The sequence below is a fragment of the Pseudomonas sp. FBCC-B545 genome, assembly GCF_059134095.1.
This window is the reverse complement of record NZ_CP101441.1, coordinates 3,593,968-3,824,653: the sequence shown is the minus strand read 5'-3', so window position 1 is coordinate 3,824,653 and position 230,686 is coordinate 3,593,968. Positions and strand designations below refer to the sequence as shown.

The window sequence follows — 230,686 nt, the reverse complement described above, 5'->3', positions numbered from 1 at the left end:
TCGGCGCGGCGGTGCAGCTCGGCCAGCGGCAACGCCCGGGGAATCGACGGTTCAATTAATTCGGGCATCCCGATCAGGCTGTTCATCTCGCGCCAGGCCATCGACACCTCGGTGGCCCACAGGCCGCTGCGCAGGCGCCGCGCCGGCTCGTCGATGTCGTCGCACAGCGCGTCCAGGGCGAGGCTGACTGCGTCCGGCCAGAGCTCGCTGAACACCTGGTGATAGCTGGCGGGTATCTGCGGGTCGAGTACCACCATGCTCGGCCCGGCCAGCCGCTCGCTGCCTTCGCCTGCCATGATCAGGCGGTCGGTGGCGTCCCGTGGCGCATGCAGGCGCGGGTTCCACAGCACCGGGCCGTGGGTGTCGCAAAGGCTCAGCACGCCGCCTTCACAGCCGACTTCAAGGCGATGCAGCAGGAACGAGTGGTTGTCGGGGTCCTGGGGATGCACCTGGTTTTGCACGCGCAGGCTGATCGGCACGCCATTGAAGCTGGCGTTCAATCGTGTGAAGGGCTGCGCACCGACGCTGGCCGCCGGCGCCGCAAATGCCCAGGGCCGTAAACCACCGGCCAGGCGCCCGAGAATATCCAGCAAGGGGTAGGCCACCTGGCTGTTACAGGCCGCGTCGATATAGGCCAGCCCTTGTTGCTCGCGCAGGTAGGCGGCCACCGCCAGAAAGCGGCGGATCGCAAGGATATTCGGGTACAGCGTATTCACCGCGTAGGCCGCCTGGCCCTGGCGCGCCGCCTGCATGCACGCGGCGATTTCACGGTGGTGCACCGGGTGTTCCTGCAACACGTGGATGCCACGGCGCAACAGCTGCTGGGCCAGTTCGCTGCCGGCGCCTCCGGTGGCGCCGGAACGAACCACCACGCAGGCGATATCCACCGTGTTGGGCACCTGCTCGACCGCTTCGAATAGCGGTACGCCGTAGTGGTCGGCGCAGGCTTGGGAATAGGCATTGCCCCGCGACAGGATGCCCACCAGTTCATAGCGCTCATGGGCACGGGCCAGGGCTTGCAGGTAGATGCGACCGAACGCGGTGCCGGCGACGATCACGCGTTTACGTGCGCCCCTCATGACCAGGTCACCGGCAGGCAGTGGGCGCCGCGAAAGAACGTCGCGGTTTTCCACTGCACCTCGCCACAGCGTTGCAGGTTGGGCAGGCGTTCCACCAGCGCCTGCAACGCCTCCTGCAATTCCACCCGCGCCAGGGCCGAGCCGATACAGTGATGCAGGCCATGGCCGAAGCCGAAATGGCCGGCGGCATCGCGTTGCAGGTCGAGGGTCTGCGGCTCTGCAAAGCGCGCCGGGTCATGGTTGGCTGCGCCAATCGAGGCGAATACTGCCTCGCCCTGGCGTACCAAAGTCTCACCCACCTGAATGTCTTCAAGGGCGTAATGCACAAACATTGCCGCCGATGCCAACGGGATATAGCGCAGCAGCTCTTCCACCGCCTGGGGGATCTGTTCGGGACGGGCCTTGAGCTGTTGCCACTGCGCAGGATTGTCCAGCAGCACCTGGATGAAATTGGGGATCTGCGAGGCGCTGCCTTCGTAGCCGGCGACAAGAATGGCGATGCACAACAGCAGCAGTTGCTCTTCGCTCAGGCGCTCGCCTTGTTCATCGGCCTGGGCCAGGGCGGTCATGAAATCGTCCTGTGGCTGGCGACGGCGCTCGGCGACCAGGCCCTTGATATACGCCGCGAGTTCGCCCAGGTGTTGCTGGGTCAGGGCGGCGTCTTCGGGGCGGGTCGACAGCAGCGAGTCATTCCACAGCTTGAAGCGTTCGCGGTCTTGCAGCGGCACGCCGAGCAGTTCGCAGATCAACCCCAGGGGCAGCGGCAAGGCATAGTCATTGACCAGGTCCGCTGGCGGGCCGGCAGCGAGCATGCGGTCGATCAATTCATGGGCGTAGGCCCGGGCATGGGCGCGCAAGGCTTCGACGCGGCGCCGGGTAAACGCCTGGGCGGCGCGGGAGCGGATACGCGTGAGTTGCGGCGGGTCCATCATCACGATGCCGCCGGCAATCCGTGGGAATGCCCGTGGAGCGTCGCCACGACGAAACGCTTCGCTGCGGCTGAAACGCCGGTCACCCAGCACCAGGCGTACATCGTCGTAACGGGTGGCGAGCCAGGCGGGCGCGCCGATGGGCATCTGGATACGCAACAGGCCCGGTGCCTGCTGGGCATGGCGGTATGGCTCAGCCAGCTCCAGGTCGGTGAAGGCGTTGAAGGGGTAGGCCAGCGGGGTCATGGCAAGTCCTTGGCGGTAGGCAGGTCGGGCAAATGGTCGAGCAGTTCAAGCTGCAGGTCGGGGTGTTCCAGGTGGGCGGCCAAGGCGGCACGGCTCAGGCGCTGGCTCGGCACCTGGGCGGCGAACACTCGATGGCCCAGGCGCGCCAATGGGTGATCGGCAGCGGGCAGGCTGCGATTGCCCTGGAAGCCGGCGCGGGCCAGGGCGGTCTGCCACTGCTCGAGGTTGAGGAAGGTGCTGCGGCCCAGCGCACGCTCATCGCTGGCCTGGTTGAGCATGAACGCCTGGGACGCCATGACCCAGAATTCTTCCTGGGTCGGCTCGCTGAATACCAGCCAGCCGCCCGGCTTGAGCAAAGCCAGCAGGGTGGACAGCGAACGCTGGGTGTCGCGGGCGGCGTTGAGCACGCCACCGGCGACGATCAGGTCCCAGCTCTGGGTGGGATACCCCTGGGCCACGGCGGGGCGGTCGATATCGAACACACCGTGGCGCACCCATGGCCAGGCGCGCAGACGCTCGGCGGCCTGTTCACTGAAGTAGCGCGACACGTCGGTGCACAGGTAGTCCACCGTTAGATTCGCCAGGGCCGGCAACACCGCCTGGGTGGTGGAGCCGGTACCAGCCCCCACCTCCAGCACGCGCAAAGGTTCAGTTGATTGGCGTGCCGCCCAGGCGCCAATCCAGTGGGCCACGGCGCGATGCTGGTACTGCGCCGCGAGGCTTTCGCGGTACAACGCCGCCGCGCGTTCGGTGCGGCCTTCGGGAAACAGCAGGTGCACCGCCGCGCAGTCACCGCGCATCAGCGCTGGTAGCTGGCGGGCATTGTCCCGCGCATAGTCGAGGGTGGCGCAGCCGCCGGTGTTGTGTTCCCAGCCCAGGCTCAGTTGCGCCCAGATAGCGTCCAGGCTGGCGTCGCTCCAGGCGTTGGGGTCGAGGCTGGGATGCAGGTGGTCGCCTTGGCGGCGCAGCAGCTCCTCGGCCTGCAACACGTCCAGCCAGCGTGCGATCAAGGGCCGGTGGCCAGGGGCGATGCCGGCGTTGGCGAGGCTTTGCGCCACGTCGTTAAGGGGCGCCGGCAGCAGGCCACATTGCTCAAGGCCGTTGAGCATCGACAGCAACGCGGCGTGGCTCAAGCGTTGGTTCAACTGCACGGCGTCGTGCAGTTGCGTGGTGCTGAACTGCTGATCGACGGCGGCCCCGGTCGCGTCCAGATGATCGTCCACCGCTGCCGGTGCGCAAGGCTGGGGCACGGCGAACAAAGTCTGGCCATGCAGCGCGACGGCGCTGACCTGAGGATGCCCCAAGGCCCGCTCACACCAGCGCTGGTGCTCACGCTTGACGCTGGCCAGCTCGCGCCCGTCTTCGGTAAAACCCTGCACGCGGCAATCGAGTTGCGCCGCGGCGCGTTCTGCCAGTTGCCAGTCGCCCGGGCGCGGGCTGACGAACAGCACCTGTTCCAGGTGGCTCAGGTTACTCAAGGCCAGGCCGGGAAAATCCAGCAGGCGTTCCAGTTGTTCGGCGCCCATCACCACCACCGCCGGGCGCTGGCGTTCGAGCACCGCCAGCAACCGGGCCGGGGCCTGTTGATGCACGCCCAGGTCGGTAAAGGCCGGTAGATGCCAAGGAAAGGCAGCGGGTAGGTCGATCAGCAAGGTGTCGACATTCATGTTGAAACTCCTCTGGCATGGAACAAGCGTTGCCCCGCGGCGGCGAGCGGTTCCGCCGCGGCGGGCCATACCTCGAGCAACTCAAAGCCGGCCGCCTGCAAGGCCAGGTGCCAGGCGTCGGGTGCCATGAAGGCTTCATCGCTGGCGCGCAACGGTGCATCGGCGGGGGGCGACAACAACAGGTGCATGAAGGTCAGCATCGCCGGGTTGTCGGCGATGGATTCACTGAACAGCAAGGTGCCGCCATCGACCAGGCTGCTGCGGATCTGCCCCAGGCAATCGGGCAGGTCGCGGGCGTTGTGCAGCACATTGCCGGCGATCACCAGGTCCTGGCTGTGGGGCGCAATACCCTGGACGCTGAAGCTGCGATCGAGGTCGAGCAGGCCGAATTGCATCCCCGGTTCGAGGCGAAACTGACGCTGCGCCGCGCCGGTAAACAGCGAGCTGATATCAGTGAAGCGATAGTCCTTTTCACGCGCTTGCAGCGCCGCCAACACCGCGTCGGTGGTGCTGCCGGCGCCGCCGCCCAGTTCCAGTACCCGCAACGTTCCACCAGCGGCGCTGACTTGCTGCGCCCGTTTGGCCAGGGCGTGATTGATCGCCGCAGTGAAAGGGTTGTGCTGGTAGGCGCCGAGCGCCTTCACCGGGTCGCTGCCGAGCATCAGCAAGTGGGTGAGGGTCAATTGATCGCGCAGCAGGTCGGGCAGGCACTCGATGACTTGGGTGTGCAGGCGCGCCATATTGGTCGGGAAGCCCAATTCGGCATACAGGCGCGGCAGTTCCCCGACTTGTGGGTCGAGGGGCGTTGCCGACCAACCCAGGCGTTCGCCTTCTTTGCGCAGCAGGCCGGCACGGGTCAACGCCGCCAGCCAACGCCGCACCACCCAGGCATGCCGCGCAGCCGTGCCCAGCGCTGCATTGATCTGTTCGGCGCTGTGCCAGGCTTGCAACGGCAACGCCTGGGTGTGCAGCAGCACCTGGGCCATCACGCCCAGGCTGACATGTTCCAACTCGTTCAGGGCGGTGTTCATAGGCAACCTTCTTCGGCGGCATGCAGTTGATCGAGCGGGCTGTGCAGCAGGTTCAGGGCGCGGATCGCCGAGGTGCGCAGCAGGCGTTCAAGGCTGGCGGCGGGGGGCAGGGCCTCGGCGGCTGCATGGCAGCCGGACCGGATCTCGCCCTCCACCACGCTGATCACCGTGGCGGCGGCCATGGCACCGGTCAGCGCCGCATTGCCGGCGCCGCTGAGCACCAGGCTGCGGGTCAGGGCCTGCTCGTGGTACACGCCATCGAGTTGCAGCAGCAGGGTGACAAAAGGCGCTTGCCCGCTCAGATCCAGGCGACTGGCCTCGCACAAACGCTGCACGGCGTCGGCCCGTGGCAGGCCGTGGGCCTGGTCGAGGGCCTTGAGCACGTAGCCATCGGTGATCACGTTGAACCACTGGCCGACCTCCAGGTTCAGGTCCATGGCCAGGCGTTCGCCCTCGAGGTTCAGGTAGGGCAACAGGTGGACCTGGCCGGGGAAGCACGGCACCGACACCTCGCGCCGGCGCCGCAGTGCACGGCTGCAGCGGCCGTTGTGCCAGGCCGCCAGCGGTTCGCTGCTGCCGTCCACCGCGCCTTGCAAAAAGTCGTCGGCAGCCACGGCGGTGAAGTGATCGCGCAAGCCGAAATAGCTGGTCAGGCTGCGCACCAGGGTGAATGCCTGCTCCGCCAGCCAGCGCGGCAGCAGGCCGGTGAGCCCGGGTTGCAGGCCGGCACCCAGCACCGCGCAGCGGCCACGCCATTGGGCCGGGTCGAGGTGCATGTGGCCGGCGGCATCGACGTAATGGGCATCGGCCTGCAACGCGGCGTGTGCGGCACGCGCCTCTACGCGCCAGGACGGGCCGGCGCAGTTGAGCAGCACATCGCAACCACGGGCGAACGCGGCCAAAGCCCTGGCGTCGGTGAAGTCCGCCGCGACCCATTGCAAGCGCGCCTGTGGCCATTGTTGCTGGAGCACTTGCACACAGTGCGCACCCTTGACGGCATCGCGCCCGCCCAGGCGCAGCTCATTGACTCCCAGCGTCAACAACGCCTGGGCGCTGGCCAGCCCCACGTCGCCGCTGGCGCCCAACACCCCGATCAGCATGGCTGGGCCTCGGCGTTCAGGCGCCAGCCACCGGCGCGCTGGCGGTCATGCCAGAACCCTGCGTAGCGACCGTTGCGGGCCAGCAACTGCGCATGGGTGCCGGCCTCCACCAGGCAACCTTCATCCAGCACCAGGATCTGGTCGGCGGCCATGATGGTCGGCAGGCGGTGGGCAATTACCAGCACCGTGGAGCTTTGCATCAGGCTGCGGATCGCTGCTTGTACGAAGGCTTCGTTGTGCGGGTCCAGGGCCGCCGTGGCTTCATCCAGCAATACGATGGGCGCCCGCTTGAGCAGGGCCCGGGCCAGGGATACGCGCTGGCGTTCGCCCCCGGACAGCGCCGCGCCGCCTTCGCCCACTGGCGTATTCCAGCCCTGGGGCAGGCGTGCGACGATTTCATCCACGCCGGCCAGCCGTGCGGCTTCGGCGACTTGTTCGGCACTGGCGTCCGGGCTGCCGACGCGAATGTTGGCCTCAAGGCTGTCGTCGAACAGGTACACGTCCTGCATCACCAGGGACAATTGCGCCATCAGCGCGGCATTGGACAGCTCGCGCACGTCCACGCCGCCGACCTTGACGCTGCCCTCGCTGGCATCGAAAAAACGCATCAGCAGGCGCGTGACGGTGGTCTTGCCCGAGCCCGAGGCGCCGACAATCGCGGTCATGGAATGGGCCGGGGCGTTGAACGTCAGGCGGTGCAGCACCTTGGGCCCGCTGGGGTAAGCGAAGCTGACCTGGTCAAAGGCCAGGCTGCCGGGCGCCGTCAGCGCTTGGCTCACCGCCGGCTCCGGCAACGACGGCTCGCGCAGGATGCTCACCAGTTGGTCGAGGTCGTTACCGGCCATACGCAACAGGCCGCTGCGCGCCGCCGCTTCGGCCAGTGGCCCGACAAAGCGCGCTGCCAGAGCCAGCAGGGCGACCAACTGGATGGCGTCGATGTCGCCGTGGGCGGCCAGGGCAATGCCTACGCCCACCAGTAGTGCAAACGCCAACTGCACGGTCAACCCACCGGCCAGCAATTTCGGAAAGGTCTGGGACAGCATCGAGCCGCCCGCGTGTTTCTGCGCCAGGTTGGCGGCCTGCAACGGCGCGTACCCGTCCTGGGTGCGACCAAAGGCGCGCAGCACTTGCTGGTAGCGGGCGAATTCCACCACGCGGTTGCCGGCCAGGGTCGCGGCGGCTTCCACCCGTGCGTCGTTGCTGCCGATGGCCGCCGCCGACCAGTGATGGGTGAAGTAGATCAGCGGCGCACACAGCACGGCCGTCAGGCCCAGGCGCCAGTCGAACACGAACAGGCTCAGCGCCACCGTGGCCGGCACCACCACGCCGGACACCACCGGCCCCAGGTAATGGGCAAACAAGCCGGTGACCATCAGGGTGCCGCTGGTGGCACTGCGCGACAGGCGCCCGACCTTCTCCGAATTGAACCAACCCAAAGGCAAGGTCACCAGGTGCTGGCCGAGGCGATCATGCAGGGTGGTCAACACCACCAAAGCCAGGGCAAACCCCTTCATGGCCTGCTGGTAGTGGGCAATGCAGGTCAGCACCGCCATCGCCGCCAGGCCCGCCAGCCAATGGAAGGCGCTGTGCAGGTCGCCGGCAAACAGCGCGTGCAGGATCGGCACCAAAAACGCCACGGCCACGCCTTGCAGTACGGCACTGGTCACCAGCCAGGCGAGGTAGCGGTACAGGCGTGCGGCATGGGCCGGGCCCAATAAAGTCACGAGGCTGCGGATCACAAGGACATCTCCAGGTCGGGGGCGGTGGTTTCGGCGCTGGCGCGCCACAGGCGGGCATAGGCGCCGTTGGCCTGCAGCAGCTGGTCATGGCGGCCGCTTTCGAGGACGCGGCCCTGGTCGAGCACGACGATCTGGTCGACGCCGCAGATGCTCGCCAGGCGGTGCGCGATCACCAGCACCGTGCGACCGCGGGCCAGGGCAGACAGCGCGTCCTGGATCAACGCTTCGGACTCGGGGTCGGCGTGGGAGGTGGCTTCATCGAGGATCAGCACCGGCGTATCGGCCAACAGCGTGCGGGCGATGGACAGGCGTTGGGCTTCACCGCCGGAGAAAATCGCGTCTTCGCCAACCACCGATTGATAGCCCCGGGGCAGGGCCTGGATGCGTTGGTGAATCTGCGCCGAACGGGCGGCGGCCTCGACCTCGGCATCGCTGGCCTCGGGGCGGCCCAGGCGCAGGTTGTCGGCCACCGTGCCGTGCACCAGTTGCGCGTCCTGCAACACAAAACCCACGTGCTGATACAGCTGGCGCGGGTCGATCTCGCGCACATCCACACCGCCTACGCAGACCCGCCCGGCGCTGACGTCGTGAAAGCGCGGCACCAGCTTGGCCAGGGTCGACTTGCCCGCGCCGGAGGCACCCACCAGCGCGGTGACGCTGCCGGCCGGGCAGTGCAGGTCGACACCATTGAGGATCATATGCGCGGGGTCATAGCCGAACTGCACCTGTTCAAAGCGGATGTCGCTGCCCTGGGGCGGTACGCAGACCTTGGGCGTCGGCAGCTCCTCGACGCCCAGCAGCGCTTCGATGCGCTCGGCCGCAGCGAGAGCGGTGCGTTGCGCGGTCAGGCTCTGGTTGATCACCAGCAGCGACTGCGGGATCACCACCGCCACCAGGGTTTCGGCGAACAACTGCAATGGCGTGATCCAGCCCTGGGCCAGCAACAAGCTGCCCACGCTCAGGCTGACCAGCAGGATCACCGGCACACTCAAGGCCATCGACGAGAAGGCTTCCAGGCGCAGCAGTGGCTTGACCCAGCCGGCGTACTGGGTGCTGAACTGGTTGACCGCCTGCTGATAACTGCGATGGGCCTGGCCGACCTGCCCGAATGCCTTGACCACGGCAATGCCGTGGACAAACTCGACAATCGCCGCGCTGACCCGGGTCATGCTCTTGTCGAGCAACTGCATCTTGGCGCCGAAGCCGCGCATCATCAGGCTGTAGGCTAGCGCGTAGATCGGCAGGGTCAGCACCGCCAGCAGTGCCAGGCGCCAGTTCAACGTCGCCAGCCAGATCAATCCCGCCAAGGGTGTGACAATCGCCGCCGTCACTTCCACGGCGTGATGCGCAACCAGATGGTGCAGGTCTTCGAGGTCGTCCTGCACCACCTTGCGCACGGCGCCGGAAGTGGTGTCGGTGTACCAGCCCAGGGGCACGCGCCCCAGCTTGCGCACCATGGCCTCGCGCAGGCTCGATTGCAGGCGGTGGTCGGCCAGGTGGGTCAGCCACAGCGCGGCGCCGCTGGCCATCCAGCCCAGGCTCAGGGCGACCACCACCAGCGCTGCCCACTGCCACAGGGTGGCGCTGTCGGCGTTGCCGGCGAGCAGCAGGCGGCCAAGTTCAGTGAGGCCGATAAAGGGCACCAGGTTGACCAGCGCGCCGACTGCGGCAAACACCACGCCGAGGCGGATCAAGCGGTTGACCGGGCGTTTCAGGGTATCCAGGGCGGTGGTCATGAGTTTTTCCGAAGGGCCTCAAGCAGGTGCGCAGTAACGATGTGCACGTGGGGTGGTTCGATCACGCTGAAGTGGTTGCCGGGCACGTCGATCAAGTTGAATTGGCCCAGGCACGCGTCTTCCCAGAACGGTGCCGCCAGATGGCCGACACCGCCGGTGATGCCGAACGATTGCTGCTCCAGACAGCGCAGGTAGGTCATGTTGCCGAGGAACGGCGGCGGGTCGAACCGCGCCGCACGCATGCTGTGGCGACACACACGAAACAGCGTCGGCACCAGCTCGGGGCCGATCGGCACCCCGGCCTGCCCAGACGCCAGGCGGGCGTACTCGGCCAGGCGTTCTTCCTGGCTGCGCGCCGATTGTTGCCGGACCGCCAGCGCCAGTGCTTCCAGGCCCGGGTCGCCGCCCAGGGCAGCCATGGCCCCGGCGGGCACGCGCCGGTTGTCGCGGGCCATCAGCAGGTCGATGGCGCGGTACACGTCGTAGTCTTCGATATGGGCGCCGAACACGGTCTTGACCGGGTCGAGGTTGAGGTTGGGCACGAAGATCGCCTCATAGGCCAGCTCTTCGTCGGTGTCGATAAACATCGGGATGCTGTCGATCAGGCTCAGGTCCACCACCTCCATGCCGCGCTCCAGCAGGCGCCGGGCGACTTCGGTGGCGAGCAGGCCGCCAAGGCAGTAGCCGATCAGCTGGAAGCGCTGATGGCCGTCGGCGATCAAGCGTTCGGCGTAGTCCTGGGCCACGCTTTCGATCAGGCGCTTGGGTTCCAGGGCCAGGTACTGCGCGGTGTCTGCCACCGCAAAACCGATCACCGGCCCGGCCTGCTGGGCGGCGAGCGCACGGCCCAGGTGCTGGAAATAATCCAGGGTGCCCAGGGCGGCATGGAACATCACTCGCACCGGGCCGACCTCGCCACCGCCGAACGGCACTACCAGGGCGTTGCTGTGGGTGGCGCGCTGCGACTGGTCAGGCGCTGCGGCGGTGGGGGGGCTTTCATCGTGGTTGAGCAGGCGCGCCAGGGCGCTGACAGTCGGCTCGTTGAGCATCTGCCGCAGCAGGGTGTCGTAGCTCAGGCTGTGCGCCTGGGGCAGTTGTTCACGCAGCTGGCCGGCAACGCGGGCGAGGATCAGCGAATCGGCGCCTTTCTCGTAGAAATTGTCGTCGGCGCCGATCTGCGAAAGGCCCAGGGCTTCGGCCCACACCCTGCACAGCTCGGCGGTGAGCGGGTCACTGGGCACCGCTTCGTTACTGCCGGCCTGGGCATCGATGGTGGGGCGCCAGTTGGCAAGGGTCTTGCGGTCGACCTTGCCGTTGGCGGTCAGGGGCAGACGGTCGAGCACTTGCAGGTGCGCCGGCAGCATGTAGTCCGGCAGGCGTTGCGCCAGGGCGCGGCGCAGGCTGTCGACGCTCAAGCGCTGCAGCCCGGCCTTGAAGCGAGCGGCGAATACCTGCATGCCGAAGGCGGCCAGCGGGTGGTCGGCGTGGGGCAGGGCCGGCAGGCATTCGCCGCCGAATGCCTGGACCCGTGCCTGCCAGATATCCGCAGCGCGCAAACCGCTGCGGCCCACGTCGTGGTCGTCGCCCGCCGGGGTCATCATAAAGCCTTGGGTCAGCAGGATCGGCGGCCATTCGCCGGTCGGTTCGCTGAACACCAGCCAGCCACCGGGGCTGAGCAATTCGGTGATCTGGCCGAGGGCGTTGTCGATGTCCTTGACGCTGTTGAGCATGCCCGCGCACAGCACGATATCCACGCTGTTGCTGGCCAGGCCCTGGGGGCGGATATCCTGGTCAATGTCCAGCACGCCGTAGCGCACCCAGGCGTGATCGGCAAAGCGCTGCTTGGCCGCCGGCAGGAAAAACGCGGTCATGTCAGTGAACAGGTAATCCACGTTCAGGCCATCGAGCAGGCTGATCACCGGCGCGCTGGTGGCCCCGGTGCCCGCACCGATTTCAAGGATGTGCAGCGGGCCATCGCCGTCATGGTGGATGGCAAGCCGGTTGATCAGCGCGGCGATGCTGTGGTTGTTGTAGCGCGATACCGCATCCCCGCCATACAGCTGCAACGCCAGATCTTGCTGGCCCTGGGGGAACAACAGATCGAACGGGTTGACCTCGCCGCGCAGCAGTTGCGGCAGTTGCGCTACATGGCTGAGCTGGTAGTCGAGCAGCGCCTGGCTGCACAGCCCGCATGCCACCGCCTGTTCCACCCGGCCCCAGGCCAGCGCCGGGGTTGGCTCGCCATGCAGCAGGCGATAGCGGGATTGTTCGCGCTGCAACAGGCCCGCGTCACACAAGGCCAGCAACCAACGCTGCACCAACCAGTGATGGCGCGGTTGCACCTGCAAGGCACTGAGGATGGCAGCTGCATCCGGCTCGGCCAGCGCGCCGCTGAACAACTGGGCCTTGAGCATGACATCCAGCATCGAACTCAACGCGGCGGCGTTGAGGTCAGCCTGATAGTCGCGTACCTGCTGCGCGTCAAAGTTGCCGACCTGGCTGTCGGCATAACGCTGCACCGCCGTCAGCAATGGTGTGCCCGGCAGCGGCTCGGGTTCAACACGCGCCGCCGTGACGAAGGCCAGCAGCTCGCCGCTGAGCAGGCTGACGGCGCTGTCCACGCCTGGGGTGGCGAGCAGTGCGGCGTCGATTTCGCCCAGCTCCACGCGGTGCCCACGGATCTTGACCTGGCCGTCGTCACGGCCGAGAAACTCCAGCTCACCCCCCGGCAGGTAGCGGCCACGGTCACCGGTGCGATACAGGCGCTGGCCGTCGAGGGGGTGAGCGAAGAAGCGCGCTTCACTCAACGCCGGGTCGCCGAGGTAACCCTGGGCCAGGCCGACCCCGGTGATGTACAGGTCGCCCGGCACCCAGGTCGGCGCATCGCGCCACTGGCTGTCCAGCACGCGCAAGCCCTGGTTGGCCAGCGGCAGGCCGTAGGGAATGCTACGCCATGCCGGTTCAATCGCGCCGATGGGGTGCAGGTTCGACCAGATCGAGGCTTCGGTGGCACCGCCCAGGGCCACCAGGGCCAGGCCCGGCAGCAGCGCTTGCAGTTGCGGCGGCAGGTTCAGCGGTATCCAGTCACCCGACAACAGCGCCAGGCGCAGGCTGTCCAGGGGCCGTGGCTCGGCCTGCAGGTAGTGGGCCAGCATGTGCAACTGCGCCGGCACCGAGTTCCACAGCGTGACCTGATGGCGCTGTATCAGCTCGGCCCAGTGCGACGGGTCGGCGCCCCGTGCCGGGTCCGGCAGCACCAGGGTGCCGCCCACGGCGAGGGGGCCGAACAGGTCATACACCGATAAGTCGAAACTCAATTGCGCCAGGCCCAGCACGCGGTCAGCGGCGTTGACCGCAAAGCGCCGGTTGATGTCCTGTACGGTATTGAGGGCGGCGCGGTGGCTGATCATCACGCCTTTGGGCTCGCCGGTGGAGCCGGAGGTGTAGATCACATAGGCGAGGTCGTCGGGGCCGGCGTCCTGTGCCGGCAAGTCCGGCGTGGCGGCTGCCAGTTGGTCCACCGAATGCCAGTGCACACCCTCGGGTAACGGCGTGTCGGGCAGGGCCTGGGAGTGGCCGAGCACATGCCGCACCTTGGCACTGTGCAGTACGCGGTCGCGGCGGGCGGCCGGGGCGTTGCTGTCCAGCGGCAGGTAGGCGGCGCCGGCCAGCAGCACGCCGTAGGCCGCCACCACTTGGTCGCGGCCCTTGGGCATCAGGATCGCCACCGGTTCCTGGGCGCGGCAACCGGCGGCGCCCAGGGCTGCGGCGACTGCCAGGGCACGCTCCATCAGGGCTGCGTAGGTCAGGCTGCCGTGGGCGTCGACCACCGCCAGGGCCTGTGGCCGTTCCCAGGCCATGGCCAACAGGCCGTCATGCAGGCGGCCGGTGGGCAGCGGCGCGGCGGTGGCGTTGGCGGCCAGGCGTTCACGCTGTTGCCAGGCCGGTAGCGGCACTTGCATGGGCGCGTCCCAGGTGGCCGGGTCGAAGGCCAGCAAGCGCAATTGGGCAACGAATGCCTGCTGCATGTCCTCGACCAAACCGTCAGGGAACACGCCTTGGCGCACGTCCCAGTGGATGTGCAAGCCGTTCGCGTCGTCCATCACCTGGCAGTCAAGGGTCACCTGCGGGGTCTGGGTAATGCCGTAGCCTACCCGGCGCTGGCTGGCGGCCTGCGGTTCAATCGCCAGGCCTATGGCACTGGTGAACACCACCGGCATGGCGGCCGCCTCACGCCCGCGACGGCGGCCGATTTCGCGCATCACTTGAATGCCGGAAAACAGCCGGTGCTCCAGGTCGGCGAACAATTGGTTGCCCAGTTGCCGTGCCTGGGCAGTGAAATCCTGGTCCTGGGGATCATTGACCTGCAACAGGCTGACCGAGGTGAAATCCCCCACCAGCTGGTTGACGTGTGGGTGCAGCGGTAAACGGTTGAGCAGCGTGAGGTTGAGGCTGAAGGAAGGTTGCTGGCTCCAGCGTTGCAAGGTGCCGGCATAGGCGCTGAGCACCACGATGGAGGGAGTGAGGCCGAGGGCGCTGGCGGCTCTTTTCAGGGCGGCCCATGGTTGCGTATCGAGGTGCGCCGAGTGGCGTTGGAAGCGTGGCACTGTGGTGTCTTCGCCGCTCAGGGGCGCCGGCAGTTGCGGAGCCGGGGGCAGTTCATCGAGACGCGCCAGCCAGTAGTCACGGTCACGCTGATGGCGGCTGCCTTCGAGCAGGCCGCGTTCGGCCAGCAGGTAGTCGCGGAAGGTGATGTCCAGGTGCGGCAAGCTGGCCTGGGGATCGTGCAGCAACTGCTCCAGCTCATTGAACAGCAGTTGCGCGCTGGCCCAGTCGGCGATCAACGAGTCCATGGAAAAGTGCAGGGTGTCGCCGCTGTCGCTGCGGCTCAGGCGCAATTCGAACAGCGGCCAGGTCTCGGTGGGGTAGAGCTTCTGCTCCATGGCCTGGCGAATCTGTTGTACGGCATGCTGGTGCTGCTCGCCAGTGGCGCCGCGCAAGTCCGCGACAGCCAGCGGGTAATGGGCGACCTCGGCCAGCACGCGTTGGGAGCCTTCGCTGGCAATCACCGCGCGCAACATGTCGTGGCGGGCGATCAGGCGGTTCCACGCCTGTTCCACCTGCTGCGGGTCGAGGCTCGGCCAGCTCAGTTCGAGGTAACCGTGGCACGCCACATTACCGTAGCCGAACGACGACTGGCGGCCGAGCAGGTAGGCATTCTGCACATCGGTGAGCGGGAAAGGTGCGTGACGTTGCAAGGGGTCGGCCACCACCTCGGGCCGCTCCTGGGTTTGCAGCAGGTGCAGGATCTGCTGCTTGTGCTCGCGCAATTGCGCCAGGCGTTCGGCGTCCAGCAGGCCTTGGGGGGCACGGAATTTGAGTTGGCCATCCTGGGGCCAGAGTTCGACGCCCAGGGACTTGAGTTCGCTTAACAGTTTGGCGGCGGGCATGGGGACAGCTCCTGGGATAAGGGGAGGTTGTGCGGGCATCAGATGACGCCCTCTTCAATGGGGTGCGGGGCGGGCTGGCGCTCGAGGGTTTGCGCCACTTCGAGCAGGCTGGCGGCGCCGAACAACTGGCCCATGGGCAGTTCCACGCCGATGCGGCTGCGCAGCATTTCGAGAAAACGTGTGGCCAGCAGGCTGTCGCCGCCGAGGCGGAAGAAGTTGTCGTGGCGCGACACGCAGGGCACGTTGAGCAACTGCTGCCACAGCTCGGCGACCAGCTGTTCAGTGGTGCTCAACGGCGTTTCATCCAGCGTGGGGCGTGAATGGGCAGCGGCGGCCAGCGGCGCGAGCAAGGCGCGGCGATCGACCTTGCCGTTGCTGCTCAAGGGCAGGCGATCGAGCACCAGGATCTGTTCCGGGCGCATATACGCGGGCAGGCACTGCTCCAGGTGCAGGGCCAGCACTTCGGCGCAGGTGCTGGCAGCGACGGCGGCGAGCAAGCGCTGGTCTGCGACCAACGCCACGGCCTGGTTCACACAGGGATGACGCGCAAGGGCCGCTTCGACTTCGCCCAGCTCGATGCGATGGCCGCGCAGCTTCACCTGGGTGTCAGCGCGGCCGAGGAATTCCAGCAAGCCGTCGGGGCGGTAGCGGCCCAGGTCGCCGGTGCGGTACCAGCCGTTGACGAAGCGCTCGGCATTTAATTGCGGCGCATGGCGGTAGCCACGGGCGACGCCGTCACCGCCGATCCACAATTCCCCCGTGACCCAGTCCGGGCAGTCGCGGCCAAGGGCGTCCACCACGCGGTAAGCCTGGTTCGCCAGTGGCACGCCATAGGGGATCGAACGCCAGCCCGGCAGCGGCTGCCGTACCTCGAAATGGTTGGACCAGATCGCCGCTTCGGTCGCGCCACCGAGGGCGATAAAGCGGCAGTCCGGGGCCTGTTGCCGCAGGCGTTGCGGCAGGTCGAGGCCGATCCAGTCGCCTGACAGCAGCGCCACCTTCAGTGCCAGGGGTTGCTGCTCCACCGCGTTGGCTTCGAGCAGCATGTCGAGCAACGCCGGCACGCTGTTCCACAGGCTTACGCCGTGATGTTGCAGGGCCTTGAGCCAGGCGCGGGCGTCGCGGCGCTGATCTTCATCAATCAACACCAGGGCGCCGCCCACCGAGAGCAGGCCGAACAGGTCATACACCGACAAGTCGAAGTCCAGGGCCGACAGCGCCAGACCACGGTCCGAGGCGTCGATGCCGTAGCCGCGGTTGATCTCGGCCACGGTGTTCATCGCGGCGCGATGGGTGATTTCCACGCCCTTGGGCTGGCCGGTGGAGCCCGAGGTATAGATCACATAGGCCAGTTGGTCGGCGCTCACGGGCAACGGCGCGTGCAGCGGTTCGGCACTTTGTGCCTGGGACGGCCTGAGGTGCTTGACCCCGGGTAATTGCGGGTCGTGCTCGGCGAGGATAAGGCTGACGCCGGCCTGTTGCAGGATGCGCTGGCAACGCTGTAGCGGTTGGTCCACACCCACCGGCAGGTAGGCCGCGCCCGCTGCCAGCACCCCCAGCACACTGGCGATCTGTTGTGGTCCCTTGGCCAGGGACACTGCCACCAGATCCCCGGTTGTCACGCCCGCGTCCATCAGGCTGCGGGCGATGCGCAGCGCACGCTCGGCGAGTTCGCCATAACTCAGGCGGCCATGCTCACCCCACAACAACGCCGGGCGTTGCGGGGCTTGCTGTGCGTGTTGGAAGAAACCCTGGTGCAAGGTCGGGTCACCCGGTACGCCGGGGCCGGGGGCATTCAAGCGGGCGCGCAGCTGGGCCTGGGCCACTGGCAGCAGGTCCGGCGGGGCGCTGTCCCAGGGGTGTTCGGCGAGCCAGTGGAGACTGCCCAGGTAGGCGTCGAACATCGCTTCGACGAGGCCGTCGGGAAACAGGCCGACCACCCGGTCCCAGTTCAGGGCGATGCCGCCGTCGGCTTCCACCACCTGATGGTCGAGCCACACCTGTGGGGTCTGGGTCAGGCCGAAGACCTGCCTGGCGAACGGGCCGTCCACCGGCGCGGCGGTGCCGTCCGGCACGCCCAAGGCGCTGGTGAATACCACCGGCATGCTCACCTGTTGTTCACCGCTGTCCCTCGCCAATTGGCGCAACAGGCTGACCGAACCAATGCAGCGGTGCTCCAGGGCATCACCCAGATGCTGCTGGGTGCGCCGTGCATGGTCGAGCCAGCGTTCGCCTGCCACGGGCACATAACCGAGCAGGGTCAGGGAGGTGAAATCGCCCATGATCTGATCGATCTGCGGGTGCACCGGGCGGCGATCGAACAGCGTGAGGTTCAGGCTCAGGTCCGGGCGCGCACTCCAGCGGCCCAGGGTTTCGGCAAACGCACAGAGCAGCACTGCCGAAGCGGTCAGGCCATGCTGTTGGGCCTTGGCCAGGATCGCTTGCCACGCCCCCGCCTTGACCTGCCCTTGCAGGCGTTCGAAGCGTGGTCGGCCCAGGCTGGCAGGATCGGTCGCCAGGGGCAGTTGCGGGTGTGGCGGCAATTGGGGCAGACGTGCCTGCCAGAAACGTTGCGCGGCGAGCCGTTCGGCAGATTCCACGCCGGCCTGCAGCTGATAGTCGCGAAACGACAGTTCCAGCGGCGCCAGGGCCAGCGTCGGCTCGCGATACAGCGCGTCGAGTTCGGCGTAGAAACGCAGGATGCTCAGGGCGTCGAGGATCAGGTTGTCCAGGCTGATCGCCAGTCGCGTATGCCGGCCCTGGGTCACTGCCTGCACATCGAACAGCGGCCAGTGGGCAGGATCGAACACGCGGTGGGCACAGTGTTCGCGCAGGTCCTCGATGCAGGCGTAGCCTTGGCCGATCACGAAGGTCGGCACCACGGGGAGGATGCGCGCCTGGCCCGCTTGATCGAACACGGCGCGCAGCATTTCGTGGCGTTCGATCAGGCGCCCGAGTGCGTGTTGCAGGCGTGGCAGGTCGAGGTCCTCGACGTCGTATTCGCGGTAGAAGTGGCAACTCACACCGCCCAGCACCAGGCTTGGGTCGCGGCCCAGCCAGTAGGCCTGCTGCACCTCGGTGATGGGGAAGGGCGCATGGCGCTGGGCGAGGTCCGGCACCAGGGTGCGTGGTGGCTGGATATGGGCCTGTTGATGCAGGCCTTCGCAAAACTGCGCCAGCACCGGCTGGGCAAACACCCGGGCGATGCGTGCGCCGCCCAGGCCTTGCTCGGCCAGCAGGCGCACCAGGCGCGTGGCGCTCAGGGAGTCGCCACCCAAGGCGAAGAAGCTGTGCTCACGACAAACTTCACCACAGCCGAGCAACTGCTGCCAGGCGTGGGCAACCTGTTGCTCGATGGGGCCACAGGGCGGTGACAGCTGGTCCGGGGCGGCGCCGCTGTGTTCCGCCAGCCAGCCGTTGAGGACCTTGCGATCCACTTTGCCATTGGTCGTCAGGGGCCATTGCGCGCAGCCCAGGATCAGGCTGGGAATCATATAGGCCGGCAGATGCTCGGCCAGGCTCGGGAGCGCCAGTGGGGTGGGCTGCGCTGGGCCATTCGCCAGGCGCACCACCGCTCCCAGGTGCTGGCCGGCCAGCAGCGCCACTGCCTGCTCGACGCCGGGGCAGGCCAGCAGCGCGTGTTCCACTTCACCGGCTTCGATACGGTAGCCGTGCAGCTTGAGTTGGAAGTCGGTCCGCCCAAGGAACTCCACCGTGCCGTCGGGGTGGTAGCGCGCACTGTCGCCGGTGCGGTACCAGCGCAGGCCCTGGTAGTGCACAAAGCGTTCGGCACTGCGCAGCGCATCGCCCCGGTAGCCCTCGGCCACCCCGGTACCGCCGATCCACAGTTCACCAGCCACCCAGTCCGGGCAGTCATGGCCGTGCGGGTCGACGATGCGCAGGCTGACGTTATCCAGTGGCTTGCCGTAGGGCAGGCAATGCCAGTGCAGCGCCTGGCCGGGCACGACTTCGAACAGCGTCGAGTGAATCGCCGCTTCCGTTGCACCGCCCAGGGCCATGAAGCGGCAACCGGGGGCTTGGGCCCACAGGCGCGGCGCCAGCTGCGGCGCGACCTTGTCACCGCCGAGCAAGACGGCGCGCAAGGGCAGCGGTGCGTCGGCGCAGCCGAGCAGCATGTCGAGCAGCGCCGGCACGCAATTGAGCACGCTGGCGCGGCGCTGCACCGCCAGTTCGCGCCAGCGTGGCGCGTCGCGCTGGGCGTCGGGCTCGATCAGGATCACCGCCGCACCGCAGGCCAGCGGGGCAAACAGGTCGAACACCGACAGGTCGAATTCCAGCGCCGAGAGTGCCAGGACCCGATCATCGCGGTTGAGCTGCAAGCGTCGTTGCAGGTCCTCCAGGGTGTTGGCGGCGGCGAGATGGCTGATTTCCACGCCCTTGGGCTCACCGGTGGAGCCGGAGGTGTAAAGGATGTAGGCCAGGTCGCTGATTGCACCGCGGCGGGGTGCTTGCAATGGTCTAGCAGCGTCCGGCAACTGGGTGAGCAGCAAGCGCGCACCGGCGCCCTCGCAGATCTTGCGGCAACGTGCGGCAGGCTGGTCGACGCCGATGGGCAGGTAGGTGGCGCTGCACGCCAGGATGCCCAGCACAGCGATCACCTGCTCGGGGCCTTTGGGTAATTGCAGCGCCACCACGTCACCGCGCTTCACGCCTTGGCCTTCGAGATAGGCCGCGACGCCCAAGGCTCGCTCGGCCAACTCGCCATAGGTGATGGCCTGATTGCCGTACAGCAATGCCGGCAGGGTCGGGGCCAATTGCGCTTGGGTAAAGAAACCTTCGTGCAGGCGCTCGACCGGCAACGCGGCGGGCTGGCCCTGGGCGGCGCTGCGTACGCCAAGCTGACTGGCGGGAATCAGCGCCGGTACCGGCTGATCCCAGGCCGTGGCGTCATGGCACAGGCGCTGCAACAGGCCGGTGTAGGCGTCGAACAGCCCGTCCAGTACACCCTCGGCAAACAGCCCTTCACGGGCATCGAGGTTGACCAGGACGCCGCCGTCCAGTTCGGCGACCTGGGCGTCCAGCCACACCTGCGGGCCCTGGGAAATGATCCACGCCGGCTGGCCGAAACTCTCCTGCACACCCTCGGCGAACAACTCCCCCAGGCCCAGGGCGCTGGTGTACACCACCGGCGCCAGTACTTGCTCACCGCGATGGCGGGACAGTTCGCGCAACACCTCGAGCCCGGAAAACGCGCTGTGGGCCGCGTCACCATGGAAGCGACGTTGCAACGCCGTGGCTCGGGCGGCAAAGCTGCCGGCCACCCGGCCATCCCAGGCCAGCAGGATCGACGAGGTGAAGTCGCCGACCAGGCGCTCGACATCGGCATGCAACGGCGTGCGGTTGAACAACGGCAGGTTGAGCAGCAGTTCGGGCGCCTCGCACCAGGCGCCAAGGGCCTCGCAAAACACCGCCGCCAGGGCCATGGCCGGGGTGAGGGCGTGCTCGCGGGCATGGCGTTCAAACGCCTGGCGCTGGGACGGCGACAGCCAGTGGTGACGGCGGCGCACCTGGCCTTCATCACCCTGGGGCTTGATCGGCAGGCGTGGGGCGCCCGGCAATGCGCCCAGGCGCTGCAACCAGTAGTCGCGGGCTTGGCGATGGCGCTCACGGTGCTCAGGACTGGCCTGCTCCTCGCGCAGGTCGGCCAGGTAGCGCGGGAAGCTGTAGTCCAGCGCGGGCAGGGGCTGTTGGCGGTACAACTGCACCAGATCACCGAGCAGGGTGCGCAGGCTCAGGGCGTCGGCGGCGAGCATGTCGAGGTTCAGGTGCAGGCGTGTGCCCTGGGGCAACAGCGATAGCTGGATGTCTAGCACCTGACCGTGTTCCACCGCCAACTGGCGATGGGACAACTCTGCACGCAAGGCCTGCAGTTGCTGTTGCAGCTGTTCGGCATCGGCCTGGCGCAGGTCATGCACTTTCAGGCCCGGCCATGGGCTTTGGGGCAGGATCTGTTGGCGGCCATCGTCGAGGAACTGCGCCCGCAACATCGGATGGCGGGCCAGCAAGGCCTGCACCGCGGCTTCCAGGCGGCTTGGGTCAACGCCGTGGCCGTCGAATTCGTTATAGAAGTGTGCTGCCACACCGCCCAGGGCTTGGTCAGGGGCGCGGCCGATCCAGTAGGCGTGTTGCATGGGCGCCAGTTCGAAGGGCAGGCCGTCGTCCGCACTGTGGTTGGCGGGGCGCGCGGCGACGGGGGCGGTATCAAGCAGCGTCAGCCACGTGCACAGGCGTGGGTCGGCTACCAGCTCGGCGAAACGCGCGGCCAGGCCCTGGCGCCGCCATTGGCCGGCGAGACGGATCAGGGTGACTGAATCCAGCCCCCATTCAATCAGGTTGGCCTCCAGGGGAATCTGTTCGGCGGGCTGGCCCAGGGCTTCGGACAGGGAACGGCGCAGCAGGGTTGCGGTTGAGGTGCTGGGAGTGGCCATGGCTCAACGTCTTCTCATCGCTAGGGCCCGGACCGGGGTTGGCCCAGGCGCTGGGGGCAGGTCATTGTGTGGAAGCAGATGCTAGTCATTCTCATTGTGGCGACTACCCGGATCGAATCGTTTTTGCCCCGTATCCGTTTGTCCGATGCGGATCAGGCCGCGGCGGTGGTGGGAGATAACGCCGGTCACTGAGCGGGATACGGTTGGAAAATGACTTGAATCGGGTAGAACCGCGTTGCCGGCCTTGACTACCGTCGCTCGCCGCCCTTTTGCAGGGCTCGTCCTTGATGGAGTTGTGGATGTCAGTCGATTCGGGTTTACAGGTGCGCGGCTTGTGCAAGCGCTACAACAATGGTGTCGAGGCGCTGCGCGGTGTGGACCTGAGCGTAGGGCCGGGCATGTATGGCTTGCTTGGCCCCAATGGCGCGGGCAAGAGCAGCCTGATGCGCACCCTGGCGACCTTGCAGCAACCGGACGCCGGCAGCATTCACCTGGATGGCGTGGATGTGTTGGCCGATGCCGAGCATCTGCGCCGTCGCCTGGGTTACCTGCCACAGCAACTGGGGGCGTACCCGGGGGTAAGTGCGCGGGATCTGCTCGATCGGTTTGCCTGGCTCAAGGGGCGTACCGACACCCGCCAGCGTCGTGAAGAAGTGGAGGGCCTGCTGGCCAAGGTCAACCTGCAAGACGCCGCGCACCGGGCGCTCGCCACGTATTCGGGGGGCATGTTGCGTCGCTTCGGCATCGCCATGGCCCTGATCGGCTCGCCGCGCTTGCTGATTGTCGATGAGCCCACCGCGGGCCTTGACCCGGCCGAGCGCAACCGCTTTCACCGGGTACTGGCGGATGTGGCGGCCGAGTCCATCGTGTTGCTGTCGACCCATATCGTCGAAGACGTCGAGAACCTGTGCAGCCGCCTGGCGGTGCTGGCCGGTGGGCGAATTATTGTCGAAGGCCGCCCGGCGGATTTGCTTGGCGCTGAGCAGGGTCGCCTGTGGGAGGCGTCGTTCGGCCGTGGCGAGCCACTGCCCGCCGCTTTGCACGTAGCCGCCAGCCCCGTCGGTAGCCGCGTGATCGTGCACGGCGAACGCCCGGCCGATCCGCGCTTCACCCCTCACGCGCCGCGCCTGGAAGACATCTATTACCTGGCGCTGGCCCAGGCCGGTGAGGCGCTCGAGGCATGAATACCTTTGCTCTGTTGATGCGCGAGGCCTGGGTGGAAGTCCGCGCCGGGCTGCGCAGCGGTATTCCGTTACTGGTGTTCCTGGGCCTGACCGGTTATTTGCTGATGTCCCTGGCGAATGCCGACTACGTGCAGAAAATGGGCGCCAGCGACATTGCGCGCAACGCGCCGAGCCTGATTTACCTGATGTCCTGCGGGTGCATGTTCTTTCTGTTTTTCGCCTGGGCCTGGGTGTTCGCGCAACCGGCTTTGCGCGACCGCAAGGCGCAGTTGGAAGAGGTGTTGCTGGCTTTACCGCTGTCGCTGCCCGCGCTGCTATGGGGACGTTTTATCGGCGCGGCGCTGGTGGGCGGTTTGCTCGCCAGTTCGCTGATCGTCGGCTTCCTGGTCAGCCCGGTACTGGGCTGGCTCGGCTGGGTGCCGGCCGCCAGTATCGGTGCGCCGATGTGGTCGGCCCTGGGGTTTGCCTGGGTCGCCTTGCTGTTGCCAGTGAGCACCGGCATCGGTGCGTTGTATTACCTGCTGGCGCTGCGCAGCCGTGGCCTGGCGGCGCCGTTCGGGTTGGCGACGGTGTTGATGCTGTTGTGGATGTTTGCCGTAGTGGTGCTCAAGGGCGGGCATATCAACCCGCTGCTGGCCGCCAGCCTGGACCCGTCATTGTTCACCTTTGCCCAGGCCCAGGTGGAGACCTGGAGCGCCGCGCAAAAGTCCCAATCGCTGCTGGCCCTGACCCCGGGGTTCTGGCTTAACCGTGTGTTGTGGTGCGCAGTGCCGCTGCTGTTGCTGGCTGTCGTATTGGCCCGCACCACGCGCCAGGGTTTGATGGGCAGGCGTAGCGGGGCGGTGTTGGCCGAGCCGCCGATGCTGCTGGCGAGCGGCGTGACCTTGCCTGGCCCGCTGGTGCGCAGCCGGTGGCCGCGAGCCCTGTGGTGCGAGGCGCGTTGGCAGGTACGCCAGCTGTTTGCCCGGCGCATCTGGTGGGTGGCCCTCGGATTACTGTTGGTGATGGGCGTGCTCAGTGGTTTTGTCCACGGGGTGTGGCATGCCCGTGGGCCGATGGTGCCTCGGGCGGATCTGACCCTGCCATTGCTGTCGAGCGCGTTGTTCCTGGTGATCGCCTTTATCGTCGCGGCGCTGGTCGGGCTGGTGTGCCGGCGCGATGACGTCGAAGGCTTGGGCGCCATGTTGCAGGCGACCCCGGCCCCGGTGTGGCTGCGCCTGTTGGGGCGGGTGGCATGTGTGTTGATGGCGACACTGGCCCTGGCGTTGGTGCCGGGCCTGGCCAGCTTGCTGATCAGTGCGATGGCCGCGCCCGACAGCCTGGCGCCGGGTTTTGTGCTGGTCTATCAGGCGCTGGTATTCGCGCCGCCGCTGGTGGAACTGGCGATGCTCACGGTGCTGGTGCATGCGCTGGTTCGCCGCTCCGGGCTGGCTTACGCCACTTCGATGCTGCTGACGTTTTTCCTGGTGCTCAACCATGAGTTGGGGCTGGTGAGTTACCCGCCCTATGCCATGGCGATCCCTGCGCATGTGGGGGTGTCGGTGCTGACAGGATGGGCGCCATGGCTGGGGTTTCTGGCCACCTTGGCCAGCTGGAAACTCTCTGGTTGCCTGGTGTTGCTTGCGGTGGCGGCACTGGTGTTGCCCCGTGGGCCGGAGCGTCGTCGGTTGGGCGATGTGTGCCGCGGTTTGCTCGGTTTGCCCGGTGCGTTGCTGGCCTTGGGCATCGTCGGCTTGCTCGCCAGCGGCGTGCTCTTGCAGCGGCATCTGGTGGAGCAGGGCGATTACCAGTCCGTCGCCGAGCAACGTGCCGAACGTGCCGACTGGGAACAGCGCTGGCTGCCCGGGGCGAGCGCCTGGCAGGTGGCCGGTGGGCAGTTGCAGATGCAGGTTGATTCGGCGGCGCGGCAGGTCTTGGGCCAGTGGACGTTGGATGGGGTGGTCGCTGCCCACCTGGACGCTGAGTTACCGCCGGGCCTGCAGTTGACGGCGGTCAGCGTGATGGGGCGACCGGTCGCGTTTGAACAAGCCACCGCGCATCTGCGTGTGCCTTTGCAGGGTTGCGCGGCGAGTGGTTGCCAGGTGGTGTTGAACTGGACGCTGAGTGCTGACGGCTGGCCTGCCGAAGGCGAAGCGTTCTGGCTTGGGCCGCAGGGTGTGTGGCTGGAAGCGCGCCGCGTGGTGCCGCGCCTGGGGCTGGACAGCGAGCGACTGTTGCGTGCGCCGGCCCTGCGCAGCGAAGCTGGCTTGCCGGTCGCGGTGCCCCGGTTGCCAAGGGGGGCTGAGGTGGCGGTGGATGCGGTCGCACCGGCCGGACACTGGCAATGGCAGCTTGAGGTCGATGGCCAGGTCTTGACCGGCAGCAGCCTGGGCCCACTGGACTTCGCCTACGCCACGCCGCTTCGCAAGGATGCCAGCCGTGAGCACACCGCCCGTGAAGTGCAGGAAGACCTGGACCTGATGAGCGCCTGTGTGGCGCGACGTCTGGGCGGCCGCTCCAGCGTCGAACACCTGAGCCAATGGCCTGCAAGCATGGGCGCCAGCCGCTTGAGCCACGGCCATCTGCTGCTCAGCCAGTCGCCCAATTGGGACGTGGGGCCAACAGGCGTCGGACGCTGGACACGCCGCGCCCATATTGCCGAACTGCTCGCCCGCCGCATGTTGACCGACGCCAGCGACCTGCGCCAGGCCCCCGGTTACCTGTGGCTGAGCCAGGGTGTGGCGGGGGCGCTGGGCCTGCTGTGTGTGGAGGATGCCGATGGCGCTGACGCCCGGGCCACGCTGGTCAAGCTGATGGCCGACGACCTGACCCGCGCCCTGGCCAGCGACGGCGAGCCCGTCGGCACCCTGGCCGATGCCCGCGAACAAGGCTGGGCCGCCAGCTATGCCGCGCTGGTCAGCCTCGACTGGGTCGCCGCGCAAACCCCCGAACATCTCACGGCGATGACCGCCGATGTCCGTCACGGCCAGGGATGGCCAACCGCGATCCAGGGCCTGCTGGGCGCGCCCTCCGATCCCGCGATTGCCGCCGCGCTCAAGCGCTGGGGGCCTGCGCAATGAAGTTGAACCATCCCTGTCTTTTGGAGTTTTGCCATGTCATCTGAACTGTCTATCCAGCCGCTGCGTCGTCCTCTCGGTTGGCGGGCCAACGTATTGACCCAAGCCATGGCGCTGACCTTGTCCAGCCAGATGTGTACGGCCTATGCCGCTGACCATCAACCGGCCGCCAGCGCCGAGACCATCGAGCTGGCACCGGTGACGGTGAGTGCGCGGTTGAATCAGGAGAGTGCCAAGGACATTCCGTTCGGCCTTTCGGTGCTCGATGGGCAAACTCTGGAGACCCGCCGCCTGCGCACCCTGGAAGATGCCCTGCGCACCACGCCGGGGGTGGAGGTGAACTCCTGGGGCGGCGCCAACGACGCCAACGTGCGTATCCGTGGGGTTGGCTCGCTGAACCAGATGAGCATGGACGACGGCTCGGTGGTGCTGAACGTGGACGGGGTGCCGATGTCGGTGCGCAACGCGGCCATGGCCACCCTCGACGTGCAGCAAATGGAAGTGCTCAAGGGCCCCCAAGGCACGCTGTTCGGGCGTAACAGCGAAGCGGGGGCGATCAATGTCACCACCCGTAAGCCTACCCGCGAGCTGGAAGGATATGTGCGCGGCGAAGCGGGCAACCAGGGCCAGTTCATGACCGAAGGCGCAGTGGGCGGGCCGCTGACCGAGTCCCTGGCCGGGCGTATTGCGGTGCGGCGCAGCGGCTTTGATAACTGGGTCGACGACCAACAGGACGGCGACCCCCTGACCAAGCCACGTGACCTGGCCCTGCGCGGCAGCCTGCTGTGGGACAACGACGAAGACACTACCGGCCTGCTGACCGTCGAGCGCCAGCGCGCCGACCACTACGCCGGCTCGGAGATCCTGCGGCCATTCGGCAATCGTCCCAGCCTCGACTACACCCCCGGCACCTTCGATAGCAACAAGAAGACCAACGAGCGTTATTCCTTCGAGCTCAACCACGACCTGGCCCAGGCCCGGATCACCTCGATCAGCGCCTACACCAGCACCGACTTCAAGGCGATCAAGGGCTATGATCGCAACATCACCCAGGCGTTGTACGGCCAACCCTTCGAGTACCTGGTCGAAGACGCGGCCCATGAGCGGGTCTGGAGCCAGGACCTGCGCCTGGGCTCGCTGGCGGATGCCGAGGTGTTCTGGGTGACCGGGGTGAACCTGTCCCGTTCCGAGCGCAGTTTCGATTCCACCAACTTCACCAACGGCGCCCGGCAAATGCGCGATTTCACCACCAACAGCTATGCCGCCTACGGCGAAGTAACCTTCCCGATTGCCGAGGACTGGAAACTCACCACCGGCCTGCGTCACACCTGGGATCGCAAGACCTACGGCGCCGACTACAGCAGTGGCGGCAACCTGGTCAGCGACAGCCGTCGCTTGCAGGACGACTACAACACCGGTCGCGTGGCCCTGAGCTATGCGTGGACGCCGCAGACCAACCTGTATGCGGTGTTGTCGCGGGGCTACAAATCGGCCGGGTTCAACGATTACGCCACCTCGGTCAAGGACAGCGAGCCCTACAAGGCGGCCAAGGTGAACTCCGCCGAAGTCGGCTTCAAGCATGAAAGCCAAGGCGGTGCGTTGAGCCTGGAAGGCGCGTTGTTTATCACTCGTGTGCAGGATGACCACCTGCTGGGGTATGACTTCAAGAGCATGGCCGTCAGCGCCGTGAATGCCGACACCCGCAGCAAAGGCGCCGAATTGTCGAGCACCTGGCACGTCACCGATGAGCTGACCCTGGGCAGCGCCATCAGCTACACCAACGCGGTGGTCACCTCCGATGCGCCAGGTGTTTCCGGTGGTGATGTGGCCAAGGGCAGCCGCGTGCCGGATGTGCCGTTGTGGAGTGGCAACTTCAGCGTGGCCTGGAACAAACCCCTGGGTGAACTGCTGGGCTTGCCTGCGCCGCGCTTGAACACCTTGCTCAACTACCGCGTGCAGAAAAACCGCCCGGCTGATCCGCAGAACCACTATGACCTCAAGGGTTACGCCAAGTTGGACTTGCACCTTGGGCTGGAGAGTGGGGGGTCGGAGGTTTATTTGTGGGGCGATAATTTGCTGGATGCGCGGTATGACCTGTATGGCGCGTACTCCACCGACACGGTGCTGACCGGGATGCCGGGGCGCGGGCGTTCGGCGGGGGTGGGGTATAGCTATCAGTTCTGAGGCGGTCACTGGGTGCAATGTGGGGGGAGCTTGCTCCGGCTGGCGACCTGACAACTGACTGATGCCCCACGATCTAAATGTGGGAGGGGGCTTGCTCCCGATGGCTACCTGACAGTTGACCAGGATGTTGGATCAGACCGAGTACATATCCATTATTTAGGTAATGGCCACTATTGGTTCCGCTTTTACAGCGGGTCACTTTGAAAAGCGCAAAGTAACCAAACGCTCTTGCCCCACCACTCGGCACCTCGCTTAGGCTCGGTGTGCCCGTAATCCGACATGGATTTGGGGGGCCGCCGCCACGCGCCATGGATGGCGCGGGGCGGCTAAACCGGCATCCCTGCCGGTTTACCCCCCAAATCCCTGTCGAATTCCGGCCAGCGTGGTTTGACGGGGCGCCTGAGATCAAAAGCAGATCAAGATCAAGAGCGGCTCGCTGCGCATCGTGGTTACTGACGGTGGCTACGTAAGAGTTGTGTAGATACCCATGTCCCGATGAGGGAGTGTCAGTGAACATATCCGAGGCTGACACACCGCCATCGGGAGCAAGCCCCCTCCCACATTTTTACCGAGTGCAGTCAATCAGACCGCCGCGAAATCAAGTCCTCTCCCACATTTGAACTCAGGACAGCCGGCTGAGTCGCGTCGGTTCAGAATTGATAGGTATAGCCCACGCCCACCGTCCGCCGCCGCGACGGCCCACCATAGGCCACCGGGTCACTGTAGAAACCATAGGTGTCATACGTCTGGTTCAACAGGTTGTCGGCAAACGCATACACCTCGCCAAACTTGCTCTCCAGCCCCGCCCTCAGGTCAAGCTTTTCATAGTTATCCAGATTGAAGTGATTCTGCGGATCGGCCGCGCGTTCGCCCACCAGGTGGTAGTTGAGGCTGGTGTTGAGGGTGGTTTCGCCGAGGCTGGCGAGGCTGCCCAAAGGATGTTTCCAGCTGGCGTTGAAGTTGCCGCTCCAACGTGGCACATCCGGGGTACGGTTGCCGGCGGCGACGTCGCCAGCCTGGATGCCTTGCACACCGCTGGTGATCTTGGCGTCGAGGTAAGTGGCGCTGGCGGCCAGGGTCAGGCCGTAGTCGAAGCGCCAGCTGCCTTCCAGTTCGGCGCCGCGGGTGCGGGTGTCGGCGTTGAAGGCGTTGGTGGCGAAGGTCGCGGCGTCGTAGCCGAGCAAGTGATCGTCATGCACACGGGTGTAGAACAGCGCGCCGTTGAGGCTGCCGCGACGGTCCTCTGTCTCGCTCTTGAAGCCCAGTTCTGCGGCCTTGCTGACGGCGGCCTTGTAGGGCGCGCTGTCGCTGACCTGGGAGGCATAGTCATTGAACCCCCCGGATTTATACCCCCGCGCCAATTGCACGTAGACGTTGGTCTGCGCGGTGATCGCATAACTCAGGGCAGCGCGGCCGGTGCCGTAATGGTCGGTGAGTTTGCGTGAGTCGTCCACGGCGCTCGAACCTGCGAAGTATTGGCCGTCGTAGGTCTTGCGGTCCCAGGAATGGCGGTAGCCGGTGGTGAGTTTCAGGCGTTCGGTGAGCGGGAATGTCACTTCGCCGTAGCCTGCATAGGTGGTGGTCGTGAAGTCGCGGAACTTGGCGCCGGAGGTGCCGTAGGTGTTGCGCGGGGTGTCGTAGCTGCGCTCGTTGCGGCTGGCGGCGACCCCAGCGACCCAGAACACGTCAGCGTCGGGCAGTGAGCCCAGATGCAGGTCCTGGCTCCAGCTGCGCTCGAAGGATTTGTCCACCACCCAGAACTCGCCGGGCGTGCCATAAAGCGCGCCCATCAACTTGCTGTCGTAGGCGATCAAGCCGGTGAAGTCGGCGGTGCCGGTGGCGGTGGTGGAGGTCAGGCGGCTGTTGGCGAAGTCGTGATCGACCTTGATCGTGTAGCGCTCGGTGGTCTTGTCGTTGTCGTCGAACAAGCCAGGGGGCAGGTCCAGGCTCGGGTGGCTGCCGTAGGGGCGCAGTACCAAGGAGTTAGTGGCGCGCTCGGTCTGCTGGCGTTCGGCGCTGAACAGTACGTGGGTGTCATCGTTGAGGTCCCATAGCAGGCTGGCGCGATAGGCTTCATTGCGCGGTTTGGTGATGGGGTGGTTGGTCTGGTCGTTGTCGATCCAACTGTCGTAGCCGGCACGGCGCACCGCCAGGCGGCCGCTGAAGCTGTTACTGAGCGGGCCGCCGATGGCGCCTTCGGTGAGGAACTGGCCCTGCTGGCCGACTTCGCCACGTACATAGCCTTGCACGTCGCGGGTGGGTTGGCGGGTGGTGATATTCACCGCGCCGGCCTGGCCAATCGCACCGGACATAGTGCCCTGGGGGCCCTTGAGCACTTCGATGCGGTCGACATCGAGGGTGCCGAAACCCAGGCTGCGCGACGACACCGGCACGCCGTCGATGTTGAACGCCACCGAGCTGTCATCCATGGACATCTGGTACAGCGAACCCACGCCGCGGATCAGCACGTTGAAATCATTCGGTCCGCCTGAGGAATTGACGCTGACCCCGGAGGTGTTGCGCAGGGCGCTTTCCAGGGTGTCGAGGCGTTGGCTGCGCAGCTCTTCGCCGCTGGTCACACTGACACTGATCGGCACTTCCTTGGGGTCTTCCTTGGCCATGCGCGCGGTTACTGTCGAGGCGGGCAATTGCAGGGGCTCGTTGGCGGCGGCGAAGGCTGATGGAGAGAGTGTCAGTGCAATCGCTATTGTTATAGTATTACATTTGTAGCAAGATTGGCGGGTAGCCGTCGTGTTGCATCGTGCAGACATGATGGGACCTTGACTGAGAATTCTGATCGGCGCGCGGTGCACAGGGGCAGCGGCGGTATGGCGCAGCGTTTGCGGCGCGCCAAATGCTAATAATTATCAATTGCGCACATCTACCCCGATGTGATCTGATTCGAGCCGTATCCGGTCAGCCAGGAGATTTACGATGTCAGCCGTTCAAGGAGGCGCAGGGGAGCCGATGCCGGTCTCGCGAATCATTACGGGAGGCTATGGAAGCGATCTTGGGCCAGGTGCCCATTGCCGGGTCACCCGCATGACACTGCAGGAAGGCCTGGATATCGTGCGCTGGCAGAGCCGCTTCGAGCAGCCGGTGGAACTGCCGTTGCAGGACGACAGCGAGTGCATTCACTTCAGCTTCACCAACCTGCTCAAGGGCAAGGCCGCGTGCAGCTTTCGCGATGGGCGTCGGCAACGGCGCTACGCGATTGACGAAGGCGCGGGCAGCATCAGCTATGGCCGCTGCCGCCATGGCCTTTATCACCAGCACGGCGAGATCGACAACATCACCGTCATGATTCGCCCCGAGCTGCTGGCCCAGTGGGAGCTGAAACTCGACCCGCTGCTGAACAAGGCACTGGCCTGCGAGCATTGCTTTTTGTACGGCCATCGCAGCGGTGAAATGAGCGCCACTGCGCACATGCTTGGCCTGGCTATGGATCAAGGCACCAGCCTGCCACCGGCCCAGCCACGCAGCAGCCTGTGGTTATACGGGCAAAGTGTCACGCTGGTGAGCCTGTTCCTGCAGGCACGCCAGGACGCTGAGTGCACCTGCCGGGTCAGCCACACTGACCGCCAGCGGCTGGTGCGGGCTCGGGATCGTTTGCTTGAGGATCTTGGCAAGGCGCCGAGCCTGTCGGAGTTGGCCCGCGAATCCGGCCTGAGCCAACCCAAGCTCACCCGCGGGTTTCGTCAACTGTTCTCCAACAGCGTCTACGGCGTGTTCCAGCAGATGCGCATGATCCAGGCGCGCAGCCGCTTGATGAACGGCGATGAATCGGTGATGCGCGTCGCCTCGGATCTCGGTTATGCCAACGCCAGTCATTTCGCCACGGCGTTTCGCAAGCAGTTCGGGATCAACCCGTCGATGCTCAAGAACGGTGGCCGTGGCAAATCCTTGGGCGCCGGCTGACGCCGCCGCTCAGAACACCGCTTTGACCTGCAGGCCCAGCACCAGTGCGTTGTCGATGTTGTCACCGGAAAACGCCCCCGGCTCGATGATGTATTGCACATCCGGGCGCAGGGTCAGCCACGGCGTGGCCTGGTAACCATAACTGAGTTCGATCAACTGTTCGGCAGTGTCCAGGTCGGGATAGGCCGTGCCGGCATTGAACGCGGCCAGCTCCTGCACATCGCGGCTGCGGGGGTTGGGCACCGCACGGCCATAACCCAGGGCCACGGTATCCCGCGGGCGACCTTCGAACGGCTTGTACAACACCACGCCTGCGCCGTACCACTTGGTAAATGGCGACGCCGCTTCGCTGGCGGCGGAGTACTGGCCAAAGGCGTGCAGGCTGCGACCTTCCGATGACTCGGAAGCCCACACGGCCTGATCGATCAGCAGGTAGTGGCCACCACGGCCGCTGACTTTCTTATCGCTGCCGATGCGCTTCACATCGGAGCTGTCGTAGTAATAGCCCAGCTTGTATTCACCCGGCAGGGCGCCTGCGTGCTTGTAGATCAGCTCGATGGGCACCACGGTACCGGTGGTGTGCTTGGGCCCCACATGCCAGGCGCGGCTGGCGTTGCCGTTACTGGACGGGTCGACATTGAACGCCGCCACCCGCAGCTGCCAGTTGGGCGAAAAATCATATTTCACCCGCGCGCCCAGGTGCGCATTAGGGTAGTTGGCCCAACCGCTGCCGCCGGACATGTTCAGCGGATGCCCGCAGAAACCGGCGTTCATGAAGTTGCACAGGATGCCGCTGTCCAGGCCGCCCAGGTCGTTGCCCATGGCCATATAGCCGAGCTTCACATTCAGCGCGGGGGTGAACAGCGTGCGCTCGTAGCTCAGCTCGGTGAGGCGGGTGTAGAGGCCGCCGTAGTTTTCCTGGATCGGCAGGCGGTTGCCGACCAGATCCTCGGAAACACTGTTGCCGCGGCGGTCATTGATGGTCAGCTGGATACGGTCGCCATTGTTGAAACCGTAGAGCTTGCCCAGGTCGAACTGCACGCCGAGCTTGAGGTTTTGCGAGTAGCGCGCCGAGCGATGCTGGCCGCCGTGGGCGTTGTAGGCGGTCTCGCCGCTGTAGTCGCCAGTGAATCGCACACCTTGTGCGTCGAGTTCGCGACGCAGGCCGCCCCAGTCGCCGGTCAGGGTAGTGTCGTCGGCTTGAGCGGGCAGGGCGGCAGCCAGGGCCAGGCCCAGCACCAGGCGGCCAAAGGAGGTATGAGAAGTAGGGGTCATGCGCAGGGTTCCAGGCACAGAGCGCGGTGCCGGAGCACCGCGCGAACAGAGGGGTTACGGCAGGGCGTAGGCAATCACGTAGTCGCCACGGTCGGTGGACTGGCGTGCGCCACCGGCGGTGACCACGATGTACTGCTTGCCGGTTTTCGGCGACATATAGGTCATCGGCCCACCCTGGCTGCCGACCGGCAGGCGGGCTTTCCAGATTTCATCGCCGTTGCCGCTGTTGAAGGCGCGCAGGTAGAAATCCTGGGTACCGGCGATAAAGATCAGGCCACCTTGTGTCGACAGCGTACCGCCCAGGGTCGGCAGGCCCACCTTGATCGGCAGGTGCATGCGGATGCCCAGGGGCCCTGTGTCTTCAACGGTGCCCACCGGTACTTGCCAGGCGACCTTTTGCGTCTTCATGTCGATGGCGGTCAAGGTGCCGAACGGCGGCGCCTGGCAGGGGATGCCGGCCACCGACAGGAAGCGGTTCTTGTTCACCGCATAAGGCGTGCCCTTGAGCGGCACGGCGCCCATGCCGGTGTTCAGTGCTTCGCCACCGGAGGAGGCCTGCGCCTTGTTCTGCGACGGCACCATCTGGATCCACAGGCCCAGGCGCATGTCATTGACGAAGATAAAACCGTGCACCGGGTCGGTGGAGATGCTGCCCCAGTTCATGCCACCCAGGGAGCCCGGGAAGCTCAGGGATTTATCGGTGCCTGGTGCTGTGTACAGGCCGTCGTAGCGCATGCCCTTGAAGTCGATGCGGCACAACAACTGGTCATACGGGGTGGCGCCCCACATGTCCGATTCGGTCAGGGTCTGCGCGCCGATCTGCGGCATGCCCACGGATTTGGGCTGGGTTGGGGAATAAGGCTCGTTGGGAATGTTGGCGGCCTTGACCGGCACTTCCTGCACGTCGGTCAACGGCTTGCCGGTGGCACGGTCGAGCACGTAGATCTGCCCGGCCTTGGTGCCGATCACCACGGCCGGTACTGCCTTGTCGCTGCCTGGCGGAGTGAAGTCGATCAGGCTGGGTTGCATCGGCAGGTCGAAGTCCCAGAGGTCATTGTGGACGGTCTGGTACACCCATTTTTCAGCACCGGTGGAGGCGTCGAGCGCCAGTACTGAAGCGCCATATTTGTGGTTGAGAGCGGTGCGCTCGACGCCGTATATATCGGTGGACGAGCTGCCCATCGGCAGGAAGACCGTGTTCATCTGCGGGTCGTAGGACATCGGTGCCCAGCTGTTCGGGGTGCTGCGCACGTAGGTGCTGTCGCCCGTCGGAGCTTGCTTGTCCTCAGGGTTGCCCGGGTCGAACGCCCAGCGCATCTGGCCGCTGATTACGTCGAAACCACGGATCACGCCGCCGGGCATGTCGGTCTGGACGTTATCGGCGACGCGGCCACCGACCACCACGGTGGTGCCGGCAATCAGCGGCGCCGAGGACAGCTGGTAGTAGCTGTCCGGCACATTGCCCAGGCCGGCTTTCAGGTCAACCTGGCCATGGGTGCCGAAGTCTTCGCAGAACTTGCCGGTGTCGGCGTCCACCGCGATCAGGCGTGCATCGATTGTGTTGGTCAGCAAGCGACGCTGGCACTGCGCGCCGGCCGGCACGCTGGCGCCAATGATCGGCGAACTGTTGGGTTGGGTAGGTTGGGCAATGGGTGCAGTGGCGTCGAAATACGCCATGCCCCGGCAACGCTGCCAGACCGCCGATTTAGCGTTGACCTCGTTCTTCCACAGTTCTTTACCGGTGTCGGCATCCAGGGCGATCAAGTTGTTGTGCGGCGTGCAGATAAACACTTTGTTGCCGATCTGCAATGGCGTCAGTTGGTCTTCGGCACCGTTGCCATCGCTGAGGGCCACGTCGCCGGTGTGATAGGTCCAGGCGACCTTGAGCTTGTCGATGTTGTCGCGGTTGATCTGGTCCAGCGCGGCGAAACGGCTGCCACCTTCGGTATTACCGTAGTGTGCCCAGTCTTTCTGCGCATCGGCTGCAGCTACCGGGGTGATACCCGGGCCAGCGCCGGTGGGCGCCACGCTCGGGTGGGCGACAAACATATTGCCTGCCGCTACCGCTACGCCCACGGCCAACACGGCGGCGACGCCATAGGCACCCCGCGCACGTTGGTTGACGAGCAGCGGGTAAACCAGTGCTACCACCATACCGATGACCGCGAACATGAACAGTCGCGAGAACAGCGGCCAGAACACCAGCCCTACATCCGCTATGGCCCAGATGGCCGTGCCGACCAGGAAGGCCGCGAACAGCCAGGCGCCGGCCGGTTTGCGACAAGCGAGCAATAGCCCTGCGATCGCCATGACCGCGCCGCCGATCAGGAAGTACCAGGAGCCTCCCAGGCTCACCAGTTTGACGCCGCCGATGGCCAGCGCGAGGCCGAGCAGGGCGATGATGACGCCCAGGCCCAGCAGTAAGAATCTAGAGGCGCCAGCGGCGCGCGATGCTCGTTTCATGTCGATCAGGACTCGAGTGAGGAAAGGCAGGGGCCGGATTTTAGCAAGATAAGTAACCAGTTAGTACATTTAGCTCGGTAATGCACTCTTACAAATCCTGCGATTATCCCAGACAGCAAAAAGCCGCTTGCGCCAAAAGGCGCAAGCGGCTTGAGTGGGCCAGTACCTGGGTCAGAACTTGAAGCGACCGACCAGACCCTTGAGTTGCCCGGAGATATCCGTCAATCGGCCAGATCCGGTCTGCGCCGAGTGGGCAAACTCTTCGACCAGTTGCGCATCGGCATGGATCTGCGCGATGTGGCGGTTGATCTCCTCGGCCACTTGGTGCTGCTCCTCGGCGGCGGTGGCGATCTGAGTGTTCTGGTCGCGAATCGAGTCCACCGAGCCACGGATCTTGTCGAAGCTGTCGCGGGCCTGTTGGATGCGCTCGACGCTGGCGTGGGACACCAGCAGGCTGCCCTGCATCTGCTGGGTGACTTCCTGGGTGCGGCGGGCAAGGTTGCCGAGCAGGCTGTCGATTTCGCCGGTGGAGTCGGCAGTGCGACGGGCCAGGGCGCGAACCTCATCGGCCACCACGGCAAAGCCGCGGCCCTGGTCGCCGGCCCGCGCAGCTTCGATGGCGGCGTTGAGGGCCAGCAGGTTGGTCTGTTCGGCGATGGAACGGATCGTGTCGAGGATGGTGTTGATGTTCTTGCTGTCCTGTTCGAGCAACTCCATGGTCTGGGTCGACTTCTGCAGGTCCGCGCTCAGTTTGTGCACGCTGGTGGTGGCTTCGCCGATATGTTGCTGGCCGTTGTGGACATCGCGGTAGCCTTCATCGGCGCTCGTCGCTGCCGCGCTGCATGAGCGCGCCACTTCGTTGGCGGTGGCCACCATTTCGTTGAACGCGGTGCTGACCAGTTCCACGGCTTCACGTTGGCGCCCGGCGGCCTGATTCATGTTGCGCGCCACTTCGCTGGTGTCGGCGGCAGCGGTTTGCAGGTCGGAGGAGGCATTGCCGATGCGCTGCACCAGTTGTGCGATCACGCCCAGGAACTGGTTGAACCAACCCGCCAGGCTGGCGGTTTCATCCTTGCCCTGGACCTTGAGTTGGCGGGTGAGGTCGCCTTCGCCTTCGGCGATCTCTTGCAGGCCGTCGGCCACGCCGCGAATCGGTCGCACGATCACTCGGGCAAAGCTGGCGCCGACGATCGCGAACACCAGGGCGAGGATCGCCGCGATGCCGGCGATCAACCACGTCAGGCGAGTCGCCCCGGCCATGACTTCGTCGCGCTTGATCAAGCCGATAAAGCGCCAGCCCAGCCCTTGGGAGCTGACCACGTTGGCCATGTACGGCACGCCGTCGATGTCAATCTGGCTTACGCCATCGCCGCGCTTGGCCAATTCGGCGTAGTTGGCGCCCAAGTCTGCCAGCGGCTTGAAGTTGTGCTTGGCATCGCTGGGGTCGACCAGCACGTTGCCGTTTGCTTCCACCAGCATCAGGTAGCCACTGTCGCCCAGCTTGATGTTGCGGACCAGCTCGGTCAGCTGCTTGAGCGACACATCCAGGCCGACCACGCCGAGGATATTGCCGCTGGCGTCGGCGACGGTGTGCACGGTGCCGATCAGGGAGACGTCGTCCGGCGCCCAGTAATAGGCGCCAGTGCGCACGGTGGTGCCTGGTGCGGCGATGGCGGCCTGGTACCAGGGGCGTACGCGCGGATCGTAATTAGTGAGCTTGGTGTCGTCAGGCCAACTGGCATAGCCGCCGTCCTTCAAACCCAGGGACAGGTAGGCGGTGCTCGGATGGCTCTTGGCGAACTGGTCGAAAATCGCCAGCAGTTCTTGATTGGTCGGTGTCAGCGGGATTTGTGCAGCATCGGCGCCGGCATAGCTTTTGAGGCCTTTGGCCGCGACAACGCGCGGGTCCTTGGCCACGTACTCGACGTTCTGGCTGATGCCGTCGAAGAACTGCTTCATGCCATTGTCGATCTGGCGGATTTCGCGGCCACTGCTATCGAGAAAATTCGCCAAGGCCCCCTCGCGCAGGTTCAGCACCACCAGTACGGCCACCAGAATGACTGGCAGGCACGCGATGGCGGCAAACGCCCAGGTCAGCTTTTGCTTGATATTCATGACTTCTCCCGCGGGTATTTATAATTTTGGCAAGGGGGAAAACGGTAGCGGTGAGCGTCGCATGTGTTGTTTTGCAGTCTGAGCGGCCCATGCTTACCCTTGTATATCGACTGCAAGGGCAAGCACTTGAGGGCAGGGGGCAAGGTTTAACCGATGTGCTCGGCACCCAGGGCATCACGCTGCATCGACTGCAGATTCTTCTCGATGGTCTCGCAGATAGTTTCCATCTGGATCTGGTGTTCGCTGGAGTTGAACGGGCTTTGCAGGTCGGTACCGATGCGTTCGATGGCCAACAGCATGAAGCCCACCACCGTGGAGGCCAGCGGCGTGAACCAGCCCAGGGATTCCACCAGGCCCACCGGCACGATCAGGCAGAACAACGAAATGAACACTTTTGGTCACGGCTGGACCTTTGGGGGCGCGGCCATGCAATTGACGTAGGCGACATGGCGGCGTAACAGGGGCGGCTTGACGGGTGTTGACCTCGCCCGAGGTGTCATCAAGCAACGTCAACACCTGCCGGGCGAAGCTGCGCGAGTTATTGACTATCTTCGATTCTGCAATACATATTTATGAGTGTGGTTGTGATGCCGTCACTTCTCTGCGTTTGTTGAGCACTCTCGCCAGCGCCTTGGCTACGTGATGGATGTTTTTATTGTTCAACCCTGGCATGCACAAGCGTCCGGAATCCAGCAGGTAAATACCTTCGTTAATGCGCAGGTGCTCGACCTCACTTGGCGTCAATCCGGTGTAGCAAAACATGCCACGTTGCTCAAGCAGGTAACGACAATCTACTGAGGGCGCCAATGTACTGAGAGCGTCATAGAGTTGCTGGCGCACCGTGGCGATACGATTGCGCATTTCTGAGATTTCCTGGCGCCATTGTGCTCGCAGTGTGTCGTGTTGAAGGATCGTGGTTATGAGCAGGCTCGCGCGTGACGGGGGAGTGCCGTAGCTGCCAAGGACGCGAGACTTGAGCTGGCCTACTACGCGCTCTGCTTCCGATTGGGTTCGGCACACCACATTCACGCTACCGCAGCGTTCACCATACAAAGAAAAATTTTTCGAAAACGACTGCGCAACGATCGCCGTTATCTCTGTGTTGGCGATTGCCCTCACAGCCCACGCATCTTCATCCAGACCTTCACCGAAGCCCTGATAGGCCATGTCCAGCAGGGGTATCAAATTTTTGCGGCCAAGCAGGTCGATGACCTGCAGCCACTGGTCCCGGCTGAGGTCCAAGCCTGTAGGGTTATGGCAGGACGGTTGCAGCAGCACCACGCTTTTTTCGGGAAGACGTTCGAGTGCAGCCAGTAGGCGGCTAAAGGCGATCTTCTTGTTAACAGGGTCGTAGTAGGGGTAGCTGTAGACCTGGACGTTGGCGTTTCGGAAAAAAACTTCATGGTTCCCCCAGCACGGATCGCTGATCCATATTGCACTGTTGGGCAACCAGTTTTTGATCAGGCTGGCAGCCATTGCCAACGCACCCGAGCCTCCCAGGGTCTGGATGGTCGCTACCCGACGTTCATGCAAAGCACTGTGGTCATTGCCAAATATGAGCGCTTGTGTGGCATGCCGGAAGTCAGATTGCCCCTCAATGGGTAAATAGCTACAGGGGCTCTCGTCGTTATCGGTAATGCGCGCTGCATTCTGAACGGCTTTGAGGTAGGGAATCTGGCCCTGATCGTCGAAGTAGAGTCCGATCCCAAGATTGACTTTGAATTCACGGGGGTCACGCTCATAGGTGTCAAGTAACACGAGCGCAAGGTCGCCCGCGTAATTATCCAGATGTTGGAACATACACTGTTTTCTCGCGTGTTTTGTAGTTGCGATATGTGATCATGAGTGGCATTGATATGTAGTCATCAGGCGCAACGCGCGCCTTACTCGTCAACACCAGATGAACAGAGTTGTTAGGCTTGCTTTTCCCATACGAGCGTTGCGTGGACGGCTTGATCGTCCTGAATAATGGGATGCACGCTGCGTAGTTGAAGCCGATTTCCCTCTATTGAAATGTGTCGACATTGGTCTGTATTTGCCCAGGCTTCGTAAGTGCTGAGTTGAATATGATGCGTTATAACAGCGTTACGCTCGTCATACGTATAGTGGCCGGTATAAGCCACTGGGTGTCTGGCGATTGCGGTCGTTGCCAGAGGGTTGCCTGCAATGTGTACGGCCATGAAATGCTGCTCGTAGATAATCAGACCTTCAGGACGAGTTCCGAGCGGATGATGTTTTGTGGCCGAGGATAAAGGCACAACTGAATACTCAATTAATCGCCATGCGCCAATCAGTTCGCAAGCAAGAGGTTTAAGCGTTTGTGACGGTTTCATAGGTTTCATGGTGAACTATCGAAGTTGGGTTGATGATTAACGGCTTTTCCAGGGACTCGAGTTTAATCGGTAGCCGAGTGAGCGAACGTACGGACAGATTTATCTGCCAGTCTGGTCGGCTTTCCACGAGTTTGATAGAGCGCGTGCGCCTGAATAATTCGGTGAACAGGATCTGGGTTTCAAGTTGCGCCAGTGTATTCCCAGGACATAAGTGTATTGAGTGACCAAATGCCAAGTGGTTTTTGGTGTCTCTCTCAATATTGAATTGGTCCGGATCTGGGAATTTTTGATCATCTCGATTTGCCGAAGCCGCCATTAAAAATATCAAGTCGCCACGTTTGATGTGTTCATTTTGTAGTGTGAAGTCGTCTACCGCCATGCGCGAAAGCCTTTGCACCGGGCTTTCGTGACGCAGCATTTCCCCAATCGCGCCTCGCATCAGGTCGGGATTATTTCGTAGCTGAGCCTCGATGTGCGGATGTTGCAAGAGCAGGAGCAGGCCATTGCCGATCAGGTTGGTAGTCGTTTCAAACCCTGCAAAAACCATCATCAGGCACGTGGCAAGGATTTCCTCTTCACTCATGACATCGCCGCGTTCTTCGGCCTCAACCAATGAAGATATAAGGTCGGCAGCAGGCTGTTTACGACGCATCAGCAAAATGTCGCGAAGCATTTGTGTCGCTTCACTGATACTGCGCATTGCGGTCTTTGCCCGCACTTCGTATTCATGGGGCGGGCTGCCGAAGAAGTTGACGATGTCCACCGCACAGGCTTTGAGTAAAGGGCGTCCTTCCACCGGTGCACCAATGATCTCAGACACCACATTCAATGGATAAGGCGTAGCGATGTCGGAAATGAAATCCACACTGTCGCTGGCCAGTGCTGAATCGAGAAGTTCGTCCACCTGGCCTTGAATGACCGGAATAAAACTTCGCACTATTCGAGGTGTCATCGCCTTGTTGATCAATTGACGCAGGCGAGTATGGTTGGGGCGCTCTAACATGAGCGGCCACATCGACAGGGTTCTTTCCAGAGGTGCCAGTTGAACTCTTAATGTTTCCGGCATCTGTTGCATACGCGGAAGTATCCTGTTCGCGGATATTCTCGGGTCATGCAGGCAAGTAAGCACATCTTCATATCGCGTCACAACCCACGCTTGTATTTGTTCGCTCCAATAGACAGGCGCTTGCTTTCTGAGTTTAGCGTAGGTGGGATAAGGGTTTTGTTGAAACTCGGGACAAAAGAGATCTGCAGTTGGAAGGGTTTTCAAGCATGGATTCCTTATGGTGACTCTGGCCGACCTTGGCATGGGTTTAAACGTACTCGTTTATACAGTAGACCAGGGCGCATAGGTTTGCCTGAAAAAATCATGTCGTCTGTAAGAATATTCTTATGATTCGTGCGGATATTGGTCCTTTTTTAAACGGTCTAATCCGGCTCAGCCCAGGTGCTAAGCACTTTGTTGTAACAGTTTGATGAGTTGTGGGCAGCCAAGAAACGGCTGCAGATGAAGCCTTCGGGCCTTTTGCGTCGCTACGCTCTGTCAACGAGCAGGCGGCACTCGCTGCTCAGGAAGCATGATCACCCAGCGCATCACGCTGCATCGACTGCAGATTCTTCTCGATGGTCTCGCAGATAGTTTCCATCTGGATCTGGTGTTCGCTGGAGTTGAACGGGCTTTGCAGGTCGGTACCGATGCGTTCGATGGCCAACAGCATGAAGCCCACCACCGTGGAGGCCAGCGGCGTGAACCAGCCCAGGGATTCCACCAGGCCCACCGGCACGATCAGGCAGAACAGCGAAATGAACAGCCGTGGGAAATACACGTAGGGGTAGGGCAGCGGCGTGTTGGCGATACGTTCCATGCCGCCCTGGGCATTGGACAGGTCCACCAGGGTCGACTCCAGCCGTGCCAGGCGAATGCTGTCCAGGCGCCCGGCCTGGTATTCGCGGGCCAGCAACGTAGCGGAGCCGGTGAGGATGTCATTGGCAAAATTATTAGTGGCGCCGTTGCGCGCAAATTCCTCGGCGGGGATAAATGCCCGCACTTCTTCCGGGCACGGCTGGCCCTTGAGGTGCGCGGCCAGGCAATTGACGTAGGCGACATGACGGCGCAACAGGGTCGACTTGACGGGATTGACCTCGCCGGCGGCGTCATCCAGCAACGTCAACACCTGCCGGGCAAAACTGCGCGAGTTATTGACCATCGCCCCCCACAGCGTGCGTGCTTCCCACCAGCGGTTGTAGGCACTGCTGTTGCGAAAGCTGATCAGCACTACCAGCGCGGAACCCAGCAAGGTCAGGGGCATCAGCGGCAAGTTGATCTTGGCGGTGAGAAACAGCATGAAGTCCACCGTCACGGCCACATCCCATAGCAACAGCCAGAACAGGGCCCAGCCCACATAGCCCATGGTCTTGATGATCAGGCGGTATTTCTTCAGGACGGCAGCTTTCAAACGAGCACCTCGCAGTGGGTGGTTGGCAACAATGCCCTGTTACGACGTCGCGGGAGGGGGAAGGTTCGCAGGGTGCTGAATCGATTAGTTGATAAGTCGCTATCCCGGGAGAATGTAACGAGAGATGTCGCGCAACTGCGAGCCACAGATGATTTGAATGTGGAACAACTTTGGTACTGATGACGTCTGGTGCGGCAATCGCTGTACATTGCGTTCGAGGCAAAAAGCCATTAATGGCAGGGTTTTTGACGTGATTTGTTTTGGGGCCTGGCTGCAGGGATTTCGTAGCCGAGATCAGTGGAATAATTGGTTGATCAGGGCTCTTTCATGCGTGTCAGTTCGTTGAAGTCAGCTATGTGTAATACCGCGCAAGCACTCGAACGTCATAGGGATTTTGAAGCGTGCATGAGAGCGCATTACCACGTGCTGCTCGTGCCCTATTCAAGACGACCGTTTTTCTACAAGAGTGCACTTAAATACAGCCGCTTGATGGTGTCGTTTGCGTTATTGAGCCGGTACTTTTCCACCCCACTGCCATTGTTGGCAGAAGTTAAGGCCCTGTGCGTGACGCGCAGGTATTGTTCGAAAAACAGCCTGGAATCAATCTTCCTGTTGTTTCGGGCCCTGGGTTTCATGGAGGTTGCACCGCACCCCGAAGACAGTCGCTTCCGGGTGTATTCACCCTCGGATGAAGCCTGCCGTGAAGCGCGCTTAATGCTGACCGCCCTGACTGAGTCGTTGGCGCTGCTCTACCCGGAACGGGAGATTTTCCGGCAGATGCGTGACCTCGACGATCGCGGGTTCCTGGCCCTCTATTTCAAGGGTTTCGCCGTGATCCTCGCCTCTGAACTGACGGTGGATGTGTTACTGCCCGAGTGTTATTGGCTGGTGAAACGCGACGCCGGGCATCTGTTGATGCTGGCTATCTATAACGATGCCTTTGCGCCGGACAATGACCGCACTACCTTCAGGTCGTCGTCCTACCTGGCATTGGCCAAGCAACTTTCCGTGTCCAAGACCCACATTATCCGCGTGGTGCAGGAGGGCGTGGAGAAGGGCTATTTCAAGGCCCACTCCAAGACCCGGCTGGAAGTGCTGCCACCTTTCGCCAGTCTGGTAAAGCGCTTCATGGCCTTTTCATTTGCGGTTGGCCTGCATGCTATTGAGATGGGAGCGTAGGGATGCCTGCTAACTTGAAGTTGCGGCCCCGGATGCGCAGTCTGCTGTCGCCCGCCGTGACGCAAGCCGAATGGATAGGGATTATTGCCTGGGTCGGCATGTTGTTGATTCATCCGGCCCTGCAGTTGGATATTTATACGATGGGCGTCACTCTTGGCCTGTTGGTGGTTTGCCGCGTGCATACCAGGACCGCCAACTTTCTGCTTTGGCGGGTGCTGGGGGTGACCTATATGGTGCTGTTGTCGGTCGGCTTCGCCTACATGATTCGCTTGAATGAAGAGTTGCGCATTTATGGTCTGCCATTGGCCGTCACCCTGGTGGTGGGCAGCGCCATCTTGTTTATCAGTGTCCAGGATTATCTGGCCGACGCGCTATTGGTCTGGCTTATTCTGTGGCCGCCGATGCAGGCCGATATATATGCGGGCACCGAGGTCTATCTGCTGATGTTTTGTGCTTCTTCGGTGTCCATTGGTTTTATCTTGAGTTACTCCTACTTGAAGAACCTGCGCTCGGTATTGCTGGTAGAAAGTGAGTTTCGCGCATTGGCCGAAACGGATTATCTGACCTCGATCCTCAACCGGCGCGCCTTTATGCAAAGTTTCGAAAAGTTGCTCAGTGGTGGTCAGGGGGGCTACTTCATCATGTTGGATATCGACAGTTTCAAGGAAAAAAATGACCTGTATGGTCACGATGTGGGCGACAAGATCCTGCGCGCCATGGCCGTGTGCCTGAAAAACGCCAAGGGTAGCCACAGCTTTGGTCGAATCGGCGGGGAAGAGTTCGGTGTGTTGTTGCAGGGCGATGACCCGGAACTGGCCTGCGATTATGCCCTGGCGTTACTGCAGTCGATCCGCAGCAGTGTCGCTGCACCGCATAACTACACGTGCAGTGCGGGCATGGCGCGCTTTTCGGCGGGCGACGACCTGTCGACGGTGCTCAAGATGGCGGACAAGAACCTGTATGGCGCCAAGCGCAACGGCAAGGACTGCGTGCATCTGGACGGTGCGCTGCTGCAGCCGGTTTTATCCTGACGCGCAGGCGTCATCTACAGCTGCGACAGAATACTCGCCAACAACCCGGGAAAGCGGCTCTCCAGCTCGTCGCGACGCAATGAATTCATATGGGTGGTGCCCACGTTGCGGGTGTGCACCAGGCCGGCATCGCGCAGTACCCGGAAGTGGTGGGACATGCTGGATTTAGGCCGCCCGCCATCCAGTTCACCACAGCTGGCTTCGGGCACGCCGGCCAGGCAGCGCACGATGTCCAGGCGTACGGGGTCGCTCAAGGCGTAAAGCACGCGCTCTAGGGTCAATTCTTGCGGTGTAGGGTGTTTGAAGGCTCGCATGAGCGGATCATAACAGGGGGGTAGCGTTCAATACCATAGTTCGATTACCATCGAACTATCGAATCACACACCCTTCCCCGGAGTATCTGATGTCCGCGTTGTTCGAACCGTTCAAACTTAAAGACGTTACCTTGCGCAATCGCATTGCCATCCCGCCGATGTGCCAATACATGGCCGATGACGGCATGGTCAACGATTGGCACCACGTACACCTGGCCGGCATGGCCCGTGGCGGGGCCGGCCTGCTGGTGGTCGAGGCCACCGCAGTCGCTCCCGAAGGGCGTATCACCCCAGGCTGTGCCGGTATCTGGAGCGATGCCCATGCCCAGGCGTTCGTGCCCATGGTCAAGGCCATCAAGGCCGCAGGTTCGGTGCCGGGCATCCAGATCGCCCACGCCGGTCGCAAGGCCAGCGCCAACCGCCCGTGGGAAGGCGATGACCACATTCCTGCCTCCGATGCACGCAGCTGGGAAACCATCGCCCCCTCGGCCATCGCGTTCGGGGCCAACCTGCCCAACGTACCGCGTGCCATGACCCTGGACGATATCGCCCGCGTCCAGCAGGACTTCGTCGACGCCGCCCGCCGCGCCCGTGACGCCGGTTTTGAATGGATCGAGCTGCACTTCGCCCACGGCTACCTGGGCCAGAGCTTTTTCTCCGAGCATTCCAACCAGCGCACCGATGCCTACGGTGGCAGCTTCGATAACCGCAGCCGCTTCCTCCTGGAAACCCTGGCCGCCGTGCGTGAGGTCTGGCCGGAAAACCTGCCGCTCACCGCGCGGTTTGGCGTGATTGAATACGACGGCCGTGATGAGCAGACCCTCACCGAGTCCATCGAGCTGGCGCGCCGCTTCAAGGACGGTGGCCTGGACCTGCTGAGTGTCAGCGTCGGTTTCACCATTCCCGACACCAACATCCCGTGGGGTCCGGCCTTCATGGGGCCGATTGCCGAGCGCGTGCGTCGTGAAGCGGGTATCCCGGTGACATCCGCCTGGGGCTTCGGTACCCCGCAACTGGCCGAAGGCGCGTTGCAGGCCGGGCACCTGGACCTGGTGTCGGTAGGGCGTGCGCACTTGGCCGATCCGCATTGGGCGTACTTTGCCGCCAAGGAACTGGGCGTGGAAAAATCCTCCTGGACCTTGCCGGCGCCTTACGCGCATTGGTTGGAACGCTATCGCTGAGGCGGGCCAGGCATACACAAGAGCCACTCAAGTGAGTGGCTTTTTTTCGCCTGGTGTTTATGCACTACGGAGGGCCAAAGGCTTGAGCGAAAAATAACAAATGAGAATGGATGCCAAATGAGAATCGGCTGGGCTATGATGCTCGCGAATTCTTGGCAGGTTTGCCGTCCCATCTGGCTCTTTCACTAGGTTCAACATCCATGCGTCGTACCCTGATTTCCATTTGTGTGCTTCAGGCGTTTTCCCCCTTTGCGTGGTCAGAGGATGCCCCCGCTGAAACAGCCAGTATCGAGCTGCAGGCCACCAACGTGACTGCCACCGCAGACTTCGAGTCCGCCCAGGGGCCGGTGCAGGGTTACCGCGCCACACGATCAGCCAGTGCGACGCGCACCGACACCTCCATTCATGAAACCCCGCAATCCATCAGCGTTGTCTCCAAGGACGTGGTCGAGGACATTGGTGCGACGCGCCTGCAGGATGCCCTCGACTATGCCGGCGGTGTCGGTCGCGCCAACAACTTCGGCGGCCAGGGCCTGACCACCTTCACCGTGCGTGGCTTCACCACCGGTGAGTTCTACCGCAATGGTTTCCCGATCAACCGCGGCTACCCGAACATGCCGGATGCCAACACCATCGAACGCCTTGAGGTGTTGCGCGGCCCCGCAACCATGCTCTACGGCCGTGGCGACCCCGGTGGTACGTTCAACGTGGTGTCCAAGCAACCCTTGGCCGAACGCACCGTCACCCTGGGCAGCCAGTTGAATGACCAGGGCATGAAACGCGGCACCCTGGATGCCTCCGGCCCACTGGACGAAGAAGGCCGCCTGGCCTATCGCCTGAACGTGGTGGGTGAGGGCGGCGATACCTTCCGCGATCATGTCGAGACCGAGCGCTACGGCGTGGCCCCGGTGATCACCTGGCAGGCCAGCGATGACACCAAGGTGACCTTCGAAGGCGACTTCATGCGCAACAACCACCCGTTGGACCGTGGCCTGACGCGCCTGCCCAACCAGCGCGGAACGCCCTCGCGCGATACGTTCTGGGGCGACAAGGACGCCGGCAAGCTGCACAACGACAACAACATGGCGCAGTTGCGTTTCGAGCATGCGCTCAACGACGACTGGACCCTGGGCGGTGGTTTCCAGTGGTTGGACGGCAGTTTGAAAGGCAACGCCATCGAAGCCAATGGGACGGGCAGCCTGGGCGCAGATGGCCGCACCCTGCAGCGCAACTTCAACTACCGCAAGCTGGAATGGACCGACAAGGATTACCAGCTAAACCTGACCGGGCACTTTTCCACGGGCGGTTTCGAGCACACCTTGCTCACTGGTATCGAGTACGAGGATTACGACTACAAGTCGATCATCCAGCGTTCCAGTACGGTCCTGGGTACCTACCCGATCGACATTTTCAATCCGGTGTATGGCCAGGCCCGTCCGCCGCTGACGCGCACGCCGACCCACGACAAGGAGAACCTCAAGACCTATGCGGCGTTTGTCCAGGATCAGGTGGCGCTGACCGAGCGCTTGAAGGTCTTGGCAGGGGCGCGTTTCGAGCGTTTTGAGCATGACTACGAAAGCTATGTAACGGGGGTAAAACCCTGGACCGCCGCCGACAACGCGGTCACCCCGCGTGTGGGCGTGATCTACGACCTCACCGACACCGTCGCGGTCTATGCCGACGCCGCCCGTTCGTTCAAGCCCAATACCGGCGCCAGCCGTGAAGGCGGTGGTTTTGCACCGGAGAAAGGCAAGTCCTATGAGATCGGGGTCAAGTGGGAGGCGCTTGACCGTCAACTGAGTGTCGACGCGGCGATCTACCAGATCGAAAAGAAAAACGTGCTGACCAACGACCCGGCCGACCCCACCAACACCTTCAGCGTCGCCGCTGGCCAGGTGCGCAGCCGCGGATTCGACCTGAACGTGGCGGGCAACCTCACACCCGAGTGGCGCGTGATCGGCGGCTACGCCTACGTGGATGCCGAGGTCACCCGCGACAACACCTTCCGTGTCGGCACCCGCCTGATGAACATCCCGCGCAACAGCTTCAGCCTGCTCAACGTCTACGAGTTCCAGGACGGCGCTCTCAAGGGCCTGGGCCTGGGGGCCGGCGCCAAGTACGTCGACCAGCGCGCCGGCCAGACCGCCAACACTGGCTTCTCAATGGACGCCTACACCGTGGTCGACCTGCTCGGCTACTACAAGGTCAACGAGCAGGTACGCCTGAACCTGGATGTGAAGAACCTGTTCAACCGCGAGTATGAGGAAGGGGCGTTCGGCAATATCTATGCCTACCCGGGTGCGCCGCGTACGGTGCAGGTTGGAATTTCCTACACCCTATAACGCGCTATACACAGGTCCAAAATGTGGGAGGGGGCTTGCCCCCGATGGCGGCCTGACAGCCGACCAGGATGTTGGATCATACCGAGTACATATCCATTTCTGCGGTAACGGCCACTTAGGGTTCCGCTCTTACAGCGGCTCACTTTTGGAAGGACCGGAATGCCGGCCCAGCCAAAAGTAAGCAAAAGGTCCTCGCCCCACCACTCGGCACCTCGCCCAGGCTCGGTGTGCCCGTAATCCGACATTGATTTGGGGGGCCGCCGCCACGCGCCATCCATGGCGCGGGGCGGCTAAACCGGCATCCCTGCCGGTTTACCCCCCAAATCCCTGTCGAATTCCGGCCAGCGTGGTTTGACGGGGCGCCTAAAATCAAAAGCAGAGCAAGAGCAAGAGCAAGAGCAAGAGCAAGCAGCAAGTCGGCACGGTCAGTTGTGTAGATACCTATGCCCTATATAGGTATGTCAGCCAGGTATCTGGTGCTGATCCACCGCTATCGGGAGCAAGCGCCCTCCCACATTTGGGCTGCATGCGTCCAGGGGGCTTTCTGTCAGCCTGGAATGCATATCTCATGTGGGAGGGGGCTTGCTCCCGATAGCATTATTTCAACCAGCATATGCGGGGCTGATACATCGCCATCGGTGCCATTCGAATCGTTGCACCGCCCCTCCCACATTTGGATCTGCATGACTGTCAAGGTTGAAACCCTGAAGTCGGTGCGCAAGTTCGAAGACCTCAAGCGCTTCGAAAAAATGCAGGACACCTCCGATATCGTCCGCTCGATCAAACTCGGCGTGTCGCGCTTCAATATCCTCTTTGTCATTTTGCTGATCGGCGGGTTGACCTGGGCGGCGATCAATCTGCCCAAAGAAGCCCTGGCACTTATTTCCGCCGCTATCGGCGGGGCCATTACCCACTTGTTGTCCGAGCGCCAGGCGGTGCTGGCGCTGAAAAAAGACGGAGATAACACCTGCCCCAGAGCCAACGCCAATAATCAGGAATAGGTGCCACAGCGTCGGGTTACAACGGCGTCAGCACATTCATCACCGTATCCAGCGCCACCCGTGTGTCATCCAGTTGCACCAGCGAGGCGTGCCGCGCACCCAGGGCGTCGCGGTTCTGGATCGCGGTAAGGATCGCCTTGTGCCGGGGCAGGCTCAAACCCTGGATATCCGGACGGCGGTTGGTGATGTTGATCGACTCGCGCAACGGCAGTGAAAGCATGTTGCACATATAGGCGAGCAGGTCGTTGCGAGTGGCGTCGGCAATCGCACGGTGGAAGTCCAGGTCGGCCTGCAACAGCTGTTCGTGGGTCTGCGCGGTTTCCATGCCCTGGTAGGCTTGTTCGATGGTGGCGATGTCTTCATCGGTGGCGGTGGTCGCGGCCATGGCGGCGATTTCCGGCTCCAGGATACGACGCACCCCGGCCAGGGTGTTGAAGAACTCGCTGTGGGGTGTGGACTGCATCAACCAGGACAGCACGTCCGGGTCGAGCAGGTGCCATTTCAAGCGCGGTCGCACCACCGCGCCCACCCGCGGCTTGGAATACACCAGGCCCTTGGCGCTCAGCACCCGCGTCGCCTCGCGCAATACCGAGCGGCTGACCTGGTATTCCTCGCACAGCGTGGCTTCCATGGGCAACCGTTCTTCAGGCTTGAAGCGACCGGAAACGATGTGCATGCCCAAGTCCTGGACGATCTGGGCATGCTGGCTCTTGCGCGGCTTGGGCGGCTGGTGATCCATAACGACGGATAGGCTCTGGCTTAGATTCGCCGCATCATAGCATCCCAATTAGTGGGAATGCCGTGGGACTTCGGCGCCACGGCAACCCACCAGGAAGTCGAAATCACAGCCCTGGTCAGCCTGCAGCACATGGTCGATGTACAACTGGCGGTACCCGCCGACGATCAGGTTCTGCGCCGGCTTGAGGTCGGCCATGCGTGCCGCCAGCTCGGCGTCGGGGATGTCCAGGTGCAGGCGGCCATTGGCACAATCGAGCTCGATCCAGTCGCCTTCCTGCACCGTGGCCAACGGCCCGCCGGCAGCGGCTTCCGGCGCCACATGCAAGACCACGGTGCCGTAGGCGGTGCCGCTCATGCGTGCATCGGAAATACGCACCATGTCGGTCACGCCCTGGGCCAGCAGCTTGGCCGGCAAGCCCATGTTGCCGACTTCGGCCATGCCCGGGTAACCCTTGGGGCCGCAGTTCTTCATGACCAGGATCGAGTTGGCGTCCACGTCCAGGTCCGGGTCGTTGATGCGCGCCTTGTACATGTCGAAGTTCTCGAACACCACCGCACGGCCGCGATGCTGCATCAGCTCGGGACTGGCCGCCGACGGCTTGAGCACCGCACCCAGGGGCGCCAGGTTGCCGCGCAACACGCAGATGCCACCGTCGGCGCGGATCGGGTTGTCGAGGGTGCGGATCACTTCATCTTGGCCGTAGATCGGCGAGTCCTTGGTGTTCTCGCCCAGGGACTTGCCGTTGACGGTCAAGGCATTGGGGTGGGGGATCAGGTTGGCTTCACCGAGGCGACGCAGCACTGCGGGCAAGCCACCTGCGTAGTAGAACTCTTCCATCAGGAAGCGCCCGGACGGTTGCAGGTCGACGATGGTCGGCATGCCGCGGCCGATGCGGGTCCAGTCATCCAGGTCGAGTTCAACCCCGATGCGCCCGGCAATGGCTTTCAAGTGGATCACCGCGTTGGTCGAACCGCCGATGGCCGCGTTTACCCGGATCGCGTTTTCAAACGCTTCCTTGGTCAGGATCTTCGACAGCTTCAAGTCTTCGCGCACCATCTCCACCGCACGCATGCCCGACATATGCGCCAGCACATAACGCCGTGCATCCACCGCCGGGATCGCCGCGTTGTGGGGCAGGGACGTGCCCAGTGCCTCGGCCATGCAGGCCATGGTCGACGCCGTGCCCATGGTGTTGCAGGTGCCCGCCGAGCGTGACATGCCGCCTTCGGCCGCGAGGAAGTCATCCAGGGTGATGGTGCCGGCCTTGACCTGTTCGCTGAGCTGCCACACCACGGTGCCCGAACCGATGTCCTGGCCCTTGTGCTTGCCATTGAGCATCGGCCCGCCGGTGACCACGATGGCCGGCACATCGCAACTGGCCGCACCCATCAGCAGCGCCGGGGTGGTCTTGTCGCAACCGGTCAGCAGCACCACGCCATCGATGGGGTTGCCGCGAATGGCTTCCTCCACATCCATGCTCGCCAGGTTGCGGGTGAGCATGGCGGTAGGGCGCAGGTTGGATTCACCGTTGGAAAACACCGGGAATTCCACCGGGAAGCCACCGGCCTCGATCACGCCGCGCTTGACGTGCTCGGCGATCTGGCGGAAGTGCGCGTTGCACGGGGTCAGCTCCGACCAGGTATTGCAGATGCCGATGATCGGCTTGCCATGGAACTGGTGGTCGGCAATGCCCTGGTTCTTCATCCAGCTGCGGTACATGAAGCCGTTCTTGTCGGCGGTACCAAACCACTGGGCGGAGCGTAGGCCGGGCTTTTTGTCAGGCATGATCGATTCTCTTATTGTATGACTATATGTTCTATGCGTGGTTAAACATAAGCGCAAAATCGAAGCTTTGGAAGTGTTGTTTTGCAAATAGTCCTACTATATAGTCCTTCTTAACTGAGGTATGACCCTGGCGGATTTCGCGAGAGGCGTCCCCCGAGCTTCTATAAAAACAACAATCGGAGATCGACCCATGAGCCAGGAATTGCGGCTTATTCGGCGCATCACGCTGAAACTGATTCCCTTCCTGATCCTGCTGTATCTGATCGCCTACGTGGACCGTTCCGCCGTAGGGTTCGCCAAGCTGCACATGGGCGCCGACGTCGGCATCGGTGACGCCGCCTATGGCCTCGGTGCCGGGCTGTTCTTCATTGGCTACTTCCTGTTCGAAATCCCCAGCAACCTGATGCTCGACCGCTTCGGCGCGCGGCGCTGGTTTGCGCGCATCATGATCACCTGGGGCGCCATCACCATCGGCATGGCCTTCGTGCAAGGTCCGCACAGCTTCTATGTGATGCGCTTTTTGCTCGGCGCGGCGGAGGCGGGGTTCTTTCCTGGCGTGCTGTACTACATCACCCAATGGTTCCCGGTACGCCATCGCGGCAAGATCCTCGGGCTGTTCATTCTCTCCCAGCCCATCGCGATGATGATCACCGGGCCCGTGTCCGGCGGCCTGCTCGGCATGGACGGCATCCTTGGCCTGCACGGCTGGCAGTGGCTGTTTATCGTGATCGGCACCCCGGCGATCCTGCTGACCTGGCCGGTGCTGCGCTACCTGCCGGACGGCCCGAAACAGGTCAGCTGGATGAGCGAGCAAGAAAAGACCTGGCTCACCGGCGAGCTGGAAAAAGACCTGCAAGCCTACGGCCAGACCCGCCATGGCAACCCCTTGCATGCCCTCAAGGACAAGCGCGTGTTGCTGCTGGCGCTGTTCTATCTGCCGGTGACACTGAGCATCTACGGCCTGGGCCTGTGGCTGCCGACCCTGATCAAGCAGTTCGGCGGCAGCGACCTCACCACCGGCTTCATCTCCGCCGTGCCGTATATCTTCGGCATCATCGGCCTGTTGATCATCCCGCGCAGTTCCGACCGTTTGAATGATCGCTATGGCCATCTCGCGGTGCTGTATGTGCTCGGCGCCATCGGCCTGTTCTGCAGCGCCTGGCTGAGTGTGCCGGTGCTGCAGATGGCTGCGTTGTGCCTGGCGGCGTTCGCCATGTTTTCCTGCACCGCGGTGTTCTGGACCTTGCCGGGGCGCTTCTTTGCCGGGGCCAGCGCGGCAGCCGGTATCGCCTTGATCAACTCGGTGGGCAACCTCGGCGGCTACATCGGTCCGTTCGTGATCGGTGCGCTCAAGGAATACACCGGTAACCTGGCCTCGGGCCTGTATTTCTTATCCGGCGTGATGGTGTTCGGGCTGGTCTTGACCCTCGTGGTCTACCGCGTACTGGAGCGCAAGCACGTGCTGCCGGTCGACCAATTCGCCGCCAGCGCCCGTGGCGCCACACGTACTTAAATCCTGGAGAAAATGCATGCGTCTAGTTCAGTTCGAATTGGGTAACGGGGAGCGCCGCGTCGGCGTAGTGGAAGGCAACACTCTGCGCGAAGTGCAGGGCGCGCACAGCGTACGCGAGTTGGCGCTGGCCGCCATCAAGGCCGGCACCGGCCTTGCGCAACAGGTGCAGGGCCTGGGCCTGGGCGACAGCCATGACTACGCCGCGCTGCTGGCCGAGCTGAAAATCCTGCCGCCACTGGACCACCCGGACCCAGCCCATATGCTGATCAGCGGCACTGGCCTGACCCATCTGGGCAGCGCTTCGGCCCGCGACAAGATGCACCAGCAGGCCGGCGACGACAGCGCCATGACCGACACCATGCGTATCTTCAAGTGGGGCGTAGAGGGCGGCAAGCCCGCGGCCGGCCAGGCAGGCGTGCAGCCGGAGTGGTTCTACAAGGGCGACGGCAGCATTGTCGTACGCCCGGGCGCCGCCTTCCCGGTGCCACCGTTTGCCGAAGACGCTGGCGAAGAGCCGGAGATCGGCGGCCTCTATGTGATCGGCCACGACCGCAAACCCTATCGCCTGGGTTTTGCGGTGGGTAATGAGTTCTCCGACCATGTGATGGAACGCAAGAACTACCTGTACCTGGCCCATTCCAAGCTGCGCAGTTGCAGCTATGGCCCGGAACTGCGCGTGGGCGAGCTGCCCCAGCACCTGGCCGGCAGCAGCCGCATCCTGCGCAACGGCGAAGAAATCTGGCGGAACGAATTCCTCAGTGGCGAGGCCAATATGTGCCACAGCCTGGAAAACCTTGAGTATCACCACTTCAAATACAGCCAGTTCCTCAAGCCGGGGGATGTGCACATTCACTTCTTCGGCACCGCTACGCTGTCATTTGCCGACGGTATACGTACCCAGCCGGGCGACGTGTTCGAGATCAGCCAGGCCGAATTCGGCGCGCCGTTGATCAACGGTATCGGCAGCAGCGATGCGGCATTTGAACCCGGCCAAGTCACCCCCCTTTAAGGAGATCAACATGACCCAGTTCCTCGGCCACAACTACATCGGCGGCCAACGCAGCGCCAACGGCAACGTCAAGCTGCAAAGCGTCGATGCCACCAGCGGTGAAGCCTTGCCGCAGGATTTCTACCAGGCCACACCGCAAGAGGTCGATGCCGCCGCCAAGGCCGCCGCCGCTGCGTATCCGGCGTTCCGTGCGCTGAGTGCTGCGCGCCGTGCGCAGTTCCTGGACGCGATAGCCGACGAGCTGGATGCCCTGAGCGATAACTTCATCGATTTGGTCTGCCGCGAAACCGCGCTGCCCGCCGCCCGCATCAAAGGCGAGCGTGGGCGCACCAGCGGCCAGATGCGCCTGTTCGCCACGGTGCTGCGCCGTGGCGATTTCTACGGGGCGCGTATCGATAAAGCCTTGCCGGATCGCCAGCCGCTGCCACGCCCGGACCTGCGCCAATACCGTATCGGCCTGGGCCCGGTGGCGGTGTTCGGTGCCAGCAACTTCCCTCTGGCCTTTTCCACGGCGGGTGGCGATACCGCCGCTGCGTTGGCCGCAGGCTGCCCAGTGGTGTTCAAGGCCCACAGCGGGCACATGGCGACGGCCGAGCAGGTGGCCGATGCGATCATTCGCGCAGCCGAGGCCACCGAGATGCCGGCGGGGGTATTCAACATGATCTTCGGCGGCGGCGTCGGCGAAGCCCTGGTCAAGCATCCGGCGATTCAGGCCGTGGGTTTCACCGGCTCGCTCAAGGGTGGCCGTGCCCTGTGCGACATGGCCGCGGCACGCCCGCAACCGATCCCGGTGTTCGCCGAGATGTCGAGCATCAACCCGGTGATCGTGCTGCCCCAGGCCTTGCACGCCCGCGCCGAAAGCGTAGCCCGCGACCTGACCGCCTCGGTGGTGCAGGGCTGCGGCCAGTTCTGCACCAACCCCGGCCTGGTCATCGGTATTGCGTCGCCACAATTCACGGCGTTCACTCAACAGGTCGCGCAATTGATCGGCGCGCAACCGGCGCAGACCATGCTCAACGCCGGCACCTTGGGCAGCTATGGCAAGGGCCTGGAAAAACTCCTGTCCCACCCCGGCATCCAGCACCTGGCGGGTAACGCGCAATCGGGCAACCAGGCGCAACCGCAGCTGTTCAAGGCGGACGTACGGCTGTTGATCGACGGCGACGAAGTGCTGCAGGAAGAAGTGTTCGGCCCCACCACGGTGTTCGTCGAAGTTGCCGACCAGGCCCAGCTCAGCACCGCTTTGCAGGGGCTGCACGGGCAATTGACCGCCACCATCATTGGCGAACCGGCTGACCTGCAACAGTTCGCCGAACTCACGCCGCTGCTGGAGCAGAAAGTCGGACGCATCCTGCTCAACGGTTATCCCACTGGCGTCGAAGTCTGCGATTCGATGGTGCACGGCGGGCCGTATCCGGCAACGTCCGACGCCCGCGGCACGTCGGTGGGCACCCTGGCCATCGACCGCTTCCTGCGCCCGGTGTGCTTCCAGAATTACCCTGATAGCCTGCTGCCCGAGGCGTTGAAAAACGCCAACCCGTTGCGTATCCAGCGGCTGGTGGATGGCACGCCATCCCGCGATCCGCTGTAAGTCACCAGGAGGCTTCATGTCAGTGAATGCAGTGACCCCACACCGTGCCCGGTTGGGCGAAGGGCCGTTCTGGGACAGACCGACCCAGGCCCTGTATTGGGTGGATATCGCCGCCCGCCAGGCCCTGCGCCTGATGGGCGGCGAGTTGCAGGTCTGGCAATTGCCCGAGCATGTCTCGGCATTCATCCCCTGTGAAAGCGGCGATGCGCTGGTGACCTTGAGCAGCGGCGTGTATCGCCTGGACCTGACCACCGAAGCGCTGACCCTGCTGTGCGTCGCCGACCCGCAACCCGGCAACCGCGGCAATGAAGCGCGCTGCGATGCCCAGGGCCGGCTGTGGCTGGGCACCATGCAGAACAATATCGGTGAGCAAGGCGAGGACTTGCCCATCACTCGGCGTTCCGGCGGATTGTTCCGCATCGATGCCGATGCCACGGTCACGCCGCTGCTCAGCGGCCTGGGCATTCCCAACACACTGCTGTGGAGTGAATGCGGTGGTCACGTGCACTTCGGCGATAGCATGGACGGCACGCTGTACCACCATTCAATCCAGCCTGACGGCCAACTCGATCCCGCACGGGTGTGGTTCGGGCCTCACGAGCGAGGCGGCCCGGACGGTTCGGCCATGGACGCCGAAGGCTACATCTGGAATGCCCGTTGGGACGGCAGTTGCCTGCTGCGCCTGACGCCCCTGGGTGAGGTGGATCGCATCATCGAACTGCCCGTCAGCCGTCCCACCAGTTGCGTGTTCGGTGGGCCTGACCTGACCACGTTGTATATCACCAGCGCCGCGAGCCCCTTGGGTCACCCTTTGGACGGTGCGCTGTTGGCCATTGAGGTCGATGTGCCTGGCAAACCTTGTCACCGCTTCGCCGGTTAAACCCAAGACTCAAAAACAACAACAAGAGGTGTCGTTCATGAAAAAGACTCTACGCGTTCTGGCTGCCGCTGTTGCTTTAAGCAGCCTCAGCAGCATCGTATCGGCTGAAGAAGTCAAGATCGGTTTTTTGGTCAAGCAGGCCGAGGAGCCCTGGTTCCAGACCGAATGGGCCTTCGCCGAAAAAGCCGGCAAGGAACACGGTTTCACCGTGATCAAGATCGCCGTGCCCGACGGCGAGAAAACCCTCTCGGCCATCGACAGCCTGGCCGCCAACGGCGCCAAGGGCTTTGTGATCTGCCCGCCGGACGTGTCCCTGGGCCCGGCTATCGTCGCCAAGGCCAAGGTCAATGGCCTGAAAGTGATGGCCGTGGATGATCGTTTTGTCGATGCCAAGGGCAACTTCATGGAGGACGTGCCGTACCTGGGCATGGCCGCCTTCGAAGTGGGCCAGAAGCAGGGCGCCGCCATGGCCGCCGAGGCGAAGAAACGCGGGTGGGACTGGAAGGACACTTACGCGGTGATCAACACCTTCAACGAGCTCGATACGGGTAAAAAGCGCACCGACGGCTCGATCAAATCCCTGGAAGAAGCCGGCATCCCCAAGGATCACATCCTCACCGCTGCCCTCAAGACTCTTGACGTACCTGGCAGCATGGACGCCACCAACTCGGCCCTGGTCAAGCTGCCCGGCGGTGCGAAGAACCTGATCATCGGCGGCATGAACGACAACACCGTGCTCGGCGGCGTGCGCGCCACTGAAAGCGCCGGCTTCAAGGCCGCCAACGTGATAGGCATCGGCATCAATGGCACCGACGCCATCGGCGAATTGAAGAAAGCCGACAGCGGTTTCTTCGGCTCCATGCTGCCGAGCCCGCATATCGAAGGCTATAACACCGCGCTGATGATGTACGAGTGGGTCACCAAAGGCACTGAACCACCGAAGTACACCGCCATGGACGAAGTCACCCTGATCACCCGCGAGAACTTCAAGGAAGAACTGACCAAGATCGGGCTGTGGAAATGACCGCTGCGGCCCTGCGTTTCGACGCGATCGGCAAAACCTTTCCCGGGGTCAAGGCGTTGGACGGCATCAGCTTCACCGCCCACCCCGGGCAGGTGCACGCCCTGATGGGCGAGAACGGTGCGGGCAAGTCGACGCTGTTGAAGATTCTCGGCGGCGCCTACATCCCCAGCAGCGGCAGCGTGCAGATCGGCGCGCAGGTCATGGCGTTCAAAAATGCCGCCGACAGCATCGCCAGCGGCGTCGCGGTGATCCACCAGGAACTGCACCTGGTGCCGGAAATGAGCGTCGCCGAGAACCTGTTCCTCGGACACTTGCCGACGCGCCTGGGGGTGGTCAATCGCGGCCTGTTGCGTCAGCAGGCGCTGGCGTGCCTCAAGGGCCTGGCCGATGAGATCGACCCCGACGAGAAACTCGGGCGCCTGTCCCTGGGCCAGCGCCAACTGGTGGAAATCGCCAAGGCGCTGTCCCGTGGCGCCAACGTGATCGCCTTCGATGAACCCACCAGCAGCTTGTCGGCGCGGGAAATCGACCGGCTGATGGCGATCATTGCGCGCCTGCGTGACGAGGGCAAAGTGGTGCTCTACGTGTCGCACCGCATGGAAGAGGTGTTCCGTATCTGCGATGCGGTGACGGTGTTCAAGGACGGTCGCTATGTGCGCACCTTCGAAGACATGAGCAGCCTGACCCACGACCAGTTGGTGACCTGCATGGTCGGCCGCGATATCCAGGACATCTACGACTACCGCCCGCGGGAGCAGGGCGAGGTGGCGCTCAAGGTCGACGGCCTGCTCGGCCCGGGGCTGCGTGAGCCGATCAGTTTCCAGGTGAGCAAGGGCGAGATCCTCGGCCTGTTCGGGCTGGTGGGCGCGGGGCGCACCGAGCTGTTTCGTTTGCTCAGCGGCCTGGAGCGCGCCAGCGCCGGCAGCCTGGAGCTGTGCGGGCAAGCGCTGCAGTTGCGCTCACCCCGCGACGCCATCGCCGCCGGCGTGTTGCTGTGCCCGGAGGACCGCAAAAAGGAAGGCATCATCCCGCTGGCCAGCGTTGCCGAAAACATCAACATCAGTGCACGCGCGGCGCATTCCACCTTTGGCTGGCTGCTGCGCGACGGCTGGGAGAAGGGCAACGCCGACCGGCAGATCCAGGCGATGCGGGTCAAAACCCCCAACGCTGCGCAGAAGATCCTGTACCTCTCCGGCGGCAACCAGCAGAAGGCCATTCTGGGCCGCTGGCTGTCGATGCCGATGAAAGTGCTGCTGCTGGACGAGCCCACCCGTGGCATCGATATCGGCGCCAAGTCAGAGATCTACCAGATCATCCATAACCTGGCGGCCAGCGGCATTGCGGTGATCGTGGTGTCCAGCGACCTGATGGAAGTGATGGGTATTTCCGACCGCATTCTGGTGTTGTGCGAAGGTGCCCTGCGTGGCGAACAACGGCGTGAACACGCCACTGAATCCAACCTGCTGCAACTGGCCTTGCCACGCGGCGTGGCGAACTGAGAGAAGACGATGACAACCCAACCCAACGCGTTGCCCTCGGCACGCAAACCCCTCGATATGCGCGCATTGCTCGACAACTGGGCGATGCTGTTGGCGGCAGTGGGCATCTTTGTGCTGTGCGCCTTGCTGATCGATAACTTCCTGTCGCCGCTGAACATGCGCGGCCTGGGCCTGGCGATTTCCACCGTCGGCATTGCCGCGTGCACCATGCTGTTCTGCCTGGCCTCGGGGCACTTCGACTTGTCGGTGGGCTCGGTGATTGCCTGCGCCGGGGTGGTGGCAGCGATTGTGATGCGCGATACCGACAGCGTGATGCTGGGCATTGGCGCGGCGTTGCTGATGGGCTTGATGGTGGGCCTGATCAACGGCATCGTGATCGCCAAGCTGCGGGTCAACGCCTTGATCACCACCTTGGCGACCATGCAGATCGTGCGCGGCCTGGCGTACATTTTTGCCGACGGCAAGGCAGTAGGGGTGTCCGAGGAGCAGTTCTTCGTCTTCGGCAACGGCCAACTGTTCGGCGTGCCGGTGCCGATCCTGATCACCATTGTCTGCTTCCTGTTCTTCGGCTGGCTGCTCAACTACACCAGCTACGGGCGCAACACCATGGCCATCGGCGGCAACCCGGAAGCGGCGCTGCTGGCCGGGGTCAACGTGGACCGCACCAAGATTCTGATCTTCGCCGTCCATGGCCTGATCGGCGCGCTGGCCGGGGTGATCCTGGCCTCGCGCATGACCTCCGGCCAACCGATGATCGGCCAGGGCTTCGAGCTGACGGTGATCTCTGCGTGCGTACTGGGCGGGGTATCGCTGAGCGGCGGCATCGGCATGATCCGCCATGTGATCGCTGGGGTGCTGATCCTGGCGATCATCGAGAATGCGATGAACCTGAAGAACATCGACACGTTTTACCAGTACGTGATTCGCGGCTCGATCCTGCTGCTGGCCGTGGTCATCGACCGCATGAAACAACGCTAACCCGAGCCATACGAAGATCCAATGTGGGAGGGGCGGTGCGACGATTCGACTTGCTCCCGATGGCGGTGGGTCAGTTACAGATGCATCAACTGACCCACCGCCAACGGGAGCAAGCCCCCTCCCACAGTTTTAATCGGCGGAGAACTTGAAGAGGGTGTGTTGGGTATAGGTCTGCCCAGGGTTCAAGCGAGTTGAGGCAAAGCCTGGCTGGTTAGGCGCATCCGGGAAGTGCTGGGTCTCCAAGGTAAACCCGCTCCAGTGCTGATACGTCTTGCCCCCTTTGCCCTTCACCGAGCCATCGAGGAAGTTGCTGGTATAGAACTGCACACCCGGTTCGCTGGTGTAGAGCTGCAAGCGCCGGCCGGACTCAGGGTCATGCACCTCGGCGGCGAGCTGCTTCACATCGCCCTTGGTGTCCAGCGCCCAGTTGAAATCGAAGCCACCCTGTTTCGGTTCGGCGAACTTGAGCTGCGGATGGTCCGCCTTGATGTGCTGGCCGATAGGCGTGGGCTTGAGGAAGTCCATCGGCGTGCCCTTGACGGGCGCCAATTCACCGGTGGGGATCAAGGTGGCGTTCACGGGGGTGTAGTGGCTGGCATGCAGGGTGGCGACCTGCTTGAGAATGTCGCCGTTACCCGCGCCGGCGAGGTTGAAGTAGCTGTGGTTGGTCAGGTTGAGCACCGTCGGTTTGTCGGTGGTGGCCTTGTAGTCGATATGCAGTTCGTTGTTGTCGTTCAGGCGGTAAGTGACTTCGGTCTTCAGGTTACCGGGGAAGCCCATTTCACCGTCCTTGGACAGGTAGGTGAGGGTGACGCCCACCGAGTCCTTGTCCTTGACCGGCTGGGCTTGCCATACCTGCTTGTCGAAGCCTTGGGCGCCGCCATGCAGGGAGTTGGGACCGTCGTTGAGCGGCACCTGGTAGCGTTTGCCGTCGAGTTCGAAGGCGCCGCCGGCCAGGCGATTGCCGAAACGGCCGATGGTCGCGCCAAAAAATGCCGTGCCGGCCTGATAGCCCTGCACGTCATCGAAGCCCAGCACCACGTCGTCGACCTTGCCGTGTTTGTCCGGCACCTTCAACGACTGCAATACGCCGCCGTAGGTGATTACCGTGGCTTGCATGCCATGGCTGTTGCGCAATATGTACTGTTCGACGGCGGTGCCGTCATTGGTTTTGCCGAAGGGTTTGTGTTCGCTGGTCAGGCCGGCGGCCTGGGTGCCGCCGCTGGCGACCAGCATGGACAGCGCCAGACCGGACAGCAGGTAACGAGGGTGCTTCATGGTCGAACTTCCTTTTGTTGTTTTGGATGGAATAGTTCTACTAATTTGAGATATTTTGTCGTAATGACCCCGGATTTATAGCCTTTAACGGCGTATTTGCAAAATAAAATAAGACTAATTAAGCAGAGCGATCACTGATATGACTACCCAGCAAGCGATTTATCCCGACCTCAAGGACAAAACCGTGCTGATTTCCGGCGGTGCCTCGGGGATTGGCGAGTTCATGGTGCGCGCCTTCGCCGCGCAAGGCGCCAAGGTGGGTTTCGTGGACCGTGCGCAAAGCCAGGGCGAACGCTTGGCCGCGCTGTTGAATTCCCAAGGGCTTACCGTGGAGTTCGAGTGCTGCGACATCACCGACGAAATTGGCTACCGCGCCGCCATCGGGCGCTTCGAGCAGTCGCTGGGGCCGATCACGGTGCTGGTGAATAATGCGGCCAATGACGTGCGCCACAGCCTGGAAGAAATCGACTCGCAAATGTTCGACCAGCTGATTGCGGTCAACCTCAAGCACGCCTTCTTCGCCGCCAAGGCGGTGGTGCCGATGATGAAAGAGGCCGGTGGTGGCTCGATCATCAACCTGGGATCGGTCGGCTGGATGATGGCCTCGGCCGGCTACCCGGTGTATGCCGCCAGCAAGGCCGCGGCCCACGGCATGACCCGCGGCCTGGCGCGGGAACTGGGGCCCAGCCATATCCGCGTCAATACGCTGGTGCCGGGCTGGGTGATGACGGAAAAGCAACTGGCCATGTGGGTTGACGATGCGGCCAGGGAACTCATCGCCCGCAGCCAGTGCCTGCCCGGCAGTGTGATGCCGGAACACATCGCCAATATGGCGTTGTTTTTGGCCTCGGACGCCTCGGCAATGTGCTCGGCGCAGAACTTCATCGTTGACGGCGGTTGGGTGTAGAAACGCGATTACCAAAACGACGAAGGTCGAGTGTGGGAGGGGGCTTGCTCCCGATCGCGGTGGATCAGCTACAGATGCATCAGCTGACCCGCCGCCATCGGGAGCAAGCCCCCTCCCACATTTGAACAGTGGTGTTTATGCGATGGGATAACGCTTGAACGCCGGGTGCTGTTCCAGGCGTTCAGCATGGCGCTTGAGGTTGGGGAACGCATCGGCCTTCACCACCGAGGCCACAGTGAACTGGCTGAACGACCAGGCGACCGCCGCCGTAATTGATGCCTGGGTCAGCGCTTCGCCGTTGTCCAGTTGCTTGTCCAGCAACGCATAAGCCGCCAGCAATTGCCCGCTGACCCGCTCGATCCACGGCGCATGCAGCTTTTCGGCTGGGCGCAGTTTGTGTTCATAGACGATCTGCACGCTCTTTTCACAGGCCGCGAGGGCCAACCCGAGCAGGTGCAGGTCGTGGGCGCGTGCCGCCGGTTGTTGGGGCAGCAGCTTCTTGTCAGCTGGCGCCAAGGTTTCGAGGTAGTCGAGGATCAGGCTCGAATCCATCAGCATTGTCCCGTCATCCAGCACCAGGGTGGGCGCCTTGACCACCGGGTTGACCTGGGAAAACTCCGCGAAGGTGCTGAACACCGACAGCGGCTCATGCACAAACTCCACCCCATACAAGTCCAGGGAAATCGCCACGCGGCGTACGTAGGGCGAGTCCAGCATTCCGACCAGTTTCATGCAGCCTCCATTGCTTTCGCGGTGTGATTGGCTGACGAGATTAAGGCTTCATGATCAAGGTGCGCAATGCTTGAAGGGGCAGTCGCTACATTGAACTGCGGGCCGCCCCGGGCGGTTGCCCGGTGATGCGCTTGAAGGCACGGCTGAACGCCGCCTGGGAGGTGTAGCCGAGGCGTTGCGCGACGGTTTCGATGGGCATGCGCTCCAGCGTCAGCCACTGGCTGGCCAGGCGCATGCGCAGTTCCGTGGCGTAGCGCAACGGCGGTATGCCGAGGATGGCCTGGAAGCGATCGGCAAATACCGAGCGCGAGGTATGGCACTGCGCGGCCAGTTCCGCCACGCTCCAGTCGCGGCCCGGCTGCTGGTGCAGGGCGAGGAGGGCGCGGGCCAGGCGTGGGTCGCGTAGCGCCGCCACCAGGCCCGAGGCGTTGCCGCAGGCACATTCGACCCAGCCGCGTACGATCATCGCCGCCACCACATCGGCCAGGCGCGCGAGGATGCCGGCAAAGCCGATGCGGGCCGTGGAGACTTCCCGTTCCATCACCGCCAGGATCGGCATCAGGCCGGGGTAACGCTGGCCCCCGGCATCGATCAGCATCAGCGTTGGCATCAGGTTGCCAAGCCCCTGGATGCTGCCGAGTTCGAACTCCATGCAGGCACTGAACAGCAGAGTGCTGGGGGCGGTCTCGGGTGACGCATCCACGGCGCAGACGGCGTCTCCCAGCGGGGCGCTGTCGAAATCGCCGATGTCTTGCACATCGGTGCTTGCGTCGGATAACAGTGCATGCGCGCCGCCATGGGCGATGAACACCGCATTGCCCGCCGACAGTTCGAAAAGGTCGCCATCCTCGCCGCGCAAGGTCACGTGGCCGGCCGCGAGAAAGTGGAAATAGGCATGGCCGGGCTTGGCGCCAAAGCCCATGCCGAAGGTCGGCCCGGCCTGGATGCGCCGGTACTGCACACCGCGCAGGCGCATACCGCGCAACAGTTCATTGATCAGGTCGGAAGACAGGGTAAAAGCATCCGCGGCAGTCATGGTCGGGGTTTCGGTCAAAAACTCAAGGGTTTGCATCATAGATCATCCTGCCTGGCAAACCTAGACTGGCCGCCTTGCTAATGATCTGAGGATGACCTGTGATGAGTGAATATGCAGCCCAAGCCCCTGCCGGGGTGGTGACGGAGCCGGCCTGGCTGGCGGTATTTTCTTTGGCAATGGGGGTGTTCGGTTTGCTGACGGCGGAATACCTGCCGGCCAGTTTGTTGACCCCCATGGCCTTGGACCTGGGTGTTTCGGAAGCGTTAGCCGGGCAAGCCGTGACGGTGACGGCGGTGGTGGCGTTGTTTGCCGGCTTGCTGGTGCCCGGCCTGACCCGAAGCATCGACCGGCGCGTGGTGCTGCTGGGGTTCTCCACGCTGATGATCGCCTCCAACCTGCTGGTGGCGCTGTCTTCCAGCCTGACCGTGCTGTTGTTGATGCGCATCCTGCTGGGCATCGCCCTGGGCGGCTTCTGGAGCATGGCGGCGGCGGTGGCCATGCGTCTGGTGCCGGCGGCTTCCCTGCCACGGGCGCTGTCGATCATCTTCAGCGGGATTGCGGCGGGCACCGTGGTCGCCGTGCCGCTGGGCAGCTACTTGGGTGGCCTGTATGGCTGGCGCAGTGCGTTTATCGCGGCGGCTGCCGTGGGTGCGGTGACCCTGGCGTTCCAGGCGTTCACCCTGCCGCGCCTGGTGCCCAATGGTACCGCGCGCCTGCGTACCGTGCTGGAGGTGTTGCTGCGTCCGGGCATCGCCATGGGTATGTTCGGCTGCGTACTGGTACACACCGCGCATTTCGCATTGTTCACCTATATTCGCCCGTTCCTGGAAAGCACCACCGGCGTCGATACCCAAGGGCTGGCCCTGATGCTGCTGGGCTTCGGCGTGGCGAATTTCGTCGGCACCTTGCTCGCCGGTTGGCTGCTGGTGCGCCACCCGCGTGGGACGTTGGTACTGATGCCGGTGCTGGTGGGCATTGCGGCACTGGCCCTGGTCTGGCTGCCGGTGTCACTGCCGGGCCAGGCGTTGCTCCTGGCGCTGTGGGGCATGGCGTTCGGCGGCGTACCGGTGGCATGGTCCAATTGGGTCGCCCGTGCCGTGCCGGACCAGGCCGAAAGTGCCGGCGGCATGGTGGTCGCTTCGGTGCAGTCGGCGATTGCCGCAGGGGCTGCCGGTGGCGGGTTGATGTTCAGCGTCAGCGGCATTGGTGGGGTATTTGTGGGTGCGGGCGTGTTGATGTTGCTCGCGGCCTTGCTTATCGCCCTGCGCGTACAGGTGCCTCGACAAGACCGGGATGCCGGTGTGACGCACCACCCGTCTTTGGTTTAGTCTGGAACGCTTCGTTGATCACAATCCCTGAGGAGCAGTGGCATGGCTGACTATCTACCCCCAAAGGTCTGGACCTGGGACACCGAGAGCGGCGGCACCTTCGCCAGTATCAACCGGCCCATCGCCGGTGCTACCCACGATAAAGAGCTGCCGATCGGCAAGCATCCGCTGCAGCTGTATTCCCTGGCCACGCCCAACGGGCAGAAGGTCACGATCCTGCTTGAAGAGTTGCTGGCCCTCGGGCACACCGGCGCCGAATACGATGCCTGGCTGATCAAGATCGGTGATGGCGACCAGTTCGGCAGTGGCTTCGTGGCGGTGAACCCGAATTCGAAGATTCCGGCCCTGATGGACCGCAGCGGTGCAACGCCGATTCGGGTGTTCGAGTCCGGCGCGATCCTGCAGTACCTGGCCGAGAAATTCGGCGCATTCTTGCCCAGCGAGCCTGCGGCCCGGGCTGAATGCCTGTCATGGTTGTTCTGGCAGATGGGCAGCGCGCCTTACCTGGGGGGTGGCTTCGGGCATTTCTATGCCTATGCGCCGAGCAAGATGGAGTACCCGATCAACCGCTTTGCCATGGAAGCCAAGCGTCAGCTGGACGTGCTGGACAAGCGCCTGGCGGTGAGCGAGTACATTGCCGGCGATGAGTACACCATTGCCGATATCGCCATCTGGCCCTGGTACGGCGGGCTGGTCAAGGGCCGCTTGTACGGCGACTCGGCGGAGTTTCTCTCGGTGCATGAATACAAACACGTGCTGCGCTGGGCCGACGCAATTGACGCCCGGCCGGCGGTGCAGCGCGGACGGCGGGTGAACAGGGTGTCGGGTGAGGAGCAGTTGCCCGAACGGCATGACGCGAGTGACCTGGACTGATTCAGAGCCAGTGTGGGAGGGGGCAAGCCCCCTCCCACATTTGGATCTCCTTTGCCTCGGTTTACTTGTAGCGCTGTTCGAATACCGCCACCTGTTCGGGCTTGATCAGTTCAAACGGCACCCACACTTCGGCTTCAATCGGTTCGCCCTTGATCATCTTGATCGCCGCTTGCACCGCCTGGGTCGCCTGGGCCTTGGGGTCCTGGAACACTGAGGCAGCAAGCAGCCCGCGCTTGATCGCGGCCAGGCCATCGGGCAGGCCGTCGATGCCGACGATCGCAATCTCGCCTTTGGCCTTGCCCGCTTGCTGCAAAGCCATGGCCGCACCGATTGCCATTTCATCGTTGTTGGCGACAATGGCATCGAACTGCGTGCCTGCCAGCAGCCAGTTGCTGGTCAGGTCCATGCCTTTGTTGCGTTGCCACTCGGCGCTTTGCTGCTCGACGATCTTGATACCGGGAAAGTCCTTGAGCACCTGCCTGGCGCCTTCGGTGCGGTCATGGGTGGCGTTCTGCGCGAGGTCACCCATGATGATCGCCACGTTGCCCTGGCCGCCGAGTTTTTCCGCGAGGTAGCGCATCTGCAGTTGCCCGGCCTCGATGTCGTTGGACGCCACCGTGACTACGCCCTTGGGCAACGTGCGTTCATCCGGGTGACGGTTGACGTACACCAGCGGAGTCTTGGCTGCCACGGCGGCGCGGGTGATGTTGGCAGTGGCAGCCGTGTCGACCGGCAGCACGATCACCGCATCGACTTTCTGGTTGAGAAAACCTTCGACCTGGTTGAGCTGGCGCACGACATCGCCCTGGGCGTCTTCGAACTGGATCTGCACGTCCTGCTGTTTCGCCGCGGCCTCCAGGCCGCTACGTACATAGGTCATGAAGTTATCGTCGACCCGGGCAATGCTCACGCCAATGCGGTACGCGGCGAAAGTCCATTGGCTGAACAGCAACAGCAGCGCGGCCACTAGCAATGAATAACGATGCATGAGGGTGTTCCTTTTATTGTTATAGGGTGAATGCCTGGCGGAAGCGCTCCAGGGCCAATTCGCTGGTGCCGCTGGCCCAGCCCTCCAGGCCTACCACGCCGGTGTAGCCCATGGCGTACAGCGCACGGGCAATCGCCGGGTAGTGGATTTCGCCAGTGCCGGGCTCCTTGCGCCCGGGCACGTCGGCCACCTGGATTTCACCAATGGCGCTGCCGGCGCGCTGGATCAATTCGATCAGGTTTCCTTCGCCGATCTGCGCGTGGTAAAGGTCCAGGTTCATCTTCAGGTGCGGGCTGCCCACGGCTTCGATCAGCGCCAGGGTCTCGGCGGCGCGGGCGAAGGGCGTGCAGGGGTGATCGACGGCGGTGTTGAGGTTTTCCAGCAGGAACACACGGCCGGCGTCTTCCCCCAGGCGTGCGATTTTTTCCAGGGTCTTGCAGGCGCTCAGCCACATGCGCCCCGAGGTCTGGCTGACCGGCTGTATCGGCAGGCCGCCGTCGCCCAGGCCTGTGCCGTGCAGGTTGAGGCTGGGGCAATTGAGGCGCTCGGCGATGCCCAAAGATTCGCGGGCGCTGTCGAGCAGTTGGCGGCTGCCTTCGGGGTCGGTGAGGGTGCCGCTGATGTAGCCGGTCATCGAGGTGAAGTCCGCGCCGGTCGCGGCCAGGGCGTCGATGTCCTTGTCGGTCCAGCTCCAGATTTCGGCGCTGAACCCCAGGGCGTGGATACGTTTGACCCGTTCGATGAAGGGCAGGTCGAGGAACACCATCTCGGCGCTGACGGCTAATTTGAACGGCATCATGGCCGCGCCCCTTGCACGGCCACAGACTTGCCGGTTTCGTACGACTCGATGCAAGCGCGCGCAATCGCCAGGGCCGCGCGCGCATCCTCACCGCTGGCCAGGGGCTTGGCGCCGCTGCGCAGGCAGTCGACAAAGTGGTTGAGTTCGGCAATGTAGGCGTCGCGCAGCAGGTCAGTGTCCATTCGTTGGGTGTCGGCCTGGATGCCCTCGGCCAGGTAGCGCACCAGGTCGCAGTCATTGAGGCTGCCCATGCTCAGCATGCCTTGGCTGCCGAACACTTCACCGCGCACATCGTAGCCATACACCGCCTGGAAGTTGGCCTCGGCGGTGGCGATGGCGCCGTTGTCGAAGCGGATCGTGACCACGGCGGTGTCGAGCAAGCCTTGGCTTTTGTACGCTGGGGCGATCAGCGCGTCGGCCATTACATATACCTGCACCGCTTCGGCGCCGGGGTTGAGGTAGCGCAGCGTGTCGAAGTCGTGGATCAGGGTCTCCAGGAAGATCACCCATTGTGGTGAAGCGGCTGGGTTGTTCAGCGCCGGGTCGCGGGTCAACGAGCGCAGTAACTGCGGCGTGCCGATGCGGCCGGCGGCGACATCGAGGTGGGCGGTACGGAAGCTCTTGGCGAAACGCCGATTGAAACCGACCTGCAACGGCACGCGGGCGTCTGCGGCAGCGGCGATGGCGCGATCGGCTTCATCCAGGGTGATCGCCATGGGTTTTTCGCAAAAGATACCTTTGCCGGCGCGGGCGGCGCTGATCACCAGTTCGGCGTGGCTGCGGGCGGGGGCGGCAATGAGTACGCCGTCGATCTCCGGGTCGTCCAACAGCTGTTGCGGGTCGGTGTAGACCTTGTCCACCCCCAGCTCTGCTGCCAGGCGTGCGGCCTGGCCTGGGGTGGGGTCGGCGATGGCGGCAAGGCAGGCACCGGGGATGTGGCGCGCCGCCGTAAGGCCGTGGAAGCTGCCCATGCGACCGGCACCGATCAAGCCCAGGCGGATATTCTGTGTACTCATGAAGTGACCCCTTTTTATTGTTGGCCGCAGGACAGTCCTGGCTGGCATAGGGGATAGGAGCAAGGGTTATGCCAATTCATAACTCACTGATTGGTAATGGTTTATCAAAATGACTAAACAAAATGTGTTCATTTGGATGACATGCCTATACTGACATGTCAAAAATGTGAACATGGATACCTCGATGACCCTGGCTTTCAGCGTGCAAGACCTCGATTACCTCACGGCCCTGGGGCCTGCTGCGCTGAATGACGGCCCCGTCGCTACGCTGGAGCAGGGCTGGCGAGCGTGTCTGTCCGGCCAGGTCGAACGCCCGGCCGAGGTGCGTCAGGTCATCTGGGATTCGTGGAGGCGCAGTATCGAGGCGGGGATCGATCCCGATGACAGCCACTACCGTTTCGTTGCCGCCCAAGCGCTGGCGGCAACCCTGGCCAATCACCGCGTACTGATCGCGGCCGCCGCGCAAGTCATGCACGGCTTGCTGGCCTATAACCCGCGCGGCCATATCAACCTTACCGATGCGGAGGGCACCACCCTGTATTTCTGCGGGCTGGACATCACTCCCGTGGGCAGTCGCCTGCTGGAATCGGTACAGGGCACCAACTGCACCGGGCTGGCGCTGGCCGAAGATCGCCTGATGTACGTGTTGGCCGAGGAGAACTTCGCCGGCGCTCTGCGCCAGCGCCGCATGCACTGCGCCGCTGCGCCGATCAAGGATGCCCAGGGCCTGACATTGGCCATGCTCACGCTGACTGCCGAGCCCGGCTGGTTTCATTTCCATACCCTGGGCACCGTCCAGGCGGCAGCCGAAGCGGTGTCGCGGCAGATGGCGCTGCAGGTGTTGCTGGAGGAACAGCAAGCGGTGCTCGAAGTGCTGAACGAAGGCTTGGTGGTGCTGGATGAGCGCGGCTGCATCAAGGCACTCAACCGTTATGCGCGGCAATTGTTCGGGGTGGGGCTGGAGCTGATCGGCAGTCCGTTTCAGCGCCTGGGTCGCAGTGAGTTGAGCGACGCGCTGGGTGAGCCAGTGCGTGACCTCGATTGCACCTTTGAGCTGCATGACCGCAGCCAGCTCGCCTGCCTGGTCTCGGTATGCCCGCTGGAGCAGGGCGGGGTGATCGTGTCGGTGCGCGAAAACCGCCGCATCCGCGAAATCACCCGGCGCCTTATCGGCACCCAGGCGCGCTATACCTTCGACACCATCCAGGGCACCTCGCGGGCGATCCAGGACGCGCTGCACCTGGGGCGCATTGCCAGTCGCGGCGACGCCACCACCTTGATCCTCGGCGAAAGCGGCACCGGCAAGGAGCTGTTTGCCCAGGCCATTCATAACGCCAGCGAGCGTTGCAACGGCCCGTTCGTGGCGGTCAACTGCGGCGCCATCCCCCGGGACCTGGTGCAGAGCGAACTGTTTGGGCATGTCGAAGGCGCGTTCACCGGCTCGGCGCGAGGTGGGTCGGCGGGCAAGTTTGAATTGGCCGATGGCGGCACCATCTTCCTGGATGAAATTGGCGACATGTCCTTCGATGCCCAGGTCAGCCTGTTGCGGGTGTTGCAGGAGGGGGAAGTGACCCGCGTGGGCGCGAAAAATTCGCGGCCAGTGGACGTGCGCATCATCGCCGCCACCCATCGCAACTTGAGCCAGGCAGTGGCCGAAGGCGCGTTTCGTGAGGATCTTTACTACCGCCTCAATGTGTTGAACCTCACCGTGCCGCCGTTGCGAATGCGCCGCGAGGATATCCCGCTGTTGGCACGGCATTTCCTGCAGCGCTGTGCGCGTTCGTTGCGTAAGCCAGTGCAGGGTTTCTCGCCGGAGGCGTTGGCGCTGCTGTCGGCCCATGGCTGGCCGGGCAATGTGCGTGAACTGGAAAACGCCATTGAACGGGCGACCAACCTGGCGATGGGTGAGCTGATCCAGCCGGCTGATTTGCCGCTGGAAACCCAGCAACGGGCGACGCTGCGCCTTTACCAACCTCAGCCCGCGCAGGATCTGAGCAGCCATGAACTGCACGCTATCGTCGCTGCGCTGAAAAACACGGGCGGCAATATTCGCCTGGCGGCCCAGCAACTCAACGTGTCGCGGGGCGGGCTGTACAACAAGATGAGTCGGTTTGGCTTGAATGCAGGGGATTTTCGCGGCCGGTGAAGGATTGCCCGTGTGCAGATTAAATGTGGGAGGGGGCTTGCTCCCGATGGCGACCTGACAGCCGACCGCTAACTAAGGGATGCCCCCGCGATCCAAATGTGGGAGGGGGCTTGCCCCCGATGGCGGCCTGACAGCCGACCGCTAACTAACGGATGCACCGCGATCCAAATGTGGGAGGGGGCTTGCTCCCGATGGCGGCCTGACAGCCGACCGCTAACCAACGGATGCCCCGCGATCCAAATGTGGGAGAGGGCTTGCCCCCGATGGCGGCCTGACAGACGACCAGGATCTTGGATCAGACCGAGTACATATCCATTACTGCGGTAACGGCCACTTAGGGTTCCGCTCTTACAGCGGCTCACTTTTGGAAGGACCGGAATGCCGGCCCAGCCAAAAGTAAGCAAAAGGTCCTCGCCCCACCACTCGGCACCTCGCTCAGGCTCGGTGTGCCCGTAATCCGCCATGGATTTGGGGGGCCGCCGCCACGCGCCATCCATGGCTCGGGGCGGCTAAACCGGCATCCCTGCCGGTTTACCCCCCAAATCCCTGTCGAATTCCGGCCAGCGTGGTTTAACGGGGCGCCTGAGATCAAAAGCAGATCAAGATCAAGAGCGGCTCGCTGCGCATCGTGGTTACCGCTGATTGCTAGAGCGTTGTGTAGATACCCATGCCCCGATAGCGCTGGGTCAGCCTCTGAGTTTTTGACGGGGCTCAAGTTGAATCGTCGCACCGCCCCTCCCTCATTGTGTTTTTTGTGTCTCAGGTGCCCATATTTTCCGGGGTCACTATCTGCGGTGGTATATGCACCCGATGCCGCACCGGATCGAAGCCTTCGTCATTCAGCAACTGCACCAGCAGTTGCACCAACGCCGCCGCCGTCTGCCGTGGCTGCGAGTCCATCACCACATCGATCAAGCCGCGGCTCAACGCCTGGCGCGACAGCTCGGTCGACTCCTGCAGAATGCAACACAGCGCCGGGCGCTTGGGCAGTTGCGCCAGGGCGTTGATCACGCCATCACCACCGCCGCCCACGACGCACAGGCCGCGCAGGTCGGTGTGGCGGGCGAGCAGGTCGAGGGTGGCTTCCTCGGTGATGTCGCAGTTGTCCAGGTTGATCAGCGGCTCCAACGGCTTGAGACCCGGCGCGTGTTCGGCGAGGTAGCTGTGCAAGCCTTTGACCCGTGCCTGGTGCCCGAGAAAACGATGGCCGCCGAGCAAAATGCCAACGCTGCCTTTGCGTGCACCGCAGGTGTGTGCCAGCAGCCAACCCATGGTGCGCCCGACCACGTGGTTGTCCTGGCCCACATAGGGTTCGACGGCCTGTTCATGGATATCCGACAGCAGCGCAACCACTGGTACGCCGGCGTCACGAATCTGCGCCAGGCAGGCGTTGATCAGCGGATGGGCGAAGCTGACCACCGCCAGGGCGTCGCACTGCACCGCCAACTGCTCGATCTGCGCCACGATGGCATTCGGTGAACGGTCGTTGATGTAGTCGAACTGGCAGCTCAGGTTGGCGGTGGCGTGATGCTGCGCGGCATCGCTGATGGACTGGGCGAGGTTGGCATAGAAGGCCTGGGCGGTGCCCAGCAACAGCACGCCGAAACGGTAGGTGGGCCGGCGTTCGCGAATGCGCTGGCCGATCAGTCGCGCGGCGAAGTAGCCCACGGCTTCGGCGGCCTGGAACACTTGTTCGGCCGTGCCCGGGTTGACCGGGGCGCGGGCGTTCAATACCCGGTCGACGGTGGCCACGCTGAGCCCCGCATGGGCGGCGACGGTGGCGATGGTTGGGCGTTTATGGTTGTGCATTGGCAGGCCCCTTGAGCGTCTTGATAGAAAACTATCAAGCCCCGCTGGGGCTGGATGATAGCTTGATAGGGAATGGATTCAAGGCCTTGAGGGCGATTTGGCTGCGCTCTATGGTTGGTTCCGCAAAGCACCTGAAACCCCACGCTTGCGGAGAACAATAACAATGCCTGAACACACCGCTTACCGCGCCCGGCGCGACTACAGCCTCACTGGCCCTGAAGCGGCCCGCGCCGCCGAAAAGGGTCTGGTCTCGGCCAGCTGGTACCAGTCGCCTATCTCGCGCAAACGTATGAAAGAACTGATGCAGCGCCGCGACGGCCCGGCCTTGCTCGACACCGCTATCTGGGTCTCGACGCTGTTGGTCACAGGCTTTGGTGGTTATTGGTTCTGGGGCTCCTGGGCCTGCGTACCGTTCTTCCTGGCCTATGGTGTGCTCTATGGCACCGCGTCCAACCCGCGCTGGCATGAAACCGGCCACGGCACCGCGTTCAAGACCCGCTGGATGAACGACGGGCTGTACCAGGTCGCGTGCTTCATGTGCCTGTTCGAACCCCCCGTCTGGCGCTGGAGCCATGCCCGTCATCACACCGACACCATTGTCGTCGGCCGCGACCCGGAGATCGTCGAGCCGCGCCCGCCGAGCCTGTGGATGATGGCCCTCAGCCTGTTCAACCTGCCCCTGGCCTGGAAGACCTTCAGCGGCGTGGCTCGCCATGCGGTGGGCCGGATGAGTGCCCAGGAGCAGGACTTCATCCCCGAAACCGAGTGGCCCAAGGTGTTCCGTGCCGCACGTATATGGATTGGGGTTTATGCGTTGATCATCGGCACCGCGTTGTACCTGCACAGCTGGCTACCGCTGATGCTGGTGGGCCTGCCCAGTCTTTATGGCGCCTGGCTCGGCTATCTGTTCGGCCTCAGCCAGCATGTGGGCCTGGCCGAGGATGTGCTCGACCACCGCAGCAACTGCCGCACCATCTACATGAACCGGGTGCTGCGCTTTATCTACATGAACATGAACTACCACCTCGAACACCACATGTACCCGATGGTGCCTTACCACGCACTCGAACAACTGCACGAAGAAATCCGCAGCGACTGCCCGCCGCCGTACGCCAATCTGTTCGAGGCCTACAGGGAAATCATCGCGACGATCCGCAAACAGCGCAGCGACCCGAGCTATTTCGTCCAGCGCCCGATTCGCCCAAAAGCGCAATCCGCCACTGCCGCTCTGCACGCAGAAGTCTCTGCTGGCTGATCCTCATCCCCCGAACAAGAGAACAATGCCATGAACGATCAATGGATCGACGTCTGCGCCGTGGGCGAAATAGACCCCGAAGACGTATTGCGCTTCGACCACTGCGCGCACACCTACGCGGTGTTCCGCTCTGCCGAGGATGAATTCTTCGCCACCGCCGGCCTGTGCACCCACGAGAAAATCCACCTGGCGGACGGCCTGGTGATGGACCACGTGATTGAATGCCCCAAGCACAACGGACGCTTCGATTACCGTTCCGGCAAAGCCCTGGGCGCGCCGGTGTGCGTCAACCTCAAGACCTACCCGGTGCGGGTCGAAGCGGGGCGGGTACTGCTCGCCGTCACGGCCGAAATATGAGCCAAGCCCTGATCATCGTTGGCGCCGGTCACGCCGGTGGCCGTGCGGCACTGACCTTGCGCGAAGAAGGCTACACCGGGAGCCTGATCCTGATCGGTGATGAAGCGCACTTGCCCTATGAACGGCCACCGCTGTCCAAGGCTGTGCTGCAAGGCTCGACGGACCTGGCCGGATGCAGCCTGTGCGACAGCACACGGCTGGCAGCGCTGGGCATCGAGCATATCGCCGGCAACCCGGTGAGCCGCCTGGACCCGCAGCAACACCGGCTGCAACTGGCCGACGGCCAATGGTTGACCTATACCGGTTTGTTGCTGGCTACCGGTGGCCGGGCCCGACGCTTGCCCGAGGCGCAGGCCCCTGTGCTTTACCTGCGTACCCACGATGAAGCCGTGGCCCTGCGTGATAGGTTGCGCCCCGGCACCCGGGTGGTCGTGGTCGGCGGTGGTTTTATTGGCCTGGAGGTGGCGGCGACCGCACGGGGGCTGGGGTGTGAGGTCACGCTGCTTGAAGCCGGGCCACGCCTGGCGAGCCGGGTGTTGCCGGCGCCGATCAGTGCGGCACTGCTGGCGCTGCATCGTGAGCAAGGTGTGGACGTACGTTTGAACGTCGCCCTCGAATGCATCCACGCCGACGCCGTACAACTGGTCGATGGGCAACGGCTGCCCTGTGACCTGGTGGTGGCCGGCATTGGCATGCAACCCAATATCGAGCTGGCGGCGGCGGCAGGGCTGGAAGTCGGGCAGGGCATTCGTGTCGACGCGCAATTGCGCACCAGTGCATCGGATATCTATGCAGCGGGGGATGTCTGCGAGTTTCGCCTCGCTGGCATCTATCAGCGCCAGGAAACCTGGCGCAACGCCGAGGCCCAGGGGCGGCACGCCGCGTTGAACCTGCTGGGGCGAGCACTGCCATTCGAGACGCTCCCCGGTTTCTGGTCCGACCAATACGACTGGGGTTTGCAGACTGTCGGGGTGATGACTGCACACACGGTCAGCCGTGCGTTGCCTGGCGCTGGCCTGCTGCTGTTTTACCTCGACGACGATGCCCGGTTGCAAGGTGCCTTCGGCTGGGCGCCGGGCAACGGTGCGGCCAGAGACATCAAGCTGTGCGAACGCCTGATTGCCGCGGGCACTGTGCTCAACCCGGGCAGCCTGGCAGATGCCGATGTGTCCCTCAAACCACTGTTGCGAGGCTGATATGCGTCAATTTCTGGTATTCCAATCGATGTGGGCCATGCAAACCGAGCCTGGCAGCCTCGACACGCAGCTGGACCGCATCGCCGCCGCCGGTTTCGACGGCATCACTGACCATTACTGGACGCCCGCCGCCGTCCCGCGCCTGCACGCTGCCGCCACGGCCAGGGGCTTGCAGATCGAAGGCCAGCTGTTCCCGCAATCGGTGGACGACCTGGCCGCTGCACTGGAGGTGATCAGCCGCTATGGTTGCCACCACCTCACCCTGCAAGCCGACGTGCGCCCGCGTACCCAGGCCGAGGCGGCCAGGCTGATCGAAGGCTGGCAACGCCTGGCCGAACAGGTGGACTTCCCGATCCTGCTGGAAACCCACCGTTATCGACTGACCAACGACCTGTTGTTCACCCTCGACCTGCTGGCGCAGATGCCCGACCTGAAACTGCTCGCGGACCTGTCCCACTACGTCGTCGGCCGCGAGTTGCCAGAACCCGGTGCCTTGGAAGATGACGAGCACATACGCACGATCCTGCGCCATAGCTGGGGCTTTCATGGCCGCATTGCCAGCAGCGAACAGGTGCAGGTCGGCCTGGACTTTCCCCAGCATCGGCCGTGGGTCGAGCGCTTTACCAGCTGGTGGCGCTATGGGATCGACGACTGGCTGACCCGCGTCGACACGCCCCAGAGCCTGGCCTTCACCTGCGAACTGGGCCCGCCACCCTATGCGATCACCGATGCAATGGGGCGAGAACTCAGCGATCGCTGGGCCGAGGCGCTCAAGATGAAAGCGCTGATTCGCCAGGTGTGGGCCAGTTGTCACGGCTGATCTGCTAACCTGCGTCGGTTCAAACCGACCTTAGCCTATGGATCTGCCTGATGAAAACCTGCCCTGTTCAGCCGCCTCTCGAACCGCAGTCCGTGTGCCACCCGATCACCAGCAGCGCGATTTTCATGGTCGCTACCCTGGCCCCTGATGCGGTTGAACACGTGCGTGGCTGGTGTGCCGACATCGCGGGTCTTGTGCGTTCTGTGGGCAAGCGCGTGCCGTCGGGCAACCTGACCTGCGTCTGCGGCTTTGGCTCGGATGCGTGGGACCGGCTGTTCGGCGCCCCGCGCCCGGCATCACTGCATCCGTTTCGCGAATTCGGTGTAGAAGGGCGCAAGGCGGTGTCGACGCCCGGCGATATACTGCTGCATATCCGTGCCGAGCAGATGGACCTGTGTTTCGAGCTGGCGACCCAACTGATGGCGGCCTTGGGCGAGAGCGTCAAGGTGGTGGATGAGGTCCAGGGTTTCCGTTATTTCGATATGCGCAGCATCATCGGTTTTGTCGACGGCACCGAAAACCCGGTAGGGCGCAAGGCCGAAAGATTTACCCTGGTCGGTGACGAAGACCCACAATTCGAGGGTGGCAGCTACGTGCTGGTGCAGAAATACCTGCACAACATGAACGCCTGGAATAGCTTGACGGTAGAAACCCAGGAGAAGGTGATCGGGCGCACCAAGCTGGCGGATATCGAACTGGACGAAGAAGCCAAGCCGAGCAACTCCCACAGCGCCTTGACCGTCATCACGGACGAGAACGGTGAGGAAGTGAAGATCCTGCGCGATAACATGCCCTTCGGCCGTCCTGGCGCCGGCGAGTTCGGCACCTACTTCATCGGCTACGCGCGCTCGCCGCAGCCGCTGGAGCAGATGCTGGAAAACATGTTCGTCGGCCGCCCGGTCGGCAACTATGACCGCTTGCTCGACTTCAGTACGGCAGTGACCGGTGGCTTGTTCTTCGTGCCCTCGGCCGACCTGCTCGAAGAACTGGCCGACCGCGAACCGACGGCTTAACTCAACAACCCGGTGCTGACCGCCACAATCAGGAAGACTCCCAGCAGCGCACGGTAGATCACGAACGGCCAGGTGGAGAAGCGCTCCAGGAACTTCATCAGGCCCCAGATCGCGAAGAACGCCGAGATGCTCGCCACCACCAGGCCGAAGATCAAATGCGGCCAGGCGTGGGCGGGCATGTCGGCGTGCAGCAGCACCCACAGTTCTTTCAAACCGGCCAGGGCGATGGCCGGCAGACCCAGCAGGAAGGAAAACCGCGCCGCTTCTTCGCGTTTGAAATTCAGGAACAGCGCTGCGGTCAGCGTGGAGCCCGAACGCGACACCCCGGGAATCAGCGCGCCGATCTGCGCCACCCCCACGATCAGCGCATCGCGCAGGCGCATCTGGCCGACGTCGCGGGTGTGGCGGGCACGCACTTCGGCCAGGGCCAGCAATATCGCCATCACCACACAGGCAATGCCGATCACCATCAGCCCGCGCAATGGCGAGTTGCAGGTATTCAGGGTCGAAGACAAGGCCAGGCCGGCAATGCCGATCGGGAGTGTCGCCAGCACAATCGCCACCGCCAGCTTGAACCACGGGTCGTTGTAGTCGCCCCGGCGTACCGCACTGATGCTGCCGGTGGTGACCTGGCGCACATCCCGCCAGAAATAACTGACCACCGCCGCCAGCGCCGCCAATTGCATGGCTGCGGAAAATGCCGAGCCCGGGTCTTGCCAGCCGAGCAGGGCGGGCACCACGCGCATATGCGCCGTGGACGATACCGGCAGCAATTCGGTAATGCCCTGGATTACCCCCAGGATGAAGATCTGCAGGTAATCCAGGGAGGCAAAGCCCACATCCAGGCCGGCGGTACAGACGTTGGTCACAATACGTGTCCTTGAGCGAAAGGTGGAAACCGGCGAAGTTTATTCTAAATGTTTCAGGAAATTGCCCCGGGCAAGCGCTATCTGCAATCGGTTCAGCCAATAGAAAGGATTCGACAATCCATTGGCGTGACCGGCACTTTTGTGAACAATGGCGCCCTGCGTTTTTTCACCGAGAGCCCCATGCCTGAAACCACCGTCGAATTGATCCAGACCGGCCCCGAAGACGCCGAGCTGATCCGCAATCTCTACCAGTACTACGCCTACGAATCTTCGGACTGGGAACAGGAAGATGTCGAGGCCGATGGCCGTTTCTATATCCATGACGAGCACCTGGCCCGCTACTGGCACGACCCACAGTGGAGCGCCAACCTGTTGCTGGTCGATGGCTATATCGCCGGTTTCCTGTTGATCGAAGGCAGCGAACTGCCAGGCATCGACGCCTTGGAACTGGCCGACCTGTTTATCCTCAAGCGTTATCGCCGCAAGGGCATTGGCCGCGCCATCGCCAGCCAGGTGCTGTGCAGTGGCGAGTCCAATTGGCTGGTGCGATTCTATGATCAGGACGAAGTATCCCAGGCGTTCTGGCGCACCGTGCTGGATACCCTGCCGCGCCCGGTGCAGACGATTGAGCTGGAGGATGAGCCGCAGTTGGTGAGCTACCTGATTACTCGGGTTTTGCTGCATTGACGGGCGGGTTTTGCTGAGGTTAAAGGCTGCACACCGTAACTGATGCCCTGAGATCAAAATGTGGGAGGGGGCTTGCCCCCGATGCCGGTGGGTCAGGCCCAGTATCAGGCGACTGGCTCACCATCATCGGGAGCAAGCCCCCTCCCACAGTTCGAACGCCAACAACTCGGCTACGGGCCTAGCCTGGATTGAACAGCACCTGCTGCATCGCCTGGGGCGGTTGCCCGAAGGCCCTGAGAAACGCCTGGCGCATGCGCTCGCGATCACCAAAGCCGGTTTCGCGGGCCACCACTTCCACGGGGTGACGACTGGTTTCCATCATCGCCCGCGCCGCTTCCACCCGCAGGGCCTCGATGGCTTTGGCCGGGGTCTGCCCGGTTTCTTCGCGAAACACCCGGCTGAACTGGCGCGGGCTGAGCCGGGCGACGTCGGCCAGGGCTTCTACCGATAAATCGTGGGTGAGGTTTTCACGGGCATAGGCCAGGGCCAGTTGCACGCGATCGGACTTGGGGTCCAGTTCCAGCAAGGCCGACAGTTGCGATTGCTCGCTGCCGCGGCGCTGGGCGATCACCAGCTTGCGTGCGATGCGCCGGGCGAGGTCGCTGCCCAGGTCGTTCTCCACCATGGCCAACGCCAGGTCGACCCCGGCGCTCATGCCTGCGCCGGTCCACACCTGGCCGTCCACCACGAACAACTTGTCGTCTTCCAGGCGGATATCCGGGTAGCGCTTGCGAAACGCCGGCGCGTGGATCCAGTGCGTGGTAGTGCGCTTGCCTTCCAGCAAACCAGCCTCGGCCAGCACAAAAATGCCCATGCACAATGAGGCCACGCGCCGCGATTGAGCCGACGCCGCCTTGACCAGCTCCAGCAGGTTGGCCTCCGGCAGGCGAAACTCCAGGTAACCGCTGACGATCAGGGTGTCGTAGCCCTCTGGCCGGATCGCCGTGGTGTTCACCGAAAAGCCCTGGGAGGTCATCACCGCGCCGCCGCTTTCCGACACCAGGTGAAACTCGTAGGCCGGCTCACCGCGCAGCAGGTTGGCGCACTCGAACACCGAGCCCAGGCTGAGGCTCAAGGATTGGAAATTCGGGTAAACCATCAGCGCAACGCTGTGCATTGCATCTCTCCAAGGGGCGGGGGAGAGGCGATTGTCGGCGTGTGCCAGGTAAACGGCAACCGACTTTGGTTCATGTCCGGAATCCTTGCGGATATGACATTGTGAGCCGTTGCCTCGCTGCCTAACATGGCCCCAACGAACTAGACGACTGGTCTAATCGGATGAGGTCAAGCATGAACCACCCAAGCAAAAGTGCACGGCAGGCGATCCTTGAACGTGGGCAATCGATTGTCGGTGCCAAGGGATTTTCCGCAGTGGGCTTGAACGAAATCCTGCAGGCTGCCGAAGTGCCCAAGGGCTCGTTTTATCACTACTTCGATTCCAAGGATGCGTTCGGTGTGGTGTTGCTCGATACCTATTTCGACCATTACGTCCAAGGCATGCAGGCTCTGTTCGATCAGCCGGGGTTATCCCACCACGCCAAGCTGATGCGCTATTGGCAATGCTGGATCGACAACCACACGGGCTGCACGGATGCCGGCAAATGCCTGGCGGTCAAGCTCGGGGCCGAAGTATCAGACCTGTCAGAGCCGATGCGGTTGGCCCTGCTACGCGGTACTGCACGCACCATCGAATTGCTTGCCGTAGCCCTGCAACGCGGCGTGGAAGACGGCTCGCTCACGTTCGAGCAAGCCCCCGAAAGCCTCGCCCAACGCCTGTATGCGCTGTGGTTGGGAACCAGCGTCATGGCCAAGATTACCCGTACCACTGCGCCGTTCGCCGAGGCGCTGTTGCTGACCCGACAGTTGTTGGGTGGCTCTGAAAACCCCGTTATTCACTTTGATCGAGGCACTGGAAAATGAACGTATTAATGGTACTGACCTCTCACGACCAGCTTGGCGATACCGGGCGCAAGACCGGCTTCTGGCTCGAAGAATTTGCCGCACCCTACTATGCCTTCAAGGACGCCGGCGCCGAGGTGGTGCTGGCTTCCCCGGCCGGCGGCCAGCCGCCTCTGGACCCGGTCAGCGACCTGCCGGACTTCCAGACCGAGCAAACCCGTCGCTTCGCCGCCGACCCTGCGGCGCAACAGGCCCTGGCCAACACCGTCAAGTTGGACACCGTCAACGCCAACGACTTCGATACGGTGTTCTACCCAGGTGGCCACGGCCCGTTGTGGGATTTGGCGGAGTCGCCGGTGTCCATCGCACTGATCGAGTCGTTCGAACGGGCCGGCAAGCCCATCGGCTTTGTCTGCCATGCCCCGGGTGCCTTGCGTCACGTCAAGGCGGTCAATGGTGAGCCGTTGATCAAGGGTCGCCGCGTAACCGGGTTCTCCAACTCGGAAGAAGCAGCGGTGGAGTTGACCGATGTGGTGCCGTTCCTGATTGAAGATGAATTCAAGAAGTTGGGCGGCAAGTATGAGAAGGGCACCGACTGGCAGTCCTTCGTGATCGTCGATGGCCTGCTGGTGACCGGGCAGAACCCTGGTAGCTCCAGCGAAGTGGCCAAGGCCCTGCTGACCCTCATCGCTTAAGTCAATCAACCGCTATGCGCATTTGGCGACTCCCAGGAGTCGCCACTGTTTTCGTTCGCCCTGAATTTGGACTACCCATGCCTGACTGCATCTTGAACACCCCGATAAAACTGGGGCATCACCGCTTGAACAATCGCATCGTGCTGCCGCCCCTGACACGCCAGCGCAGCGCCCAACCGGGTGATATCGCCACCGACCTGATGGCCGAGTATTACCGTCAGCGCGCCAGTGCCGGCTTCATGGTCAGCGAGGGCACGCAGATCGAGCCCCGTGGCCAGGGTTACGCCTGGACGCCAGGTATCTACAGCCCGGCGCAGATCGATGGCTGGCGCAAGGTCACGACGGCGGTGCACGCCGAGGGCGGGGTGATCTTTGCGCAGTTGTGGCATGTAGGGCGGGTGTCCCATAACGCCTTGCAGCCCGGTGGTGCGCCCCCGGTAGCCCCCTCTGCGCTGCCGGCGCTGCAAGCCAAGGCCTTTATCGAAACCGGCCCGGGTGTCGGAGAGCTGGTGCAACCGCCTGTGCCTCGGGCGCTGACGACACTGGAGATCGAAGAGTTGGTTGGGCACTACGCCCAGGCCGCACGCAATGCCCTGGATGCCGGGTTCGATGGCGTGGAAATCCACGCGGCCAACGGCTACCTGGTCAACCAGTTCATCTCGGCCCATTCCAACATTCGTGAAGATGAATACGGCGGTTCGCTGGACAATCGCCTGCGTTTGCTGCGCGAGATTGTTGAGGCCGTGTGCAAGGTGGTCGGGCCTGAGCGCTTGGGCGTGCGCTTCTCGCCGTTGTTCAGTGGCACCGACCAGGACCGGGTCTACATCGGCCTGGTAGAAGAAGACCCGCACCACACCTATATCGAAGCGATCAAGGTGCTGGAAGCGTCAGGCATCGCCTATGTGTCCATCGCCGAAGCCGATTGGGAAAACGCCCCCGACCTGCCGGAGACCTTTCGCCAGGCGGTGCGCAGTACCTTCAGCGGCAGGATCATCTACGCCGGCCGCTACACCGCCGAGCGCGGTGCTCGACTGGTCGAGGCCGGGCTGGCGGACCTGATCGCGTTCGGGCGGCCGTTCATCGCCAACCCAGACTTGCCCCAGCGGATTTTCAATGGCTGGCCGTTGAATGCGTTGAAGGCAGAGGGGTTGTATGGCGGAACGCAGGCGGGGTATGTGGATTATCCGGCTTATGCCGAACCAGAGTGACACACGCACTATGTGAGAGGGGGCTTGCCCCCGATGACGGTGGGTCAGCCAACATCAATGTTTGCTGGGCCTACGTCTTCGCGGGCAAGCCCTAATGCCGGTCAGTCAAGGCTTTATGTAGGAGCGAGCAAGCTCGCTCCTACAGAGGGCGATGTACGCTTAAGCCGGTCGCCAGGGATTGAGAAAGCGCCTCACTCCACCCGCAACACAATCTTGCCAATATGATCCCCACCTTCCATCCGTGCATGGGCCTGGGCGGCGTCGGTGTATTCGTAGACCTTGTCGATGATCGGCAGGCAGCGTCCAGCGCTCAATACCGGCCATACATATTCGCGCAGTTGCTCGGCAATCGCGGCCTTTTCGTCACGGGTGCGGGCACGCAGCAGCGAGCCGGTGATCACTGCGCGTTTGGCCATGATGGTCAGCAGGTCGACGTCATGGGCCTTGCCGCCGCCGAGGAAGCCGAGCATCACCAGGTGGCCGTCCATGCCCAGGGACTTGAGGTTGTCGTTCAGGTATGAGGCACCCATGATGTCGAGGATCACATTCACGCCTTTGCCATCGGTCTGTTGGGCGATGACCTCGGCAAACGCCTGTTCGCGGTAGTTGATCGGCGTGGCGCCCAGCTTGGCAATCGCTGCGCATTTGTCAGCACTGCCGGCGGTGGCAAACGCCTGGATACCGAACTCCTGGCATAGCATCAGCGCGGTGGTGCCGATGCCGCTGGTGCCGCCGTGGATCAAGGCGCGCTGGCCTTTGTGCGCACCGCCCAGGCCAAACAGGTTGGCCCAGACCGTGAAAAAGGTTTCCGGCACGGCAGCGGCCTGGATCCAGTCCATGCCCGCCGGGATCGGCAGCGCCTGGCTGGCCGGCACCGCGCAAAACTGTGCATAGCCGCCGCCATTGGTCAGGGCGCAGACTTTGTCGCCCAGGCGGTATTCGGTCACACCAGTACCCAGTGCCACCACCTCACCGGCCACTTCCAGCCCTGGAATCGGATTCATGCCCGGTTTCATCGGGTATTTGCCGGCGCGTTGCAAGGCATCGGGGCGGTTGACCCCGGCGGCGTGCACGCGAATCAGAATCTCGCCAGGCCCGGCCACCGGCACATCTGCTCGACGTGGCTGCAAGACTTCGGGGCCACCCGGGGTGGTGATTTCGATCAGGGTCATTTCTTGGGGAAGCGTCATGGAAGAGTTCCTGTAGCGATGAGCTTATGAGTTGGGACCGTGGCGAACGGTCGGCGGTTCAGCAGGATCATGCCCACTTCCAGCATCAGTGCAACCACAATGGCCCCGGCCGCGATCATGAATAACATCACATGTTGGCCGCCATTGCTGTTGAACAGTGCCGAATAGGCAAAACCCGCGAGTGCCTGGAAGGTGGCGAAGGACACTGTTGCCCGGCTCCAGGCGATCTGTTGCAAATGATGCTGAGGTACCAGTTCATGGACCCGTGCCAGCGCCAGCGGCACGATCCCCGGCGGGAAGGAGCCGAGGACCAGCGCCAGCAATGCGAGGCCGGTAAAGGAACTGGAGACGGTCAGCAGGCCGAGGGTAATTGCCTGTATCACCAGCACCAGGCGGATACTCATGCGGGCGCCGAGCTTGTCGGCGAGGAAACCGTAGGTGACCGGCCCGATAATCGCGCCCACGCCGTACATCACCCAAATCATCGCGCCGACATGCGCCCCGGCCCCCAGGCCGCGTGCCACGTAATCCACCAGGAATACCATGGCCGGGACCAGCCCGGCGGCCATGAACGCGTATTGCGCAAACAGCACGTACACTGCCGGCGGCGTCACCGGCGCCCGGCCCGGTTGCGGCGCCTCTGCATGCACGGTGCCCGACGGCCAGCCGAACCAGCTCACGGCGGTGAGCACCAGGGCCAGCAGGCCCAGACCGAACCAGGTCTGCTGCAAACCCAGGCTGAGCAACGGCGGCACAAGCGTGCCAGAGCCGGCAATGCCCAGGCCGATGCCGAGGAAAATCGCGCCGCTGGCCAGGCCACGGCGCGAGGCCGGAACATGAGGCAGCACGGTCGCCGCCACCAGAACCATGATTGCCCCCCCGGCGATGCCCGACAGTAGGCGCCAGCCGAAGAACCAAGTGACTGACAATGGAAAGCCGCAGGCAAAAAACGCCAGCGTCGCTGTCACCATCATCATGCGCAGAGCGGTCTTGTTGCTGGTCCGGTGGGCGATGGGCCGCCCGATCAATGCGCCGACTAGGTAACCCACCAGGTTGGCGGCACCCAGATACACCACGTCATTGGCGCTAAACCAGTGGGCTTCGATCAAGGCTGGAATCAACGGCGTATAGGCGAATCGTGCCAGGCCGATGCTGACCAGGCTGGCGCACAGCCCGGCGAAAATCGACAGCCAGGCCGCATGGCGAGATGACACAGATATTGGGAGCATAAGGGCGTTCCTGAAAGTTTTTCTGCGGTGCCCAGCATATCGGTGATCGTCGATGCAATAATGCAGCGAATTTAAGTCGCACCGATGCATATATGCATCTAAGGGGAAGTGATGAACTGGGATGATGCGCGGGTGTTCCTGGCGGTTTGCCGCGAAAGCACCTCAAGGGGCGCGGCGCGGGTGCTGGGGGTTGACCAGGCCACCGTCGGGCGGCGGATCAATGCCCTGGAAAAATCCCTGGGCGCGACGCTGTTCCTGCGTACTCCCGAAGGCTACGCCTTGACTGCGGTAGGCGAGGCCGCCTTGCTTTCGGTAGAAAAAATGGAGCACTCGGCCCTGGATCTCCAGCGCCAGATCCAAGGCCTGGATGATCGCCTCACCGGCACTGTGCGCGTCAGCACCACCGACTCCCTGGCCGTCGATTTCCTGATTCCGGCCATCGCCCGGCTACACCAGCAACACCCGGATGTGCGCGTGCAACTGGATGCGTCGACCCAGTTCCTCAGCCTGGCCAAGCGTGAAACCGACATCGCCGTGCGCAACATCCGCCCGGACAATCCCGATCTGATCGCCCGCCGTATTGCCCGCTGGCCGGTGGGGTTGTTTGCTGCACAGTCCTATATCGACCGTCACGGCATGCCGGCACCCGGCAGCCTGTTCGAAGGCCACGACCTGGTGGTGTATCAACCCTACCTGCAAAGCCAGAAAGACATGGCTCTGGTGTCCGAGCCCCTGGGTCGCGGGCGCATCGTCGCCTCCTTGAGTTCGAGCCTGTTGGTGCGCCGCTCCATCGCCGCCGGGATCGGCCTCGGCGAGATTCCGGTGTGCACCGGCCTACGGGACGGCCTGGTACGCCTGTGGCCGCAACGCACGCGGCCGTTGCCCTATGACGTGTGGCTGGTCACCCACGCCGACCTGCGCCATACCGCGCGGGTGCGAGTGGTGATCGATGAAATCGTCGCGGGATTCGCGGCTGCGATGGTCTGAGGTCAGCACAAGCCTGCAAGCGCATGGGTGCGACTGTGGGGACACTGCGGTCAGTCATTGTCGACGGACACAGGTGGTCTATGAACGAAACAAGAAATCAGGATATCGGGCTGTTGTTCCTGCGGGCCAGCGGGGCGCTGTTCCTGCTGTGGGTACATGGGTTGCCCAAATTGCTCAACTACGGCGAACAGTTGAAGCTGATCGAAGACCCGTTTCATCTTGGGGCCCAGGTCACCTTGTTGCTGGCGATTTTCGCCGAGGTGCTGTGCCCGCTGCTGATCATCGCGGGTGTGCTGGTGCGCCTGGCCTGCCTGCCGATCCTGGCGGTGCTGGTGATTGCCTTGCTGGTGGTGCACCCGGAGTGGACGCTGTTCGAGGGACAGTTCGGCTGGCTGCTGTTGATCATCTTTACCAGCATCCTCATTGCCGGACCGGGCCGGCTGGTAGTGGCTCAGCGTTTTGCCTGAGCAAAAAAAGGCCGGGCGAGCCCGGCCAAACAAGGAGAGGATGTTTCAAGCGGTTCAGCGGTTCAGGAACGCCAGCAGGTCTTCATTGAGCTGTTGGGTGTGGGTTGCGGCAAACCCGTGGGGTGCATCCTTGTAGACCTTCAATTGCGCGCCCTGGATCATCTCGGCCGCGACCTTGCCGGTGGTCTCGAACGGTACGATCTGGTCGCCATCGCCGTGGATCACCAGGGTCGGCACGTTGATCTTGGCCATGTCGGGACGGAAGTCGGTTTGTGAGAACGCGGTGACGCAGTCCACGGTGGATTTCAGCGAGGCTTGCAGGGCAATCTGCAGGGTTTGGGTGAGCACGCCCTCCGAGACTTCCTGGCCTTTGTTGAGGCCGAAGAACGGGGTGTTGAAATCGCTGATGAATTGCGCGCGATCTTTCAACAGGCCCGCCTGGATGCCATCGAATACGTCAGCGGGGACGCCCTGGGGGTAATCGGGTTTCTGGCCGAAGATCGGCGTCACCGCTCCCAGCAGTACCAGGCCGGCGACACGGGCGCTGCCATGGCGGGCGATATAACGCGCCACGTCACCGCCACCCATTGAAAAGCCCACCAGGGTCACGTCCTGCAGGTCCAGGTGTTCGATCAACTGGGCGATATCGTCGGCGAAGGTGTCGTAGTCATTACCGGTCCAGGGCTGGTCCGAGCGGCCGAAACCACGGCGGTCGAACGCAATGGTGCGAAAGCCGCGGCTGCTCAGGTATTCCATCTGGTATTCCCACATGTCGGCATCCAGCGGCCAGCCGTGGCTGAACAGCACGGGCTTGCCGCTGCCCCAGTCCTTGAAGTAGATCTGGGTACCGTCTTTGGCAACGAATGTGCTCATCTGAATCTCCTTGCTTGAGTGATAAGAGCAGTGAAAAATCCGCGTTACTATTGCCGTAAACCCAACCACAGGCTTGTACGGGTGTGCTTGCCTGGGCTTACCAACTGAACTTGAGCTCCATGCCCAGGTAGTTGCTGTCGTGCCCGCCGGCATCGCGCAGGGTCTGGCCGACGGCATAGTGCACAGCTTCGACTGCGCCACTGAGGTTGGACGTAAAAGCGTAGTCGGTGCGTAGTTGACCGTAGGCGCCAGTCCAGCGTTCACCCTGGCCAGCGGTGCCGGCGACGGCCAGGTTGGGCTGGGTGTAGACCGCGTCCGCGGTGGTCTGCCGCCAGAGCAGGCCGATGGCGGTTTGCACGCTGAGCTTGGCGATGGGCTTGACGGTGATCGACGGCTTGACGTGGATCAGGTTGCTGTAGCCCGTATAACCGGCCAGGGAAAAATAGTAGCCATTGGGGAACAGCGGGTTGAAGGTGCCGACGCGACCGTCACCGCCCTTGCGGTCACCGGAGGCGATATCCAGTTGCAGGCCGATCCGCGGTTTCCATGCCAGTGTGTCGAAGGTGTAGCCAGTGCGGCTGCCGCCCGCCCAGGCGCGGATGGTCTTGCTGCCCACCGAGCCCCTTTGCAGCATGGCTTCGATATCCCAGTCGAAGCCTTGGGCCGCGCCGCCCAGGCGTGTGTCGAGCAGCTGGCGGGTCTCGTCGCCGTCGGCGTCCAGGTAGTGCGCGGCCCTGCGTTCGTAGACGCCGTAATAGGCTGACAGCTCATTGCTGCCGCCCACCAGCCGCTCGACCCGCAGCAGGTGAAAGCGCGCATCACGGTTGGATTTGTCATCGAAATGCCGGCCATCCTGGTACTGCACCGGTTGGCTGGCAATCCCGATAAAACGCCATTGCGGCGTTTCCCAATCGGCCCACAACGCATCGAAGGACTGCCGCACATTCGGGCCGTCCCGTGACGAGATAAAGCGCTGCAAGTCGAAGGCAAAATCCTGGCGGCCAGCCCGTGCCTTGAACGTGCCGGCGCTGAAAGTGTTTACGTACTCGGCAAAGGCCAGGCGCAGGTCGACACGGTTCTGGTCGGCACCGCCGATCGTGGTCTTGTCATAAGCCCGCACATCCTCCAGCTGGGTGAACAGCCGCCAATGCTCGTCCAGGTGCAAGTCGGCATGCACCTGGAAACGCTGGATCAGGTAGCGGTCACGCTGCACATCGCGCACGCCGAACCCGCTGGCGTCGTTCATCTCGAAGCGTTCGCGCAACGTCGCACCCAAAGACAGATAGGTGAACGGGTTGGCGGCGGACAGCGGGATGTACTTGAGGTTGTCCAATGGTTGCGTGCGCAGTGCCGGATCCTTGAGCACGGACCAGTCCTCCTGCCAACGATTGGCCTTGATCGCCGGACGGGTCGGTTGCGCGTCGGCGTGGGCGCTGCCGGCAAGCAGCGGCCACAGCACGGCCAGGCCCCAGCCTGTACGGCGAATCATTTTGCCGCGGTGAGCTGGTGGATTTCCGCGACGTAGCCGCCGGGGAATTCCACCAACGCGCTGCGACGGCGTTTGCTGTCGAAGCTCGGCACCAGCACTTTGGCCCCTGAGCCGGTGGCCTTGGCCAGCGTGGCGGTCAGGTCGGCCACCTGGTAACCGGTGGTTTCATGGCCAAAGGGGTAGGGCAGTTGGCCGTTGGTGACCAGCACCGCCATGCGCCCAAATGGCGACTCGATGTCGACGCGTCGGTACATACCGCCGGCCTGGCCGACGTCGACCCCGGGCGCCTGCTTGTCATCGGCGATGACTTTGCCATGGGAGAAACCGACGAAGGCCTTGATAAAGCGGTCGGCACGGTCTGCGCTGAGGTACACGCGGTTTTCCGGCACCGTCTGGAAGGCGGCGTAATCCGGAGTCTTGGTGTGCCAGTAGAGTTGCATGTTCACGCCGCCTGGCCACTGCACCACGGCATCACGACCGATGGGGTCGGGAAAGTCGCTGACGATCACCGCGGCACCGTTTTCACGTGCGGCCTTGAGCGCTACGTCCATGTCCTTGACCAGGTAGCCATTGCGTTCCTGGCCAAACGGATGGGGGATGGGCGTGGTGAAACCGAACAGCGACACCGTACCGGCCGGGGTCTGCAACAGTTGCGAGGTGGTGCTGCTTGGCACTGGCAGTACATTGACCACTACCTGGGGCGTACTCTTGCCGCCGAACGTGGCCAGGAAGCTCTGGGCAAAACGCTCCACCTCCGCCGGTGCCACATACACATGGCTGGTGTCATATTGCGGCGCTACGGCGACCATCGGCGTAGCCGCCCAGGCGCTGCCCATCATGGCCCCAGCCAGCAACGTCACTGCCAGGGATGCCGCTCTCACTTGCCTACTCATGCCTAGTCTCCTGCGCTGTCAAGAAAGTCAAAAGCTTAGGGGCTCAGGCAGTGGTGCCGATTGTATGGGCGTGCTTGGTTGAACGGTTCAGCGTCTATGCGGGTCAACTGACTCTCTACGTCAGATCAAACAGGTGAACGAAATGGCCAAGACTTACAGCTACGCCGCCCAGAACGCCAAGGACACCCTCAAGCCCTACACCTTCGAGCGCCGTGCGCCGGGGGCTGACGATGTACAGATCGACATTCTCTATTGCGGGGTATGCCACTCCGACCTGCACACCGTGCGCAACGAGTGGCACAACACCCTTTACCCTTCGGTGCCCGGGCATGAAATTGTTGGCCGGGTGACGGCGGTGGGCGCCAATGTGAAAAAATTCAAGGTCGGCGACCTGGCCGGCGTCGGCTGCATGGTCGACAGCTGTCAGCAGTGCGCATCCTGCGCGGAGGGCGAGGAGCAGTACTGCGAGAACGGCTTTACCGGCACCTATAACGGCCCGGTGTTCGGCGGCGAAAACACCTTCGGCGGCTACTCGGACAATATCGTGGTCAAGGAGCAGTTCGTACTGCACATCTCCCACGACGCCTCGAACCTGGCGGCCGTGGCGCCGTTGTTGTGCGCGGGCATCACCACTTACTCGCCGCTGCACCACTGGAAGGTCGGCCCCGGCCAGAAAGTCGGTGTGGTCGGCCTTGGCGGGCTTGGGCATATGGCCGTCAAGATTGCCCACGCCATGGGCGCCCACGTGACGCTGTTCACCACCTCACCGAACAAGCGCGAAGACGGTCTGCGCCTGGGTGCCGACCAGGTGGTAGTCTCCAAAAACCCGGATGAAATGGCCAAGGTTGCCAACAGCCTGGACTTCATCCTCAACACCGTCGCCGCACCCCATGACCTGGATGCCTTCCTCAACCTGCTCAAGCGCGACGGCACCATGACCCTGGTCGGCGCCCCCGACAGCCCGCACCCGTCGCCCACGGTATTCAACCTGATCTTCAAGCGCCGCAGCCTGGCCGGCTCGCTGATCGGCGGCATCCAGGAAACCCAGGAGATGCTGGATTTCTGCGCCAAGCACGGGATTGTCTCGGATGTGGAAATGATCGATATCCAGGGCATCAACGAAGCCTATGAGCGCATGCTCAAGGGTGATGTGAAGTATCGTTTTGTGATCGATATGGACAGCTTGAAGCGCGAAAGCCATGCAGCCTGAGACGCAGCAGATCTAATGTGGGAGGGGCGGTGTGACGATTCGACTTGACCCCGATGGCCATGGGTATCTACACAACTTTGGTTACGCCGCTGGACCTGTGGGAGGGGGCTTGCTCCCGATGGCGGCCTGACAGCCCACCAGGATGTTGGAGTTGATCGAGTACATATCCGTTATTTGGGTTACGGCCACTATTGGTTCCGCTTTTACAGCGGGTCACTTTTGAAAAGACGGTACGTGTCAATGTATCTGTCGCCTTACTACTGTTTTAGCAACCCATTGCGGCCTTAGCATCCGGTCGCTCCGGGTTCAGATAAACAGCTTCTGCAAGCTGCCAGTTACGTGTGTCCCCGCTCCAGCGGCTGGGATTAGCCGCTTTAGCGGACTTGTACAGATCATTGCGGGCTAGCAGCAAAGCCGGCGCCTTACCCTCGTGGCGCTCGTTCGGCGTCACGTACTTCAAGGCGCTGTGGCGGTGTTCTTCGTTGTACCACTCAACAAATTTCTGCACCCAGAGCCTCGCTTGAGTCAGGTCGTCGAACGGCTGGTCTGGCCACAGCGGGCAATATTTGGCTGTGCGGAAAAGCGCTTCGGCGTATGCGTTATCGTTGCTAACCCGAGGGCGGCTGAAGGACGGTTCAACACCCAGCGAGATCATGCTTTCACGCAGCAGCGAGCCCTTCATCACATGCCCGTTGTCCGAGTGCAGAATCAACGGCCGACCCGCGGTATGCTCCCGTAAACATCCCTTTTCAAGTAGTGCACAAGCATGTTCTGAACATTCGGACTCATGTACTTCGTTGGTCACCAACTTGCGGCTGTAGATGTCCTTGACCATGTACCAGTAGTAAAAACGGCCCTTGATGGTGGTGGGTAACCAAGTGATATCCCAACACCACACCTGATTAGGGCCGTCGGCACGATGTGTGGTCAAAACTCTGCGCTTGGGCGCCTTCGCTCGACCACGGCGTGTGTTCTGATTCGCTTCTCTCATCACCCGATAAAACGTGGACTCCGATGCCAAATAAATGCCTTCGTCCGCTAGTTTTGGGACGATTTGATGCGGTGTCAGGCTCGCATAACCAGGTTGATTGGCGGCATCCAAAACAGCCTGACGCTCTAGAGCGCTAAGTTTGTTTGGCGGCGCTTCGCGCTGGACTGTCTGGCGTCTGTCTACTGCGCAGGTTCGCCAGCGCTGGACTGTCCGCAGACAAAGCCCAAGTTCATTACACGCCCGAAATCGGCGCGCCCCACTGGCTACTGCTTCGGCGATCAGCCCTAAAACCTGTATACGATCGGAGGCGCTGATCAGTCTTCCTCGTCCTTGCCCCAAATCGCATTGGCTTTTTTTCTGAGCTCCAGCAAAGCCACCGCCTCCTTGCGATTAGCGTCGGAGCGAAGCAGTTGCCGCTCAAGCTCCTTAATTGTTGTTTGCTCGACGGATTGCTTCTTAGAGGGCTGAGGATCAAGTGTGTCGTTGGCGTTCTGGCACGCTAGGCGCCATTGTTGAATCTGCTCAGGATAAATGCCTTTGATTCGGCAGTATTGAGAAAGCTCAACCTCGCTCAACGGTGCGGTTTCCATAACGGCATTAAACTTATCGGTACTGGACCACTGATCACTTGTCTTGTTATTGCCTGGAACGACCAAACCTTTATCTCTAGCCATTTGTCTCCAATCTCGTAGTGACTGTGGGGTGACGCCGATTGCAACGGCGAGTTCTGCCACCGCTCGATTAAGGGGCGGCATCATTTGCAGAACCGCCCAATCTTTGAAGTCATTGTCATAACATTTCGGCATTGCCAAACACCTTCGCCCCCTTGAATGATTGAGTCAAACATCAGAGGTGACAGATAGGCTGACACGGGGGGAAGAGCCCAAAAGTAACCAAAAGGCTCTTGCCCCACCACTCGGCACCTCGCCCAGGCTCGGTGTGCCCGTAATCCGACATGGATTTGGGGGGCCGCCGCCACGCGCCATCCATGGCGCGGGGCGGCTAAACCGGAATCCCTGCCGGTTTACCCCCCAAATCCCTGTCGAGTTCCGGCCAGCGTGGTTTAACGGGGCGCCTGAGATCAAAAGCAGATCAAGATCAAGAGCGGCTCGCTTCGCATCGTGGTTACTGATGGTGGCTGCGTGAGTTGTGTAGATATTCATGAGCCGATGAGGGAGTGTCAGATGAACATATCTGAGGCTGTCCCAGCGTCATCGGGAGCAAGCCCCCTCCCACATTTTGACCGAGTAGGCTAAACAGCTCGCAGTTGGGTATCACACCACCATAATGATCTTCGACACCAACTCCACCACGGTCTTGGCCTGCAGCTTCTTCATCAACCGCGCCCGATGCACCTCCACCGTGCGGTGGGAAATCGCCAGGCGCAGGGCGATTTCCTTGGACTTGAAGCCATTGACGATGTGCATGGCGATCTCGCGCTCCCGGGGTGTGAGGTCGCCGGTGCCCTGGTGCAGGCGGTCCAGGCGTTCGAAGTGCCAGATCATCAGCTTGAACGGGTCTTTGGGGGTGAGGGTGTAGCCGTGGGACTTGGCCCAGAATACTTCGCCGTTATGATGCTGCATGAAGCGCTCATCGGAGTAAAAGCCGTTGTCGCTGTCGAGCAGCCAGTCATGGCTGCGCTTGCCGATGGCGTGGTAGTCGGCCTGGGACGGGTAGATCAGCAGGGTCAACTGATTGACCAGCGCGTCGCGTGTATAGCCGAACAGCTTCAGGAAGGCGTCGTTGCAGTCGAGTATCACACGATTGCTGGTGACGATCTGCGGGGCAGGAGACAGCTTGAACGCCAGGCGTTCGAGGTCTTGGAATTGTTGTGCTAGCGCGTTCATGGGCGTCCTGCCTCGTTGTTCAATACCCTGGCGCGCTACTTACCTATGTAAGTAGTTACACGAATTGGCGCGCGACCGGGGGTGGGTCATTGTAGGTAAAGTCCGGATCAAGAACAGAAGAAATTGATTATGCCTGCTGATTGCGTCTCCATTGTTGCCGCTGGTCATTCCCGTTTCGGTCGCCTGGAAGGCACCACGCTGGAAGACTTGATCGTCCAGGTCACCCGTGAAGCCCTGAACGACGCCGCGATTGACGCGTCGCAAATCGACGCGCTGTTCCTCGGCCATTTCAATTCGGGGCTGGTGCCCGATGGGTTTGCCGCCTCGTTGCTGCTGCAGGCCGACCCCGGGCTGCGCTTCAAACCCGCCACCCGCTGCGAAAACGCCTGCGCGTCCGGCTCGGCGGCGATCCAGGCGGGGGTCAATGCGATTCTCTCCGGCAGCGCCGAACTGGTGCTGGTGGTGGGCGCCGAGAAGATGACCCACACCAGCACCGCCGCCGTCACCCAGGCCCTCGCCGGTGCCGGCTACCAGAATGATCCGGCCGAAGCCGGCCTGAGTTTCCCGCAACTGTTTGGCCGCGCTGCGCAGCAATACGCCGAGCGCTATCACTGCCCGCTGGGCTCGATGGCGGCCATCGCCACCAAGAACCACTCCAACGCCATGGCCAACCCGCTGGCACAGATGCATCGGGAAATGAATTTCGAGCACTGCAACAACGTGTCCCAGAGCAACCCGTTCGTGGCCGATTCCCTGCGCCTGACCGACTGCTCGCTGATCAGCGACGGCGCCGCCGCGATCATCCTGGCGGCGCCCAAGCGTGCGCGGGCATTTCGTCGCGATGTGCAGATCCGGGCGATGACCCAGGTCAACGACACCTTGCCCATCGCCCAGCGCGATATCCTGGCGTTTGAGGGCCCGCAGCGGGCGATCCATTCAGCCCTGCGCGGGGCGAATGTGACCCTGGCCGACCTGAGCTTCGCTGAGGTTCATGACTGCTTCACCATCGCCGAGTTGCTGATCTACGAAGCCATGGGCCTGGCGCCCAAGGGCGAGGGACACCGCGTACTCGACAGCGGGGTAGTGCGCGCCGGCGGGCGCTTGCCGGTGAATCTTTCCGGTGGGCTCAAGGCCAAGGGGCACCCCGTCGGCGCCACCGGTGTCTCCATGCATGCCTTGGCGTTTCGGCAATTGACCGGCGAACCGATTGGCCTGGCGGCGCCCAACCCGGAATTTGGTCTGGTGTTCAACATGGGCGGCATGGCGGTGGCCAACTATGCCTCGGTCCTGCAGGCGCGCAGGAGCTGAGCCATGAACATTGCCAACTGGCTGCACGACACCCAGCGTCGTACCCCCCAACGCCCGGCGCTGTTCGACGGCCCCGTGCAAGTGGCCGACTACGCCACCTTCGCCGCCCATGTGCGCCAACGCGCCGCCTGCCTGGTGGACCAGCACGGCCTGGTGCCGGGAGATGCGGTGGCGCTGCTGATGAAAAACAGTTGCGACTACCTGGAATTGCTCTACGCCATCTGGTGGATGGGCGCCGTGGCGGTGCCGATCAACGCCAAGCTGCACCCCAGCGAAGCGGCGTGGATCGCGGACAACGCCGAGGCGCGGTTGATCTTTACCGATGGCGGCGGGGTGTTTTCATCGCGGGATTTGCCCTCGCGCTGCAAAGAACTGGACGGCCACCTGCGGCCGCCAGACCGTGGCTGGCCGACCCTGGAGCACCCGATGCCGCGCCAGGATCAGGACCTTGCCTGGCTGTTCTATACGTCCGGCACCACCGGGCGCTCTAAAGGGGTGATGCTGTCCCATGGCAACCTGGTCGCCATGTCGCTGTGTTATGCCACCGATGTCGATGCGGTCAGCGCTGACGATGCGGCGGTGTATGCCGCGCCGATGTCCCACGGTGCCGGGCTGTACAACTTTATCCATGTGCGCTGCGGCGCACGGCATGTGGTGCCGGCCTCCCACGGCTTCGACGCCGCCGAGCTGTTCGGGCTGGCAGAGCAGGTAGGCCGGGTGTCGCTGTTTGCCGCACCGACCATGGTCAAACGCATGGTCGAGCAGGCCCGACGCCAGGATTATCACGGCGCCGGCATCAAGACCATTGTGTATGGCGGTGGGCCGATGTACCTGGCGGACCTGCGTGAAGCCGTCGACACCTTCGGCCCGCGCCTGGTGCAGATCTACGGCCAGGGCGAGAGCCCGATGACCATCAGCGTGTTGCCCCGTGCAGTGATCGCCGAACGCCAGCGCCCTGACTGGGACAGCCTCGCCGCCTCGGTGGGCCATGCGCAAGCCTGTGTGGAAATCCGCATCCTCGATACCGAGCACCAGCCACTGCCCACGGGTGAGCGCGGCGAAATCGCCGTACGTGGCGCCACGGTGATGCAAGGCTACTGGCGTAACCCGCAAGCCACGCGCCAGACCCTGGTGGACGGCTGGCTGCTGACCGGCGATATCGGCTACCTCGACGCGGCCGGCTACCTGACCCTGACGGATCGCTCCAAGGACGTGATCATCAGCGGCGGCAGCAATGTATACCCCCGCGAAGTCGAGGAGGTGCTGGCCCAGCATCCCGACGTATTTGAAGTGTGCGTAGTGGGCGAACCGGACGCGCAATGGGGCGAGTCGGTAGTGGCATTCATAGTCACCCGCAACGGCCAGCCCCTCGACGAAAGCGAACTCGCCGCCTGGTTCCTGGCGCGCATGGCCTCGTTCAAAAAGCCGAAAAAGTATGTGTGGCGCAGCGAGCTGCCGAAGAACAGCTACGGCAAGATTCTCAAGACCGACTTGCGGCAGTGGTTGAAAGCAGCGAGTATCGCCGCGCTTTGACATGGATCGACAATCAGACAAGGAGTCCCCTCGATGGGCAATCCCGCACAAGACACTGTCCGCAAGCGCCGCCGTGCGTTTCTCGGTGCCACCTCCGGCCACTTGATCGAGTGGTACGACTATGGCGTCTACGGTTTTCTCGCCGTCTATATCGGCCAGGCGTTCTTCGTCTCCGATGACCCCACCACCAGCCTGTTGGCCAGCTTCGCTGCGTTTGCCTTGAGCTTTTTTATCCGTCCCCTGGGCGGACTGTTCTTCGGCCCGCTGGCGGACAAGATCGGCCGGCGCAAAACCCTGATCATGGCGCTGGTGATGATGACCGGCTCCACGGTGATGCTCGGCCTGTTGCCGACCTACGCCAGCCTGGGTATTGCCGCGCCGATCCTGCTGATCCTGGTGCGCTGCGTACAGGGCTTCTCGGCCGGGGGTGAGATCGGCACCGTCACCAGCTTTATCTCCGAATACGCCGGCCCCGGTCGTCGCGGCTTCGCTACCTGCTGGTTGATGGTCACCGCCGTGCTTGGCCTGTTGCTGGGCGGCGCCGTGGCCAACGGCATGACCTGGGTGCTGGGCGCAGAGGTCATGCAGGACTGGGCCTGGCGCATCCCGTTCCTGATCGCCGCCCCCCTGGGCTTTATTTCCATGTACATCCGCCTCAAGCTCGAAGACAGCCCCGAGTTTTTAGCCCTGCAACGCGCCGGGCAAACCTCGCGGGCGCCACTGCGGGACGTGTGGCAGTACAAGCGTGCGATTGCCCTGGTGTTCTTTATCATCACCCTGCACAGCTCGATTTTTTACCTGGTGCTGACCTTCGCCTCGACCTACATGGCCAAGATCCTCAAGTTCGACAGCGGTACGACGTTGCTCTACGTATTCGTCGCCAGTTTTTCGGCGGCCTTCGTGATGCCGTTTGGCGGGGCATTCACCGATAAATACGGGCGCAAACCGTTCCTGATGGTGGTCGGTACGTTGGCAACCCTGGCAATGTTCTGGCTGTTCAAGTCGGCCCCCACCGCCACCCCTGCGTCGTTCTTTGCGCCGCTGATGGCGGTGGCGATTTTGTTCGGGCTGTATGCATCGTCGACCTATGCGTTGATGAGCGAGTTGCTGCCGACGCGGATTCGCTCCACCGGAATTGCGGTGGCGTATAACGTGCCGGTGGCGGTGTTTGGCGGCAGTGCGCCGTTGATTTCCACCTGGTTGATCAAGGTAACGGGGGACATTACCTCGCCATGGTATTTCTACGTGGCGACCGGGGTGGTGTCGTTGGTGGCGCTGGTGGTGTTGCGCAAGGAGGACTTCGTCGCCAGCGGTCAGCCGGTTGCAGTGCCGGCGGATGCGGCATTGGCCTGATGGCTCCTCCCATATTTTGAGCTGCATACGTCTGCTTAATCGTTAATAGTGGGCGTGCTGTAACCTACCGAAAACCGAGCGAGTTGCGATGCTGGCTACCCGTCTGACCTTGATCTGCCACGCCGTCACCCCCCTGCAAAAACAGGGGCGTTTTCCCGACGACGAATCCGTGGTCATGGACTGGCAGGGCGCGGCGTTATCCCTGGCCGGGCGCTATAAAAAACAGCCACGCCTGCTGTGTGGCCCCGAGGCCAGGGCTCGTCAGACAGCCGGCTTGTTCGGCGATAACGCTGAGATTGAAATGGCGTTGCGCGATGCTGATTTCGGCTCATGGAAAAGCCAGGACATCAGCCAACTCGATAGCGAAGCCTTGACAGCCTGGAGCACAGACAGCACCAGCGCACCCCACGGCGGCGAGTCGGTGGAGCAGCTTTGCATGCGGGTCGGCCAATGGCTCAAATCCCTCGAAAGCCACCCCGGCCATGTAGTCGCCGTGACCCACCCGTTCGTGATTCGCGCCGCGATGCTGAATGTCATGCAGCTGCCGGCCTCGATGTTCTACCGGATCGACGTCGAGCCGCTGTCCGCCACAGAGCTGCGCTTCAACGGTGTATGGCGCCTGCGCCTGGAAACTCACGCCTGACTGCGGGATCATGGCAACATCCACGCCCCGCACTGAGAGCACTCCATGAAACGCATCCTGATCATCGGCATTGGCGCCGGCAACCCCGACTACATCACGATGCAGGCCGTGAAGGCGCTGAACCGGACCGACGTGTTCTTCCTGATGGACAAGGGCCAGAGCAAGGACAAGCTGATCGACCTGCGCCGTGAAATCTGCGAGACCTACATCACCGAGCCCGGCTACCGTTTTGTCGAGGCCGACTGCCCTGAGCGCGTGCGCGGTGAGATCGACTACACCACTGCCGTGCAGGACCTGAACCGCGATAAGCAGCAGACTTTCGAACGCATGATCAACGAGGAAATGGCCGACGGTGAAGTGGGCGCATTCCTGGCCTGGGGCGATCCTGCACTCTACGACAGCACCATCCGCATTCTGCAGGCGATCCTTGCCAGTGGCCGGTGCGTGTTCGAATTCGAAGTGATCCCCGGTATCACCAGCGTGCAGGCCCTGGCAGCCCAGCATAAGGTGCCGCTGAACCGCATCGGCAAGTCCATCGAGATCACCACCGGGCGTCGCCTGGCGGCGGGGCAGGCGAGTGATGCCGATACCCTGGTGGTGATGCTCGACGCCGAAGACTCCTACCGCAGCGTCGTCGACCAGGACCTGGATATCTATTGGGGCGCCTACCTGGGCACGCCGGACGAGATCCTGATCAGCGGCAAAGTCGGTGAAGTGGCGCAAGAGATCGAACGGGTACGCAAGGCTGCGCGCCTGGCCAATGGCTGGATCATGGACACTTATCTGTTGCGCAAACCCTGAGGACGCTTCCCCATGCTCAAACTGTTTGCCCTGGCGCTGACCCTGGTCGCAAGTGCCGCTCACGCCGATTCCACCTTGCACACCGACTTGCCGCTGGCGTACCTGGAACAGACCCAGGGCGATGCGCGCAACCAGCCGCTGGTGATTTTCCTGCACGGCTTTGGCAGTAACGAGGAAGATTTGTTTGGCATCAAGGACGCGTTGCCGTCCACCTGGACCTACCTGTCGGTGCGCGCGCCGATGCCAGTGGAACCCCGGGGTTACCGCTGGTTTACCAAGACCGATGAGCCCGATTACAACGGCGAGACTGCGGACCTGCACAGCAGCGCCACGCTGATCGAGGACTTTGTCGGCAAAGCCACCGCCAAGTACCACACCCAAAGCGACCGTGTGTTCCTGGTGGGGTTCAGCCAGGGCGCGATCATGTCTTACGAGGTGGGTTTGCGTCAGCCTGAACTGATACGTGGGATTGCGGCGTTGAGCGGCAGTGTATTGCCGGTCCTCAAGGCTGAGCTCAAGCCCAGGGAATCATTGGGCAAGCTGGCGATTTTTATCGGCCATGGCACGTTGGACCAGGCGCTGCCGTACGCATCTGGCACGCGGGCTAATGAGGTGCTGATGGGGCTGGGCTTGAAGCCGGAGTTTCATGGTTATCCGCAGATGAATCACACGATCAGCGAGGCGGAAGTGCAGGATCTGAAAGCCTGGCTAGAGAAAAACTTGAAGTGAAATGCGGTTAAAAATGTGGGAGGGGGCTTGCCCCTGATGGCGGTGAGTCAGTTATAGATGTATCAACTGACACTCCCTCATCGGGAGCAAGTCGAATCGTCGCACCGCCCCTCCCACATTTGATTTGTGTTGTCTGGGAAAATTGGATTACTTACCGCCAGTAATCTGCTTCACCAACTGCGCATGCCCCTTCACATCATCGGCCCGGGAAATCGCCTGGATCACCAACAATTGGTTGCCGGAACCGCCGAGGATAGTGGAGTTCAAGGTCTTGCCGCCGCCCTGGGTAGCAGTGCTGTCCACTTGGCGCAGGCCGAGGCCCTTGTAGGTGAGTTTTTTCTCGCCCAGTTTCTTGAAGTCAGGCAGGGCAGCACTTTGGTCCTTGACGAAATCGGCCACGGCGCCATCGAGGAACTGTGGGTCGTTATCCTTGATGGTCGCACCGTCTTTACGCACGGTTTCGGCAACGATCACCACGCTTTTCGTGGTCGGGTTGGCGTACAGGGTGCCTTGGGTATCGGCGGTGCCGTCATCGGCCTTGCCGGAGGGCAGGGCATCGGCACTGTAGGCCTTGGGCAGGTTGAAAGTGAACTTGCCACCCAGGGTGGAGATCGTCTGCGTGTCTGGCTTGGGGGCCGCGAATACGCTGCCGGCGCTCAGCACCAGGCTCAGCAGCAGTGCGGTCTTGGTGAAAGTGGCCATGAAGCACTCCAGGGATGAACGAAATTGCGATCTATTCTGTCAGAAAATTCGCAACTTCGTTCATCTCCAGCCTCAGACCTTGCCAGACTCTTCCTCAAGCCTGTCCATCTCGAACAGTCGCGCCAGCTCTGCCCTGGCTTCCTGGGCGGTTTGCATGACTTTGGCCGCATCGTCGTACACCGCGTGTTGGGCGGCGAGCACTTGCTGGTCGTGATTCTTGAAGCGGTTGATGCGTGCGTCAGCCTGAGCCTGGGTCAAACCCAGGCCCACCAGGGTGCGGCGGCTCATTTCCAGGCTGGAATAGAAAGTTTCGCGCACCGGTGAGGCGTCCAGGTCTACCAGCCGGTGTACGTGCTGGCGGTTACGGGCACGGGCGATGATCTTCATGTGCGGGTAGAGGTTGCGCACCAGTTCGGCGGTCTTGATGTTGATCTCCGGGTCGTCCATGGCAATGACGAAAAACTCCGCCTGGTCTACCTTGGCCGCATGCAGGATTTCCGGGCGCTGGGGGTCGCCGTAGAATACTGGCATGCCGCCGAAACTGCGGGTCAGCTCGATGGTTTCCACTGAGGTGTCGAGGGCTATAAACGAAATGTTCTGGGCGCGCAGGATCCGCGCCACGATCTGGCCCATCCGACCCATGCCGGCGATGACCACACGGGGGGCGTCGCTCTCGATGGCGCGGTATTCCTCCGGCACTTCCACCGGCTTGACCTTGGGCTTGAACAGCTTCGGGCACACCAGCAGCAACAGCGGGGTTACCGCCATGGACAGGGTGATGGTCAGCACCAGCACGTCGTAGAGGTGCGGTTCGAACAAACCCTGGTCGCGGCCGATCTTGAACACTACGAAAGCAAACTCACCGCCCGCCGCCAGTACCACGCCGAGGCGCAAGGCGCTTTCGCGATTGAGGTCGCCCACCATTCGCCCCACGGCATACAACAGGGGCAGTTTCAAACCGATCAACAGCAAGGTCAGGCCGATCACCACCAGCGGCGTGCTGAACAGCAGGCTGAGGTTGGCGCCCATGCCCACGCTGATAAAAAACAGCCCCAGCAGCAGGCCCTTGAATGGCTCGATCTGGGATTCCAGTTCGTGGCGGTATTCCGAGTCGGCCAGCAGCAGGCCGGCGAGGAAGGCGCCCAGGGCCATGGATACGCCGACCAACTCCATCAGCCACGCGGTACCGATCACCACCAGCAGCGCGGTGGCGGTGGACACTTCGCGCAGGCCGGTCTTGGCGACGATGCGAAACACCGGGCGCAGCAGGTAGCGTCCGCCGATGATCACCACGGCGATGCTGCCCAGCACTTGCAACACATGTTGCAGGCCCTGGGCCTCGGTGGTCGGATGATCGCTGCCGGCCAGCAACGGCACCAGGGCGATCAGCGGGATGGCGGCAATGTCCTGGAACAGCAGGATGGCAAAGGCCAGGCGCCCGTGGGGTTGGTTGAGTTCCTTGCGCTCAGCCAGGCTTTGCAGGCCAAAGGCGGTGGACGACAGCGCCAGGCCCAGGCCCAGCACAATGGCGCTGTTCAATGACTGGCCAAACAGCCACAACGCCACTGCGCCCATGACCATCCCGGTGAGCAGCACCTGCGCCAGGCCGACGCCGAACACCGCCTTGCGCATTACCCACAGGCGCTTGGGCGACAGCTCCAGGCCGATGATGAACAGCAGCAACACTACGCCCAGTTCCGAAAACTGCGCCACGCTTTGCGGGTTGCCGATCAGGCCCAGCACCGAAGGGCCGATGATCACCCCGGCGAACAGATAGCCCAGCACCGCGCCCAATTGCAGGCGCTTGGCCAGCGGCACGGTCAATACGGCGGCGAACAGGAACACCACGGCCGCTTGTAACAGGTTGCCTTCATGGGGCATTGCGAACTCCATTGTTTACTTGGATCAACAGCTGACCGCTCCTATGGGGGGCGGAAACAGGGCGTTATTAAAGCGCTTTTTCACATTTTGAAACTTGTATTTTTGTCGCGACGGTCAATGGTTGACGGTGGCAGTGGCACCTGGGTAGCGGGCGGCAGTCGGTGGTGCGGCGGTGCAGAACGCGTTGCTCAATGCCGATGTGGCAGGGGCGCGTGCAGCTTTCGACAGCTTGTCCGGCGAGATCCGTGCCAGCACCGCCAAAGCAATGCTCGAGGATTCGCGTTACCGCCGGTTGCCACGGCTCACCCGCCAGGCTGAAGAATGCACACACAATTTCTTCCGGAACGCGGTTGGCTGGCTAACCAGCCTCGTCCTAAGGTTATGCCCTTGAGTTTATATTCCTTGGATGGAATATTTGCATGGCCTGGGACATTGAATACACGGATGAGTTCGGGGACTGGTGGGGTGGCTTGGATTACGTAAAGAGGGCCGTGACCACGGCTAAGAAATTCGCGGAACTGAAAGCTCGCATGACGCCCGAGTCGCTAGCCGATGCCGAGCAGATACTTCAGCAACATTTGAAAGAAATGCCACTGCATGAGTTGCGCAAGGCCCAGCATTTGAGTCAGGCAAGCCTGGCGAAGGCGTTAAACATCAATCAGGCGGCGGTATCGAAGATGGAACGGCGCACTGACATGTACATCAGTACGTTGCGTGACTATATCCGTGCGATGGGCGGTGAGTTGGAAATTATTGCGACCTTTCCAGATGGCCAGGTCAAGATTGACAACTTCGCTTGCTGATACTGCTGAAACCCCCGTATGCCCGGCCAAACCGGGCTTTTTGCTACCTGCTTTCTTTATAGTGGGACAGTCAACGTCCAAGATTCCGGACATGACTATCTATCGTCATGCACGATCACTCTTGCAGCGCATTTACCGCGGCTTTCCACCGTAATCTGGGATACTCCCAACGCGCTGCCGGGGCAGGTCCAAGGCGACACTCTTGTTCTGATGTGGCCGAACGCTGGTCAGGATTCACCTTCCTTTTCGGCCCGGTTTGTTACTATCGCCATCCCTTGCCACCAGGAGTCACCGGCCCATGCAACACCAGTGGGATGAAATGCACCGCACCCGCAAGCCCACGTTCGTGCTGTGTGGCGAGCCCCAGGGGGATGTGCTCAATCTCTATGTTCACGGTTACTCGGCCTTCTTCAACCGCCAGCAACTGGGCAATTTCAAGGCACAACTGGCAGGTATCGAAGGCTCGACCAACCTGATGCTGTTCTGGCCGGCTGGGCATTTCCTGGAAAACCTGTTTGCACCGTTCAAGGATGTGATCACCTCGATGCTCGGCGGTGGCGGCCTGGGTGCGGCCACGGTAGGGGTGGGCAAGGCGATTGCGTATTTTCTTGACCATTACAAAAGTGTCGAAGCGCGGGTCGATGAGGTGGCCAAGACCTTGTTGCCCGAGCTGGCCGGCTACCTGCACGCCGAGTCGCTGCCGGTGCGGCGCATCAACCTGATCGGCCATTCCCTGGGCGCGCGCATCCTGGTCAAGAGTCTGCTGGCCAGCCCAGAGCTTGCCCGTGAATTGCCGTTGAATAACCTGTTGCTGATGGGCGGGGCGATCTGTACGTCGAGCCCTTGGGATGACGTGTCGGCGCCGCTCAAGGGCCGGCTGATCAATTGTCATTCGAGCAAGGACTGGGCGTTGGCGATGAAGCCGGATACCGAACGGTGTATCGGCCGTTATGCCATTGACGTAACGCCGGCATTGAAGACCAAGGTCACCAATGTGCACCTGGCCAGCTTCGACCATGCCGCCTACTGGCCGCAGTTGAAGACGGTGGTGCAATACACCGACCTGCTGCAGGAGCGGCGCGGTTTGATCCGCGCCGACCTGCGCAGCAGTGAAGTGCGTTTTGCCGAGGAGGATGGGGACCTGTACCCGGCACTGGTGCAGGCGCGGTCGGAAGAGTTGAAGTTTCTTGCCGAGCTGATGGCGCAAAAACGCAGTGCCTCCATTGATGCCAGCGTGCGCGAACCGCTGAAGCTGGCCATCGAGTTGCAGCGCATGGGTGGCGACAGCTTTATGAACCTGGCCCGTGGCCATGGCGTGGGCTATCGCCAGATTGCTGAAGATGTGGCGCAACGCTTGGGCATCAAGTTCGATGCAGCGCTTGAAAGCGTGGCGCTGGCGGATATCGAAGGGCAGGTCGCAGAAAAGCTCATCGAGCAGTACAAGGACAAGCTCAGCCGCGCCGATCGCCAGGCGTTCGATGCCGAGCTCAAGGCTGCGGCGCAAAAAGAGCAGGGCCTGTTCACCCGCTTCGATGTGGGCCGCTCGGCCACCACCGCCTTGAGCGGCACCGCGCTGGCCGGGCTTACCGGGTTTATCCTGCGCCGAGGTGCGGCCACCGCGATTCCGCTGGTGGGCCAGGCGCTGGCCGCGGCGATGCTGCTGGTCAGCGGTGTCCGGGCGTTTTCCGGCCCGGCGTATTCGATCACCACCTTGGCGGTGTTGGTGATCGGCGTGATTCGCCAGCGCATGGAACGCGAAGCGCTGAACCAGGAGCTGGACCTGGTGGTGCAAGTGGTGGAGGCGTTCGACTTGCCGCGTGATACGGTGATGCGCACGGTCGCGTCCGACTGATAAGCTGCTGCCCAAGTCTTGTGTATTTGCCTGGAATACCGCGTGAAATTCAGCCTGCCGAAAATCGCTACCGCCCCGTTCTGCCCGCCGGAAGTGGCCGGCTCCGTCATCGTCGACCCCAAGGCATCGTTTTTCAAACGGATGCTGATGTTCGCCGGCCCCGGCCTGTTGATCTCCATCGGCTACATGGACCCTGGCAACTGGGCGACCGCCATCGAAGCCGGGTCTCGCTACGGCTATAGCCTGTTGTTTGTGGTGCTGCTGGCCAGCCTGGCGGGCATGGCGGTGCAGTGCCTGTGCTCGCGCCTGGGTATCGCCACCGGCAAAGACCTGGCGCAACTGTGCCGTGAGCGCTACAGCAAGCGCTCATCACGTACCCAGTGGCTGTTGGCGGAAATCTCCATCATCGCCACCGACCTTGCCGAAGTGCTCGGTTGCGCCTTGGCGTTTCACCTGTTGCTTGGCGTGTCGCTGACCACCGGTATCGTCATCACCGCTTTTGATACGCTGTTGATCCTGGCCCTGCAAAACCGCGGTTTTCGCCGCCTGGAAGCGATCATGCTGGCGCTGGTGGCGACCATCGGCGTGTGTTTCTTTATCGAGCTGGTGCTGATCAAACCCTATTGGCCCGATGTGCTCAGCGGTTTCACCCCGTCATTGTCGGCCATCAGCGACGCTGCTCCGCTGTACCTGGCCATCGGTATCCTCGGTGCTACGGTCATGCCCCATAACCTCTACCTGCACACCTCCATCGTGCAAACCCGCCTGGTCGGCAAGGACCTGGCCAGCAAGCAGGATGCGGTCAAGCTGGCGCGTATCGACACCATCGGCTCCCTGGCCCTGGCCTTGTTGGTCAACGCGGCGATCCTGGTGTTGGCCGCTGCCGCGTTCTACAAGACCGGCCATACCGATGTGGTGGAAATCCAGGACGCCTATCACCTGCTCGACCCGCTCGTAGGCGGCGCCTTTGCCAGCATCCTGTTCGGTATCGCCTTGCTGGCCTCGGGGCAGAGCTCGACCTTTACCGGGACGATTGCCGGGCAGGTGATCATGGAGGGCTACCTGAACCTGCGCATACCCTGCTGGCAACGACGCCTGATTACTCGCGGGCTGGCGCTGATCCCGGCGTTCCTCGGCGTGTGGCTGATGGGTGACGATGCTATCGGAAAGCTGTTGATCCTCAGCCAGGTGGTTTTGAGCCTGCAATTGCCCTTTGCGCTGTACCCGCTGATCCGCATGACCGGCGACAAGCAATTGATGGGGCCGTTCGTCAACCGGCTGCCCACACGGCTGTTGGCATGGTTTCTGTTCGCGGTGATCAGTGGGGCGAATGCATGGTTGATTGGGCAATGGTTGTTTTGATTGGACATAGCGCTACTGGGGTATGACCTAAACCAACATTGCTAAGGATGTGTACTGGGCAACCTGCGGATCGGCTGTTAGTAGCTTCATTGGTTCACTCATCGCGGTTGCAATAATCAGCCGATCGAAAGGGTCCTTGTGATGATGTTCGAGATCCTTGACTGCAATGGCGTGCTCCGAGGTGATGGGGAGTTCGACGAAACCGCTTTCCAGGCAATACTCACGGATTTCATCCAGGTCTACGGAAAGCTTTCCAACGCCAACTTTGATTGCCATTTCCCAGAATGTTGCCGCACTGACGTAGACGTCTGCGGCATTTTCAATCAGCTTGCGGGTTTTGCCAGATAGTCTGGGGTCATCGTTGAGTGCCCACAGCAGGATATGGGTATCCAGCAGCAGTCTCATGAAGGACTGCCCTCAAACGCATCCAACAAATCGCTGGGCAGCGGTGCGTCGAAGTCGTCAGGGATGACCAGCTTCCCCTTCATTGCGCCAATTCGCCGGCCCTTGGATTTACCGATGGGCACAAGCTGTGCCATTGCACGGCCATGCTTGGCAATGGTGATGACTTTGCCGGCGGCGGCTTCATCGACCAGCTTGGACAGATTGTTTTTTGCCTCACCCAACGCAACGGTAATCATGTGGTCTTCCCCGTGTTTTGGCCAAATATAGCCAAAACTACGGGCGCTATCAAAGACGGCTCGACCACTGGTCAAGGCCGCTCGTTCGGCACGTGATGGCTTGTAATACACGACATCCATGGCGTCTCTCCAAAAAAGAATTCGCCAAAGTGTGCCCCAACGCACCGTGCCCAAAAATACTGGCCCGTAAAATCAGAACGTGCCTACTTTTCCTACGAGGAAATTTCCCTCACCAGTGGCGTGTCTGGAGCGTACCAGGGGTCACCGATCCCAATACGGCACCGCCCCAAAACACTCCACGAAATAATCAATCACCGTACGCACCTTCAACGACAGCCTGCGGCTGCCTGGCCACAACGCAGCAATCTGCTGAGGCTCCAGGGTCGTTGCGACTTCATAGTCGGTCAGTACGGCCTGCAAGGTGCCGGCGCGCAGGCTTTCGCCAATCAACCAGGAAGGAAACACCACCAGCCCCAGGCCCTGTTCGGCGGCGTGGGTCAGGGTGTCAGCGTGGTTGCCGGTAATCGGGCCCTTGACGCTGTAGGGTGTCCAGTCGCCCTGGCCGTGGCGGAAGAACCAGCGCTGCTGGCCGGTGATGCCTTTGTAGGCCAGGCATTGGTGGTGGGCCAGTTCGTCGGGGTGGCGCGGCGTGCCGTGTTGCGCCAGGTAGGCGGGGCTGGCGGCGATGCGAAAGCGCTGGGGCGCAAAGATGCGTGCCTGCATGCCGGAGTCATTGAGCACGCCAATGCGGAACAACAGGTCGGTGCCATCTTGCAGCGGGTCGACGAAGGTGTCGGTTTGCTGGATATCCAGTTGCAGCTTTGGGTAGCGCCGGCACAACGCGCCCAGCCAGGGAGACAGGTGGCGCTGGCCGAATACCATCGGCGCGTTGATCCGCACCAGCCCGCTGGGCTCGTTGTCCTGTTCCTGCAGGGCCTGGTTCGCCATTTCCAACTGTTCCAATACCAGACGCGCGTGCCGCCCGAGCAGGCGTCCGGCTTCGGTGGGGCTCACGGCGCGGGTATGGCGATACAGTAATTGCTGGCCGAGGGCCTGTTCCATCAGTTGGATCTGCCGTGAAATGGAGGAGGGCGCCAGGCCCTCGCGGCGGGCCACTTCGGAAAAGCTGCCCTGGTCCAGCACGGCCACGAACAGGCGCAGCGCCTTGAAGCTCAGTTCATTCAAGCCCTGCATCATGCCTCCAGGCTGTGCGTATTGCGCAAAGGTGTTGTCCGTATACTCCCATTTATCGCACAGGGCGGCCACCGGATAATGCGCGCCATGTTCTTTTCTTGATACGCAGGTGATGTATGCAGGCACGCACTATCGAGGGCATGGCGCAGGCCAGGCCGAATAAAAACCTCCTACGGCTGCTGTTGTTGCCATTGGTGATCCTGGCGGGCATGGGGCTGTCGGTGGAGGCCGGATTGCTTGGGCCGTTGGGCGCGCAGGTCGGGCATTTGTGGGCGACCCTGAGCATCTTCGGCGTCGGCACGGCGATCCTGCTTCTGCTGCTGCTGTTCAGCGGCCCGCAGCAGGGCCCGGCATTTACCCAGCTGCCGCGCTGGCAATTGATCGGCGGATTTTTGGGGCCGATGTATGTGGTAGTGCTCACACTCGCCACGCCCCACATCGGTATCGCCATGACCATGATTGCGATCCTGTCCGGCCAGGTGGGCAAGAGTGTGTTGATCGACCACTTCGGCTGGTTCGGCACGGCGCGCAAGCGCGTCAATGGCGAACGCTGGATTGCGCTGGCGTTGATTGTGGCGGCATTGGTCCTGATTGCACGAGGGTAAGACGATGAATCTGATTCTGTTGTTGGTACTGGTGATTGCTGCAGGGGCGGTGTTGAGTGTGCAGGCCGCTATCAATGGGCGCCTGGGCCAGACGGTTGGGGTGTTGCGCAGCAGCCTGCTGACCTTTGCCGTTGGCGCGCTCATCACGGCGTTGTTGATATTTTTCTTCGAGCCGGCCCAGGCCGTCAGCCTGCTGGACGTGCCGAAATGGCAATTGACCGGCGCCTTGTTCGGTGTGGTGTACATGCTGGTGATGGTCGGCGCGGTGCCGGTGGTTGGCACGGCTGTCGCCACGGTGGCGGTGATTGTCGGGCAGTTGGGCATGGGCATGCTGATCGACAACTTCGGCTGGCTGGGCAACCCGGCGATTGAATTATCAGGGAGCCGCATCGTGGCGATGCTCTGCCTGGCCCTGGCACTGGTGTTCATGTATCGCAGCAATACCCGCGCGGCCGACTGATGGCGCTGAACCTTGGCGTCGTGTGCGTAGTCACTGCTTAAGGTGCGGTGTTCGCCGCATCGCGACGACCATGAAAAAGGAGTCTGACCATGCCAGATCAAACCTGTGCTTGCCCACACTGCAAATGCGTACTGGGCAGCGATGCGATCATGAAGGACGGTAAAGGTTATTGCTGCCAGGGCTGTGCCGAGCACCATGCCCACGGTGAGCCTTGCGCCGCCGCGACGGGCTGCGAGTGTGCCAAGTCGGCTCACACCTGAGGTGTTCGACCTGCAGGCCCGGGCAACCCGGTGCCTGCAGGGTGAGTTAAAACAGTTCGCTTGTCGGCGGTGAGTCTTTACCATGCTCACCTGTCTTCGATTAATGTGTACCCGCCATGGCCCTGGCCGCGCCGCCCGACCTCAGTAATCACGCCGTCCCTGTGCAGCCGTTGGCGCGCACCTATCCGCGTGGGTTGTACGTGGAGCCCCATAGCCACGATTGGGGCCAGTTGCTCTATGCCATGAGCGGTGTGATGTGGGTCGAGACGCCCCGCGAAGCCCTGGTGGTGCCGCCCCAGCGCGCCGTGTGGTTGCCGCCGGGGGTGGAGCACGGGATCCGTGTGGTCTCCGATTTGCAAATGCGCAATATCTACCTGCGTCCGGCATTGGCGGCGACGCTGGACAGCCAGGTGCAGGTCATCGAAGTAGGCCGGTTGTTGCGTGAATTGATCGTGACGTTGGTCGAACAAGGCGATCACGGCGATGCCGGCTACTACGAGGCGGTCGTCGGCCTGGCTCTGCTGGAGCTGCAACGCGCACGCCGCTCGCCAATTCGCATCGCCATGCCGGTAGCGGCGGATCGTCGGCTGATCAGCGTATGCCAGGCGGTCATGGCTGCGCCCTCCCTGGAGATCCCATTCGAGCAGCACGCCGAGGCAGCAGGCGCCAGCGTGCGCACCCTTGCACGGCTGTTCCAGAACCACCTGGGCATGGGCTTTGCCGAGTGGCGGCGCCAGGTGCAGTTGGCGACGGCAGCCGCGGAGCTGGTCCAGGGCCAGTCGGTGAGCGGCATTGCCCGCGGCCTGGGTTATTCGCCGAGCAGTTTCAGCGACATGTTCCGCAGGGAACTGGGGGTATCGCCTTCGCAGTACGCGGGTTGGCCGAAATCCTGAAGCACTTGGCCGATGCCGACCGCAGGCGCGCTTTAAGCTGAGCCCATCAATCAACTGGGTCTAGCCTCCATGAACTATCTGATTTCCCTGGCCATCGGCCTGTTTGTCGGCGTGATCTACGGCGCGCTGGATTTCCGCTCGCCCGCGCCGCCAGCCATTGCCCTGGTGGGCCTGATGGGCATATTGCTCGGCGAAAAGCTCTGGCCCATGGGGCGGCAGCTGCTCAGCGGTTGGTCGTCCTGATTCCTCTTCCCTTCGACGGATGCCCTCGATGAAAGCACTGCAATTTAGCGCCACTGGCGACCTCGCCAACCTGCATTTGGTCGATGTGGCCATGCCCGTGCCGGCTGCCGATGAAGTACTGGTTCAGGTAAAAGCCGCGGGCCTGAACCCCAGCGACGTAAAGAATGTACTCGGCCGTTTTCCCTACACCACGTTGCCACGCATTCCCGGGCGTGACTTTGCCGGCGTGGTGGTGGAAGGCCCGCAAGCGCTGCTCGGCCAGGAGGTCTGGGGCACCGGTCGTGACCTGGGCTTTTTTGCTGACGGCTCCCATGCCCAATACCTTCGGGTATCAGCCACAGGTGTGGCGCATAAACCCAGTCACCTGAGCTTTGCCCAAGCCGCCAGCCTGGGTGTGCCATATACCACCGCCTGGGATGCCCTGGAGCGCAGCGGTGTCGGTAAGGGCACGCGCTTGCTGGTGATTGGCGCCAATGGTGCCGTCGGTAGTGCGGCGTTGGCGCTGGCCAGGATTCGCGGCGCCCAGGTAGTGGCGGCGGTGCGCAAGGCTGATCAGGTCGAGGCATTCCGGGCGCAAGGGGTTGACGCGATTGGCCTGGGCAAGCCGGAAGCACTCGGTGCCCAGGTGCATGCGGTGTTCGAGGGCGGCGCTGAGGTGATCTTCGACACCACCGGTTTCTGGCTTCCCCCTGCGGTGGCGGGGTTGGCGCCGTTCGGGCGTATCGCGATTATTGCCGCACCGGTCGACGGTCACGTGCAACTGCCGGCCCTGGCGCTGTACCGCAAGGGTGGGGCGGTGGTGGGAGTCAATTCGTTGCTCTATAGCTGTGAGCAATGTGCGGTGATGCTGGAGGCGTTCGGGCGGTTCTTTGATGAAGGCTTGTTGCCGGCGCCGACCGGCTTGCGCGAAGTAGCGTTGGCAGACGCAGTTGAGTGCTATGAGCAAGTGAACAGCGGCAGCCCGGATAAAATAATCTTCCTGCCGTAAACCGTATCAAATGTGGGAGGGAGCAAGCTCCCTCTCACATTTAGATCTTTACTCGACCTCGGGCACGCCTTTTTCCCACGTCGACCAATCCTTCACAATCGCCTGGACCAATGGATTGCCCGTGCGATACAGGTTTTCCAGTGCCGGGACAAAGCCGCCCTGGTCCGCATACTTGAGCAGGTTGTCTACCTCGCTGTAACCCGGGTAAGGCCGGTCAAAGTCGGAGCCCGCGCGTACTACGGCCAGGCGCTGGATATCCACCAAGCCTTCGCGGCTGGCACGCAGCAGCGCTTCATAGGTGGAGTTGTCTTCCTGTTGGGTGGTGCAGTACTCGCCTTTATTGTCGGTGAGCAATTTGGTCCAGACTTCGGCGCGTTCGCTCAAGCGTGTGCCGGAAAACCAGGTGTTGCCCGCCAGGGTGTCGCAGCGCGTGACTTGTGGTGGCTGGTTGGCCGGGGCGGCAGGATAGTGTTTGCGCCAGGCGGCCGATTCCTTGCTTTCCGTCAGCTCCACCTGGTGCGACAAGGCAAAGGCTTTGGCTTGCAGCTTGGGGTTGAGCTCGAACACTTCGGTCTTGTAGTCCAGTGGTGGTTTTTCGTTGGGGCCCTTGGTGTTGATACCGATATAACCGGTCGGCCAATCCTTGGGCGCATCCCGGGAATCAAGCTCCCACTGGGTGCCAAATTCCACCAGGTAATGAGCCCAGGCTGCAGTGCCGATGGTGCCGTGCTTGGGGCTGATGCCGGCGATCCCGGCGATCAGGAAGTAACTCTGGCGCAGGTCGAACTTGGGTGACAGGGCCAGGGCCAGGGTCGACGCGGCAGCATTGGTCTGGCCCATGCCGGTCACCAGCAGGCACACGTCCTGGGTATTGCAGCGAATCACCGGATAGTCGGCAGACAAGCCCGGCACGCGCACTTCTTGCTTGAGCTCCAGGCGGTCGATCCAGGTTTGCGCCTCGGGGGCGAACATCGCGATCAACATCACCTTGGGCTTGATCGGCTCCGGGTTGTCCGCCAGCACCACGTGGGGCAGCAGGGCCAGGCCGACGGCCAGCGAGACACGGGTAAGTGCTTTCATCTATAGCTCCTTGATCAGAATTGGTAGCCCACGCCGGCGTAGTAACCCCAGCCGTCGGAGCGAGCGCGGAAGTTGCCTTCGCCAAAATTCAACTCGCTGCCGTCCTCCCAGTTACCGCCGTTATGAAAGTAACGTCCCACCAAGGTAAAACGCAGGTGAGTGAATGAGTACAGCAGCACGTTGGTGGCCACCAGGGAATTGGCGGTGCGCGCTGGGTTGTCCTTGTGCAGGTCGGAACCGAAATCGTAGTTGGTAAAACCGATATAAGTGAGTGAAGCACCATTGTCGAACTTGCTGATGGGCACGATGTACTTCATTTGCGCACGGTAGCCGTCCCAGGAGTATTCATTGCTGGCGCCGTAGTTTTCCCACTGGTAGCGCCCATAGAAGTTGGCCGACAGGTTGACCCGCGAGTGGGTCTCGATATCGGTGCCCAGACCGCTGTACAGGGTGTTGGCGCGGTTTTCCTTATTGCTGCCATGGTCGTAGATCCAGTCAAAGGCCACATACCATTCCTTGAACGGGCCAATCGCCAGGCTACGGCCCGCGAGGTAGTCGATGGAGATCCGCGGTTCATGCTCCATGAACACCGGCGAGCCATGGTCCCACACGCCTTTGTCATTGCTGTTACCGATGGTGAGGATCTTCGGTACGTCGATATAGCCGTACAACTCAAAGGGCCCTTTGCGCCCGAAGTATTCGTATTCCAGGTAGACGTCGTCCTGGGGCTTGGGGCCGAAGCTGATGTCTTTGCTGCCGATCAGGGTCAGGTCCTGATTGAACCATTCCGAGAGATAAGCACCTTTTTTCGCCGGCGGGTTGGCCTCAGGGCTGAGGGCTTCGCCCTGTGCTGAGTCATCGACGGGCTTTTCCTGCGCCAAAATGGGTGCACTGAGTACTCCCGTAACGGCGGCCAGTAGCAAGGAAACACCGAAGCAAACGCGGGGCCTTGAGGTGGGGTGCATTGAAAATCCTTATTCGTACGCGGTTGGAGCCCGATTTGGCGGGTAGGGTGAACTTGGTGCGCAAGTTCGTTCCGCAAACGTTTGCACAGGCTGTACCAACTTTCCTCAATGGCTTGAACTGTTTGGAAAAAAAGCGAATTAGCCGACGGTTTGGTCAGAAAACCAGCAGGCTCAGACCTTGGCGATTGGATTGAATAGATGCAGTGCGGTCTGCCGCCGGTATTCGCTCGGCGTCTGGTGCATTTCGATGCGAAAGTGGCGGTTGAAATTGGACAGGTTGGCGTAGCCCACCTCAAAGCAGATATCCGCCACTGACATCTGGCTTTGCAACAACAACCGGCAGGCGCGCTGCACGCGGAACTTGCGCATCAGGTCGATAAAGCCGTGGCCGGTATTGCGCTTGAAAAAGCGTGAGAAGCCCGGTTCGCTCATCTCCAGTTGCCGGGCAATGTCCGACAGGCGCACATCCCCCGTCAGTTCGCGCATCAGATAATCGAAGGCTTGGTTGATGCGTTCGGCACTGCGCGCATCCAGGGTCGGCGCATAGCATGGGCTGGCCAGGGCCTTGGCCTGTGAGGGCGGGGCATGTTTGAGGATATCGAGCAGTTGCAGGAACAGGATCAGGCGTTGCAGGCCATGGGCGCTGCCGATGGCTTCCATCAGCCTGGCGGCGTTAACCGCCGCCTCACCGGTGAATTCGACGCCACGTCGGGCCTGTTCAAACAGCGGCTGTAAATCACCAAGTTCCGGCAGGGCCTTGCGCAGGGCAAGGAGGGCGGCGCCGTCGAATTGCAGCACCACATCGCGGCCACTCAGGTATTCGCCGGGGGCCAGGTCGCCGATCCAGTCGTGGGGCAGGTCAGGGCCGATCAGCGCGACGTGCCCGGCGCTGAAGGCACCGATATAGTCACCCGCCACCAGCTTGCCGCTGCCTTGGCGGATAAGGTGGATTTCAAATTCGGGGTGATGGTTCCAGCGCGCCAGCTCATAGGGATAGTCATGTTCGAACCAGCGAAAGCAATGCTGCGGTTCGGGCAGGATCACTTCGAGTTCGGCAGGGCGGTGCTCAAACAGTTGGACGCGACTGACGGGCATGCTGATGCCTCTTGTAGGTATGCAATGGCCTTAAAAATACGCGCACTGGCAATCAGCGCGCTACTCCCGGTTTCACTAGGCACTGATACTTTTTTGATCCTGGGCCCGAGGTTAAAAAAGTATCAGTCGCTGATTCGCCAGGCGTTTGTGAGGGCCAGACCAAGCTGCTGTAATCGGGGCTCGACAACAAAAACAACAGGTGGAAACCGCCATGCTCAAGCTACCGCAAGCACTGTTCCTGCTGACCGGCCTGGCCCTGGCCATACCCAGCCATGCCGCTGAAACCGTCACCATCGCCACGGTCAACAACAGCGACATGATCCGTATGCAACGTCTATCCAAGGTATTCGAAACGCAGCACCCGGATATCCAGCTCAAGTGGGTGGTGCTGGAAGAAAATGTGCTGCGCCAGCGCCTCACCACCGATATCGCCACCCAGGGCGGGCAGTTCGACGTGCTCACCATCGGCACCTACGAAACCCCGTTGTGGGGCGCCAAGCACTGGCTGGAGCCGCTGACCCAACTACCGGCCGACTATGACATCGAGGATATCTTCCCCTCGGTACGCCAGGGCCTGTCCGTCAACAATACCCTGTATGCCTTGCCGTTCTACGGCGAAAGCACCGTCACCTACTACCGCACCGACCTGTTCAAGCAAGCCGGCCTGAGCATGCCCTCACATCCGACCTGGACCGAACTGGGTGAATTCGCTGCCAAACTCACCGCCAAGGACAAAGACCAGTACGGCCTGTGCCTGCGTGGCAAGGCCGGTTGGGGCGAAAACATCGCATTGCTGAGCACCATGGCCAATGCGTTTGGCGCGCGCTGGTTCGACGAGCAGTGGAAGCCCGAGCTGACCAGCCCCGAATGGACCGCGGCCGCCAACTTCTACGTCAACACCCTTAAGCAATACGGTCCGCCGGGCGCTTCCAGCAACGGCTTTAACGAGACCCTGGCGCTGTTCAACAGCGGCAAGTGTGCGATCTGGGTGGACGCCAGCGTCGCCGGCTCCTTCACCACCGACACCAGCCAGAGCAAAGTCGCCGACCGCGTAGGCTTCGCCGCAGCCCCCACCGAAGTCACCGACAAGGGCTCGTCCTGGCTCTATGCCTGGTCCCTGGCGATCCCGGCCACCTCCAAGCACAAGGATGCCGCCAAGGCGTTTATCAGTTGGGCGACATCCAAGGCCTACATCCAGCTGGTCGCCGAGAAAGAAGGTGTCACCAACGTACCGCCAGGCACCCGCCAGTCCACCTACAGCGCGGCGTACCTGCAGGCTGCACCGTTTGCCCAGGTGACCCTGGAGATGATGAAGCACGCCGACCCCGCACACCCGTCGGTCAAACCCGTGCCGTACGTGGGCATCCAGTACGTGACCATCCCCGAGTTCCAGGCCATCGGTACCTCCGTTGGCAAGCTGTTCTCGGCGGCGCTCACCGGAGGTATGTCGGTTGAGCAGGCATTGCAGCAGGCGCAGGCCAGCACCGAACGCGAGATGAAACGCGCCGGCTACCCGAAATAACTTTGACAGGACATCCCGATGAAACGACTCGAAGGTAAAAGCGCGCTGATCACCGGATCGGCGCGGGGCATTGGCCGTGCGTTTGCCCAGGCCTACATCGCCGAAGGCGCCACGGTTGCCATTGCCGATATCAACCTGCAACGGGCCCGGGCTACAGCAGCCGAACTTGGGCCTCAAGCCTATGCGGTGGCGATGGACGTCACCGACCAGGCATCCATCGACACTGCCATCGCCACGGTGGTGGCCCATGCCGGCAAGCTGGATATCCTGATCAACAATGCAGCACTGTTCGACCTGGCGCCCATCGTCGACATCACCCGCGACAGCTTTGAGCGGCTGTTCTCGATCAACGTTGCCGGCACCCTGTTCACCTTGCAGGCCGCCGCCCGGCAGATGATCCGCCAGGGGCATGGCGGCAAGATCATCAACATGGCCAGCCAGGCGGGGCGGCGTGGCGAGCCGTTGGTGGCGATCTATTGCGCGACCAAGGCAGCGGTGATCAGCCTGACGCAATCGGCGGGGCTGAACCTGATCAAGCAGGGCATCAACGTCAATGCCATCGCCCCGGGCGTGGTGGACGGCGAGCACTGGGATGGGGTGGATGCGCTGTTCGCCAGGCATGAAGGGCTGGCGCCTGGCGAGAAGAAAAAGCGGGTAGGGGATGAGGTGCCGTTTGGGCGGATGGGGACTGCTGAAGACCTGACCGGCATGGCGATCTTCCTGGCATCGAAGGAAGCCGACTATGTGGTGGCCCAGACCTACAACGTCGATGGCGGTAACTGGATGAACTAAAGCCCCGCGGATTTACCCATCGCTGTTCTTGCAAGAACGTCAGTCAGCAAAGCTTCGATCAAAGAAGTAAACCGCCCCAGGCTTCAAGTTTTCCACCGTCGCCTGGGGGCGGCCGCCTTCGCCGTTCTTCTTGCGCCCCGTCTCGCGCAGATACCCCGCCTCCACGAGTTTCAACAGACGCTGGCGAATACTGGTCTTCAATACCGGCCGCGCCAGCACCAGGGAGAAAATCGTAGTCGCTTCCGGCGCGCTGAATTCATGGCCCAGGAACATCAGCGGCAAGCTGCTGTACAGCGACTTCGACAACAGCCGCTCATGCACGGCTGCCACTATGCTGTTGTGATCGAATGGCAGCTTGATACTGCCATCGGCCACCGCATTCAATGAAAACCAGCCCTGGTTCTCGCCCAGCTCCATTTCATCCGCCACGATTGCCAGGTAGTAAGTCGACGACGACCAGCAGCGCGGGTCGCGAAACGCGTCGCCCACCGTGCCCACCTGTTCGCTCCAGGCCAGGTCCAGGCCGACCTTGTCACTGGCGCGCAAGCGTTCCACCGCATCCTTGAGGCTCAGGTCTTGCACGTCGCCGTTCACCACCACACCCGGCAGTGCCCAATGCCCGGCGAACGGCTCGGCTTCGCGTTTATTCAGCAGCAGCTTCAATTCTGCAGCGGCACGGCAGTAGCACAGTACGCAGAGATCGACGGTGTGCAGGTAGGCGCTAAGTGGCATGACAGGTCCTTATCAACAGTGGCCGGCATAGTCTAACGGATCGAACAGATATGTCATGAACTGACCTGCGCCTAAATAAACAAATGTTTCTTGCCATGAAAGTACATGACGTGTACTTTTGTTTCCAGGCCACCGGAGAATCGCCATGACCCTTGCTAAAACCGCTGTCGCTTCATTCGACGTCGACGCCCAGAAAAGCTTCACGCCGCTGTGCCCCAATGAGTTGCCGGTGGCCGGTGGCGACCGCATCGGTGCCGAGCTCAACTACATGGCCAGCCTCGCCGGCCATCGCATCGGCAGCAAGGACGCCCACACGCCCCACGCGCCCTGGGTGGTAGCGCAGCACAGCGAGATGCTGCAACCCACCGGCCTGGCCCACGCCGATGTCACCTGGGTCAGCCACTGCGTGCCGGGCACCGAGGGCTTCACCTTGCTCGACGAGTTGCCCAGCCCCTATGACTACGACTACTTCATCTGGAAAGGCGTCGAACCCGACCTGCACCCCTACGGCGCCTGTTTCCACGACCTGCACGACAAGCTGTCCACCGGGGTGATCGAGTACCTCAAGGCCCAGGGCGTCGCCCGCGTGATCGTCGGCGGGCTGGCCCTGGACTACTGCGTCAAGACCACCGCACTGCAACTGCTCAAGGCTGGCCTGCAAGTCGTCTTGCACCTGCCGGCCTGCCGCAGCATCAGTGAGGAGGGCGGTGTACAGGCCGTGAATGAGTTGCTCAAGGCCGGTGCTGTCATCAGCAGTACCCGCGAAGAACTGGCCGCGATGGCCGCGCGTTAAGGAGACCCACCATGGAAAGTGCATACGACAAGCAATCCCCAGTGATCCAGGGCCTGCTCGATACCGACTACTACACCTTCACCATGATGCAGGCGGTGTTGCACCAGCACCCCAATGTCGATGTGGAATACAACTTCATCGTGCGCTCCAGGGAAAAACTCGGGCACCTGATCCCGCAGCTGCGCGACGAGCTGGAAAAACTCGCCGGCCTGCACATGCGCGAAGGTGAGCTGCGCTTTTTGTTCAACCCGCGTTTTCGCGAATACCTCACCCCGGACTACGAGCGCTTCCTCGGCCTGTTCCGCTTCAACCTGCGCTATATCCACGTCAGTGAGGTCGACGGCCAGCTCAACATCCGCGTAATCGGCCCAATGCTGCACTGCATCATGTTCGAACAACCGGTCCTGGCCCTGGTCAGCGAATTGCGCAACCGTGACAAATACCCCGACGTCACTCTGGAGGACGTCACCCGCAAGCTCTACCAGAAATTCGACTGGCTGGAAAAAAACCTCAGCCGCGATGAATTGGCCGACCTGCGCGTGTCTGACTTCTCTACCCGCCGGCGCTTGTCGTTCAAGGCCCAGCGCGAAGTCGTAGACATCATGCGTCGCGACTTTCCCGGCCAGTTTGTCGGCACCAGCAACGCGCACCTGGCCTACGAGTTCGACCTGCCGCTGATCGGTACCATGGCCCACCAATGGCTGATGGTACACCAGCAGCTGGGGCGCCTGCGTGAAAGCCAGAATGCCGCGCTGGAAAACTGGGTGCGCGAGTACCGTGGCCGCCTGGGCATTGCCCTGACCGACTGCATCAGCACGGATTTTTTCCTCAAGGACTTCGACCTGTACTTCGCCAAGCTCTACGACGGCCTGCGCCAGGATTCCGGTGACCCCATCGCCTGGGCCGACAAGGTGCTGGCCAGATACAAGGAACTTGGCATCGACCCCATGACCAAAGACCTTATGTTCTCCGATGGCTTGAACTTCGAAAAATGCCTGCCGATCCTGCGCCACATCCGTGGCAAGGCCAGGTTCGGCTTTGGCATGGGCACCAGCCTGGCGTGTGATGTGCAAGGTGTGGAGCCGCTGAGCATCGTGATGAAACTGGTGCGGGTCCACGGCGAACCGGTGGTGAAGTTCTCCGATGACCCGGTCAAGAACGTTTGCGAAGACGCCTCGTTTTTGCAGTACGCGGCGCAGGTATTCAATGTCGGCAATGTGGAGGTGTGACATGCAGGACCGTATCGCACAGGAACTGAATATCAATCGGCAGTTGGTGAAGGGGGGCGAAGCCAAGGAAATCCAACGTCGCGTCGACTTCATCAAGCGCACCTTGCGCAGTTCGGGCTGCAAAGCCCTGGTGCTGGGCATCAGTGGCGGTGTCGACTCGCTGGTCGCCGGCCGCCTGTGCCAGCTGGCGGTCGAGCAGCTGCGCTCGCAGGATTACGCCGCGCGGTTTATCGCCATGCGCCTGCCGTACAAGAGCCAGGCTGACGAGCACGATGCTACCGCGTCCCTGGACTTTATACGCCCGGACCAGATCGATACCCTAAACATCGCCGCCAGTGTCGATGGCTTGATGAGCAGCCTGCCTGCCGGCGAGGTCGATGCCGAACGCGTGGACTTCATCAAAGGCAACGTCAAGGCGCGCACGCGAATGATTGCGCAATATGCCGTCGCCAATCTGCAAAACGGCCTGGTGGTCGGTACCGACCAAGGCGCTGAAGCGCTGATGGGCTTCTTCACCAAATTTGGCGACGGCGCCTGCGACCTGGCACCGCTCTCCGGCCTGACCAAAACCCAGGTACGCCTGCTCGGCACCGCACTGGGCGCCCCCGACAACCTGGTCAAAAAAGCCCCGACCGCCGACCTCGAAGAACTGGCGCCGGGCAAGCTGGACGAAGTCGCCTACGGCTGTACCTATGACGACATCGACGCGTATCTGATGGGCGAGCCTGTGAGTGAGCACGTAAGAACGATTGTAGAGAGCGCCTACAGCAAGACCGCGCACAAGCGCGCGCTGCCCATCGTGCCCCTTTAGGCAAAGATGTCTACGCAGCCTGGATCTGCAGGAGGGGGCTTGCCCTGAAGCCGGTCAGTCAAGAGGTAGCGCTTGCAAAAGATTCTTGCAAGTCGGCCAATTCAGTCTAATATAACCCGGGTAAAACAAATAACACCCGGGTAATAATTCATGCCTACGCAAAACCTTTCCCTATGCACCGCTTTCGCAGGGCATCAACGCATCGCCGCCGGCACCTATGCCGATGTGGCCGAGGCCCTGTCCACTCAGGCGTTGCCCGCTGGTAGCTTCCTGGTCTTCGATGACACCACGGGCATGCAGGTCGATTATCCGTGGCCAGCAGGCTACGCGCCGCAGCCTCCGGCCCCGGTCGAAAGCGACGACGAGCCACCTGCCATGCCCTCGGTGGGCCGACCGAAATTAGGTGTGATCGCCCGCGAAGTCACCTTGCTGCCACGTCATTGGGAGTGGCTCGGCCAGCAGCGCGGCGGTGCGTCGGCTGCGCTGCGTCGGTTGGTGGATGAAGCGCGCACGGCCCACGCCAGTGTTGATCAACTGCGCCAGGCCAAGGAGGCCAGCTATCGCTTCATGAGCGCCATTGGCGGCAACCTGCCGGGCTTTGAAGACGCCTCGCGCGCGCTGTTTGCCCAGGACAGGGCCGGCTTCTCGCACAGCATCGCGCGCTGGCCGGTGGACGTGCAGACGTACCTGGGCTGGCTGTCGCGCAATGCCTTCCCAGCCTAATCACTCCGGGACTCGAACCAGCATGGAAGTTACCCAGCAACGGCCGTTGTGGCAGATCTACCTGATCTTTCTGGCACCCATGGTGCTGTCCAATTTTCTGCAGAGCTTTTCCGGCACCCTCAACGGCATCTATGTCGGGCAAATGCTCGGCACCCAGGCGCTGGCGGCGGTATCGGGCATGTTCCCCATCGTGTTTTTCTTTATCGCCCTGGTGATCGGCCTGGGGGCGGGCGCTTCGGTATTGATCGGCCAGGCGTGGGGCGCCCAGGAGACGGGACTGGTCAAAGTGATTACCGGCGCCACCCTCACGTTGGGCGCGCTGGTGGGCCTGATCGCTGCGGTACTGGGCAGCCTGTTTGCGCGTCCGGCCTTGCAGGCATTGGGTACGCCGCTGGATGTGCTCGACGATGCGGTGGGTTACGCCCAGATGATGATGTTGATCATGCCATTGTTGCTGGTCTTCATCCTCTATACCCAATTGCTGCGCGGGGTGAGCGACACGATTTCGCCGCTGCTGGCGTTGATGGTCTCGACCTTGGTGGGCTTGGTGCTGACCCCGGCGCTGATTCGTGGCTGGATCGGCCTGCCGCCCATGGGCATCCAGAGTGCGGTGTACGCAGGGTTGGTGGGTAATGCCTTGGCGATGCTGTTCCTGGTCCTGCGCCTGCGGCATAAAAACCATGTGATGGCGCCGGATCGTGAATTGCTCGCGGCCTTGCGCCTGGACCGCGTGATCCTCGGCAAGGTCCTGCGCATCGGCCTGCCGACGGGCTTGCAGATGGTGGTGTTGTCGTTGTCGGAATTGGTCATCCTGGCCCTGGTCAACGGCCACGGCTCCCAGGCCACGGCGGCCTATGGCGCGGTGACGCAGATCGTCAACTATGTGCAGTTCCCGGCGCTGTCGATCGCGATCACTGCGTCGATCCTCGGTGCCCAGGCGATTGGCGCCGGGCGCCTGGAGCGCATCGGGCCGATCCTGCGCACCGGGTTGGTGATCAACCTGTGCCTGACCGGTGCCCTGATCGTGCTCGGCTACGCTTTGTCGCACTGGCTGCTGGGGCTGTTCATCACCGACGACAGCGCGCGGGTCAGGGCCGAACACCTGCTGCACATCATGCTCTGGAGCATCCTGGTGTTCGGGTTCCAGGCGGTGATCGGCGGCATCATGCGCGCCAGTGGCGTGGTGCTGATGCCGGTGGCGATCTCGATATTTTGCGTGCTCTGCGTGGAACTGCCGATGGCTTACCTGTTCAACGCCCACTTCGGGCTGGAAGGGGTGTGGATGGCCTTCCCGGTGACCTACCTGGCGATGCTGGTGCTGCAGACTCTGTACTACCGGCTGGTGTGGCGGCATAAGCAGATCAAGCGCTTGGTTTGAGGCTCAGCCCGCGCAAGAGTAGCTCCAGGCTCTGCAAGGCTTCTTCCAGCCGCATGCCCGGGTGGTCATCCCGGGCAATCCACAACGCGGTATTGACCAGGCTGCCGTTGATCATCTGCGCCAGTGCTTGGCTGGGGGCCTTAGGAATCAACCCGGCCTGCATCAATGCCTCCAGCAATTGGCGCAATGATTCAACGCAATGTTGTTGGGGGCCGGTATTGCCCAGCACCGCCGGCGCATCCTGCAACACGATGCGCTGGATTTCAGGGTCCTGGGCCATGCGCAGATAGGCTCGGCAGCGTTCGCAAAAACCGCTCCAGGGTTCTGCGGCCTGCTCCGAGATGCGCTGCAAGCGCTCGTCCATCTCGCTGTCGAGCTGGGCGACTACGGCCGCCAGCAAGCCTTTTTTGTCACCAAAGTGATGGTACAACGCACCGCGTGTCAGCCCGGCTTGGGCGGTGAAGCCATCCATCGAAGTATTGGCATAGCCTTGGGTGGCGAAGGCTCGGCGCGCGCTGGCTATAAGGCGGGCGCGGGTGGCTTCGATCATTTCGGCACGGGCTCGGCTCATGGAAGTCTCTCGCTGGGTGATTGACATACGCTGCGTATGCAAAGCATGATCTGCCACATACGCACCGTATGTATTTTGCCCTGATCGCTTCAGATAGCAAGCCCGGGGCTTCAAGCAAGAGGTCAAGCAGGATGGCAAACCCTTACGCCGAATTATTCCAGGTCCCCGGTGCCCGAGCCTTTGTGCTCGCCGGCATGCTGGCGCGCATGCCGATATCGATGACCGGCATCGGCCTGATCACCATGTTGTCCCAGGTACATGGCGGCTATGGCCTGGCCGGTTCGGTGGCGGCGGTCTTTGCCCTGGCTACGGCGTTCTGCGCGCCGCAAGTTTCACGTTGGGTGGACCGCTACGGCCAGGGCAAGGTATTGCCGATTGCCGCTTTGATCGGCGGCGGGGCGTTGTTCATGGTGCTGCTGTGTACGCGCTTGCAGGCGCCGAATTGGACGCTGTTCCTGTTTGCCGCGCTGGCCGGTTGCATGCCGAACATGTCCGCCATGGTGCGGGCACGCTGGACCGAGCTGTACCGCGGCCAGCCCAGGCTGCAGACCGCATTTGCCCTGGAGTCGGTGCTCGATGAGGTGTGCTTCATCATTGGCCCGCCCATTTCCGTTGGCCTGAGCGTAGTGCTGTTTCCTGAAGCCGGCCCCTTGGTGGCGGCAGTATTGCTGGCCATAGGTGTGACCACCTTTGTATTGCAGCGGCAAACCGAGCCACCGGTCCACGCACACCACGATGCGCACGGTCGCTGGCTGATCGCTTCGCCCTCGGTGCTGATCCTGATGATCCTGCTTCTGGCCATGGGCGTGATCGTCGGCGTGGTGGATGTGGTCAGCGTGGCGTTCGCCCAGCATCAAGGCCAGCCGGCGGCGGCGAGTATCGTGCTGTCGGTGTACGCCATCGGTTCGTGCCTGGCCGGGCTGGCCTTTGGCGCCCTCAAACTCAAGGCACCGTTGCCCCGGCAGTTCCTGTACTGCGGCGTGGCCACGGCGCTGACCACCTTGCCCTTGTTGCTGGTGAGCAATATTCCGGGCCTGGCCGCCGCGATTTTTATCTCCGGCCTGTTCTTCGCGCCCACCTTGATCGTGTCCATGGCCATGGTCGAGCAGATCGTCCCGCCCAGCCGCCTCACCGAAGGCATGACCTGGCTGATCACCGGCCTGAGCATCGGCGTGGCCATCGGTGCCGCCAGCTCCGGTTGGATGATCGATCATTTTGGAGCCGCCAGCGGATTCTGGGTGGCGTTGGCGGCGGGGGCAGTGGTGTTGGGCTCGGCGGTGTTGGGTTACCGACGGTTGGGCTAGTCAGCCTATCGCCGGGCATGGCTCTGGATAGTGATGTTGTAGAAACTCGCTCAACGCTTGGCGCGTCAGATCATTCAACGTCACTTTCTTACGGGTTGCTGCCAGGGCTGCTGCCAAGTGCAGGTCATGCCCGACGCGCACGTTGAATGAACCTTTGCAAGGCTTCTCCGGCGTTTGCCCGAGGGCATGGCAGGTCGCGAGGTAATCGTCCACCGCTTCACGGAAGGCGGCTTCCAGTTCTGCGACGGTTTTACCTTCGTAGCTCACTAATGCCTTGATGAACAGGACCTTGCCAAACAGGCAGTTGTCTTCAAGGCTGGCTTCGATAGAGCCGATATAGCCATTGTGTTTCAGTTGGTTGTTCACTGAATCAGTTCTCCTGATTTCAATTGTTCGATATCTGGCGACGAATGTAGTGCTTCAGTTCGTTGCCGGGGTGAGGCCTGTGCAACGTGATCATTGCACTGGGGTCGCCGATGTCGAATTTGACCCGGCTTCCGGCCCCTTCAATCTGTGTGTATCCGAGCCGTCGTAACAGTGTGACGAGCTCGGGCCAGGTAAATGCCATGTGCTCATTGAGCAGTTTGGCGAGCAGCTTTTCATTTTTGGACACGGCGCTCCCTGCGTGTAACTAAATGTAGTTGCAAAAAGTGGTGTTCGTCAATGCTAGCTTGGCTTCGCGTGCCTTGCCTGGAATTGATGTAACCCTTGTTGACAGCTCGCTCGACGCCACCCATCCCCGCGCTAATTTTTCCCCTTCCGGTTCGTTTTATAGGGACGACGTGCCTTTGTGCTTCCCGCCTATTGCCCCGGATTCGAAGAAATGAATGCTGAAGACTCCTTGAAACTTGCTCGCCGGTTTATCGGGCTGCCTCTGGAAAAACGCCAGCTGTTCCTGCAAGCCTTGCAGAAAGAAGGCGTGGAGTTTTCCCGGTTTCCGATTCCGGCAGGGGTAGAGGTGCAGGACCGCCAGGCGCTGTCCTACGCACAGCAGCGCATGTGGTTTCTGTGGCAATTGGACCCGGCCAGCGGCGCCTACAATCTGCCCGGCGCGGTGCGCTTGATCGGCGCGCTGAACCTGACAGCGATGGAACAAGCGTTCGCCAGCCTGGTGGCGCGTCACGAAACCCTGCGCACCGTGTTCCAGCGCCAGGCCGATGAGCGTCTGGTGCAGGTGGCGATAGAGCCGTCGCTTGCGGTCGAGCAACTGGACGTCAGCGCCTTGCCCGCCGCCGAGCGCGAGCAGGCCGTCAACGATGCCGCTAACCGCCAATCCTTGTTGCCATTCGACTTGGAACACGGCCCGCTGCTGCGCGTGCAATTACTCAAACTCGACGATCAGGAACACGTGCTGCTGCTGACGCTGCACCACATCGTCTCCGACGGTTGGTCGATGAATGTGCTGATCGACGAGTTCATTCGTTGCTATGACGCCCATGAGCGCAACGAAACGCCGCAACTGCCCGAGCTGCCGATCCAGTACAGCGACTACGCGCTGTGGCAGCGACGCTGGCTGGAAGCGGGCGAGCAGGCGCGCCAGTTGGAATACTGGCAGGCGCGCCTGGGCAATGAGCATCCGGTACTGGAGCTGCCCACCGATCATCCGCGCCCGGCGATGCCCAGCTACCAGGGCACGCGGCATAACTTCGCGATTGATCCGGCGCTGGCTGCGCAACTGCGCAGTTGCGCGCAAAAACACAACGTCACCCTGTTCATGCTGCTGCTGGGTGCCTTTAATGTGCTGCTGCATCGTTACACCGGCCAGGGCGATATCCGCGTCGGCGTGCCGATTGCCAACCGTAACCGCAGTGAAGTCGAGGGTTTGATTGGTTTCTTCGTCAACACCCAGGTACTGCGCACTGAATTGAACGGGCAAACCCCTGTCGACCAACTGCTCGCGACCATCAAGGAAGCGGCCCTCGGTGCCCAGGCGCATCAGGATCTGCCCTTCGAACGGCTGGTTGAAGCGCTGAATATCGAGCGCAGCCTGAGCCACACCCCGCTGTTCCAGGTGATGTACAACCACCAGCCTCAGGTGGCGGATATTTCCACGGTCAGCACCGCATCGGGCCTGGAACTGAGCCTGGTGCAGCGTCAAGGCCGCACCACGCAATTTGACCTGACACTGGATACCTATGAGCAGTCCGGCACCCTGCATGCCGCGCTGACCTACGCCGATGACCTGTTCGAGCCTGCCACCATCGAGCGTATGGCGCGCCACTGGTTGCGGCTGTTACAGGGCATGGCGGCCGACTCCCGACAGGCCATTGGCGATTTGCCGTTGCTGGACGAGGACGAATACCAGCGCATCGTGCATGACTGGAACCCCCGCCACGACAGCTTCCCCCAGGCGCAGTGCATCCACCAGCGCATTGCCGAGCAGGCGCGGCAAACCCCGCAGGCGCTGGCGGTGACCTTCGGCGTGTGTGAGTTGACCTATGCGCAACTGGATCGGCAGGCCAATCAACTGGCGCATCTTCTGGTCAAGCATGGCGTGGGGCCGGAAGTACGCGTCGGCGTAGCGATGGCCCGTTCCGAGGCATTGCTGGTGGCGTTGCTGGCGGTGCTCAAGGCCGGTGGTGCGTATGTACCGCTCGACCCGGACTACCCGGCCGAGCGTGTGGCCTACATGCTCGAAGACAGCCGTGCCTTGTTGCTGCTGACCGAGCAGGCCGTGGCGCAAACCCTGCCGACGGTCCCCGGTACGCAAGTGATGTTGCTCGATGACCTGGCAACGCTGCTGGCGCCCTGGCCTGCGATCGAGCCGGTCACGGTGGTGACTGCGGATAACCTGGCCTACGTGATCTACACCTCTGGCTCCACCGGCAAACCAAAGGGTGTGGCGATTGCCCATCGTAACGTAATTGCGCTGATCGACTGGTCGCAACGGGTCTACAGCCGTGAAGATGTGCAGGGCGTGCTGGCCTCGACGTCGGTGTGTTTCGATCTCTCGGTGTGGGAACTGTTTGTGACCCTGGCCGCCGGTGGCTCGCTGATCATTGCCCGTAATGCCCTGCAATTGCCGGATCTGCCGGCCCGGGATCGGGTGCGCTTGATCAATACCGTGCCATCGGCGATTGCTGCGCTTGAGCGCACGGGGCAGATTCCTCCCAGCGTGCGCATCATCAACCTGGCCGGCGAACCGCTGAAACAGACGTTGGTGGAGGCTCTCTATCAACAGCCTGGTGTCGAGCATGTCTACGACCTTTACGGGCCCTCTGAAGACACCACCTATTCCACTTATACCCGGCGTACCGCCGGTGGTCGCCCGAACATTGGCCGGCCAGTCAGCCATACCGCGAGCTACCTGCTCGATGCCCGGCTACAGGCCGTGCCCCAAGGTGTCTGCGCCGAACTCTACCTGGCAGGGGCGGGGATTACCCGTGGTTACCTCGGGCGCGCCGCCCTGACCGCCGAGCGCTATGTGCCCAACCCGTTCTCCACGCAGGGCGAACGTCTGTACCGCACCGGCGATCTGGTGCGCTACCAGGACGGCGGCGTGCTTGAGTACCAAGGCCGTATCGATCATCAGGTCAAGGTGCGCGGTTTTCGTATTGAACTGGGCGAAATCGAGGCTCAGCTGTTGCGTCAGCCTGGGATACGCGAATTGGCAGTACTGGCCCAGGACAGCCCGGTCGGCCAGCAGCTGGTGGCGTACCTGGTGCCTGCCGAGGCGAGTTTGCAGGGGGATGCCAAGGCTCAGGATGCCTTGCGCGAAACCCTCAAGGCTGCCCTCAAGCAGGTGCTGCCGGCTTACATGGTACCCAACCATTTGCTGTTCCTGGAGCGCTTGCCACTGACCCCCAATGGCAAGCTCGACCGCAAGGCCCTGCCAGCCATCGACAGCTCACCATCGGCCCGGCTGCACGTCGGACCGCAAAGCGACACGGAGAAAGCCCTCGCGGCCATCTGGCAAACGGTGCTCGGGGTCGAGCGGGTGGGGCTGGACGATAACTTCTTCGAACTGGGCGGCGACTCCATCGTGTCCATGCAGGTGGTCAGCCGGGCACGCCAGGCCGACATCAACCTCAGCCCCAAGGATGTGTTCCAGCACCAGACCCTGCGTAGCCTGGCGCAAGTCGCAAGCCTGCGCCTGCATACCACGATCGACCAGGGTGCTGCCCAGGGCCGGGCGATCCTCAGCCCGGTGCAGCACTGGTTCTTCGCCCAGGACATCCCCCAGCGCCAGCACTGGAACCAGTCGTTGTTGCTGATACCACGCGAGCCAATCGTGGCGGCGTTCCTGGACGCCGCGTTGCAGCAACTGGTCAACCACCATGACGGCTTGCGCCTACGTTACCAGGCGAACGCTGAGGGGTGGCAACAGCACTACAGCGAGCCTGTGGGTGAATCCGTGCTGTGGCAGCGCCAGGTAGACAGTCACGAAGCCCTGGCTGAGCTGTGTGATGAGGCCCAGCGCAGCCTCAACCTGCAAGACGGCCCGTTGTTGCGCGCACTGTTGGTGCAGATGCCCGATCACAGCCAGCGCTTGCTGTTGGTGATCCATCACCTGGTGGTGGACGGGGTGTCCTGGCGCATCCTGCTGGACGATTTGCAACAGTTGTACGCCGGCTTGCGCGAGGGGGCAGCGCCAGCACTGGCGGGCAAGACCACCGCCTATCAGGCCTGGACGGCCCGGCTGCAAGACGCCGTTCCACGCTTCCTGCCTCAGCTGGAAGGCTGGCAAGCGCAGCTTGGGCAGGCGTCGACCGCGGATTTGCCCTGCGATAACCCCCAGGGTGCCTTGCATCAATACTTGGAGGAAAAGGTCAGTTGCACCCTGGATGCCGAGACCACTCGCCAACTCTTGACCCTCGCGCCGGCCGCCTATCGCACCCAGGTCAACGACCTGCTGCTTACCGCACTGGCGCGTGTGGTGTGCCGCTGGAGCGGGCAGGCCAGCACGTTGATTCAGTTGGAAGGCCATGGGCGTGAAGACCTGTTTGACGGCGTGGACCTGACCCGCACCGTCGGCTGGTTCACCAGTCTGTTTCCCGTCAACCTCACTCCGGCACACGCGCTGTCAGACTCGATCAAGACGCTCAAGGAACAACTGCATGCGGTGCCGGACAAAGGCGTTGGCTACGGCGTGTTGCGCTACCTGGCCCCGCCATCCGTGGTCGCGACCCTGGCGGCGCTGCCCCAGCCGCGCATCACGTTCAACTACCTTGGGCAGTTCGACCGCCAGTTCGACGAAGGCGCGCTGTTCGTGCCTTCCACCGAAGGCAACGGTCGGGCCCAGGACCCGCTTGCGCCGCTGGCCAACTGGCTGACGGTCGAGGGGCAGGTTTACGGCGGCGAACTGTCCCTGCAATGGGGGTTCAGCCGTGAGATGTTTTCGTGCGCGACGATCCAGCAACTGGCTGACGACTATGCTGGCGAACTCAAGGCGGTGATTGCCCATTGCTGCGGGCTTGAAGCCGGGCAGGCGACGCCGTCGGATTTCCCCTTGGCCGGCATCAGCCAGTCCCAGCTGGATGCGCTGGCGCAGATAGGCGCCGAGGCCGAAGACCTGTACCCCTTGTCGCCGATGCAGCAGGGCATGCTGTTTCACAGCCTTTACGAGCAGGACGCCGGCGATTACATCAACCAGATGCGCGTCAATGTGCAGGGGCTGGACGTCGCACGTTTTCGTGCCGCCTGGCAGGCCACGGTCGACGCCCAGGACATCCTGCGTACCGGCTTCATCTGGCCTGGCGACTGGCCGCAGGCCCAGCAAATGGTACATCGCCAGGTGCAGTTGCCGTTCAGCGTGCTCGACTGGCGCTACCATGAGGCGGTGCCGGCGACCCTTGATGCCCTGGCCCAGGCGCAATCGCAGCAACCTTTCGACCTGGCCCGGCCACCGCTGTTGCGCCTGGTTCTGGTGCAACTGACGGACAGCGACTGGCATCTGATTTACACCCATCACCACATCCTGATGGACGGGTGGAGCAACTCACAGTTGCTCGGCGAAGTGTTGCAGCGCTACAGCGGCCAGAACCCGCCGGCCGCAGTGGGCCGCTATCGCGATTACATTGCCTGGCTGCAAGAGCAGGACAGTGCCGCCAGCGAAGCATTCTGGAAGGCCCAGCTATTGCCCCTGGAACAGCCGACCCGCCTGGCCCAGGCGCAGGTACCGGCCCTGTCGGGGCCGGCCTATGGCGAACACTATTGCGTGGTGGACGCCACGCAGACCCGGCGGCTGCATGAATTTGCCCGTCAGCAGAAAGTCACGCTCAACACTTTGGTACAAGCCGCCTGGCTGTTGCTGCTGCAACGCTACAGCGCTCAGGCCACGGTGGCGTTTGGTGCCACGGTAGCGGGGCGCCCGGCGCATTTGCCCGGGGTCGAGCAACAGATTGGCCTGTTCATCAACACCCTGCCGGTGGTGGCGACCCCGCAGGCCGAGCAAAGCCTCGGCAGTTGGCTGCAAAGCGTACAGGCGTTGAACCTGAGCCTGCGCGAACACGAACACGCACCGCTTTACGAGATCCAGCGTTGGGCCGGTCGCGGTGGCGAGGCACTGTTCGACACTATCCTGGTCTTCGAAAACTATCCGGTCTCTGAAGTGCTGCAACGCGGCGCCCCCGACGGCCTGCACTTCGAGGCCTTGCACACCCATGAGCAGACCAGTTATCCGCTGACCCTGACGGTCAATCTGGGCGACACCCTGACCTTGCATTACAGCTATGCCCATGGGCACTTTTCAACGGCGGCGGTGCAGCGTCTTGGTACGCACTTGAGCAACCTGCTCCAGCATATGCTCGATGCAGCCGAGCTACCGTTGGCGGAACTCAGCCTGCTGGACGCCCAGGAGCACCAGTCGCTGGTGCATGACTGGAGCAGCGCCACTCTCGACTACCCCAGTGAGCAGCGGGTTCATCAACTGTTCGAAGCCCAGGTGGCGCAGCAACCTTCAGCACCGGCCTTGCTCTTCGAAGACCGTCAGTTGAGCTACGCCGAACTCAACGCCCGGGCCAACCGCCTGGCCCGGCATCTGGTGCGCCTGGGCGTCGGCCCCGACGTGCTGGTGGGGATCGCCGTGGAGCGCGGCCTGGACATGATCATCGGCCTGCTGGCGGTGCTCAAGGCCGGCGGCGCCTACGTGCCCCTGGACCCGGAATACCCCCAGGACCGCCTGCTGTGCATGATCGAAGACAGCGGCACCCGGCTGATGCTGACCCAGAGTCACTTACGTGAACGCCTGGCGATTCCCGCCTATGTCGACCACCTGTGCCTGGACCAGGACCAGGCCTGGGTCGACCTGGACGCCAGCAACCTGAGCAACCGCGCCCATGCCCAGAACCTGGCGTATGTGATGTTCACTTCGGGCTCCACCGGCCGGCCCAAAGGCGTGGGCATCAACCAGCTGTCGCTGACTCGCCATGCCTATGTATCGCTGGATTTTTTCAACCTCAAGGGCGATGACCGCATCCTGCAGTTTTCCACCTTCAACTTCGACGGCTTCGTCGAGCAGTTGTACCCGGCGCTGATCTGCGGCGCCTCGGTGGTGCTGCGCGGCACCGAGATCTGGGACACCGAGACCTTCTACCGCGAACTGATCAAGCACCAGATCAGTGTGGTCGACCTCACCACCGCCTATTGGAACCTGCTGGCCAAGGATTTCGCCACGGCCGGTCCGCGCGATTATGGGCGCCTCAAGCAAGTCCACGCCGGCGGTGAAGCCATGCCGCCCGAAGGCCTTGCCGCGTGGGCCGAGGCCGGCCTTGGGCACGTCAAGCTGCTCAATACCTATGGCCCCACCGAAGCCACGGTGACGGTCACCGCCCTCAACTGCACCGACTACGTGACCGGCGCCCGCCCCACACCCTTGACCATGCCCATCGGCAAGGTCCTGGCCGGTCGCAGCATCTACCTGCTGGATGACAGCGGTGCCCCGGCACCGATCGGCGTGGTGGGTGAACTGGTGATCGGCGGCGAGTTGTTGGCCCGTGGTTACTTCAACCGCCCGGACCTGACCGCCGAACGCTTCATGCCCGATCCGTTCAGCCAGAATGGCGGGCGTTTGTACCGTACTGGCGACCTGGCGCGTTACAACGCCTCGGGTGTGATCGAATATGTCGGGCGGATCGACCATCAGGTGAAAATCCGCGGTTTCCGTATCGAACTGGGGGAAATCGAGGCCCGGTTGCTGGAGCAGGAGCAGGTGCGAGACGCCATCGTTCTCGCGCAGCCGGCGGCCAGTGGCTTGCAGTTGGTAGGTTATGTGGTGCCTCACGCCACCGCGTTGCCGGAAGCTGAGTTGCGCCAGTCGATCAAGGCGGCCTTGGCGGCGGTGCTGCCGGACTACATGGTGCCGGGCTTGCTGATGTTCCTCGACGCGCTGCCCCTGAGCCCCAACGGCAAGCTGGACCGCAAGGCCCTGCCAAAACCGGATGTCAGCCAACAGCAAAACCACTACGTGGCGCCGCGAACGGCGTTGGAAATCCAGGTCGCGGGTGTCTGGCAAAGCGTGCTGGAGCTGGAACAGGTCGGGCTGGACGATCACTTTTTCGAGTTGGGTGGGCACTCGCTGCTGGCCACCCAAGTGGTTGCACGCTTGAAGGCGTTGCTGTCCTGCAGCCTGAGCCTGCGCGATCTGTTCGGCGCACCGCGCCTGGCCGACTTTGTGGCCATAGTGGCTGCCCGGAGCGGGCGGGATGAGTCGCAGGTGCAGATCCCGCTGGTGGCCCAGGGTGATAAATCCAGTGTGATCCTGTCCCTGGCGCAACGCCGTCTATGGGTGGTCGAGCAGCTTTCGGATGCGAGTGGCGCCTATGGCATGCCGCTGGCCGTGCGCTTGCGCGGCGAACTGTCATTGCCGCTGCTGATTGACAGCCTGGCGCAAGTGGTTGCCCGTCACGAAACCCTGCGCACGGCCTACGTCAGCGACGAGGAGGGTGACCCGCTGGCAATCATCGCCGCGCACGCGGATGTCGACTTGCCGATGGTGGACCTGTCGTCCCTGGATCCGGCCGAACAAGAGCGCCGGATCGCGGTTGCCGTTGAAGCCAATACCCGCCAGCCCATCAGCCTGTTGCAGGCGCCGTTGTTGCGCGGGCAAGTGCTCAAGCTGGGCCCCACTGAACACGTATTGCTGTATTCGACGCACCACATCATCTCCGATGGCTGGTCGATGGCCGTGCTGGTCAATGAACTGGTGGGCATTTATGCGCGCGCCAAGGCCGGTGTGCTTGAGCCGCTGCCGCCCTTGCCGATCCAGTATTCCGATTACGCCCTGTGGCAACAGCAGCTGCAAGAAACCGGCGTACTGGCCGCCCAGGCGCACTACTGGGAGCAGGCGCTGGCCGGTCACAGCGGTGTTTTGCAACTGCCCACCGATAAAGTTCGACCCCAGGCACCCACCTACGAAGGCCGGGACCTGGCCTTTACGCTGCCCACCGCCCTGCATGACGGTTTGAAGGCACTCTCGGCCAAAGCCGGCGTCACCCTCTACAGCACCATGCTGGCAGCGTTCCAGGTCATGCTGCACCGGCTCAGCGGTTGCGACGACGTGCTGGTCGGTGCCGACGTTGCCGGGCGCCAGCAGCCCGAGCTGGAAGGCCTGATCGGTTTCTTCGTGAACATTCTGCCGTTGCGTTCCAGCTTTGCGGCGCAACAACCGTTCAACACTTTCCTGGCCAACACCCAGGGCACTGCGCTGGATGCCTTCGAACATCAAGACCTGCCGTTCGACATGATCGTCGAAGCCTCGTCGCGTCCGCGCCAGCGGGGTTTCAACCCACTGGTACAGGTGCTGTTCGTCATGAACAACCTGCCCGTGCAGGGCGGCCAGATCGACGGTATAGACGTGCAGGTGCTGCCGACCCGTGGCGGTTATTCCAAGTTCGATATGGCCCTGTTCATCGATGAAGATGCCGGCCATCTGCACGGGACCTGGCAGTACGCCAGTGACCTGTTTGAACAACAACGCATTGAGTCATTCGTCAACGCCTGGACAGGAATTCTTGAGCAGATTGTGTGTGATCCGAACATTCAATTAGGGGACATCACCATGCCTACCAATACCCTGGAGCAACCCATCACGCCCGTACCGCCAGCCATCAAGGCCGACAAGCTGGGCAAGTTCCTGAAAAAGTCGCAAAGCCGCACCGACAAGCCTGCCGGCGCACTGGTGCGTGAAACGCTGCTGGTCCCGGAGCAGGACTTCCCCTTGCTGATGGAACCTACCGATCCGGGCCTGGACCTGGTGGCCTGGATCAAGGAAAACCGGGCGTTGGTGGAAGCCAAACTGGCTCGTCATGCGGGGATTCTGTTTCGCGGCTTTGCCCTGCGCGACATTCATGACTTCGAAGCGTTTGCCGAAGCCGTACAACCGGGGTTGTACGGCCAATACGGCGACTTGCCGAAAAAGGAGGGCGGCAAGAACACCTACCGTTCAACGCCGTACCCTGAAAAGAAAATGATCCTGTTCCATAACGAAAGCTCCCATCAGGACCGCTGGCCGCGCAAGCAGCTGTTCTTCTGCGAGCAACCCTCGCCTGTGGGCGGCGCCACTCCGGTGGTGGATTGCCGGCAGATGTACCTCAAGCTGCCGGTGGCGATTCGCGAGCGCTTCGAAGACAAGGGCTTGCTGTACGTACGCACCTTTGCCGACAAGCTGGACGTTTCCTGGCAGCACTTCTTCAAGACCGATGTACGTGCCGATGTCGAGGCGCGTTGCCGGGCTGCGGGCATTGAATGGACCTGGCTGGACAACGATGAACTGCAAATCCGCACACCGTGCCCGGCGATCATCCGGCACCCGGTGACGGGGGAAAAAACCTTCTTCAACCAGGTTCAACTGCATCACATCTTCTGCCTGGACCCGGATGTCCGCGAGGACTTGCTCGCATTGTTCGGTGAGCAGCGCATGCCGCGTCACGTGTACTACGGCGATGGTTCGCCGATTGAAGACGAAGTCATGGCGCTGGTGGGCGAGTTGTACGAGGCCTGCGCGGTGCGGTTCGACTGGCAAAAGGGCGACGTGATCCTGCTCGACAACATGTTGGCTGCCCACGCTCGCGACCCCTTCGAAGGGCCGCGCAAGATTGTCGTGGCGATGGGTGAAATGATTGAACGAAGCGCGCTGCAAGCCGCGCACAGCGAGACCGCAAAGGAAGAGGCCGGAGCATGAGTACTGCACAACAGGGAATGATGGACCCAGGATTGGCGTTGCTGACCGAGCAGCAACAGTACTTGGACGCCCGGGAGCAAGGGGCGAGCTGGGGCGAACTGGCTCACTGCCTGAAACTGGACATTCGTGGCGAACTGGACCCGCTGCGCCTGCAACGCGCGCTGGACAGCCTGGTGTCGCGCCATGAGGCCTTGGCGGCGCAATTTACCCCGGTCAGCGGCTACCACGGGCTGCGCCAGCGAGTAGCGGCGGCTGAGGCGGTGAGCTTTACCCAGTGGCCCGACGTGGCGTCGCCCCAACAGGTGAGTGAGCGTCGGCAACAATGGTTGCAGCAACCGTTGCCGGTGATCGGCGCGCTGTTGCAGCGTCTGGAAGCGGACCACTGGCAACTACTGGTGGGCGTCGCACGTTACGCGACCGATGCCGCGACCTTGGCCCTGATCCAGCAGGAGCTGCTGGCGGCCTATGGGCAGCAAGAATTTGAAGAGGAGGAGCCGGGGCAGTTTTCGCAGTACCTGGAATGGCGCAGCGAGGTGATCTTCGACGAAGACGCCGACGCGGCCAAAGCCTACTGGCAGCAGCATGTGCAAGCCACCGAGCCGGTGCTCGGCGGCCCGGACTTGCCTTATCGGCTGACCGGCGGCGGCACCGCCCCCGCGGAGCGTTTAAGCGTGCCACTGGACCAAGCCCTGTTGACTCGCCTGCAAGCGTCGGGACTGGCGCTGGACGTGGTGATGCAAACGGCCTGGTGGGTGCTGTTGGCCCGCATCAGCGGTCGCGAAACATTCCTGGCGGGCTGGCGGCATGACGCACGCCAGGATTATGAATTCTTTGAGCATAGCCTGGGCCTGTTCGAGAAAACCTTGCCCTTGGCGATTCGTATCGACCCGGCCAGCACCTTCGGCGACCTGGCTGCGAGCTTGGCGGCACAGTTGGACCAGCACCGAACCTGGCAGGAATACTGGGCGCCCGTGGCGTTCCCGCAGCAGGCCAGGCCAGCCATCGGTTTTGGCTGTCGACGGGTGTCGGCGCCGCGTGAAGTGGCCGGGCTGGTTTGGGCCGGCAGCGACCTGCCAGCCGGCCTGCCGTCATTTGAATTGGCACTGCAGCTGGACATCGGCGCAGCCGGCGAGCCACAAGGTGTGTCGCTGGACTTCAATCCCGCGTGCTACTGCGCCCAAGCAGTCGAGAGCCTGTTGGCCCAGTACCGTCAGTTGCTCCATGGCATTGCCGACAATCCACAGGCAGTCATCGGGCGCTTGAACCTGTTGGATGCTGCCGAAAAAAACCGGCTGCTGGCACTCAATCCGCCAGTGCAAGCGCTGGAGGCGCCGTTGTTGCCCCGGCGCATTGCCGCCTGGGCACAGCAGACGCCGCAGGCCATCGCCCTGGCGCATGCGGGCCAGACCCTCAGCTATGCCGAACTGGACGCCCGCGCCGCGCAGTTGAGTGGCGAGTTGCAGCGCCAGGGCGTGGAGGCCGGGTCGATCGTCGGCCTGGCGTTACCGCGTTCGGTCGACCTGGTCGTCGCCATGCTCGCCACCTGGCGTGCCGGCGCAGCCTACCTGCCCCTGGACCCGCAATGGCCAGCGGCGCGCCAGGCGGAAATCGCCGGGCATGCCGCCGCGAGCCTGGTGCTGTTGGCACAAGCGCCGAGCCAGGGCGAGCCGATGGCTTCGTTCAAGGTCCTGAACCCTGGCGCGTCGACTGCTGACGCTCCATTGGCACCGGAAGTATCCGTGCAAGCCCGGGACGCCGCCTATGTGCTGTTTACCTCCGGCTCCACCGGGCAGCCCAAAGGCGTGGTGGTTGAGCATGGCGCGTTGCTCAACTACACCGCAGGCAGCAGCCAGCAGTTGGGTCTGTCTGCCTGCCGTCACTTTGCCTTCAGCTCCACGGTCGCGGCGGACCTGGGCAATACCACCTTGTTCGGTGCGTTATACAACGGTGCGACCCTGCATATCGCTGACGATGCGACCCTGCAAGACCCGCAGGGCTTTGCCGAGTTTTTGCGGGACCAACGCATCGACTGCCTGAAAATCGTGCCCTCGCACCTGGCCGCCTTGCTGGAAGCCGAAAACCCCGTATTACCCGCGACCCTGGTGCTGGGCGGTGAAGCCATCGGTGCCAGCCTGATCCAGCGGATTCAGCAATTGCGCCCCGATTGCCGCCTGTTCAACCATTACGGTCCCACCGAAGCGACGGTGGGGGTGATGGTGCATCCGGTGCTGCCCGGTGACGACCTGACCCAGGGCGTCCCGCTGACACAGGTGTTGCCGGGCAACCAGGTGTTTGTACTCGGCGCTGACGCGCAATTGCTGGCGCCGGGCGAACTCGGCGAGTTGTATATCGGTGGCCACCAGTTGTGCCGGGGCTATTTGAATGCCGAGGCTGACGCCGACGCGTTTATCCGCAGCCCGCTGGTGGCAGGCGAGCGTCTCTACCGCAGCGGCGACCTGGCCCGTTATCGGGTGGGCGGCGGCGTGCAGCTGTATGGCCGGCGGGATCAGCAGGTCAAGGTGCGTGGTTTTCGCATTGAACTGGCGGAGATAGAGGCGCAACTGCTGCGTTTGCCCCAGGTCAGTGAGGCCGTGGTGGTGCTGGTTCAAGACGAGCCGCAGGCGTTCGTGGTGCTGCGCGTGGCGGCGGATGAGGCGGTATTGACCCAGCTCAAAACCCAGCTCGTTGAACGCCTGCCGGCGGCCATGGTGCCGCGCCAGATACTGAGCCTGGAGCGCATGCCGCGCCTGCCCAACGGCAAGGTTGACCGCAAGGCGTTGCTACACAGTCAGCCGGTGGTGTCCCAGCATGTCTACGTGGCACCGCGTGACGCCCTTGAGCAACTGCTGTCCACCCGCATGGCCCAGTTGGTCGGACTGGAGCGGTTGAGCATCGACCAGGACTTTTTCAGCGCAGGCGGGCATTCCTTGCTGGTGATCAAGCTGGTCGCGGGTATTCGCAAGCTGCTGCAATGCGAGATTCACCCTGGTGTGGTGTTTGATCACCCCAGCGTGGCGGAACTGGCGCGGGCATTGCGCGAGCGTGAAAGTGTCGCGGGGCAACTGGAGAAGATCGCCCAGGCACGTTTGCGCCTGGATGCAATGAGCCCTGAAGAGAAGGCGGCGCTGATGGAAAAGGCCCGCCAGATGCAGCAGGGATAGTGGCAGTGTCCGGGGCTGGCAATCAGCCCCGGTTCTAATCCTGGGACGCTCAGGCGCTACTCAGCGCTGTTCCTCCAACCAGCTCAACACCTCTGCATAAATACCGGCAACGGCGCTGGTGATCCCGTTCATGCGCAGGAAGTCATGGGTCAGCCCAGACTGCACCTGCAGGGTGACGGCAGTGCCGCTCGCTTCCAGCAACTGGGCATAGGCCTGGCCTTCGTCATACAGCGGGTCGTACTGGGCCAGGCTGATATAGGCCGGGGCCAGCGCGGTCAGCCCTTCGGCCAGCAGCGGCGAGACCCTCCAGTCGAGGCGCTGTTGGGCGTGCGGGCAATAGTGCTGGTAGAACCATTCCAGCGTGGCGGTTTCCAGCAGGTAATCCTCGGCATATTGTCGGTGGGAATTGCGTTGCCGCGAGGTGTCGGTGACCGGGTAAAACAGCAATTGGGCCCAGGGTTTGAACGCCAATTGTTGCGGCGTCTTCACTGCGGTGATCGCCAAGACCGTCGCCAGCGTCGCCCCGACACTGTCCCCCGCGACGGTTATCCGGCGGCTGTCCAGTTGCAGGTTGCCGGCCTGTTCGGCCAGCCAGTTGGCGGCGTCAAGGGTGTCATTGACGGCGGTGGGGAAGCCCGCTTCTGGCGCCAGGCGGTAGGCGGGTGCGAACACCGCGTATTGGCCACTGGCTGCAAGCCTGCGGCAGATGGAATCGTGGGAGTCCAGGCTGCCCACCACGTAACCGCCACCGTGGATATACACAATCGCGGGCAGTTGCGCCGTGCCCGGTGCGCGGTAGAGGCGGGCGGGCAATACATGGCCATCGCGCGCGGTGACCGTCAGCTCAGTGACCGCCACCGAACCCGGAGGGCTGGGATCGAGAATGGCGGAGGTCTGTTCGAACTCCCGCCGAGCCTGTTCAACACTGAGTGTGTGCATGGGTTGGCTTTTGCCGGTCAGGCGACCCATTTGTGCCAGTTCCAGAAAGCCTTCAAGGTCAGGGTCCAGGGGCATTGCATCTTCCTTGTGAAATGGAGTGAAGCGCCGCCCCTGACCAGCAGGGGCGGCAACGGTTTCAGCTGGCTACGGGTTGCAGCGCCAGGTGCTGCAACAGCCCGTGAAGCAGGGCCGGGTGATTGAGGATGTCGTAGTGGCCGGCCTGGATCTGCTCGTTGCTGCGGGCGCAGGGCAGGTTCGAGGCGGGCTGGCCGGGCGTCGCACTGGCCCACCAGCAATCGGCCTGGGCCCGGGTGGGCGGCAGACCTTGCAGGCGCTGGGACAATGCCTTGAGTTTCATCGCCACCTGGAAGGTGTGGGCCAGTTCCTCGGCACTGATTGCGGCGTACACCGATTGCGCGGCGGCGCCCCCCTGGACCTGCGCGATCAGGTGCTCAAGGACCGCGCTGTCGGTGGTCGCGCTGACCTCAAGGGTCGGCAGGCTTTGCGCCGGCAGACCGAACAGCACCGCCAGGAAACCGCGCAAGTCTTCGCTCCAATCGTCGCTGACGACGTCTTCGCCCGTGGGAATGAAGCTGTCGACCAGGCCCAGGAACGCCACCCGTTGACCCTGGCTTTCCAGCTCCTGGGCCACCAGCACCGCCAGCGTGCCACCCAGCGACCAGCCCATCAGGTGATACGGGCCACTGGCTTGTTGCTGGCGGATGTATTGGCTGTAATCGATGGCCATGGATTCAAGGGATTCATCCTCCCACTGGCGGTCCAGCAACATCCGGCATTGCAGGCCATAGACGCTGCGCTGCCCATCCAGGCGGCGGGCCAGGGGCTCGTAGTCGAACACTGTGCCAAAACCGGCATGCAGGCAGAACAGCGGCGGGCTCTGGGGCGTTTCACTGTTGAGCAACAGCAGCGGGTTCAGGCTCGCGTCATCCTCGGCAAAGCCGGACAGCTCGGCGATGGTCGGCTTGCCGATCATGTCGCGCAGTTTCAATTCGATGCCGATATCCGGTTGGCTGCGCACCTTCGACAGGACCTTGAGAATGCGCAGCGAGTCGCCGCCCAATTCGAAGAAGTTGTCGGTGACGCCCACACTCTCCAGTTCCAGCACGTCCTGCCAGATCGCCGCCAGTTGTGCTTCCAACTGATTGCGTGGCGCTACGAAGGCACGGCCCTTGAAGTCCGGGTCGGGCAGAGCCTGGCGGTCCAGTTTGCCGTTGGGGTTGAGCGGGAAGGCCGAGAGCACGAGGATTTGTGCCGGCACCATGTAGTCAGGCAGTTCGCCCTGCAAGACTGTACGCAGGCGTTCGCCCAGGCTGGTCGAGGCTTCGGCCACCACGTAGCCTATCAGTTGCTTGCCGCCGCCGGTGTCGCGGGCGATGACCACGGCGTCCTGCACTTCGGGACACTCGCGCAAGCGTGATTCGATTTCTCCCAGCTCGATCCGGAAACCGCGGATTTTCACCTGGTTGTCCAGACGGCCGAGGTAGTCGATCACGCCGTCGGGGCGTTGGCGTACCAGGTCGCCGGTGCGATACAGGCGAGTGCCGTCGGCCGCGAACGGGTCGACCACAAAACGCTCGGCGCTCAGGCCGGGGCGCCGGTGGTAGCCACGGGCAACGCCTTCGCCGCCAATGTACAACTCGCCCGCCACGCCGTCGGGCACCGGGTTGAGGTGTTCATCGAGCACATACAGGGTACGTTCACCGATGCGTGTGCCGATCGGTGCGTACACCGCCGCGCAAGTTTGATCGGCACTCACTTTCCACAGCAGCGGGGTGACCACGGTTTCGGTAGGCCCGTATCCGTTGGTCAGGAACTGCGGCTTGAGCACGCGCTTGACCAGCTCGAAGTTGGCCTCGGCCACCGCATCGCCACCAAAGCAGTAGATGCGCACGGGCGGCGGCGCGCCGTTCTGGCTGTCGCCATACTCGGCCAACTGCTGCAGATACGCCGGCGGGAAGCAGGCAATGCTGATGTGGTGGGCGTGCAGGGCCTGCCAGGTTTCTTCCGGGGTCCACAGTTGATTGCCACGTACCACCAGGCACCCGCCGCTTTGCAGGGTAGACAGCCAGCGCTCCTGGGCACCGTCGAAAGCGAACGACATGAACAGCAACTCACGGGTGCTGGCGTCCATCTCGTAACGCTCGGCAATCGCCTGGCAGTGCATGCGGATCTGCCCATGCGCCACGGCCACGCCCTTGGGCTTGCCGGTGGAGCCCGAGGTGTAGATCAGGTAGGCCAGGTTGTCGTCGTGTGCCGTTTGTATCGGGCAAGTCGCCGGCCAGTCCGCCAGTGGCAGGCGATCAAGTTCGATCAGGTTGGCACCACCGAGGTCATCGAAACGCGAGCGCAGCGCGTGCTGGCTGAGCAGCACCCGCATGCCCGAGTCTTCGACGATCCACTGCACGCGGTCTTGCGGGTAATCGATGTCCAGCGGCACGTAGGCGGCGCCGGTTTTCATGACACCATAGAAGGCGACGATGACATCCACCGAGCGTTCGAGCGCGACGCCGACAAACATTTCCGCACCGATACCCTGGGCGATGAGGTAATGCGCCAGGCGGTTGGCGCGGGCGTCCAGCTCGCCATAGCTCAATTCGATTCCGTCGCAGACCACCGCGACCGCGTCGGGACGCTCCTGCGCGTGCTGGCCGATTACCTGGGCCAGGTGGGCGCGCGGCGCCGTGCCGGGGTTCAGCAGGTTACGTTGGCGCAACAAGTGCTGCTCGGTGTCGGCCAGCATCGTGAGGCTGCCGAGATTAGCCTGGCTGTTGTTCAGCAGCTCCAGCAGCAGGGTTTCAAAGCTGCGGCGGATTTGCGCGGTGGCGGCCTCGGTAAAGCGGTTGCGCAGGTACAGGAACTCGATCTTCAGGGTGTCGCCAAGGTTGATTGCCAGGTCCATGGCAAAGTTGGTGACATCGCGGCTGCTGACCTCGCCGAAGCTCAGGTGCTCTTGCCCGGCTTGCTGCAGGCGTTCGTCCACCGGGTAGTTTTCAAACACCAGGATGCTGTCAAACAGCGGCTGACCACCCTGGCCCGACCAACGTTGTACGTCCGCCAGGGACGCATGCTCGTGGTCGCGCACCTCCAGGTTGTAGGCCTGCAAGGCTTGCAGCCATTGGGCGACGGGCATGTGCGGCTGCGGCGTCTGGATGATGGGCAGGGTGTTGATAAACAGCCCGAGCATGTCTTCCGAGCCCGGCAGGCTGGCCGGGCGACCGGCGACGGTGGCGCCGAAGCACACGGTGTCCTGGCCCGTGTAGCGTTGCAACAGCAGCAGCCAGGTGGCCTGGATAAACGTGTTTGGGGTGACGCGCAGGCGTTGGGCCTGTTCACGCAGTCGAGCGGTTTGCACGGCATCCCAATCCAGATACAGCGCCGCATGGCCGTCCAGCTCGGCGCTCGGTTTGGGCGAAAAGCTGTTGGCCAGGGACGAGGTGCCGCTCAAGTCCTGCAGCCTGGTTTTCCAGAAGTGCTCCAGCAGCCCTTGGGACTGCGCTTGCAGCCAGCGGATGTAGTCGCGGTAATGCCCGCGCTTGGCCGGTGCGGCCTGCCCGTTGTAGATCGCGAAGACTTCACCGAGTAAACGTGAGTTGGACCAGCCGTCCATGAGAATGTGGTGGCTGGTCCAGATCAGGTAGTGGGTCTGCGGATCGAGCTGTACCAGGGTCAGGCGCGTCAGGGGTGCACGCAGGAGTTCGAAGCCTCGGGCGCAATCCTGGCTGGCGAGGGCTTGCAGGTCTTGCGCGCTGACCTCGCGCTGCTGCCAGTCGAGAGTTTCGACGGGCATGCTCGCAGCGCGATACACCACTTGCAGCGGCTCGGCCAGTTGGTTGTCGGCCCAGAACCCGGTACGCAGGATTTCATGGCGCTCGAGCACGGCGTTCCAGGCCGCAGTGAATCGCGCGACGTCCAGGCCGTTGACCGAGACGGCCATCTGGTTCACATACAGTGCACTTTCCGGTGCTTCCAGGGTGTGAAACAGCATGCCCTGTTGCATCGCCGACAACGGGTAGAGGTCTTCCACCTGGGACAATGGCACCGGCAGCCGGTCCAATTGCGCCTGGCTGATGCGCGCCAGCGGGAAGTCGGAGGGGGTCACACCCAGGTTCGCGCTGTCGCAGCAATGCTCGATCAGGGCCAGCAGCTCCTGCTTGAGGTCATCGGCCAGTTGGGCAATGGTGGCTTCGTCGAACATCTCGCGGCTGAACTGCCAGCCCAGGGTCAGCTCCTCGCCGTACACCTGGCCATTGAGGCTCAGCCAGTTGCCCAGCGGTGCCCCCAGCGCCTGCTCGCGGCCACTGCCCTCGGCAGCGGGCGCCAGCCACGAGCCCTGGGCTGCATCGAAGCTGGCGTCGAATTGGCCAAGGTAATTAAACGTGATGCGTGGCCTCGGCAGGGCAGCGAGGCTTTCCCGTGCCTGCGGCGTGCCCAGGTAGCGCAGGGCGCCATAGCCCAGGCCTTTGTCGGGGATCGCGCGCAACTGTTCCTTGATCTGTTTGATCGAATCGCCAAGACCCGCCGCCGGTGACAGCTTGACCGGGAACAGGCTGGTGAACCAACCCACCGTACGGGTCAGGTCGATGTCATCGAACAGGTCTTCGCGACCATGGCCTTCCAGCTCGATCAGGCAATGTCCGGCGCCGGTCCAGCGGCTGATGACGCGCGCCAGGGCGGTCAGCAGCAAATCGTTGATCTGCGTGCGGTAGGCCTTGGGTGCCTGCTGCAACAGTTGGCGTGTCTGCCCGGCGTCGAGGTGGGTGTGCAGCGTGTGGCTATGGCGATTGTCCAGGCTGGCGTTCGGGCGCTCGCACGGCAGGTCGACCACGGCGTCGCGCAGTTGCGTCTGCCAGTAGCTGAGTTCGTCCTGATCGCGGTCGGCACGCTGTTGCAAGCGCTCGGCCCAGGCCTTGACCGAGCTGGTACGGGCTGGCAGCTGCAGCGGTTGCCCGCTGCTCAGTTGTTGATAGGCGTTTTGCAGATCTTCGAAAAGAATCCGCCAGGACACGCCATCCACTGCCAGGTGGTGAATCACCAACAACAGGCGTTGAGTGCCATCGGCCAGGTGAATCAACAGGGCGCGAATCAATGGGCCCTGTTGCAGGTCCAGGCTGCCCTGGACTTGATCGCACAGCTGCGACAACTGCTCGGCGGTGGCGTCCACTTGTTGCAGCTGCCAGTCGCCCATTGGCCGGTAATGCGCGCTCCAGTCGGCGGGCTGCTGTTGAAAACTCAAGCGCAGGGCATCGTGGTGCTCGATTACAGCGTACAACGCCCGTTGCAGCGCCTCGGCCACTAGCGGTTGCGCAGGTTTGAGCAGCACCGACTGGTTCCAGTGATGACGCTCAGGGATCGCCGTTGCAAAAAACAGCTGATGAATCGGCAGCAGCGGCAGGGTGCCGGTGGCGGGGCCCTGGTCGATTACTTGGGCCGTCGCGCCGCTACGGGCGACGCTGGCCAGGCCCTGCACGGTCTGGTGCTGGAACAGCTCCTTGGGGGTAAAGGCGATGCCTTGCTGACGAGCGCGGCTGACCACCTGGATGGAGATGATCGAGTCACCGCCCAGCTCGAAGAAGTTGTCGTTCAGGCCGACGCGTTCCAGTTTGAGCACGTCTTGCCAGATGGCTGCGATCTGCTGTTCCAGCGGGCTTTGCGGTGCCACGTAAGCTTTTTGCAACAGGCTCGCATCCGGTTTCGGCAAGGCCTTGCGGTCCAGCTTGCCGTTGGGGCTCAGGGGCAGTTGATCGAGGAAGATCAATTGCGCCGGCACCATGTAGTCGGGCAAGTGTTCGCCCAGGCACTGTTTGATCTCGCTGCGCAGTTCATCGGTGTCGCGGGTTTCGGTCGGTACGGCATAGGCGACCAATTGACCGTCGGCGGCGATCACCACGGCTTCGCGCACGCAGTCCAGTTCCATCAGGCGGGTTTCGATTTCCCCCAGCTCGATACGCAGGCCGCGGATTTTCACCTGGTGGTCGATACGTCCACGGTATTCGATCACGCCATCGGTGCGATAACTGGCCAGGTCGCCAGTACGGTACAGGCGTTGACCATCCCCAAACGGGCTGGTCATGAAGCGCTCGGCGGTCAGGGCCGGGCGGCGGTGGTAACCGCGGGCCAGGCCGGCGCCGCCCAGGTACAGCTCGCCGATCACCCCAGGCGGCACCGGTTGCAGCTCGGCGTCGAGGATGTAGGTGCTGAGGTTGGCAATCGGCTGGCCGATGGGCACGCTGGCCTTGCCTTCTTCGCGGCAGGTCCAGTGGGTCACGTCGATGGCGGCTTCTGTAGGGCCGTAGAGGTTGAACAGCCCGGCATTCGGCAGCTTGGCGAAGACTTGTTGCTGCGCGTCCACGGGCAAGGCTTCGCCACTGCACACAATGCGTTTGAGGCTGGTGCAACGGGCGACATGTTCATCGAGCAAGAATACCTGCAGCATCGACGGCACGAAGTGCAGGGTGCTGACCTGGTAACGCTGGATCAAGCTCACCAGGGCGGCCGGGTCGCGATGGTCGCCCGGGCCGGCTACGGCCAGGCGTGCACCGGTCATCAGCGGCCAGAAGAATTCCCACACCGACACGTCGAAGCTGAACGGGGTCTTTTGCAGCACGGTGTCGGCGTCGGTCAATGCGTACGCCTGTTGCATCCAGCACAACCGGTTGGTCAGGGCCGAGTGCCGGTTGCCGGCGCCTTTCGGTTGGCCGGTGGAGCCGGAGGTATAGATGACATAGGCGAGGTTTTCGCCGTCAACGGCAATCTCAGGGTTGACCTCGGCATAACCGCTGACGTCCAGGCGGTCCAGTGCCAGCACCGGCAGCGCCGCCGGAATCGGCAATTGCGAGAGCAAATGCGCCTGGGTCAACAGCAGGCCAATGCCGCTGTCCTCGATCATGTAGCTCAGACGGTCCTGCGGATATTCCGGGTCCAGCGGCACATAGGCGCCACCGGCCTTGAGCACGGCGAGCAGGGCGATAACCATCTCCAGGCTGCGCTCGGCGGCGATGCCCACCAGCGCATCCGGGCCGACACCGAGCTCGATCAGCTTATGCGCAAGCTGATTGGCGCGGCGGTTGAGCTGGTCGTAGCTCAGCTGTTGCTCACCGAACACCAGCGCCGGTGCCTCGGGCGTGGCGGCCACCTGGGCCTCGATCAACTGCTGTACGCTGTGGTCGAGCGGGTACTGGATATCGGTGTTGTTCCACTCGTCGACGATCTGTTGTTGCTCGCCGCTATCCAGCATCGGCAGGTCTGCAACCCGCTGTTGTGGATCTTCAAGGAGACTGCGCAGCAGCTGTTGCCAATGCCGACCGAGGCGCTCGATGGTGGCGGCGTCGAACAGGTCGGTGGCGTAGGTCAGGCTCGCGCTCAGGCCTTCGGCCGACTCACTGGTGCTGAGGGTCAGGTCAAATTGCGAAGTACTGCCTTCCCAGTCCAACCCCTCGACCTGCAACGCCGAAGGCAGTGATTGGCCATCGGTGCTGCTGCGCTTGTCGGCACTCTGGTGATTGAACATCACCTGGAACAACGGGTTATGGCTGAGGCTGCGCTCCGGTTGCAATGCCTCCACCAGTTGTTCGAACGGCAGGTCCTGATGCGCCTGGGCATCCAGTGCATGTTGCTTGACCTGTTGCAGCAGCTCTTCGACGCGTAATTGCGCGCTGAACTCGGCTTTCATGATCTGCGTGTTGACGAAGAAGCCGATCAGCCCCTCGGTCTCGATGCGGTTGCGGTTGGCGATGGGTACGCCGACGCGGATATCGTGCTGGCCGCTGTAGCGGTGCAACAGAACCTGGAACGAAGCCAGCAACAGCATGAACGGCGTGACACCGAGGCGTGGGGCCATGTGCTGCACTGCGTCGCCCAGCCCAGGCGCCAGGGTGAGTGACAGGTGGGCGCCACGGTAGCTTTGTTCCGCCGGGCGCGGGCGATCCGTCGGTAACTCCAGTACGCTGTTTTCTCCGGCCAACTGGGCGGTCCAGTAGGCCAGTTGGCGCTCACGCTCGCCGGCGTCCATCCATTGGCGTTGCCATACGGCATAGTCGGCATACTGGATCGGCAAGGGTGGCAGCGGGGCAGGTTGCCCAGCCTGGGCCGCGCCGTACAGGGTGATCAGCTCTTCAACCATCAACTGCACTGACCAGCCATCGGAAACGATGTGATGCTGGGTCAGTACCAGTACGTGGTCATCATCCGCCAGGCGCAGCAGCCTGACCCGCAGCAGCGGGCCGCGTTGCAGGTCGAACAGCTGTCGGCTTTCGTGTTCTACAAAAGCTTTGAGCGTGGCGTCGTCCGGCGTGCCGTGCAATGTCTCGACCACGAGGGCCAGCGGGGCCTTTGCGGCGATGACTTGCCGGGGGTGTTCGTTGTCCACTACAAAGGTGGTGCGCAGTGTTTCATGGCGGGCGATGAGTTGGTTGAAGGCTTGCTCCAGCGCCGCGACATCCAGCGCGCCCTTGAGACGCAAGGCGGCCGGCAGGTGGTAGGCGGCGCTGTGCGGGTCCAGTTGCCAGAGGAACCACTGGCGTTCCTGGGCGTAGGACAGGGGCAGCGCCTGATCGCGTGCGATGGGCGCCAGGGGCAGCTCATCCTGACGAGAGCGGCCGTGCAGGCCGGCGACGAAATCCCCAAGCACGCTGCGTTCGAACAGGCTGCGCAGGGCCACGTCAAGGTTCAGGGCCTGGCGCACCCTGGAGATGATCTGGGTCGCCAGCAACGAGTGGCCGCCGAGGGCGAAAAAGTCATCCGTGAGGCCCACCTGTTCAAGGCCGAGCACACTTTGCCAGATCCCGGCGACCTGGATTTCCAACGCCGTTCGCGGCGCCACGTAGTGGTTTTGCTGTTGGCTGACATCCGGTTTTGGCAGGGCCTTGCGGTCCAGCTTGCCGTTGGGGCTCAGGGGCAGCGCGTCGAGGAACATCAGCAAGCCCGGCACCATGTAGTCCGGCAGCACCGCCGCCAAGGCCGCCTTGATCGACTGGCGCAACTCAGCTTCCGGCAACGCGGTGGCGTGAGGCACCACATAACCTACCAACTGCAAGCCACTGGCCGCCGGCTGCGCGAGAACGATGGCGTCTCGCACCTGCTCCTGCTCCAGCAACCGGGCCTCGATTTCCCCCAGTTCGATACGGAAACCGCGGATTTTCACCTGATGGTCGATCCGCCCGACATATTCGATCACACCCGAGGCGTTGTAACGCGCCAGGTCGCCAGTACGGTACAAACGCCCGCCATTCTGGCTGAACGGATCGGGCATGAAGCGTTCGGCGGTCAGGTCCGGGCGGTTGAAGTAACCACGGGCCAACAACTCGCCGCCGATCACCAGTTCACCCACCACGCCGATCGGTGCCGGGGCACCGCTGTCATCCAGCAGGTAGATGCTGCGCCCGGCCAGGACCTTGCCGATGGGCATGGTCAAGGGGGTGGGGCGGGCGCCGGTCACGTAGTCGGTGCAGTCGAGGGCGGTGACCGTCACCGTGGCTTCGGTGGGGCCATAGGTATTGAGCAGCTTGACGTGCCCAAGGCCGGCCTCGGCCCACGCGGCAAGGCCTTCGGGCGGCATGGCTTCACCGCCGGCATGTACCTGCTTGAGGCGCCCATACTCGCGCGGACCGGCCGTGGCGAAATCCTTGGCCAGCAGGTTCCAATAGGCGGTGGTGAGGTCGACCACACTGATCTGGTGCTTGATCAGTTCGCGGTAGAAGGTCTCGGTGTCCCAGATCTCGGTGCCGCGCAGTACCACCGAGGCGCCGCAGATCAGCGCCGGGTACAACTGCTCGACGAAGCCGTCGAAGTTGAAGGTGGAAAACTGCAGGATGCGGTCATCGCCCTTGAGGTTGAAAAAATCCAGCGATACATAGGCATGGCGAGTCAGCGACAGCTGGTTGATGCCCACGCCTTTGGGCCGGCCGGTGGAGCCCGAAGTGAACATCACATACGCCAGGTTCTGGGCATGGGCGCGGTTGCTCAGGTTGCTGGCGTCCAGGTCGACCCAGGCCTGGTCCTGGTCCAGGCACAGGTGGTCGACATAGGCGGGAATCGCCAGGCGTTCACGTAAGTGACTCTGGGTCAGCATCAGCCGGGTGCCGCTGTCTTCGATCATGCACAGCAGGCGGTCCTGGGGGTATTCCGGGTCCAGGGGCACGTAGGCGCCGCCGGCCTTGAGCACCGCCAGCAGGCCGATGATCATGTCCAGGCCGCGCTCCACGGCGATCCCCACCAGCACGTCGGGGCCGACGCCCAGGCGCACCAGATGCCGGGCCAGGCGGTTGGCCCGGGCGTTGAGTTCGGCGTAGCTCAACTGACGGTCTTCGAAGAGCAAGGCCGGTGCTGAAGGTTGCTGCGCCACCTGGGCTTCGAACAGTTGATGAACCCGCTGCTCACTGGGGTAATCGAGAGTGGCGGTGCTCCAGTCATGCAGCATCAGGTGATGTTCTTCGCGGCCCAGCATGTCCAGTTCACCGAGGCGTTGCTGCGAGTCACGCACGATCGCCTGCAACAGGTTCTGCCAATGCGCGGCCAGGCGGCGGATGGTCGAGGCCTCAAACAGATCGATGGCGTAGGTAAGGGTTGCCTGCAGTGTTTCGGTGGACTCGAAGGTGTCCAGCGAGAGGTCGAACTGAGTGCTGGGCAACGAGCCTTCCAGCACTTCCAGGCTCAGGCCGGGTAGCGTGACGCGGGTTTGCGGCTGCACGCTGGCATGGTTGTACATCACCTGGAACAGTGGGCTGTGGCTGAGGCTGCGTTGCGGCTGCAGCGCTTCGACCAATTGCTCGAAGGGCAGGTCCTGGTGAGCCTGGGCCTGCAAGGCATGCTGTTTGACCTGTTGCAGCAACTCGACAAACCGCACCTGGCCGTCGAGCGTTGCGCGCAGTACCTGGGTGTTGACGAAAAATCCGATCAATCCCTCGGTTTCCACGCGGTTGCGGTTGGCAATCGGCACGCCGACACGGATATCGGTTTGCCCGCTGTAGCGATGCAACAGGGTCTGGAACGACGCCAGCAATAGCATGAACAAGGTCACGCCTTGCTCACGTGCCAATTGCTTGAGCGCCTGATTCAGCTCGCGGTCCAGCACCAGTTCCAGTTGCCCACCTCGGTAGCTTTGCTCGGACGGCCGGACGTGGTCGGTAGGCAGTTCCAGCACCGTTTGCTCATCGCCCAGTTGACCGGTCCAGTAGGCCAGTTGGCGCTCGCGTTCCCCAGCGTCCATCCATTGACGTTGCCACACGCCATAGTCAGCGTATTGGATGGGCAGTTCGGGCAGGCTGACGTCCTGTTGCCGGCTGAACCCCGCATACAGGGCGACCAACTCCTGGATCATCACGTTAATCGACCAACCGTCGGAGACGATATGGTGCTGAGTGATGATCAGCACGTGATCGTCAGGTGCCAGTGTCAGCAACTTGACCCGCAGCAGCGGGCCGTGCTGCAAGTCGAACAGCTGCTGGGTTTCGTCTTCGACCCACGCACGGATCGTCTGCGCGTCGGCTTCCGGCCGCGATTCGATACTCATTGCCAGGTGGGCGTGGGGGGCGATGCGCTGCACGGTGCGTTCACCCTCCTGGGAGAACGAGGTGCGCAGGCTCTCATGGCGGGCAATCAGGCCGTCAAAGCTGCGTTGCAGGGCCTGGGTGTTCAGGTGGCCGCGCAGGCGCAGGGCCGCCGGGATGTGGTAGGCCGTGCTGCGGGGATCGAGTTGCCAGAGGAACCACTGGCGTTCCTGGGCATAGGACAGAGGCAGCGGCTGATCGCGCTCAACCCGCACCAATGGCGGCTCATGGCGCGCCGGCACCTGCGCCAGGCTGGCAACGAACGTATGCAGGGTGCTGGACTCGAACAGGTTGCGCAGGGGCACATCGGTGTTCAAGGCATGGCGCACCCGGGAGATCACCTGGGTGGCCAACAGGGAATGACCGCCCAGCGCAAAGAAGTCGTCGTTCAGGCCGACGCGTTCCAGTTTGAGCACGTCTTGCCAGATGGCTGCGATCTGCTGCTCCAGCGGGCTTTGCGGCGCCACATAGGTCTTTTGCAACAGGCTCGCATCCGGTTTCGGCAAGGCCTTGCGGTCCAGCTTGCCGTTGGGGCTCAGGGGCAGTTGATCGAGGAAGATCAATTGCGCCGGCACCATGTAGTCGGGCAAGTGTTCGCCCAGGCGCTGTTTGATCTCGCTGCGCAGTTCATCGGTGTCGCGGGTTTCGGTCGGTACGGCATAGGCGACCAATTGACCGTCGGCGGCGATCACCACGGCTTCGCGCACACAGTCCAGTTCCATCAGGCGGGTTTCGATTTCCCCCAGCTCGATACGCAGGCCGCGGATTTTCACCTGGTGGTCGATACGTCCACGGTATTCGATCACGCCATCGGTGCGATAACTGGCCAGGTCGCCGGTGCGGTACAGGCGTTGGCCGTCGCCAAACGGGCTGGTCATGAAGCGCTCGGCGGTCAGGGCCGGGCGGCGGTGGTAACCGCGGGCCAGGCCGGCGCCGCCCAGGTACAGCTCGCCGATCACCCCAGGCGGCACCGGTTGCAGCTCGGCGTCGAGGATGTAGGTGCTGAGGTTGGCAATCGGCTGGCCGATGGGCACGCTGGCCTTGCCTTCTTCGCGGCAGGTCCAGTGGGTCACGTCGATGGCGGCTTCGGTGGGTCCGTAGAGGTTGAACAGCCCGGCGGTCGGCAGCTTGGCGAAGACCTGTTGCTGCGCGTCCACGGGCAGGGCTTCGCCGCTGCACACAATGCGTTTGAGGCTGGTGCAACGGGCGACGTTTTCATCGAGCAAAAACACCTGCAACATCGATGGCACGAAGTGCAGGGTGCTGACCTGGTAGCGCTGGATCAGGTTTACCAGGGCGGCCGGGTCGCGATGGTCGCCCGGGCCGGCTACGGCCAGGCGTGCACCGGTCATCAGCGGCCAGAAGAATTCCCACACCGACACGTCGAAGCTGAACGGGGTCTTTTGCAGCACGGTGTCGGCGTCGGTCAATGCGTACGCCTGCTGCATCCAGCACAATCGGTTGGTCAGGGCCGAGTGCCGGTTGCCGGCGCCTTTTGGTTGGCCGGTGGAGCCGGAGGTATAGATGACATAGGCGAGGTTTTCGCCGTCAACGGCAATCTCAGGATTGACCTCGGCATAACCGCTGACGTCCAGGCGGTCCAGTGCCAGCACCGGCAGCGCCGCCGGAATCGGCAATTGCGAGAGCAAATGCGCCTGGGTCAACAGCAGGCCAATGCCGCTGTCCTCGATCATGTAGCTCAGACGGTCCTGCGGATATTCCGGGTCCAGCGGCACATAGGCACCACCGGCCTTGAGCACGGCCAGCAGGCCGATCACCATCTCCAGGCTGCGCTCGGCGGCGATGCCCACCAGCGCATCCGGGCCGACGCCGAGTTCGATCAGCTTATGCGCAAGCTGATTGGCGCGGCGGTTGAGCTGGTCGTAGCTCAGCTGTTGCTCACCGAACACCAGCGCTGGTGCCTCGGGCGTGGCGGCCACCTGGGCCTCGATCAGTTGCTGCACGCTGTATTCGAGCGGGTAGGCGGTACGGGTAGTGTTCCACGTGCTGACAATCTGCTGATGTTCGGCGAAATCCAGCATGGCCAGTTCGGCCAAACGCTGTTGTGGCGCCTCAATCAGACTTTGCAGCAAGCGCAGCCAATGCCGGCCCAGGCGCTCAATCGTAGCCGGGCTGAACAGTGCCGTGCTGTACTCGATGTCCGTCGTGATCTGTTGCGGCGCGTAGTCCACGTGCATCGACAGCTCGAATTTGGCTTCATGCTGCGCCACTGGCAGGAACGCCAAGGTCAATTCGCCCAGCGTCAGCGTGTCCGTTTGATCCTGGCTGACACGCCAGTTGAACAGGGTCTGGAACAGCGGGTTGGCCTGGGTGCTGCGTTGCAGTTGCAAGCGCTCGATGAGCAGTTCGATCGGGTAGTCGGCATGTTCCATGGCCGCCCGGGATTGCTGGCGCAGCGCCTGGAGAAAAGCTTCGGCGGTCAGGTCGTCGGTGAGTTGTGCGCGGTAGATCTGACTGCTGACAAAGTACCCCACCAGGTCCTGGGTCTCGCTCTGGTTGCGACCGGCATTCGGTACACCGACCGTGAAGTCCCGCTGGCCGCTGTAGCGGCTGAGCAGCAGTTGCCAGGCGCCAAGCAGCACGATAAACGGCGTCAAGTCGTGTTGGTGGCAGAAGCCCTGCAACTGTTGGCTCAGGTTTGCAGGTAATGACAGGTGCAGATTGCCGGCGCGGTGCTGTTGCTCGGCGCTGCGGGGGTAATCGGCCGGCAGGTCCAGAGTGGGAATCCCTTGTCCCAGGTAGTCGGCCCAATACTCGGCGGCACGCAGTTGTTCGGGCGTGCCGGGGTATTCCTCGCGCTGCCAGCGGGCGTAGTCGGCGTACTGAATGGAAGGTCGCGCCAACGGCGTGGTATGGCCCTGGCAGGCGCGCCGGTAAGCCTGGGTGAGGTCTTGCATCAGGATCGGATTGGACCAGGCGTCCGAGACGATGTGGTGCATGTTCAGCAGCAGGATGTAGTCATCGTGATCGAGCGTGATCAAAGTGGCGCGAATCAGCGGGGCCAGGCCCAAGTCAAACGGCGTGCCGGCCTCGGCCGCAATACGCTGGGCGACGGCAGCGGCCCGGGCGTCGGGCGCGAGACCCGACAGGTCGTCTTCGTGCAGATGGATCCGGGCTTGCGGGTCAAATACTTGCCGAGGTTGGTCGTCCAGGGTCTGGAACGCAGTTTTCAGCACATCGTGTCGGGCGATAACCTGCTGCAGGGCCGTGTCCAGCGCTGCGGTGTTCAAGGCGCCGCGCAGGCGCAGCGCGTTGGGCAGGTTGTAGGCGCTGCTGCCGGGCGACAGCTGCTGCAGGAACCACAGGCGTTGCTGGGCGAAAGACAGAGGCGTGGGGCTGCGATGGGGTTGAGCCTTGATGGAATGCTCTGAGCCGGCGTCGTCGGCCATCAACAGGGCCAGCAAGTCGTCGTCGGGGAGTTGATTCAGTGGGTTCATGTTGGGTCTCGTCGCCATCGGCTGCGTAAATATGCGTTGTCAGAAAGACGAAGCGTGGCCGACGAGATTTAGGTGTGACACGGGACTTCAATGGCCGGCGGCGAACGACAGGGCGCTCGCCGCAGGGGCGGTTCAGGCGACGGCTTTTTCGCTGATGACGCGCCCGGCCTCCATGCGCACCAACTGGTCGGCGACGTCGAAGTAACGGTCGTCGTGGGAGATGACGATGATGGTCTTGCCCAGGCGCTTGAGGTCCGGCAGCAACTCGGTATAGAACACGCGGCGGAAGGTCGGGTCTTGGTCGGCGGCCCACTCGTCGAATACCAGCACCGGTCGTTCGTCGAGCCAGGCGTTGATCAAGGCCAGGCGCTTGCGCTGCCCGGTGGAGAGATCGGTGGTGGTGAACGCGCCGTTACGAATGCTGACCTTGTGGGCGATCTCCATGCGCTCCAGGTACTGGTTGGCATCCTCCGGCAGGGCTTTATCGCTCTGCACCAGTTCGTCGAACAGGTAATAGTCGGCAAAAATGGTGGTGAACATCTGCCGGTAATCATCCAGGCCACGCGCGTCGACGGCCATGCCGTTAAGGCGGATTTCGCCACTCTGTGGGGTGTACAGCCCCAGCAGCAGTTTGATCAGGGTGGTCTTGCCGCAGCCGTTTTCACCGACGATGAACAGGATCTCCCCGGGCTCGATGCTCAGGTTGACCGGGCCCAGGGTGAAAGGCTCGCTGCCTGCCACGGGCGGGAAGGCGTATTGCACGTCGCGCAATTCCAGGTGCTTCATGGGTGGGATGGCGCGCTCATCGGCATCCAGCAGCAGGTGAGGCTCGGGCGATGAAAAACGCTCGGACAGGTCGGCGATGCGGCGGAAAGCGATCTGCGCACGGCTGATGATCGGCAGGTTGGCGATCAAGCTTTCCAGTGGACCTTTCATATAGAGCAGCACCAGCACGAAGCCGCTCATCATCGCTGGGTTGCTGCTCGGCCAGAACGATTGCAGGGTCAGCGCCAGGCCGATGACCACAAAGAACAGCATCGAACCCAGGCTTTTGGCGATCACAAAAATATTGATCGAGCGTACGTGCGTGTCGCAGATGTGGTCGGCGGTGGCCTGGATATTGCGGGTCAACATGGCGTGGCGGCGCTTGCGGTGAATCCTCAACTCCTTGGCGCCTTCGGCGATGGCCGAGTAGTGCTTTTGCAGGCTGTCTTCCGCGTCGCGTGCCTCATAGAAGCCTTTGATGCCCTTGCCTTGTGCGATGAACTGGATGGCCGAGCCGATGCCGATGGCCAGCAATGTCATGAGGAAAATAGGCAGCGACAGGCTCGCCAGATAGCCCAGGCAGCCAAGGATCACCGTGATCGAAATGGCCAGCGGGGCGAAGGCGAAGGCGAAATCGCTGATGGTGTCGACATCGTGGGTCAGCACCGGAATAAGCCGGTGGCTGCGATAGCGTTCGATCTGCTCGATCGGTGCCGACAATACCTTCGCACCCAGATCCTTGCGCAGTCGGGCAATGACTTTTTGTCCGACAAAGTTGCTGCCAATGTCGGCGGCAATGCTGCTGAGCAAGGCGAGTACGCACAGGCCGGCAAAGGCCAGCACCACCGCAGTGGTAAGGCCGGATTCGCTGTGCAGGCCCTGGTTAACCGTGGCCAGCAGCGCGGTGACGCTCAGGCCTCCAAGGATGCCGAACAGAATCGAGAGGATGACGGTGTAGCGATAGGGCTTGAGCAGGCTCAAGAGTTCGCGAAGGGCGCTACGCGGTTTTGCAGTCATGAAACTACCTCGGTCGCGACGTGGCTACGTGCTATGGGCGAGTGGGGGCTGCGTCGATCGAGCTGATCGCCGGCGGGCTTTTGTAGGAGACGTTTCGACTCTGGCGCGATTTAGCTTTATCGCGCCGGACCTGGAGGTGGTGCGCCGTTGTGGGCGCTGATCAGCAAGGGCGGGCGCTGCATTGGCGCAAGATTCTGGTGGCGCGCCTAAATTTTTCCTGCCGACAAGCGTTTTAGTTCTGATAGGGCCGGGTTTCATTTCCGGTGGGGGCGGTTAAAAAAAAACGGGTAAATGAGTCTGGTTTTCATTAGGCCATCCGTCTCATTCACCAGAGGCGCTCAAAGACGCCGCTATTTCTGCCAATCACACGCCTCATTGCTCAAGGATTGCTGTCGATGTCTTATCCCCTTTGGTTGTCTACGCCCAAGCGTTACGCATTGAAGAAATTGCCGCAGGCCGTGCGCCTGATGATGCTGGGGGCTGTACTGGTCGTGCCGGCGGCTGCTACGTTGATGCCGGGCGCCGCGTTCGCCCAGGGCGAGGCGGGCAAGGTCGCCTTCGCGATTCCGGCCGGTCAATTATCGCAAGCGCTGATGGCGTTCGGTTCGGCGGCCGGCGTCTCGATCTCCTACGACCCGGCGCTGGCCAGCCAGCAAACCACCCGCGGGCTGAGGGGCCAATTCAGCGTGGATGAAGGGCTGTCCCGGTTGTTGTCGGGCAGTGGCTTGCAGGCCAGTCGCGAAGCCAGCGGCAGCTATGTGGTGATGCCGCCTGCCAGTGGGTCGGCGGTGATGACGCTGGGGGCGACCAATATCAGTGCCGAGGGGCTCGGGGCAACGACCGAAAACAGCGGTTCCTACACCACGGGCGCGACCAGTACTGCAACCAAGTTGCCATTGTCTCTGCGTGAAACCCCACAGTCGGTCAGTGTGGTCACCCGGCAACTGATGGATGACCAGCACCTGTCTACGCTCAACGAAGTGATGGCCTTCACCCCTGGTATCAGCATCAACCATCGCGACAGCGAACGGTTCGATTTCAACTCCCGTGGCTTTACCATCCAGAACTTCCAGTACGACGGCATTCCGTCGCAAGTGGCCAACGAGTCCCAGCAATACGTCGGCGCCATTTCGGACATGGCTATCTATGACCGCGTCGAAGTGATTCGCGGCGCTACCGGCCTGATGAGTGGCGCGGGGACGCCGTCCGCCACCATCAACCTGGTGCGCAAGCGTCCGACCAAGGACTTCCAGGGCTACGTGTCCGGGGAGGCGGGGGCATGGGATCGCTACCGCTCCGAAGTCGATGTCTCCGGGCCGTTGACTGAAACGGGCAATGTACGTGGGCGCTTTGTGGCGGCCTACCAGAAACAGAATTCGTTTATCGACTGGTACGGCCAGGAAAAGCGCGTGATGTACGGCGCGTTGGATATTGATCTGAACGACAGCACGACGCTACGCACCAGCCTCGACTATCAGAACAATGATGCCAATGGCAGCAGTTATGGGCATATCCCGCTGTTCTTCAGTAACGGCAAGCAAACCAATTTCTCCCGGTCATTCAACCCGGCCTCGCGCTCCAGTTACATGGACAACACCAGCTACAACTTCACCACCATGCTGGATCACAAGCTGGACAATGACTGGAGCCTGAAAACAGCTTACAGCCATCAATACTCGTACCGTAAAGGCCAGGGCGCATCGGCCAGTGGTGGCTACCCTGACCCGGCGACAGGGCAGGGCACAGGCGTATTCATTTATCGCCTGGACAGCTACCAGACCCAGGACACCCTCGATACCTATGCGTCCGGCCCGTTCAACCTGGGTGGGCGCGAGCATGAGTTGGTGGTCGGTGCCAGTGCCTCGCGTACGCACCTTAACTTCCCCAACTACGCCAGCCACAACGATGACGGCGATTATGGGTCGGCAAATATCTTCAACTGGAATGGCAATGAGTACGGGCGTCGTCAGTATTTCAAGGATGGCGGCACCGTCACCACCTTGCAGCAGACCGGCCTGTATGGTGCCTTGCGCTTGAAACCGTTCGATCCGCTGACCATCATCCTGGGCACCCGGCTCAGTTGGTGGAACCAGGAAGACGAGGTCAGTGATTACCTCAAGGGCACCAAGGCCACCGACAAGACCAAGAAAACCGGGGTTGTCACACCTTATGTCGGCGTTGTCTATGAACTGAACGACACCTATTCGGCGTACGCCAGTTACACCAGCATCTTCCTGCCGCAGACCTTCTACAAAACTGGATCGGGCGGCTCACTGGCTCCGCTTGAGGGCGACAACTATGAGATCGGTCTCAAGGGTGAGTTCTTCAACGGCGCGCTGAATGCCAGCATCGCTGTGTTCGACATTGAGCAGAAGAACACACCTGAGCAGGCGGGCGTGGATTCTGCCGGCCGCGCGGTGTACAAGGCCATCAGTGGCACCAATACCCGTGGCGTCGAGACCGAGATCTCCGGTGAAGTGGCCAGCGGCTGGAATGTGTTTGGTGGCTATACCTACCGTGAGTCCCATGACAAGGATGGCGGTCGGGTCCAGACCAACCAGCCGATCAACCTGTTCAAGTTCGGCACGACTTATCGCTTGCCGGGTGCGTGGAGCAAGTTGACCGTCGGCGGTAACGTAACTTGGCAAAGCGAGATGTACGCGTCTTCGCAAATCAACTATACAGGCCCTTATTACAAGGCGACCCAGGATCCGTTTGCGGTGGTCGGCTTGTTGGCCAAGTACAAGGTCGATGAGCACCTGACCGTAGGTTTGAACGTCAACAACCTGTTTGACCAGAAGTACTACGATGGCATGGGTACATTCAACTCGGGCTCCTATGGCGAGCCGCGCAATGCCATGGTCAACGCCAAGTGGACCTTCTGATTCGCTGAGGCGCTGGGGTCGAAGAGGCGGGAGGGAGTTGACTCCCTCCCGCTTTCGTTCTGTATTAGTGGGTAAGGCGGCCTGGATCAGAGGTCACGAACGACTCTGAAACCGAGCCAGTCTCCGCGGGTATCCGGGTAGATGGTATTGCGGTTGCCCGAGCGCGAAAACACCGGTGCCTCACCCCAGTCATTGCCACGAATCTGATAGCCCTCACAGTTGGGCTCCACCCACGCACTGCCATCAGTCGGTGCGCCGATGTAGTTCGGATGTTCGCAATCAGCCACCCGCTCATACACATTGCCGTGCATGTCATACATGCCAAACGCATTCGGCGGGTAGCTGCCGACCGGCGACGAATAGCTATAGCCATCTGCCGGGCCGTAGGTGTTGGCGTGCTTGGCGATGCTGTAGCCCTTGCCCTCGTCGAACGGGAAGGGGAACGGGCCGGTTGTGCCGGCACGAGCGGCGTATTCGCGCTGGGCTTCGCTGACCATGTGGTACTGCTGCCCGGTCTTCTTCGACAGCCAGCTCACGTACTGCTTGATATCGTCCATATCCATGCACACCGCCGGCTGGCGCGGGCCTTGAGGGTAGCGCGGCTTGCTGGCGATGCATTCGCGGCCAGGGCGATCGTCGCCGTTGGCGATCTTCACGCCGGACTGGCGCACGTAGCTGTCCCATTCAGCGGCGGTGATATGGAAACGGCTCATGGCGAAAGGCTTGGCGAAGGTCACGGCATGCATCGGGCCTTCGTCGGGCTCGCGGCCGACTTCGCCTTCCGGCGTGCCCATGGTGAAGGTGCCGGCAGGCAATACCACCATTTCCGGGCAATCCTTGCAGTCTTTGAATACCTTGCCGGGTTGTGGTGTGGCGGCCTGGGCCAGGTTGGGCAGCAGCGCGCCGCACAGGGCGGTGAGCGCCAGTGCGGTCAGGGGTTTGAGTCGGAATGGAGTCATGTGGGCATCTCGTCCAAAGGGAAAAAGGTCATAGCCGTTGGCTCAGCAAGGTCACGAAGCGCTGGAGCTCATCCGAGCTGTTGAGCAGGCCGGGCGCGGTACGAATCACCGGGCCGACGTCACGATCGACTGCGTCCACCACCACGCGGTTTTTCATCAGGTAGGCCGCCACCTCGTCGCTGTCCTGGCCCTTGACTCGAAAGAAGGTGAAACCCGCCGACAGCTCAGGGCTGCGCGGCGTGACCAGCTCGATCTGCGGGTGGGCCAGCAACTGGTCCTTGAGTTCGGTGTTGAGGGCATGGATACGTGCCTGCACCGGTGCTTTGCCCAGCTGCAGGTGCAGCTTGAAGGCTTCGTCGGCGGCCCAGCGATGTTCGAAGGCGTGATAACCACCTGGCGTCATGGTGGTGGCGAAGTCCTTGTCCTCGGAAAAAGTCGGCACCATCGGCGTGACGTATTTGTTCTCGGCGTCACGGGCGCACACCAGGCCGGTGCCGCGCGGGCCGAACATCCACTTGTGGGTGCCGGCGATAAAGAAGTCGCAATGCATGTCCGGGAAATCCAGGTTCTCGACGCCGAAGCCGTGTACGCCGTCGACCACATAGAGGATGCGGTCGTTGTCGTCACGGTTGCGGTTATGTTCGTTCACCAGTTGGCCGATCTCGCCGATGGGCAGTTTCACACCGCTGCCGGATTGCACCCAGGTCATACCCAGCACGCGGGTATTGGGGCGGAGGTTGCGTTGGATGTTGCCCAGCACTTCGTCGGCGGATACCTGGGCGGCGTTCTCGAACAGGTGGATACGACGCACCCGGGTGCCCTGCTTGAGCGCACGAAAATCCAGGCTGCTCTGCGTGGCGTAGTGCTCATGCACCGTGGTAAGGATTTCCTGGTCCGGTCGTACCTTGATCCCGCCATAAATCATCGCCAGCCCTTCGGACGTGCTGCCGGTGAGGGCGATTTGTGCAGGGGTTGCATTCAGGTAGCGGCCGGCCCATTCGCGCACCTGACCTTCACGCTTCCAGGTTTCCTGCAGGTCCCAGTCCATCGCCAGCCCTGGGTTGCGGTCGATTTGCATGCGGTAGCGTTCAATGGCCTCGCGCACCGGCTTGGGGTGCGAGGCCACCAGGAAGTTGGAAAGGTGCAGGTAATCCGGGTCCTGGTTGAACAGCTGTTTTAGTCCCGTCCATGGGTCGTTCGTAGTGGCTGCCACTGCCTGGGGTAGCAGTGCGGTGCCCAGTGGCAGGCTCGCGGCAAAGACGCCGGCCTGCTTGAGAAATGTACGGCGGTCGGTCATGGACTTACTTCGTGGTGATTAGCGGTTGGCCAATGGCTTGGCGGCTTTTTGTACCTGGTCCCACACGCGCAGGAAGTTGCCTCCCCACAGCTTGGCGATATCGGCTTCGGAGTAGCCGCGCTGGATCAGTTCGGCGGTGACATTGCGCACTTCGCCGACGTTCTCCCAGCCCTTGAGGCCGCCGCCGTCGTTGAAGTCCGAGGCGATGCCTACGTGATCGATGCCAATCTTGCGCACGGTGTAGTCGATGGCGTCCCCCAGGTCCTTGAGGGTGGCCTTGGGTTCTTCCTCGAGGATGGCGTACAGCGCGCTGGCGTATTGGCCGAAGCGTTGCTCGGGCCAGGCGGCAATGATTGCGTCGCCGGGCATCAAGGCCATGGCCAGGTTGGGCAACGGCGGCAGGTCGAAGCGCGCGCGCAGGGCGTTGAGCTTGTTCTGGGTCGGTTGGCTCAAGGGGCGCAGGTACGCGGGGAAGCCCACCACCTGCACCACGCCGCCGCTGTTCTTGATCAGTTGCAGTTCCTTGTCGCTGAGGTTGCGTGGGATATCCACCGACGCCCGTGGCGCCGAGTGGGACGCCACCATCGGCGTGCGGCTCAATTGCGCGACTTGCTCCAGGGCCTTGGTCGACATCTGCGACACGTCGATGATCACTCCCAGGTCATTCAGGCGGTGCACCGCTTGTTGGCCGATGGGCGACAGGCCCTCGAGGGCGTCGGTCGAATCATTGAAAAACGGCAACGGGCGCGACGAGTCGGACCAGGCGTTATTGCCGATGTAGCTGAAACCGAACATGCGCATGCCGCGTGCGGCCCACAGGTCGAGCTGGTTCAGATCATTGCCCAGGGGATAGGCGTTGAGCATGCTGATGAAGATTGCAAACTTGCCTTCGCCGTGCAGGCGCCGCATATCGTCCGGGGTGTAGGCGATGCCCACCTGGTTGGGAAAGTCGCGGACCATGCCGGAAATGATCTTGTAGCGCACCTCCTGCTCATGGCGGGCCTCTTCGACAAAGCCGTCGGTGGGCTTGTGGGGAGCGTTGGGGCCGCTCCAGATTTCCGGCCAGCCAAAAATCGTCAGCGCGGCGCCGGACAATCTGCCACGCGCTGCCTTGGCCAGGTCGAACTGGCCGCTGCCATCCTTGTCGGCCTCATTACCCGCCGTGCCGAAATCCAGGGGCACGGTGATATGGCTGTCAAACGACAACAGGCGATCCTGCATTTCATTGGCTTGCTTGATCACCTCCAGCGAGTAGCCGGCGTTGCCCTTGAACCACTGGTCCCAGATCAGAAAACCGGACCCGGCGCCGATAGCCAGGGCCAACGGCAGGCCGATATACAGCGCCTTTTTCGAACGTGATTTTGTCATTGCCATCTCAGTCAGTTGAGGCCTTTGCTATCAGGAAAGAACGAGCGATGACGGGGGAAATTTAGGTGCGGGGGCGCGGCGGTAAATTTCAGCGGGCTGCAAACGTTCTAGCTCTGATTAAGCCGTTTCCTAAGGTAGACAATGACAATCTCTCGACGTGGGTTCATCGCAGGCCTGGCGCTGACCGGCGCGGCCGTGCCGGCGGCCTTTTACGCCCATCGCGAGCTGACGCGGGAAGAGTTCCCCATCACCCCCGGCGAAGCCACGGTCGACCTTGCCGATATTCAGGGCCAGCATCTGGCGGACACCCTGCGCGGTGTATGGAGCCTGCGCCTGGAAGGCCGCGATGCCGGGCTCAAGGGCTTGCCGCGGGACGGCTTGGAACTGCTGCTCGATATAGCCCCCCGTGGCCGCGGCCTGCGTGGTTACCTGGACACCGCCGAGAACCTGCGCGCCGACGGCGAGCCGCGCTACCGTGTATTGGGCGATCTGCTCACCGGCGATGGCGCCGTGCTCTATTGGCGCTTGATCGACCGCGATGCGCAGGCCGATGTGCCCGCCTATGAGTTCAAGATGACCCTCGATGAAGTTTGGGCCGACTTCGGCAATGCTGGCAGCGGCACCCTGAGCGGGCAGATTCTCGACCTTGAGCGCCCCCTGGCCTTGACCGAGCGCGACAACCGTTTCATTGCCCACAAACAGCTGTTTCCCGAAGCCCGCCAGCGCATAGGCCTGAATCCGACCTTGCTGGCCTGGCTGGTGTCTCCCGAACACCGGCTGTTTCACCAACTCTGGCACGCCAGCCGTGATCGGTGGCACAAGCTCTCCGAAGAACAACGCGAAGCCCTGCGCGGCATCGGCTGGCAACCCGGGCCACGGGGCCAGGAGCGCGACGCCCGAGGCAAACGCAAGGATCGCAACGGCTCGGGCATCGACTTTTTCTTCATGCACCGCCATATGCTCGGCACCGCACGCTCCATGCAGGATTTGCCCTCATGGCCGCAATTCCCCGAACCGCAACCGGCGCTGGAGCGTGATCGCCTGGGTTTTTTGCGGTACTTCGACAACCACGACGGCTTTGCGCTGCCCCCTTGTTGGTCGGCACCGGATGACGCCGACTACACCCAGTGGGTCAGCGACATCAAGGCGGCCGAAACCTACCACAGCAACTTCCAGGTCTGGGAATCCCAATACCGCGATCCGCGTTACCTGGCCCAGTTGACCCTGGGCCAACTGGGCTCGGAGATGGAGCTGGGCCTGCACGACTGGCTGCACATGCGCTGGGCCTCAGTGCCTCGCGATCCGTCCAACGGTGCGCCGGTGCCGTTCGCCCGTGACCCTGCGGACTTTGCCCCACGTTGGTACGCGCCGGAAAACGACTTTCTCGGCGATCCGTTTTCATCCCATGTAAACCCGGTGTTTTGGCATTTTCATGGCTGGATCGACGACCGTATCGAAGACTGGTTCCGTGCCCACGAACGGTTCAACCCTGGCGAGGTGACGCGGATGAAGGTCAACGACGTGGCCTGGTTTGCACCGGGCCGCTGGGTGGAGGTGGGCGACCCATGGCTGGGCCCGGACACCCACGGCTGCAGCACCACACCGGGGCTGCAACAGGGGCGCTCGATGGAAATGGACCCGGAAATCATGAAGCTGGCCCTGCGCATCACCTTTGGCGCCGATGAGGAACTGCTTGAAGGTTTGTTCAAGCGCGTACCAAAACGGCCGTGGTATGCACGGCACTTGAAGGTCAAGCGCGAGGTGTAAGGCCCGGATAACACCGCATTTGTGGCAAAGTAAACATTGACACTTTCACGCCTGGGCGTAACGATCAACTCAATTTTTGAAAATTGAGTTTCAGTCATGGCCAAGATCCAAAAGCCAGTGGATTTCGAGGTGCTGTTAAAACGTCACGGTCTGGAAATCTTTGAGTTGGCCCGCACCTTCAAGGCGATTGACGAGAAAGGTCGGTATTTGCACTGGGATGAGTTTCGACGCTATCCCGCGCCGGGTATCAACAAAGAAGCGGCATGGGCAGCAATCAAAATGTCACGGGCCTGTGCGAGCAAAACCTTGGAGTTGCGCAGCGAATGCGACAGGCCTTTTTTCTTGTACACCACTGATTTTTGCGACGCGGTGATTCATGCCGTGGAATCGGTCACATCCAGGTTGGGTGGGGCTAAGGCTTCGTCTCCCCAATACCGCGACAACACTCAATACCTGGTCGACTCACTGATGATGGAGGAAGCGATCTCCAGCGCCCAGCTGGAAGGCGCCGCGACCACGCGCAAGATCGCCAAGGACATGCTGGCCAAGGAGCGCACGCCTCAGAATGATGATGAGCGGATGATCCTGAATAACTATCACCTGATGAAGCAAGCCAAATACAGCAAGGACGATAACCTCTCTATTGCGCTGATCTGCGAGTTTCACGGCATTGCCACGGCGGGCATTGAAGAGGACGAGGCTCATCCGGGGCAGCTCAGGGGCACTGACGATATTTTTGTGGGAGGTGCAGGGGATGAAGTCGTCCACCAACCGCCTCAGGCAACGCTGCTGCCGGCCAGGCTGGAAGCGCTTTGCCGATTTGCCAATGACCGACATGACGGCCAGGATGGCAGGCACTTTATCCATCCCGTAGTGAAAGCTATCATCCTCCACTTTATGCTTGGTTACGAGCACCCCTTCAGGGACGGCAACGGGCGAACGGCGCGGTGTTTGTTTTACTGGTTCATGCTCAAAAGCGGCTATTGGCCCTTTGAGTACATCTCCATCAGCACGCTGCTCAAGGAGGCGCCCATGCAATATGGGCGCTCATACATCCATACGGAAACTGACGCTTTTGATTTGACCTATTTCGTCATTTATCAACTACGGGTTATCGAGCGTGCCATCAATGAATTCATGGCGTACTTCGAAAGCAAACGCAAAGAAGCCGTGGAACTGATGAGCTGGCTGAATACGCTTGGGTTGCAGGATGACTTGAATAACCGGCAGGGGCATTTCTTGAAGAAAGTCCTGCAACACCCTGGGCGCATCTTCATGCCCAAGGAACTCACCCATGACTATGACATTTCGGAAAACACCGCACGCAAGGACCTTGAGAAGCTGGCTGCCATGAAGGTGCTGTTCAAAGTGCAGGAAGGTAAGAGCTTCCTCTACGTTGCCCGCGAGGATGGTCAAGCCAACTTGAAGAAGCTGATATCGGCAGGCTAGGTGTTTTCAACGCTGTTCTTCTGCCCGTAGTTGCACACTCATCTCATCGCAACTACGTGCCCATTCACTCAGCCATTGCGGCATCGGCGGTGAGACTTCGTCCAACCCCAGCTCTCGCACAAACTCCGCTGGGGGCAGGGTGCCTTTGGCGCTTCGGAACACTCCACGCATCACCACCACGCCAATCACTCGGCCATTGCTGACGAAACGGTGCTCCATCAGGCTCCACTTGTGGTCCCAGCCGAGCATGCGGGTGTGCACGTCGAAGACCTCGAACAGCTTCAATTCTCGGCGAAACTTGCCCCAGGTATCGCCCACGATCGGCACCGCCTTGTGACGCAGCGCCACACGGAAGGCGCCCGTGCGCAAGACAAAATCCATGCGTGCAACATCCGCCAGGGTGAAATACCGGCCATTGGTGACATGCCGATTGAGATCCAGGTCCAGGGGCCAGACGCGCATGCGCACCACAGTGGTGTCCAGGCCATGTACCGGTTTGCGCCAGGGGCGGCGCAACAGCATGTGCAGTAATCGAAACCAGAGATTCATGAAACTACTCGACAGTTGATCAATGGCAGCACTGTAAAGGTGCGGGATCGGCTAGGGTAGGTCCGCAAATGACTTATTACATGCGAAAAGCGCAAATCGGGTTCTAATATGCACATTGTTTTGCTGCGGTTTCTTTTTACTCTCAAGGGGGCCTTGCCGACGGTTGCCCACAGCCGACCAGTGCCTGACTGATGGTCTCGGTCCAAATGTGGGAGGAGGCTTGCTCCCGATAGCGGCCTGACAGCTGACCAGTGTCTGACTGATGCTCTCGGTCCAAATGTGGGAGGGGGCTCGCTCCCGATAGCGGCCTGACAGCTGACCAGTGCCTGACTGATGCTCTCGGTCCAAATGTGGGAGGGGGCTTGCTCCCGATAGCGGTCTGACAGCTGACCAGTGCCTGACTGATGCTCTCGGTCCAAATGTGGGAGGGGGCTTGCTCCCGATAGCGGCCTGACAGCTGACCAGTGCCTGACTGATGCTCTCGGTCCAAATGTGGGAGGGGGCTTGCTCCCGATAGCGGCCTGACAGCTGACCAGTGCCTGACTGATGCTCTCGGTCCAAATGTGGGAGGAGGCTCGCTCCCGATAGCGGCCTGACAGCTGACCAGTGCCTGACTGATGCTCTCGGTCCAAATGTGGGAGGAGGCTTGCTCCCGATAGCGGCCTGACAGCTGACCAGTGCCTGACTGATGGTCTCGATCCAAATGTGGGAGGGAGCTTGCTCCCGATGGCGGCCTGACAGCCGACCAGTGCCTGACTGATGCTCTCGGTCCAAATGTGGGAGGGGCTTGCTCACGATAGCGGCCTGACAGCCGACCAGTACCTGACTGATGGTCTCGATCCAAATGTGGGAGGGAGCTTGCTCCCGATAGCGGCCTGACAGCCGACCAGTGCCTGACTGATGCTCTCGGTCCAAATGTGGGAGGGGGCTTGTTCCCGATAGCGGCCTGACAGCCGACCAGTGCCTGACTGATGGTCTCGGTCCAAATGTGGGAGGAGGCTTGCTCCCGATAGCGGCCTGACAGCCGACCAGTGCCTGACTGATGGTCTCGGTCCAAATGTGGGAGGGGGCTTGCTCCCGATAGCGGCCTGACAGCCGACCAGTGCCTGACTGATGGTCTCGGTCCAAATGTGGGAGGGGGCTTGCTCCCGATAGCGGCCTGACAGCCGACCAGTGCCTGACTGATGGTCTCGGTCCAAATTTGGGAGGGGGCTTGCTCCCGATAGCGGCCTGACAGCCGACCAGTGCCTGACTGATGCTCTCGATCCAAATGTGGGAGGGGGCTTGCTCCCGATGGCGGCCTGACAGTTGACCAGGATGTTGGATCAGACCGAGTACATATCCATTATTTAGGTAACGGCCACTATTGGTTCCGCTTTTACAGCGGGTCACTTTGAAAAGCGCAAAGTAACCAAACGCTCTTGCCCCACCACTCGGCACCTCGCCTAGGCTCGGTGTGCCCGTAATCCGCCATGGATTCGGGGGGCCGCCGCCACGCGCCATCCATGGCGCGGGGCGGCTAAACCGGCATCCCTGCCGGTTTACCCCCCAAATCCATGTCGAATTCCGGCCAGCGTGGTTTAACGGGGCGCCTGAGATCAAAAGCAGATCAAGATCAAGAGCGGCTCGCTGCGCATCGTGGTTGGCGTTGGGCGATGCAGGATTTTGCGATATCCATGCAAATCGCAGACGAAAAAAAACCGGCTGATCAGGCCGGTTTGGGGTGTCCCGCCAACAGAGCGGGGTTATACGTGGGTGCTCAGCAAACGTTCGGCACCACCTTCGGCGAGGCCACGTTCCTGCAGGCGATCCGCACCACCTTCAGCGAGGCCACGTTCCTGCAGGCGCTCCGCACCACCTTCAGCGAGGCCACGTTCCTGCAGGCGATCCGCACCACCTTCGGCGAGGCCACGTTCCTGCAGGCGATCCGCACCGCCTTCAGCCAGGCCACGTTCCTGCAAACGATCCGCGCCACCTTCGGCAACGCGGGTTTCTATCAGGCGGTCCGAGCCGCCTTCGGCGACTACCGGGTGGGCAAAAGCGTTTGCAGCGAGTACCGAGAAAGCGAGGCTAAGCAAGAGTTGGCGTTTCATGATGGTGTGCTCCGAGTGTCTTGGTTGGGTGCCGTCTGGCATGGGTTTGATGTTACGCGTTGGTTTTTTTAAGAGAACTTCATTGCGCTGATGGTGACTATCGATGCCAGCGATGGTCCTTGCCGAACCATCACTGCAAGCGTCACGGCATCTGCGGCAGCTCATTGGGGCGCAGGTCGAACACCAGCACCTCGGCGTCCTCGCCATGGCTCAGGCGAAGCTGGCGCTCATCACGCACCCGCACACCGTCGCCTTCCTGCAAGCGTTGGCCATTGAGTTCAACGCTGCCGCGCGCCACATGAACGTAGGCGTAGCGATCCGGCGCCAGCTCCAGGCGTGTGCTTTCGTCGCCGTTGAATAGCCCGGCATACACCCGTGCATCCTGGCGAACGTTCAGCGAGCCATTGGCGCCGTCCGGGGAGATGATCAACTGCAAGCGCCCGCGCTTCTGCGCTTCACTGAAGTGTTCCTGCTGATAGCGCGGCTTGGCGCCGGCCTCGTTGGGCACGATCCAGATTTGCAGGAAGTGCACCCTCAGGCGTTGGCTGTGGTTGAACTCACTGTGGGCCACGCCGCTGCCGGCGCTCATCAACTGCACATCGCCGGGGCGGATCACCGAGCCGGTGCCCAGGGTGTCCTTGTGTTCCAGGGCGCCTTCGAGCACGTAGGAGAAAATCTCCATGTCGCGGTGCGGGTGCTGGCCAAAGCCTTTGCCGGCGGCGACGCGGTCATCGTTGATGACCAGCAGGTCGGAAAAACCCTGTTCGTTGGGGTTCCAGTAGTTGGCGAAAGAGAAGGTGTGGAACGACTTCAACCAACCGTGATTGGCGGCGCCGCGTTCGGAAGCTTTGCGAAGGGTCAGCATGGTCCAGTCCTCAAGTGAGCGCAGGCTGCGAGATGCAGGGCGCTTGGGTGAGGAGAAGATTAATGGTTATCGAATTATTCATTAACGAGGTGAAAATAGAATAACTGTCTCCCTCTGGTTGACACTCAAAGTCATGCCATAATGCCCGCCGCATTTCTGTTCAATGGACTTTCCCGCTTATGAAAACCGTGGCCATGGCGCTGTTCCCGGACTTCCTGCTGCTCGACATGGCCGGGCCGCTGGAAGTGTTTTCGATTGCCAACCGCTACCTGCCGGCAGCCGACCACTATCAGATCCTGACCATTGGCACTGAGCCCGGTCCGCTGCGGGCCTCCAACGGGGTGATGGTGCAGACCGATTTGCTGCTGGAGCAGGACCATGCCGCCTATGACCTGCTGCTGGTGCCGGGCGGCCCGGGTGCCTATAACGAATGCCATCCCGCGCTGCTACCGTGGCTCAAAGCCGCGGCACCACGGTCCCGGCGGTTCGGCTCGATCTGCACCGGCGCCTTCGTGCTCGGGCATGCGGGCTTGCTCGACGGGCACCGCGTGACCACCCACTGGCATTACACCGAGCGCTTGATCAAGGCGTTCCCCAACGCCATTGTCGAGACCGATCGCATTTACTTGCAGGACGGGCGCCTGATTACCTCGGGTGGCGTCACCGCCGGTATCGACCTGGCCCTTTCGGTAGTTGCCCAGGACCACGGCAAGCAAGTGGCGGTGGATGTGGCTAAGGTGCTGCTGGTGGTGATGAAACGCCAGGGCGGTCAGGCCCAGTTCAGCCCGATGACCGCTGCCGTGGCGCCCCAGGAAACCGCGATCACCCGCGTTCAGAACCATGTGCTGGCGCATCTGGAGCAAGCCTTTACCATCGAGTCCATGGCCGAACTGGCCGGCATGAGTGCACGGCATTTTGCGCGACTGTTCGCCAAGGACGTGCAGATGACGCCCATGGCGTTCCTGCAGGGCGCACGCATCGACCGTGCCCGGCACTTGTTGGAAACCACCGACCTGCCGCTCAAGACCGTGGCGTTCCACGCAGGCTTCGGCAGCGTGCGGCATATGCGCTTTCTGTTCAGTGAGAAGCTTGGCCTGAACCCTACCCAATACCGACAACAGTTCAGTTAACGACACAATGTCCGTCCAGGGCACTCGATTGTCCGTATCGCTCCCCGTGCCAGCATTGCCCTGTCATCGCCAGCTGGCAAGATAGCCCCGAGCCCATGGAAAAGGACGCGCAGGCACTCAAGCACGGGTGTTCCAGCGCTTTTAGCGGACATGCACAACTCTGCGGCGATCAGCTTCGGCCCTTACACTTTTCATCGGCAACAGCGCCTGGTCAGCAAGGCGGGCCTGCCGGTGGCGCTGGGCGGACGCGCCCTGGATATTCTCGCGGTGCTGCTCGAGGCGCCTGGGCAATTCATCAGCAAGGCGACCTTGATCCAGCGGGTCTGGCCCAACAGCGTCGTCGAGGACAATAACCTGCGCGTGCACATTGCCGCATTGCGCCGGGCGCTCGACGGGCCACGCCTGATCCTCAATCACCCCCAGCGCGGCTACTGTTTCGTCGCCCCCGTGCAAGGCTCGGCGCCGACGTTACTGCCACAGCACAACCTGGCGGCGCGGCTCAGCCCGGTATGTGGCCGAGATGAGCTTGTGCGGGTGCTGGCGCGACGCTTGCCCGGGCAGCGGCTGTTGACGCTCACCGGGATGGCCGGCATTGGCAAAAGTACATTGGCCCTGGCCTTGGCCGAGCGGGTATTGCCTCGCTACCGCGACGGAGTGTGGTGGGTCGACCTGACCCGCATGCATGCACCCCACGAACTGCTCAGCGGTCTGGCCACGGTATTGCAACTACAGCAGTGCGAGCGCCTTGATGAGCTGTGCCGCCAATTGGCCTCGCGCCAGCTGCTGCTGGTACTCGATGGTGCCGACCTGTTGTTGGGGGCGTGTCGCAAGCTGGTGCGCGCATTGCGCGAACGGGCGCCCGGCGTCAGCGTGCTGGTCAGCAGCCGCGAAGCCTTGCTGGCCCCCGGCGAGTGGGTGCTGCGCGTGCCGCGGCTGGCCGTGCCGTCGCCCTCGGCATTGAGCAGTGTCGAGCAGGCCATGGCCTGTCCCGCGGTGCAGCTGTTCATCGCTCGGGTTTGTGCCAGCCAGCGGGGGTTTGTATTGCGGCATCAGGATCTGGCAGCGCTGCGCGATATTTGCCGGCGCCTGGACGGTATCCCGTTGGCCCTCGAACTGGCGGCGGCCCAAGTCGACGCATTGGGCATCAGCGGTGTGCAGAGACAATTGCGCATGGGGCTGCAGACGTTGACCCGCGGGCGCCGCACGGCGGTGGAACACCATCGATCACTGACTGCTGCCTTGGACTGGAGCTACGAACGCCTGAGCCTGCCGGAATGCTGGCTGTTCCTGCAGTTGGGGTTGTTCAAGATGGCAGTGACCTTGCCTGCCTTGAGCGAGCTGGTGAGCGGGACCGAGCTTGAGCACGCCGACCTGGCGTATCTGCTGGCGCGCCTGGTCAATGTCTCGCTGCTGAGCGTCGAACCTGGGCTAGGCCCGCAGCGCCGCTACCGCCTGCTCAACTGCGTGCGCAGCTATGCCCTGGCGCAACTGCGTGACCCGCGTCAGGTCGAGCGTTTGCAGCAGGGCTACGAGCCATGTGTGGGCACTTTTTCAGGCCGGCCGTTTGTCCTGCAACTGGTCGAGCAGGCTGCTTGCGCGGACTAAGTCGCCAGTGGTGAAGCCTTCGGTAAATCGCCCGTAGACTGAACCCAGCAGGTCCCGCGCGGCCTGCAAGCGCCCCTGCTGTTGCCACAGTTGTGCCAGGGAAGTCGCACAGCGCAGTTCCCAGGCCAAGGCACCTTGCTGGTGCGCCAGGCCCAGGGTTTCGAGCAACAGGGCTTCAGCGGCGCGGCTGTCGCCCCGTTGCACCCACTGTTCGGCACAGACCCGCAGGATTTCAGGCGCGCACCAGCCCGCAGAGCCTGCGCGTGCGCGCTCGAAGGCTGCTTCATTGACTTCGTCGGCGCCGAATGTGATCAGGGTGTCCTCGATCAGTCCCAGGTCCTGTAAATCCTGGTCGACCAGGATACCGGCGTAATGCCCGGCCCAGGTCTGGAACAACTGCGCCGAGTGCTTGTGCGACTGTTCCAGCAGGAGCCTTTGCAGGGCTTGCGCATCGTCTTCGGCGCCGTTGTAGCGGGCGATGACGACCCCGGCCAGGGCCAGGGTGTAGCAGATCGACGTGCCATGATTGATCTGCAGGGCCAGCTCCAGCGCCTGGCTGGCGGTGCGCCAGGCACTATCGGGAAAACCCTGCAACCACAGGATCCGCGCCAGCAGGGTCAAGGACGCCACGCTTTGATCGTATTGCACCCCGACGCCATGGGCGAACCGGTTCACATGGCCGCTGTGGCTCATGCGCTGCAGCACTTGCTCGGCATTGTGTCGGGCGAGCGCCTGGTCCCCGGTGTAATGCTGGGCCAACGCGCGCAGTCGTTGGGCGCTCAACTCCAGCAACGGCTCGGTGCGCGGGTCGAGGCGATCAAACTGCAGACTTTGTTGCAGTGCTTGGGCATAGCGCCCGGCACACAGGTTTACAGCCATTTGCCCGGAGACCGCACGCAGTTGCCCTGCAACGTCGCGACGTGCCAGGGCCAGGCGTTCGGCACTGACAAAGGCTGCAATGGTGCGGGGCGCAGCGCCCATGGCGTGGTAGGAGAGGCTGCCCAGAGCCAATTGCAATTGAAGGATCAGTTGCGTGCAGGGCGTATCGACCTGGCCTATCAACGCCAGTGCCTTGTCCACATAGCCGCCATGCTCACGCAACAATGACAATTCCTGCCACAGGGGCATTGCGCTGACCGTCAGGCGGATGGCCAGCAAGTGCCCGACATCCTCGGCAAAGCCCCAGTCGAGTGCGGCGCGCACGTCTTCGCGCAACGGTGCATAGCGGTCGAGCCAAGGCTGCGTGGCCAGCAGTTCCCAGTCGGTCCGGGCCTGTTCCATCAGCGCCAGGCAGCGTGCCGCATGGCGCTCTCGAGTGGCTGGCAATTCGCCGGCGAGGCTGAGCTTTTCCAGGGCATAGGTGCGGGTGATATCCAGCAGGCGATACACCATCTCGTCATCGCCGGCTTCCACATTCAACAAAGACTTGGCCACCAATTGCGTGATGGAGCCCAGCACTTCGGCGGGGGCGATCGTTTCTCCGGCGATCACCGCTGCGGCGCTGGCCAGGCTGAAGCCTGCGCGAAAAACCGCAAGGCGGCGCAGGCAGGTTTTTTCGCACTCGCCGAGCAGGTCAAAGCTCCAGTCGAGGGTGGCCCGCAGGGTTTGCTGGCGCGGCAGGGCGCTGCGCCGCCCGCGGGTCAGCAGGCGGAAATTGTCTTCCATCTGTACCAGCAGCCCCTGCAAGCCAAAACGCTCGATTTGCGCGGCCACCAGTTCAATTGCCAGGGGAATGCCGTCCAGGCGCTGGCAGATATCAATCGCCAGGGGCAGGTCAGCTTCGCTGAGGGCAAAGCTGTCCTGATGGGACATGGCCCGTTCGACCAGCAATTGCATGGCCGGGTAACCCAGGGCCTGGGCACGGTTGCCGGTGGCGGGCGGGCAAGCCAGCGGCTCGAGGCGTTGCACATATTCACCGTCGGCGCGCAGGGCTTCGCGGCTGGTGGTGAGGATGTGCAGGTGCGGCGCATGGCGCAACAGGGTTTCGCTGATCAGGGCGATGTCGTCGAGCAAGTGTTCGCAGTTGTCGATCACCAGCAGCATCTGGCGTGCCTGCAGGCTACGGGCGAAGCTGACCAGCGGTGCATTCGCAGCGGGTGTCAGGTCGAGGAGCGCGGCGAGGTTGGGCAGGATCATCGAGGCTGCGCTGAGTGGCGCCAGGTCCAGCAGATGAATGCCGTCACGGTAATGCCCGATCAACAACTCGGCGACGCGCAGGGCCACGGTGGTCTTGCCGATGCCACCGGCGCCGGTCAAGGTAATGAAGCGCTGCTGCGGCAGTTGCTGCACCAGGGCGTCGATCAGGGCTTGGCGGCCGATCATTCGCGTACGCCGCAACGGCAGGTTATGGCTCGGGCGCTGGGGCATGCCACCTGTGGGTAGCGTCATCGGTTCAATGCTCAGTGGCGCAACAAAACTGTAGCCGCGCTGAGCGACCGTGACGATATAGCGCTGCCCGGCCTGGCCATCGCCCAGTGCCTTGCGCAACGCGGCCATGTGCACCCGCAGGTTGCCGTCTTCCACCACGGTTTTGGGCCAGACCCGCGAGATCAGCTCCTGCTTGCTCACCACATTGCCGGCGTGCTCCAGCAGGACCAGCAGAATATCCACGGCCCGCCGCCCCAGGCGCAGCGGGCGGCCGGCTTCCAGCACCAGGCGCTGGTGCGGGTGGACACGGTAGGGGCCGAAGTGCACGGCCTGGTCGCTCAAGTCAGTCATGGCTGCCCAGGTTCCGGAGTCGAAGATGGGCCAGCATATTCCAGGTGCGTGAAGACCACTAGGCGGCGATCACCAAAGGCTTGTGGCGCGACTGGTGGTTTCGCCAGGTCATCGGGTTCACGCCTTCGCTGCGCGTGAACATGTGGCAGAAGTGCGCCTGGTCGCAGAAACCACATTCCAGGCTGATTTGCGTGAGGCTCAAGGACGAACCGGTGATCAACTCCTTGGCGCGCTGGATGCGTTGCTGGCGGATCCATTCCTGGGGCGATAGCCCGGTGGTGCATTTGAATGCGCGGGAAAAGTGGCTGCGCGACAAGGCGCAGGCCTGGGCCAGGTCGGCGATAGCCAGGCTTTCGCCGAGGTTGGCGAGGATCAGTTGCTTGGCGATTCGTTCGCGCCGGGGGCACAGGCCGCCGGTGGCGGACAAGCGTGGGGCGTATTGCTCGAGTCGGGCCATGACAGATATCCGTAGTCGATGGGAGCGTTCCCGGTGGATGAGTGCAGTGTAGACGCCTGCATTCTTGGTGCAGGAGCACCGGCCTGACGAGTTAATCGTTGTTAATTTCGCCAGCTGCAGGCGTAGAAAAGACAGCACAGGCATGCAATCGCGGGTATTGCAAATATGCTTCCCTGACCGTCTGGAAAACGTTTGGATACCGCCATGAACCGCAACGACCTGCGCCGCGTCGACATGAACCTGCTGGTGATTTTCGAAGCCTTGATGTTTGAAAAAAACCTGACCCGGGTCGCCGAAAAACTCTTTATGGGCCAACCGGCGGTGAGCGCCGCATTGGGCCGTTTGCGCGACTTGTTCGACGACCCACTGCTGCTGCGCAACGGCCGCGGCATGGAGCCCACGCCCCGTGCGGTGGCGATACTCAAGGAGCTGCAACCGGCCATGGACATCATCTCGGGCGCCGTCAGCCGCGCCAAGGACTTCGACCCTTCCAGCAGCAGCGCGGTGTTTCGCATCGGCCTGTCCGATGACGCCGAGTTCGGGCTGTTTCCGGCGTTGCTCAGCCAACTGCGCGAAGAGGCACCGGGTATCATCGTGGTGGTGCGCCGGGCCAATTACCTGTTGATGTCGGCACTGCTGGCCAGCGGTGAGATCTCGGTGGGCGTCAGCTACACCACCGAACTGCCGGCCAATGCCAAGCGCAAGAAACTGCGGGACATCCCCTGCAAGGTACTGCGCGGCGATGACGGCGTGGCGCCGCTGACCCTGGATGACTATTGCGCCAGGCCCCATGCGATGGTGTCGTTTTCAGGGGACTTGAGCGGCAATATCGACCTCGACCTGGCACGCATCGGCCGCTCGCGCCGTGTGGTGCTGGCTGTACCGCAGTTCAGCGGGTTGCGCGCACTGCTGGCGGGCACGCAGATTATCGCCACCGTGCCGGATTACGCGGCCTGCGCTTTGACCGAGGGCACCCGCTTGCGCGCCGAAGACCCGCCGTTTGCGATTGACGCAGCGGAGCTGTCGATGGTGTGGAGCGGGGTGCATGACAATGACCCGGCGGAGCGCTGGTTACGAGGGCGGATTGCGGAGCATATGTCGGTGGCACACTGACTGCCGTCCACATACCCGTTCTCCAAGAAACCCAAACAGCACATACATCCAATTCCGCACACCCCAGGCCCCGGCAAACTCCTCCCATCGCTCAATCCTGCGGGGGAGTCACCCAACCATGGACCCAACACCCAAGACCAGCCCTGACGAAGTCGTCACGCTGGTGGTCAAGCACCGGGTCAAGCCCGGATGCGAAACCGAATACGAAGCCTGGCTGCGCCGTATCGTGCGCATCGCTGGCGAACGTCCCGGCCATCTTGGCGTCGATGTGGTGCGCAGCCGGCAGAACGGTATGGCGCTGTTCACCTGTGTGCTGCGCTATCGCTCCACCGATGCCCTGGAACTGTGGCTCGATTCCCCCCAACGCCAGGCCCTGATCGACGAAGCCGCGCCGATGCTGGCGGACGGCGACCAGACTGAAATCGGCGCCGTCAATGAGTTCTGGTTCGCGACCCAGGCCGAGGGCGCTGCCCAGCCGCCGCGCTGGAAACAGGCAGTGGTCAGCCTGTGCGTGATTTTGCCGCAAACCTTGCTCCTGCCGTTTATCTGGGGGCCGATCCTGCGCCTGCACCCGTTGCTGTCCAACTATGTGGTCTCCACCTTCCTGGTCACCCTGACCATTGTGCTGTTGGTGGTCTACCTGCTGATGCCGGCGGCCACCCGCTTGTTCGCTCCCTGGCTTCAACCTTCTGTAAAGGAAACCCTATGAACGCCGATCTGATTCTGTTCAATGGCCAGTTCCACACCGTGGACCGGGAAAACCCACGCGCCACCGCCGTCGCCATTCGTGAGGGGCGCTTTGTCGCCGTGGGTACCGACGGTGAAGCCATGGCCCTGCGCGGCAGCGGCACCCAGGTCATCGACCTCAAGGGCCGCACGGTGATCCCCGGGCTCAATGACTCGCACCTGCACCTGATCCGTGGCGGGCTGAACTACAACCTCGAGCTGCGCTGGGAAGGCGTGCCGTCCCTGGCCGATGCCTTGCGCATGCTCAAGGACCAGGCCGACCGTACTCCTACGCCGCAATGGGTGCGCGTGGTCGGCGGCTGGAACGAATTCCAGTTCGCCGAAAAACGCATGCCCACCCTCGAAGAACTCAACCAGGCCGCGCCGGACACTCCGGTGTTTGTGCTGCACCTGTACGACCGCGCCTTGCTTAACCGTGCGGCGTTGCGGGTGGCCGGCTACACCAAGGACACGCCCAACCCGCCAGGCGGCGAGATCGTGCGCGACAGCCACGGCAACCCCACCGGCATGCTGGTGGCACGACCTAACGCGATGATCCTGTATTCGACCTTGGCCAAGGGTCCGAAACTGCCCTTGGAATACCAAGTCAACTCCACCCGCCAGTTCATGCGCGAACTCAATCGCCTGGGCCTGACCAGCGCCATCGATGCCGGCGGCGGCTTCCAGAACTATCCCGATGACTATGCGGTGATCGAACAGTTGGCCAAGGACCAACAGTTGACGGTGCGCATCGCCTACAACCTGTTCACCCAGAAGCCCAAGGAAGAACTCAGCGACTTCAAGAACTGGACCGGCAGCGTCACCCTGCATCAGGGCGATGACTATCTGCGTCACAACGGCGCTGGCGAAATGCTGGTGTTTTCGGCGGCGGATTTCGAAGACTTCCTCGAACCGCGCCCGGACCTGCCGCTGACCATGGAACAGGAGCTGGAGCCAGTGGTACGCCACCTGGTGGAACAGCGCTGGCCGTTCCGCCTGCATGCCACCTATGACGAATCCATCTCACGCATGCTCGATGTGTTCGAGAAGGTTAACCGCGACATTCCCTTCAATGGCTTGCCATGGTTTTTCGACCATGCTGAAACCATTACCCCGAAGAACATTGAACGCGTGCGCGCCCTCGGCGGCGGCATTGCGATCCAGGACCGCATGGCGTTCCAGGGTGAATACTTTGTTGAGCGCTACGGTGCCAAGGCCGCCGAAGCCACGCCGCCGATCAAGCGCATGCTCGCCGAAGGCGTGCCGGTAGGGGCGGGCACCGATGCCACGCGGGTCTCCAGTTATAACCCGTGGACCTCGCTGTACTGGATGGTCAGCGGCCGCACCGTCGGTGGCCTGGAGCTGCACGCCGAGGGTCTGCCACGCCTCACCGCGTTGGAGTTGTTTACCCACGGCAGCGCCTGGTTCTCGTCCGAGCAGGGCAAGAAAGGCCAGATCAAGGTCGGCCAGTTGGCGGATGTGGCCGCGTTGTCGGCGGACTTCTTCAGTGTCGACGAGGAAGCCATCAAGTGGATCGAATCGGTGCTGACCGTGGTCGGCGGCAAGGTGGTCTACGGCGCGGGTGACTTCGAAGATTTCGCCCCACCACGCGTGCCGGTGCTGCCGGACTGGTCGCCGGTGGTCAAGGTACCAGGGCACTGGCGTCCGACCTCGCCCTTGCAGGCCCAGGTCCACCAGTGCAGCGGCCCGTGCGGCGTGCATGCCCACAGCCATGAAAAAGCCCGTCTTTCCAGCGTGCCAGTCAGCGATTTCCAGGGGTTCTGGGGTGCGTTTGGCTGTTCATGCTTTGCCTTTTAATCCAGAAACCAAAGGAGTTACCCCATGACTTATAAGCGCTTGAACAAAGATGACGCGGTTGTCCTGCTGGTCGATCACCAGACTGGCCTGATCTCGCTGGTGCAGGATTTCTCCCCCAACGAATTCAAGAACAACGTGCTGGCCCTGGCCGACGTGGCGAAGTTCTTCAACCTGCCGACCATCCTGACCACCAGTTTTGAAGGCGGTCCTAACGGTCCACTGGTGCCAGAGCTCAAGGCACTGTTTCCGGATGCGCCGTACATCGCCCGCCCCGGTCAGATCAATGCCTGGGACAACGAAGATTTCGTCAAGGCCGTCAAGGCGACCGGTCGTAAGCAGATCATCATTGCCGGCGTGGTCACGGATGTGTGCGTAGCCTTCCCGACCCTGTGCGCTCTCGACGAAGGCTTCGAGGTTTTCGTGGTCACCGACGCCTCCGGCACCTTCAATGAAACCGTGCAACAGGCCGCCTGGGCACGTATGACTGCCGCCGGCGCACAGTTGGTCAACTGGTTCTCCGTGGCCTGCGAGCTGCAGGTTGACTGGCGCAACGACATGGAAGGCCTGGCCAACCTGCTGTCGCCGCGCATCCCCAACTACCGCAACCTGATGAACAGCTACTCGGCGTTCACCGCCAAATAAGCAGATCTGCCAGATGTAGGTAATCCCCTGTGGGAGGGGGCTTGCTCCCGATGGCGGTGTGTCAGTCACAGCATTTTTGACTGAAGCACCGCCATCGGGAGCAAGCCCCCTCCCACATTAGGTTTGTGGTGTGCCTCTGAACCCGTTATAAATCAGTCCATCGTCCACCGAGAAGCGACAATGAACCCCTTCGAAGACATGCGCCTGTTCTGCCAGGTCATGGAGTCCGGCAGTTTCACCGCCGCCGCCGAGCAACTGGGCCTGTCCAAGCAATTCGTCAGTCGTCGCCTGATCCAGCTGGAAGAGCGCCTTGGTGTGCGCCTGCTCAATCGTTCTACGCGGCGCCTGGATGTCACGCCACTGGGCCAGAGCTACTACGAATCCGCCCTGCGCCTGCTCGGTGAAGTCGAGCAAGTGGAGCAGGGCATCGCCGGCCAGAACAGCGAACCGCGTGGCACTATCCGCCTCAGCGCGCCGTTGTCATTCGCCATGGCTCACCTGGGCTGCCTGCTGCCGTTGTTCCTGCAACGTCATCCGCAGGTGTCGGTGGAAGTCGACCTGAGCGACCGCCCGGTAGACTTGATCGGCGAGGGCTACGACCTGGTGCTGCGCATCGGCACCCTGGAAGATTCCACCCTGATCGCCCGCCGTATCGCCAGCGTGCAGCGGGTGTACTGCGCCAGCCCTGATTACCTGGCGCTGCGCGGGACGCCATTGAAACCCGAGGACTTGACCGCGCACGACTGCCTGCCCTACGGCCATGGTCGCCAGGTGCAATGGCGCTTCAAAGGCAAGTTGCAGGGGTTGAATGTCAGTGGGCGTATGCGCGTGAATAACGGCGAGTTGTTGCGTGATACCGCCATTGCCGGGCTGGGGGTGACCTACCTGCCGACCTTTATCGTCGCGGATGCGTTGAAAGACGGGCGCCTGGTGACACTGCTGGACGACTTCGCCCCCGAAGCCCTGACCCTGTCGGCGGTGTATCCCCAGCACCGGCAAAGCTCACGGCCGGTGCAGGCGCTGGTGGAGTTTTTACGCGAGCGCCTGGCTAGCGGCTGTTGAACAGCTGGCGGATCAGGTTCGGGGTGCTGCCGGTCCAGCGCTTGAATGAGCGCCGGAAGTTCGCCGCATCGTTGAAGTTCAGGTACGCCGCCACCTCATCATTGCTGTAGCCCTTGAGCTGATACAGGTGCAACGCCACCTGCTTGCGTACCCGGTCCACCTGCTGTTGAAAACCGGTGTCGTGCTTGTTCAACTTGCGCTTGAGGGTCGCCGGGCTCATGGCGAAGGCCTGGGCCGCCTGTTCCAGGCTGGGCGGCTGGCGTACCTGGTCGCGCAGGTAGTCGTAGAGACAGTCGAGAAAACTGCCGGCAAAACCCAGCTGTTCGATCTGCTCGCGGGCCTGCCGACGCGCAACCTGACCGGCCGTGACCGAGGCGCCAGGCCAGGGGCGGGTGAGGTATTCACGCGGGATGCTTATCATGTCCAGCGGGCGTTCGAAGCGCGTGTCTTCGCCCAGGTGCACCCAGTACTGCTCGATATAGCGCGGCTCGGCATGGCTGAAACTGCATGCCCATGGCAGGCGCTCGCCGCTCAGCCATTGGCTCATGGCAACCAGCGAGGTCATGCAGGCTTCCAGCAGGAAACGCCAGTGCTCGCCGGCGCCGCAACTGTCCAGCCAGTACAGGTAGGCGCGATGCTCATCCAGCTCCAATTGCAGGGTGGCCAACGGGCTGAGCAGCACCTGTTGCTGAATCAGGATCTCCAGGGCCTGGTGCAGGTTCTGCGCATGGCCAAGGGCGTGGCTGGCGGCGCCGTAATAGCCCGGCAGCAGACGTTGGCCAAACAAGAAGCTGCTGTCGTCGGCGTCCAATAACTTGCGGCTGTTGCCGATCAGGCCGAAGAACTGTTGCGGGCTCAGGTGCGCGGTGCCGGCCAGGATGTCCTCGTGAAACAGGCCGGTGCCGCGCAGCAGGCGATGGCTGTCGATGTCGCGGGACAAGGCCAGGTCGATCAGCGCGGCGGGTTGGAAATGCCCTGGGATGAAGCGGCTGTCGGCTTCATACCAGCTGGTTTTCACGGCCATCTCAGGCACTTTTCGCAAGCGGTTGCTTGGCCCTGGCCAACGCCAGGTTCAGGCGCTTGAGCAAGTCCTGGGGCGGTTCTTCAAGGGCCATGACCACGGCGGTAGTCGCGGCCAATTGCAGGCGTTCGCCTTGGTGCCGGGTCTTATGGGCCAGGCCGAGCACTGCCTGCTGCAACTCCAGCGCCAGCTCCCTGGCCTGGCGTTCACCGGTATTGGGCAGCAGCACTACAAAGCGGTCGCCGGCCAGGCGGCACAGCAGGTCCTGGCGGCGCAGGTTGAGCAGCAGCAAATGGCTGAGGGCTTGTAGTACCGCGTCGCCCTCGGCATGCCCGTAGGCCTGGTTGATGGCAGCGAAGTTGTCCAGGTCCAGGGCCAGCAGCGACAGCGGTTGTTGCTGGTCGCGGCTGTCTTGCAGGCTGTCAGCCAACTGGCGCTTGAGGTAATCGGCGCCGGCCAGCGGCGTGAGTTTGTCGAACAGCCGATGCTCACGGAACAGCCGCTCGCGTTTTTCCATCTGCGCGCTGATCGCCAGTTGTTCGCGGTGCCAGTGGTAGATGCCGATGGTCAGCAGAACCATGCCCACCGGCATCGGCCCGGACTCCAGCCAATGGTCCCAGGTGATGCTGTCGGGCAGGCGGATAAACTCGTCGAGGCTGTCGATCCACCAGGAGAAAAAGATGCACGACAGGCCCAGCGCCAAGTAGTTGGTGACGCGCCCTGCGGGGCGGCTTTTGAGCACCAGTCCCAGCCACACCAAAGCGAGCAGGGCGGAACCGCCTTCGCCGACAATATCCAGCCACACCCATTCACTGACGCTTTTCAATTCGCCACAGGCCAAGTGCAGGATCAGCCCGAGATTGGCGGCGACCAGCAGCAACGAGAGTTTCCAGCGGTGGGGCTTGAGCACGCCAGGCATGGCTGCGATTCCTTGGGCGAATGAGCGATGGGCGCCAGCACAGCAGATGGATGTGACCGTTGGATGACGGTGGGCGAGGGTCGAATCAGCTCATCTCACAGGCAACAAAGATTAAACATGTGGGAGGGGGCTTGCTCCCGATGACGGTGTATCAGTCAGCTTATTTGTAGCTGTCACACCGCTATCGGGGGCAAGCCCCCTTCCACATGAGAACTGCTGAGGTCATATCAGCTCATTCCAAGCCAAAAAATCGTGCAAACCTGCGGTTTACGGGCATGACCACTCAATGCTGTCACAGAACCGTCATCCCCCACCCCTAGCGTGCCCTCCCAGTTGCCGGGCCCTCTTGCCTGGCGCCAACGGATTCTTGGGGAGGATTGCATGTACAAGCGCACCGGGCTCGTCAGCTTCACGCTTACCGCCTTGGCCCTGGCGATGGCCAGCGAGCGGCTCACGGCGGCCGAGGCGGCCACCACCGAGCATGTCGAAGTGGTCGGTCAGGCCGCTGCCATGGACAGCGCCCTCAAGGAACAACGTTCTTCCGACAGCATCAGGAGCGTGGTACATGCCGACGGTGTAGCCCAGTTACCGGATGAAAACGTCGCCGAAGCGGTGCAGCGCCTACCGGGCATCAGCGTGGAGCGCGACCAGGGAGAAGGGCGTTTTGTCAGCGTGCGCGGCCTGGGCCCGGACCTCAACAGCGTCACCATCAACGGCACCCTGGTGCCCGCGCCGGAGAGCGAACGCCGCGCCGTGGCCCTCGATGTGCTGCCCTCGGAGTTGGTGCAGTCGCTGTCGGTGATCAAGACCCTGACACCGGACATGGACGCCAACTCTCTCGGTGGCACCGTGGATGTGAAGAGCTTGTCGGCGTTCGATCACAAGGGGCTGTTCTATACCGGTAGCACCGAAGCCAGCTACGACAAGAACACTCGCCAGACCAGCCCGAAATTCTCCGGTGCCGCCAGTAATCGCTTCAGCCTCGGCGACGGCATCGACAACTTCGGCGTGGCCGCAGCGCTGAGCTGGCAAAAGCGCGACTTTGGCTCAGACAACGTCGAAACCGGTGGCGCCTGGGATTTCACCGACGGCGCCAGGCTCAACGAGTTCGAACAGCGCGACTACGACATCAGCCGCGAACGCGCAGGTGGCGGCCTGAACTTCGACTACAAGCCCGACGACCTGAGCAGCTATTACCTGCGTACCCTCTACAGCCGCTACAAGGACACCGAAACCCGCAACGCCGCCAGCCTTGAATTTGCCGACCCGCGAGCGCCTGGCGAGCTGGGCGATGCCGAGGGCAAGCGCAAGCTGAAAAACCGTGAGGAAACCCAGCAGATCCAGTCCTACGTGTTCGGCGGCGAGCGCATGCTGGGCCTGTGGACCCTCAGCGGCCAGGCCGGCTACAGCCAGTCCAGCGAAGACAGCCCGGCGCACATTGCGGGCGCCACCTTCGACGGCGGCGACTTTGCCAACAGCGGTTTCTACGACAAGGACAAACCTCGCCCGATCATCGCCAACGGCTTCTACGACGCCAGTAACTTCAGCCTCGACAAGGTCGACTGGGAGAAACAGTACACAAAGGACACCGAGAAAAACCTGCGCCTGGACCTGGCCCGTGACTATGACCTGAGTGGCTATGCGTCTCAGTTCAAGTTCGGTGGCAAGGTCAGCCGCCGCAACAAGGACAACGACTTGGAGGCCTGGGTCTACAAGGACTTGGATCAGCAAGGCTTCAGCGATGAACAGCTCAACCTCGCGCAGTTCCAGAAGGGCAGCGTCGACTACCGTCTCGGCCGATATGGCCCAGGCATCAGCGCGGGCAATATCCGCCAGCTGATTGGCGGCCTCAATCGGGATGATTTCTACGACCCCACCGAATCCAGGGTCAACGACTTCACCATCCGCGAAGATATCAACGCCGGCTACCTGATGAACACCATCGATATCGATGACTGGCGCTTCATCGCCGGGATGCGCTACGAGGGCACCGAATTCGAAGCCAAGGGCACCGGCGCCACCGACGGCCAGTTCAGCGATACCGAAACCAAGCGGCGTTATCACCATTGGTTGCCGGGCCTGCACGCACGCTATCAGATAGATAAGAACACCCAGGTGCGCGCTGCCTGGACCCAATCCGTGGTGCGCCCAACATTCGGCCAGCTGGCGCCGGGTTTCGTGATCGACGATGACGAAGCCACCTTCGGTAACCCGGACCTCAAGCCCCTGGAGTCGAGCAACCTGGACTTGGGCATCGAACACTTCATGGGCCGCGCCGGCACCGTATCGGCGTTCGTGTTCTACAAGGATATCCAGAACTTCGTCTATAACACCGACGTGGCCGGCACGGGTGCCTGGGCCAACTTCTCCGAGGCCCACACCTACGCCAACGGCGACAGCGCCAAACTCTACGGTCTGGAGCTGGCCTACTCACAGAAGTTCGACTGGCTGCCAGCACCGTGGAATGGCTTGCTGGTCGGTGCCAACAGCACCTTCAGCCGCTCCAGCGCGGATATCGAGGGTTTCGACAGCGCCAGCGGGCGCAACCGCAAGCGCAGCATCAGCCTGCCCAATCAGTCGGACACGGTCGGCAACCTGATGCTTGGCTGGGAAGACGACAAGCTCAGCCTGCGCCTGTCGGCCAACTATAAATCGGCCTATCTGTATGAACTGGCCTCGATCAACGACAAGGCCCATGACCTGCACGTCGACGCGCAGACCTTCGTCGACTTCAGTGCGCGCTACTCGGTGACCAAGAACCTGCAAGTCAGCTTCGAAGCCCAGAACCTCACTGATGAGTCGTACTTCGTCTACACCGGCCACCGCAGCTACAACGGCCAGTACGAAGAGTACGGCCCGACCTACAAAGTGGGCCTGACCTACACCCATTTCTAAACCACACCTGGATTCCAATGTGGGAGGGGGCTTGCTCCCGATAGCGGTGTGTCAGCCTCCATTGTATTCACTGAACCACTGCCATCGGGAGCAAGCCCCCTCCCACATTGGATCTTTATCGTATTCGAAGGATTTTGCCTGTTCATGAGAATTTCCAAGCTGTACCTGTTGATCGCGCTGGTCACCAGCGCCAATGCCTTTGCCACCGACCTGGCCCTGTCGCCTTGGGCGCCGAGCTTGAATGCCGAAGCCGTGGCCTTCTTGCCCAACGCCACCGAGCGCCTGGCCGCCGGTACCCGCGACGGGCTACAACTGCTCGACAGCCAGGGCGCCGAACTGGCGCGCTTCAAAGGCAACTTTACCAGCCTCGACACCAGGCCTGCCGGTGCACAAGTACTGGTCGCCAGCCTCGACAACGACCGCCAACAGGCGTTGCTGATCAGCCTGGACACAGCCAGCAAAAACTGGGGCAAGCCCCTGTACCTGCCAACCCGTGACTACTCGGTGAATGGCCTGTGCCTTTATCGCGATTCGGCGGCCAACCTGTTCGTCTTCCTGGTAGGTGAAGAGGGCAAGGGTGAGCAATGGCTGGTAGGCAACGGCTCGACCCTGCTCACCGAACCCCAGCGGGTACGCGGTTTGCCGCTCCCGCCGTCGGCGCAGTTCTGCCAGGTGGACGATGCCACCCAGCAGTTGGTGGTCAATGAAGAGAATGTCGGCTGGTGGGCCTACCCTGCGCATCCCGAAGCTGATGTGAAACGCACGCCTGTGGCGCTGTTCGACAACCCCAAGCGCGAAGCAGGGGCCATGGCGCTGGTGCCGGGTGGCATGGTTGCGCTGGACCCGAAGACCGCCCAGTTGCACTTGTTCCAGCAAACCGGCGAGCGCTGGGCGGAGCAATCGAGCTTGAGCCTGGCGGGTCTGAAAGAGCCGCAGCAACTGGCGATCAATGGTCGCCAGTTGTTGGTGCGCGATGACGACAGCGGCAAGCTTTATCAGGCCAGGCTCGACTGGCAGGCCAAGCCCGTCGCTGCAGTACCGGTGTTGCCGGAGGTCGCGGCCTTGCGCCAGAGCGACCCGGTCGGCCGTCAAGGCGATGCGGCGGATGACCCGGCGATCTGGATTCACCCCCAGACACCGGCCAGCAGCCGTGTGCTCGGCACCAACAAAAAACAGGGCCTGCTCGCCTACGACCTTGACGGCAAGCTGTTGCAGGAGCTGGCGGTGGGTCGCCTGAATAACGTCGATGTACGCCCCAACTTCAAGCTCGGCGCGCAAACGGTCGACCTGGCCGTGGCGAGCAACCGCGACCGCAACAGCCTGAGCCTGTTCAGCATCGACCGTCAGAGCGGCGAGCTGCGTGAAGCCGGGGAAGTGACCACGCCGCTCAAGGACATCTATGGCATCTGCCTGTTCCAGCCTGCCAGCGGCGAGATCTACGCGATTGCCAACGGCAAGGACGGCACCTTCCTGCAATACCGTCTCAGCGCGCCGGATGGGCGTGTGCAAGGCGAGCTGGTGCGCCAGTTCAAGGTCGACAGCCAACCCGAAGGCTGCGTGGCCGATGATCAACGCCAGCGCCTATTTATCGGTGAGGAAGACGTCGGTGTATGGGCAGTGGATGCACGCGCCGATCAGCCGGCAACGTTGACCAGCGTGATCAAGGTCGGCCCGCAGCTGCATGCCGATGTCGAGGGTCTGGCGCTGTACCAGAGCGATCAACGTGACTACCTGGTGATCTCCAGCCAGGGCAATGACAGCTATCTGGTGGTGGACGCCGAACCGCCGTTTGCCGTGCACGGTGCCCTGCGCGTTGGCTTGAATGCCGCCGCCGGCATCGATGGTGCCTCCGAAACCGACGGCCTTGAGGTTACGGCCGTCAACCTCGGCGGGCCGTGGAGCCAGGGCATGCTGGTGGTGCAGGACGGGCGCAAGCGCATGCCCGAGCAAACCCAGAACTTCAAGTTCGTGCCCTGGGCCGAGGTGGCCCGCGCCTTGAAGTTGCCTTGAGCCTGTCATCAGGCAGTCATTCATTTTCAATCGAATAGGAGTTTGACCATGCACGCGACGATGGAACATATGACGATCTGGGGGTTGATCAGCGACGCCAGCCTGTTGGTCAAGGCGGTCATGCTGACCTTGCTGTTGGCGTCCTTGCTCAGTTGGTACCTGATAATCCAGCGCGGCAGTGTGCTGCGCCGCCTGGAACGGCAGTTGAACGGTTTCGTGCCGCGTTTTCGTGCCGCACCGGATTTGCTGGCGCTGTCCCGTGAGATCCAGCAGGCGGGCGAGGGCGGCATGGCGCCGATCTTTATCGCCGGGGTCCAGGAGTACCAGCACCTGCACAATCATGACCCGGCCGTGCTCGAAGGCGTGGAGCGCGCCTTGCAGGTAGCGATCACCGAGCAGGAAATCGAGCTGGAAAAGGGCCTGCAATTTCTCGCCACCGTGGGATCGGTCAGCCCTTACATCGGCCTGTTCGGCACGGTGTGGGGCATCATGAATTCCTTTATCGGCCTGTCTCAGGTGCAACAGGCCACGTTGTCCACCGTAGCGCCGGGCATCGCCGAAGCCTTGATTGCCACGGCCATCGGCCTGTTTGCGGCCATCCCCGCAGTGATCGCCTATAACCGCTTCGCGGCCCGCGGCCAGACACTGCTCACCCGCTACTACGCGTTTGGCAATGAACTGCAAGTGCGCCTGCACCGCTCCCTGCGCGGCACGTCGAGCAACCTGGCCGTGGCCGCCTGAAAGGAGCAACTCCCATGTTAGTCAGGCCGCAACGCAAGCACGGGCCCAAGGCCGAAATGAACGTGGTGCCGTATATCGACGTGATGTTGGTGCTGCTGGTGATCTTCATGGTCACCGCGCCGATGCTGACCCAGGGCGTGAAGATCGAACTGCCCAAGGTCGCCGCCGAGGCGCTGGCCACCGACACCCGCCAGCAGATCCTCACGCTGTCGGTAAAGGCCGACGGTGGCTACTACTGGAACCTCGGCGGCGAACTCGATACCCAGCATCAGACCGACAGCGCCGTAAGCCTGGACGAAATGGGCGCCAAGGTCATGCAGGTGGTGGCGGCGCGCAGTGACACCCAGGTGTATATCCGCGCTGACGACAACGCCGGTTATGGCCGGGTGGTCGCTGCCATGGCGGTGTTGCAAAAGAGCGGTGTCAGCAACCTGGGACTGGTAACCGAGGCCCCGCAATGACGGCGATGATCATGCACAATCCCACGCCGGCGATGGCGCCCAGGGATGCTTCGGGAGTTTGGAGAAACAGCCTCGCCGCCGGCCTGGCGGTGGCGCTGCATGTGGGCGTGCTGGCCGCGTTGATGATGGGCTGGTCGACGCAAAAGCCTGTGGTGGATGCGCCTCGGGTGATGCGCACGCAGTTGGTCATGTTGCCAGCTGCGCCCGCGCCCGAACCGCTGGTGGCTACCTCCGCACCCCCTGAGCCTGAGCCTGTGCCGGCAAAGCCCAGGGTCGACCCGCAGGTCCAGGTGCAAAAACTTGAGAAAGCCGCCTTGGCGCGTAAACGCGTCGAGGAAAAGAAAGCCGAGCAACAGCAGGAGCGGCTCGCCACCGAACAACGCAACCGTGAGCTCGAACAACAACGCCTCGATCAGCAACGCCTGGCCGCTGAAAAAGCCCGCGCTGCCGTACCTGCGCCAGCCTTCGACAGCCGCCAATATCAGCCCCTGAGCAAGGCCGCGCCGGACTATCCCGAGCGCGCCCTGGACAAGAATATTGAAGGCGATTGCACCTTGGAGTACAGCGTCAACATTCAGGGCCGCGTGGAGAATCCCAAGGTACTGGACGGCTGCCACCCACTGTTTATCCGGCCTTCATTGGCGGCGGCGAATACCTTTCGCTACCAGCCCAGAGTCGTCGACGGCAAGCCCGTGGCCGTGCCGGCAGTACGCAACACCTTCCATTACCGCATCAAATGAGTATTGCCCGTCAACAAAGAACCAATGTGGGAGGGGCGGTGCGACGATTCGACTTGCTCCCGATAGCGGTGTGTCAGTCTCTATATCTACGGCTGACCTACCGCTATCGGGAGCAAGCCCCCTCCCACATTTTGATCTGTGTTTGGCGTTATGGATTCGCCAGATTCGCCAAAGTAAGGCCGTCGATATACCGCTCCAGATTCGCCAAAAACGCATCGGCAATTTCATCCTTGCTGTTGGTCGAAATCGCCGACGTATGCGGTGACAACCGCACTCGTGGATGGCTGTACAACGGGTGCCCATCCGGCAAGGGTTCCGGCTCGGTCACGTCAAGCGAGGCCAGGCCGACCTGGCCGTTATCCAGCGCCTTGAGCAATGCCTCCTGATCGAGCAACCCTCCACGCGCAATGTTGATCAGGTGCAGCCCAGGCTTGGCGCTGGCCAGCACGTCACGGTTGATGATATGGCGCGTGGCTTCGGTCAGCGGTGCCGCCACCACCAGGTGGTCGGCGCGGGCGAACAGGTCGTGGATGTCCGTGGCCGCTTCAACACCGGCACTGAAGGGGGCCTGGCTCTGACGCAGCGCGACCACCTTGACGCCCAGGGCCAGGGCCTTTTGCGCCAGGCTTTCACCAATCGCACCAAAGCCAAGAATGCCCAGGGTGGTGCCTTTGAGCGGGCGCAGAGCAGTGAAATGCCACTGCGCGTCCTTCACCCAGATATCCGGCAAGTGCTTGGACGCGGCAAAGATCGCGGCCAGGGCGAACTCGGCGAGGTTGTCGGCGGCGCTGCCCCGGGACGTGGTCACGGGTGGGCCGTTGAACAGCCACTGCGGGTAAAAGTCGATACCCGACGACACCAGGTGCACCCATTGCGCGCCATAGGGCCAGCCCGGCGGCGGGGTGTCGGGCGCGGTGTAGCCACGTACGTTGATCGGGCGCAGCAACAGGATATTGGCCTGGGGCGGCAGGTCGCTGGGCACGCCGACCGGCACTCCGAGCACCTGGGCCTCGGGGTGCAGCGGTGCCAGGCGCTCGCGGATCACCTGGTTGAAGTCTTCGTCCAACTGACTGGCAATAATCACCTGGCTCATGTGCGTTCCTTCTGGCGTTGGGTGAACACGGCTTTGCCGACGCCTTGCAACACCGCGTCGTTCTGCGGGGTGTGTACGCGGCTGCACAGCACGTCGCGATAATGTCGTTGCAGCGGGCTGTGGCGTGACAGGCCGGGGTTGCCGGATGCCTCGATGGCCAGTTCCACGGCGCGAATGGCGTTATGGGTGATCAGGTACTTCAACTGTGCAGCGTTAGCGGCCGGGGTATGCCCCTCGGCGGCGGCGTCGAGCAGGCTGCGGTTGGCGAACAGCAGGGTGTCGATATGGCCGACGGTCTCCTGGAAACGCGGCAAGCTGGACAGCGCCGCGCCGAGGTTGGATGGCTTGCGTTCCTCCAGCCAGTTCACCAGCCAGTCCCGCGCCGCCTGGGCCACGGCGTCGTACACCGACGACAGCAGCACCGACATCCACAGCAAGCCGTCACCGTCGAGCTCCGGCTGCGGTGCGCTCCAGGGGCTGGTGCTGACGGCGTGGTCCAGCGGCACCAGCACGTTGTCGAGTACCACCTCATGGCTGCAGGTGGCGCGCATGCCCAGATGATCCCAGGTGTCGATTATGCTCACGCCGGGGCTGTCCTTGGGCACCAGCCAGGCGCCCACCAGCGGGTCGGCATCATCGCTGCGCGCCCACACGCTGAACCAGCTCAAGCCATGACTGCCGGTGGAGTAGAGCTTGCGCCCGCTGATACGCCAGCCGTCGGCACCGCGCACCGCGGTGGTGGCCGGTAGACCGCCACGGGCCGGGGTGCCCAGGTCCGGCTCGACACGCAGGGCGTTGATCAGCGCGCCGTTGCGCACGGCATCCTCAGCAACTTTGATGCGCAGGTGTGCGGGCCAGGTCTGGCTGTCTTGCAGGCGACTGTGTTGCAGGTACTGCATCACCAGGATCAGCGCCGTGGACGGTTCGCCCTTGGCTATCGCGCTGATGGCCTTGCGCGCCTGGGCCAGGCTGGCACCGCCGCCGCCGAGAGCCTTGGGCACGGTCAGGGCGAGCAGGCCGTGCTGGTGCAAGAGCTTGAAGTTGGCGTGGGGGAAGGCGCCGCTTTCGTCATAGATGTGGGCGGTGCTGGCCAGTTCGGCGCTGAGGCGTTCGAGCGTGGTGTCGAAATCGACGACGTCCACAGCCCGTAGAGATGAGTGAGTCATCAGCAGGTACTCGGTCAAAGTGGGAGGGGCAGTGTCCAGGCCAGCGCTTTGAGCGGGGCTGGCACTACAGCTGGGGCGCACGCTTGGTGTTGAAACTTGGATCGAAGCCCTGGGAGACGTCGATATGCGTGGGCAGCAGGCCTTCTTTGACATAGGTGTCGGCGGTGGTTTGCAGGCCGCGGACCACGCTGTCGTCAATCGCGACCGGTGACAGGTGGGTGTCCTTGGCCACTTCGACGTGCACGGCCAATGGCAAGCCCGTGATCCTGGCCTGGGCGGCGGCATATTCATCGGGGTGGGTGTTGGCCCAGGCGTAGGCGCGGTCAACCCGTGCGACAAAGTCGTCCAGTTGCACGCGTTTGTCGGCGATCGCCTGGCCGGTGGCGGCGAAATAGAGGTGATTGCTCAACAGGTTCTTGCCGCTGACCAGCACGCGGGCGTTGCTCTGTGAGGTGACCACGGTGGTGTAGGGGTCCCATGTTGCCCAGGCATCCGCAGTGCCGTTGTCCAGCACCAGCCGTGACTCGGCGGGCAGCAGGAAAATGAAGTGCACATCCTGGGTGCTCAAGCCGGCATCGTTCAGGGCCCTGATTGCCAGGTAGTGCCCGATGGAGCCGCGGCCGGTGACGATTTTCTTGCCCTTGAGATCCGCCGCAGTCTTGATCGGCGAGTCCTTGGGCACCAGCAGTGCGGTGGTGTTACGTCCTTCGGCATGGATGATGCTGATCACTTTGATCGATGCGCCCGCGCCCAAGGCAAACACATAGGGAGCATCGCCCAGGGCGCCGACATCCACGGCGCCGGCGTTCAGCGCTTCGCCCAGGGGCGAGGCCGAGGGGAATTCCGACCACTTGATCTCATAGGGAACGTTTTGGCTTTCGCCAGAAGCGTCCAGCAGTGCCTTGATCGTGGACTTCTGGTTGGCTACGCGCAGCGGTTGCAGGTCGGCGGCCTGGGCGGTGGACAGGCCGAGGGCCAATGCAGCGCCCAGCAGCATGCGTTTGAATGGGGTGGCGTACAGCATGGGGCAAACTCCAGGCGTTGGATAAAAGGAGATACCTCCGCCTGGAGAAGGGGTCGGATGTCCGTGGGAACGGTGCAGCGGTGACTCAGATCACATAGAAACCATGGGTGCCGTCGCGGGCCAGTTGCGCGACCAGGCCGAACTCCCAGTCCAGGTAAGCCTGCATGGCCTCCCGCGGGTTATCGGTGCCTTCATAGGGGCGGCGGTAACGGTCGATACGCGGCGAGGCCAGGTGGGTTTCGCCTTCTTCCAGAGGCAGTTGCGCGGCGATCCAGCCGGCGGTGCCGTCCTGTAGCAGGAACACCTGCTTGCCAGTCAGGGTCTCGACTTCGGCCACCGCCAGGCGCGCCAGCTGGCTGCTGCCGCAGGTCAATACGTAGCGTTGCGCAGGCGGCACATTGGCCAGGGCCTGGGGCAGTTGCCCGCGAAGGATCCACCAGGCCCCGGGAATATGGCGTTTGACATAGTTGGCGCTGGCAGTGAAGTCCAGCACCATGGTGTCGCCATGGCCCAGCCAGTCGGCGAGGGTAGGCGCGCTGATCAGTTCGGCCTGGGGCGGCGCAGGCACCGGTGCGACCCAAGCGCCATGTTCGCTGAAATGCGCCGCTTGCAGATCATCCAGTACATGCACCTGCCAACCCAACTGGGCCAGCCAGGACGCAGACATATTGGCGCGCACGCCGTCGTCGTCCACCAGCACCAGGCGCGCCCCGCGTACGCTGGCAACGTGATCGGTTTCCTGCACCAATTGGCCGCCGGGCGTGGAGCGTGCGCCGGGCAAATGGCCGATTTCGAATTCTTCCGGGGTGCGCACATCGAACAGGTAGGTGGTGCGCGTCGCATCCTGCTGCCAGCGGTGAAGATCGTTGAGGCTGGCGCGACCGACCCGGGCCTTGTCGGCGACGCGGCGCGCAGCCTCGGCGGCGCGCTGGCGGTGTTCCTCTGGCGTTGGCGCGAAGCGGCGGGCTTGGCCATGGGCCAGTGTTTGCCCGGCCAATGTCCAGCCGATCGTGCCGTTGCGCAGGGCTGACACGGGGTTGGGAACGCCGGCATTGATCAGCGACTGGGTGCCGATAATGCTGCGGGTGCGCCCGGCGCAGTTGACGATAATGCGCGTGGCCGGGTCGGGTGCCAGTTCGCGGGCGCGCAGTACCAGTTCGGCGCCTGGCACGCTGATGCCGGTGGGGATGCTCATGGTCTGGTATTCGTCGAAGCGGCGGGCGTCGAGCACCACCACATCGGCCTGGCTGTCGAGCAGGGCCTGGACGTCTTCGGCGGCCAGGGACGGTGTGTGGCGCTGGCTCTCGACCAGTTCGCCAAAGGCCTTGCTGGGTACGTTGACGTCGATAAACAGCTCGCCGCCGGCCCGGCGCCAACCCTCCAGCCCGCCTTCAAGCAGGCTGACCTGGGTGTAGCCCAACGCAACCAGGCGTTCGGCGGCGCGGCTGGCCAGCCCTTCACCGTTGTCATACAGGGTGACTTGGGTATCGCGGCGTGGAATACGCGAGTACACCTCCAGTTCCAGCTTGGACAGCGGGATATTCGCGGCGAACAGCGGGTGGGCCTCGGCAAACGGCGCTTCCTCGCGCACGTCGATCAGCGCGACTTCTTCACGGTCCAACAAGGCCTGGCGAATCTGCGCATAGCGGCGGGTCGATACGTTGGTCATAGGGCAGGGCTCTTTTCTTTGGACAAGTCCCAGATATTCGGGAGATAGGCGTTGGAATAACCAGAGATAAACAGTTTTTCGCTGCCGTCAGGCTGATACACCGCACGGCGCACCGCACCGATATTGGCGCCGTACACATGGATGCTGATGGACACCTGATCGGCGTGGGCATTGCTGACCTGATGAATATCGCCAATCCTGGGCGACACTGCTTCGACTTGACCCGGCAATAGCTGGATCGGTTTGCCTTCAGCCATCAGGCTGCCATCGGGGGCACGGGCAAACCCCTGGGAAAATTCCGAGCCGCGCAACATGCCGATCAGCCCCCATACCCGATGGTCATGAATCGGTGTGCGTTGCCCCGGCCCCCACACGAAGCTGACAAGGCTGAAACGTTGGCGCGAATCGGCATGCAGCAAAAACTGCTGGTAGCGCTCGGGGTCAGGCTGGGCGAATTCGTCAGGGAGCCAGTCATCATGGCTGACCAGTTGCGCCAGCAGCTTGCCGCCACGGTGCAGCAGGTCGCCTTCGCGCGGGTTGGCTTCGATCAGTTCCGCCAGGGCGCCTATGAAGGCTCTGAGTCTCTCGGGGTGTCGGGCCTGGGTCATGACCATTCCATCGGCTGGGTTGATGGGTTTATATAAGCATAATGTTTGCAGTTAATATGCTATTTTTTAATGATTAGCTTATAGCCGAAGGTAATTTAGAACAGGTGTGAATAGCGTTAGACGTTATCGATCACAGCGTGGGCTATCCAGACTGGTTGGCGGCAACTATGCTTCACGCACATCTTAATGACTGATCTCTATGTGCGGCCCAAATGAAAATTGACGATATCGATGCCTTTGTCGAAGTGATTCGTTGCCAGTCCATCAGCCATGCCGCCGAGTCGTTGCAACTGACCCAGCCGGCCATTACCCGGCGTGTGCAGAACTTCGAGCAGGCCCTGGGTGTGGAGCTGTTCGACCGCAACACCAAGCCCCTCAAGCCGACGCTGATCGGCACCCGCGTCTATGAACAATGCCGGCTGATCCTGCGCGAGATGGACGCCCTGCGCGAACTGGTAGCTACCGATGCGCCGCCCACCGGCGTGTTGCGCCTGGGTGTACCGCAGACCATCGGCGACGTGGTGTTGCTGGACGCGCTCAAGCACCTGCGCACTGAATACACCGACCTGCGCGCCCAGGTCGCCACCGGCTGGGGCAGCCAATTGGTCGGCAAGATCGAACGCGGCGAGCTGGATGCGGCGGTGGCGTTGTTCCCGGCGGGCAAGATCTTCCCGGACAACATCGTCGGTGAGTCCATCGGCAAGATGGAGCTGGTGGTGGTCTGCGCCAAGGCGCAGTTGCCGAAAAAGCCGTGCAAGCTGGCGGATGTGTACCAGAACGGCTGGATTCTCAACCCGGATGGCTGCGGCTTCCGAGCCGGCTTGCAACGCACCTTGTCTGACCAGGGCCTGGCGCTGCGAGTGAACCTGGAAACCTTCGGCACCGAACTGCAATTAGGTTTGGTGGCCGACGGCCTCGGCCTTGGCCTGGTACCGCGCCCGTTATTGGAGCGCAGTGCCCATCGCGAGCAGCTGGCAGTGATGCCGCTCAAGGACTTCAAGCCGGTGATGGACCTGTGGCTGATCTACCCGCACTTCCTTGGCAATCTGCAGGGGCCGGTGGATGCGTTTGGCCAGTGGGTGGCAGACTCCCTGCACAAGATCCGCAACGTCGCGTGATATGAAAAAAAATAATAATTAGCTTAGATTAAAATGTGCTTTTTATTATTTTTTTGCTTCCCCTAGGCTGGCCTTGAGTCCTTAAGGCCATCCAGGAAGTTTTGCCATGAGCAGCGTCACCTCGCTTTCCAGTGTTTCCAATACCGTCCGCCAGCGCGTCACGCCAGAGGAGTGGGAGGTGCGCGTCAAACTGGCCGCCGCCTACCGCCTGGCGGCCTTGTACAAGTGGACCGACCATATCTATACGCACTTCTCGGCCCGTGTACCGGGGCCCGACGAGCATTTCCTGATCAACGCCTTCGGGTTGTTGTTCGATGAAATCAGCGCCTCCAACCTGGTCAAGGTCGACCTCGATGGCACCATCGTCGACGACCCCACTGGCCTGGGGATCAACTACGCCGGCTACGTGATCCACAGCGCCATCCACGGTGCGCGCCATGACCTGCAAGCGGTGCTGCACACCCATACCCGCGATGGTATTGCGGTGTCGGCGCAGAAGGACGGCTTGCTGCCGATTTCCCAGCACTCCATTGCGTTCTCCGGGCGCGTGGCCTACCACGGTTACGAGGGCGTGGCCCTGGACCTGGATGAGCGTGAGCGGCTGGTGGCAGACCTGGGCGACAAGAGCGTGATGATTCTGCGCAACCATGGCTTGTTGACGGCGGGCGTCAGCGTCGAGCACGCCTTCCAGCAACTGCAAAGCCTGGAGCGCGCCTGCAACATACAGATCGCCGCGCAGGCGGCGGGGAATGCCGAATTGATCTTCCCGCCGGCAGAGGTGGTGGCCAAGGTCGAGGAGCAGGCCAAGGTGTTCAGCAATGGGCAAGGGCCCGGAGTGGCGCGGCATTGGAATGCGCTGGTGCGGCAGTTGGAGCGGACTGATACCGACTACAAGAACTGATCCTGAATGCGCGGCAAATCAAATGTGGGAGGGAGCAAGCCCCCTCCCACATTTTTTGACTTGCTGTGTGCTTAAGCCACTTGCTGGGCCTGTTCCCGCTCGGCAACCAGCTGGCGGGTGAGGGGAATCAACTTCTTGCCATAGTCAATCGCATCATTGAGCGGGTCGAACCCACGAATCAGGAAGGTGGTAATCCCCAGGTCGTAGTAATCCAACAGCGCCTCTGCAACTTGCTCGGCAGTGCCCACCAACGAAGTGGAATTGCCTTGCGCCCCGAGCAACCCGGCAATCCCGGTCCACAAACGCTTATCCAACCTCGACCCCTGCGCCGCCGCCGCCAACAACCGCCGCGAGCCTTCATTCGGCGGCTCGCGGCGCACAAAGCCATTCTTCTCGGCCAGCGCCGTGGCCTGCTGCAGAATCTGCTCGGCGAGCTGCCACGCCAGTTCCTCGGTGTCGGCGAGGATCGGCCGCAGAGACAAACTGAAGCGAATCGTACGGCCATGCTTGGCGGCTTCGGCGCGCACTTGGGTCACCACTTCGCGCACCTGCTCATAGGTTTCGCCCCACAGCGCATACACATCCGCATGCTTGCCGGCCACGGCAATCGCCGCCGCTGAAGAACCGCCGAAATACAGCGGGATATGCGGCTGTTGTGGCGACTTCACTGTGGAGTGCGCGCCTTGCACTTGGTAGTAAGTGCCGGTGAAGTCGAAGGGCTGCTCGCTGGTCCATTCCTGGCGCACCACGCTCAGGTACTCGTCGGTGCGCGCATAGCGTTCATCCTTACCGATATGGCTGCCATCGGCACGCAGTTCGTTGTCATCGCCGCCGGTGATGATGTGCACGGCAGTACGCCCACCGTTGAACACATCCAGCGTGGCGAACTGGCGTGCAGCCAATGTGGGTTGGGCAAAACCCGGGCGGTGGGCGATTAAAAACTGCAGCCTGGTGGTGACGCTGGCCGCATGGGCGGCGATCAGCGTGCTGTCCGGGCTGTTGGAGTGGAAGGCTATCAGGGCGCGGTCGAAGCCCGCCGCTTCGTGGGCGCGGGCGACGCTTTCGACGTAGTCCGGTTGCAGGGTCGGGCCGCTGCGCGGGTGGATTTCCGAGGCGTGGTGGCCGCCGATATAGCCGATGAATTCAATGCTCATGGTCAGGTCCTTGTCGAGGTCGGTAAACAAGCCTCCACCGGGCAGGGGGTCGGTCCGTAGACGTGAAAGTAGAGCCAGCGGCCGAGCCTGTAAAATGCCGTTTGGTTCTAACCTAATTATTAAAATATAAAATGTTGATATTTATTCAATATCAGAAAAATGCATTTAGTTCGCGGCCTCGCGCATCGCAATGCCGGGTTGCGCGCCCTGACTCGTCGCACCCATGCGGTCCGCCAGGTAGCGCGCCGGCGGCTGGCCCATCGCCTTGCGGAACATGGTGATAAACCCGCTGGCATTTTCGTAGCCCAGGTCCAGGGCCACGCTCTGCACACTTTCGCCGTTGGCCAGGCGCTGCAGCGAGAGGATCACGTGCAGTTGGCGGCGCCAGCGGCCGAAACTCAAACCGATCTGCTCCAGCAACAGGCGCGTCATGCTGCGCTCGCTCATGCCGATGCGCATGGCCCACTCGCCCAAGGTGGATTTGTCGCCGGGGTTGGCCAGCAAGCTATTGGCCAATCGGGTCAAGCGTGGGTCTTGGGGCATTGGCAAATGCAGGGCCTCGATGGGGGCCTCGGCCAGCTCATCCAGCAAGGTCGCCACCAGCCGGCCCTGGGCACCGTCTTCGTCGTAGAGCGGCGGGAAACTGACCGCCTTGCCGATCAGCGCGTGCAGCAATGGCGACACCGACAGAGTGCAACATTGGTGGGGCAGGGCGCTGGCAGCGCCAGGGTCGATCAGCAGGCAATACACATCGGCTTCCCCGGCCCCCCGCGCCGCGTGGGTCACACCGCCGGGTATCCACAGTGCGCACTGTGGCGGCACGATCCAGATACCGGCCTCGATCACACAATGCACCACGCCGCGCAAGGTGTAGATCAATTGCCCGTGCTGATGGTGGTGGGGGGTATGTTCCCAGCGCTCGGAGGTACTGGATGCACCCACGGCAACTATCGGGCGCGGGATGGCAGCGGCATCGCGTACCCGGCTGGGGTCGTAATGGTCGAGGCGGTGATGAACCATGGTGCTGGCTACCTTGGCTGGTTTGCGAAACATTCTGGCTATTGTGTGCAATGCCGTCCAGCAACTTGGCGCTTATGATGAGAACCAATCTCATCCAAGGAGCTTTGCCATGCGACTCGACAGTTCTGCTTTCCCCGTGGTGAAAATCGTGTTCGACGCGCCCAATCGAGGCGGGCCCGAAGATGCCTTCCTGATCTTCGAACGCCTGCTGGCCCGCAAGCAGCCCTTCGTGCTGCTGCACGAGAAAGCCGTGGATGAAAACAATCACGCGCACTCCCATGAAGAACGCAAGCAGGCCTCGATCTGGATGAAGACGCACAAGGCGGTGTTACGCGCTTACGTCAGAGGCATGATCCAGGTCGAACCCAGCGCCGCCAAGCGCCTGGCCCTCAAGCCCTTTGCCGTGACATTCGGCAAGGCCTGGGGCTACCCGTTGCTGGTGGTGGAGTCCAAGGACCGCGCCTGGGCGCTGGCCCGGGATGTGCTGGATGAGCAGGTCTCGGATGTGGCGCATTTCTAAGCCTGGCCAACGCTCGACAGCGCCCACAATTGAACTACCTTGATTGACGAGCCTTCCCACTCGGTACTCAAGCATGCGCACGTTATGGACGCGGTATCTGGCGTTGCTGGACAACGACCTGAGCACACAGATCTTCGACAACGTAAAGAATCTGCTGGTGTGCGCGCTGTTGTTCGCGGCGGGGACCAATACGCTGGTGGGGCAACGTGAGTTGTTTATCGGGGTGTTCGCCTCCAACGTCGCCGGTTGGGGGTTGATTATCCTGTCGACGCTATTGATGTTGCTGAACGTCAGTGATGGCATTCGAAGGCTGGCCAACTTGCGCTATCACTTGGCGCTGCAACTGTTGTTGATCCTGATGTACGTGGTGGTTGCCGAGCGGGTGGTAGAGATTGTGTGGGGCTTCCGCGCCCATTAACTTATCCTGCGCGCCTGGTTTTTTACTGATTCAAACAAAGATGACAGGACAAGATATGCAGGCGCTGCTCGAGTCGATTCTCGACGAAGTGCGCCCCCTGATCGGCCTCGGCAAAGTGGCCGACTACATCCCCGCGCTGGCCGATGTGCCGGCCCAGCAGCTCGGCATCGCGGTATACGGTAATGACGGCGCAGCTTATTGCGCCGGTGACGCCGACACCCTGTTCTCGGTGCAGAGCATTTCCAAGGTGTTCAGCCTGGTGCAGGCCATCGATCACGGCGGCGAGAGCATCTGGGAACGCCTGGGCCATGAACCGTCGGGGCAGCCGTTCAACTCCATGGTGCAACTGGAATTCGAACGCGGCCGCCCGCGCAACCCGTTTATCAATGCCGGCGCCCTGGTGATCTGCGACATCAACCAATCGCGCTTCGCCGTGCCGATCCTGTCGATGCGTGACTTTGTGCGGCGCCTGTCGGGCAACCCGCAGATCCTGGTCAACAGCGTGGTCGCCGAGTCCGAGGCCCAGCATGGCGCACGTAATGCGGCCATGGCCTACCTGATGAAATCCTTCGGCAACTTTCACAACGATGTGGACGCGGTGCTGCACAGCTACTTCAACTACTGCGCCTTGCAGATGAGCTGCCTGGACCTGGCCCGGGCGTTCAGTTTCCTGGCCAACGAAGGCGTGAGCGCCCACAGTGGCGAGCAGATTTTGACAGCGCGTCAGACAAAACAGGTGAACTCGATCATGGCCACCAGCGGGCTGTATGACGAGGCGGGCAATTTTGCCTACCGCGTCGGGTTGCCGGGCAAGAGTGGGGTAGGTGGCGGGATCGTCGCGGTAGTGCCGGGGCAGTTTACGGTGTGCGTGTGGTCGCCGGAGTTGAACGCGGCGGGGAACTCGCTGGCGGGGATGAAGGCGTTGGAATTGTTGAGTGAGCGGATTGGGTGGTCGGTGTTCTGAGCACATCACCAAAGCAAAATGTGGGAGGGGGCTTGCTCCCGATGGCGTAGTGTCAGCAATAAATGTAGCGCCTGACACACTGCATCGGGGGCAAGCCCCCTCCCACATTTGGATCTCCAATGGTTTGGAGGTCTTCATACGGTCTTGTCTTTACGCGACGGGGTGGGTTTCATCCAGCACCTTGCCTACCAGTAGCTGCACGCCTTCGAGCATTCGGCAGATGCCCAGCGCTACATTGCGGTGGGCGCCGTCGATTTCGAAAGCCAGTTGGGTGGCTATGTCGGTGATGGATGCCAGGTCTTGGGACGCATTGACCAGCAGGGTTTCAGTGCTGAGGTTGGGGCAGAGAGTGAAAAGGGTTTCTGGGGGATTTGGGGTGTTTTTGATCATGGTGAAACTCCGTCGACAAGTGGAGCCGCCAGCGTTCGCGGTCAAACGAAGAGGGTGGCAGCTGTACGCGGGTTGACCGACCGGTTGTCAACGAACCCGGCATACCCGAAGGTATCCCGCGCACAACTGCCGCGACACGATACCTCAGGCACAAAAAAAACGCCTGAAGAGGTGCAGGGCGTAGCAGTTCGTTAACAAGGTCGGACGGTCAAATCCGGCCGCTGAATTGGCAGCGACGGCCCAGAGGTTAGTCAGTGAAGTTCCGATCTACAACCTGAAACAACTGTGGGAAAAGTCTGAGCGGTTGCTCGGTCCCACAGTGGCACGAAGCCCATTCCGCACGGGTTTTGTGTTGTTCGGTCGAGTCGGGGTCAGCTCACATTCAACCGATCCAACAAGCTGTACCAAGCCACCCCAGCTCCAATATAAAACCGCTGCAACCCATGCAACGGCAACCGCTGCAACGGCGTCACCGGGTAGGCAAACTCTGCATGGCTGTCGCACAGCCGCCCGGCCAGTTGCTGGCCCAGGCTGGTACACAGCGCGATCCCACGCCCATTGCAGCCCAGTGCCAAGGTCAGCCCCGGCGCCGGTTCGTGGACATGGGGCATGAAGTCCCGCGTGATCGCGATACGCCCGGCCCAGCGGTAGTCGAATTGCAGCGGTCCCAACTGCGGAAACAGCAGTGCCAGTGAGCGTTCCAGGTGGGCAAAGTCTTCTGGCCCGGTGGGATCGTTGAACAAACCACGGCCCCCCATCAGCAGACGCCCATAGGCATCTTTACGAAAATACAGCAGCAACCTCTGTGCGGTAGACACGGTTTCCTGGCCGGGCAAGATGCTTTCGGCCGCGTGACCCCTCAATGGCTTGGTGGCGACGATAAAACTGTTGGCCGCCAGCACACTCTGAGCCATGCCGGGCCACAGGTTACTGCTGTAGCCATTGGTCGCCAGCACCACTTGATCGGCCGTGACCTGCGCGCCACCCGCTGTTTGCAACTGCCAAGCCGAACCCTGGCGCTGCAACCCTGTCACCGCGCTGTGGCCATGCACCCGCGCACCGGCCGCCAATGCCGCTGCGACCAAGCCACGGGCGTATGCCAAGGGTTGGATCGCGCCGGCACGCCCATCCAGCCAGCCGCCGGCAAACGCCGAGCTGCCCATGCGCGCCGCCACTGCACGGGCATCCAGATGTTGCACCGGCACGCCGCGCCGACCCCATTGGTCCGCACGCGCATGCAGCCTGGTCACGCCTCTTTCGTTGTAAGACACCTGCATCCAGCCCTTACGCACTGGGGCGCAATCGATGCCATGTCGCTCGATCAGCTTGAATACCAGGTCTGCCGAGCCCGACACCGTGGAGATCAGCGTCTCGGCGCGCTCCGGCCCGTACATCCTTACCAGTTGCTCCGGGTCATATTTGAGCGTGGGGTTGACCTGCCCACCGTTACGCCCCGATGCGCCCCAACCTGGCTCATGGGCTTCCAGCACGCACACGCCCACGCCACGCTCGGCCAGGTGCAGCGCTGTCGACAAGCCGGTATAGCCAGCGCCGACAATCGCCACATCGACCTTCACTGACTCGTTCAACGCGGGCGTGGGCACTACTGACGGTGCAGTCGCCGACCACAACGACTTCATGACAGGCTCCGCGTGTTGCCGGTGGGGTGCAGCACGCGCCGCAGGAAGTCCTGGGTGCGCGCATGCTGTGGGTTGCCCAGCACCTGCTCGGCGGGGCCGCTTTCGACGATGTAGCCGCCATGCAGGAAGCACACACGGTCGGCTACTTCACGGGCGAAGCCCATTTCGTGGGTGACCACGATCATGGTCATGCCTTCATCGGCGAGCGTGCGCATCACCGCCAGCACATCGCCGACCAGCTCCGGGTCGAGGGCCGAGGTGGGTTCGTCGAACAACATGGCCTCGGGTTTCATCGCCAGGGCGCGGGCGATGGCCACGCGCTGCTGTTGGCCGCCGGAGAGTTGTTCCGGGTAGGCGTCGGCCTTGGCGCTCAGGCCGACTTTCTCCAGCAGCACCAGGGCTTCCTCGCGCACTTGCCGCGGCGGCTCACCTTTGACGTACACCGGGCCTTCCATCACGTTTTCCAGCACGGTGCGGTGGGGGAACAGATTGAAGCGCTGGAACACCATGCCCATGCGGCTGCGCAGAGTGTGCACGGTCTTGCTGGCGCGCTGCACAGTTTCACCGAACACCTTGATATGGCCACCGTCGTAGGCTTCCAGCGCATTGATGCAGCGCAGCAGGGTTGATTTGCCCGAGCCCGAGGGGCCGACCAGGCACACCACTTCGCCCTTGGCCACGTCGAGGTCGACGCCGTGCAGCACGCGGTGGTCGCCGTAGTGTTTTTGCAGCTGACGAATCTCGATCATGCTTTTTTCCTCCGGCCCAGGTACTGCTCCATGCGGCGCAGGCCATATACCAGCGGCAAGCTCATCAGCAGGTAGAGCAGGGCGACCAGGGTGTAGACGGTCATGTTCTGAAAGGTCGACGAGGCGATCAGCTGGCCCTGGCGGGTCATCTCCGCCACGGTGATGGTGGACACCAGGGACGAGTCCTTGAGCATCATCACTAAAGTGTTGCCGTAGGGCGGCAGGGCGATGCGAAATGCCTGGGGCAGGATCACCCGGCGCATCATCAGCATCGGGCGCATGCCCAGGGCCTCGGCGGCTTCACGCTGGCCCTGTTCGACGGCAATGATGCCGGTGCGGAAGTTCTCGGCCTGGTACGCCGAGTAGGCGATGCCCATGCCGATCACCCCGGCGTAGAACGCGGTGAGGTGGATGCCCATGTCCGGCAGCACGAAATAGATGTAGAACAGCTGCACGATGATCGGCAGGCCACGGATCACATTGATGATGGTACTGGCCGTCCACGACAGCGCACGGATCGGCGACAGCTTGAGCAACGCCAGCACCAGGCCGATGGCGCTGCTGAGCAGGAACGACAACACCGTGATCTGGATCGTCACCCAGGCGCCTTGCAGCAGGATCGGCAGGAAGTCCTGGGCGTTTTGCAGGAACTCAGCCAGGTTCATGGGCGCGCCTGGGTATCCAGCCCCCATTTCTTGAGAATACTGTCCAGGGTGCCATCGGCCTTGATGCTGGCGATGGCTTTGTTCAGGCGCTCCAGGGTTGCGACATCGCCCTTGCGCACCACCAGGCACACTTCGCCGACATTGGTGGGCTGGTAGTCAGGCGCCAGTTTCACGCCTTTGAACAGCTTCTGGCGGATCTGGTAGGCCACCACCGGTTGGTCGCCAACGGCGGCTTTGATGCGGCCCAGGGACAGGTCGCGGACCATCTCGCCGATGGAGTCGTAGGTGCGGATTTCCTTGAAAATGCCCAGTTTTTTCAATTGGTCGTAGAAGATCGTCCCGGCTTGCACGCCGACCACCTGGTCTCTCAGCGGGGTGAGGTCGGGATAAGCGCCATTGTCGTCGGCGCTGACGATAAGGCCCTCACCATAGGCATACACCGGTGCGCTGAAGTCGACCACCTTGGTGCGTTCTTCGGTCTTGAGCATGCCGGCGGAAATAAAGTCCAGCTTGCCGGAAGTCAGCGACGGGATCAGCGCGGCAAAGTTGGTCTGCTCGATCTGGCTGCTGAACCCACCGGCCTTGCCCACGGCTTCGGCCACGTCGACCATCACACCCTGAATGCTATTGCTCTTGATATCGAGGAAGGTAAACGGCGAACCACTGGCCGTTGCCCCGACTTTGTACGAGGACGCACTCTCGGCGTGCGCAACGCTGATACAAAGCGCGGCACACACACCTAAGGCGAGGCGGCGAAACAAGGGCGGAAGACTGTTCATCGGGTTACTCCATAAGGAAAACAGAAGTCAGTTGCGCAAGCGACTGCTGATAAAACCGCAAGCTCTATGCCATTTTGAATCGGAAAAATCGTAAACGACCTAATAAAGTTGTAGAAATGAACTTATCGTATCGCTATGCGATATTTTGTGGTCATTTTATAGCTTTTAAGGTAAAAATATCGCCACGCCTGATTGACCAGCCCGCGAGTTCGCCATGCCCGAAGACCGCAACAGTTTGCACAACCAATCCCTGGAAAAAGGCCTGTCGGTGCTCAAGGCATTCAGCGCCCAGCGCCGCAGCATGAGCCTTGCAGAGGTGGCCGAGGCTGCTGGCATGACCAAAAGCTCGGCCCAGCGCATGGTGTTTACCCTCGAAAGCCTGGGTTACCTTCGGAAACACTCGCGCACACGGCATTACCAACTCACACCTCGGGTGCTGGAGCTGGGGTTCAGTTACCTGGATGCGCATTCGCTGATTGAAGTGGCCAACCCGTTCTTGTCCGAGTTGACGCGGTTGACCGGTGAGACGTCGTGCCTGACCGAGCCGGCGGGCCATGACATGACTTACATTGCGCGGTTTGTCAGCGCCGGGTTTGTGCCGGTGCACATGCCGATCGGCTCGCGGGTGCCGATGTACTGCACCGCGTCGGGGCGGGCGTATTTGAGCGCCTTGCCGCAGGATGAAGCGCTGGCACTGATTCAGAACAGTCAGCGAGTAGCCCACACCAGCCATACCGTGACAGACGTCGACCGAATTCTGGAGTCGCTGCAGCAAGTGCGCGAGCAGGGGTATGCGGTAAATGGCCAGGAACTGTTCCTGGGCGACATGACCATCGGCGCCCCCGTGCTGGGCGCCAACGGTCGACCGGTAGCGGCGGTGCATGTGGTGGCGCCGACCAGTCGCTGGAGCCAGGCGGCGGCTGAAAAACAGCTTGCGCCGGCGTTGTTGCAATGCTCAAGAGCGCTGAGCAACTCGGCGCGAAACCTGGAATAACAGGCAAAGCAGATCAAAATGTGGGAGGGGGCTTGCTCCCGATGGCGGTGGGTCAGTAACGAATAGGCTGGCTGACACACAGCCATCGGGGGCGAGCCCCCTCCCACATTGGATCTTCGGTGGTCTAAGGATCTGTGTACCACCCAAGCAAAAATATAGTGGGAGTTGGCACAAGCTCTTTGAAGCGCTCAAGAGCGCTGAGCAACTCGGCGCGAAACCTGGAATAACAGGCAAAGCAGATCAAAATGTGGGAGGGGGCTTGCTCCCGATAGCGGTGGGTCAGTAAAGAATAGGCTGGCTGACACACAGCCATCGGGAGCAAGCCCCCTCCCACATTGGATCTTCGATGGTCTAAGGATCTGTGTACCACCCAAGCAAAAATATAGTGGGAGTTGGCACAAGCTCTTTGAAGCGCTCAAGAGCGCTGAGCAACTCGGCGCGTAACCTGGAATAACAGGCAATGCAGATCAAAATGTGGGAGGGGGCTTGCTCCCGATAGCGGTGGGTCAGTAACGAATAGGCTGGCTGACACACAGCCATCGGGGGCGAGCCCCCTCCCACATTGGATCTTCGGTGGTCTAAGGATCTGTGTACCACCCAAGCAAAAATATAGTGGGAGTTGGCACAAGCTCTTTGAAGCGCTCAAGAGCGCTGAGCAACTCGGCGCGAAACCTGGAATAACAGGCAAAGCAGATCAAAATGTGGGAGGGGGCTTGCTCCCGATAGCGGTGGGTCAGTAAAGAATAGGCTGGCTGACACACAGCCATCGGGAGCAAGCCCCCTCCCACATTTGACTCTCCAGCGTTCTGGGGATATCTAGGATACCCAAACAAAAAATGCGCCCGGTTGGGCGCATTTTTTTGTGTGGTCAGCTATCGCCTATCAGGCAATCGCATCCCAAGCGCGATCACCGTTCTCGTCCTTGATCCGGGTCGGCAAGCCCATCACATCCAGCGCCTTTAGGAACGGCTCAGCCGGCAGTTCCTCAACGTTGGCCATGTGCTTCACATCCCACTCGCCACGCGCAACCAGCAGCGCAGCAGCGACCGGTGGAACGCCTGCGGTGTAGGAGATGCCCTGGCTGTCGGTCTCGGCATACGCCTCTTCGTGATCAGCCACGTTGTAGATGAACATTTCACGCGGCTGGCCATCCTTGGTGCCTTTGACCAGGTCGCCGATGCAGGTCTTGCCGGTGTAGCCCGGGGCGAGCGAAGACGGGTCAGGCAGCACGGCCTTGACCACTTTCAACGGCACCACTTCCAGGCCTTCGGCGGTCTTGACTGGCTTCTCGGAGAGCAGGCCGAGGTTTTTCAGTACGGTGAACACGTTGATGTAGTGTTCGCCGAAGCTCATCCAGAAACGCACGTTGGGCACGTCGAGGTTTTTCGACAGCGAGTGCACTTCATCGTGGCCGGTGAGGTAGAGGTTCTGCGAGCCAACTACCGGCAGGTCGTCGGTGCGTTTGACTTCGAACATGGTGTTGCTGGTCCACTGGCTGTTCTGCCAGCTCCACACCTGCCCGGTAAATTCGCGGAAGTTGATTTCCGGATCGAAATTGGTGGCGAAGTATTTGCCATGGGAGCCGGCATTGACGTCGAGAATGTCGATCGAATCAATGCGGTCGAAATGCTGTTGCTGCGCCAGCGCGGCGTACGCGTTGACGACACCTGGGTCGAAGCCCACGCCAAGGATGGCGGTGATGTTCTTCTGTTTGCATTCTTCCAGGTGATTCCATTCATAGTTGCCGTACCACGGCGGGGTCTCGCAGACCTTGCCCGGCTCTTCGTGGATGGCGGTGTCGAGATAGGCCACGCCGGTATCGATGCAGGCGCGCAGTACCGACATGTTGAGGAACGCGGAACCGACGTTGATGACGATCTGTGACTCAGTTTCGCGGATCAAGGCCTTGGTCGCTTCCACGTCCAGGGCGTTCAGCGCAAAGGCTTGGATATCGGCGGGTACCTTGAGGCTACCCTTGGCCTTGACGCTGTCGATGATGGCCTGGCATTTGGAGATGTTGCGCGACGCGATAGCAATACGACCGAGTTCGTCGTTGTGCTGCGCGCACTTGTGGGCCACCACCTTGGCGACACCTCCTGCACCAATGATAAGAACGTTCTTTTTCAATTGCTTTATTTCTCCTATATCCGCCAGCTTAGGAAAGGCTGGACAGGTAGTCGTCGTAACCAAATTCACGAACCACCTCGACTGTACCGTCGAGTTGTTTCACTACGATGGACGGCATTTTCAGGCCGTTGAACCAATTTTTCTTGACCATGGTGTAGCCCGCGGTGTCGATGAACGACAGCCGATCGCCGATGGCCAGCGGACGATCGAATTGATACTCGCCGAAGATGTCCCCGGCCAGGCAGGATTTGCCGCACACCATGTAGGTGTGTTCACCCTCGCTTGGCGCCAGCTTGGCATTGAGGCGATAGATCAGCAGATCCAACAGGTGGGCTTCGATGGAGCTGTCGACCACGGCCAGGTGCTTGCCGTTGTAGAGTGTGTCGAGCACGGTGACTTCCAGGGAGGCGCTGTTGGTGATCGCAGCTTCCCCCGGTTCCAGGTACACCTGCACGCCGTACTTCTCGGAGAACGCCTTCAAGCGCGCGCAGAACGCGTCCAGCGCGTAGCCTTCACCGGTAAAGTGGATGCCGCCGCCGAGGCTGACCCACTTGACCTTGTGCAGCAGCTCACCGAAACGTTCCTCGATGGTGCCAAGCATTTTGTCGAACAGGCTGAAGTCGCCGTTCTCGCAGTTGTTGTGGAACATGAAGCCAGAGATCTGCTCGATCACGCCGTCGATCTTCACCGGGTCCCATTCGCCCAGGCGGCTGAACGGGCGCGCCGGGTCGGCCAGCAGGTAGTCGGAGCTGCTCACCTGCGGGTTCACACGCAGGCCACGGGTTTTGCCCTCGGAACGCTCGGCAAACCGCTGCAGCTGGCTGATGGAGTTGAAGATGATCTTGTCGCAGTTCTCCAGCATCTCTTCGATTTCATCGTCGGCCCAGGCCACGCTGTAGGCGTGCGCTTCACCTTCGAACTTCTGGCGGCCGAGCTTCAACTCATACAGCGACGACGAGGTGGTGCCGTCCATGTATTGCTGCATCAGGTCGAACACCGACCAGGTGGCAAAGCACTTGAGCGCCAGCAGAGCCTTGGCGCCGGACTGCTCGCGCACGTAGGCAATCTTCTGCATGTTGACCAGAAGCTTCTGTTTATCGATGAGGTAATACGGCGTTTTGATCATTTTTGAGAGCCTGCGGCGGTGCCTGCCAAAAAAGGACACGCATTGTGCCCGCACTTGGAACAGATCGAAAGGTTAGCGGGCGGATTTTGCGCGCCGTGTTCAAGCATAGGGCCTGAGTGTGACCGTTCGTTGGGAGGAGGGCGGTACTACCCATCAAGTTAACGTTCGCGTATCGAAGCATGAACATGAGCAGATCTTGTGATGATCTATAGAATAATGAGTTTGTCTCATTATCACCCGCTGCCGACAATGGCTGCCATCAATAACGACATTGGAGCTTTAGGTCATGGCAGTCGCTCATTCCCTCGGATTTCCGCGCATTGGACGCGACCGTGAACTGAAAAAAGCGCAGGAAGCGTTCTGGAAAGGCGAGCTCGACGAGGCCGGCCTGCGTGCCGTGGGCCGTGACTTGCGCAGGACCCATTGGGAACTGCAAAAACAGGCCGGCATCGAACTGCTGCCCGCCGGTGATTTCGCCTGGTACGACCATGTACTCACCCACTCGCTGATGTTCGGCGTGATTCCCGAGCGCTTCCGCCCGGCCGATGGCCAGGCCACGTTGCATACCCTGTTCGCCATGGCCCGTGGGGGCAGTGACAACTGCGGCGGCGGTGCCCACGCCCAGGAGATGACCAAGTGGTTCGACACCAACTATCACTACCTTGTGCCGGAGTTCAGCGTCGACCAGCAGTTCCACCTGGGGTGGGACCAGCTGTTCGAAGAGGTCAAGCAAGCCCGTGACCTCGGCCACACCGTCAAGCCAGTCGTGATCGGTCCGCTGACCTACCTGTGGCTGGGCAAGACCAAGGGTGGCGATTTCGACAAGCTTGACCTGCTCGAGCGCCTGCTGCCGCTGTACGGCCAGATCTTCCAGCGCCTGGCGGACCTGGGCGTGGAGTGGGTGCAGATCGACGAGCCGATCCTGGTGCTCGATTTGCCCCAGGAGTGGAAGAACGCGTTTGAGCGTGCCTACAACCTGATCCAGCGTGATCCGCTGAAAAAACTGGTGGCGACCTACTTCGGTGGCCTGGAAGAGAACCTCGGTTTGGCCGCCAACCTGCCAGTGGATGGCCTGCACATCGACCTGGTGCGAGCGCCGGACCAGTACCCGACCATCCTCGACCGCCTACCGGCTTATAAAGTGTTGTCCCTGGGCGTGGTCAATGGCCGCAACGTTTGGCGCTGCGACCTGGAAAAAGCCCTGGCCACCTTGCAGCATGCCCACGAAAAATTGGGCGACCGCCTGTGGATTGCGCCGTCCTGTTCGCTGCTGCACAGCCCTGTGGACCTTGGCCGTGAAGACCAGCTGGATGCCGAGCTGAAAAGCTGGCTGGCCTTTGCTGTTCAGAAGTGCGAAGAAGTGGCGGTGCTGGCCCAGGCTGTTGACCAGCCCGAAGCCCCCAACGTACTTGTCGCCCTGGCCGAAAGCCGAGCCGTACAGGTTGCCCGCGCTGCTTCGCCACGGATCCATAAGCCTGCCGTTCAAGCCCGTGTCGCCGCCATCACCGCCCAAGACAGCCAGCGTCAGTCGCCGTTTGCCCAACGCATTGCGAAACAGCGGGCCGGCCTGGACCTGCCGCTATTCCCGACCACCACCATCGGTTCGTTCCCGCAAACTGCGTCGATCCGCCTGGCACGCCAGTCTTATAAGGCCGGCAAGTTGAGCGAAGCCGAATACGTCGAGGCCATGCACAGTGAGATCAAGCACGCCGTCGAGGTCCAGGAAAACCTCGGGCTGGATGTGCTGGTGCACGGTGAAGCCGAGCGTAACGACATGGTCGAGTACTTCGCCGAACAACTGGATGGCTACGCGTTCAGCCGTTTCGGCTGGGTGCAGAGCTATGGTTCGCGCTGTGTGAAACCGGCGGTGATTGTGGGTGATCTGAGCCGCCCGAAAGCCATGACCGTGGAGTGGCTCCGCTACGCCCAGGGCCTGACCGACAAAGTGATGAAGGGCATGCTGACTGGCCCGGTGACGATGCTGATGTGGTCGTTCCCAAGGGAAGACGTGAGCCGCGAAGTGCAGGCCCGGCAACTGGCCCTGGCGATTCGTGACGAAGTGCTGGACCTGGAAGCGGCCGGGATCAAGATCGTGCAGATCGACGAAGCCGCGTTCCGTGAAGGCTTGCCGTTGCGCCAGGCGCAGTGGCAGCACTACCTTGACTGGGCCACCGAGGTGTTCCGCCTGTGCGCCTGTGGTGTGCGAGACGAAACCCAAATCCACACCCACATGTGCTACAGCGAGTTCAATGATGTAATCGAGTCCATCGCGGCAATGGACGCCGACGTGATTACCATCGAAACCTCGCGTTCGGACATGGAGCTGCTCGACGCATTCGAAGCCTTCGCTTACCCGAATGAAATCGGCCCGGGGGTGTATGACATCCACTCGCCACGGGTGCCGGATGCGTCGGAGATGGCCAATTTATTGCGCAAGGCCGCCAAGCGGATTCCGGCAGAGCGCCTGTGGGTCAACCCCGATTGCGGGTTGAAGACGCGGGGTTGGCCGGAGACGGAGGCGGCGCTCATTCACATGGTCACCGCCGCCCGCCAACTGCGCGCCGAATTGGCCTGACACAGTCTAAAAAATGTGGGAGTCCCCACCACATTTTCGATGTGACGCTGTCGCGCAGCAAACTGTTTGGTAAGAGGGGTTGCTTGCCATAGCGGTGGGAGGGGGGCTAACAGCCGACCAGGATGTTGGGTTTTTGACCGAGTACATATCCGTTGCTGCGGTAACGGCCACTTAGGGTTCCGCTCTTACAGCGGGTCACTTTTGGAAGGACCCAAAAGTAACCAAAAGGTCCTCGCCCCACCACTCGGTGCCTCGCCTAGGCTCGGCATGCCCGAACGCAGGCTTGAATCCGTGGGCCGCCGCAATGGGCCATCCATGGCCCAGTGCGGCTAACCCGGCGTCCTGCCGGGTTACCCACGGATCCAAGCCTGCGTTCGGCCAGCGTGGTTTAACGGGGCGCCTGAGATCAAAAGCAAGATCAAGAGACACTCGCTTCGCATCGTAGATACGCTGGCGGCGCTTCTGCTTTTCTGTAGGAGCGAGCTTGCTCGCGAAAAACCTGAGTGCGCCGCGCTCATCCTGAGTTCCCGCGTCATCGTTAACGACCTTCGCGAGCAAGCCCGCACACAGGGGAACGCGCCCGCCTCAACGATCAGGTCGGCTCTAAGGCCGCCTCGCTTTTGTTTTTGATCTTGATCTTAGGCGGCCCCCCAAATCCATGTCGGATTACGGGCACACCGAGCCTAGGCGAGTTGCCGAGTGGTGGGGCAAGAGCCTTTTGGTTACTTTTGGGCTCTTTTCAAAAGTGACCCGCTGTAAGAGCGGAACCAATAGCCGCCGTTACCTAAATAACGGATATGTACCCGGTCCAACAACCAACCACTCGGTCACATCGCCGACGTGACGCTGTCGCGCAGCAAACTGGGCCGCCTCCAAAATATCTTGTTTAGAGACTAAATTTTAACTCTGTAAAATCAGTAGCTTATTTGATGTTTGATAAGAGGGGGCTTGCCCCCGATGGCGGAGTTTCAGTACCAAATCCATTGGCTGACCCACCGCTATCGGGGGCAAGCCCCCTCCCACATTTGGAGTAGCGATAGTCAGAGATATTTGAGCCAGGCGATGTCGCGCCGACGCGCTTTGAGCGCGGCAAACCAGCGCACGGGCGGGTACAACGCCAGCGGCAGCAACAGCGCGGCCAGCCACACCGCGCCGATGCTGTCGAAGCCGAAATAATTGCCGTGGTTGAGCCCAAGCAACGCAGCACAGGCCACATACAGTATTTTCAGCACATACAGGTGCAACAGGTAGAAGAACATCGGCGCGGCGCCAAACACGGCCAGTACACCGATCCAGCGTTTATGCCCGACACGTTCGAACGCCAGCAGTACCAACAAGCCAATGCCCAGCGTCAACGCCAGGAACAACAGCGAAGGCGGGTACTTGGTAATGTTGAAGAAGCTCATCAGTGTCTGCACGCCGCTGTCATACGCCTGCCAAGGCTTGTCGCCGTACCCGTTGAGCATTCGCAACAGCACAAACCCCACCAGCGCGCCGATTCCCGCCGTCAGCAAATAACGCTGGCGCCTGGCCGGCGGTGTGACATTGGCAAACCAGGGGCCGACGCCGTAGCCCAGGGCAATCACGCCGATCCACGGCAACACCGGGTAGGTCACACGCAGCCGCAGGTTTTCAGACACCTGGATCCAACTGCGTTCATGCAGGATCGACCACAGCGCCTGCGACGTCGATCCCGGGGCCAAGTGCACTGCATCGAGCAAGTTATGCCCGGCAATGATCACCAGGGCCAAGCTGATCAGCAACGCACGCGGCAACCACACCAGGGCGGCGAGTGCGATCATGCTCACGCCGATTGCCCAGATCACCTGCATGTAGATCACCGTGGGCGGCAACTGGAAGGTCCAGGCGAAGTTGACCAGGGTGAACTCCAGCACCACCAAAAACAGCCCGCGCTTGAACAGAAACGCCGACACGTCGCGCCGGCCCTGGTATTTCTGGCCATACAGCCAAGCCGACAAGCCGGTGAGCAGCACAAACACCGGCGCGCATAGATGGGCCAGGGTGCGGCTGACAAACAGCGCAGGCTCGGTGCTGTCGATGCTCATCGGGTCGCTGACCTGGCGATGCAACAGGAAGGTTTCGCGCACATGGTCCAGTAGCATGAACAGGATCACTAGGCCGCGCAGGGCGTCGATGGACTGCAGGCGTTGGCGTAAGGTAGTAGCGTCAGTCATAAGTGGGAATCACAAGCGGGCAAATAATTGACGTTATCCTATAACATTTGAGGCGCATGATGATCAGCATAAAGACGCAATCAGCCGAGGCCGTGATCGAATTCTGGAAACAGGCGGGGCCCAAGCGTTGGTTCGCCAAGGACGATGGCTTCGACACAACCTTTCGCGACACCTTCTGTACCACCCATATGCAGGCCGCACGGCGCGAACTGGAAGATTGGCTGACCTGCGCCGACGGTGCGCTCGCGTTATTGATCCTGCTGGACCAATACCCGCGTAACGCCTTTCGCGGCACCGCGCATATGTTCGCCACCGACCCGCTGGCACGCCTGTATGCACATCAGATGGTGGACGCCGGGCTGGATCAACAGATCGAATCCCAGTTGCGTGCGTTCTGTTATTTGCCGTTTGAACACTCGGAGGATCCGCAGGACCAGCAGCGCTCGCTGACGCTTAACCAGCAGTTGGATGCCAATACCTACCACTGGGCCAAGGAGCACGCCGTTATCATAGAGCGGTTCGGGCGGTTTCCTCATCGTAATGCGGTGTTGGGCAGGGCTACGACACCAGCGGAACAGTTTTTTTTGGGTGAGGGTGGGTTTGCGGGGTAGGGCGTAGGAGGGGGGCGTGCTCAGCGCCTTTAGCTGATCCAACAGCGCGGTGCGTCGGTTAGCTTGGAGGAGACCTGAATCACTTGAAGAATTCGCCTACAAAATTTTAGGTTAAATCCCATACTTCGCGTGCTTGTAAAGGTTTCTTGCGTGCTCAAACATCATTATCAGGATAACTGACCTGGGACGCATGACTTGCAGCCAAATGTGCGGATACTGATTTTAGCTTGCAGCACCACCGTAATGGCCCAGCTAGGCGTGACACTTTATCTTCCGGCCACGCCTTATATCGTCGATGCCCTCGGTATGAGTGCGGCTGAAGGCTACAACGCCTTACTGATGTATTTAAGCGGTGCCGCAGTTCCATTGATTTTCGCCGTTCATCTTATTAGGTTATTTGGTCGTTCAGCAGTTCTGTGGATGTTTTGCTGCATTTTCTTTAGTGGAAGTTTTTTATCCGTGTGGGCTAATGACGATAAAAGCTTTTATCTTTCCAGGCTGCTGCAAGGCTTGGGTGGCGGCGGGGCGGCGTTGCTGGGACGCGCATTGTTATCGGAGGTTTTCTCGGGAGCTCACTTGGCGAGGAATTTATCCCTTTTATCCTATTCATTTGTTTTTGCGTTGGTGGCGGGACAAGTCGCAAGCGGGTTTTTAGTTTCTTTTTTTCGCTGGGAAGTGGTGGCAGTGGTCATGGCGTGCGGCTCAATCATCTGCGCTATCTTGGTACTGCCTGTAAGAGAGATTCTGTCTGCTCTGGATATCGACAGTCAGCAGCGAGTCGGACGTCCAAGGTATGCAGCTATGGTCAGTCATCCCAGCTTTTATTTGCCGGTCATACTAGGCGGGTGTGGTTATGGGGTGTTTGTTGTGTACCAAGGTGTAGGTGTCTACGTTTTTGACGCGCTATTGGAGTGGGATAGCGCGCAATACGGGATGTTTGGGGTATGGCTGGGGCTTGCCTATTTCGGCGGGGCGCTGTCTGTAAGGTATGCATTGAGGTCGGTTAGCATATCTGCACTTTCAATTATGGCCGGCGGTGTGCTGCTTTTTGCGGTGTCGATATTTTTGTTAACAACCTTAAAGCACTTGGATCGCCACTTTGTGTTCTTGGCATATCTAGCAGTCTGGTATGCCCAGGCAATGATCTACCCCTGTGTCGCGTCCATGGCGGTAAAAAAATACCCAGGTATTGAGGCAATGATGCTGTTTAGTTTCTTGCAACAGCTAGTTGCTCTGTTATTCGGAGCATTAGCATCACTGCTCATCGCCGTTGGAATGCATGGCGTGGCATTACTAACCCTTGGTTTAGGCGCCTTGGGAGCGCTGGTGACAGTTTTACTGTCAAATAACAGTAGCAGCTAGGCATCGGGGCGGCTTTTGTATTCCCACCAGGAATGCCCCCATAAAAACCCGGCATTGTCCTTATCGACCCGAATCTCGTAGCTTAGAGGCTCATCCACCGGAGATAGCCCATGAGCCAACTGCGCCTCTACGTTGATTCGCTGTTCACCAGCCCCTACGCCATGTCGGTGTTCGTCGCGCTGCGGGAAAAAGGCTTGGCGTTCGAGACGGTTCCTCTGGATCTGGATGCTGGACAAAACCAGTCGGCAGATTACGCCCAACGCTCCCTGACCCAACGGGTACCCACTCTGGAACACGGTAATTTCACGCTGTCGGAATCTTCGGCAATCACTGAGTACCTGGACCAGGCGTACCCTCAGATCTGTGTTTACCCAACTGATCTGCAGCAGCGAGCGAGGGCGCGGCAGGTTCAGGCGTGGCTGCGCAGCGATTTGCTGCCGATTCGCCAGGAACGTTCGACGCTGGTGGTGTTCTACGGGCAGAAGATGCCGCCTTTATCGCCGGTGGCTGAGGCCGCTGCGGGCAAGTTGATCACTGCTGCTCAGGCACTTCTGGCAGGCAACCCTAAGTATTTGTTTGGCGAATGGTCGATTGCCGATGTGGACCTGGCGGTGATGCTTAATCGCCTGGTCCTCAACGGCGACGCTGTACCGACCGAGCTGGTGGTGTACGCGCAGCGCCAGTGGCAACGGCCGTCAGTGCAGGAGTGGGTCAACCTGCAACGGCCGGTGCTCTAGCTGCCACTCTTCCTCGACACGCCGGTCGAGCTCCTCCCAGTGGGCCATGCCCAGCACCCGTGTGGTGTTCAAGCCCCGCAGGTAGCCGCGTAGTTGTTGGGCGCTAGCCGAGCGTTGTTCAGCATCGGCGCTTGGGTCCAGCAATACGTTTTCATAATCGACCAGGTAATCGGCGACCCGCTCGCGAAACTCCGGTAGTACGGCTTCGCGGATGCGGTCGAAGGTTTTCTGGTAGGGCTTCATGGCGGGGTCCTTATAGATTTTATCGGCTGCCTGACACTATCGGTTCAAATGATAGTCACCATCAAGGATCACAAGTTCTGTTTTTTCGCCAATCGCGCAGAATCTGCACATCGAAACGCGGCTCAAGGAAATGCGCGATGAGGACAATTATCCAGTTTGCACTAATGGCCCTGATGCTGGGCACGGCGGCCATGACCACCCCGGCGATTGCCGATGAACTGCGTACAGGCCATTTGCTGCCACTTGCCGCTAGCGTAGACTCCCTGCAGCGCGCCCAGTCAGTGGGAGTGTTGTTCAGCGAAAACACTCGCGAGAACCTCAATTACCTTGAGCGCTACCACGCCATGGCCCTGAACGGCGCCAAGGACGCGTTGGATGGGCGGATTCGCGAGGCGTTCGTCAACAGCTCCGATCCGGAACTGGCCATCGACTGGTTGATGAATTCGCTACAGGGCACTTTTGTCTCGGTGACGGTCTACAGCAGCCTGGATGCCCTGGTGCGGGCACATCCGGACGTGGTGGTGGTGCTCGATGCCCATAACCAATTGCTGACCCAGCGTAACGACCGGGTCGAGGCGCGCTTTGCCGCACGCTTCTATGACGCGAACCTGCAGTACATCGCCAAGGCTGAGGGCTCGGTGGGCAAGCAAGTACCGTCGGTGTGGGTGCACGACAAGGCGGCGCCTGAAATTGCCGCGCTGATCGAGCAACAACGCGATGTCCAGCAAGACGCCCTGAAGCAGTTCGATGTGTCGCTCAAGGCCCTGGTTCGCGCAGGTTGACCCGCGAATGGATGTAAACCCTATTGGTTATTTTCAGGAATCTGTATGCGCTCTTTTTTTGCCCCGGCCCTGGCCTTCGCTGCTCTGTCGCTGACCGGATGTATCACTGCCCCGAATGCTCCCTCACTGACCCTGCAAACCGCCAAGACCCCTGAAGGCTATGTGCAGTGCGTATTGCCCAAGCTGGAAAAACACGGCATCACCTCGACCGTGACGCAGAACTCGCGCCACGCCAAGGTGTTGTTGACCAGCAAGATTGCTGCCGATGATGTGCTGGAGGCCTACAAGTCCCAGGACGGCACCAAGGTGTTCCTGTATGAGCGCAAACCGCTGGCCTCGGCGATCAAACCGTCGCGGCTTGAGCAGGCGGCCCAGGACTGTAAGTAAGCCCGTTCTGAAAGGCAATGCATTTCAAAATGTGGGAGGGGGCTTGCTCCCGATGGCGGTGGGTCAGCTACAGATGAGCTGACTGACACACTGCTATCGGGAGCAAGCCCCCTCCCACATTTGGACCATCATTGGGCTCAAGGTTTGGCTTCGTTGCTGAAACTATCGACCGTCTTGATCAGCCCCTGCGCCGCCAACGCCACCAGCTCACCGCCTTTCTCCACCGTCGCCAGCGCCGGGTCCGAGCCCATGCGCCCATCGGGGAAGCGTGCGCGGAAGTCCAGGGCTTCGCGGATCGGGCCGGTGTTGGCAATTTGCGGCGAGTACTCGGCCGACTTGATCGACTGCGGGTATGCCCACTGCGTCACTGCGATCTCCGACGGCGTAGCGTGGCTGCCGTGGCCGACCGGGAATTGGCGGTGGGCCAGGTCCGTTACGCCTTCCAGGTCCCACCAATTGACCAGCTTCAGCGCGAAGCCGGCCGGGCGGCGGGCGAAGCTGGCTTCGGCGTACAGCTCGGAGAACGCTGCTTCGATTGTGGCGATATTGCCGCCGTGGCCGTTCAAAAACAGGATCTTTTCGAAACCATGCCCGGCCAGCGAGCGCACCCAGTCGCCAATCGCGGCGATAAAGGTGGAAGGGCGCAGGGAGATGGTGCCGGGGAAGCCCAGGTGATGTTGGGCCATGCCGATATTGAAGGTCGGGCCGATGAGGATGTCGGCATTTTTTTGCGCCTCATGGGCGATGATCTCCGGGCACATCCAGTCAGTGCCCAGCAGGCCGGTAGGGCCATGTTGTTCGTTGGAGCCGATGGGAATCACCACCGTGCGACTGCGTTCCAGAAACTGCCCGATTTCGATCCAGGTGGAGGTGTGTAGAAGCATGCGACGCTCTCTTTTATCTGTGGGGACAGGCTATCCGCCACGGATTGTACGACTACTCGCCACCTGTTGGGGTTTGCAATTGAGGTAGGTCGAGGACTTCAACCAGCGCTGGTCCGGGTACCAGGAGAACATGAACTGCCCACCCTTGAGCTTGTCCACTACCTGGCGCGCCACCTGTGGGCGCACCGCCGGGCAGCCCTGGCTGCGGCCGATGCGGCCTTCGCGCTTGCTCCACAAGGGGCTGACGTAGTCGGCGGCATGGATCACGATGGCACGGTCGCGCGCCAGGTCATTGAAGCCGGGTTCCAGGCCATCCATGCGCAGCGAGTAGCCGTGGGTGCCGAGGTAGCTTTCCTGGGTGCGGAACAAGCCGAGGCTGGACTGGTGGCTGCCCTCGAGGTTGGAGAACTGGGTGGCGAAGTTTTCCCCGGACTTGGCTCCATGGGCCACCAGGTCACGCAGCACCAGGGTCTGTTTGCGCAAATCGAAGATCCACAGCCGACGAGCGGTCGAGGGCTGGGAGTAGTCAATAACCGCTAGGCGATCGGAACGTTCCTCGCCATTATTGACCGCGCACTGCACCGCGCTCAAGGCGCTTTTCAGCACGGCGGGATTGAGTTCTGGAGCCGAGCGCGCCAGGCTGCTATACAAGGTAGGAGGGGGGCCATTGGCGGCGAGCGCAACATTGCTCAGTAAAGCCAGGCTCCCGGTCATCAAGCCCACGGTGGTTATTCCGAGGCGGCGCATAAAAGTCAGCATCTACAGTCGATCCCCAAGCTGTGGAGTGGAGCTCAGTCAATTGTTCAAAAAACACGCATGTTACTTGAGCATTTGCCTGCTCGTTGCACCATTGGTCGCCATGGCCGATGCACCGCCGCTGGAGCCGTTGCCGGTGACCATGCCGGCGCCGGTCGACCTGGCGCCCGTGCAACAGGCTTTGGCGCAATTGCCCAGCGTCTGCCCCCAGTTGGCCCCGCGGATCGACGCCACCGCGTTAGTGCGCCTGCAAGCCTTTTACCAGCAGCAGGGCAATGCGTCGCTGTGGTCGGCCGACGAGCCCCGCAAAGCCTTGCAAACCCAGCTGCTGATGCTCGCCGACGACGGCCTGGCCCCCACCCACTATAGCTTGCCCCCGGTGGATGCCACGACTAACGTGCTGTGCAGCGATATCGCGACCAGCCAGCAGTACCTGCAGGCCCTGCACGATTTGCATTACGGGCGCCTGCTGCAATCGCGCTATGAACCGCTGTGGCATTCTCAACCGCCCACAACAGACCCGAACACTGCAGTATTGGCATTTGCCGCTACCGGCTTGCAGGACATGGTCAAGGCGTTCGACCAGGCGCGCCCCAGTGCGGATTTGTATCGCAGCCTGCGCAATGCCTATTCCAACGTGCGCCAACAGCCTTTACCGCACTGGGACGCGGTGGGCAGTGGCCCGTTATTACGCCCCGGCATGGAAGATCCGCGCGTGCCGGAACTGGCGCGGCGCCTGCACAGTGGCGGTTACCTGGCCAAGTTGCCCGGCGGCAATGGCAAGCAATACCAGGGTGAGTTGGTCAAGGCGGTGAAGGCGTTCCAGCTCAGCCACTCCTTGCAAGCCGACGGCGTGATCGGTGCGGGCACCGTGGCCGAGCTCAATATCAGCCCGGCGGTGCGCCGCGAACAACTGCGCATCAACCTGGAACGTTTCCGCTGGCTGGCCCAGGACCTTGAGCCCGAAGGCGTCGTGGTCAATGTGGCGGCCGCGCAACTGAGCGTGTACCAGAGCGGCATCCCGGTGTGGCAAACCCGCCTGCAGGTCGGGCGCGCCGAACGCCAGACGCCGTTGCTCAAGTCGCGCATCACACGGTTGACCCTCAACCCCACCTGGACCATCCCGCCGACCATCATGCGCGAGGACAAGCTCCCGGCCATCCGCCTCAACCCTGAATACCTGCGCCAGCAAAACCTGCAAGTGCTCGACGCTGAAGGCCACCCGCTGGCGCCCGAGCAAGTTGACTGGGCGCGCCCAGGCAACATCCTGCTGCGTCAGCAGGCCGGCCCGCGTAACCCGCTGGGCAAGATCGTGATGCGTTTCCCCAACCCGTATTCCGTGTACCTGCACGACACCCCCAGCCAACCGCTGTTCACCAAGGGGCCGCGGGCGTTCAGTTCCGGCTGCGTGCGTGTCGAGCAGCCGCTGCTGTTACGTGACCTGCTGGTGACCCCGGCCGAACGCACCCGCACTGATGAATTGCTGGCCACTGGTGTGACCCATGAATTCAGGCTGGCCACGCCAGTGCCGGTGTTGTTGGGGTATTGGACCGTGGAGGTGGATCGCGAGGGAAGCCTGGTCTACGCGCCGGATATCTATGCATTTGATCCGGTGTTGATCAAGGCCATGGGGAGTGTGTTGTAGCGCTCAATGCCTCGGTCCCCCTGTGGTAGGGGGCTTGCCCCCTCCCACATTTGGTTCTCTGTGCCCCGACGATCTAGTCAGGTATCAACTGCTGGCGACACTCCAGTACCAACCGGGCGCCGCCCAGTTCGCTGGTGCCGACGTCGAGCTTGAAGCCGTGCAAGTTGATGATCGCCGCCACAATCGACAACCCCAAGCCAAAACCGCCGTGCTGATCGCTTTCATCCACCCGATAAAAGCGCTGGAATACCGAAGCGCGCTCGGCCGCCGGAATCCCCGGCCCTGAGTCAAGCACTTCGATACGGGTGCTGCCCATATCATTGACCGCCCGCAGGATGACTTTGCCGGCAGGCGGGGTGAACTTGATCGAGTTGCTCAACAGGTTGGCCAAGGCTTCAAACAACAGCGCGCGGTCGCCGGTAACCCACGGCAGTGATTCGGGCGCCTGCAGCACCAGTTCCATTTCGCCTTCTTCAGCCAGGGGCAGATAGAAGTCGTGCAATTCGCGCAGCAGCGGCAGCGGGTCCAGTACCAGGAAACCTGAGCGGCGCTGGTGGTCCTCCAGTTCGGAAATGCGCAGCAGCCCGCGAAAGCGCGCCATCAATGTGTCGGTTTCGGCTATCGCATCATCGAGTTTTACCGCGTGGGCGGAGTCTTCCTCGGCTTGCTGCTTGATGCGGTAAAGCTGTGCGCGCAGGCGTGTGAGCGGGGTACGCAGGTCGTGGGCGATGGCGTCGCACACACCCTTGACCTCGTTCATCAGTTTCTCGATGCGGTCGAGCATGGCGTTGACGATGGCGGCGAGCATGTCCAACTCGTCACGGCGGTTGGACAGCGGCAAGCGGTGCGTCAGGTCACCGGCGACGATGGCTTCGGCGCTGGCCTGGATCCCGCGAATCCGCCGCAGCGGGCGACGGCGCAGCAGGTGCCAGCCGGCAGCGCCAGGGATGATGGTCAACGATAGGGCCCACAGCAAGGCGTGCCAGATGATCCGGGTCACGCCGAACAGCGAACCGTTGGCGCGCACCAGCACCAGCCAGCGCCCGTCGCCGGTGCGGGTAGCCACGGCGTCGCAGCTGTCCTTGGGCAGTTTCGGGTCGTCGGATTCGACGCAATTGGCCAGCGCGTGGATCTTGCCATCCAAAGGCAGGTCGGCCGGCACCGTACGGATCGGCCCGCTCAGGGGGCGAAATTGCTCATCGAACAGACCATAGGCGTCCACGCCCTTCATGTCGAAGGTCATGCTGGTGGTCAAGGCTTCCACCAGTTCTTCGCCGTCGAAGCGCTGGAATAAATGCTGGCGCTGCAGCAGGGAGTGGCGCGACAAATCGCCCAGGTAACCTGATACCTCGTAGTACAGCACCCCCATGAGGATGCAGCTCCAGGCCACGAACAACGAACTGTACAGCGCCAACAAGCGACTGCTGGAAGAACGCCAGCCCTTAGAGGGGTTCAGCAATGACATAACCGGAACCTCGTACCGTGCGGATCAACGGCGTAAGGCCCGGTGGGTCGATCTTCTTGCGCAGGCGACCGATGTGCACATCGATCAGGTTGGTGCCCGGGTCGAAGTGATAACCCCAGACTTCTTCAAAGATCATCATCCGCGAGAGGATCTGCCCGGTGTTGCGCATCAGGAATTCCAGCAGTTTGTATTCGGTAGGCAACAGGGTCAGCGGTTGCTCGGCACGGCTGGCTTCGCGGCTGATCAGGTTCAGTTCAAGGTCGGCCACGCGCAGGGCGGTCTCGAACTCCTTGACCGTGCTTTTGCGCCGCAGCAGCACTTCGACGCGGGCGGCCATTTCGTCGGAGGCGAACGGCTTGGTCAGGTAGTCATCGCCCCCGGCACGCAGGCCGCGTACGCGCTCGTCGACGTCAGAGAGCGCGCTGATCATCAGGATCGGCGTCGACACCCCGATGGTGCGCAAGGTGGTGACGATGGCCAGGCCATCCAGTTCGGGCAACATGCGGTCGAGGGTGATCAGGTCGTAATCACCACTGACGGCACGGACCAGGCCTTCGCGGCCGTTGTCCACCCAATCTACATCCAGTCCATGGCTACTCAGCTCGGCGACGATCTCGCGGGCCGTTACGGCATCATCCTCGATGGTCAAAATGCGGGTCATAGGATTACCTGGTGAGCGTTCACACTAGAAGTGCGGGTATTTTGCCAAGAAGTTGCTGAATGTTTCCTAAATAAAACTTCATCTAGTAGAAATGCCATTTGTTCATGACTGGCACGGATTCGATGTGGGAGGGGGCTTGCTCCCGATAGCGGTGTGTCAGCCAAGGTTTCATCGACTGAGACACCGCTATCGGGAGCAAGCCCCCTCCCACAAGGAAATGTGCCCGGCGGAAGAATGCATAACGCCCGTTCAGAACAGTCATTTCTTGCAACTTGCATGGTTCGAGTAAGTTCAATTTGGCTAACTTGTTGAAAAATAATGATTTTTTATTATGTGCCAAGTGGCATGGTGCCTGCACTGTCCCTTTTGGGACTTGTAACACTATTTTTCATGCCTGGAGCGATACAACAATGATCACATCCTCATCCACGCTGCAAGAGTCGAGCACGCTCTCCGGGGTTTCCTGGGGGGCGATCTTCGCCGGGGCCGCTGCGGCGGCTGCCTTGTCATTAATTCTGGTGCTGCTGGGCTTCGGCCTAGGCTTTTCGGCGGTCTCGCCGTGGGCCGACAGTGGCATCAGTGCCAAGGGCCTGGGCATTTCCACGATTGTCTGGCTGGCCTTTACCCAGATTGTTGCGTCGGGCCTGGGCGGCTACATCGCCGGTCGGTTGCGGGTAAAGTGGGCCAATATGCATGGCGATGAGGTGTACTTCCGCGACACCGCCCATGGCTTCCTGGCCTGGGCAGTGGCGACACTGATCACCGCGATGTTGGTGGTCGGTTCCGTCAGCAGCGTCGTCAGCGGCGGCGTGCAAGCCGGTGCCAGTGTCGCGTCGGGCGCCGCCAGTGGCATGACCCAAGCGGCCGGCAACGCAGCACAGGGTGCCGATAGTGGTGACTTCGGCTACTACGTCGACAGCCTGTTCCGCGATGACCGCCCAGCCGCAGTCAGCGATGACGCCGCCCACGCCGTGGTCGGTCGCATTTTTGCCCGCACCCTGAGCAATGACGGCCAACTTGCCGCTGAAGACCGTGCCTACCTGGCCCAGTTGATCAGCCAGCGCACCAACCTCAGCCAGGCCGATGCCGAAGCGCGCATCGACAAAGTCTACGGCGATGCCCGCAAAGCCATCGAAGATGCCAAGGTAAAAGCCAAGCAAGCCGCCGACACCGCCGCGAAAGTTGCCGCCTATACCTCGCTGTGGACCTTCGTGGCGCTGCTGATCGGTGCGTTCTTCGCCAGTTTCGCCGCTACCTTTGGCGGTCGTCGCCGGGATGCCGTGGTGTATGTAGAAACCGAAAACTACGTTCGTTAATTCAAGGCCCGTTCATTCTAAGGAGAATATGATGCGCTCATTACTGCTGTGGTTCCTCGGCGTGCCGATTCCGCTGATCATCCTGATCGCGATCTTCATGCACTAAACCCGAGCCTGGCTCGGTGAAGAGTGGGAGGGACTTTGTTCCCTCCCACTTTGCGTTTTGCGCAGGATCAGCCAGCTTGTCACCAGTAATGCGCTGGCAAGCGAGGTCATGATCACCAACGGCTGCGAAGTACCGTCCGACAGCAGCCCGGTGGCCCAACTGCTCAGTGCCGTGACAAACATCTGGATAAAAAAGAACAGCCCCGACGCCGTGCCGGCAATCGCACCATACGGCTGCAACACAGACAGCTGGCAGGCAGGCATCGTCAGGCCCACCGACACCATGATCACCACCATCGGTACCACGATGGCCAGCCACGCCTGTGGCAGCAGTGCCGTGGCTAGCGCGAGCGTGACGCTGCCCAGCACATTCAAGCCGATGGCGACGCTGATCAAGCGGTCGGCCCCGAACCGCTGCACCAGGCGCCGGAACAGGTTGGCGCCGAGCATATAACCGCTGATTGTCGCGGCAAACACCAGGGCGTAGGCGGTCGGCGTCAAATCAAAGCCCCGTTGCAGCAATGCCGAAGACTCGCTGATAAACGGAAAATACGTGCTGTACGCGCAGCCAATCGCCAAGGCATAACGCAGGAAGTAGCGCTCGCGCAGCAGTTGGCTGTAGGTGCGCAGCAAGTGGTTGGGCGGTGCAGCGGCCACTTGCGGCGGGCGGGTTTCAGGCAGGCGGCGTTGGACGATTATGCAAAGCACGCAACCGATCACCCCGAGCAATACAAACAAGCCACGCCAACCCAAGAGCGGCAATAACAGGCTACCGAGCACCGGCGCGGCCATGGGCGATACGGCCATCGCCATGGAGATCAACCCCAGCAGGCGCGCCTGCTCATCGCGGTCAAAATAATCGCGCACGATCACTCGGCCGATCACCGTGGTGCAGCACCCGCCGAGCGCCTGGAACAGCCGCGCAATGACCAACACGCCGAGGCTATCGGCCACGGCGCAGGTCACGGTCGCCAGCACATACAGCGTCAATCCGGCCAACAGCACCGGGCGTCGGCCGAGGCGGTCGGTGAGCGGGCCGCTGACCAGCAGGGAAATCGCCGAGCCGAGGGTGTACAGGGTCAGGACCAGTTGCAACTGGCTGTCCTGGGTGTGGAAGTAGTCGGCCATGGCGGGCAGGGCGGGCAAATGCAAATCCAGGGTAAGGCGCGGCAGGCCCACCAGGACCGTCAGCAAAGTCAGCCAGAACCAGGGAGCGAGAAGGCGTTGAGTCATGGGCGGGTTTCTTCGCAATGGGTAGAGCCCGGACTTTAGCGACTTTGTGGTTTAATCCTCAGGACCACTTATGCCATGGATGACTGGACCACTATGAGCCGCGGAAAAGCTGCCTCCAACCTTGACCTGCCGCGCCCCGATACGCTGGATGCAGGCAAGCAGCAGGGCGCCTACGAGGCGTTGCGCGAGGCAATCCTGGCTCGACAGTTGCCGGCAGGCAGTCGTTTGCCGTCGACCCGCAGCCTGGCCGAGCGCTGGCAGGTCTCACGTGGCACCCTTGAGGCCGCTTTTGACCGTTTGCACAGCGAAGGCTATGTGCAGCGTGTGGCCGGCTCGGGCACGCGGGTGTGTGCGGTGATTCCGGAGCAGTTCATCGCAGCCCCGGTGGCCAAGCAAAACCTGCGCCGACCGGTTGAGCCCGACTTACCTCACGCCGGCGTGCAGAGCCACGTGCCCTTTGTCGCACGACGCCCGGATGCCAGCCTGTTCGACCTGAAAACCTGGGCGCGCTGCCTCTCCCGCGGGTTGCTGGCGGCAGGCCCCGGCGTGCTGGAGGCTGCGCACCCCGGCGGGTTGCCGGCCTTGCGCGAACTGATCGCGGACTACCTGCGCCGCTATCGCGGCATGCAGTGCGAGGCAGATGAAGTGATCGTCACCACGGGCATTCGCCATGGCCTTGACCTGATTGCGCGCACGCTGCTCCAGCCAGGTGACACCGCCTGTGTCGAAGACCCCGGCTACACACCGGCGCGGCGTTTATTCAGCCTCGCCGGGGCGCGGGTCCAGGCGATCGCGGTCACCACCGAAGGCCTCGATACCGACCAGCTCCCCGAACACGCACGGCTGGCCTATGTCAGCCCAGCGCACCAGGCGCCGCTGGGCGTGACCCTGTCGGTGTCACGTCGGCTGGCACTGCTGGACTGGGCGAACCGGGCGGATGCCTGGGTGGTGGAGGATGACTACGACAGCGAGTACAACTACAACAGCGCACCCCTGGCGGCGCTCAAGTCCCTGGATTCGAACGACCGCGTGCTCTATTGCGGCAGCTTCAACAAAAACCTGTTTCCCGGCTTGCGGGTCGGCTTCATGGTGGTGCCCAAGGTCCTGCGCCCGGCACTGCTGCGCACCTTGCAACTGACCGGGCATTCAGTGGGCGCAACCGACCAGTTGGGCTTGGTGGAGTTTCTTGGCAGTGGTGCCTTAGTGCGGCACCTGCGGGCGTCGCGCCAGGCGTATCAGGCGCGGCGGGATGCGTTGCTTGCCTGTCTGCCGGAGGGTGTCACGGTCAGTGGCCAGCAGGCCGGGCTGCATTTTGTGTTGTGGTTGCCGGCCGGGGTGCAAGAGGCGGACTTCTGCGCCCGCGCCGCCGACGCCGGGCTGAGCTTGCAGCCGTTGGGCAAGTTTTGTGTCTATGTGACGTTGCCGCCCGCCGTGATTATCGGCTACACCGCGTTGACCCTCGCGCAGATCCGCTTCCACGGCCGGGCCCTGGCGCAACTACTGTAGGAGCGCGTCAGTCGTCGAACCCGACCTGCTCATGAATCTCATCCACCTTCAATTCCAACCGATACGCCACCGCAATAAACAGCGCCTGGCACAGGCACAAGGTGGCGCTCAACGAGCGGAAGGCGAACGAGGAACCTTCATTGACCAACAGCACCGCATTCGCGCGCTTGGCCAGCGGCGACAGGTTGCTGTCGGTGATGATCAGGGTCTTGGCCTGATGATGCTGGGCGATGCGCAGGCAGTGCTGGGTTTCCTTGCCGTAGGGCGTGAAGCTGATCGCAATCACCAGGTCATTGGCACGCACACTGCGCATCTGCTCGCGATAACTGCCGCCCAGGCCAGAGATCAGGTGGATGCGCTTGTTGGTGTGCTGCAGGTTGTAGACCAGGTAGTCGGCCACCGCGAAGGAGCGACGCACGCCAACCACGTAGATGTTGTCGGCATTGACCACCAGGTCCACGGCTTTCTCGAAGGCGGCATCGTCCAGCTCCAGGCCCAGGCGCTCGATGCCGGAAAGGGTCGCGTTGACGCATTCGCGCGCCAGGTCGCCGCCGCTGGCCTTCTGCGATTTGTTGGCGATCATGCTGCGGATGCGCTGCTGGTAGTTCTGCACCGGCGTGGTCTTGTGGGTATATGCCTCGCGAAACAGCGCCTGCATCTCGCTGAACCCGCTGAAGCCGAAACGTTGGGAGAACCGCACGATGGCCGAGGGGTGCACTTCGCATTCGCGGGCAATATCGCTGATGCGGTCGACCATGATCCGGTCGCTCTGCTGGCTCATGTAGCTGGCGATGCGCTTGAGCTGGCGCGGCAGGCTCTCGTATTCGTCGGTGATCAGCTGCAACAGGCGTTCGGCATTGATCGGAGGGCTGGCGACAGTTTCTTCCAGGGTGGTCTCGGGATCGGTGCGGGACATGGGCAATCCTTCTGGCGTGTTCGTCTGATGCGCTGATGGGTGGCGCAAGTCTACAGGGTA

Annotated in this window: 170 protein-coding genes and 4 pseudogenes (1 of these 174 cut by a window edge); 87 read left to right on the top strand and 87 right to left on the bottom strand. The window is 62.3% G+C overall.

Going from position 1 to position 230,686, the window contains the following annotated elements:
* The 9 genes in view from NMB39_RS17500 to NMB39_RS17460 are tightly spaced (at most 38 nt apart) and all read right to left on the bottom strand, a layout consistent with a single transcriptional unit that may run on beyond the window.
* On the bottom strand, positions 1-1,079 hold the 5' portion of the coding sequence (locus NMB39_RS17500) for a Gfo/Idh/MocA family oxidoreductase (protein ID WP_494340354.1). The gene continues 61 nt to the left of window position 1, outside the view; 1,079 of the gene's 1,140 nt are visible here — the first part of the coding sequence; its start codon is at positions 1,077-1,079; its stop codon lies off the left edge, out of view.
* The gene (locus NMB39_RS17495; protein WP_494340355.1) at positions 1,076-2,254 is read right to left on the bottom strand and encodes a cytochrome P450; all 1,179 of its coding nucleotides are present in this window, start codon (positions 2,252-2,254) and stop codon (positions 1,076-1,078) included. Before NMB39_RS17495 ends, NMB39_RS17500 begins: the two co-directional genes overlap by 4 nt.
* On the bottom strand, positions 2,251-3,921 hold the full coding sequence (locus NMB39_RS17490; protein ID WP_494340356.1) for a class I SAM-dependent methyltransferase: 1,671 nt from the start codon (positions 3,919-3,921) through the stop codon (positions 2,251-2,253). Before NMB39_RS17490 ends, NMB39_RS17495 begins: the two co-directional genes overlap by 4 nt.
* Complete coding sequence (locus NMB39_RS17485) at positions 3,918-4,952, bottom strand: class I SAM-dependent methyltransferase (protein WP_494340357.1); 1,035 nt, start codon at positions 4,950-4,952, stop codon at positions 3,918-3,920. Before NMB39_RS17485 ends, NMB39_RS17490 begins: the two co-directional genes overlap by 4 nt.
* Positions 4,949-6,052 (bottom strand): saccharopine dehydrogenase NADP-binding domain-containing protein, encoded by a 1,104-nt coding sequence (locus NMB39_RS17480; protein ID WP_494340358.1) that lies wholly within the window; start codon positions 6,050-6,052, stop codon positions 4,949-4,951. The genes NMB39_RS17485 and NMB39_RS17480 overlap by 4 nt, the downstream gene beginning before the upstream one ends.
* A complete protein-coding gene (locus tag NMB39_RS17475) occupies positions 6,046-7,791 on the bottom strand; it encodes an ABC transporter ATP-binding protein (RefSeq protein ID WP_494340359.1) in 1,746 nt (581 codons plus the stop codon). The genes NMB39_RS17480 and NMB39_RS17475 overlap by 7 nt, the downstream gene beginning before the upstream one ends.
* Positions 7,788-9,527 (bottom strand): ABC transporter ATP-binding protein, encoded by a 1,740-nt coding sequence (locus NMB39_RS17470; RefSeq protein WP_494340360.1) that lies wholly within the window; start codon positions 9,525-9,527, stop codon positions 7,788-7,790. The genes NMB39_RS17475 and NMB39_RS17470 overlap by 4 nt, the downstream gene beginning before the upstream one ends.
* On the bottom strand, positions 9,524-14,977 hold the full coding sequence (locus NMB39_RS17465; protein ID WP_494340361.1) for a non-ribosomal peptide synthetase: 5,454 nt from the start codon (positions 14,975-14,977) through the stop codon (positions 9,524-9,526). Before NMB39_RS17465 ends, NMB39_RS17470 begins: the two co-directional genes overlap by 4 nt.
* A 38-nt stretch (positions 14,978-15,015) precedes the next feature.
* Positions 15,016-21,426 carry an amino acid adenylation domain-containing protein gene (locus NMB39_RS17460; RefSeq protein WP_494340362.1) on the bottom strand — a complete coding sequence of 2,137 codons (6,411 nt, stop codon included), beginning with the start codon at positions 21,424-21,426 and terminating at the stop codon, positions 15,016-15,018.
* Between the two features lie 299 nt (positions 21,427-21,725).
* On the opposite strand from NMB39_RS17460, the gene NMB39_RS17455 reads away from it, so the two are divergent.
* The 3 genes from NMB39_RS17455 to NMB39_RS17445 are packed head-to-tail and all read left to right on the top strand — an operon-like array spanning position 21,726 to position 27,850.
* Positions 21,726-22,610, top strand: coding sequence for an ABC transporter ATP-binding protein (locus tag NMB39_RS17455; protein WP_494340363.1), 885 nt, complete (start codon positions 21,726-21,728; stop codon positions 22,608-22,610).
* On the top strand, positions 22,607-25,669 hold the full coding sequence (locus tag NMB39_RS17450; protein WP_494340364.1) for a hypothetical protein: 3,063 nt from the start codon (positions 22,607-22,609) through the stop codon (positions 25,667-25,669). The genes NMB39_RS17455 and NMB39_RS17450 overlap by 4 nt, the downstream gene beginning before the upstream one ends.
* A gap of 33 nt (positions 25,670-25,702) precedes the next feature.
* Positions 25,703-27,850: a TonB-dependent receptor gene (locus NMB39_RS17445; RefSeq protein ID WP_494340365.1), complete on the top strand. Its 2,148-nt coding sequence runs from the start codon at positions 25,703-25,705 to the stop codon at positions 27,848-27,850.
* A gap of 650 nt (positions 27,851-28,500) precedes the next feature.
* On the opposite strand, the gene NMB39_RS17440 is transcribed toward NMB39_RS17445, so the two are convergent.
* Positions 28,501-30,498, bottom strand: coding sequence for a TonB-dependent receptor (locus NMB39_RS17440; RefSeq protein ID WP_494340366.1), 1,998 nt, complete (start codon positions 30,496-30,498; stop codon positions 28,501-28,503).
* Positions 30,499-30,892: 394 nt separating this feature from the next.
* Between NMB39_RS17440 and NMB39_RS17435 the strand changes: the two genes are divergently transcribed.
* Complete coding sequence (locus tag NMB39_RS17435) at positions 30,893-31,768, top strand: helix-turn-helix domain-containing protein (protein ID WP_494340367.1); 876 nt, start codon at positions 30,893-30,895, stop codon at positions 31,766-31,768.
* Positions 31,769-31,777: 9 nt separating this feature from the next.
* Here the strand turns inward: NMB39_RS17435 and NMB39_RS17430 are convergent, their stop codons facing one another.
* From NMB39_RS17430 to NMB39_RS17390, 9 genes and pseudogenes are all read right to left on the bottom strand, one after another.
* A complete protein-coding gene (locus NMB39_RS17430) occupies positions 31,778-33,043 on the bottom strand; it encodes a carbohydrate porin (protein WP_059396805.1) in 1,266 nt (421 codons plus the stop codon).
* Positions 33,044-33,097: 54 nt separating this feature from the next.
* The gene (locus NMB39_RS17425) at positions 33,098-35,506 is read right to left on the bottom strand and encodes a glucose/quinate/shikimate family membrane-bound PQQ-dependent dehydrogenase (protein WP_057025314.1); all 2,409 of its coding nucleotides are present in this window, start codon (positions 35,504-35,506) and stop codon (positions 33,098-33,100) included.
* A gap of 171 nt (positions 35,507-35,677) precedes the next feature.
* Complete coding sequence (locus NMB39_RS17420) at positions 35,678-36,382, bottom strand: methyl-accepting chemotaxis protein (RefSeq protein ID WP_414896211.1); 705 nt, start codon at positions 36,380-36,382, stop codon at positions 35,678-35,680.
* A 210-nt stretch (positions 36,383-36,592) separates the two neighbouring features.
* Positions 36,593-37,465 (bottom strand): annotated as a pseudogene (locus NMB39_RS17415) (cache domain-containing protein); the annotation flags it as partial.
* A gap of 302 nt (positions 37,466-37,767) precedes the next feature.
* A pseudogene (locus NMB39_RS17410) lies at positions 37,768-38,170 on the bottom strand (bestrophin family protein); the annotation flags it as partial.
* A gap of 21 nt (positions 38,171-38,191) precedes the next feature.
* Positions 38,192-39,421 (bottom strand): amino acid aminotransferase, encoded by a 1,230-nt coding sequence (locus tag NMB39_RS17405; RefSeq protein WP_057025312.1) that lies wholly within the window; start codon positions 39,419-39,421, stop codon positions 38,192-38,194.
* Between the two features lie 113 nt (positions 39,422-39,534).
* Positions 39,535-39,954: a lipocalin-like domain-containing protein gene (locus NMB39_RS17400; protein ID WP_164484818.1), complete on the bottom strand. Its 420-nt coding sequence runs from the start codon at positions 39,952-39,954 to the stop codon at positions 39,535-39,537.
* Positions 39,932-41,224, bottom strand: a complete 1,293-nt coding sequence (locus NMB39_RS17395; protein WP_164484819.1) for a cytochrome P450 — start codon at positions 41,222-41,224, stop codon at positions 39,932-39,934. The genes NMB39_RS17400 and NMB39_RS17395 overlap by 23 nt, the downstream gene beginning before the upstream one ends.
* 298 nt (positions 41,225-41,522) lie before the next feature.
* A complete protein-coding gene (locus NMB39_RS17390) occupies positions 41,523-42,410 on the bottom strand; it encodes a bestrophin family protein (RefSeq protein ID WP_057025310.1) in 888 nt (295 codons plus the stop codon).
* 405 nt (positions 42,411-42,815) lie between these two features.
* Between NMB39_RS17390 and NMB39_RS17385 the strand changes: the two genes are divergently transcribed.
* Together NMB39_RS17385 and NMB39_RS17380 are read left to right on the top strand one after the other, a co-directional pair.
* The gene (locus tag NMB39_RS17385) at positions 42,816-43,589 is read left to right on the top strand and encodes a hypothetical protein (protein WP_494340368.1); all 774 of its coding nucleotides are present in this window, start codon (positions 42,816-42,818) and stop codon (positions 43,587-43,589) included.
* A 2-nt stretch (positions 43,590-43,591) separates the two neighbouring features.
* Positions 43,592-44,620 (top strand): GGDEF domain-containing protein, encoded by a 1,029-nt coding sequence (locus NMB39_RS17380; RefSeq protein ID WP_057025308.1) that lies wholly within the window; start codon positions 43,592-43,594, stop codon positions 44,618-44,620.
* Positions 44,621-44,634: 14 nt separating this feature from the next.
* Here the strand turns inward: NMB39_RS17380 and NMB39_RS17375 are convergent, their stop codons facing one another.
* Positions 44,635-44,934, bottom strand: a complete 300-nt coding sequence (locus NMB39_RS17375; RefSeq protein WP_043051026.1) for an ArsR/SmtB family transcription factor — start codon at positions 44,932-44,934, stop codon at positions 44,635-44,637.
* Positions 44,935-45,023: 89 nt separating this feature from the next.
* Here NMB39_RS17375 and NMB39_RS17370 point away from each other — a divergent pair, with 89 nt between their 5' ends.
* The 3 genes from NMB39_RS17370 (at position 45,024) to NMB39_RS17360 (ending at position 49,458) form a co-directional block, all read left to right on the top strand.
* Positions 45,024-46,115, top strand: coding sequence for an NADH:flavin oxidoreductase/NADH oxidase (locus tag NMB39_RS17370; protein WP_057012441.1), 1,092 nt, complete (start codon positions 45,024-45,026; stop codon positions 46,113-46,115).
* Positions 46,116-46,315: 200 nt separating this feature from the next.
* Positions 46,316-48,457, top strand: a complete 2,142-nt coding sequence (locus NMB39_RS17365) for a TonB-dependent siderophore receptor (protein WP_494340369.1) — start codon at positions 46,316-46,318, stop codon at positions 48,455-48,457.
* Between the two features lie 683 nt (positions 48,458-49,140).
* A complete protein-coding gene (locus tag NMB39_RS17360) occupies positions 49,141-49,458 on the top strand; it encodes a hypothetical protein (RefSeq protein ID WP_169718281.1) in 318 nt (105 codons plus the stop codon).
* 16 nt (positions 49,459-49,474) lie between these two features.
* Here the strand turns inward: NMB39_RS17360 and NMB39_RS17355 are convergent, their stop codons facing one another.
* Both NMB39_RS17355 and NMB39_RS17350 read right to left on the bottom strand, forming a co-directional pair.
* On the bottom strand, positions 49,475-50,197 hold the full coding sequence (locus tag NMB39_RS17355) for a FadR/GntR family transcriptional regulator (RefSeq protein ID WP_034119145.1): 723 nt from the start codon (positions 50,195-50,197) through the stop codon (positions 49,475-49,477).
* Between the two features lie 48 nt (positions 50,198-50,245).
* Complete coding sequence (locus NMB39_RS17350; RefSeq protein ID WP_059396801.1) at positions 50,246-51,982, bottom strand: IlvD/Edd family dehydratase; 1,737 nt, start codon at positions 51,980-51,982, stop codon at positions 50,246-50,248.
* 190 nt (positions 51,983-52,172) lie between these two features.
* Between NMB39_RS17350 and NMB39_RS17345 the strand changes: the two genes are divergently transcribed.
* The 7 genes from NMB39_RS17345 to araH are packed head-to-tail and all read left to right on the top strand — an operon-like array spanning position 52,173 to position 60,476.
* Positions 52,173-53,495, top strand: a complete 1,323-nt coding sequence (locus tag NMB39_RS17345; protein ID WP_046072158.1) for an MFS transporter — start codon at positions 52,173-52,175, stop codon at positions 53,493-53,495.
* Between the two features lie 16 nt (positions 53,496-53,511).
* Positions 53,512-54,504 carry an AraD1 family protein gene (araD1, locus tag NMB39_RS17340; RefSeq protein ID WP_057025305.1) on the top strand — a complete coding sequence of 331 codons (993 nt, stop codon included), beginning with the start codon at positions 53,512-53,514 and terminating at the stop codon, positions 54,502-54,504.
* Positions 54,505-54,514: 10 nt separating this feature from the next.
* Entirely contained in the window at positions 54,515-56,095 is a 1,581-nt protein-coding gene (locus NMB39_RS17335; protein ID WP_124412049.1) for an aldehyde dehydrogenase (NADP(+)), read from the top strand.
* Between the two features lie 16 nt (positions 56,096-56,111).
* The gene (locus tag NMB39_RS17330) at positions 56,112-56,975 is read left to right on the top strand and encodes an SMP-30/gluconolactonase/LRE family protein (RefSeq protein WP_198720260.1); all 864 of its coding nucleotides are present in this window, start codon (positions 56,112-56,114) and stop codon (positions 56,973-56,975) included.
* A gap of 37 nt (positions 56,976-57,012) precedes the next feature.
* Entirely contained in the window at positions 57,013-57,999 is a 987-nt protein-coding gene (locus NMB39_RS17325) for a substrate-binding domain-containing protein (RefSeq protein ID WP_083348199.1), read from the top strand.
* Positions 57,996-59,498, top strand: coding sequence for an L-arabinose ABC transporter ATP-binding protein AraG (gene araG / locus NMB39_RS17320; protein WP_494340370.1), 1,503 nt, complete (start codon positions 57,996-57,998; stop codon positions 59,496-59,498). The genes NMB39_RS17325 and araG overlap by 4 nt, the downstream gene beginning before the upstream one ends.
* Positions 59,499-59,507: 9 nt before the next feature.
* The gene (gene araH, locus NMB39_RS17315; RefSeq protein ID WP_046072163.1) at positions 59,508-60,476 is read left to right on the top strand and encodes an L-arabinose ABC transporter permease AraH; all 969 of its coding nucleotides are present in this window, start codon (positions 59,508-59,510) and stop codon (positions 60,474-60,476) included.
* Between the two features lie 129 nt (positions 60,477-60,605).
* On the opposite strand, the gene NMB39_RS17310 is transcribed toward araH, so the two are convergent.
* The gene (locus NMB39_RS17310; protein WP_198720739.1) at positions 60,606-61,754 is read right to left on the bottom strand and encodes an aldose epimerase family protein; all 1,149 of its coding nucleotides are present in this window, start codon (positions 61,752-61,754) and stop codon (positions 60,606-60,608) included.
* A gap of 139 nt (positions 61,755-61,893) precedes the next feature.
* Between NMB39_RS17310 and NMB39_RS17305 the strand changes: the two genes are divergently transcribed.
* On the top strand, positions 61,894-62,661 hold the full coding sequence (locus NMB39_RS17305) for an SDR family NAD(P)-dependent oxidoreductase (protein WP_057022673.1): 768 nt from the start codon (positions 61,894-61,896) through the stop codon (positions 62,659-62,661).
* Positions 62,662-62,796: 135 nt separating this feature from the next.
* Here NMB39_RS17305 and NMB39_RS17300 read toward each other — a convergent pair whose 3' ends face one another.
* Together NMB39_RS17300 and NMB39_RS17295 are read right to left on the bottom strand one after the other, a co-directional pair.
* The gene (locus NMB39_RS17300; protein ID WP_198720740.1) at positions 62,797-63,393 is read right to left on the bottom strand and encodes a glutathione S-transferase family protein; all 597 of its coding nucleotides are present in this window, start codon (positions 63,391-63,393) and stop codon (positions 62,797-62,799) included.
* A gap of 85 nt (positions 63,394-63,478) precedes the next feature.
* Positions 63,479-64,465, bottom strand: a complete 987-nt coding sequence (locus NMB39_RS17295) for an AraC family transcriptional regulator (RefSeq protein WP_057022702.1) — start codon at positions 64,463-64,465, stop codon at positions 63,479-63,481.
* A gap of 65 nt (positions 64,466-64,530) precedes the next feature.
* Here NMB39_RS17295 and NMB39_RS17290 point away from each other — a divergent pair, with 65 nt between their 5' ends.
* Positions 64,531-65,757 (top strand): MFS transporter, encoded by a 1,227-nt coding sequence (locus tag NMB39_RS17290; protein WP_046072167.1) that lies wholly within the window; start codon positions 64,531-64,533, stop codon positions 65,755-65,757.
* Between the two features lie 42 nt (positions 65,758-65,799).
* Positions 65,800-66,630, top strand: coding sequence for a glutathione-dependent disulfide-bond oxidoreductase (gene yghU, locus NMB39_RS17285; protein ID WP_046072168.1), 831 nt, complete (start codon positions 65,800-65,802; stop codon positions 66,628-66,630).
* Between the two features lie 61 nt (positions 66,631-66,691).
* Here the strand turns inward: yghU and NMB39_RS17280 are convergent, their stop codons facing one another.
* Genes NMB39_RS17280 through NMB39_RS17270 form a run of 3 tightly spaced genes read right to left on the bottom strand, consistent with a single transcriptional unit; the run spans position 66,692 to position 69,433 of the window.
* Complete coding sequence (locus NMB39_RS17280; protein ID WP_057022669.1) at positions 66,692-67,618, bottom strand: sugar ABC transporter substrate-binding protein; 927 nt, start codon at positions 67,616-67,618, stop codon at positions 66,692-66,694.
* A 19-nt stretch (positions 67,619-67,637) separates the two neighbouring features.
* Positions 67,638-68,417, bottom strand: a complete 780-nt coding sequence (locus tag NMB39_RS17275; protein ID WP_494340371.1) for a TIM barrel protein — start codon at positions 68,415-68,417, stop codon at positions 67,638-67,640.
* Positions 68,414-69,433: a Gfo/Idh/MocA family oxidoreductase gene (locus tag NMB39_RS17270; RefSeq protein ID WP_046072171.1), complete on the bottom strand. Its 1,020-nt coding sequence runs from the start codon at positions 69,431-69,433 to the stop codon at positions 68,414-68,416. Before NMB39_RS17270 ends, NMB39_RS17275 begins: the two co-directional genes overlap by 4 nt.
* Before the next feature lie 184 nt (positions 69,434-69,617).
* Here NMB39_RS17270 and NMB39_RS17265 point away from each other — a divergent pair, with 184 nt between their 5' ends.
* Positions 69,618-71,579, top strand: a complete 1,962-nt coding sequence (locus NMB39_RS17265) for a sigma-54 interaction domain-containing protein (RefSeq protein WP_494340372.1) — start codon at positions 69,618-69,620, stop codon at positions 71,577-71,579.
* 759 nt (positions 71,580-72,338) lie between these two features.
* Here NMB39_RS17265 and NMB39_RS17260 read toward each other — a convergent pair.
* Positions 72,339-73,388, bottom strand: a complete 1,050-nt coding sequence (locus tag NMB39_RS17260) for a LacI family DNA-binding transcriptional regulator (RefSeq protein WP_057022666.1) — start codon at positions 73,386-73,388, stop codon at positions 72,339-72,341.
* Between the two features lie 163 nt (positions 73,389-73,551).
* On the opposite strand from NMB39_RS17260, the gene NMB39_RS17255 reads away from it, so the two are divergent.
* Genes NMB39_RS17255 through NMB39_RS17235 form a run of 5 tightly spaced genes read left to right on the top strand, consistent with a single transcriptional unit; the run spans position 73,552 to position 78,029 of the window.
* Positions 73,552-74,643, top strand: coding sequence for a fatty acid desaturase family protein (locus tag NMB39_RS17255; protein WP_494340373.1), 1,092 nt, complete (start codon positions 73,552-73,554; stop codon positions 74,641-74,643).
* Positions 74,644-74,673: 30 nt separating this feature from the next.
* Positions 74,674-75,000: a MocE family 2Fe-2S type ferredoxin gene (locus tag NMB39_RS17250; protein ID WP_494340374.1), complete on the top strand. Its 327-nt coding sequence runs from the start codon at positions 74,674-74,676 to the stop codon at positions 74,998-75,000.
* Positions 74,997-76,196: an NAD(P)/FAD-dependent oxidoreductase gene (locus NMB39_RS17245; RefSeq protein WP_494340375.1), complete on the top strand. Its 1,200-nt coding sequence runs from the start codon at positions 74,997-74,999 to the stop codon at positions 76,194-76,196. Before NMB39_RS17250 ends, NMB39_RS17245 begins: the two co-directional genes overlap by 4 nt.
* A gap of 1 nt (position 76,197) precedes the next feature.
* Positions 76,198-77,016: a sugar phosphate isomerase/epimerase family protein gene (locus tag NMB39_RS17240; RefSeq protein ID WP_494340376.1), complete on the top strand. Its 819-nt coding sequence runs from the start codon at positions 76,198-76,200 to the stop codon at positions 77,014-77,016.
* A 50-nt stretch (positions 77,017-77,066) separates the two neighbouring features.
* Positions 77,067-78,029 (top strand): Dyp-type peroxidase, encoded by a 963-nt coding sequence (locus NMB39_RS17235; RefSeq protein ID WP_494340377.1) that lies wholly within the window; start codon positions 77,067-77,069, stop codon positions 78,027-78,029.
* Here NMB39_RS17235 and NMB39_RS17230 read toward each other — a convergent pair.
* The gene (locus NMB39_RS17230) at positions 78,026-78,898 is read right to left on the bottom strand and encodes an undecaprenyl-diphosphate phosphatase (RefSeq protein WP_057022660.1); all 873 of its coding nucleotides are present in this window, start codon (positions 78,896-78,898) and stop codon (positions 78,026-78,028) included. The two genes, NMB39_RS17235 and NMB39_RS17230, sit on opposite strands and share 4 nt — an antisense overlap.
* Before the next feature lie 48 nt (positions 78,899-78,946).
* Here NMB39_RS17230 and NMB39_RS17225 point away from each other — a divergent pair, with 48 nt between their 5' ends.
* Positions 78,947-79,585 (top strand): GNAT family N-acetyltransferase, encoded by a 639-nt coding sequence (locus NMB39_RS17225; protein WP_494340378.1) that lies wholly within the window; start codon positions 78,947-78,949, stop codon positions 79,583-79,585.
* Positions 79,586-79,763: 178 nt separating this feature from the next.
* On the opposite strand, the gene NMB39_RS17220 is transcribed toward NMB39_RS17225, so the two are convergent.
* The gene (locus NMB39_RS17220; RefSeq protein WP_464006674.1) at positions 79,764-80,702 is read right to left on the bottom strand and encodes a GlxA family transcriptional regulator; all 939 of its coding nucleotides are present in this window, start codon (positions 80,700-80,702) and stop codon (positions 79,764-79,766) included.
* A gap of 173 nt (positions 80,703-80,875) precedes the next feature.
* On the opposite strand from NMB39_RS17220, the gene NMB39_RS17215 reads away from it, so the two are divergent.
* The 3 genes from NMB39_RS17215 to NMB39_RS17205 all read left to right on the top strand — a co-directional run bounded on the left by NMB39_RS17215 (position 80,876) and on the right by NMB39_RS17205 (position 83,387).
* Positions 80,876-81,505: a TetR/AcrR family transcriptional regulator gene (locus NMB39_RS17215; protein ID WP_056846784.1), complete on the top strand. Its 630-nt coding sequence runs from the start codon at positions 80,876-80,878 to the stop codon at positions 81,503-81,505.
* Entirely contained in the window at positions 81,502-82,179 is a 678-nt protein-coding gene (locus tag NMB39_RS17210; protein WP_124400334.1) for a type 1 glutamine amidotransferase domain-containing protein, read from the top strand. Before NMB39_RS17215 ends, NMB39_RS17210 begins: the two co-directional genes overlap by 4 nt.
* A 77-nt stretch (positions 82,180-82,256) precedes the next feature.
* Positions 82,257-83,387, top strand: a complete 1,131-nt coding sequence (locus NMB39_RS17205; RefSeq protein ID WP_494340379.1) for an alkene reductase — start codon at positions 82,257-82,259, stop codon at positions 83,385-83,387.
* Positions 83,388-83,578: 191 nt separating this feature from the next.
* Here the strand turns inward: NMB39_RS17205 and NMB39_RS17200 are convergent, their stop codons facing one another.
* Together NMB39_RS17200 and NMB39_RS17195 are read right to left on the bottom strand one after the other, a co-directional pair.
* On the bottom strand, positions 83,579-84,577 hold the full coding sequence (locus NMB39_RS17200; RefSeq protein WP_494340380.1) for an NAD(P)H-quinone oxidoreductase: 999 nt from the start codon (positions 84,575-84,577) through the stop codon (positions 83,579-83,581).
* Entirely contained in the window at positions 84,574-85,806 is a 1,233-nt protein-coding gene (locus NMB39_RS17195; protein WP_494340381.1) for a YbfB/YjiJ family MFS transporter, read from the bottom strand. Before NMB39_RS17195 ends, NMB39_RS17200 begins: the two co-directional genes overlap by 4 nt.
* Before the next feature lie 111 nt (positions 85,807-85,917).
* Here NMB39_RS17195 and NMB39_RS17190 point away from each other — a divergent pair, with 111 nt between their 5' ends.
* Both NMB39_RS17190 and NMB39_RS17185 read left to right on the top strand, forming a co-directional pair.
* Positions 85,918-86,793 (top strand): LysR family transcriptional regulator, encoded by an 876-nt coding sequence (locus NMB39_RS17190; RefSeq protein ID WP_057022650.1) that lies wholly within the window; start codon positions 85,918-85,920, stop codon positions 86,791-86,793.
* Positions 86,794-86,873: 80 nt separating this feature from the next.
* On the top strand, positions 86,874-87,260 hold the full coding sequence (locus NMB39_RS17185) for a DoxX family protein (RefSeq protein WP_057022649.1): 387 nt from the start codon (positions 86,874-86,876) through the stop codon (positions 87,258-87,260).
* Between the two features lie 54 nt (positions 87,261-87,314).
* On the opposite strand, the gene NMB39_RS17180 is transcribed toward NMB39_RS17185, so the two are convergent.
* The 3 genes from NMB39_RS17180 to NMB39_RS17170 form a co-directional block, all read right to left on the bottom strand.
* Positions 87,315-88,133 carry an alpha/beta fold hydrolase gene (locus tag NMB39_RS17180; RefSeq protein ID WP_057022648.1) on the bottom strand — a complete coding sequence of 273 codons (819 nt, stop codon included), beginning with the start codon at positions 88,131-88,133 and terminating at the stop codon, positions 87,315-87,317.
* Between the two features lie 97 nt (positions 88,134-88,230).
* Positions 88,231-89,622 (bottom strand): alginate export family protein, encoded by a 1,392-nt coding sequence (locus NMB39_RS17175; protein ID WP_198719077.1) that lies wholly within the window; start codon positions 89,620-89,622, stop codon positions 88,231-88,233.
* A complete protein-coding gene (locus NMB39_RS17170; protein WP_124356108.1) occupies positions 89,619-90,515 on the bottom strand; it encodes a VOC family protein in 897 nt (298 codons plus the stop codon). Before NMB39_RS17170 ends, NMB39_RS17175 begins: the two co-directional genes overlap by 4 nt.
* A 142-nt stretch (positions 90,516-90,657) precedes the next feature.
* Here NMB39_RS17170 and NMB39_RS17165 point away from each other — a divergent pair, with 142 nt between their 5' ends.
* The gene (locus NMB39_RS17165) at positions 90,658-91,725 is read left to right on the top strand and encodes an NAD(P)-dependent alcohol dehydrogenase (protein ID WP_464006676.1); all 1,068 of its coding nucleotides are present in this window, start codon (positions 90,658-90,660) and stop codon (positions 91,723-91,725) included.
* A 265-nt stretch (positions 91,726-91,990) separates the two neighbouring features.
* Here the strand turns inward: NMB39_RS17165 and NMB39_RS17160 are convergent.
* Together NMB39_RS17160 and NMB39_RS17155 are read right to left on the bottom strand one after the other, a co-directional pair.
* Positions 91,991-93,522, bottom strand: a protein-coding gene (locus tag NMB39_RS17160; RefSeq protein WP_494339157.1) for an IS3 family transposase whose coding sequence is annotated in 2 segments (ribosomal slippage) — positions 91,991-93,081 and positions 93,081-93,522 — 1,533 coding nt in all. Because the reading frame shifts where the segments join, the coding sequence is not laid out codon by codon here.
* Between the two features lie 468 nt (positions 93,523-93,990).
* Entirely contained in the window at positions 93,991-94,563 is a 573-nt protein-coding gene (locus NMB39_RS17155) for a LuxR C-terminal-related transcriptional regulator (protein ID WP_057022644.1), read from the bottom strand.
* A 129-nt stretch (positions 94,564-94,692) separates the two neighbouring features.
* Here NMB39_RS17155 and NMB39_RS17150 point away from each other — a divergent pair, with 129 nt between their 5' ends.
* The 6 genes from NMB39_RS17150 to NMB39_RS17125 all read left to right on the top strand — a co-directional run bounded on the left by NMB39_RS17150 (position 94,693) and on the right by NMB39_RS17125 (position 100,930).
* Positions 94,693-95,871 carry an acetyl-CoA acetyltransferase gene (locus tag NMB39_RS17150; protein ID WP_494340382.1) on the top strand — a complete coding sequence of 393 codons (1,179 nt, stop codon included), beginning with the start codon at positions 94,693-94,695 and terminating at the stop codon, positions 95,869-95,871.
* A gap of 3 nt (positions 95,872-95,874) precedes the next feature.
* Entirely contained in the window at positions 95,875-97,404 is a 1,530-nt protein-coding gene (locus NMB39_RS17145) for a class I adenylate-forming enzyme family protein (RefSeq protein ID WP_057022642.1), read from the top strand.
* Positions 97,405-97,437: 33 nt separating this feature from the next.
* On the top strand, positions 97,438-98,757 hold the full coding sequence (locus tag NMB39_RS17140) for an MFS transporter (RefSeq protein WP_306957715.1): 1,320 nt from the start codon (positions 97,438-97,440) through the stop codon (positions 98,755-98,757).
* A gap of 88 nt (positions 98,758-98,845) precedes the next feature.
* Positions 98,846-99,400, top strand: coding sequence for a histidine phosphatase family protein (locus NMB39_RS17135; RefSeq protein ID WP_056846792.1), 555 nt, complete (start codon positions 98,846-98,848; stop codon positions 99,398-99,400).
* A 45-nt stretch (positions 99,401-99,445) separates the two neighbouring features.
* Entirely contained in the window at positions 99,446-100,201 is a 756-nt protein-coding gene (gene cobF, locus NMB39_RS17130; RefSeq protein ID WP_494340383.1) for a precorrin-6A synthase (deacetylating), read from the top strand.
* A 12-nt stretch (positions 100,202-100,213) separates the two neighbouring features.
* On the top strand, positions 100,214-100,930 hold the full coding sequence (locus NMB39_RS17125; protein ID WP_124400347.1) for an alpha/beta hydrolase: 717 nt from the start codon (positions 100,214-100,216) through the stop codon (positions 100,928-100,930).
* A gap of 147 nt (positions 100,931-101,077) precedes the next feature.
* Here the strand turns inward: NMB39_RS17125 and NMB39_RS17120 are convergent, their stop codons facing one another.
* The 3 genes from NMB39_RS17120 to NMB39_RS17110 form a co-directional block, all read right to left on the bottom strand.
* Positions 101,078-101,632, bottom strand: coding sequence for a DcrB/PsbP domain-containing protein (locus NMB39_RS17120; RefSeq protein ID WP_124400348.1), 555 nt, complete (start codon positions 101,630-101,632; stop codon positions 101,078-101,080).
* 72 nt (positions 101,633-101,704) lie between these two features.
* The gene (locus tag NMB39_RS17115; protein ID WP_046072201.1) at positions 101,705-103,513 is read right to left on the bottom strand and encodes a monovalent cation:proton antiporter-2 (CPA2) family protein; all 1,809 of its coding nucleotides are present in this window, start codon (positions 103,511-103,513) and stop codon (positions 101,705-101,707) included.
* 114 nt (positions 103,514-103,627) lie between these two features.
* The gene (locus tag NMB39_RS17110) at positions 103,628-103,774 is read right to left on the bottom strand and encodes a hypothetical protein (protein ID WP_198721316.1); all 147 of its coding nucleotides are present in this window, start codon (positions 103,772-103,774) and stop codon (positions 103,628-103,630) included.
* A 269-nt stretch (positions 103,775-104,043) separates the two neighbouring features.
* Here NMB39_RS17110 and NMB39_RS17105 point away from each other — a divergent pair, with 269 nt between their 5' ends.
* The 3 genes from NMB39_RS17105 to NMB39_RS17095 all read left to right on the top strand — a co-directional run bounded on the left by NMB39_RS17105 (position 104,044) and on the right by NMB39_RS17095 (position 107,530).
* Positions 104,044-104,316 (top strand): XRE family transcriptional regulator, encoded by a 273-nt coding sequence (locus tag NMB39_RS17105; RefSeq protein WP_494340585.1) that lies wholly within the window; start codon positions 104,044-104,046, stop codon positions 104,314-104,316.
* 298 nt (positions 104,317-104,614) lie between these two features.
* A complete protein-coding gene (locus tag NMB39_RS17100) occupies positions 104,615-106,168 on the top strand; it encodes a DUF726 domain-containing protein (protein ID WP_494340384.1) in 1,554 nt (517 codons plus the stop codon).
* A 42-nt stretch (positions 106,169-106,210) separates the two neighbouring features.
* Positions 106,211-107,530, top strand: a complete 1,320-nt coding sequence (locus tag NMB39_RS17095) for an Nramp family divalent metal transporter (RefSeq protein WP_046072204.1) — start codon at positions 106,211-106,213, stop codon at positions 107,528-107,530.
* Positions 107,531-107,557: 27 nt separating this feature from the next.
* Here the strand turns inward: NMB39_RS17095 and NMB39_RS17090 are convergent, their stop codons facing one another.
* From NMB39_RS17090 to NMB39_RS17080, 3 genes are all read right to left on the bottom strand, one after another.
* On the bottom strand, positions 107,558-107,935 hold the full coding sequence (locus tag NMB39_RS17090; RefSeq protein ID WP_057022635.1) for a type II toxin-antitoxin system VapC family toxin: 378 nt from the start codon (positions 107,933-107,935) through the stop codon (positions 107,558-107,560).
* The gene (locus tag NMB39_RS17085; protein WP_225924326.1) at positions 107,932-108,291 is read right to left on the bottom strand and encodes a type II toxin-antitoxin system Phd/YefM family antitoxin; all 360 of its coding nucleotides are present in this window, start codon (positions 108,289-108,291) and stop codon (positions 107,932-107,934) included. Before NMB39_RS17085 ends, NMB39_RS17090 begins: the two co-directional genes overlap by 4 nt.
* Positions 108,292-108,432: 141 nt before the next feature.
* Complete coding sequence (locus NMB39_RS17080; RefSeq protein WP_057022634.1) at positions 108,433-109,365, bottom strand: LysR family transcriptional regulator; 933 nt, start codon at positions 109,363-109,365, stop codon at positions 108,433-108,435.
* A 116-nt stretch (positions 109,366-109,481) separates the two neighbouring features.
* Between NMB39_RS17080 and NMB39_RS17075 the strand changes: the two genes are divergently transcribed.
* From NMB39_RS17075 to NMB39_RS17050, 6 genes are all read left to right on the top strand, one after another.
* The gene (locus NMB39_RS17075; RefSeq protein ID WP_046072207.1) at positions 109,482-109,970 is read left to right on the top strand and encodes a DMT family transporter; all 489 of its coding nucleotides are present in this window, start codon (positions 109,482-109,484) and stop codon (positions 109,968-109,970) included.
* 4 nt (positions 109,971-109,974) lie between these two features.
* Positions 109,975-110,430 carry a DMT family transporter gene (locus NMB39_RS17070; RefSeq protein WP_494340385.1) on the top strand — a complete coding sequence of 152 codons (456 nt, stop codon included), beginning with the start codon at positions 109,975-109,977 and terminating at the stop codon, positions 110,428-110,430.
* An 89-nt stretch (positions 110,431-110,519) separates the two neighbouring features.
* Positions 110,520-110,690: a metallothionein gene (locus tag NMB39_RS17065; protein ID WP_043049518.1), complete on the top strand. Its 171-nt coding sequence runs from the start codon at positions 110,520-110,522 to the stop codon at positions 110,688-110,690.
* A gap of 116 nt (positions 110,691-110,806) precedes the next feature.
* Positions 110,807-111,583 carry an AraC family transcriptional regulator gene (locus NMB39_RS17060; protein ID WP_494340386.1) on the top strand — a complete coding sequence of 259 codons (777 nt, stop codon included), beginning with the start codon at positions 110,807-110,809 and terminating at the stop codon, positions 111,581-111,583.
* 69 nt (positions 111,584-111,652) lie between these two features.
* On the top strand, positions 111,653-111,826 hold the full coding sequence (locus tag NMB39_RS17055) for a DUF1427 family protein (protein ID WP_082636635.1): 174 nt from the start codon (positions 111,653-111,655) through the stop codon (positions 111,824-111,826).
* A 28-nt stretch (positions 111,827-111,854) separates the two neighbouring features.
* Positions 111,855-112,814 (top strand): quinone oxidoreductase family protein, encoded by a 960-nt coding sequence (locus tag NMB39_RS17050; protein ID WP_494340387.1) that lies wholly within the window; start codon positions 111,855-111,857, stop codon positions 112,812-112,814.
* A 48-nt stretch (positions 112,815-112,862) separates the two neighbouring features.
* Here NMB39_RS17050 and NMB39_RS17045 read toward each other — a convergent pair whose 3' ends face one another.
* The 3 genes from NMB39_RS17045 to NMB39_RS17035 all read right to left on the bottom strand — a co-directional run bounded on the left by NMB39_RS17045 (position 112,863) and on the right by NMB39_RS17035 (position 115,954).
* Entirely contained in the window at positions 112,863-113,894 is a 1,032-nt protein-coding gene (locus tag NMB39_RS17045; RefSeq protein ID WP_494340388.1) for a purine-nucleoside phosphorylase, read from the bottom strand.
* A 14-nt stretch (positions 113,895-113,908) separates the two neighbouring features.
* On the bottom strand, positions 113,909-114,859 hold the full coding sequence (locus NMB39_RS17040) for a nucleoside-specific channel-forming protein Tsx (RefSeq protein WP_057022629.1): 951 nt from the start codon (positions 114,857-114,859) through the stop codon (positions 113,909-113,911).
* Between the two features lie 171 nt (positions 114,860-115,030).
* The gene (locus NMB39_RS17035) at positions 115,031-115,954 is read right to left on the bottom strand and encodes an AraC family transcriptional regulator (protein ID WP_198721309.1); all 924 of its coding nucleotides are present in this window, start codon (positions 115,952-115,954) and stop codon (positions 115,031-115,033) included.
* Positions 115,955-116,165: 211 nt separating this feature from the next.
* On the opposite strand from NMB39_RS17035, the gene NMB39_RS17030 reads away from it, so the two are divergent.
* Positions 116,166-117,476, top strand: a complete 1,311-nt coding sequence (locus NMB39_RS17030) for an ABC transporter substrate-binding protein (protein WP_057022627.1) — start codon at positions 116,166-116,168, stop codon at positions 117,474-117,476.
* An 18-nt stretch (positions 117,477-117,494) separates the two neighbouring features.
* Positions 117,495-118,268: an L-iditol 2-dehydrogenase gene (locus tag NMB39_RS17025; protein ID WP_057022626.1), complete on the top strand. Its 774-nt coding sequence runs from the start codon at positions 117,495-117,497 to the stop codon at positions 118,266-118,268.
* A 39-nt stretch (positions 118,269-118,307) separates the two neighbouring features.
* On the opposite strand, the gene NMB39_RS17020 is transcribed toward NMB39_RS17025, so the two are convergent.
* Positions 118,308-119,000 carry an NUDIX hydrolase gene (locus NMB39_RS17020; RefSeq protein ID WP_198721308.1) on the bottom strand — a complete coding sequence of 231 codons (693 nt, stop codon included), beginning with the start codon at positions 118,998-119,000 and terminating at the stop codon, positions 118,308-118,310.
* A 145-nt stretch (positions 119,001-119,145) separates the two neighbouring features.
* Here NMB39_RS17020 and NMB39_RS17015 point away from each other — a divergent pair, with 145 nt between their 5' ends.
* The 5 genes from NMB39_RS17015 to NMB39_RS16995 all read left to right on the top strand — a co-directional run bounded on the left by NMB39_RS17015 (position 119,146) and on the right by NMB39_RS16995 (position 123,934).
* Positions 119,146-119,793: a nicotinamidase gene (locus NMB39_RS17015; protein WP_057022624.1), complete on the top strand. Its 648-nt coding sequence runs from the start codon at positions 119,146-119,148 to the stop codon at positions 119,791-119,793.
* Positions 119,794-119,804: 11 nt separating this feature from the next.
* Positions 119,805-121,022, top strand: coding sequence for a nicotinate phosphoribosyltransferase (gene pncB / locus NMB39_RS17010; RefSeq protein ID WP_043049528.1), 1,218 nt, complete (start codon positions 119,805-119,807; stop codon positions 121,020-121,022).
* 1 nt (position 121,023) lies between these two features.
* Positions 121,024-121,833 carry an NAD(+) synthase gene (nadE, locus tag NMB39_RS17005; protein WP_306957722.1) on the top strand — a complete coding sequence of 270 codons (810 nt, stop codon included), beginning with the start codon at positions 121,024-121,026 and terminating at the stop codon, positions 121,831-121,833.
* Between the two features lie 150 nt (positions 121,834-121,983).
* Positions 121,984-122,556 carry a DUF2239 family protein gene (locus NMB39_RS17000; protein ID WP_494340389.1) on the top strand — a complete coding sequence of 191 codons (573 nt, stop codon included), beginning with the start codon at positions 121,984-121,986 and terminating at the stop codon, positions 122,554-122,556.
* Between the two features lie 22 nt (positions 122,557-122,578).
* The gene (locus tag NMB39_RS16995; protein ID WP_057022622.1) at positions 122,579-123,934 is read left to right on the top strand and encodes an MATE family efflux transporter; all 1,356 of its coding nucleotides are present in this window, start codon (positions 122,579-122,581) and stop codon (positions 123,932-123,934) included.
* On the opposite strand, the gene NMB39_RS16990 is transcribed toward NMB39_RS16995, so the two are convergent.
* Complete coding sequence (locus NMB39_RS16990) at positions 123,918-124,505, bottom strand: TetR/AcrR family transcriptional regulator (protein ID WP_057022621.1); 588 nt, start codon at positions 124,503-124,505, stop codon at positions 123,918-123,920. The two genes, NMB39_RS16995 and NMB39_RS16990, sit on opposite strands and share 17 nt — an antisense overlap.
* 131 nt (positions 124,506-124,636) lie before the next feature.
* On the opposite strand from NMB39_RS16990, the gene NMB39_RS16985 reads away from it, so the two are divergent.
* A complete protein-coding gene (locus NMB39_RS16985; protein ID WP_494340390.1) occupies positions 124,637-125,809 on the top strand; it encodes an MFS transporter in 1,173 nt (390 codons plus the stop codon).
* On the opposite strand, the gene NMB39_RS16980 is transcribed toward NMB39_RS16985, so the two are convergent.
* Both NMB39_RS16980 and NMB39_RS16975 read right to left on the bottom strand, forming a co-directional pair.
* Positions 125,810-126,175: a type II toxin-antitoxin system HicB family antitoxin gene (locus tag NMB39_RS16980; RefSeq protein WP_057022619.1), complete on the bottom strand. Its 366-nt coding sequence runs from the start codon at positions 126,173-126,175 to the stop codon at positions 125,810-125,812.
* Positions 126,172-126,422 (bottom strand): annotated as a pseudogene (locus NMB39_RS16975) (type II toxin-antitoxin system HicA family toxin). The gene NMB39_RS16980 and the pseudogene NMB39_RS16975 overlap by 4 nt, the downstream one beginning before the upstream one ends.
* A 210-nt stretch (positions 126,423-126,632) precedes the next feature.
* On the opposite strand from NMB39_RS16975, the gene NMB39_RS16970 reads away from it, so the two are divergent.
* Together NMB39_RS16970 and NMB39_RS16965 are read left to right on the top strand one after the other, a co-directional pair.
* Complete coding sequence (locus NMB39_RS16970) at positions 126,633-136,928, top strand: amino acid adenylation domain-containing protein (RefSeq protein ID WP_494340391.1); 10,296 nt, start codon at positions 126,633-126,635, stop codon at positions 136,926-136,928.
* On the top strand, positions 136,925-140,089 hold the full coding sequence (locus NMB39_RS16965; protein WP_494340392.1) for a non-ribosomal peptide synthetase: 3,165 nt from the start codon (positions 136,925-136,927) through the stop codon (positions 140,087-140,089). Before NMB39_RS16970 ends, NMB39_RS16965 begins: the two co-directional genes overlap by 4 nt.
* A gap of 60 nt (positions 140,090-140,149) precedes the next feature.
* Here NMB39_RS16965 and NMB39_RS16960 read toward each other — a convergent pair whose 3' ends face one another.
* From NMB39_RS16960 to NMB39_RS16950, 3 genes are all read right to left on the bottom strand, one after another.
* Positions 140,150-141,103 carry an alpha/beta hydrolase gene (locus tag NMB39_RS16960; protein WP_057022616.1) on the bottom strand — a complete coding sequence of 318 codons (954 nt, stop codon included), beginning with the start codon at positions 141,101-141,103 and terminating at the stop codon, positions 140,150-140,152.
* 61 nt (positions 141,104-141,164) lie between these two features.
* Positions 141,165-156,050, bottom strand: a complete 14,886-nt coding sequence (locus tag NMB39_RS16955) for a non-ribosomal peptide synthase/polyketide synthase (RefSeq protein WP_494340393.1) — start codon at positions 156,048-156,050, stop codon at positions 141,165-141,167.
* Positions 156,051-156,182: 132 nt separating this feature from the next.
* The gene (locus NMB39_RS16950; RefSeq protein ID WP_494340394.1) at positions 156,183-157,832 is read right to left on the bottom strand and encodes a cyclic peptide export ABC transporter; all 1,650 of its coding nucleotides are present in this window, start codon (positions 157,830-157,832) and stop codon (positions 156,183-156,185) included.
* 395 nt (positions 157,833-158,227) lie between these two features.
* Between NMB39_RS16950 and NMB39_RS16945 the strand changes: the two genes are divergently transcribed.
* Positions 158,228-160,717 (top strand): TonB-dependent siderophore receptor, encoded by a 2,490-nt coding sequence (locus tag NMB39_RS16945; protein WP_306957731.1) that lies wholly within the window; start codon positions 158,228-158,230, stop codon positions 160,715-160,717.
* A gap of 86 nt (positions 160,718-160,803) precedes the next feature.
* Here NMB39_RS16945 and pvdO read toward each other — a convergent pair whose 3' ends face one another.
* Genes pvdO through pvdM form a run of 3 tightly spaced genes read right to left on the bottom strand, consistent with a single transcriptional unit; the run spans position 160,804 to position 164,341 of the window.
* Positions 160,804-161,676: a dihydropyoverdine dehydrogenase gene (gene pvdO, locus NMB39_RS16940; protein ID WP_494340395.1), complete on the bottom strand. Its 873-nt coding sequence runs from the start codon at positions 161,674-161,676 to the stop codon at positions 160,804-160,806.
* 28 nt (positions 161,677-161,704) lie between these two features.
* The gene (gene pvdN / locus NMB39_RS16935) at positions 161,705-162,973 is read right to left on the bottom strand and encodes a pyoverdine-tailoring periplasmic protein PvdN (RefSeq protein WP_494340396.1); all 1,269 of its coding nucleotides are present in this window, start codon (positions 162,971-162,973) and stop codon (positions 161,705-161,707) included.
* Positions 162,974-162,991: 18 nt separating this feature from the next.
* On the bottom strand, positions 162,992-164,341 hold the full coding sequence (gene pvdM / locus NMB39_RS16930) for a pyoverdine-tailoring dipeptidase-like protein PvdM (RefSeq protein ID WP_057022611.1): 1,350 nt from the start codon (positions 164,339-164,341) through the stop codon (positions 162,992-162,994).
* Positions 164,342-164,482: 141 nt separating this feature from the next.
* On the opposite strand from pvdM, the gene pvdP reads away from it, so the two are divergent.
* Positions 164,483-166,108 (top strand): pyoverdine maturation tyrosinase PvdP, encoded by a 1,626-nt coding sequence (pvdP, locus tag NMB39_RS16925; RefSeq protein WP_124356109.1) that lies wholly within the window; start codon positions 164,483-164,485, stop codon positions 166,106-166,108.
* Positions 166,109-166,204: 96 nt separating this feature from the next.
* Positions 166,205-167,557, top strand: a complete 1,353-nt coding sequence (locus NMB39_RS16920; RefSeq protein WP_057022609.1) for a Fic family protein — start codon at positions 166,205-166,207, stop codon at positions 167,555-167,557.
* A 6-nt stretch (positions 167,558-167,563) separates the two neighbouring features.
* Here the strand turns inward: NMB39_RS16920 and NMB39_RS16915 are convergent, their stop codons facing one another.
* The 3 genes from NMB39_RS16915 to NMB39_RS16905 all read right to left on the bottom strand — a co-directional run bounded on the left by NMB39_RS16915 (position 167,564) and on the right by NMB39_RS16905 (position 171,064).
* Entirely contained in the window at positions 167,564-168,106 is a 543-nt protein-coding gene (locus NMB39_RS16915) for a thioesterase family protein (RefSeq protein ID WP_057022608.1), read from the bottom strand.
* A 1,745-nt stretch (positions 168,107-169,851) separates the two neighbouring features.
* Positions 169,852-170,199 (bottom strand): hypothetical protein, encoded by a 348-nt coding sequence (locus NMB39_RS16910; protein ID WP_494340397.1) that lies wholly within the window; start codon positions 170,197-170,199, stop codon positions 169,852-169,854.
* Between the two features lie 142 nt (positions 170,200-170,341).
* The gene (locus tag NMB39_RS16905; RefSeq protein ID WP_494340398.1) at positions 170,342-171,064 is read right to left on the bottom strand and encodes a pirin family protein; all 723 of its coding nucleotides are present in this window, start codon (positions 171,062-171,064) and stop codon (positions 170,342-170,344) included.
* 179 nt (positions 171,065-171,243) lie between these two features.
* Between NMB39_RS16905 and NMB39_RS16900 the strand changes: the two genes are divergently transcribed.
* Both NMB39_RS16900 and NMB39_RS16895 read left to right on the top strand, forming a co-directional pair.
* The gene (locus NMB39_RS16900) at positions 171,244-172,194 is read left to right on the top strand and encodes a GlxA family transcriptional regulator (protein WP_043051494.1); all 951 of its coding nucleotides are present in this window, start codon (positions 171,244-171,246) and stop codon (positions 172,192-172,194) included.
* 150 nt (positions 172,195-172,344) lie between these two features.
* Entirely contained in the window at positions 172,345-173,799 is a 1,455-nt protein-coding gene (locus NMB39_RS16895) for an ATP-binding protein (RefSeq protein WP_494340399.1), read from the top strand.
* Here NMB39_RS16895 and NMB39_RS16890 read toward each other — a convergent pair.
* Together NMB39_RS16890 and NMB39_RS16885 are read right to left on the bottom strand one after the other, a co-directional pair.
* Entirely contained in the window at positions 173,746-176,517 is a 2,772-nt protein-coding gene (locus NMB39_RS16890; RefSeq protein WP_494340400.1) for an ATP-binding protein, read from the bottom strand. The two genes, NMB39_RS16895 and NMB39_RS16890, sit on opposite strands and share 54 nt — an antisense overlap.
* 58 nt (positions 176,518-176,575) lie before the next feature.
* A complete protein-coding gene (locus NMB39_RS16885) occupies positions 176,576-176,974 on the bottom strand; it encodes a helix-turn-helix domain-containing protein (protein WP_043051491.1) in 399 nt (132 codons plus the stop codon).
* Between the two features lie 204 nt (positions 176,975-177,178).
* Here NMB39_RS16885 and NMB39_RS16880 point away from each other — a divergent pair, with 204 nt between their 5' ends.
* The 5 genes from NMB39_RS16880 to NMB39_RS16860 all read left to right on the top strand — a co-directional run bounded on the left by NMB39_RS16880 (position 177,179) and on the right by NMB39_RS16860 (position 182,335).
* Entirely contained in the window at positions 177,179-178,087 is a 909-nt protein-coding gene (locus NMB39_RS16880; RefSeq protein WP_198720378.1) for a LysR family transcriptional regulator, read from the top strand.
* Positions 178,088-178,205: 118 nt separating this feature from the next.
* Positions 178,206-178,796: an antibiotic biosynthesis monooxygenase gene (locus tag NMB39_RS16875; protein ID WP_198720379.1), complete on the top strand. Its 591-nt coding sequence runs from the start codon at positions 178,206-178,208 to the stop codon at positions 178,794-178,796.
* Positions 178,793-180,631 carry an amidohydrolase gene (locus tag NMB39_RS16870; protein WP_057022600.1) on the top strand — a complete coding sequence of 613 codons (1,839 nt, stop codon included), beginning with the start codon at positions 178,793-178,795 and terminating at the stop codon, positions 180,629-180,631. The genes NMB39_RS16875 and NMB39_RS16870 overlap by 4 nt, the downstream gene beginning before the upstream one ends.
* A 24-nt stretch (positions 180,632-180,655) precedes the next feature.
* Entirely contained in the window at positions 180,656-181,273 is a 618-nt protein-coding gene (ycaC, locus tag NMB39_RS16865) for an isochorismate family cysteine hydrolase YcaC (RefSeq protein ID WP_043051487.1), read from the top strand.
* Positions 181,274-181,453: 180 nt separating this feature from the next.
* A complete protein-coding gene (locus tag NMB39_RS16860; protein ID WP_046072243.1) occupies positions 181,454-182,335 on the top strand; it encodes a LysR family transcriptional regulator in 882 nt (293 codons plus the stop codon).
* On the opposite strand, the gene NMB39_RS16855 is transcribed toward NMB39_RS16860, so the two are convergent.
* Together NMB39_RS16855 and NMB39_RS16850 are read right to left on the bottom strand one after the other, a co-directional pair.
* Complete coding sequence (locus NMB39_RS16855) at positions 182,322-183,359, bottom strand: AraC family transcriptional regulator (RefSeq protein ID WP_494340401.1); 1,038 nt, start codon at positions 183,357-183,359, stop codon at positions 182,322-182,324. The two genes, NMB39_RS16860 and NMB39_RS16855, sit on opposite strands and share 14 nt — an antisense overlap.
* 1 nt (position 183,360) lies before the next feature.
* Entirely contained in the window at positions 183,361-184,275 is a 915-nt protein-coding gene (locus NMB39_RS16850; protein WP_057022598.1) for a GGDEF domain-containing protein, read from the bottom strand.
* Positions 184,276-184,656: 381 nt separating this feature from the next.
* Between NMB39_RS16850 and NMB39_RS16845 the strand changes: the two genes are divergently transcribed.
* The 5 genes from NMB39_RS16845 to NMB39_RS16825 all read left to right on the top strand — a co-directional run bounded on the left by NMB39_RS16845 (position 184,657) and on the right by NMB39_RS16825 (position 191,122).
* The gene (locus NMB39_RS16845; RefSeq protein ID WP_494340402.1) at positions 184,657-187,170 is read left to right on the top strand and encodes a TonB-dependent receptor; all 2,514 of its coding nucleotides are present in this window, start codon (positions 184,657-184,659) and stop codon (positions 187,168-187,170) included.
* A 144-nt stretch (positions 187,171-187,314) separates the two neighbouring features.
* Positions 187,315-189,180 (top strand): phytase, encoded by a 1,866-nt coding sequence (locus tag NMB39_RS16840; RefSeq protein WP_494340403.1) that lies wholly within the window; start codon positions 187,315-187,317, stop codon positions 189,178-189,180.
* Positions 189,181-189,228: 48 nt separating this feature from the next.
* Complete coding sequence (tolQ, locus tag NMB39_RS16835; RefSeq protein ID WP_057022595.1) at positions 189,229-189,921, top strand: protein TolQ; 693 nt, start codon at positions 189,229-189,231, stop codon at positions 189,919-189,921.
* A gap of 14 nt (positions 189,922-189,935) precedes the next feature.
* Positions 189,936-190,382: a protein TolR gene (tolR, locus tag NMB39_RS16830; protein WP_059397626.1), complete on the top strand. Its 447-nt coding sequence runs from the start codon at positions 189,936-189,938 to the stop codon at positions 190,380-190,382.
* Positions 190,379-191,122 (top strand): energy transducer TonB, encoded by a 744-nt coding sequence (locus tag NMB39_RS16825; protein WP_057022593.1) that lies wholly within the window; start codon positions 190,379-190,381, stop codon positions 191,120-191,122. Before tolR ends, NMB39_RS16825 begins: the two co-directional genes overlap by 4 nt.
* Before the next feature lie 148 nt (positions 191,123-191,270).
* On the opposite strand, the gene NMB39_RS16820 is transcribed toward NMB39_RS16825, so the two are convergent.
* The 5 genes from NMB39_RS16820 to NMB39_RS16800 form a co-directional block, all read right to left on the bottom strand.
* Complete coding sequence (locus tag NMB39_RS16820) at positions 191,271-192,215, bottom strand: D-isomer specific 2-hydroxyacid dehydrogenase family protein (protein WP_494340404.1); 945 nt, start codon at positions 192,213-192,215, stop codon at positions 191,271-191,273.
* Positions 192,212-193,381 carry an acyl-CoA dehydrogenase family protein gene (locus tag NMB39_RS16815; protein WP_494340405.1) on the bottom strand — a complete coding sequence of 390 codons (1,170 nt, stop codon included), beginning with the start codon at positions 193,379-193,381 and terminating at the stop codon, positions 192,212-192,214. Before NMB39_RS16815 ends, NMB39_RS16820 begins: the two co-directional genes overlap by 4 nt.
* A gap of 64 nt (positions 193,382-193,445) precedes the next feature.
* A complete protein-coding gene (locus NMB39_RS16810) occupies positions 193,446-194,405 on the bottom strand; it encodes an ABC transporter substrate-binding protein (RefSeq protein ID WP_494340406.1) in 960 nt (319 codons plus the stop codon).
* An 85-nt stretch (positions 194,406-194,490) separates the two neighbouring features.
* Entirely contained in the window at positions 194,491-196,074 is a 1,584-nt protein-coding gene (locus NMB39_RS16805; RefSeq protein ID WP_494340407.1) for a rhodanese-related sulfurtransferase, read from the bottom strand.
* Entirely contained in the window at positions 196,071-196,682 is a 612-nt protein-coding gene (locus NMB39_RS16800; RefSeq protein WP_057022589.1) for a cysteine dioxygenase family protein, read from the bottom strand. The genes NMB39_RS16805 and NMB39_RS16800 overlap by 4 nt, the downstream gene beginning before the upstream one ends.
* Positions 196,683-196,894: 212 nt before the next feature.
* Between NMB39_RS16800 and NMB39_RS16795 the strand changes: the two genes are divergently transcribed.
* Together NMB39_RS16795 and NMB39_RS16790 are read left to right on the top strand one after the other, a co-directional pair.
* Positions 196,895-197,800 (top strand): LysR family transcriptional regulator, encoded by a 906-nt coding sequence (locus NMB39_RS16795; protein ID WP_046072255.1) that lies wholly within the window; start codon positions 196,895-196,897, stop codon positions 197,798-197,800.
* 106 nt (positions 197,801-197,906) lie between these two features.
* On the top strand, positions 197,907-198,701 hold the full coding sequence (locus tag NMB39_RS16790; protein ID WP_046072256.1) for a class II aldolase/adducin family protein: 795 nt from the start codon (positions 197,907-197,909) through the stop codon (positions 198,699-198,701).
* A 71-nt stretch (positions 198,702-198,772) separates the two neighbouring features.
* Here the strand turns inward: NMB39_RS16790 and NMB39_RS16785 are convergent, their stop codons facing one another.
* Positions 198,773-199,855: an LLM class flavin-dependent oxidoreductase gene (locus tag NMB39_RS16785; protein ID WP_494340408.1), complete on the bottom strand. Its 1,083-nt coding sequence runs from the start codon at positions 199,853-199,855 to the stop codon at positions 198,773-198,775.
* 165 nt (positions 199,856-200,020) lie between these two features.
* The gene (locus tag NMB39_RS16780) at positions 200,021-200,875 is read right to left on the bottom strand and encodes an AraC family transcriptional regulator (protein ID WP_057022698.1); all 855 of its coding nucleotides are present in this window, start codon (positions 200,873-200,875) and stop codon (positions 200,021-200,023) included.
* A gap of 109 nt (positions 200,876-200,984) precedes the next feature.
* Here NMB39_RS16780 and NMB39_RS16775 point away from each other — a divergent pair, with 109 nt between their 5' ends.
* From NMB39_RS16775 to glsB, 3 genes are all read left to right on the top strand, one after another.
* Entirely contained in the window at positions 200,985-201,395 is a 411-nt protein-coding gene (locus NMB39_RS16775; protein ID WP_057022587.1) for a hypothetical protein, read from the top strand.
* 73 nt (positions 201,396-201,468) lie between these two features.
* Complete coding sequence (locus NMB39_RS16770) at positions 201,469-201,813, top strand: hypothetical protein (protein ID WP_057022586.1); 345 nt, start codon at positions 201,469-201,471, stop codon at positions 201,811-201,813.
* Between the two features lie 55 nt (positions 201,814-201,868).
* Positions 201,869-202,777 carry a glutaminase B gene (gene glsB, locus NMB39_RS16765; RefSeq protein WP_057011214.1) on the top strand — a complete coding sequence of 303 codons (909 nt, stop codon included), beginning with the start codon at positions 201,869-201,871 and terminating at the stop codon, positions 202,775-202,777.
* Positions 202,778-202,927: 150 nt separating this feature from the next.
* Here glsB and NMB39_RS16760 read toward each other — a convergent pair whose 3' ends face one another.
* The 5 genes from NMB39_RS16760 to NMB39_RS16740 form a co-directional block, all read right to left on the bottom strand.
* Positions 202,928-203,167 (bottom strand): DUF6124 family protein, encoded by a 240-nt coding sequence (locus tag NMB39_RS16760; RefSeq protein WP_494340409.1) that lies wholly within the window; start codon positions 203,165-203,167, stop codon positions 202,928-202,930.
* Between the two features lie 371 nt (positions 203,168-203,538).
* A complete protein-coding gene (locus NMB39_RS16755) occupies positions 203,539-204,807 on the bottom strand; it encodes an NAD(P)/FAD-dependent oxidoreductase (protein ID WP_057022584.1) in 1,269 nt (422 codons plus the stop codon).
* Complete coding sequence (locus NMB39_RS16750; protein WP_046072261.1) at positions 204,804-205,556, bottom strand: amino acid ABC transporter ATP-binding protein; 753 nt, start codon at positions 205,554-205,556, stop codon at positions 204,804-204,806. The genes NMB39_RS16755 and NMB39_RS16750 overlap by 4 nt, the downstream gene beginning before the upstream one ends.
* Positions 205,553-206,221 (bottom strand): amino acid ABC transporter permease, encoded by a 669-nt coding sequence (locus tag NMB39_RS16745; protein WP_046072262.1) that lies wholly within the window; start codon positions 206,219-206,221, stop codon positions 205,553-205,555. Before NMB39_RS16745 ends, NMB39_RS16750 begins: the two co-directional genes overlap by 4 nt.
* Positions 206,218-207,000: an ABC transporter substrate-binding protein gene (locus NMB39_RS16740; protein ID WP_494340410.1), complete on the bottom strand. Its 783-nt coding sequence runs from the start codon at positions 206,998-207,000 to the stop codon at positions 206,218-206,220. Before NMB39_RS16740 ends, NMB39_RS16745 begins: the two co-directional genes overlap by 4 nt.
* A gap of 214 nt (positions 207,001-207,214) precedes the next feature.
* Between NMB39_RS16740 and NMB39_RS16735 the strand changes: the two genes are divergently transcribed.
* Entirely contained in the window at positions 207,215-207,994 is a 780-nt protein-coding gene (locus tag NMB39_RS16735; protein WP_198721079.1) for an IclR family transcriptional regulator, read from the top strand.
* An 882-nt stretch (positions 207,995-208,876) separates the two neighbouring features.
* Here NMB39_RS16735 and NMB39_RS16730 read toward each other — a convergent pair.
* Together NMB39_RS16730 and NMB39_RS16725 are read right to left on the bottom strand one after the other, a co-directional pair.
* Positions 208,877-210,121: a saccharopine dehydrogenase family protein gene (locus tag NMB39_RS16730; protein WP_057022581.1), complete on the bottom strand. Its 1,245-nt coding sequence runs from the start codon at positions 210,119-210,121 to the stop codon at positions 208,877-208,879.
* A gap of 28 nt (positions 210,122-210,149) precedes the next feature.
* The gene (locus NMB39_RS16725; protein WP_043050558.1) at positions 210,150-211,247 is read right to left on the bottom strand and encodes a carboxynorspermidine decarboxylase; all 1,098 of its coding nucleotides are present in this window, start codon (positions 211,245-211,247) and stop codon (positions 210,150-210,152) included.
* 286 nt (positions 211,248-211,533) lie between these two features.
* Between NMB39_RS16725 and metE the strand changes: the two genes are divergently transcribed.
* Positions 211,534-213,822: a 5-methyltetrahydropteroyltriglutamate--homocysteine S-methyltransferase gene (gene metE / locus NMB39_RS16720; RefSeq protein WP_494340411.1), complete on the top strand. Its 2,289-nt coding sequence runs from the start codon at positions 211,534-211,536 to the stop codon at positions 213,820-213,822.
* A 471-nt stretch (positions 213,823-214,293) separates the two neighbouring features.
* Here metE and NMB39_RS16715 read toward each other — a convergent pair.
* A pseudogene (locus tag NMB39_RS16715) lies at positions 214,294-214,380 on the bottom strand (outer membrane lipoprotein carrier protein LolA); the annotation flags it as partial.
* 482 nt (positions 214,381-214,862) lie between these two features.
* On the bottom strand, positions 214,863-216,017 hold the full coding sequence (locus NMB39_RS16710) for an acetyltransferase domain-containing protein (protein WP_306957752.1): 1,155 nt from the start codon (positions 216,015-216,017) through the stop codon (positions 214,863-214,865).
* Between the two features lie 56 nt (positions 216,018-216,073).
* Between NMB39_RS16710 and NMB39_RS16705 the strand changes: the two genes are divergently transcribed.
* The 3 genes from NMB39_RS16705 (at position 216,074) to yfcF (ending at position 218,727) form a co-directional block, all read left to right on the top strand.
* Entirely contained in the window at positions 216,074-216,628 is a 555-nt protein-coding gene (locus NMB39_RS16705) for a DUF924 family protein (RefSeq protein ID WP_494340412.1), read from the top strand.
* 195 nt (positions 216,629-216,823) lie between these two features.
* Complete coding sequence (locus NMB39_RS16700) at positions 216,824-217,990, top strand: MFS transporter (RefSeq protein ID WP_494340413.1); 1,167 nt, start codon at positions 216,824-216,826, stop codon at positions 217,988-217,990.
* Positions 217,991-218,100: 110 nt separating this feature from the next.
* Positions 218,101-218,727: a glutathione transferase gene (yfcF, locus tag NMB39_RS16695; RefSeq protein ID WP_124412112.1), complete on the top strand. Its 627-nt coding sequence runs from the start codon at positions 218,101-218,103 to the stop codon at positions 218,725-218,727.
* Here yfcF and NMB39_RS16690 read toward each other — a convergent pair.
* Positions 218,686-218,970, bottom strand: a complete 285-nt coding sequence (locus NMB39_RS16690; protein WP_046072273.1) for a hypothetical protein — start codon at positions 218,968-218,970, stop codon at positions 218,686-218,688. The two genes, yfcF and NMB39_RS16690, sit on opposite strands and share 42 nt — an antisense overlap.
* A gap of 137 nt (positions 218,971-219,107) precedes the next feature.
* On the opposite strand from NMB39_RS16690, the gene NMB39_RS16685 reads away from it, so the two are divergent.
* Entirely contained in the window at positions 219,108-219,752 is a 645-nt protein-coding gene (locus NMB39_RS16685) for a hypothetical protein (RefSeq protein ID WP_046072274.1), read from the top strand.
* A gap of 45 nt (positions 219,753-219,797) precedes the next feature.
* Complete coding sequence (locus NMB39_RS16680; RefSeq protein ID WP_043050565.1) at positions 219,798-220,139, top strand: hypothetical protein; 342 nt, start codon at positions 219,798-219,800, stop codon at positions 220,137-220,139.
* A 137-nt stretch (positions 220,140-220,276) separates the two neighbouring features.
* On the opposite strand, the gene NMB39_RS16675 is transcribed toward NMB39_RS16680, so the two are convergent.
* Together NMB39_RS16675 and NMB39_RS16670 are read right to left on the bottom strand one after the other, a co-directional pair.
* Positions 220,277-221,023 carry a creatininase family protein gene (locus tag NMB39_RS16675; RefSeq protein ID WP_043050566.1) on the bottom strand — a complete coding sequence of 249 codons (747 nt, stop codon included), beginning with the start codon at positions 221,021-221,023 and terminating at the stop codon, positions 220,277-220,279.
* 30 nt (positions 221,024-221,053) lie between these two features.
* Positions 221,054-221,782, bottom strand: a complete 729-nt coding sequence (locus NMB39_RS16670; RefSeq protein ID WP_124400412.1) for a murein L,D-transpeptidase catalytic domain family protein — start codon at positions 221,780-221,782, stop codon at positions 221,054-221,056.
* Between the two features lie 40 nt (positions 221,783-221,822).
* Here NMB39_RS16670 and NMB39_RS16665 point away from each other — a divergent pair, with 40 nt between their 5' ends.
* A complete protein-coding gene (locus NMB39_RS16665; RefSeq protein WP_494340414.1) occupies positions 221,823-223,424 on the top strand; it encodes a L,D-transpeptidase family protein in 1,602 nt (533 codons plus the stop codon).
* A 73-nt stretch (positions 223,425-223,497) separates the two neighbouring features.
* Here the strand turns inward: NMB39_RS16665 and NMB39_RS16660 are convergent, their stop codons facing one another.
* Both NMB39_RS16660 and NMB39_RS16655 read right to left on the bottom strand, forming a co-directional pair.
* Positions 223,498-224,889 (bottom strand): sensor histidine kinase, encoded by a 1,392-nt coding sequence (locus NMB39_RS16660; protein ID WP_057022570.1) that lies wholly within the window; start codon positions 224,887-224,889, stop codon positions 223,498-223,500.
* A complete protein-coding gene (locus NMB39_RS16655; RefSeq protein WP_005787712.1) occupies positions 224,867-225,550 on the bottom strand; it encodes a response regulator transcription factor in 684 nt (227 codons plus the stop codon). Before NMB39_RS16655 ends, NMB39_RS16660 begins: the two co-directional genes overlap by 23 nt.
* Positions 225,551-225,960: 410 nt before the next feature.
* Here NMB39_RS16655 and NMB39_RS16650 point away from each other — a divergent pair, with 410 nt between their 5' ends.
* A complete protein-coding gene (locus NMB39_RS16650; RefSeq protein WP_056846465.1) occupies positions 225,961-226,866 on the top strand; it encodes a hypothetical protein in 906 nt (301 codons plus the stop codon).
* Between the two features lie 102 nt (positions 226,867-226,968).
* Here NMB39_RS16650 and NMB39_RS16645 read toward each other — a convergent pair whose 3' ends face one another.
* Complete coding sequence (locus NMB39_RS16645) at positions 226,969-228,204, bottom strand: multidrug effflux MFS transporter (protein ID WP_494340415.1); 1,236 nt, start codon at positions 228,202-228,204, stop codon at positions 226,969-226,971.
* Positions 228,205-228,297: 93 nt separating this feature from the next.
* On the opposite strand from NMB39_RS16645, the gene pdxR reads away from it, so the two are divergent.
* The gene (gene pdxR / locus NMB39_RS16640; RefSeq protein WP_494340586.1) at positions 228,298-229,710 is read left to right on the top strand and encodes a MocR-like pyridoxine biosynthesis transcription factor PdxR; all 1,413 of its coding nucleotides are present in this window, start codon (positions 228,298-228,300) and stop codon (positions 229,708-229,710) included.
* 7 nt (positions 229,711-229,717) lie between these two features.
* Here the strand turns inward: pdxR and NMB39_RS16635 are convergent, their stop codons facing one another.
* Positions 229,718-230,626: a MurR/RpiR family transcriptional regulator gene (locus tag NMB39_RS16635; protein ID WP_005787722.1), complete on the bottom strand. Its 909-nt coding sequence runs from the start codon at positions 230,624-230,626 to the stop codon at positions 229,718-229,720.
* Between the last annotated feature and the right edge of the window lie 60 nt (positions 230,627-230,686).

What these genes read in the sequence shown, in the direction of transcription:
- NMB39_RS17495 (WP_494340355.1), bottom strand. Translation starts at nt 2,254, where the DNA reads ATGACCCCGCTGGCCTACCCCTTCAACGCCTTCACCGACCTGGAGCTG.
- NMB39_RS17490 (WP_494340356.1), bottom strand. Translation starts at nt 3,921, where the DNA reads ATGAATGTCGACACCTTGCTGATCGACCTACCCGCTGCCTTTCCTTGG.
- NMB39_RS17485 (WP_494340357.1), bottom strand. Translation starts at nt 4,952, where the DNA reads ATGAACACCGCCCTGAACGAGTTGGAACATGTCAGCCTGGGCGTGATG.
- NMB39_RS17480 (WP_494340358.1), bottom strand. Translation starts at nt 6,052, where the DNA reads ATGCTGATCGGGGTGTTGGGCGCCAGCGGCGACGTGGGGCTGGCCAGC.
- NMB39_RS17470 (WP_494340360.1), bottom strand. Translation starts at nt 9,527, where the DNA reads ATGACCACCGCCCTGGATACCCTGAAACGCCCGGTCAACCGCTTGATC.
- NMB39_RS17465 (WP_494340361.1), bottom strand. Translation starts at nt 14,977, where the DNA reads ATGCCCGCCGCCAAACTGTTAAGCGAACTCAAGTCCCTGGGCGTCGAA.
- NMB39_RS17460 (WP_494340362.1), bottom strand. Translation starts at nt 21,426, where the DNA reads ATGGCCACTCCCAGCACCTCAACCGCAACCCTGCTGCGCCGTTCCCTG.
- NMB39_RS17455 (WP_494340363.1), top strand. Translation starts at nt 21,726, where the DNA reads ATGTCAGTCGATTCGGGTTTACAGGTGCGCGGCTTGTGCAAGCGCTAC.
- NMB39_RS17450 (WP_494340364.1), top strand. Translation starts at nt 22,607, where the DNA reads ATGAATACCTTTGCTCTGTTGATGCGCGAGGCCTGGGTGGAAGTCCGC.
- NMB39_RS17445 (WP_494340365.1), top strand. Translation starts at nt 25,703, where the DNA reads ATGTCATCTGAACTGTCTATCCAGCCGCTGCGTCGTCCTCTCGGTTGG.
- NMB39_RS17435 (WP_494340367.1), top strand. Translation starts at nt 30,893, where the DNA reads ATGACACTGCAGGAAGGCCTGGATATCGTGCGCTGGCAGAGCCGCTTC.
- NMB39_RS17430 (WP_059396805.1), bottom strand. Translation starts at nt 33,043, where the DNA reads ATGACCCCTACTTCTCATACCTCCTTTGGCCGCCTGGTGCTGGGCCTG.
- NMB39_RS17425 (WP_057025314.1), bottom strand. Translation starts at nt 35,506, where the DNA reads ATGAAACGAGCATCGCGCGCCGCTGGCGCCTCTAGATTCTTACTGCTG.
- NMB39_RS17420 (WP_414896211.1), bottom strand. Translation starts at nt 36,382, where the DNA reads ATGGTGGCCACCGCCAACGAAGTGGCGCGCTCATGCAGCGCGGCAGCG.
- NMB39_RS17405 (WP_057025312.1), bottom strand. Translation starts at nt 39,421, where the DNA reads ATGTTCCAACATCTGGATAATTACGCGGGCGACCTTGCGCTCGTGTTA.
- NMB39_RS17400 (WP_164484818.1), bottom strand. Translation starts at nt 39,954, where the DNA reads ATGAAACCGTCACAAACGCTTAAACCTCTTGCTTGCGAACTGATTGGC.
- NMB39_RS17385 (WP_494340368.1), top strand. Translation starts at nt 42,816, where the DNA reads ATGAGAGCGCATTACCACGTGCTGCTCGTGCCCTATTCAAGACGACCG.
- NMB39_RS17380 (WP_057025308.1), top strand. Translation starts at nt 43,592, where the DNA reads ATGCCTGCTAACTTGAAGTTGCGGCCCCGGATGCGCAGTCTGCTGTCG.
- NMB39_RS17375 (WP_043051026.1), bottom strand. Translation starts at nt 44,934, where the DNA reads ATGCGAGCCTTCAAACACCCTACACCGCAAGAATTGACCCTAGAGCGC.
- NMB39_RS17370 (WP_057012441.1), top strand. Translation starts at nt 45,024, where the DNA reads ATGTCCGCGTTGTTCGAACCGTTCAAACTTAAAGACGTTACCTTGCGC.
- NMB39_RS17365 (WP_494340369.1), top strand. Translation starts at nt 46,316, where the DNA reads ATGCGTCGTACCCTGATTTCCATTTGTGTGCTTCAGGCGTTTTCCCCC.
- NMB39_RS17360 (WP_169718281.1), top strand. Translation starts at nt 49,141, where the DNA reads ATGACTGTCAAGGTTGAAACCCTGAAGTCGGTGCGCAAGTTCGAAGAC.
- NMB39_RS17355 (WP_034119145.1), bottom strand. Translation starts at nt 50,197, where the DNA reads ATGGATCACCAGCCGCCCAAGCCGCGCAAGAGCCAGCATGCCCAGATC.
- NMB39_RS17350 (WP_059396801.1), bottom strand. Translation starts at nt 51,982, where the DNA reads ATGCCTGACAAAAAGCCCGGCCTACGCTCCGCCCAGTGGTTTGGTACC.
- NMB39_RS17345 (WP_046072158.1), top strand. Translation starts at nt 52,173, where the DNA reads ATGAGCCAGGAATTGCGGCTTATTCGGCGCATCACGCTGAAACTGATT.
- araD1 (WP_057025305.1), top strand. Translation starts at nt 53,512, where the DNA reads ATGCGTCTAGTTCAGTTCGAATTGGGTAACGGGGAGCGCCGCGTCGGC.
- NMB39_RS17335 (WP_124412049.1), top strand. Translation starts at nt 54,515, where the DNA reads ATGACCCAGTTCCTCGGCCACAACTACATCGGCGGCCAACGCAGCGCC.
- NMB39_RS17330 (WP_198720260.1), top strand. Translation starts at nt 56,112, where the DNA reads ATGTCAGTGAATGCAGTGACCCCACACCGTGCCCGGTTGGGCGAAGGG.
- NMB39_RS17325 (WP_083348199.1), top strand. Translation starts at nt 57,013, where the DNA reads ATGAAAAAGACTCTACGCGTTCTGGCTGCCGCTGTTGCTTTAAGCAGC.
- araG (WP_494340370.1), top strand. Translation starts at nt 57,996, where the DNA reads ATGACCGCTGCGGCCCTGCGTTTCGACGCGATCGGCAAAACCTTTCCC.
- araH (WP_046072163.1), top strand. Translation starts at nt 59,508, where the DNA reads ATGACAACCCAACCCAACGCGTTGCCCTCGGCACGCAAACCCCTCGAT.
- NMB39_RS17310 (WP_198720739.1), bottom strand. Translation starts at nt 61,754, where the DNA reads ATGAAGCACCCTCGTTACCTGCTGTCCGGTCTGGCGCTGTCCATGCTG.
- NMB39_RS17305 (WP_057022673.1), top strand. Translation starts at nt 61,894, where the DNA reads ATGACTACCCAGCAAGCGATTTATCCCGACCTCAAGGACAAAACCGTG.
- NMB39_RS17300 (WP_198720740.1), bottom strand. Translation starts at nt 63,393, where the DNA reads ATGAAACTGGTCGGAATGCTGGACTCGCCCTACGTACGCCGCGTGGCG.
- NMB39_RS17295 (WP_057022702.1), bottom strand. Translation starts at nt 64,465, where the DNA reads ATGCAAACCCTTGAGTTTTTGACCGAAACCCCGACCATGACTGCCGCG.
- NMB39_RS17290 (WP_046072167.1), top strand. Translation starts at nt 64,531, where the DNA reads ATGAGTGAATATGCAGCCCAAGCCCCTGCCGGGGTGGTGACGGAGCCG.
- yghU (WP_046072168.1), top strand. Translation starts at nt 65,800, where the DNA reads ATGGCTGACTATCTACCCCCAAAGGTCTGGACCTGGGACACCGAGAGC.
- NMB39_RS17280 (WP_057022669.1), bottom strand. Translation starts at nt 67,618, where the DNA reads ATGCATCGTTATTCATTGCTAGTGGCCGCGCTGCTGTTGCTGTTCAGC.
- NMB39_RS17275 (WP_494340371.1), bottom strand. Translation starts at nt 68,417, where the DNA reads ATGATGCCGTTCAAATTAGCCGTCAGCGCCGAGATGGTGTTCCTCGAC.
- NMB39_RS17270 (WP_046072171.1), bottom strand. Translation starts at nt 69,433, where the DNA reads ATGAGTACACAGAATATCCGCCTGGGCTTGATCGGTGCCGGTCGCATG.
- NMB39_RS17265 (WP_494340372.1), top strand. Translation starts at nt 69,618, where the DNA reads ATGACCCTGGCTTTCAGCGTGCAAGACCTCGATTACCTCACGGCCCTG.
- NMB39_RS17260 (WP_057022666.1), bottom strand. Translation starts at nt 73,388, where the DNA reads ATGCACAACCATAAACGCCCAACCATCGCCACCGTCGCCGCCCATGCG.
- NMB39_RS17255 (WP_494340373.1), top strand. Translation starts at nt 73,552, where the DNA reads ATGCCTGAACACACCGCTTACCGCGCCCGGCGCGACTACAGCCTCACT.
- NMB39_RS17250 (WP_494340374.1), top strand. Translation starts at nt 74,674, where the DNA reads ATGAACGATCAATGGATCGACGTCTGCGCCGTGGGCGAAATAGACCCC.
- NMB39_RS17245 (WP_494340375.1), top strand. Translation starts at nt 74,997, where the DNA reads ATGAGCCAAGCCCTGATCATCGTTGGCGCCGGTCACGCCGGTGGCCGT.
- NMB39_RS17240 (WP_494340376.1), top strand. Translation starts at nt 76,198, where the DNA reads ATGCGTCAATTTCTGGTATTCCAATCGATGTGGGCCATGCAAACCGAG.
- NMB39_RS17235 (WP_494340377.1), top strand. Translation starts at nt 77,067, where the DNA reads ATGAAAACCTGCCCTGTTCAGCCGCCTCTCGAACCGCAGTCCGTGTGC.
- NMB39_RS17225 (WP_494340378.1), top strand. Translation starts at nt 78,947, where the DNA reads ATGTTTCAGGAAATTGCCCCGGGCAAGCGCTATCTGCAATCGGTTCAG.
- NMB39_RS17220 (WP_464006674.1), bottom strand. Translation starts at nt 80,702, where the DNA reads ATGCACAGCGTTGCGCTGATGGTTTACCCGAATTTCCAATCCTTGAGC.
- NMB39_RS17215 (WP_056846784.1), top strand. Translation starts at nt 80,876, where the DNA reads ATGAACCACCCAAGCAAAAGTGCACGGCAGGCGATCCTTGAACGTGGG.
- NMB39_RS17210 (WP_124400334.1), top strand. Translation starts at nt 81,502, where the DNA reads ATGAACGTATTAATGGTACTGACCTCTCACGACCAGCTTGGCGATACC.
- NMB39_RS17205 (WP_494340379.1), top strand. Translation starts at nt 82,257, where the DNA reads ATGCCTGACTGCATCTTGAACACCCCGATAAAACTGGGGCATCACCGC.
- NMB39_RS17200 (WP_494340380.1), bottom strand. Translation starts at nt 84,577, where the DNA reads ATGACGCTTCCCCAAGAAATGACCCTGATCGAAATCACCACCCCGGGT.
- NMB39_RS17195 (WP_494340381.1), bottom strand. Translation starts at nt 85,806, where the DNA reads ATGCTCCCAATATCTGTGTCATCTCGCCATGCGGCCTGGCTGTCGATT.
- NMB39_RS17190 (WP_057022650.1), top strand. Translation starts at nt 85,918, where the DNA reads ATGAACTGGGATGATGCGCGGGTGTTCCTGGCGGTTTGCCGCGAAAGC.
- NMB39_RS17185 (WP_057022649.1), top strand. Translation starts at nt 86,874, where the DNA reads ATGAACGAAACAAGAAATCAGGATATCGGGCTGTTGTTCCTGCGGGCC.
- NMB39_RS17180 (WP_057022648.1), bottom strand. Translation starts at nt 88,133, where the DNA reads ATGAGCACATTCGTTGCCAAAGACGGTACCCAGATCTACTTCAAGGAC.
- NMB39_RS17175 (WP_198719077.1), bottom strand. Translation starts at nt 89,622, where the DNA reads ATGATTCGCCGTACAGGCTGGGGCCTGGCCGTGCTGTGGCCGCTGCTT.
- NMB39_RS17170 (WP_124356108.1), bottom strand. Translation starts at nt 90,515, where the DNA reads ATGAGTAGGCAAGTGAGAGCGGCATCCCTGGCAGTGACGTTGCTGGCT.
- NMB39_RS17165 (WP_464006676.1), top strand. Translation starts at nt 90,658, where the DNA reads ATGGCCAAGACTTACAGCTACGCCGCCCAGAACGCCAAGGACACCCTC.
- NMB39_RS17155 (WP_057022644.1), bottom strand. Translation starts at nt 94,563, where the DNA reads ATGAACGCGCTAGCACAACAATTCCAAGACCTCGAACGCCTGGCGTTC.
- NMB39_RS17150 (WP_494340382.1), top strand. Translation starts at nt 94,693, where the DNA reads ATGCCTGCTGATTGCGTCTCCATTGTTGCCGCTGGTCATTCCCGTTTC.
- NMB39_RS17145 (WP_057022642.1), top strand. Translation starts at nt 95,875, where the DNA reads ATGAACATTGCCAACTGGCTGCACGACACCCAGCGTCGTACCCCCCAA.
- NMB39_RS17140 (WP_306957715.1), top strand. Translation starts at nt 97,438, where the DNA reads ATGGGCAATCCCGCACAAGACACTGTCCGCAAGCGCCGCCGTGCGTTT.
- NMB39_RS17135 (WP_056846792.1), top strand. Translation starts at nt 98,846, where the DNA reads ATGCTGGCTACCCGTCTGACCTTGATCTGCCACGCCGTCACCCCCCTG.
- cobF (WP_494340383.1), top strand. Translation starts at nt 99,446, where the DNA reads ATGAAACGCATCCTGATCATCGGCATTGGCGCCGGCAACCCCGACTAC.
- NMB39_RS17125 (WP_124400347.1), top strand. Translation starts at nt 100,214, where the DNA reads ATGCTCAAACTGTTTGCCCTGGCGCTGACCCTGGTCGCAAGTGCCGCT.
- NMB39_RS17120 (WP_124400348.1), bottom strand. Translation starts at nt 101,632, where the DNA reads ATGGCCACTTTCACCAAGACCGCACTGCTGCTGAGCCTGGTGCTGAGC.
- NMB39_RS17115 (WP_046072201.1), bottom strand. Translation starts at nt 103,513, where the DNA reads ATGCCCCATGAAGGCAACCTGTTACAAGCGGCCGTGGTGTTCCTGTTC.
- NMB39_RS17105 (WP_494340585.1), top strand. Translation starts at nt 104,044, where the DNA reads ATGACGCCCGAGTCGCTAGCCGATGCCGAGCAGATACTTCAGCAACAT.
- NMB39_RS17100 (WP_494340384.1), top strand. Translation starts at nt 104,615, where the DNA reads ATGCAACACCAGTGGGATGAAATGCACCGCACCCGCAAGCCCACGTTC.
- NMB39_RS17090 (WP_057022635.1), bottom strand. Translation starts at nt 107,935, where the DNA reads ATGAGACTGCTGCTGGATACCCATATCCTGCTGTGGGCACTCAACGAT.
- NMB39_RS17085 (WP_225924326.1), bottom strand. Translation starts at nt 108,291, where the DNA reads ATGGATGTCGTGTATTACAAGCCATCACGTGCCGAACGAGCGGCCTTG.
- NMB39_RS17080 (WP_057022634.1), bottom strand. Translation starts at nt 109,365, where the DNA reads ATGCAGGGCTTGAATGAACTGAGCTTCAAGGCGCTGCGCCTGTTCGTG.
- NMB39_RS17075 (WP_046072207.1), top strand. Translation starts at nt 109,482, where the DNA reads ATGCAGGCACGCACTATCGAGGGCATGGCGCAGGCCAGGCCGAATAAA.
- NMB39_RS17070 (WP_494340385.1), top strand. Translation starts at nt 109,975, where the DNA reads ATGAATCTGATTCTGTTGTTGGTACTGGTGATTGCTGCAGGGGCGGTG.
- NMB39_RS17065 (WP_043049518.1), top strand. Translation starts at nt 110,520, where the DNA reads ATGCCAGATCAAACCTGTGCTTGCCCACACTGCAAATGCGTACTGGGC.
- NMB39_RS17060 (WP_494340386.1), top strand. Translation starts at nt 110,807, where the DNA reads ATGGCCCTGGCCGCGCCGCCCGACCTCAGTAATCACGCCGTCCCTGTG.
- NMB39_RS17055 (WP_082636635.1), top strand. Translation starts at nt 111,653, where the DNA reads ATGAACTATCTGATTTCCCTGGCCATCGGCCTGTTTGTCGGCGTGATC.
- NMB39_RS17050 (WP_494340387.1), top strand. Translation starts at nt 111,855, where the DNA reads ATGAAAGCACTGCAATTTAGCGCCACTGGCGACCTCGCCAACCTGCAT.
- NMB39_RS17045 (WP_494340388.1), bottom strand. Translation starts at nt 113,894, where the DNA reads ATGAAAGCACTTACCCGTGTCTCGCTGGCCGTCGGCCTGGCCCTGCTG.
- NMB39_RS17040 (WP_057022629.1), bottom strand. Translation starts at nt 114,859, where the DNA reads ATGCACCCCACCTCAAGGCCCCGCGTTTGCTTCGGTGTTTCCTTGCTA.
- NMB39_RS17035 (WP_198721309.1), bottom strand. Translation starts at nt 115,954, where the DNA reads ATGCCCGTCAGTCGCGTCCAACTGTTTGAGCACCGCCCTGCCGAACTC.
- NMB39_RS17030 (WP_057022627.1), top strand. Translation starts at nt 116,166, where the DNA reads ATGCTCAAGCTACCGCAAGCACTGTTCCTGCTGACCGGCCTGGCCCTG.
- NMB39_RS17025 (WP_057022626.1), top strand. Translation starts at nt 117,495, where the DNA reads ATGAAACGACTCGAAGGTAAAAGCGCGCTGATCACCGGATCGGCGCGG.
- NMB39_RS17020 (WP_198721308.1), bottom strand. Translation starts at nt 119,000, where the DNA reads ATGCCACTTAGCGCCTACCTGCACACCGTCGATCTCTGCGTACTGTGC.
- NMB39_RS17015 (WP_057022624.1), top strand. Translation starts at nt 119,146, where the DNA reads ATGACCCTTGCTAAAACCGCTGTCGCTTCATTCGACGTCGACGCCCAG.
- pncB (WP_043049528.1), top strand. Translation starts at nt 119,805, where the DNA reads ATGGAAAGTGCATACGACAAGCAATCCCCAGTGATCCAGGGCCTGCTC.
- nadE (WP_306957722.1), top strand. Translation starts at nt 121,024, where the DNA reads ATGCAGGACCGTATCGCACAGGAACTGAATATCAATCGGCAGTTGGTG.
- NMB39_RS17000 (WP_494340389.1), top strand. Translation starts at nt 121,984, where the DNA reads ATGCCTACGCAAAACCTTTCCCTATGCACCGCTTTCGCAGGGCATCAA.
- NMB39_RS16995 (WP_057022622.1), top strand. Translation starts at nt 122,579, where the DNA reads ATGGAAGTTACCCAGCAACGGCCGTTGTGGCAGATCTACCTGATCTTT.
- NMB39_RS16990 (WP_057022621.1), bottom strand. Translation starts at nt 124,505, where the DNA reads ATGAGCCGAGCCCGTGCCGAAATGATCGAAGCCACCCGCGCCCGCCTT.
- NMB39_RS16985 (WP_494340390.1), top strand. Translation starts at nt 124,637, where the DNA reads ATGGCAAACCCTTACGCCGAATTATTCCAGGTCCCCGGTGCCCGAGCC.
- NMB39_RS16970 (WP_494340391.1), top strand. Translation starts at nt 126,633, where the DNA reads ATGAATGCTGAAGACTCCTTGAAACTTGCTCGCCGGTTTATCGGGCTG.
- NMB39_RS16965 (WP_494340392.1), top strand. Translation starts at nt 136,925, where the DNA reads ATGAGTACTGCACAACAGGGAATGATGGACCCAGGATTGGCGTTGCTG.
- NMB39_RS16960 (WP_057022616.1), bottom strand. Translation starts at nt 141,103, where the DNA reads ATGCCCCTGGACCCTGACCTTGAAGGCTTTCTGGAACTGGCACAAATG.
- NMB39_RS16955 (WP_494340393.1), bottom strand. Translation starts at nt 156,050, where the DNA reads ATGAACCCACTGAATCAACTCCCCGACGACGACTTGCTGGCCCTGTTG.
- NMB39_RS16950 (WP_494340394.1), bottom strand. Translation starts at nt 157,832, where the DNA reads ATGACTGCAAAACCGCGTAGCGCCCTTCGCGAACTCTTGAGCCTGCTC.
- NMB39_RS16945 (WP_306957731.1), top strand. Translation starts at nt 158,228, where the DNA reads ATGTCTTATCCCCTTTGGTTGTCTACGCCCAAGCGTTACGCATTGAAG.
- pvdO (WP_494340395.1), bottom strand. Translation starts at nt 161,676, where the DNA reads ATGACTCCATTCCGACTCAAACCCCTGACCGCACTGGCGCTCACCGCC.
- pvdN (WP_494340396.1), bottom strand. Translation starts at nt 162,973, where the DNA reads ATGACCGACCGCCGTACATTTCTCAAGCAGGCCGGCGTCTTTGCCGCG.
- pvdM (WP_057022611.1), bottom strand. Translation starts at nt 164,341, where the DNA reads ATGACAAAATCACGTTCGAAAAAGGCGCTGTATATCGGCCTGCCGTTG.
- pvdP (WP_124356109.1), top strand. Translation starts at nt 164,483, where the DNA reads ATGACAATCTCTCGACGTGGGTTCATCGCAGGCCTGGCGCTGACCGGC.
- NMB39_RS16920 (WP_057022609.1), top strand. Translation starts at nt 166,205, where the DNA reads ATGGCCAAGATCCAAAAGCCAGTGGATTTCGAGGTGCTGTTAAAACGT.
- NMB39_RS16915 (WP_057022608.1), bottom strand. Translation starts at nt 168,106, where the DNA reads ATGAATCTCTGGTTTCGATTACTGCACATGCTGTTGCGCCGCCCCTGG.
- NMB39_RS16910 (WP_494340397.1), bottom strand. Translation starts at nt 170,199, where the DNA reads ATGAAACGCCAACTCTTGCTTAGCCTCGCTTTCTCGGTACTCGCTGCA.
- NMB39_RS16905 (WP_494340398.1), bottom strand. Translation starts at nt 171,064, where the DNA reads ATGCTGACCCTTCGCAAAGCTTCCGAACGCGGCGCCGCCAATCACGGT.
- NMB39_RS16900 (WP_043051494.1), top strand. Translation starts at nt 171,244, where the DNA reads ATGAAAACCGTGGCCATGGCGCTGTTCCCGGACTTCCTGCTGCTCGAC.
- NMB39_RS16895 (WP_494340399.1), top strand. Translation starts at nt 172,345, where the DNA reads ATGCACAACTCTGCGGCGATCAGCTTCGGCCCTTACACTTTTCATCGG.
- NMB39_RS16890 (WP_494340400.1), bottom strand. Translation starts at nt 176,517, where the DNA reads ATGACTGACTTGAGCGACCAGGCCGTGCACTTCGGCCCCTACCGTGTC.
- NMB39_RS16885 (WP_043051491.1), bottom strand. Translation starts at nt 176,974, where the DNA reads ATGGCCCGACTCGAGCAATACGCCCCACGCTTGTCCGCCACCGGCGGC.
- NMB39_RS16880 (WP_198720378.1), top strand. Translation starts at nt 177,179, where the DNA reads ATGAACCGCAACGACCTGCGCCGCGTCGACATGAACCTGCTGGTGATT.
- NMB39_RS16875 (WP_198720379.1), top strand. Translation starts at nt 178,206, where the DNA reads ATGGACCCAACACCCAAGACCAGCCCTGACGAAGTCGTCACGCTGGTG.
- NMB39_RS16870 (WP_057022600.1), top strand. Translation starts at nt 178,793, where the DNA reads ATGAACGCCGATCTGATTCTGTTCAATGGCCAGTTCCACACCGTGGAC.
- ycaC (WP_043051487.1), top strand. Translation starts at nt 180,656, where the DNA reads ATGACTTATAAGCGCTTGAACAAAGATGACGCGGTTGTCCTGCTGGTC.
- NMB39_RS16860 (WP_046072243.1), top strand. Translation starts at nt 181,454, where the DNA reads ATGAACCCCTTCGAAGACATGCGCCTGTTCTGCCAGGTCATGGAGTCC.
- NMB39_RS16855 (WP_494340401.1), bottom strand. Translation starts at nt 183,359, where the DNA reads ATGGCCGTGAAAACCAGCTGGTATGAAGCCGACAGCCGCTTCATCCCA.
- NMB39_RS16850 (WP_057022598.1), bottom strand. Translation starts at nt 184,275, where the DNA reads ATGCCTGGCGTGCTCAAGCCCCACCGCTGGAAACTCTCGTTGCTGCTG.
- NMB39_RS16845 (WP_494340402.1), top strand. Translation starts at nt 184,657, where the DNA reads ATGTACAAGCGCACCGGGCTCGTCAGCTTCACGCTTACCGCCTTGGCC.
- NMB39_RS16840 (WP_494340403.1), top strand. Translation starts at nt 187,315, where the DNA reads ATGAGAATTTCCAAGCTGTACCTGTTGATCGCGCTGGTCACCAGCGCC.
- tolQ (WP_057022595.1), top strand. Translation starts at nt 189,229, where the DNA reads ATGCACGCGACGATGGAACATATGACGATCTGGGGGTTGATCAGCGAC.
- tolR (WP_059397626.1), top strand. Translation starts at nt 189,936, where the DNA reads ATGTTAGTCAGGCCGCAACGCAAGCACGGGCCCAAGGCCGAAATGAAC.
- NMB39_RS16825 (WP_057022593.1), top strand. Translation starts at nt 190,379, where the DNA reads ATGACGGCGATGATCATGCACAATCCCACGCCGGCGATGGCGCCCAGG.
- NMB39_RS16820 (WP_494340404.1), bottom strand. Translation starts at nt 192,215, where the DNA reads ATGAGCCAGGTGATTATTGCCAGTCAGTTGGACGAAGACTTCAACCAG.
- NMB39_RS16815 (WP_494340405.1), bottom strand. Translation starts at nt 193,381, where the DNA reads ATGACTCACTCATCTCTACGGGCTGTGGACGTCGTCGATTTCGACACC.
- NMB39_RS16810 (WP_494340406.1), bottom strand. Translation starts at nt 194,405, where the DNA reads ATGCTGTACGCCACCCCATTCAAACGCATGCTGCTGGGCGCTGCATTG.
- NMB39_RS16805 (WP_494340407.1), bottom strand. Translation starts at nt 196,074, where the DNA reads ATGACCAACGTATCGACCCGCCGCTATGCGCAGATTCGCCAGGCCTTG.
- NMB39_RS16800 (WP_057022589.1), bottom strand. Translation starts at nt 196,682, where the DNA reads ATGACCCAGGCCCGACACCCCGAGAGACTCAGAGCCTTCATAGGCGCC.
- NMB39_RS16795 (WP_046072255.1), top strand. Translation starts at nt 196,895, where the DNA reads ATGAAAATTGACGATATCGATGCCTTTGTCGAAGTGATTCGTTGCCAG.
- NMB39_RS16790 (WP_046072256.1), top strand. Translation starts at nt 197,907, where the DNA reads ATGAGCAGCGTCACCTCGCTTTCCAGTGTTTCCAATACCGTCCGCCAG.
- NMB39_RS16785 (WP_494340408.1), bottom strand. Translation starts at nt 199,855, where the DNA reads ATGAGCATTGAATTCATCGGCTATATCGGCGGCCACCACGCCTCGGAA.
- NMB39_RS16780 (WP_057022698.1), bottom strand. Translation starts at nt 200,875, where the DNA reads ATGGTTCATCACCGCCTCGACCATTACGACCCCAGCCGGGTACGCGAT.
- NMB39_RS16775 (WP_057022587.1), top strand. Translation starts at nt 200,985, where the DNA reads ATGCGACTCGACAGTTCTGCTTTCCCCGTGGTGAAAATCGTGTTCGAC.
- NMB39_RS16770 (WP_057022586.1), top strand. Translation starts at nt 201,469, where the DNA reads ATGCGCACGTTATGGACGCGGTATCTGGCGTTGCTGGACAACGACCTG.
- glsB (WP_057011214.1), top strand. Translation starts at nt 201,869, where the DNA reads ATGCAGGCGCTGCTCGAGTCGATTCTCGACGAAGTGCGCCCCCTGATC.
- NMB39_RS16760 (WP_494340409.1), bottom strand. Translation starts at nt 203,167, where the DNA reads ATGATCAAAAACACCCCAAATCCCCCAGAAACCCTTTTCACTCTCTGC.
- NMB39_RS16755 (WP_057022584.1), bottom strand. Translation starts at nt 204,807, where the DNA reads ATGAAGTCGTTGTGGTCGGCGACTGCACCGTCAGTAGTGCCCACGCCC.
- NMB39_RS16750 (WP_046072261.1), bottom strand. Translation starts at nt 205,556, where the DNA reads ATGATCGAGATTCGTCAGCTGCAAAAACACTACGGCGACCACCGCGTG.
- NMB39_RS16745 (WP_046072262.1), bottom strand. Translation starts at nt 206,221, where the DNA reads ATGAACCTGGCTGAGTTCCTGCAAAACGCCCAGGACTTCCTGCCGATC.
- NMB39_RS16740 (WP_494340410.1), bottom strand. Translation starts at nt 207,000, where the DNA reads ATGAACAGTCTTCCGCCCTTGTTTCGCCGCCTCGCCTTAGGTGTGTGT.
- NMB39_RS16735 (WP_198721079.1), top strand. Translation starts at nt 207,215, where the DNA reads ATGCCCGAAGACCGCAACAGTTTGCACAACCAATCCCTGGAAAAAGGC.
- NMB39_RS16725 (WP_043050558.1), bottom strand. Translation starts at nt 211,247, where the DNA reads ATGATCAAAACGCCGTATTACCTCATCGATAAACAGAAGCTTCTGGTC.
- metE (WP_494340411.1), top strand. Translation starts at nt 211,534, where the DNA reads ATGGCAGTCGCTCATTCCCTCGGATTTCCGCGCATTGGACGCGACCGT.
- NMB39_RS16710 (WP_306957752.1), bottom strand. Translation starts at nt 216,017, where the DNA reads ATGACTGACGCTACTACCTTACGCCAACGCCTGCAGTCCATCGACGCC.
- NMB39_RS16705 (WP_494340412.1), top strand. Translation starts at nt 216,074, where the DNA reads ATGATGATCAGCATAAAGACGCAATCAGCCGAGGCCGTGATCGAATTC.
- yfcF (WP_124412112.1), top strand. Translation starts at nt 218,101, where the DNA reads ATGAGCCAACTGCGCCTCTACGTTGATTCGCTGTTCACCAGCCCCTAC.
- NMB39_RS16690 (WP_046072273.1), bottom strand. Translation starts at nt 218,970, where the DNA reads ATGAAGCCCTACCAGAAAACCTTCGACCGCATCCGCGAAGCCGTACTA.
- NMB39_RS16685 (WP_046072274.1), top strand. Translation starts at nt 219,108, where the DNA reads ATGAGGACAATTATCCAGTTTGCACTAATGGCCCTGATGCTGGGCACG.
- NMB39_RS16680 (WP_043050565.1), top strand. Translation starts at nt 219,798, where the DNA reads ATGCGCTCTTTTTTTGCCCCGGCCCTGGCCTTCGCTGCTCTGTCGCTG.
- NMB39_RS16675 (WP_043050566.1), bottom strand. Translation starts at nt 221,023, where the DNA reads ATGCTTCTACACACCTCCACCTGGATCGAAATCGGGCAGTTTCTGGAA.
- NMB39_RS16670 (WP_124400412.1), bottom strand. Translation starts at nt 221,782, where the DNA reads ATGCTGACTTTTATGCGCCGCCTCGGAATAACCACCGTGGGCTTGATG.
- NMB39_RS16660 (WP_057022570.1), bottom strand. Translation starts at nt 224,889, where the DNA reads ATGTCATTGCTGAACCCCTCTAAGGGCTGGCGTTCTTCCAGCAGTCGC.
- NMB39_RS16655 (WP_005787712.1), bottom strand. Translation starts at nt 225,550, where the DNA reads ATGACCCGCATTTTGACCATCGAGGATGATGCCGTAACGGCCCGCGAG.
- NMB39_RS16650 (WP_056846465.1), top strand. Translation starts at nt 225,961, where the DNA reads ATGATCACATCCTCATCCACGCTGCAAGAGTCGAGCACGCTCTCCGGG.
- NMB39_RS16645 (WP_494340415.1), bottom strand. Translation starts at nt 228,204, where the DNA reads ATGACTCAACGCCTTCTCGCTCCCTGGTTCTGGCTGACTTTGCTGACG.
- pdxR (WP_494340586.1), top strand. Translation starts at nt 228,298, where the DNA reads ATGAGCCGCGGAAAAGCTGCCTCCAACCTTGACCTGCCGCGCCCCGAT.
- NMB39_RS16635 (WP_005787722.1), bottom strand. Translation starts at nt 230,626, where the DNA reads ATGTCCCGCACCGATCCCGAGACCACCCTGGAAGAAACTGTCGCCAGC.